Source organism: Mycobacterium dioxanotrophicus, assembly GCF_002157835.1.
In the GTDB taxonomy this organism is placed as follows: Bacteria; Actinomycetota; Actinomycetes; order Mycobacteriales; family Mycobacteriaceae; genus Mycobacterium; species Mycobacterium dioxanotrophicus.
Genome location: NZ_CP020809.1, coordinates 5929318 through 6157774, shown reverse-complemented (window position 1 = coordinate 6157774; position 228457 = coordinate 5929318). Strand labels below are relative to the sequence as shown.

Sequence of the window (228457 nt, the reverse complement as noted above, 5' to 3'; positions counted from 1 at the left end):
GCACGGGCTGTCGGAGTTCGGTGAAGACGTCGTACGCGAGATGAACCGGCTCGGCATGCTGGTCGACCTCTCGCACGTGTCCGCCGACGTCATGCGGCAGGTACTGCGGGTGACCGCCGCGCCGGCGATCTTCAGCCACTCCTCCGCCCGCGCGATCTGCGACCACGTCCGCAACGTGCCCGACGACGTCTTGACGGCGTTGGCCGAGAATGGCGGCGTGTGCATGGTGACGTTCCTGCCCGCCTTCGTCTCACCGGCGGTCGCCCGGTGGCACGCGGAGGCGAAGGCCGAGGCTCGACGCCGTGGAATCAAGAAGGGCACGCCGGAGTACGACGCGCTGATGACGGGCCTGGAACAGCAGTCGCCGCCGCCGGTCGCCACATTGGCTCAGGTCGTGGCGCACATCGAGCACGTGCGTGAGACCGCCGGCATCGACCATGTCGGTATCGGCGGGGACTATATGGGGGGCGAAGCCATGCCCGAGGGTCTGGAGGACGTTTCGGGGTATCCGCGGCTCTTCGCCGCCCTCGCCGACCGCGGCTGGTCGCGGAGCGACTTGGCCAAGCTCGCCGGCGGGAACGTTCTGCGCGTGCTCCGGGCTTCCGAGGATGTCGCGGAGCTGACGCCCTAGTCCGCACTCCGCGGCAGCACCCCCGGGTGCAAACCCGCAGCGGTTCGAAGTTCACCCACGACTGTTTGCTGTCCTCGTGTGAGCGACGCCAGCTGTGAGCGCTTGGGTCGTCGTCGACTTCGGTACGGCTCGGATATGGCGCGGCCCGCGGCTACCGGCGACGAACAGGTAAGCGGGGCCATTTTTCGTCACTGTGACGGCTCGGGACGGCCCGGTGGGAAGGCTCCTCGTGGCCGAAACTAAGGTGCGCCGACTCGGGCAGTAAGGGTTCGCTCGCTTTGCGCCTACCGGGCACGTTCGCGGTTCTCCCACGGCGGGACAGGCAGCGGGCAGAGGCCACATGCGCGACCCAACATCGCCGACAAATTTGGACTAAGTCCAAACCAAATCACCGAAAAGTCTTGACCAAGTCCAAAAAAGTGAGTGATATTAGTCACGTGCCTGCACCGGATTACCCCGACCGCCTGCGTGCGGCAGACCTCCGGGTGACCCGTCCCCGAGTCGCCGTCCTCGAGGCGGTGCACGCACATCCGCACGCTGATACGGAGTCGATCCTGGCGATCGTGCGAACGAATCTCCCGGACGTCTCCCGGCAGGCCGTCTATGACGTCCTGCAGGCATTGACCAATGCGAGGTTGATCAGACGCATCCAGCCGTCGGGGTCCGTGGCGCGCTACGAGTCTCGGGTGGGGGACAACCACCACCACGTCGTCTGCCGATCCTGCCGTGTCATCACCGATATTGACTGCGCCCGCGGCGAGGCGCCGTGTCTCGACCCGTCCGATCCCGACGGTGCCCTCGATGGTTACGTCCTCGATGAAGCCGAGGTGATCTATTGGGGCCTGTGCCCCACCTGCTCTGCCGTCAGCAGTTCCTGACCACATCCGTGATCGCAGCCCCCTCACGAAAGGCAGTCACGTGTCGTCCGATATCTCCGAAGCTCGGCCACCCCAAGCAGACACCAAAACCCATGCGCCGCTGACCGATACGGGCTGGTGGCCCGCGACGAGGACTCCGTCGCGGCGCCGGCCGCGGTTCTGAACAACGACCGCTTCGCACTCGAGAAGTACCTTCCACACCTTTTTCAGTTGGCTCATGGTTTAGACACATAGTTCAGGGGTGGTCTCGAATGACATATGTCCAAAGACGCTCGACGGGATCCGTTAGTCCGAACCCTGCTGGAGTACAGCAGGCGTGGGAACGCTTCGTGGAGGGACAGGACGACATCCATGGCGTCCGACCCGAAGTGGCGATCTCCTGGCATCGGTGCCGAGACCAGTACCGCGTAGACCCGTTCCTCTCCGAAGCGCCGGTGGCGGCCGCGGAGGTCGACCATCCGCTCGAACACGATGTTGTCTTCGCCGAATTGGGTTTTCGTGCCGCCGCTATCGTGCACGAGGTGGCGAACTGCGGTGGCGTCGTGATCGTCGCCGACGCCACCGGCAGGGTCCTGGCCGAGTGGGGCGACAAGGCCACCCTTTCCGTCGCCGCCGGGATCAGGCTCGCGCCGTCGTTCAGCTGGTCGGAGAGCGCGGTGGGCACGAACGGCATGGGCACCGCTCTGGGGGCGCCGAGCCCCATGCTGATCAGGCGTGAAGAACACTGGTGCCAGGCTTTTCACGACTGGAGCTGCGCGGGCGTCGCGGTCCGCGACGTGGTGACCAAGGAGCCGGTCGCGATCTTGACCGTCTCGTGCTGGCGCAGCGATGTGCCAGCGGGGGCCCGTGGCTGGCTGGCGAGAGCCGCCACGCAGACGCAGACCACGCTGCGCGTGCACGCCCGCGACGGCGGTGCCGAGCTGCTGGCCGCGTATCAGCTTGCGCGGGCCAAGTCGAGTGAGCCGCTCGCCGCCGTCGACACTGCGGGCAAGGTGGTGATCGCCGACGACACCGCCAGCGTGCTCCTCGGCGTGCCGGGCAACAGCCCGGCAATCGATCCTGCGGTCCGCTGGACTCCGCGGTTGCCGGCGTTCATCGGCGCCGCTCAGTTCGCCAGCAAGGAGGCGAGCCACAATCCGGACTGGACGGGTTCCACCCGGATCTTCACCCACCTCTCCGCGGAACCTTCGGCCATCCGGATTCGCCCGGTATTCCTGTACAGCAATCTGGTCGGACACCTCATCTCCTTCGGTAGCTGCACCGACGGTGAGCACTTCGGTACCTGCACCGACGGCGCGCAGTTGCCGCAGACCGAAGCGGACGCACACGTTCAGGCACAATCCGGTCGAGTGGTCGGTGTCCACGAGAACCGGATGATGCTCTTGCGGCTGCCGGAAGTCGTGTTCGCCGAGTCGGCCGGCAACGACGTATGGCTGTCCACGGACGAGGGCAGGCTGCGGGCCGCCTCGTCCGGGCTGGACAAGCTCGAAAATGAGCTGGCCAAAGCGGGATTCCTGCGCGTGCACCGCCAGTATGTCGTGAACCTGAACCGCATTCGCGAGGTCGAACGCCGGGACAAGGGTGAGCTGGTCCTGGTCATGGACGACCGGCAGAAGACGATGTTGCCGGTGTCCAGGCGCAACGTGCGCGCGGTACGCCGTGCGCTGGGGATCTGAAGCTCGGCGGCACCCGGGAGGAAATCCATGCCAGAGAATCCCGACACTCACGCCTATCGCACCTATGACAAGGTCCTGAGCGAAGCGACAGCGGCTCGGCAACGGAGCAATCCTGCCGCGGGCGGCAGTTCGAACGACTTGTGGCCGCAGCGGCTCGATTTGGGGGTGTTGCGGCAGAAGACCGCGGACAGCCCGAGGGGCAAGGACTTCGACTACGCCAAAGAGTTCCTGTCGTTGGATCTCGACGAGCTGGCCCGCGATGTAGACGACGTATTGACGACCTCGCAGGATTGGTGGCCGGCCGATTTCGGTCACTACGGACCGCTCGTGCTGCGGATGGCGTGGCACTGCGCCGGCACCTACCGCGTCGGTGACGGCCGCGGCGGCCCGAGCGGGGGGATGCAGCGCTTTGCGCCGTTGGACAGTTGGCCCGACAACCGCAACCTGGACAAGGCGCGCCGTCTCCTGTGGCCGGTGAAGAAGAAGTACGGACGCAAGATCTCCTGGTCGGACCTGATGATCTTCGCGGGCACCTGCGCGCTGGAGTCGATGGGTTTCAAGACATTCGGGTTCGCAGGCGGCCGGGAGGACGCCTGGGAGCCCGACGATTTGTACTGGGGACCGGAATTCAAGTGGCTGGCCGACGAACGGCACAGCGGTGTCCGGCATCTCGACGAACCGTTGGCGGCCACCGAGATGGGACTGATCTACGTCGACCCCCAGGGCCCCGCCACCAATCCCGATCCGCGGCTCGCCGCCCGGGACATCCGTCAGACCTTCAAGCGGATGGGATTCAACGACGAGGAGACGGTGGCGCTGATCGCCGGAGGTCATACGTTCGGAAAGACGCACGGGCCGGCGCCGGACACCGCCCTCGGCCCGGAACCCGAGGCCGCGCCGCTCACTGCTCAGGGCTTGGGCTGGGCGAACACGTACGGCACCGGTAACGGCCCGGACACCATCACCAGCGGGCTCGAAGGGATGTGGACGCGTACGCCGGTCACGTGGGACCACACGTTCTTGGAGACGCTGTTCGAATACGAGTGGGAAGTCGAGCTCAGCCCGGCGGGGCTGTGGCAGTGGATCCCCAGTGACGGTCAGGGCGAGGGGACCGTGCCGGACCCTTACGACCCGGGCAAGACTCATCACCCGGTCATGCTCACCACGGACCTTGCACTGCAGGAGGACCCCATCTACGAGTCGATCTCGCGGCGGTTCCTGGAGCACCCGGACCAGCTCGAGGACGCCTTCGCGCGGGCGTGGTTCAAGCTCACGCACATAGACATGGGCCCCGTTCAGCGCTACCTGGGAGCGCTGGTTCCCGCCGAGCGGTTGATCTGGCAGGACCCGGTGCCTGACGTTGATCACGAGCTCGTCGACGCCGAGGACATCGCCACGCTCAAGGGCGAGATCCGGCAATCGGGCCTTTCGGTCGCCCAACTCGTTCGCACGGCGTGGGCCTCTGCGTCGACCTTCCGCGACAGCGACAAACGCGGCGGTGCGAACGGGGCGCGGATCCGACTGGAACCCCAGCGGAGCTGGCATGTCAACGAGCCCGAGACGCTCGGTGCCGTGTTGGCCACGCTCGAGGAGATCCGCGACCGGTTCAACGACTCCCAGCGCGCGAACAAGCGGATCTCGCTTGCCGATCTGATCGTGCTCGGTGGCTGCGCCGCGATCGAACACGCCGCCGCTGCTGCCGGTCACGACATCGAAGTCCCGTTCCGGCCGGGACGCACCGACGCGACACAGGAGTGGACCGACCCAGAGTGGTTCGCCGCGCTCGAGCCCAAGGCGGACGCGTTCCGCAACTACGTCGGTATGAACAACGAGCTGCCCCCGGAGCACCAGCTCATCGAACGCGCGAGCCAGCTGACCCTCAGCGCCCGCGAGATGACAGTGCTGATCGGCGGCCTGCGCGTGCTCGGTGCGAACCACCGCGACGCCGCCGTCGGCGTGTTCACCCGAACGCCGGGCTCGCTGACCACCGATTTCTTCGTCAACCTGCTGGACACGGACATCGAGTGGATACCGAGGACGCCCAAGGGTGCACCGCCGGTGTCCTACGAGGGGCGCAACCGGCACACCGGCGAGGTCGCGTGGCTCGCCAGTCGGGCCGACCTCGTCTTCCGGGCCCACTCCGAGCTGCGTGCCCTCTCCGAGGCCTACGCGTGTGAGGGTGCCGAGGAGATGTTCGTCCGCAACTTCGTCGCGGCGTGGGACAAGGTCATGAGCCTGGACCTTTTCGACCCCGCGATGTGACGGCCGGCGCATAAGCGGCGCGGCGCCGCGCATGAACGGCAGTATCCGCCGGACGGGCGGTTATGCGATTTTGCGCGCTTGCCGACCGAATCGATCACGACGCCGCACATCGTGGTGTCAATCTCCGTGGCCGTCTTTGCGTGCCCTCGGCGGACTTTCTTCGCTTTCTCAATACGCCTACGGATATCGGAGAATTACTGCGCCGAACGCCAGTCCTGGCGGAGCGGGAATTGTCGTGAGCTTTTGGTGCGGTATCTGATTTCGGGGCTCGACTTCTTCGATCCCCACAGTGTGACGGCCGGGGTCTGAGCGGTCGGTTGTGGCGGGTGAACGGCAGCCTCTGCCGGCCCGCCGGCTGGCCTGAGGTTCCCGGCGCCCACCGCTGGTGACTGCACCGTGGGCGCGCCTCGCCTCGGTGGTCTTCGTGGTGCTGGAACGAACCATTGCATCGCCTACCTGGCGTTCGTCGACGTTTCGGGGGCGTTCTGGGGCTCCGCGGCAGCGATTGTGAACGACGCCCAGCCACGCGGTGTGGGTCATCCGCGCCGGGCCCGGGGGTGTGATCGGCGTCACGGCGAACGGCACCTTGCGGCGTGTGAACGGCAGCGTGCGGCGGCCCAGCGGTCGTGCCTATTCGTGGGTTTCAATCGGGCCTACGCTTCACCTCGTTAAAGGTTCGAATTGGTCATTTCGGCAACGAAGGGCGCACCGAACCACGCCATTCCGCAATGAGAGGTAGGTGATCAGGCGGGTTATCAACTGTCGACGGTCCGAAGATATGGGCTGAGGCACGTTGAGTTTCCGGATAACGATCACTGAATGCGTCCAGGGCATTACCGAATCGCCGATCCGGGTCAAGAAGAAACGTCATGAACGCCTTTTCGTACAACAACACAACCCACACAAAGTTTCACTCATGAGGAGGTGATGTCCAATGACGACCGTTCAGGAACGAGATGCACTCCTGGCAGAACTCCAGGGACAAAACAAGGCAGCCATAGGTTCCGTACTGGGGACCGGTTCCATCGCCAAAGCGACCGAACGTGCCGACGGCACGATGGAAGCGACCATCAGGATCCCGGAGGATGCGCTCGCATTCGAGCCGGCGATCCTCATCCTGCCGCACGCCGGCACCGTCGAGCTGACGATCATCAACGACGACAAGAACACCCATGCCTGCCTGTTGCCGAGCAACGGCGACAAGCAGTTCATCGGTCTGGTGAACCACTCGAAGGGCCGGGCGACGCTCGAATTGGACGGCCCTGGCTACTACTGGTACGGCTCGCCCGCCGGCAACGACGAGGGTAAGGGTTTGACCGCTGCCATCGTCGTGTCCGGTGACGTGCCGCCGGAGGCCAAACTCGACCGGCCCGCCCAGCCGCGGCCGTAGAAAGGAACCACAATGACGGTTATCCCAGAAGCGCCCGCCCAAGGCGGTGGCGGTGACGCCGGCGGCGGATACATCGACGCCGGTGAGGCTTTCAACCACAGCAAGCTCAGCAACCTGCCGCACAGTGCACCGGATGTGACCAGCGGCATCAACTACGAGCGCATCCTCGATGCGCGGAACGAGTCGCACAACTGGATCACCTACTACGGTGCCTACGACGGCTGGCGGCACAGCCTGTTGGATCAGATCAACGTCGAGAACGTCAAGGACCTGAAGGTCGCCTGGATCCATCAGGCGAGTACGACCGGCATCATCGCCGCCACGTCGACCTACGCGTTCGAAGCCTGTCCGATAGTCGTCGACGGCGTCATGTTCGTCACCGGCTGGGACGGCTGGCTCTGGGCGCTCGACGCGACGACGGGTCAGCAGCTGTGGCGCTACAAGCATGCAGTGCCCTTCGACGTGTCGCTGTGCTGCGCCAACGTCAACCGCGGCTGCGCGGTCGCGAACGGCAAGGTCTACATGGTGACGCAGAACGCCCAACTGCTGGCGATCGACGCCACCAACGGTCAGAAGGTTTGGCAGAAGACCATCGGCGACGTGCGAGCGGGGGAGAGCGCTTCATTGGCCCCGCTGGTCATCAAGGACACGATCATCACCGGTTCCGCCGGTGGCGAGTTCGGCGTCCGCGGTCACATCGACTGCTGGGATCTGGAAACCGGCGAGCACCGGTGGCGGACCTACACCGTCCCGAAGCCGGGTGAGCCCGGCTCGGAAACCTGGCCCGCCGACGGTGAGGCCTGGCAACGCGGCGGCGCGAACCACTGGGTCACCGGAACCTACGACCCGGAGTTGAACCTCTACTACGCGGGCACCGGCAACCCGGCACCTGACTTCGACGGCGGGGTCCGCGAGGGAGACAACCTCTACACCGACAGCGTTGTCGCGCTGGACGTGGACACCGGTGAGATCAAGTGGCACTACCAGTTCACCCCCCACGACCTGTGGGACTACGACTCCACGATGGAGATGACCCTGTTCGAGCGGGACGGCAAGAAGCTGCTCGCCCATTTCGACAAGAACGGGTACATGTTCGTGCTGGACCGCACCAATGGTGAGCTGCAGCACGTCACCCCGTTCGTCGACCGCATCGACTGGGGCGTCATCACCCGCGACGGCAAGGTGACCCCCCGCAAGTACCCGGACAAGGAAGGCGAGCCCTGCCACTTCTTCCCCGGCCCTGCCGGTGCCAAGGAGTGGACGCACGCTGCGTACAACCCGGACACCGACATGTTCTACGTGCCGGTGGCCGACGTGGGTGCCACTGCCACCCGCCGTCGTCGCGAGTTCAAGGAAGGCATGCCCTACTGGGGTGCCGCCGTCGAGGTCGACGTCGACAACATGGCCGGCTCGGTCAGCGCGTTCGACTCGCACGGTGAGGAGAAGTGGCGCTGGCGGCTCGACATGCCCATGGCAGCGTCGGTTATGTCCACCGCCGGCAACCTCGTGTTCTCCGGTACGCCGACGGGTGAGTTCTTCGCGCTCGACGCCCGCACCGGCGATGAGCTGTGGAAATTCCAGTGCGGTAGCGGTCACCACAGCTCTTGCATGACCTACTCGGTCGACGGCAAGCAGTACATCGCTGTGCCGGTCGGCTGGGGTGGCTGGCTCGAGGGCATCATCCCCGGGATGGCCGGCCAGGGCCACGGCGCGGCGCTCATCGCCTTCGCGCTTCCCGGCTGATTCACATCTGTTCCACCAACCCGATCGAACAACAGAGAGGAAGACAACATGATGGAGCGACAGATCTCTGACAGCACTCTGCCGAGGTGGGAGTCTCCCACGGCTACGCAGGTCCGAGTGTCCGCCGAGGTCACCGCATACGTGGCCATCTGGGACGAAGGCCGCTGATCGTGTCCCGACGGGGCGCCGGGTCTGAGGAGATCCGGCGCCCCGTCGCCACTACAACAGAGTGAGTTGTCAATCGTGTGGGTTCATGTGTTGGGGTCAGCAGCCGGCGGAGGCTTTCCGCAGTGGAACTGCACCTGCCCGTCGTGCCGCGCTGTGCGGACCGGCGCGCGACCCTGTGTCCCACGCTCACAGTCGTCGATCGGGGTGAGCGTCGACCGCCGGCAGTGGTTCCTGTTCAACGCGTCACCGGACATCCAGTCCCAGATCGAGTCCTTTCCTGACCTGCATCCCGACGAGGGCAGGGTGGTCCGACTACAGGCAGTGCTCCTCACCGACGCCGAGCTCGACCACACGCTCGGGCTGCTGCTGATGCGCGAGGGATGTGGTCTCGAGGTGCATGCGACCGAATCGGTGCACGAGACCCTCACCACCGGAACCGGAGTGCTCCGGACGCTGGCGGCGTACTGCCCGGTCAAATGGCAGCGGGTGCAGCCCGGTGCCGAGGTGGCGCTCGGCGACGGGCTCACGTACCGCGCGTTCGACGTCCCGACGGACAAGCGCATGCGGTTTCCCGGGGCATCGGAGTACGGCCGGGTCGTGGGCTACCGCGTCACCGACACCCGCAGGGGCAAAAGCCTGATCTACCTGCCGTGCGTACAGCGACTCAGCCCCGAGGTCCTCGAGGAGTTGACCGACTGCTCGTGTCTTCTGATCGACGGGAGCTTCTGGCGCGACGACGAGATGCCCCGCCTGGGACTCGCCGGCAAGACCTCGCGCGAGATGGGACATGTACCGATCGACGGTCCGGGCGGCAGCCTCGAGCTGCTGTCGCCGCTGCCCGTCGACCGCAAGGTCTATCTGCACATCAACAACACCAACCCGATCCTGCTCGAGGATTCGCCGGAACGGCGGATCCTCACCCGGCACGGCATGGAGGTCGCCGTGGACGGGATGGAGCTGGAGATCTGAGGAGCGAAGATGACCTGCGCACGTGAGGAGCGAAGATGACCTGCGCACGTGAGGAGCGAAGATGACCTGCGCACGTGAGGAGCGAAGATGACCTGCGCACGTGAGGAGCGAAGATGACACCGATCACGCAAGTGGCGACGATGGCCCCGCGTGGAGCGACTCTGACTGAGGCGTTGGCGCCCGATGAGTTCGAGGAAGCGCTTCGCGCGCACGTCGGGCAGTACCACCATCAGCATCCCTTCCATCGCCGGATGAACGACGGCAAGTCCAGCCCGGAGGAGATCAGGGGCTGGGTGGCCAATCGCTTCTACTACCAGGCGAACATTCCCCATAAGGACGGGGCGATCCTCAGCAGCTGCCCTGACCGCGAGGTACGGCGGCGTTGGGTCCAGCGCATCATCGACCACGACGGCACCACCGAAGGATCTGGCGGGATCGAGTCGTGGCTGCGTCTGGCCGAGGCCGTCGACCTGACCCGGGAGGAAGTCGAGGACGAACGACACCTGCTCCCCGGCGTGCGGTTCGCCGTGGATGCCTACGTCACGTTCACGCGGACCCGGCCGTGGGTCGAGGCGGTGGCCTCCTCACTGACCGAGCTGTTCGCGCCTGACCTGATGGCTGAGCGGCTCGCCGCATTCGAACGCCATTACACCTGGATCGACCCCGAAGCACTCGCCTACTTCCGGGCCCGCATCACCCAGGCTCCCCGCGACTCCGAGCACGGCCTCGAAATCGTGCGAAAGCACTGCGTCACCGCGGACACGCAGGCGGCCGCGCTGGCGGCGCTGTCCTTCAAGTGCGACGTGCTGTGGGCCATGCTCGACGCCATCGACCGGGCCTATGGCAATGGTTGAGGACACCGCGCGACCCCGACTGGCCCCGCACGTGCGCATGAGGTTCGACGCCGCGCGCGGGCAGCACGCGCTGCTGTCGCCCGAGACCGTCTGGGTCATCAACGACACCGGCGCCGCGATCGTCGAGCTGTGCGACGGCCTGCGGACCGTCGCGGAGATCCAGTCGGAGTTGCAGAGCCGGTACAGCCAGGTCACCGACGACGACGTACGACGCTTCGTGACCGATCTCGTCGCCCATCACAGCATGGAGGTAGACCATGGATAAGCCCTTCGCCCTACTGGCCGAGCTCACCTACGCCTGTCCGCTGCACTGCCCCTACTGCTCCAATCCGCTCGCGCTCGACGACTACCGCGACGAGCTGACGACCGCCCAGTGGCAGCGGGTGCTGACCGAGGCAGCTGAGCTCGGTGTGCTGCAGCTGCATCTCTCGGGCGGCGAGCCGATGCAGCGCCACGACATCGTCGAGCTGGTGCGATGCGCCAACGAGCTGGGCCTGTACACCAATCTGATCACCAGCGGGCTCGGCTTTTCCCACCGGCGCGCCGATCAGCTGCGTGAGGCCGGGCTCGACCATGTCCAGATCAGCATCCAGGCCGACGAGCGAACGCTGTCCGACCGGATTGCCGGCACTGCGTCGTTCGACCGCAAGCTGGTGGTGGCTCGGCTCGTCAAGCAGCTCGGCTGGCCGTTGACCCTCAACGTCGTTCTGCACCGGCAGAACATCGACCGGATCGGCGGCATCCTCGACATGGCGGAGGGGCTCGGCGCCGACCGCATCGAGCTGGCCAACACGCAGTACTACGGCTGGGCCGGAGTCAACCGTGCCGAGCTGTTGCCGAGCAGGGAGCAGCTGGAGCGGGCGCAGGCGGTGGTTCGAGCGAGCAGGGAGCGACTCGCCGACCGCATGGAGATCATCTACGTCATTCCCGACTACTACAGCCAATACCCCAAACCCTGCATGGACGGCTGGGCCCGTCGCCAGCTCACCGTGACGCCCAATGGCGATGCGCTGCCGTGCCCGGTCGCCGGAGAGCTGGTCCGTGGCCTCGACCTGCCTCGGGCCAGCGTGCGCGAGCATGCCCTGGCGTGGATCTGGGCCGAGTCGCCGCTGTTTCAGCAGTTCCGCGGCGAGGAATGGATGCCGGATCCGTGCCGCAGCTGCGAGCGGCGGAGCATCGACTTCGGCGGCTGTCGGTGTCAGGCCTTCGCGCTGACCGGCGATGCCGCCCGCACCGACCCGGTCTGTCACCTCGCCCCTGACCATGAGCTCGTTGCGACAGCAGTGGCGGCGGCCAACGACTCGACACGGCCGCCTGGGTCGTTGGTCCCGCGTCCGCACCCGAGCCGCGCCGGTGTGCTGGCGACCGCGGCGACGCCGGAGGCGCGCCGCTGAGCTCGCTGCTTTCCCCAGCCCTGACCGTCCTGAAAGGGAACACATGATTGGACTGATCGCTCTCGGATTCGCCTTGAGCCTCGACAACCTTCGGACGGCGATCGCGCTCGGGGGGCTCAAGCCGAATTTGCGCACGTCGGTCAAGACGTCCCTGATCTTCGGCCTGTGGGATGGCGTCGCACCTGCGATCGGGATACTCATCGGCGGCTATGTCAGTACCCAGATCTCCGACACGGCCGAGATCGTGGCGACCGTGGGCCTCGTTGCCTACGGTCTGTGGGTCATCATCAAGGCGATTCGATCACCTGAGCCGGCGGATCCGGACATGAAGGTGGCGAGGCGCTGGCTGCCTGTGCCGTTGAGCGTCGACAATTTGGCGGCGGGGGCGGCTCTCGGCATCGCGGGCTACTCGGTGTGGCTGGCACCCCCTCTCTTCGCGTTCTGCACGTTTGTGGTGGCGGTCGCCGGACACCAGATCGGCCGCACGGTGGCCAACTTCATCCCTCGTCTCCGTACGGATCTGGTGACCGGAGTTGCGTTCGTGCTGATGGCAGGCATGGTGGTGGCCGGTGTGGGGGACTTCTGAGGACGGACACCGTCGGCGGCTGGGGTCCATGTCGGGAACGGAGGTGACGCGATGAGTGATGCGGCAACCGGTGAGCAGGACGACGTCGCGCGTCCGCTGTGCTACCACTGCCGAGAGCCCTACCGAGCGGAGGATGCCGGTCGGCACACCGAGCCGATCAACTGCGATGTCTGCTACCGCTGCAAGGGGATGCCTGCGTGCTACACGTGCGGGCACATGTACTGCACCTGCGAGGTGCACAAATACCGATAGGGCCGCGAGCGGCGGGCGTCCCTGTCACTGATCGATGAGGATCTGGGCCAGTCGGGTACGCCACGCCGCCAGGTCGTCGACGCCCAGGATCCTCAGGACCACCTGGTCGGCCCCGGCCGCCTGGTACTGGGCGATGCGCTCCGCGATGCGCCCGGGTGCACCCCAGGCCGCGATGCCGTCGAGCAACCGGTCACTGACGGTGTCGATGTCAGCCGTGGTGAACCCCTGGCGCAGCAGGTTGCGGCGGTAGCCGCCCTGTGCGGTCAGGAACTCCAGCGGTCCGGCCGCCGCCCCTCGGGCCGTCTCGCGGTCGGTGACCGGGATGACCATCAGCAGGACCGCCAGCGTCCGGTCGGCGCCCACCACAGACCGGGCGTCGGCGACATAGGACGGCGTCACCAGGAACGGGTATGCGCCCCGGGCCCGGTCCCGCGCCAGGGACAGCATGTTCGGACCCAGCGCGGCCAGCACGCGGTTGTCGATGCCGACGGCGTCCAGCTCGTCGAGATAGGCGTTGAGCGTAGCGATCGGATGCGGTCCGTGCGCGCCGCCCAAGCCGACGACGAAGCGGCCGGGGTTGGTGTCTTCGAGGCCGGTGTGCACGGCGATGACCTCGGCAGCAGGCACCCGAACCACCGGGATGATGCCCGTGGCCACCGTGATGGTGCTGGTCGCGCGCACCGCCACCGGGACCATCGGCAGGTTTCCGGAACGCCACAGCGTGGCGTACCCGAGGTGTTCGGCATGTCGCGCTTCGTCGGCCACGAGGGCCGGGTCGTCGGTGAACGGAGTGCTGGTCGCCAAGCCGATCGAGGTCATGCGCCGACGCTATGACCTCAAGAACGGTTCAGGTCAACCTCAGCGCTGGCCGCCGGACGAGCGCACACCCAGCAGCACGTCTTCCCAGGCCGGCACGGCCGGGCGGGCCTTGCGCGACCGAGCGGGCTTCGGCGGCGTGGGCTCGGCAGCCACGGGCTCGGGTTCCTGTGGCGGCGCGGCAACCGGCTCGGGTACGCGTGCGGGTGCTGGCGCATCGAAGTCGAGCTGCGGCAGCGACGCCACGGGACGCAACGGCCGGTTGAAGTCCGGATTGATCAGTTCGTGGGCGGTGTCGTCGGATGCGGTGACGGTTCCGCCGTGCGCGCCCGGAGTGAACCGGAAGTGCGCGACGTTGTCGGAGCGTCCGGCCTTCCAGGACAACTGCACGGTCCACCGGCTGTCCTCGTTGCGCCAGGCGTCCCAGCTGGTGGCGTCCGGGTCGAGCCCGCGAGCGACCAGGGCCGTGGTCACCGTCTCCAGCAGGGTCAGCACCGCGGGCCCGTCGGCGAGCACGGGATGCGCGGCGGTGGCCAGCTCCGCTGCCCGGGCCCGCTCCAGCAGCACCGGGTGAGCGAACCGTTCCACGCGTTCGATCGGCACGCCGGCGGCGGCCGCCAGCTGCTCCACCGAGGCGCCGGCGCGGATCTTGGCTTGAATCTCCTTGGGACGCAGCACGCTGTGCACCTCTAGATCCATCTGGGTTTGATTCGAGGCGACTCGGTCACCACGCGCCGCAGCACGCAGCCGGTCATCTACGCGCACACTGAACAACTCCGAGGAGTCGTCGGTTTCGCAGATGATGCGCTTGCCGTCGACATCGAGCCCGACGACTTTGAGTTCTCGCATTACCGACCTCCTTGGCGCACCATACTGCGTTATCAGCTCGTAACCGTGCTGACACGCGGTAGCGGCGTCAGAGGCGTTCGACGACCCAGTCCACGCAGCGGGTCAGCGCGCTGACATCGTCAGGGTCGACCGCCGGGAACATGCCGACGCGCAGCTGGTTGCGGCCCAGCTTGCGGTACGGCTCGGTGTCGACGATGCCGTTGGCCCGCAACGCCTTCGCCACGGCGGCAGCGTCCACGGAGTCGTCGAAGTCGATGGTGCCGACCACCTGCGAGCGCAGCGCCGGATCGGTGACGAACGGGGTGGCGAACGAGGCGCCCTCCGCCCACGAGTACAGCCGCTGAGACGAATCGGCGGTACGCTTGACGGCCCAGTCCAGCCCGCCGTTGCCGTTGAGCCAGTCGATCTGCTCGGCCAGCAGCACGAGGGTGGCGATGGCCGGGGTGTTGTAGGTCTGGTTCTTGACGCTGTTGTCGACCGCGATCGGCAGGGACAGGAAGTCGGGCACCCAGCGGTCCGTGGCGGCGATGGCCTCGATGCGGGCCAGTGCGGCGGGGGAGAGCACCGCGATCCACAGGCCGCCGTCGCTGGCGAAGTTCTTCTGCGGGGCGAAGTAGTAGGCGTCCACGTCGGTGATGTCCACCGGCAGTCCGCCGGCCGCCGACGTGGCGTCGATGAGGACGAGCGCGTCGCCGTCGGGACGCTGGACCGGCACTGCGACACCGGTCGAGGTCTCGTTGTGCGCCCACGCGACGACGTCGACCGACGGGTCTGAGGTCGGTGCGGGCGCGCTGCCCGGATCGGCCTTGAGGATGATCGGGTCGCCGACGAACGGGTTCTTCGCGACGCACGAGGCGAACTTCGAGCTGAACTCGCCGTAGGTGAGGTGCAGCGACCGCTTGTCGACCAGGCCGAACGCCGCGGCGTCCCAGAACGCCGTCGAGCCGCCGTTGCCCAGCACCACCTCATAGCCGTCGGGCAAGGAGAACAGCTGACGCAGCCCGTCGCGCACCCGGCCGACCAGATTCTTCACCGGCGCCTGCCGGTGGCTGGTGCCGAACAGGTCCCCGGCCGCGACCAGCGCGGTCAGCTGCTCGGGGCGCACCTTGGACGGTCCACAGCCGAAACGGCCGTCGCGGGGCTTGAGATCGGCGGGAATCGTCAGTTCAGCCATGGGACCAGCTTAAAGTGTCAGAATCTGCGCTCCATCGGGGGTGACGGCGACGGTGTGCTCGCTGTGGGCGGCGCGCGCCCCGTTCGCGGTGCGCAGGGTCCAGCCGTCGGAGTCGTGCACGTAGTCGTCGGTGCCGTCGGCGATCAGCATCGGCTCGATGGCGATCACCAGGCCGGACCGGAGTTTGAAGCCCTTGCCGCGCCGGCCTTCGTTGGGCACGTGCGGGGCCTCGTGCATGGTGCGGCCGATGCCGTGACCACCGTGATCGGCCAGCAGGCCGTAGCCGGCCCGACGTGCCACGGCCGAGATGGCGTGGCCGACATCACCGAGAGTATTGCCGGGCCGGACTGCGGCGATGCCCGCCGCGAGGGCCGCGTCGGTGGCCTTGATCAGCGCGGTGTCGGCGGGCCGGGGCGTGCCGACGACGAAGCTGCGGGCGGCGTCGCCGCACCAGCCGTTCAAGATTGCCCCGAAGTCCACCGACACCAGGTCTCCGTCGGCGAGCACGGTGTCGTTGGGCACACCGTGGACGACGGCGTCGTTGACACTCACACACAGCACCGCGGGGAACGGGCTGGGAGCCCAGCGGGGGTGGTAGTTCAGGAAGGGCGAGGTGGCCCCGTGGGCCGCCAGCACCTCGGCGGCGACGCGGTCCAGATCGGCTGTCGTACGCCCCGGAGTGGCCTCGGCCACCACCGCCCGCAATGCTTCTGCAACGACGGATCCGGCGGCCGCCATGGCTGTGATCTCGGATGGCGTCTTCAGTTCGACCACGTCATGCACCCTCTCGGCAAACTTCTGAAATCCGACGTAGACATTTAGTCGATACCTGCGGTACCGTTATACACAAGGCAGGTAGATGTAAACCTCATAGGAGAGGGAGAGGTCTGCAACATGGCTCGGACCAAGATGATCAGGCGCTGGCGCAAGAACATGGACGTCACCGACGACACCGAGTACGTCGACATGCTCACCACACTGTCCGAGGGGTCGGTGCGGCGCAACTTCAATCCCTATGTCGACATCGAGTGGGATTCGCCGGAGTTTGCTGTCACACCCAACGATTCCCGCTGGGTACTGCCGGCGACCGACCCGATCGGTGGCCACCCGTGGTACCAGGCTCAGCCGTTGCAGCGGCAGATCGAGATCGGCATGTGGCGCCAGGCCAACGTCGCCAAGGTGGGCCTGCACTTCGAGAACATCCTGATCCGCGGCCTCATGGAGTACTCGTTCTGGGTGCCCAACGGCTCGCCGGAGTACCGGTACTGCTTGCACGAATCCGTCGAGGAGTGCAACCACACCCTGATGTTCCAGGAGATGGTGAACCGCATCGGCAAGGACGTGCCGGGCATGCCGCGGCTGCTCAAGTGGCTGCAGCCGCTGATCCCGCTCGCCGCGGGCCCGCTGCCCATCCCGTTCTTCTTCGGCGTGCTCGCCGGCGAGGAGCCCATCGACCACACGCAGAAGAACGTGCTGCGCGAGGGCAAGGAACTGCACCCGATCATGGAGCGGGTGATGGCGATCCACGTCGCCGAGGAGGCCCGCCACATTTCGTTCGCGCATCAGTACCTGCACAAGCGGGTGCCGCACCTGCGCCGTCGTCAGCGCTGGCTGCTGTCGCTGTTCGTGCCGCTGACCATGCGCATCCTGTGCTCGGCCATCATCGTGCCGCCGCGTGCGTTCTGGAAGGAATTCGACATCCCGCGCTCGGTGCGCAAGGACCTGTTCTTCGATGCGCCGGAGTCCCGCAAGATGCTGCGCGACATGTTCGGTGACGTGCGCATGCTGTGCACCGACACGGGGCTGATGAACCCGATCGCCAAGCTCATGTGGAAGATCTGCAAGATCGACGGGCCGCCGAGCCGCTACCGTAGCGAGCCGCAGCGCGAGCACCTCGTCGCCGTCGCGTAACCGACGAGAGCCTCACTGTGCCCCATGTGATCACCCAGTCGTGTTGCAGCGACGGATCCTGTGTCTACGCGTGCCCGGTCAACTGCATCCATCCCTCACCGGATGAGCCGGGCTTCGCGACCGCCGAGATGCTCTACATCGATCCCGATGCGTGCGTCGACTGCGGTGCGTGCGTCAGCGCGTGCCCGGTCGGCGCCATCGCGGCGGACACCCGGCTGACCGACAAGCAGCTGCCGTTCATCGAACTCAATGCCGCGTTCTATCCCAAACGGGAAGGCAAGCTGCCGCCGACGTCGAAGTTGGCGCCGGTCCTCGAGGCGCCGAAGATCGACCGGCGCTCCGGTGGCCCGCTGACCGTGGCCATCGTGGGTTCAGGGCCGGCGGCGATGTATGCGGCCGACGAGCTGCTGACGCAAAAAGGCGTGCGGGTCAACGTCTTCGAGAAGCTGCCGACGCCCTACGGTCTGGTGCGGGCCGGTGTCGCGCCCGATCACCAGAGCACCAAACGGGTGACCAAGCTGTTCGACACCATCGGCAAGCAGCGCAACTTCCGGTTCTTCCTCAACGTCGAGGTCGGCAACCACCTGACCCACGCCGAGCTGCTGGAACACCATCACGCCGTGCTGTACGCCGTCGGCGCACCCAACGACCGGCGCCTGACCATCGACGGCATGGACCGCCCGGGTACCGGAACCGCCACCGAGATGGTGGCCTGGATCAACGGCCATCCCGAGTTCACCGATCTGCCGGTGGATCTGACGCACGAGCGGGTGGTGATCGTCGGCAACGGCAACGTCGCGTTCGATGTCGCCCGCATCCTGACCACCGACCCGGATGTGTTGGCGCGCACCGATATTTCCGATCATGCACTGGCCGCCCTGCGTGGCTCGCGCGTGCAGGAGGTGGTGATCGCCGCCCGCCGTGGCCCGGCGTTCTCGGCGTTCACCCTGCCCGAGCTGATCGGGCTGACCTCCACCTGCCAGGTGGTGCTCAGCGCTGCTGATCACGACCTCGTGATGCGGGACCTGGCCGTCGAAACCGACCCGCTCACCCGCGGCAAGCTCGAGATCCTCGCCAAGCTGGGCGATGCGTCCGCGCCGATCACCACGCCGCGGATCCGGTTGGCCTACCAGCTGACGCCGCAGCGGGTGCTCGGCGATGGGCGGGTATCGGGTGTCGAGTTCGGGCTGACCGGGACCGACCAGGCGTACACCATCGACGCCGGGCTGGTGCTGACCTCGATCGGCTACCGCGGCAAGGCCATTGACGCGTTGCCGTTCGACGACGACGCTGCTGTCGTGCCGAACGACGGCGGCCGTGTCCGTGGCGCCTCCGGTGCCTACGTGGCGGGCTGGATCAAGCGCGGCCCCACCGGTTTCATCGGCACCAACAAGTCGTGTGCCGCGGAGACCGTGCGCAACCTGGTCGCCGACTACAACGACGGTGTCCTGACCGCCCCGGTGCGCAAGCCGGGGGAGCTGGAGAAGCTCGTGCACAGCCGGCAGCCCGACGTGGTGGACGCTGCCGGGTGGCACGCCATCGACGCGGCGGAGATCGCGCGTGGTGGCGACGAGCGCCCCCGCGACAAGTTCACCACCGTCGAGGCCATGCTGGCCGCTGCCGCGGCAGCACCGAAACCGACTGTGCGGCAACGTCTTGTCGCGAGCCTGCAGGCGCACTGAGCGACGGCGCTTTCACACTCGCCACACTGGTCACGCCAGCATCGGTGAGCTGTTGGCACCCGACCTGGAAAGGTGATACCGCGGGCGGTACCAGGTTTTGTGATACCGCCGGCGGTGGCGTATTTCGAAGTCCACCAACGCCTGCAGACCCGGTACGGCTGTGACAGCTGTGACCAATGCCCGCGTCACGATCACTCGAAGCCCGGACCGTGCAGCGGTTCGCCGAAGCTCATCGCGAGGTTCAGCAACGGGTCGACGGTGCGCACGGCGAGGTCGACACGCTCGGCCAACGATCCCGTCAAGAGCACCCACGAGTGTCCGGCGGCGGTGAGCGCATCGGCGAACCAGTCGGTCATCGCCGCCCGGATCTCCAGGTCGCCCTCGCGCATCCCGTCGTCGTGCCACGGCACGTCGGCGTGGTCGGTGAGCAGATAGACCGCGCGCCGCGGTACCTGCTTCCACACCTGATCGCCGCGTGCGGCCGTTCCGAGATAACGCCGCTCCCACACCGCGGTGGCGAACGCGTCGGTGTCGCACAGCAGGATCGGTGAACCGGCGCGGGCCGCGGCCTCCTCCCGGCGCTTCTGTTCGATCCCGATGGCATCGAAATCGGCGTGGTCCCACGCTAATTCGGTGATCGCGCGGTCCGGTTGCCGCTGCCACACCACCGCGGTGTGGTCCCGGCCGTATTCCTCGACGTTGTGCGTGGTGGCCCAGACCCCGCCGCGTGCCGCGTAGTGCTGCTGCAGCCGGGTGGCTACGGTCGTCGTCCCGGTCGACTCGGCGCCGAGCACGACGACGCGCGTGGTGAGCCCGGCACGGGTGGCCGGGGCCAGCTCGAGCCAGCCTCCCGCCAGGTCGCGGCGGACGGCCGAGGCACTGACCGCGCTCCGGGGGATCCGCACGCACGCGGCGTCGAACCAGCGCGCCAGCTCGTCGCCGTAGTCGTCCCCGCAGAACACCGCGTCGACCTCGGGTGGGCAGCCCGCCGCCCGCAACCCGGCTCGCATGGCCGCTACCTGCGCCGCCCACACGCGTTGGTCGGTGACGTCCAGCGGTGCGTCGCAAGGGATTCCGGTAACGGTGACGTTGCGCTGGGCGCTGTGGGTGTCGCGCAGCCAGGCCACCCGGTCGGCCAGCGGTACGGTCTCCGGCGCGGCCGCCATCACCAGCACGCTCACCCGGTCACAGCGCGCGGCGGCGGCCTCGATCACCGCGTGGTGTCCGCGGTGCGGCGGATAGAACTTGCCGATGAACAGGCCGTGACCGAACTCGCTCACGACACCCGCACCTTGCGCCAGGACTGCAGCCCGGACAGGCACAGGGCCAGGAACACGAGATAGATCGCCGCGGTCAGGTTGAGGTCGCGGCTCAGGTAGAGCGGGACGTAGATGCAATCCGCGGCGATCCAGAAATACCAGGTCTGCAGATACTTGCCGTTGAGCAGCCACTGCGCGACCAGCGACAGGCACGTGGTGAGCGCGTCGAGAAACGGGGCCGAATCGTGTGCGGCCCGCAGGATGACCGTCAGCAATGCCGTCCCCGCCACGACAACGGCCACGCACCAACCGATCTGGTCCGGCCGGGCCCGGGTGACCACCAGCGGTGTGCGGCCCGTGTTGCCGTACCGCCACTGCCACCACCCAGCGAACCCCAGGGCGATGTAGAGCACTTGCAGGCCGGCGTCGGCCCACAGCCGGGCCGAGGCGAACAGCACCAGGAAGAACAGGCAATTGGCGATGCCGACCGGGAAATTGGCGATGTGGCGGCGCACGGTCAGCGCCACACACAGCCCGCCGGTGACGAACCCCAGCAGCTCGGCCCAACTGACGGCGTCACCGCCCAACACGAACAGCGTGGCATTGAGCGGCTGCACCAACTGCGCCAGCCAGTCCAGCATCGACTCTCCCCCCGGTTCTCGCGTCGAGACTAACCGGGCTTGCTGGGACGGCCGATGCTGGTGAGGCGGAAGCGTCCTACTGCTGGTTCTGCATGGCCGCGGCGATCTCCTCGGGGCTCACTTCGCGCACCGGCTGACCCAGCGACCACTGGTGGCCGAACGGGTCACGCACCATGCCGTAACGGTCGCCCCAGAACTGGTCCTCCAGTGGCATGACGACCTCGGCGCCGGCCTCGACCGCCTGCTCGAATTTGGACTCGACGTCGGTGACGGTCAGATGGATGGTGACGGGTGTGCCGCCGAGGGCCTTCGGCGTCGTCGACTTGCCGTCGTTGAACTCGGGGAAATCGTCGTTGAGCATCACGGTGGAGCCGTTGATGGTGAGTGCGGCGTGGATGAGCTTGCCGCCGGGACCGGGCACCCGTCCCAACTCGGTGGCGCCGAATGCCTTGACGTAGAAGTCGATAGCGGCTGCGGCGTCGTCGACGACGAGGTGCGGCAACACTGCGGGAGTTACTTCGATGGCCATAGTGCGGACTCCTGTCTCATTGTGGGCGGACCCCAATGCAGACCCGCCGGGCGGACGGATCTCATCGCGGCTATCCCTATGCAAGCACGGGAGTCTGACATTCAGGTGACGGAGAACGAGTGCGGTAGCGGGGCCCGGCCGGTCAACGCCCGCAGCACCGTGTCGCCCTCGCCCAGCGCCACCGAGACACGGGTGGCCAACACCGCGGCCGCCTCCAGCGCCTCGGGCGGCAGGTCTATCGTCACCCCGGCTGCCGCGGCGATGTCGAGGCTGTGCACGGTCAGCTCGAAGACACGGGTTTGCAGGTAGTCGCTCAACCGGATGCCCAGACCGCCGATCACCGCGATCAAGGGGTCACCTGCGCCGTCGACATCGTCGAGGGCGCGGGTCAACAAGGGCTCGATGGCGGCCACCGGGTCGTCGCCCAGATCCCGGCCCGCCTGCCTGCCCCGCTCCACGATGGCCGCGGCGCCGCTGTCGGACATGTAGTCGCGGATCTTCACGTAGTAGTCGACCGCGCTGGACACATCCTCGCGGGTGGCGGGCGTGCGCAGGTATGTGCTGACCGTGATCAATGACCGTGAGGTGTGGCCGATCAGGGCCCGCATGTCCCACTCGCCAAGGCCCGGCCCGTCCCATGCGGAGGCCGGGAGCGATTGCACCAACCGCGTGAAAGCCCGTGCTGCCGAAGCGAAGACGTCCGCGGTCACACCGAGGCCGCTCGCGCCTCGGCCAGCTCGTCCCACCCCGGGACGTCCTGCACACTGCGCGGATCGGGGCCGACGTAGATCGCCGCGGGCCGCACCAACTTGCCGAGGCGTTTCTGCTCGAGGATGTGCGCACACCAGCCTGCGGTCCGGCCGCAGGTGAACATCGCGGGCATCATCTTCGCCGGCACCCGGGCGAAGTCCAGGATCACCGCGGCCCAGAATTCGACATTGGTCTCGATGGCCCGGTCGGGCCTGCGTTCGCGCAACTCGGCCAGCGCGGCCTGTTCGAGCGCGGCGGCCACCTCGAAGCGCGGCGCCTCCAGCCGCTTGGCGGTGGCCCGCAGCACCCGGGCCCGCGGGTCCTCGGCGCGGTACACCCGGTGGCCGAAGCCCATCAGCTTGCCGCCGCTGTCCAGGATCGACTTGACCACCGCGCGGGCGTCGCCGGTGCGCTCGACCTCCTCGATCATCGGCAGCACGCGGGCCGGCGCACCACCGTGCAGCGGGCCGCTCATCGCGCCGACCGCACCGGACAGCGCCGCGGCCACGTCGGCCCCGGTCGAGGCGATCACGCGGGCGGTGAACGTCGAGGCGTTCATGCCGTGCTCGGCCGCGGTCACCCAGTAGGCGTCGATGGCCTCGACGTGGCGGGGATCCGGCTCGCCCTGCCAGCGGGTCATGAAACGTGCTGTGACCGTGGCGCATTCATCGATCAGCCGCTGTGGCACGGCGGGTTGGTAGATGCCCCTGGCGGATTGTGCGACGTAGGAAAGCGCCATCACCGATGCGCGTGCCAGCTGATCACGCGCGATCTGATCGTCGATGTCGAGCAGCGGTGCGTAGCCCCAGATCGGGGCCAGCATCGCCAGCCCGGCCTGGACGTCGACCCGCACGTCGCCGCTGTGGATGGGTAGCGGGAACGGCTCGGCGGGCGGCAGGCCCGTGCCGAAGCGGCCGTCGACCAGCAGTCCCCACACGTCGCCGAAGGTGACCTGTCGGCTGACGAGCTCTTCGATGTCCACGCCGCGGTAGCGCAGCGCACCACCGTCCTTGTCCGGTTCGGCGATCTCGGTGGTGAAGGCGACGACGCCTTCCAAGCCGGCGACGAACTCTTCCGGTACGGCTGCCATGGCCCGATTCTCGCACTAGGGCGGGCGTAGCGTGGGCGCGGTGGCAACTCCGGACAATCATGATCTGGCGGCGATGCGTGTCGAGTATGTGGAGAAGGACGGCTGCGGCGATCTCGACGCCGATTGGCTCGGCGACGATCCCGCGACGGGCTGGTTGACGCTTCTGCGCACCTGGCTGGGCGATGCCCAGCGGGCCGGGCTGGCCGAGCCGAACGCCATGGTGGTCGGCACCGTCGACGAACAGGGAAGGCCCGTGACCCGCACGGTGTTGTGCAAGGGCGTGGACGAATCCGGTATCACCTTCTTCACCAACTACGACTCCGCCAAGGGCGTACAGCTGGCCGCCAACCCCTATGCGTCGGCCACCTTCCCGTGGTTCGGCCTGGGCAGGCAGGTGCATGTGCGCGGTCCGGTGAGCAAGGTGTCGGCCGACGCGACCGCCGAGTACTGGTCCAAGCGGCCCCGCGGATCGCAGCTCGGCGCCTGGGCGTCGCACCAGTCTTTCCCCATCGGTTCGCGCGCCGTGCTCATGGACCAACTGGCCGCGGTCACCGAGCGCTTCGCCGACCTCGACGCGGTTCCGGTGCCGCCGAACTGGGGTGGTTACCTGATCAGCCCGGACGTGGTCGAGTTCTGGCAGGGCCGGGAGAACCGGGTGCACAACCGGATTCGCGTGGTGGGCGGCCGCGCGGAACGTCTTCAGCCCTGACCCACGGTGAGAAAGTTCTTCGCCGACACCACCCCGCTGCGCAACCCCGACTTCCGGCGCCTGTGGGTGGCAGGCATCCCGACCGTCATCGGCGCCAACCTGACGATCTTCGCGGTGCCGGTGCAGCTCTACGTACTCACCCAGAACTCGGCGTACGTCGGGCTGGCCGGGTTGTTCGCACTGGTGCCGCTGGTGGTGTTCGGGCTGTGGGGCGGTGCCTGGGCCGACGCGATGGACCGCAGGCTGCTGCTCATCATCGCCTCGGTCGGATTGGCCGTCGCGTCGGTGCTGCTGTGGGCGCAGGCCGCGCTGGCCCTGAACAACGTGTGGGTGGTGCTCGGCCTGCTGTCGGTGCAGCAGGCGTTCTTCGCGATCAACAGTCCGACCCGCTCGGCGGCGATCCCGCGGATGCTGCCCGGCGAGCAACTGCCGGCCGCGAACTCACTGAACATGACGGTGTTCCAGTTCGGTGCGATCGTGGGTCCGCTGCTGGCCGGGCTGCTGCTGAGCTGGGTCGACCTGTCCACGCTGTACCTCATCGATGCACTGACCTGTCTTGCGCCGATCTGGGCCACGTTCCGGCTCGCGCCGATGCCGGCCACCAGCACTGAACAGGGTTCGGCGCGCTGGGGATTCGCGGCCGTGCTGGACGGTTTGAGGTATCTGGCGGGCAACCGGGTCGTGCTGATGTCGTTCGTCGTCGACCTCATCGCGATGATCTTCGGCATGCCGCGGGCGTTGTTCCCGCAGATGGCACATGAGAGCTTCGGCGGACCGGTCGAGGGTGGCACCGTGATGGCCTTGTTGGCCGCCGCGATGTCCGCCGGTGCGGTGCTCGGCGGCGTGTTCTCCGGTTGGCTGCCGCGGATCCGCAGGCAGGGTCTGGCAGTCGTGTGGTCGATCGTGGGTTGGGGCCTGGCGATGGTCGGTTTCGGCGTGGCCGGTGGGATGGCCCACGGCCACGCCGGTGCGCTGTTGTGGATTGCGTTGGTGTTCTTGGCCATTGGTGGAGCGGCGGACATGGTGTCGGCGGCGTTCCGATCGACGATTCTTCAGCAGGCGGCGTCCGACGATGTGCGGGGACGGTTGCAGGGCGTCTTCACGGTCGTGGTCGCCGGTGGCCCGCGGCTCGCTGACGCGGCGCACGGTGGGGTCGCGGCGATGGTCGGTACCACGGTGGCCGCGGCGGGCGGCGGAGCGCTCGTCGTTGTCGGCGTCGTCGTCGCTGCATTGGCCGTTCCCGCGTTCGTGCGGTACCGGGTGGCACCCGTGTGGGCGCCCGACGACCTGCGAGATCCCGACAAGGTGTGAACAGTCGGCAGCGGTTGTCATTTATTTGCGAAATCATCGACTTCGGGGCGATAACATGCCGGACGTGGCGGAACTGGTCGGGACGGCCTATGTCGGTTTACGTGAACGTAAGAAGCAGCGCACCAGGTCGACATTGATCGACGCGGCGATCGAGTTGTGTCACCGGCAGGGGTTCGAGGCGACCACCGTCGACCAGATCGCTGCCGCGGCCGATGTTTCGCCCCGGACGTTCAGTCGGTACTTCGCGACCAAGGACGCGGTGATGCTGGCGTTCATCGACGAGGTGGTCGAGATGATCGCGGTCGAACTGGCAGGGCAGCCCGACGGGATCAGCGACATCGAGGCGCTGTACCGGGCGCACGTGAAGGCGTTCGCGGACACCAAGACCGCGCCACCGAACCGGCTCACAGCTGACCGGCTGCTGGCCTCGGCGCGCATCCTCACGTCGTCGGCCGCGTTGATGCACGCCGCATCCCAGTTCCGGTTCGACGCGGTCAACGCGGAGCTGGCCAAGCGCATGGGTGTGGCGCGTGACGACCAACGGTTGATGCTGACGGCGGCGGTGTGGACGTCGATCATCATGTCCGGGCTGGCGCGGCTCGGCGCGACAGTCGATTGGGACACGGTCACAGTCGACGACGTCATCGGGGCCGTGCATTCCACGTATGCCGAGTTTCTTGAGGTGACGGCGGGCGTGCAGCGTCCGGCGTGACTGGTTGGTAGCCCCCCGCGGGCAACGCCGACCGAATGCGACTACCTTTTGGTAGAGCAGTCGTAGGTTCGCAACGACTTCCCAAACGAGGACGAAGGGAATCCCGTGGCCGAAAACCCGTCGAGTGGGCAGGAGCACGCCACCCTCAGTTACCCCGGTGGCGAGCTTGATCTGGAAATCGTCAAGGCCACCGAGGGGTCGGATGGCATCGCGTTGGGGCCTTTGCTGTCGAAGACTGGGTACACCACCTTCGACGGGGGCTTCGTCAACACCGCTTCCACCAAATCGGCCATCACCTACATCGATGGTGACGCCGGCATCCTGCGGTACCGGGGTATCCCGATCGAGCAGTTGGCGGAGAAGTCGAACTTCATCGAGGTCAGCTATCTGTTGATCTACGGCGAGCTGCCGACCGCTGAGGAGTTGGAGCAGTTCACCAATCGGATCCAGCGGCACACGCTGCTGCACGAGGATCTCAAGCGGTTCTTCGACGGGTTCCCGCGCAACGCGCACCCGATGCCGGTGCTGTCCAGTGCGGTCAACGCGCTGAGCGCCTACTACCAGGATTCGTTGGATCCGCTCGACAAGAAGCAGGTCGAGCTGTCCACGATCCGGCTGCTGGCGAAGTTGCCGACCATTGCCGCCTACGCGTACAAGAAGTCCGAGGGGCAGCCGTTCCTCTACCCGGACAACTCGCTGAGCCTGGTGGAGAACTTTCTGCGGATGACGTTCGGCTTCCCGGCCGAGCCGTATGAGGTGGATCCCGAGCTTGTCCGCGCGTTGGACATGCTGTTGATCCTGCACGCCGATCATGAGCAGAACTGTTCGACATCGACTGTGCGCCTGGTCGGCTCGTCGCAGGCCAACCTGTTCACGTCGATCTCCGGTGGCATCAATGCGTTGTGGGGCCCGCTGCACGGCGGCGCCAACCAGGCCGTGCTGGAGATGCTGGAGAAGATCCGCACCGAGCACGGTGACGTCCGGGACTTCGTCAAGAAGGTCAAGAACCGCGAGGACGGCGTGAAGCTGATGGGCTTCGGTCACCGCGTGTACAAGAACTACGATCCGCGGGCGCGCATCGTCAAGGAGCAGGCCGACAAGATCCTCGGCAAGCTCGGCGGCGACGACGAGCTGCTGGCCATCGCGAAGGCGCTCGAAGAGGTCGCGCTCACCGACGACTTCTTCATCGAGCGCAAGCTCTACCCGAACGTCGACTTCTACACCGGCGTGATCTACCGGGCTATGGGTTTTCCGACGCGCATGTTCACCGTGTTGTTCGCGCTCGGCCGGCTGCCGGGCTGGATCGCGCACTGGCGGGAGATGCACAGCGAGCCCAACAAGATCGGCCGTCCGCGTCAGGTCTACACCGGCTACACCGAGCGCGATTACCTCGACATCGGCACCCGCTGACTTCCTTCGCCGAGCAGACACTCGGGTACGCCAAACGCGGCGTGTCGCGAACTTTGACGTCTGTTCGCGCAAGGTCGGTCAGCGCACGGGCAGCGCGACACCTCCGGTGAGCGCCAGCAACTGCGGATAGGTCAGCGGCATCACCGAGTCGGCGGTGCCCGCGGCGGTCCACACGACCGGGTAGCCGGCCAGCGTTTCGTCGACGACTGTCCGGAGCTGGATCGGGTGTCCGGTGGGGGCGACGCCCCCGATCACCTGACCGGTCGCCGTGAGCACGAGTTTCGGGTTCGCCTTGCTGATGGTCGTGGCGCCCAGGTGGCGCGCCAGCACGTCGGTGTCCACCCTGGCCGCACCGCTGGCCATGACCAGCAGCGGCTCGCCGTCGCAGTCGAACACCAGGCTGTTGGCGATCGCGCCCACCTCGCAGCCCAGCTGCTCGGCCGCGGCGGCCGCGGTCTTGGCGTCGGCGGCCAGGATTCGGATGGCGGGTTCGATACCGGCGGCGCAGACAGCCTCGGCGACTCGGATATTCCGTTCGTTCACGGTGACGATTGTCTCTGACACGGGACTTGCCCGCGAGACAGTTGTAGTTTCACAATGGTTGTGTGAATACAACCATTGGCGTCCTCAGCGCCCGGCGCAAGGCGATCATCCTGATCTCCTGCTGCCTCAGCCTGCTGATCGTGTCGATGGACGTCACCATCGTCAACGTCGCCATTCCGAGCATCCGGTCCAGTTTCGACGCCTCACCCTCGCAGCTGCAATGGGTGATCGACGTGTACACGCTGGTGCTGGCCTCGCTGCTACTGCTGGCCGGGGCGATGGCCGACCGGTTCGGCCGGCGACGCACCTTTCAGGTGGGACTGGCCGTCTTCGCGCTGGCCTCTCTGCTGTGCAGCCTGGCGCCCAACATCGAATTGCTCATCGCGGCCCGGTTCCTGCAGGCCATCGGCGGCTCGATGCTCAACCCGGTCGCCATGTCGATCATCACGCAGGTGTTCACCGGCCGCGTCGAACGCGCCCGCGCCATCGGCGTGTGGGGCGGCGTGGTCGGCATCGCGATGGCACTGGGCCCCATCGTCGGCGGCGTCCTGATCGATTACGTCGGCTGGCGCTCGGTGTTCTGGATCAACGTGCCCATCTGCGCCCTGGCCATCCTGCTGACCGCGATCTTCGTGCCGGAGTCGAAATCCTCGACGATGCGCGACGTCGACCCGATCGGTCAGGCGCTGGGCGTGGCGTTCCTGTTCGGCGTCGTCTTCGTGCTGATCGAGGGCCCGGGCTTCGGCTGGACCGACCCCCGCACGCTCGGTGTGGCCGCGGCCGCCCTGATCGCCTTCGCCGGCTTCCTGCGGTACGAGGCGCGCCGCCGCGACCCGTTCATCGATCTGCGGTTCTTCCGCAGCGTCCCGTTCGCGTCGGCCACCCTGGTCGCGGTGTGCTCGTTCGCCGCATACGGCGCCTTCCTGTTCATGATGTCGCTGTATCTGCAGGAGGAGCGGGGCTATTCGGCCGTGCACACCGGCCTGATCTATCTCCCGGTCGCCGTTGGTGCGCTGATCTTTTCGCCCCTGTCGGGGCGTCTGGTGGGTCGGTTCGGCAGCCGGCCGTCGCTGCTGTTGGCCGGCACGACGCTCACCGTGGCGACGCTCATGCTGGCTCGGCTGACGGCCCACACCCCGCTGTGGCAGCTGCTGGTCGTCTTCGCGGTGTTCGGCGTCGGCTTCGCCGTGGTCAACGCCCCGATCACCACGGCGGCGGTCAGCGGCATGCCGCTGGACCGGGCAGGCGCTGCGTCTGCGGTTGCCTCCACCAGCCGCCAGGTCGGTGTCAGCGTCGGTGTGGCGCTGTGCGGTTCGGTGGCGGGAACGGCACTGGCGACCCCCGGAGCCGATTTCGCGGTCGCGGCCCGGCCGCTGTGGTTCGTCTGCGCCGCACTGAGTTTGGTGATCGTGGTGCTCGGTATCGTGTCGACCTCGCCGCGGGCATTGCGGTCGGCCGACAGACTCGCCCCACTGATCGGTGAACATCACCGTCCGTCGGAGGTGGCCCATGTCGGCTGAACAGCTGCCGATGCCCGGCGCGCAGACCGCCGCCGATGAGGTGTGGCGGGCGTTGACCGCCTTGGTGTTCGACAACCGCGACAGTTGGAAGCGTGCGGTGATCGAACGCAGCGGCCTGCCGTTCAGCCGCATCCGGATCCTGCGGCGGTTGGCCCGTCAACCGATGACGGTCAAACAGGTCGCCCACGCCGCGACCGTCGATGCGCCGGCAGCGACCGTCGCGGTCAACGATCTCGAAGAACGCGGCCTGGTGGTCCGCACCGTCGACCCGGCCAACCGGCGCTGCAAGACGGTGTCACTGACCGACGCGGGCCGCGAAGTACTGGAACAGATCGAGGCAGTCGACGACCCGGCACCGGACGTGTTGGCCGGCCTCGACGCCGACGATCTCGATGCCCTGCTGACCATCCTGGCGAAGCTCACGCCGCGCTGACGCTGCCGCGTCAGGACTCCAGCACGGCCATCGCCGCGTTGTGCCCGCCGATGCCCGATACCGCACCGCCGCGGTGGGATCCGGAGCCGCACAGCAGGATTCGATCGTGGGCGGTCGCCACACCCCAGCGGCGGGCCGGGGTGTCCAGTGGCTCGTCCTCCTCGGCGAACGGCCACCGCAACGCGCCGTGGAAGATGTTGCCCGCCGTCATGCCCAGCGCCGCATCCAGATCCACCGTCGTCTTGGCCTCGATGCACAACCGGCCCGCGGAGTCCTCCATCAGGACATCCTGAATCGGTTCGGCCAGAACGGAATTCAGTGAATTCAAGACAGCCGAGGTGAGCCTGTCCCGCATCCGGTCGGGATCGCCGGAGGCCAGCGCATGCGGGGTGTGCAGGCCGAACACCGTCAACGTCTGAGCGCCTGCGGCACGCAGCTGTTCGGACAGGATCGTCGGATCGGTCAGCGAATGACAGTAGATCTCACACGGCAGGGGATCGGGCACGGAGCCGTCGGCGGCCGTCTTGTAGGCGCTGCCCAGCTGGCTGTAGGTCTCGTTGATGTGGAAGGTGCCGCCGAACGCCTGCTGCGGCGTCACGCTGTCGTCGCGCAGCCGCGGCAACCGGTGCAGCATCAGGTTCACCTTCACCTGAGCCCCCGGCGCGGCCGCGGGCGCCGGTTCGCCCAGCAGCCCGGCCAGCACGGTGGGCGTCACGTTGGCCAGCACCACGTCGGCCTCGACCCGTTGCGCGGCCCCATCCTTGCGGTACCGCACCTCGCCATCCGGGTTGACCGCGTAAACGTCTGCACCGGTGACGATTTCGGCGCCGAAACCGGCCGCGGCGGCGGCCAGCGCCCCGGTCACCGCACCCATGCCGCCGATCGGCACGTCCCAGTCGCCGGTGCCGCCGCCGACCAGGTGGTAGAGGAAGCAGATGTTCTGGATCAGAGACGGATCGTCCACGTCGGCGAACGTGCCGATGAGGGCGTCGGTGGCCAGCACGCCGCGCACCAGATCGTTGTCGACGGCGTCGGTGATGGCTGTGCCGATCGGCCGGTCGACCAGCGCCTCCCAGGCCGCCTCGGCGTCGCTGTCCTGGCCGGTCAGCACCTGGCTGCGCAGCTCGGCCCGGGTGCACAGCGGCTGCAGCAGGGTGGGCCAGATCCGCTTGGTGATGAGGGACGCGCGGCGGTAGAAGTCGTCGAAGCCGGCGGCGTCGGCCTGGGCGCCGATCGCGGCGAAGGTCGAGTTGGGGCCGACGAGCAGACCCGTGCGGCCGCCGGTGGCCGGATCGGGCGTGTACGACGAGTAACTGCGCCGGGCCAGCCGGATGCGGGCGCCCAGATCGTCGATGATGCGCTGCGGCAACAGGCTGACGAGATACGAATAGCGCGACAACCGGGCGTCGACCCCGTCGAACGCGTGGGCGGACACCGCCGCCCCGCCCACATGGTCGAGGCGTTCGAGCACCTGGACCCGACGTCCGGCACGGGCCAGGTACGCCGCGGCCACCAAGCCGTTGTGCCCACCGCCGACCACGACGGCGTCGAATCGTTTCTCACTCATCGCACTCGCCTTGTCAGCCTCGGTAGCCTTCGACCTCGTCGGCCGGACGCACTCTGGCCTCGCCAGGGTCCTGCCCGGTCTCCCGCAACGCGCGGCGCTGCCGCAGCAGATCCCAGCATTGGTCGAGGGCTACCTCCAGCGACTGCAGCCGCTGGCGCTCCTCGGTCTCGTCGATCTCTCTGCGCTGCAGCTTGCCCCGCAGCTCCTGCTCCTCGGCGACGAGTCGGTGAACTTCGGCGAGGATGTCCTGATCTTTGGCCACCTGGCCAGTCTGCCCGACTACGGTTGGTCCGGTGAGTACAAAACCTGAGATCGAATTTCCGGACGGCCCGGCCCCCGCCGAACTTGTGATCACCGACCTGGTGGTCGGCGACGGTGCCGAGGCGGTGCCCGGCGGAAACGTCGAGGTGCACTATGTCGGCGTCGAGTACGACACCGGCGAGGAATTCGACAGCTCGTGGAATCGTGGCGAGTCGATCGAGTTCCCGCTGCGCGGGCTGATCCAGGGCTGGCAGGACGGCATCCCGGGCATGCGGGTCGGCGGACGTCGCAAGCTGGTGATCCCGCCGGCGCAGGCATACGGCCCGGCCGGCTCCGGGCACCGGCTGTCGGGTAAGACGCTCATCTTCGTCATCGATTTGCTCGCCGTTCGCTGACCGTGCCCGCGCAGGGCTAGTGCGGCCCCGGCAGACGCAGTACCAGCCGGGCGCCGCCCAGCGGGCTCATCTCCAAAGCGGCTGTCCCGCCGTGCAGTTCGGCCTGTTGGGCCACCAGCGCCAGGCCGAGGCCCGAGCCCGAGCGCGACGCTGTCGACCCTCGCGAGAACCGGTCGAACACCACGGTTCGTTCTTCCTCGGGTACCCCCACACCGTCGTCGTCGACGGCGATCTGGACCCCGGCGCGTGAGCTGACGGCGGACAGCTGCACCCGGGTCGCCCCGCCGTGTTTGACCGCGTTGGCGATGGCGTTGTCCACGGCGAGCCGCAGGCCGGTCGGCAGGCCCACGATGATCACCGTCGGCGTCGGGGCTTGGGACACATCGAGTTCCGGGTACACCCGCCTGGCGTCGTGGGCCGCCCGGTCGAGCAGCTCGGTGATGTCGACGGTGACGTGGTCGTCGGTGGTGGTGAGCTCGCCCTGCGCCAACCGTTCCAGCGCGCCCAGCGTCGCCTCGATCCGCGACTGGGTGCGGATGACGTCGTTCACCACTTCCTTGCGCTGCTCGTCGGGTAGGTCGAGGGTGGCCAGTACTTCCAGATTGGTGCGCATCGCGGTGAGTGGTGTGCGCAGCTCGTGGGCGGACACCGCCGCGAAGTCGCGTGCCGAGGCCAGCGCGGCCTTGGTGCGGTCCTGCTCGGACCAGATGCGCTGGAGCATGCCGTTGACGGCGTCGGCGATCTCGACGGCTTCGGTGGCTCCGCGGACCTCGACGTCGGGTGCCTCGTCGCCTGCGTCGATCTGCCGGGTCTGCTGGGCCAGCCGTTTGAGCGGCCGCACCGCGAAAGCGGCCAGCACCCAACCCAGTACGGTCGCCGCGCTGATGGCGAACACACAGATCACGATGACCCGGCGGTGCAGGTTGTTGGTGTCGGCGATGGTGGCGTCGTACGTCGCGCCGACCGCGACCCACATGGGCCCGGGGGCGGGGATCTGCACCGTGCGCACGCGCCAGCGCACGCCGTCGATTTCGGTGTCGGCGTAGCCCGCCGGGAGCTCGGGCAGGATCACCGACGAGTTCGAGGTGACGGCGCCGGCCTGCCGGACGGTGATGACGGCGTCCTGTTCGCTGGGGGAGCGCGGGATTTCGTGCAGGCCGCGCGGGAGGAACGGCACGGCGAATCCGGCTGCCTCGTCGAGGCGACGGTCCAGCCGCTCCTTGCGGTCGTTGGTGATACCGACCCACACGATGGTGCCGACGATGATGACGACGATGGCCGCGCCAATCGCCGTCGCGAACGCCACCCGGGTCCGCAGCGACGGGGTGCGGCGGAAGATCCGGGTGAGCAGACTCATGGCTGTCGATTCCTCGCGCAAGCGCTCGTCATGGCTATCTACTGGGTCCTCAGCACGAAGCCCACGCCGCGCACGGTGTGCAGCAGCCTCGGCGCGCCACCGGCCTCCAGCTTGCGGCGCAGATATCCGATGAAGACGTCGACCACGTTGGTGTCGGCGGCGAAGTCGTAGCCCCACACCAGTTCCAGCAGCTGGGCGCGCGACAGCACTGCGGTCTTGTGTTCGGCGAGCACCGCGAGCAGGTCGAATTCCCGCTTGGTCAGGTCCACGTCGACCCCGTTGACCCGCGCGCGCCTACCGGGGATGTCCACTTCGAGCGGACCGACCTGGATGGTCTCCGACGAGAACGTCGCCGACGAGCCGCGCCGGCGCAGCAGGGCCTTGACCCGGGCGACCAACTCGGCCAGCACGAACGGCTTCACGAGGTAGTCGTCCGCGCCCGCCTCGAGTCCGGCGACGCGGTCGTCGACGCTGCTGCGCGCCGAAAGTACGCACACCGGAACGTCGTTGTCCATGGCGCGCAGGGCCGTCACCACGCTCACGCCGTCGAGCACAGGCATGTTGATGTCGAGCACGATGGCGTCGGGCCGGGTTTCGGTGGCGCTGCGCAGTGCTTCGGCGCCGTCGACTGCCGTCGACACGTCGAACCCGGACAGCCGCAATCCACGCTCCAACGAGGCGAGAACGTCGGGGTCGTCATCCACCACGAGCACTCGGGGGGAGCCCCCACCGGCAGAACTGTCCATGCCCGCCATCTTGCCCGATGACGTACTCCGATTGGCGCAGGCACGTCTGGCAGACACCATTGGGTGCTAGCATCCGGCCCTTATGCTGCCTGTGTCGCCGCGGGTCATCGTCCAACCCGATGACGGTGTGCAACCGGTCCTGGACTTCGTCTCCTCCGCGCAGAACTCTCTGCTCATAAAACAGTTCACGTTCACCGAGCCGTCGTTGGTGGCCGCGGTGATCGACCGGCACCGGGCGGGGGTTGCCGTGCGGGTGATGCTGAACCCGCAGCGCTCGGGTGGGGACCGTGCGAATGACGAGACGTTCGAACAACTCTCCGCTGCCGGGGTGAACGTCCAGTGGTCCAATCCGACGTTCTATGTGACGCACGAGAAGTCGATCGTGGTCGACGAGCAGGCCGCTCTGGTGGCCACTTTCAACTTGTGCGAGAAGTACTTCAGCCTCACCCGCGACTACGGCGTCATCACCACCGACAGCGTGCAGGTGGCACAGATCATCGAGGTGTTCGACGCGGACTGGTCCCATACGGAATGGGAGCCCACGGTGTATCGCGGATTGTTGTGGAGCAACTCGAATTCGCGCTATCACATGGCGAAGTTCATCGACACCGCCGAGCAGCGGCTGCGCATCCAGCACCCCAAGTACGTCGATGCGGTGATCCTCGACCATATCGCCGCGGCGGTGGGCCGCGGCGTCAACGTCCATGTGCTGTGCGGCGGCAGGCACGGCATCAGCGACTGGGACATCCTCGACACCTTCGCCTCACTGCGGACGTTGCGCCGCTTCGGGGTGAAGGTGCGCAAGCAGAAGAACCTGCGGGTGCACGCCAAACTGGTCATCGTCGACGACCATCAGGCCCTGGTGGGTTCGATGAACATCGACCGCAGCGCCTTCGATCTGCGTCGCGAGCTGGGCATCACGGTCGAGGATCCGACGGTCGTCGGGCAACTGAGCGAGGTCTTCGACGCCGACTGGGAAACGTCGCACCATTACGAGCCGCCGGATCCGCTCGACCCCTCGCAGCATCACGAGGACGACTTTCCGCACGACCCGGACCTGGTCCATGAGTGAGCAGCTCGACGCTGGAGTGCAGCGGGTGTCGCTGTTCGAGCTGGCGTGGACGTTCAACCACATCGCGTTGGCCTCGTTCGGCGGCGGGCTCTCGGCCTGGTCGCGCGAGGTGCTGGTGGTCGAGAAGGGCTGGCTCGGCGAGGCCGAGTTCCTCTCGGCGATGACGATGTGCCGCATCCTGCCCGGCGCCAACCAGGTCAACATGGCCGTGTTCGCCGGCACCAAGATGCGCGGTATGGCCGGGGCCGTTGCCGCCGTCGTCGGTTTGTGCGCCATGCCGCTCGTGATCGTGCTGGTGTTGTCGTTCGCGTACTTCCGCTTCAAGGAGGTGCCCGCGGTCAAAGGTGTGCTGCACGGTGCGTCGGCCGCCGCGGTGGCCCTGACCCTGACGATGGTGATCAAGACCGGGCAGAAGTGCTTGACGGGCGTGGTGCCGGTGTTGCTGTTCGCCGGGGCGTTCGTGCTCAACGGCGTGCTGCGGTTCCCGTTGCTGGGGACGCTGGCGATCCTGGCGCCGATCAGCTTGATCTGGGCGTGGCCGCGGGGCGTTCGCGAGAAGCCGGCGGCGTGAACAGCCACTCGCTGGCGACCTATGTGCAGCTCATCGGGCTGTTCGGCATGCTGTCGCTGTTGTCGATCGGCGGCGGCAACGTGGTCCTGCCGGAAATGCACATGCACGCCGTCAACGGCAGGCACTGGCTGACCAACAGCCAGTTCGCCGACCTCTTCTCGATCTCCCAGACCGCGCCCGGCCCGAGCATCCTGATCGTGTCGATGGTCGGCTACGGGGCGGGTCTGCAGGCGGGCGGTATAGCCGCGGCGATCATCGGCGGCGTGGTCTCGATGATCGCGATGGTCCTACCGGCTGCGACCTTCGTGTACGTCGTCACGTTGTTCTGGCAGAAGGCCGAGCGGTCCAAGCTGCGCCGGGCCGTCGAGAAGGGGTTCGCGCCGCTGACCGTCGGCCTGATCCTGGCGACCTCGCTCGTGATGAGCCGCGCCGCCGACCATGACTGGCGGGCGTACACCGTCACCGCGATCTGTACTGCGATCTTCCTGCTCACCAAGACAAACCCGCTGATCGTGGTGGCCGCGGCGGGGGTGATCGGCTACTTCGGTTTCATCTGAGCCACACCCGGGAAGTCGTTGACCTCATCAATTGTTGAGGTTCTACGGTGAGGCACATGAGTATGGAATCGGTGGCGCGGCAGACGCTGTACCGGCAGGCGCATGCCCGCGGTGGCGGGGACCTGCGCGCACTGGCGGACAAACGGCTGTTGGCGCGTATCTGGCGGTTCGCCGCACGTCACCACCGCAGGCTGGGGTGGTTCGTCGCGATCAGTGTGGTCAGTGCGTTGCTGACGGTGACGACGCCGGTGCTGGCCGGGCGCGTGGTCGACGCGATCACCCGCGGCGGCCCGTCGTCTGCGGTGGTCCTGTTGGCCGTGGTGATCGCGGCGGTGGCGTTGGCCGAGGCGGTGGTGTCGCTGGTGACGCGGTGGCTGTCGTCGAACATCGGGGAGGGCCTGATCCTGGATCTGCGCACGGCGGTGTTCGACCACGTGCAGCGCATGCCTGTGGCGTTCTTCACCCGCACGCGCACCGGGGCGCTGGTGAGCCGATTGGGCAACGACGTGATCGGCGCGCAGCGGGCGTTCTCGGACACGCTGTCGGGCATCGTCGCCAACGTGGTCACCCTGACCCTGACGCTGGCGGTGATGCTGAGCATCTCGTGGCAGATCACGTTGCTGTCGCTGGCGCTGCTGCCGTTGTTCGTGGTGCCTGCCCGCCGCATCGGCAGCCGCATGGCGGGGCTGTCGCGCGAGGCCGCCGCACACAACGCGACGATGAATACCCAGATGACAGAACGCTTCTCGGCTCCCGGCGCGACACTGGTGAAGCTGTTCGGCGATCCGGACCGCGAGTCCGACGAGTTCGCGGCGCGCGCCGACCGGGTGCGCGACATCGGGGTGCGCACGGCCATGCTGCAGTCGACGTTCATGAACTCGTTGACCCTCATGTCGGCGCTCGCCCTGGCCGTGGTCTACGGGCTGGGCGGGGTGCTGGCCATCGGCGGGCACCTGCAGGCCGGCGCCGTCGTGTCGCTGGCGCTGCTGCTCACCCGGCTGTATGCGCCACTGACCGCGCTCGCGAACGCGCGGGTCGAAATCGCCAGTGCGCTGGTGTCTTTCGAGCGGGTTTTCGAGGTGCTCGACCTGGTGCCGCTGATCGCCGAGAAGCCGCATGCCGTTTCGGTGCCCGACGGCCCTGTCGCGGTCGAGTTCGACGACGTCCGGTTCTCCTATCCATCGGCGGACAAAGTGTCGCTGGCATCGCTCGAGGAGGTTGCGACGCTCGATGACCGCGGCGGCGACGAAGTGCTGCACGGCATTTCGTTCAGCGCGGCGCCCGGGCAGATGGTGGCGCTGGTCGGTTCGTCAGGCGCGGGCAAGTCGACCATCGCGTCGCTGCTGGGCCGGCTCTACGACGTCGACAGCGGCTCGATCACCCTCAACGGTGTCGACGTCCGTGACGTGACGTTCGCGTCGCTCAAGGACACCGTCGGCATGGTGACCCAGGACGGGCATCTGTTTCACGAGTCGATCCGGTCCAACCTGAAGTTGGCCGCCCCGCACGCGTCCGACGAACAGCTCTGGGAGGCCCTGCGCCGGGCCCGGCTCGACGATGTCGTCGCGGCGATGCCCGACGGGTTGGACACAGTTGTCGGTGAGCGGGGATACCGTCTGTCAGGAGGACAGCGGCAGCGGTTGACCATCGCACGCCTGCTGTTGGGGCGATCACGGGTGGTGGTACTGGATGAGGCGACGGCATCGCTGGACACCGCCTCGGAGGCCGCCGTGCAGCACGCTCTGGCCGAGGCGCTCGACGGCCGCACCTCACTGGTCATCGCCCACCGATTGTCGACGGTGCGGGCCGCCGATCTCATCCTCGTCGTCGAGGACGGACGCATCGTCGAACGCGGCACCCACGAACAGCTGCTGGCCCGCGACGGTCGGTACGCCGAGTTGTACTACACGCAGTTCGCCGATGACGCTGTAACGGCCGCGTGAAGTAAATCGATTGCAACAGATGGGAAAATTGGGAACTGGTGACTGAATCCGCGACAGATGCTCTTCGATCCGCGCCCGCGATAGCTCCGCGCCGGGCGCGAGTTCGTGGCAGCTCGGATCTGTGGCGGCTGCTGCCGTATCTCCTGCCGTACCGCACGCGCTGGGTCTGGATGCTCGTGGTCGCGGTGGTCAGCCTGGGCGCCACGGTGGCGATTCCGCTGATGACCAAGGCTGTGATCGACGGTCCGGTACGCCATCAGGATCAGCACGGGCTGTGGCTGCTCGGCGCGGCCGCGATGGGTATCGGCATCTCCGAGGCAGTGCTGTGGTTCATCCGGCGCTGGCTGGTGGCGCGGGCCACCATGGGCGTCGAAGCCGACATCCGCAAGGACCTCTACGCGCGGCTGCAGGTGCTGCCGATGAGTTTCCACGGTCGCTGGCAGTCCGGGCAGCTGTTGTCGCGGGTCATGAACGATCTGTCCACCATCCGCCGGTTCCTGTCGTTCGGGCTGGTGTTCCTGATCCTCAACGCCCTGCAGATAGTCGTGGTGACCTCGATCCTGCTGGCCATGTACTGGCCGCTCGGGGTCGTGGTGGTGGTGTCCATCGTGCCGATCGCGGCCACCGTGCTGCATTTCGAACGCGAGTACACCCGGCTGTCGCGGCTGGCGCAGGACCAGACCGGCCATGTCGCAACACATGTCGAGGAATCCGCATTGGGCATGCGGGTGGTTAAGTCCTTCGGCCGCGAGGACTACACCTACGACCGGTTCGACCAACAGGCCACCCGGCTGCACGACACTCAGGTCGACCGGGTGACGGTGTCGGCGAACTTCTGGACCCTGCTCGAGGTCATCCCCAACCTGACGCTCATCGTCGTGCTCGGTCTCGGCGCGTATGCCGCCGGCCACGGCTACGTCACCATGGGCACGCTGGTCGCGTTCATCACGATGATGCTGTCGCTGGTGTGGCCCATCGCGTCGCTGGGTTTCCTGCTGTCGATGACCCAGGAATCGTTCACCGCGGCCAACCGCATCGCCGAGATCTTCGATGCGCCACGGGAGATCACCGACGGTCCGCATGACGTGGCACTGCACGGTGGCCGGCTCGAGCTGCGTGACGTCGGTTTCCGGTTCCCCGACAGCGACGCGTGGGTGCTGCGGCACGTCGACCTGACCGTCGAGCCGGGTGAGACCGTGGCGCTGGTCGGTGCGACGGGTTCGGGCAAGTCGGTGCTGGCCGCGTTGTTCTCCCGGCTCTACGACGTCACCGAGGGGCAGATCCTCATCGACGGCAAGGACATCCGCGAGCTGAGCCTGCCTGCGCTGCGCGCGACGGTGGCCACCGCATTCGAGGATCCGACGCTGTTCTCCATGTCGGTGGCCGAGAACCTGCGGCTGGGACGCCCACGCGCGACCGACGAGGAACTCGCGCAGGCCATCGACGTCGCGGCCGCGCAGTTCGTCTACGATCTGCCGTTCGGCCTCGACACCCGCATCGGCGAGCAGGGCATGAGCCTGTCTGGTGGTCAGCGGCAACGGCTTTCGCTGGCCCGCGCGATCCTGGCCGGGCCGAAGATCCTGGTGCTCGACGACACGCTGTCGGCGCTCGACGTGCACACCGAGGCGGCCGTGACCGAGGCGCTCGGCCGCATCCTGCGCGACGTCACCGGCATCGTGGTCGCCCACCGGGCGTCGACGGTGTTGCTGGCGGACAGGGTCGCCCTGTTACAGCAGGGCACCATCACGCACGTCGGCACGCATGCCGACCTGCTGGCCGAGGTGCCGCAGTACCGGTACCTGCTGGCCGCCGACGACGATGCGGTGACCGTGGGAGGTGGCAGCCGATGACCGCGGTCGAGACCGAAAGCTGGCGCGGGCGCGTCAAGGACGACGCCGACGACGATCTGCCCATCGACGAGAGTGTGCCGCGGCGCCGCGAGGCGCGGGCCCTGCTCGGCTCGCTGTTGCGGCCGTACCGGTGGACCGTTGCCGTGCTGGCGCTGGTCGTCGTGGTGGAAAACGCTGCGCGCCTGGCTGTCCCGCTGCTCGTGCAGCGCGGCATCGACCGCGGCATACCGCCCATCGTCGCGGGCGGCCCGGCGCACGAGCTGATGGTCATCGTCGGTGTGCTGTGCGCGGTGGTCGTGGTGCAGGCGATCAGCCGGATGTTCTTCCTGCGCCGCTCCGGCCGGATCGGGCAGAAGGTGCTACTGGAACTGCGCCGCCGCGTGTTCCGGCATTTCCAGCGTCTCGATGTCGCCTTCCACGACCGCTACACGTCAGGCCGGGTGGTCAGCCGCTCGACCAACGACGTCGAGGCCATCCAGGACATGCTGGAGACCGGTTTCGACAGCCTGATCACCGCGGTGTTGACGCTCTTCGGCACGGCGGTGCTGCTGGTGGCACTGGACTGGCGGCTGGGCCTGATGTGCCTGGCGGCCTTTCCGATCCTGGTGGCCCTGGTGTGGTGGTTCCGCAACGAGTCGGCCAAGACCTACCGGCTCGTGCGGGAAAGCGCCGCACTGGTGATCGTGCAGTTCGTCGAGACCATGACGGGCATCAAGGCCGTGCAGGCCTACCGCCGGGAGCCGCGCAACCAGGAGATCTTCTCCGACATCGCCGACGGCTACCGCGCGATCAACGAGAAGACGTTCAAGCTGCTGGCCGTCTTTATGCCGGGCGTCAAACTCGTCGGCAACATCACCACGGGTGTGGTGCTGCTCTACGGCGGTTACCGGGTGCTGCACGGGCAGATGACGGTCGGCACACTCGCCGCGTTCCTGCTGTACCTGCGGATGTTCTTCGAGCCGATGCAGGAGATCTCGCAGTTCTTCAACACCTTCCAGTCGGCGTCGTCGGCCTTGGAGAAGCTGGCAGGCGTGCTGGCCGAGCGGCCCGGCATCGCCGACCCGCGCCGGCCGGTGAAGCTGGCGAATGTCAAGGGCGACATCGAGTTCCGCGACGTGACCTTCGCCTACGCGCCGGGCCGAACCGTGCTGCCCGGGCTCGAGCTGCGGGTGCCTGCGGGGCAGACGGTTGCCTTGGTGGGCACCACCGGGGCGGGTAAGACCACCATCGCCAAGCTGATCGCCCGGTTCTACGATCCGACCTCGGGTGCGGTGACGCTCGACGGCGTGGACCTGCGTGACCTCTCGCAGTCCGAGCTGCGCAGGCACATCGTGATGGTCACGCAGGAGAACTTCATGTTCGAGGGCACGGTGGCCGACAACATCCGGTTCGGGCGCCCCGATGCCACCGACGCGCAGGTGCGGGCCGCCGCCACCGCGGTGGGTGCCGACCGGTTCATCGACGCGTTGCCCGACGGATATGACACCGATGTCGCCAAGCGCGGCGGCCGGCTCTCGGCGGGGCAACGCCAGCTGGTGGCGTTCGCCCGGGCGTTCCTGGCCGACCCGGCCGTGCTGATCCTCGACGAGGCCACCTCGTCACTGGATGTCCCCAGCGAGCGAATGGTGCAGCGCGCGTTGGAAACCGTGCTGGCCGACCGCACCGCACTCGTGATCGCTCACCGGTTGTCCACGGTGCAGATCGCCGACCGCGTGCTGGTGCTCGAACACGGCCGCATCGTCGAGGACGGTCCACCGGCCGAGCTGATCGGCCGTGACGGCCACTACGCCAAGCTGCACCGCGCCTGGGTGGACTCGCTCGCCTGAGAGCGGGCCCGCTCAGGGCACTTCGGCAGGGGAGCGGCCGGTGCGCAGCCACACCACGCCGAAGAACACCACGGTGAGCGTCAGCGGTATCAGCCCGACCGCCCAGCTCAGCGGCAGCGGCGGCCCCGGTTGCTTGAGCACGTCGACGGCCAGCTCGCCGGTGCCCTGGCCCTGCGGCCCGTCGATCGTGAATCGCAGCGTCCAGGTGCCCGACGCATCCAGCGACCGCACGTCGAGGCCCCACACGTCACGGTTGCGCGGATGCCGGGCCAGCCGGTCGGTCTCGTCTCGCCCGTCGGGCGCGATCTCGGTGAGCGTGCCCGATTTCCCGGCGATACCGCCTTCGGGTTCGAACGTGAAATCCAGTGACTGCATGGCCCGCAACGGCCAGACGGTGAAGCCGACCGTCACCGGATACGGCCCGACCTGGACATGCTCGGAATGCACCACGAAGTCCAGGGGATCGGCCGCTGCGGTCGGGGCGGCACCGAACCACAGGGCGACCACAGCGCCGACCACGGCGGCGACTTTGCGCGCTCTCACGCCGCGACCACCGCATCGCCGCGCGCGACGGCCGCGGTATTGGCGGCCCGCAACGCCCGCCCCAGCCGCAGAGTAGCGGCGCCCAGGATCGCGGCGATGGCAGCCGAAGCGGCACAGGTGAACACGATGCTGTCACCCGGCGCGTGCCGCATGCCGGATTCGAGCCACCAGGTGATGGCCGCCGCGCCGACGGCGCCGTAACCGGCCAATGCCCATGCGCTGCAACCCTTCCAGCGCAGCAGGCCTTCCACGACGACGCTGAACACCAGCACCGCAGCGGGTATCAGCACCCGCTCGATGGGGAAGCCCAACTCGACGTAGTCACGCAGCGCCAGATCCTGAACATTCGCATACCAGCCGACCGCCCACTGCGCGTACGACCATGTCGCGAGGTTGACCACCAGCGTGAGCACGCCGGTGCCCAGTGCCCCGCCGCGCGGCAGCACCTGCGAACCGAGGAGCACGCATACGACGGGGATCGCGACCCAGGTGACGACGAACCAGTCGATGCTGGTGCCCATGTTGACATCGGCCAGCGCGGTACTGGTGATCGACGCATACGATCCGAACGCTGCTACGGCGGTCATGAAACCCCAACGCCCCCAGCGGTGTTCGCGGGCGGCGGCAAACACGATCGCCGTGCCGATCATCGTGACGCAGATCGAGGTGAGCCAACCCTGGTGCGGTGGGGACGCGATGGTGACGTCGAATCCGTAGAGGCCGTGCCACCATTCGTCCCACAGCCCGTACAGCAAAAACGATGCGGCGGCGACGCCTCCGACGAGATATCCGATCGGGGCGGCGAACACGCCGAGTACCTTGACGGCCCGGCCGCCGACCGTTGGATCGGGAGCCTGGCCGTTGCGCTGCGCGGAGGTGGCGCGCAGCACCATGGTCAGGCTGGTCAGCCCGGCGATCGCGCCGCCGGAGTAGACGAACAGGTGGGGCAGGGTGAAGAAACTGTCCGGTCCGACATCGCCGTGCCACCCGATGTCCCAGGTGAGTCCGCTCAGCGAGATCAGGGTTCCGGCCAGCATCACGAACGCCGCAAACCGTCCCGCTGAATCCGTTTTCGTCATGGGGCGCTTCCTATCCGGTGGTGGTCACGTTGAGTACCGCGTCGTAGTGGTCTTTGCCGTCGGAAATCCGCACGGTGATCTCCCACTGCCCGGGCATGCTGAGATTCACGTCGCCGCGGTAACGTTCGGTGCCCTCGGGGTGGGCCACCACAGGCGTTGTGGCGTGACCCATCTGGGGCATCGCGGGTTCGAATGTCACCGATTCCGGCGTCGGCGACTCGCCCGCGCTGCCGGTGATCTCGACCACCAACGCGTTGATCCCGACCTTCGGTGGCGTGCCGGTGATACGCACCAGATACGGGCCCGCGGTGGCCTCGGCGACGAGCGGCGGCGCGGGTTTGGGCCACAGCAGCCACAATCCGGCGGCCGCGGCGACCCCGGCGATCACGGCGACGACGATGAGGCGTTGACGGCTCATGCTGCGGGAACCTCGACTTCGGTTGGCGCGGTGAGGATGGCGTAGTCGCGTTCGCTCTGCACCCACACCTTGTACCGACCCGGCAGGGCGAAGGTGTAGGTGAAGTCGATCTCCGGTCCATAGCGGGCCACCGATTCGTCGGGTTGGCCGCCGGCGGCGCCCGGGGCTGGCGGTACCATAGCGTGGGCATGGGCCCAAACCGGCGCTGTCAGTGCGATTTTGCCGATGTCGGTGCTGTTGGTGTCCAGCGGGCCGATCACCATCATGTGGCCGGTCATGCCGAGCCATGGCTGCAGGTCGGCGGTGTCGCCGAACCGCGCCCGGACGGTGCTCGGCGTACCGGCGGGGGAGACCGTGGTGGTGATCCGGGCCGGGGACGGACCGGGTGTCTTGGGTGCCTGGCCCTGGTTGCGGCCCGCGACCGAGCCGCGCAGCAACTGGATGCCCCCGCCTCGGCGGGCGATCTCGGCCGCGACGGCGTAGGTGCCGTGCTCGGCCGGATCGAACTGCACCTGGTAGCGACCCGGGGCCACCCGCACCGGATGCAGATGCGACATCGCCCCTGAGGGGGAGACGACGATGAGGTGGATCAGCGCGCCATGGTGGATGAGCAGGTCGTCGACGGCGCGCCCGGTCGCCGAATCGATCAGGTTGAGCTCCAGCGCCTGGCCCTGCATCGCCAGCGCCAAGTTGACCGGCGGTCGTGAATAGTCCACGGGGGTCAGGGAATTCGCTGCCACCCGGGCGTAGGGGTCGCGGATGTTCTCCACGGTGGGGTCCATGTCGCGGCCGGGCTGCGGTGGCGGTGGGGACGACGCCGACAGCACGGCCCCGGTGACTCCGACGGTCAACGCGACCACCATCGCGGTCGCAGGGATCAGCGTGACCGCGCCCCGTCGCGACCGGAGTGCCACGCCGAGCGAGACGATCAGCAGAACCCCGGCGGCGAAAAACCCGTAGTCGCTGGCCTTCTTCCACGGCGGGGTGATCTGCGCGGGGACCAGGAATGGGATGCGGGCCACGGTGTGTCCGTCGTCGACCAGAAGTTCCCACGGTCCGGGCCGGTCGACGTCGAGTGTCGTGGTGTAGATGCCCGGTGCGCCGAGCTGCACGTGGCCGGAGCTGCCCGCGGTCCCCGCGGTGGTCGCCATGAGCTGCAGGGTCCCGGGTGCATCGCCGGCGTGGGTGACCACATCCACCTGGAGCGGGCCGAGCACCGGGCCGACCCGCCGGATCACCACCGTCAGCTCACGGCCGCCCAGGGACTGCGCGATGTGCACGTCGGTGTCGGACCCGCCGCCGTCGGCGTGCACAGTCGGGGACCCCAGGAGCAGCGTCATCACCATCAGCATGCCGACCGTGAGCGCCCATGTCAGTAGGGTTTTCCCCCAACGGGGTGCGACGTTCACCTAGCCAGTATTAACAGATCCTCAGAGCAGACGGGCAGGCATGTTTGCTGTCACACCTTTTCGAGGTCGGGCAACTGCCAGGTCTTGTCGAACAGGGCGGGCTTGGGTCCGTAGAGCCGGAACAGCACCTCGAACCGGCCGCCGGGTGTGGTGGGAATCCAATTGGCCTCGTTGCGCTCTGACGAGCGCTCGCGCGAGGAGCCATGAGGGGTGCAGACGGTCCGATGTATATGTCGACGGAGCCGTCGGGATTGCTGATCAGGTCGGGTCGATGTGACGCGCGGCTGGCGTACGGCAGATCCCGGATCAGCGCATGCGTGGCACGGTCGTACACGGTGGCCGACCAGTAGAGCGACACCGGGGGGTCGGCCGGGACCCGTAGCCGGTAGGTCTGGTCACCGTCGAGCGGCTTGCCGTCCCTGTCCGCGATGGTCATCACGTAGAACTGGCCCTGGCCAAGGTGTTTGGCGCTGAAGTAGATGAAGGAGTACAGCAGCCCGCGATCGTCGACGGGATAACTGCCGACATCGGCGAAACCGGTCTGCATGCCCCGCACCACCTCGGGTGAGGCAGGGACGGCCCAGTGCGTGCCCTCGAAATACGGCGGGGTGAAGAACCGCGGATAATTGGCTTCGAGCCAGTCGTGTGCCGCCGCCGCGGCAGAGTTCAGCACTGCGGTGAGCTCTGCGTCGGGCGAGAACGGCGTGCCCTTCTCGATGCCGATCGACTTGAGGATCGAGATCATCACCCGGTCGCGCTGCAGCCAGAGTTCGCGTTGCACGAACCGGTCGAGCAGTTCGAAGAACCGGAGGTCGTACGGAATGGTGCTGTCGTACAACGCATCAGCCGCATCGACGAATGTGGTCGGGGTGTCGGCATGTCCCAGCGGATAGAACTTGACCCGCTTGCCGTACTCAACCGCAGCGGCAACGTCGGCGTCATCGCTCGAGGCGATGTTGGACCGCAACGCCCCGAATCCGGTGTAGGTCGCCGAGTTCAGCGCGATGTGCCCGGCGGGTATCTGTCCGTCGTAGTCGGGCGGCAGGATCAGGTACGTGCCGCCCGCACCCTTGTCGACGCCGGCGGGCCCGACGTCCTCCAGCGCCTCCTGCCAGCCGTTGTCGATGGATCCGGTGATGGAACCGCCTTCGGCAGGAGGGATTTCGAGCACCATCGGCCCGGCCTGCGTGTCGTAGAACGGGAAGACGTACACGGTATCGGGATTGGGTGTGAGCGTCTGGTTCTTCCAGTCCGGCAGTTTCGACCAGAACACCACCTGATTGTCGGTGGCACCCACACCGGCGGCGGCCTCGCGCAACAGCTCGAAGTTGACGGCGGGCATGCCCCAGATGACGGCTTGGATTGCCCGGGAACGCACCAGTTCATCCATGGCACTCACGCTAGCCGGTCCCGTTTTCCCCGCGAGCACTTCTCCCGCGAACAGACACTGCGGTACGCGACACGCCGCATTTCGCGGACTTTCATGTCTGCTCGCGCGGGGAAACTCAGCGCACGGAAACTCAGCGAACGGTGGCGAAGAACGTCTTCACGTCCTCGACGAACAACTCCGGTTGCTCGAAGGCCGCGAAATGCCCGCCGCGCGGCATGGTCGTGTAATGGGTGACGTTGTAGCCGGTTTCGCACCAGGCGCGGGGTGCCCGCAGGATCTCCAACGGGAACGACGCGATGCCGGTGGGCACGCTCACGTATCCGCCGCCGCCCCAGGTGTCGTGGCTTTCCCAGTACAGCCGGGCCGACGACGCTGCCGACGCGGTGAGCCAGTACAGCATGACGTTGTCGAGCATTTCGTCTTTGGAGACCACGTTCTCGGGATTGCCGTCGCAGTCCATCCACGACCAGAACTTCTCCACGATCCACGCGAGTTGGCCGACGGGGGAGTCCACCAGTCCGTAGCCGACGGTCTGCGGCCGCGTGGACTGCTGCTTCATGTAGCCCGAATCCCATTTGCGGTAGTAGTCGATGCGGGCCAGCGCCTTCTGCAGGTCCTCGGTCATCTCACCGATGCCCTCGGCGGGCGGTTGGGCGATCGGCATGTTGACGTGAATGCCCACGCACGAGCCCACATTGCGGCCGATCTGCGTCGTCACCGCGGCACCCCAGTCGCCGCCCTGCGCGCCGTAGCGGTCATACCCCAAACGCACCATCAGCTCGTCCCATGCCTCGGCGATCTTCGCGACACCCCAGCCGGTGGACGTCGGTTTGCCGGAAAAGCCGTAGCCCGGTAGCGACGGGCACACCACGTGGAACCCGGCCTCCGTCAGCGGCTCGATCACCTTGTGGAACTCCACGATCGATCCGGGCCAGCCGTGCGTGATCAGCAGCGGGAACGCGTCCCGGTGTGGCGAGCGCTGATGGATGAAATGGAGGTCCAGGCCGTCGATTTCGGTGGTGTAGTGGTCGAAGCGGTTGAGTGCGGCCTCCCGGGCTCGCCAGTCGTAGGAGTTCGCCCAGTAGTCGGCGAGTTCGCGCGTGTAGCTCAGCGGTATGCCCTGGCTCCAGTCTTCCACGCATTCGGCTTCGGGCCATCGGGTCCGCGCCAGCCGGTCCTTGAGGTCGGCGAGCTCGGTGTCGGGGACGGCGATCCGGAACGGTCTGATGGAAGACATGTGAGCCATCCTGTCGCATCACCTCAGCGGTAGACCAGCCCGCTGAGTCGCCACGCCAGTTGGTGGCGTACCACGGGAAGGTGCGACGCCAACCCCATCAGCACATTGCGGATGGGACGCAGCAGCGGTGGCAGCGTGGCCACCCGGGTCAGCTGCCCGGTGAGTGCCAGCACCTGCTGGGCGATCGGTCGGCGCGCCGCGCTGTAGTCGTCGAGCACGCTTTCCGGGGCACCGCTGAGCACGGCGGCGAGCGCCTCGGCCAGTGCCACCGCGTCTTGGATGCCCAGGTTCATGCCCTGCCCGCCTGCCGGGCTGTGTACGTGGGCGGCGTCGCCGGCGAGTAGCAGCCGACCAGCGCGGTAGGTGTCGGCCACGCGGTGCTGGATCCGGAACCGCGAACCCCAGATGACCTCTGTGACAACGGTTTTACCCGGCCCGAAACCGCGTTGGTCGAGCAGGCGCTGGACGTAGGACACGGTCGGGCATTCCGGTGCGTCCGCGGTGGGAGCAACGATGCGGAATACCTTGTCGGGCAATGGCGCGACGACGGTGAGGCCCGATTTTGCGTAGAACAGGATCACACCCTCGTCGTCCAGCGGTGCTGCCAGCCGGACATCGGCAAGGGCGAACGACTCCGGATACTCGCCGCCGCTGAACCCGATGCCGGCTTGGTCCCGCACCCGGCTGTGGATGCCGTCCGCGCCGACGACGTAGCGCGCCCGCATCGCGGTGCCGTCGTCGAAGGTCGCGGTGACGCCGTCGCCGTCCTGGTCGAGTCGTTCGAGCCCGAGCGGTCGGATCACCGTGCCGCCGAGTTCGGTGAGCCGCTGCACCAGGATCCGCTCAGTGTCGGCCTGGGACAGCATGAGCGTGAACGGGTAGGCGGTCGGCAGTCGGCTGAAGTCGACGGGGATCAGCACGCGCTCACCGTCGCGCATCGTGAAGTGGGGTGTGACCAGCCCTTCGGCGATCATGCGGCGGGACACGTCGAGCTCCTCGAGGACTTCGAGCGTGCGGGCGGCCACGGCGGCGGCGCGCGAGGTGTTGGCGCCCTCCGCCAGTTTGTCGACGACGGTCACGTCGACCCCGCGGCGGCGCAGGTCGGCGGCGAGGGTGAGGCCGGTCGGGCCGGCTCCGACACCAGGACGTCGGTGGATTTCATGGTGAGCTCCTCTGCCTGTCGAGTAGGTCAACGCTTGTTGACATACCCATGATGAACCCGGTCCGGCGCTGATGTCAACAGTTGTTGACCTATGCTGTCGGTCATGAAGCGTTCAGCCGATCGGACCAGGGAGGCGATCCTCGCCGCCGCCCGCGAGCAATTCGCCGCGACGGGCTACCAGGGCACGACCATCAGGGCGGTCGCCGCGGCGGCAGGCATCGACCCGGCCCTGGTGATCCGGTATTTCGGCAACAAGGACAAACTGTTCGCGACCGCATCGGAGTTCGATCTGCGATTCCCCGACCTCACGGCGGTCGACCCGGCCACGGTGGGGCGCCACCTCGTCACGCATTTCCTCAACCGCTGGGAGGGCGACGAGGCACTCACCGTCCTGCTGCGTTCGGCCACCACCAATGCCGAAGCGGCCCAACGTATGCGGGAGATCTTCGGGGCCCAGCTGGTGCCGGTGGTCGCGAAGCTGGCGCCGGCGGGTGAGGCCGAGCGGCGCGCCGGCCTGGTCGGCGCTCAGATGATGGGCCTGGCCCTGTGCCGGTTCGTGCTCGCGGTGCCGCCGGTGGCGGATATGACGCGGGAGGAGATCATCTCGTCGATCGGCCCGACGATTCAGCGTTATCTGTCAGGGGATCTGACGTAGCCTGCGGGCTTTGGACACCGCCTCGTGCCGGGTCCGCGCCCCGAGTTTGGCTGTGGCGCTGCGCAGATAACTCTTCACCGTCTCGGGCTTCAGTGAAAGGCGTTGCGCGGCTTCGGAATTGGTGCATCCCATCGCCACCTGGGCCAACACGTCGACCTCCCGGGCGGTCAGCGGCGCGCTGGCCGGGGCGTCGCCGCGCAGCGCGCCCGCCAGGCGGTCGGCCAGTTCACGCAGCGGGCCGGCCAGCGCGGGAGTGTCAGCGGCCAGACGGCGCAGATCGGCGTACACCGAACGGATCTGCTCGGTGTCGGCGGGTTGATCGCCGAAATTCGCCAACTGCGCCTCACGCAGCCGCAGCCTGCGGTCCACCTCGTCGCGGATCCGGAGCTCGTCACTGAGCCGGCGCGCCGAGGTCAGCATGGCCGCCGCGGTGCGGTCGCCGATCGGCGCGCTACTGCGGTGCGCGCCGTACAGCACGGCCCGCGCGGTGCCGTCCACCACCACCGGCACCGCCAGGATCGACCGGATGCCCTCGGTCAGCACCGGCTCGTCGTAGTCGTGGGTGATGGTCGCCGACCGCCGGTAGTCGGGCACCGCGATGGGCCGCCGTGCCACCATCGACGCGCCGCCGAGCCCCGCACTCGGCCGGACCGCCAGCCCGCGCATGGCTCCCGTGCGGGTGCCGATGAATTCGCTGAGCAACAGCGCGTCGCCATGCACCTCCCCGCCGAATGCCAGCGGCAAACCGGTGTCAACGGCCATGCGGCGCAGTTCGGCGCGCACCGCATCGGCGTCGCGCGGCCGCAGCAGCGAGGGGCGCATGGGCGGATACCCACTTTCGGGGGTAGCGGACAGATAACTGTGACGTAGAGCATAGCTGTCATGGTCAGTAACACCGATCGCTACCGCACCGCCCGTGACCAGCTTGTCGCGGCCATCGCCGACTACGACAAGGCCGTCGAGACCTTCTCCTGGCCGCAGATCACCGGCACCTTCAACTGGGCCACCGACTGGTTCGACGTGATTGCGCGAGGCAACGAGCGGACCGCGTTGTGGATCGTCGAGGAGGACGGCAGCGAGCAGCAGATCAGTTTTGCCGAGATGGCCGAGCGCTCCGACCGGGTCGCCGGCTGGTTGCACAGCCTGGGGATCGGCAAGGGCGACCGGGTCCTGGTGATGCTCGGCAATCAGGCCGAGCTGTGGGAGTCCATGCTGGCCATCGCCAAGCTCGGCGCGATCATCATGCCGACCACCGGGGCGCTGGGCCCGGCCGATCTGGCCGACCGGATCACGCGGGGCGGCGCGCGCTTCGTCATCGCCAATGCCGCCGACGCGGACAAGTTCACCGAGGTCGACGGCGACTACGTACGCATCGCGGTGGGTGAGCCGGTCGCCGGCTGGCACGCCTACGCCGACGCCGCGGACGCCGAGCCGATCCGCTGGGCGGGGACGACGACGGCCGAGGACCCGTTGCTGATCTACTTCACCTCGGGCACCACCAGCAAGCCCAAACTGGTTGAGCATTCCCAGGTCTCGTACCCGGTCGGTCATCTGACGACGATGGCGTGGATCGGGGTGCGTCCCGGCGACGTCCACCTGGCGATCAGCTCACCGGGCTGGGCCAAACACGCCTGGAGTTGCTTCTTCGCGCCGTGGATCGCCGAGGCCACCATCTTCGTGTACAACTACCGGCGGTTCGACGCCGCCGGGCTGCTGCACCAGATCCGCCGAGCCGGGGTCAACACCTTCTGTGCCCCGCCGACCGTGTGGCGCATGCTGATCCAGGCCGACCTCGGCGCCAAACCCGAAGGGCTGCGCGAGATCCTGGGCGCCGGCGAACCGCTCAACCCCGACGTCATCGCACGGGTCGAGAACGCCTGGGGCCTGACCATCCGCGACGGCTTCGGCCAGACCGAGACGACGTTGCAGGTCGGCAACACGCCGGGGCAGCCGGTCAAGCCCGGTTCGATGGGCAGGCCGATGCCGGGGGTCCCGGTGGTGCTGGTGGATCCCATCAGCGGCGAACTCGCCGACGAGGGTGAGCTGTGCCTGGATCTCAGCGCCCACCCGGTCAACCTCATGACCGGTTATCTCGGTGACCCGCAACGCAATGCGGCGGTGATGGCGGGGGGCTACTACCACACCGGCGATGTCGCGGCGCGCGACGCCGACGGCTACATCACCTACATCGGCCGTACCGACGACGTGTTCAAGTCCAGCGACTACAAGGTGTCGCCGTTCGAGCTGGAAAGTGTGCTGATCGAGCATCCGGCGGTGGTGGAGGCCGCGGTCGTGCCGCAGCCCGACGAGACCCGGCTGGCGGTGCCGAAGGCGTACGTCGCCCTCGCCGACGGCTGGGAAGCCAACGCCGACACCGCAAAAGCCGTGATGTCCTACGCCCGTGACCACCTCGCGCCGTATCTGAAGGTGCGGCGCGTGGAGTTCTTCGAGCTGCCAAAGACCATCTCCGGCAAGATCCGCCGGGTCGAGCTACGCAGGCGCGAGGACGAGGCGTACCAATCGGGGACGCCGATCGACAGTGAATACCGCTACGAGGATCTGGTGGATTGATGCACAGTTACGACGCGGGACCGACCGACACCCCCATCCTGGAGGAGACGATCGGCGCGAACTTCGAGCGGACCGCGGCGACGCATCCCGGCATCGAGGCGCTGGTCGACGTGGCCCAGGGCCTCCGGTACACCTACGCCGAGTTGAACGACGAGATCGACGTGGTCGCACGGGGTTTGATCGGCATGGGAATCGACAAGGGCGACCGTGTCGGCATCTGGTCCCCGAACTGCGCCCAGTGGACCATCGTGCAGTACGCCACCGCCAAGATCGGTGCGATCCTGGTCAACATCAACCCGGCCTACCGCGCCCATGAACTGGCCTATGTGCTCAACCAGGCGCAGGTGCGGCTGCTGGTCTCCGCGACGGCGTTCAAGACCTCGGACTACGTGTCGATGGTGGCGCAGGTGCGTCCGCAGGCTCCGGAGCTGGCCGACGTGGTGTTCCTGGGCACCGGCGACTGGGATCGCCTGCGCGAGCGCGCCGTGGGACCCGAGGCCCTGGCGGCCCGCGCCGCGACGCTCGCCAACACCGACCCCATCAACATTCAGTACACCTCGGGCACAACAGGTTTCCCCAAAGGGGCGACGCTGAGCCACCGCAACATCCTCAACAACGGGTTCTTCGTCACCGAGGGCATCAAGCTCATGCCGGGAGAGCGGTTGTGCATCCCGGTGCCGTTCTATCACTGCTTCGGTATGGTGATGGGCAACCTCGGGTGCACCACCCACGGCGTCACCATGGTGATCCCGGCACCCGGATTCGACCCGGAAGCCACCTTGGATGCCATCGAAACCGAAAGGTGCACCGGCGTTTACGGGGTGCCGACGATGTTCATCGCGATGCAGAACCACCCGAGTTTCGCCGGCCGGGACCTGTCGTCGCTGCGCACCGGGATCATGGCCGGTTCGGTGTGTCCGGTCGAGGTGATGAAGCGCTGCGTCAACGACATGCACATGTCGGAAGTCGCGATCTGCTACGGCATGACCGAGACGTCGCCGGTGTCGTGCCAGACCCTCATCGACGACGATCTGGAGCGGCGTACCTCGTCGATCGGCCGGGTGCACCCGCACCTGGAGGTCAAGATCGTCGATCCCGAGACCGGTGCGCTCGTGGAACGTGGTGCCCCGGGCGAACTCTGCACCCGCGGCTATTCGGTGATGCTGGGGTATTGGAACGACCCGGAAAAAAGTGCAGAGGCGGTCGACGCCGACGGTTGGATGCACACCGGCGATCTCGCGGTGATGCGGGAGGACGGCTACTGCAACGTGGTCGGCCGTATCAAGGACATGGTGATCCGCGGCGGTGAGAACGTCTATCCCCGTGAGATCGAGGAGTTCCTGTACACCCATCCCGATGTCGAGGACGCCCAGGTGGTCGGGGTGCCCGACGAGCGCTACGGCGAGGAGATCTGCGCATGGATCCGGCTCAAGCCCGGCAGTGCCCCGCTGGATGCCGCTGCGGTCCGGGCGTACGCCTCGGGCAAGCTGGCGCACTACAAGATCCCGCGCTACGTGGTGGTGGTCGAGGAGTTCCCGATGACCGTCACCGGGAAGGTCCGCAAGGTCGAGATGCGGGCCGAAAGCGTCCGGATCCTCGGGCTGGGTTAGCGTTTCGCCATCGAGCGCAGGGCGAACTTCTGGATCTTGCCCGTCGACGTCTTCGGCAGGGCGTCGACGAAGTCCACTGTGTCGGGCACCTTGTAACCGGCAAGGTGGGCGCGGACGTGCCGGCGCAGATCGTCCTCGGACGCCGTCTGCCCGGCCCGCAGCACGACGTAGGCCTTGGGCCGCTCACCCCAGTGCTCGTCCGGTACGCCCACCACCCCGACCTCGAGCACCGCGGGATGCGACGCCAGCGCCGCCTCCACCTCGATGGTCGAGATGTTCTCGCCACCGGAGATGATGATGTCCTTCGCGCGGTCGCGTAGCTCGAGGTAGCCGTCCGGATGCATGACGCCGAGGTCGCCCGAGTGAAACCAGCCGCCCCGGAACGCCTCTGCCGTCGCCTCGGGGTTGTCGAAGTACCCGGTCATCACGTTGTTGCCGCGCATCACCACCTCACCCATGGTGGCGCCGTCCCGCGGTACGTCGTTCATGTGCTCGTCGACCACCCGGACGCCGTCGGTCACCACGAATCCGACCCCTTGCCGCGCCATCAGCTTGGCGACCTCGTCCGAAGGCGCGGTGGCCCAGGTGCTCTGCCGCTCGCACACGGTGTACGGGCCGTAGGTTTCGGTCAGCCCGTAGACGTGCACGATCGTGGCGCCCAGCCGTTCGACGGTCGCGATCATCGTTGGGCTCGGGGGAGCGGCCGCCGTCGTCACGATCAGTCCGTGTGGAAGATGGTGCGCCCGCGGTGAATTCGCCACGGCGATGAGGACGGTCGGGGCCCCGTTGAAGTGGGTGACACCCTCGGTGTCGATCAGCCGCCAGATCTCGTCGGCGTCGACGGCACGCAGGCAGACGTGGGTGCCGCCGAGCGCGGTGACACCCCAGGTGGTGCACCAGCCGTTGCAGTGGAACATCGGCAGGGTCCACAGATAGACCGACTCGGTGGTGTGCCGGGAGTGGATCAACTCGCCGAGCGCGTTGAGATAGGCCCCGCGATGGTGGTACACAACACCTTTCGGCTTGCCGGTGGTCCCGGACGTGTAGTTGATCGAGATCGGCCCGCGTTCGTCCGGCACGGTGAACGGCAGCGGGTCGTCGCTGCCGCGGGACAGGAAGTGTGCGTAGTCCGGGCCGCTGACGTCGGGGCTGGGCTGTGCTCCGGAAGCCGGGTCCACCACGGTGACGATCTCGCGGACTGTGGTGAACTGCGATACCACGGGTTCGACGGTCGGGTGCAGACCCGCGTCGACGACGAGCAGCGTCGCGCCGGAGTGGTTACAGATGTACAGCACTTCTTCCGGCGCCAGCCGGGTGTTGACGGCGACCAGGACCGCGCCCGCCAAGCCGACACCGAAATGTGCGATGAGCATCTCCGGAATGTTCGGCATCAGGTACGCAACCCGGTCTCCGGGCCGGATGCCGCTGGCCCGCAGGGCATTACCCAGCCGTGTCGCCTCGCGGGCGAACTCGCGATACGTGATCCGCCGGTCGTTGTAGACGATCGCGGTCTTGTCGGGAAACACCTGGGCCGCCCGTTGCAGGAACACCAATGGGGTGAGCTCGGTGAACGACGCCGTCGTGGTCATGCAGGTCTCCTGTCCTCACGCCAGCAGCGGGCGCAGCCGCTCCGCACACTCTTGCAGCACCGGGACCTGCCGGCTCAGCAGTTCGGTCTGATCGGATCGTCCCGACATCGCCACCGCGGCCACCAACGCACCGGTGGCCGAGCGCACCGGTACCGCCACGCAGGCCGACTCGTCGCGCAGCTCGCCGGTCTGAGTGGCGACGTCGTTCTGGCGCACGGTCTGTAGTTGTTCGGCAAGAACGGCTTTCGACGTCACGGTGCGCGCGGTCAACGCGCCCAGCTGCGTGCCGAGCAGCGCATCGGCGTCGCTCTTCTCGGCCAGCAGCAGCTTGCCCACCGCGCACGCATGCAGGTGATGGTTCAGCACCGACTCGTCGGCCGGCGGGGGATACTCCCCGTCGGGATCGGCGATGCGCACCGAGGTGTTGGTGAAGTAGAACAGGTGCACGCCGAACCGCACCGACAGCCGCATCTCGCCGAGCACCTCCCGCGCGGCCGTACACACCGTCGGCGACACCGCGGCGTCGATCAGCACCCCCATCCGCGGGCCGAGCGAGAAACCCGAAAGGTCCGGCAGCCGCACGATGTAGCCGTCGGCGACAAGGAGATTCAGCAGCCGGTAGGTGGTCGCCGAGGGCATGTTCAGGCGGTCGGCGATTTCCTTCGCGGTCACTCCCACACCCGCGTGCGCGACGGCCTCCAGCACCTGCAGCGCACTCTGCACCGCCTTGGGCTGGCGGCCCGACAGTGCTCCGTCGGCGGGGCTCATCGACGTACCTCCCACGGGTTGTAGTCGGCGAAGATGTCACCGGCCACGGTCTCGTCGAAGACACCGACCCGCTCGGCCAGGTCGGGCACCGAGCGACGGCGAAGGGCGAAGGCCCCGAGACCGATTGCCAGCAGGGCGGCGAACACCGCGGTGGCGACCCACACCGGCGATTCGACGGTCAGCACCGCCCAGCCGATGATCGCGACCATCATGGCCGCGGTGGTCAGGCCGACGGTGAGCGGCGCCCAGGTGAGCTCGCCGATGCGGCGCAGAAATGTCGGCGCGGCCAGGCATGCCAGCAGGTAGGCGCCGATGTAGCCGTGCGCGGATATCGCCAGTAGGCCGATCAGCACCTCGCGGCTGGAGCCGACGATCAGCAGATAGCCCACCGGCACGGCGACGATCACCGGGATGGCCACGTAGAGCGCGATGTGCGGGGTGCGGTGACGCGGGTGCGCATCGCCGACGGCCGACGGCAGCACGCCTTCGCGGCCCATCGCGAACAGGGTGCGCGACAACGCCGTCGTCGAGCCGATCACGCAGGCGAACCAGGATGCGGTGATGCCCAGTTCCATCACGATGGACAGCGCCACCGATGCGGTTCCCGCGGTGTCGGGCAGGCTGAGCACGATGGGCACCGCACCGATGCCGGCCTGGATGGTGCCTGCGGACTGCATCGCGGCGGCGAACGTGTAGAGCACGCCGAGCGCGACCGGCGTCCACCGGATCGCGCGGGTGACGGTGACGAAGGGCCGCTGTGCCTCGCGCGCGACGGTCGACGCGCTCTCGAATCCCTCATAGGACGTGATGGCCAGCAGCAGTGCGAAGCCCAGGGCTGAATGCGTTTGTACGGCAGGTGCTTCCGGTGGATCGTGACCTCCGGTGACCGCTCCGGTGAAGGCGATCACGAGCACCACCGCAGCCGCGACGATCGCGAAAACCTCGACGGTGAGCGAGATTCGCGCCGACAGCCGAATGCCGCGCACCATGAGGGTCAAGGCGACGATGCCGACCACCACGGCAAGCGCCGCGATGGTGGGCTCACCGCCGGGCACCCCGAGCCGGCCCAGCAGGGCGGTGAGATAGCTTGCGGCGCCCAAGGTGCTGGCCATCGCTGCCGCCGCATAGCCGATCACCACCGACCATCCCGCCGCGATACCCGGCACCGGCCCGAGCCCCTTGACCGTATAGCTGTACAGGCCGCTGACCGCGACCATCCGCGTGGAGAACTGAGTCACGCAGTAGCCGACGGCGGCCATCAGTACCGCCGTCACGATGAACACGGGAAGCGTCGCGGAGCCCGCAGCCGGGATCACCAGCGCGGGCAGGGTGACCATGACGGCCGACGGAGCCACCGCCGACACCGACTGCCCCAGCACCTGGGTGAAGGACAGCTGAGCGCGCCGGAGCCCTGAGACCGGCGAGCTGCTCTTCATGGCACGTCTGCCGCTCACTCGTCGCAAGGTAGCCCATCGCGGGACTCCGCCACAGCCCAATTCGAGGAAAATTTTCAAATGAGAATCCGGCCGCCCACGGCCCCGCGGTCCGGCCCGTCTCGTTCTAACCGGACACCGTCAACTGGCCTTTCCCAGGAGCCCGAATGAGAATTGCCGGAATTTCTCAAATGAGAATCGCAATGCGCTGAATATCCATTTGAAATAAGTGGTGACGCGCACCACATCGCGGCGTAAACATGATTCCCATGACAGCCTTGCTCAGCACAGATCTGGACCCGCGCACGCTCGATTTCATCTCGTCTCCCCGCCGGATGTACATCGACGGGCAGTGGGTCGATGCGATGTCCGGGCGGCGGTTCGACACTGTCGACCCGGCCACCGAGCAGGTCATCACCACCGTCCCGCACAGTGGGCCGGAGGATGTCGAACGTGCCGTCACCGCGGCCCGCCGCGCCTTCGAGGACGGCCCGTGGCCGGCCATGACCCCGGCCGAACGGCAGAAGGTGCTGTGGCGCATCGCCGAGGGCATCTCCGCCCGCGCGGACCAGTTCGCCCAGTTGGAGAGCATCGACAACGGCAAGTCCGTGGCCGTCGCCAAGGCCGTCGACGTCACCTGGGCCGCGGAGATCTTCTATTACTACGCGGGTTGGGCCACCAAGATCGAGGGCCGCACCATCCCGGTGTCGGTGCCGTGGGCGCCCGGCGGCCGGTTCCACGCGTTCACGCTGCGTGAACCGGTCGGCGTATGCGCCCAGATCACCCCCTGGAATTTCCCGCTGGTGATGGCTGCGTTCAAGGTGGCGCCAGCGCTGACCTGCGGCAACACCGTCATCCTCAAGCCGGCCGAGCAGACCCCGCTGACCGCGCTGTTGCTGGCGGAGGTGATCGCCGAGGCCGGCGTCCCGGCCGGGGTGTTCAACCTGCTGACCGGCTTCGGTGACGTCGGAGCCGCGCTGTCGGCGCACGACGGCGTCGACAAGGTCGCCTTCACCGGGTCCACCGAGGTCGGCAAGTTGATCGTGAATGCCGCGTCGGGCAACCTCAAGAAGGTCTCGTTGGAGCTGGGCGGCAAGAGCCCGCAGGTGGTCTTCGCCGATGCCGATCTTGAGGCCGCGATCCCCGGCGTGGCAGGCGGGTTCCTGTTCAACCACGGCCAGACCTGCACGGCGGGCACCCGGCTGCTGGTCGAGGACGCCATCTTCGAGGAGTTCACGCAGGGCGTCGCCGAGCACGCCGCGGGTCTGCGCATCGGCCCCGGCCTCGACCCCATCAACGACATCGGCCCGCTGGTCTCGCGGGAGCAGCTCACCAAGGTCACCGGCTACCTCGACGCCGGGATCGCGCAGGGTGCCCGTGCACTGGCCGGCGGTGGTCGCCACGGGGACACCGGTTTCTATGTGCAGCCGACGCTGTTGGTCGACGTCGACCGCGAGTTCAGCGTCTACCAGGAGGAGATCTTCGGGCCGGTGGCCGTGGCCGTGCCGTTCAACCGGGACCGCGGCGTCAGGGAGGCGGCCAACGACACGCCCTACGGGCTGGCGGCCAGCGTGTGGACCCGCGACGTGTCGACCGCGCATCGGGTGGCCGCCCAGATCAAGGCGGGCACCGTGTGGGTCAACTGCCACAACGCGTTCGACACCGCATTGCCGTTCGGGGGATACAAACAATCGGGCTGGGGCCGCGAACTCGGTGAGGGCGCGATCGCCGAATATACCCAGACCAAAGCTGTGAATATCGCGCTCTAGATTCCGCAGCCGTCAAATGAGAATTCGGGGCCACCGCAATTCTCATTTGGACCCGCCCCGTCCAATTCCACCGAAAGAAATGCCATGTCAACTGACGCAGTTCTGACTCCCAGCGTCACCGCTGGGCATCAGGCCCACCGACTGGCGGGCAAGCTCGGCCCTACCGCCATCGTGTTCATGGTCGTCGCGGCCGCCGCGCCGCTGACCGTGGTCGCAGGCACCTTCCCCATCGGCATCGCCGCGGGTAACGGGGCCGCGTTCCCGGCGTCGTACGGCGTATGCACCGTGGTGCTGCTGTTGTTCGCCGTCGGTTTCACCGCGATGGCCCGCCACATCCCCGGTGCCGGCGCCTTCTACACCTACATCGCGCACGGGTTCGGTCGTCACGCCGGTCTCGGCGCGGCGTTCCTGGCGCTGCTGTCCTACACCGCCGTGCAGGGCGGGGTGTACGGCTACATCGGCGCATCGCTGAACGAACTGGTCACGAGCCACGGCGGCCCGTCGGTGCCGTGGTATGTCTACGCCCTGGTGATGATGGGCATCACCGGATTCCTGGGCTACCGGCACATCGAACTGTCCGGCAAGGTGCTGGGTGTCCTGCTGGTCTGCGAGGTCGGCATCGTCCTGGTGATCAACGTGGCGGTGATCGGCCACGGCGGCGCGTCGGGGCTGTCGACCGCAGTGCTGCACCCTGGCAACTTCTTCTCGGGCGCCCCGGGCATCGCGCTGATCTTCGCGCTGGCGGGCTACATCGGATTCGAGGCCACGGCGGTGTTCCGTGACGAGGCCCGTGATCCGGCCCGCACGATCCCGCGGGCCACCTATGTGGCGCTGTTGGTCATCGGCGGGTTCTACGCGCTGTCCAGCTGGGCACTGGTCTCTGCGTGGGGCGACGCGGATGTGGTCGGCGAGGCGACCAACAATCCGGCCACCATGCTGACCGATACCGCGACCCGCTACGTCGGGTCCGTGGCCGGCGACCTGGTCCAGATCTTCCTCATCACAAGCCTTTTCGCTGCCCTGCTGTCCTTCCACAACGTGCTGGCCCGCTACATCTTCTCGCTGGGCAACACCCGGGCGCTGCCCGAGCGGTGCGGTCGCTCGCATCTGCGCCACGATTCCCCGCACATCGCCTCGGCCGTGCAGACGGTGTCGGCCCTGGTGCTGGTCGTCGCCTCGGTCGTGGCGGGCCTGGATCCGGTGACGCAGGTGTTCACTTGGTTCGTCGGCGCCGCGTCGGTGGGCATCGTGGTGCTGATGACGGTCACCTCGGCAGCCGTCGTCGTGTACTTCCGCCGCACCCGGTTGGACACCCGGCCGTGGAACACCCTGATCGCCCCCCTGCTCGGATTCGCCGGGCTGGCAGTGCTGTCGGTGATGACCGCGGTGAATCTGCCCCTGCTGGTCGGTGGATCCGACACTTTGGCCGCCATCATCGGCGTCCTGCTGGTCGGCGCCTTCCTCGGCGGCATCGTGGTCGCGGTCATGCGCCCACACGCCGGAACGCAACAAGACGAAAACCCTGATATCGCAAAGGAGATCGCACGATGACCGCCACTATTGAGCCCCAGGTGACCACGGTCCCCGATCACCCGCTGACCCCGCTGAGCGCCGACGAGATCCGCGCGGCGCGCCGCATCGTCGACGAGGCCGGGCTGCTGGGCGAGAGTGTCCGCTTCGTGTTCGTCGCGCTGGAGGAACCGCACAAGCGTGACGTGCTGTCCTTCCACCCCGGCGACCACCTGGACCGCAAGGCCCGCGTACTGCTGCTGGACCGGGCCACCGGTCTGGGCTTCGACCTGGTGGTGTCGGTGACCGAAGGCCGCGTGGTCAGCCGGCTTTCGATCGACAGCACCGCCGACGGCCACGTGCCGATCCTCGACCAGGAGTTCGAGGACATCGAATCCTTCCTGCTCGACTGCCCCGAATGGATCGAGGCCATGACCAAGCGCAAGCTCAATCCCACTGACGTGCGGGCGGTTCCGCTGTCGGCCGGGGTGTTCGGCCACGAGGACGAGGTGGGTCGCCGCATCGTGCGAGTGCTGGCGTTCTACCAGTACGACAAGGCCGACCTGCCCTGGGCGCACCCGATCGACGGCGTGGTCGCCTACGTCGACCTCACCGGGCGCAAGGTCGTGAAGGTGATCGATGAGGTCGAGTTGCCGCTGCCCACCGAGCGCGGGGAGTGGGACGCGGCACCGCACGCCGTGCCGGCGCGGACCGATCTCAAGCCCATCGAGATCACCCAGCCCGAGGGCGCCAGCTTCAGCGTCGACGGCAACCAGATCACCTGGGCCGACTGGTCTTTCCGGTTCGGCTTCGACGTCCGTGAGGGACTGACCCTGCACCAGCTGTCGATCGACGGGCGCCCGGTGGTATACCGCGCCTCGATCGCCGAGATGGTGGTGCCCTACGCCGACCCGTCCCCGGTGCGGTACTGGCAGAACTACTTCGACCAGGGCGAGTACCTGTTCGGCCGGTACACCAATTCCCTTGAGCTGGGCTGTGACTGCCTCGGCGAGATCAAGTACTTCGACGTCACCATTGCCGACGAGGACGGCAATCCCAAGGTGATGAAGAACGCGATCTGCCTGCACGAGGAGGACTTCGGCGTGCTCTGGAAGCACACCGACATGTTCAACGGTATGGCGGAGGTCCGCCGGTCCCGCCGTCTGGTGATCTCCTTCTTCCTCACCATCGGCAACTACGACTACGGCTTCTACTGGTACCTGTACCTCGACGGCACCATCCAGCTGGAAGCCAAGGCCACCGGCATCGTGTTCGCGTCGGCCTACCGCGGCCCGGACGGTTTCTCCACCGAGATGGCCCCCGGCCTGGGCGCGCCGTTCCACCAGCACATGTTCTCCGCACGGCTGGACATGGCGGTCGACGGGCTCACCAACACGGTCGAGGAAGTCGACGCCGTCCCGGTGCCGATGGGCCCGGACAACCCGTGGGGCAACGCTTTCCGTCCACAGAAGACCAAGCTGACCCACGAGCTGGAGGGCATGCGCACCGCCGACAACCTCAAGGCCCGGGTGTGGCACATCACCAACCCGACCAAGCAGAATCGGCTGGGCCAGAACGTCGGCTACGCCCTGCATCCCGAGGGGCAGCCCACCCTGCTGGCCGACCCGTCGAGCTCGATCGCCAAGCGCGCCGCATTCGCCACCAAGCACCTGTGGGTGACGAAATACGATCCGGCCGAACGGTATCCGGCAGGCCAGTTCGTCAACCAGCACCCCGGGGATGCCGGCCTGCCGACCTACGTCGCGCAGGACCGCAACATCGACGCCGAGGACATCGTGGTGTGGCACACCTTCGGGCTCACCCACTTCCCGCGGCCCGAGGACTGGCCGGTCATGCCGGTGGACTACGCCGGGTTCAAGTTGAAGCCGGTCAGCTTCTTCGACCAGAACCCGGCCCTAAATGTTCCGGTCGTTCCGTCGTCTCGATCGTCGCACTGCTGCGAGGATTAGGTCATGTCCATCGGTCGCACGCCCGCTGTCCTCGGACGGCGGGCGTGCGCCGTGCTGGCCGCCTGCTCGGCGGCCCTGCACGGCGTGCTGCTGGGCCATGCGGCCAACCCCGCGATGATGGCCGCCATGGTCGCCATGATGATCGCGTGCCTGTTCTGCGCGCGGGATCTGTGGCGCCGCGGATCTCTAGGGGTCTGGTGCGCGGTGGCCCTGATGAACCTCGCGATGATCGCGCTGCACATGCCCATGCCGACCCATCATCACGGTCTGGGCGTCGCATCGGCACCATCCGCCGCCGTGGACCCCATGACGATGGCGACCATGTTGGCGCTGGTCGAGGTCGTCATCGCGGCCGCGGTGCTGGCGTACCGCACTCGGCACCGCTCGCTCGACGCGGTCACGCTGGATAATCGGAATACGTGGGGATCCCGGCACTCGTCCTGATCGCTGTCGCAACGCTGCTCGCCTGTGTGCTCGTGGGCGGCGGCCTCTACGAAACGCTGGTCATCGATCCGGCGTGGCCGCGGCGACCCGGCATCATCCAGGCCCGCAACGGCGGCATCTCGCGGCGACGGTTCTGGATCCCGGCCCACAGCCTCTTCGAACTGGTCCTCATCGCCGCGATCGTCGCCGCGTGGGGCGACGCCGGGGTCCGGACCGCGCTGTTGATCGCACTGGTGAGTCACGCGGTGATGCGGATCTGGACGCTGCTCTACTTCGTGCCCACGGCGGTCGCCTTCGAGAAGGCCGATCCGGTCGAGGTCGACGAGTCCGCGGCGCGGCGCTGGACCCGACGCAGCCTGCTGCGGCTACCGCTGGATCTGATCACCGCGGTGTCCTTGCTCACGGCGCTGGCGCTGGCCTGAGGACCCTCACGCTTCCAGTTCGCCCGCGATGCCACGCTCGATGGCCGCCCGCGCAGTGGCGGGTAGCACGAACAACCCGTCGAGTTCGCGGCGCGCCTTGCTGTAGGCGTTCTGCCGCTCCTGGGGTGTGGCCGCCGTATCGGAGGCGAGCCTGAGCAGCTGCTGGGCGCGGGCCAGCCGTTCCTGGTCTTCGGGGGAGAAGTCGCTGCGCCGCCGCCGAATGGCCTCGGCCTCGGCCACGTCGAACGCCGAGGCGTATTCGTGCACGGCGTCGCGATACTCCAACTGCGCCTCCCGGTCGCCGAGCATGTCCTCGAGCTTGTCGGGACGCAGCCACTCCGCACGGCTGCGGGCCTTGTGGAACGCGATGGTCAGCGGCTCGCGCATATCCGTCATCAGCGGGAAATCCAGCAGCTTGGCGATGTCCATCTCGTAGTCGAGCCACCGGGCGTTGGTGCTGTCGTGCTGTTCGAGCAGCTTCTTGAGTTCGCGGTGCGCGGCGGCGTCGGTCATCTTCGCGCTGCCTGCCGCGCGGGCCAGTTCGATCTTGGTCTGCTGCTTGATCCGGTAGCGCTCGAGCCGACGCTCGGCGCGGCGTTCGTTGGCCGCGGCGACCGCCTTGATCCCGCCACCGATCGCGCCGCCGAGCGGAAAGATCAGCCACCAGAAGTTCCCGGCGAACTGCAGCATCGGCTCCACCACCCCAGGATGCCATCGGGAATCGCCACGGGCTCCTGAGTGCGTGACGCCATGGCGGAAGATCCGCGGAAATCCCTCCACCGCGCTACGAACGCGAACCTCGGCCTCAGGTTCGACATGCCCTGCGGAGACTGTGACGAGTGTGTAGGTTCCGGTGGCGACAGGCCAAAAACGCCGCGACAAGCTGCACGCTCGTCACAGCGGCCGGCACAGCACATCACCGACACCTCGCGGCCTACAGCTCGCGTTGGCTCGACCGAACGCGAACGTCAGCCGGGCAGCCCGATCCGTCGGTAGCGGTGCAGCCGCATGCCGATGCGTTCGGCGTCGGGCACTGTGCGTAGCCGGTGCAGTTCGCCGGCGATGCTCGCCGACAAGCGCGCGGTGAACTCCTCGGGTTCGTCGGCGGCGTCGGGCTGCTCGGCCACGATGGCGTCGACGATGCCGTTGCGCAGCAGATCGGCGGCCCGAATGCCTTGTGCGGCAGACAGTTCCGGGGCGTGTTGGGTATCGCGGAAGACGATGGCGCTGGCTCCCTCCGGTGGTAGTGGAGCCAGCCAGCCGTTGGCGGCGGCCAGCACGCGGTCGGCGGGCACCATGGCCAGCGCCGGGCCGCCACTGCCCTGGCCGAGCAGCACCGACACGGTCGGCACGTCCAACGTCACGAGTTCGGCCAGGCAGCGGGCGATCTCGCCGGCCAGGCCGCCCTGTTCGGCCTCGGCCGACAATGCCGGGCCCGCGGTGTCGATCATCGACACCAGCGGCAGGCGCAGGTCGGCGGCCAGCGCCATGCCGCGGCGCGCCTCACGCAGCGCCGCTGGGCCGACCATGCCGATGCGCTGCTGGCCGAGCACGACGGCGGGCTGCCCGCCGAACCGGGCCAGTGCCAGCAGCATCTGCCCCGAACCGCCCCCGGTTCCCGACAGCAGCACGCGGTCGGTGGCACCGTGCTTCAGCACGTACTCGGCACCGGGGCGGTCGGACCGTCGTGACGCGGTGACGGAATCCCAGGCAGGCACGTCGCGCGGCGCGGCCGGCGGTGGTTCGGGGGGCGGGGCTGCGGGGGAGTCACACATCACCGTCAGCGTGCGGTGCAGCACCGAACGCAGCGCGTCGACCGGCACGACGCCGTCGATGACGCCGTGCTGGAACAGGTTCTCCGCGGTCTGCACACCCGCCGGGAACTTTTCGCCGTAGAGCTGCTCGTAGACGCGGGGACCGAGGAATCCGATGAGCGCGCCCGGCTCGGCGGCGGTGACGTGGCCCAGCGACCCCCACGACGCGAACACCCCGCCGGTGGTGGGGTGGCGCAGATAGACGATGTAGGGCAGGTGGGCCCGCTTGTGCAGCTCGACCGCGGCGGCGATCTTGACCATCTGCAGGAACGCGACGGTGCCCTCCTGCATGCGGGTGCCACCCGAACTCGGCGAGGCCAGCAACGGCAGCCCCTCGGCGGTCGCGCGGGCGACCGCTGCGGTGATGCGTTCGGCGGCGGCCACCCCGATCGACCCGGCGAGGAAGTCGAACTCGCAGGCCACGACCGCGACGCGGCGGCCGAACACGGTGCCTTCGCCGGTGATCACCGACTCGTCGAGGCCGCTGCGGGCGGCCGCGGCGTCCAGTTCGGATCGGTACGACTCCGATGTGGCTACCTGCAGCGGAGGGCCGTCCCAGCTGCGGAACGACCCGGTGTCCAGGACAGCGTCACGTAGTGCCACGGCACGACTCACACGGTGAGCGTATATAGGCTGGCGACATGATTGGTGTCACCCGGGACGGCAATGTCCTGACCTTGGAACTGCAGCGCCCGGAGCGGCGCAACGCGCTGAACTGCGAACTCGTCGACAGCCTGCGCGAAGCGGTGGAGAAGGCCGCCACCGAGGATGTCCGTGCGATCGTGTTGACCGGCGCGGGGCACGTGTTCAGCTCGGGCGCAGACCTCACCGATGCGACGGGTATGGCCGAGAAGCTGCCGGACAAGGCGTTGGCGTTGAACCTCGCGATCGACAAGACTCCGGTGCCCGTCATCGGCGCCATCAACGGCCCGGCGATCGGCGCGGGGGTCATCCTGTCCATGATCTGCGATCTGCGCGTGGTCGACGCGAACGCGTACTTCCAGTTTCCTGTCGCCAAATATGGCCTGGCCCTTGATAACTGGAGTATCCGTCGGCTGACGTCGCTGGTCGGCTACGGCCGGGCCCGCGGCATGCTGCTCACCGCCGAGAAGCTGACCGCCGAAACCGCACTGCAGACCGGGATGGCCAACCGCATCGGCACGCTGGCCGACGCGCAGGCCTGGGCCGCCGAGATCGCCGGGTTCGCGCCGCTGGCCCTCCAGCACGCCAAGCGGGTGCTCAACGACGACGGTGCCTATGAAGACCAGTGGCCCGAGCACAAGGAACTGTTCGACAAGGCGTGGTCCAGCAATGACGTCATCGAGGCGCAGGTGGCCCGGCTGCAGAAGCGGCCGCCGAACTTCACCGGGGCCTGAGGTGCTGCGCGCTGCGCTGCGGTTCGGGGTCCGGTCGGCCTCGCTGCTCGCCGGGGGCTGGCTGGTGCGTGCACTCAGCGGCACCTCGGCGGCCGTGGGCGCGGGCGCCCGGGCGATCCGGCCGGTCGCCCAGCGGTCGCCGCAGTACACCGGCGGCGCGTTCGTCAACATCGAGTCGGCGTCCCCGGGCATCAGCATGGGCCGCGAGGAGCGTCGGCTGCTGTTGCGGGAGATGATCGGATCTCGCGGCGCGAGCTGGCCCGGCGGCCCGATCCCGCTGGCCGACCCGGCCGACGGCCCCGCGGGAGAGTGCGCGGTGTCGTGGTACGGCCACTCCAGCGTGCTCGTCGAGATCGACGGGTACCGGGTGCTGGCCGATCCGATCTGGAGCCAACGCTGCTCACCGTCGCGGGTCGTCGGTCCGCAGCGGCTGCACGAACCGCCCCTGGCCCTGGATGAACTGCCCGCGATCGACGCGGTGCTCATCAGCCATGACCACTACGACCATCTCGACATCGACACCGTCATCGGGTTGGCCCGCACGCAGCGCGCACCGTTCGTGGTGCCGCTCGGCATCGGCGCGCACCTGCGCAAGTGGGGCATCCCAGAGGCGCGCATCGTCGAACTGGACTGGAACGAAAGCCACCGCATCGGTGATCTCACGCTGGTGTGCACACCTGCCCGGCACTTCTCGGGCCGCACGCTGCGCCGCAACACCACGCTGTGGGCGTCCTGGGTGATCGCCGGGCCCCGCCACCGCGCGTTCTTCGGCGGTGATACCGGCTACACCAAGAGCTTCGCCGAGATCGGTTCGGACCATGGGCCTTTCGATGTCACCCTGCTGCCGATCGGGGCCTATCACCCGGCCTGGCCGGACATCCACATGAACCCGGAAGAGGCGGTGCGCGCGCACCTGGACATCACGGAGTCCGGCCTGCTGGTGCCGGTCCACTGGGCCACGTTCCGGCTGGCGCCGCATCCGTGGGCCGAGCCGGTGCAGCGGTTGCTGGCCGCCACCGATCCGGCCGGGGTCCACGTGGCGGTGCCGCGGCCGGGCCAGCGGGTCGACCACCAGTCGCCCGCGCTGGACCCGTGGTGGCAGCTGTAACGCCATTGCCCCGAATGCCCGCAGATTTGCGGGCATACTCGCGTGCTGTGAACACCTTTCGCGCGTTCGCCGGCCTCGCATTCGGCCTGGCGCTGATCACCGGCTGCACCGGATCGACGCCGCCGGCCCAACACCTCAGCGATGTGCCGCCACCGCTGGTGCCGGCGTTGCCGCTGCCCGGCGACGCCGTCACCAAGGCGGTGGACAAACTCGACGGCATCGCCGACGACCTCATGCGCTCATCGGGTATACCCGGGCTCGCCGTGGCTGTGGTGCACGGAGGAAAGACGGTGTACGCCAAGGGCTTCGGCAAGCGGGATGTGCGTAAAGGTGACGGCCCGGACAACCGGGTCGACGCCGACACGGTGTTCCAACTGGCGTCGCTGTCCAAATCACTGTCTGCCACGGTCGTCGCGCACCAGGTCGGGGTCGGCGCGATCAGCTGGGACACCCCGATCGTCTCGAAGCTCCCGTGGTTCGCGCTGTCGGATCCGACCACGACCCGCCTGGTCACCGTCGGCGACATGTTCGCCCACCGCTCCGGGCTGCCAGATCACGCCGGAGACCGACTCGAAGACCTGGGTTATGACCGCCGCGCGGTACTCGACAAGCTGCGCCTGCTGCCGTTGGCGCCGTTTCGGACGTCCTACGCCTACACCAACTTCGGTTTGACCGCCGGTGCCGAAGCGGTCGCCACCGGCGCGGGCAAGAGCTGGGAGGACCTGTCAGAAGACGTGCTGTACCGCCCGCTGGGGATGAACGCGACGAGCTCACGGTTCGCCGATTACGCGGCCCGACCGGACCGCGCCGTCGGGCACATCCGCATCGGGGACCGCTACGAGCCCGACTATGTGCGGGACGCCGACGCGCAGTCCCCGGCCGGTGGAGCCAGCTCATCGGTCAACGACATGGCCCGCTGGCTGACGATGGTGCTGGCCAACGGCAGCTTCGAGGGACATCAGATCGTGGACCCGAAGGCGCTGTTGCCCGCCGTCACGCCGCAGGCCGTGTCCGCTCCGGCCACCGAAGCGGCCATGCGGTCCGGCTTCTACGGCTTCGGATTCAACGTCAACTCGACCTCGGCGGCCCGCATGCAGCTCAGCCATTCCGGCGGGTTCGACCTCGGGGCGGCCACCAACTTCCTCATCATCCCGTCCGCGGACGTCGCCATCGTCGCGCTGACCAACTCCACCCCGGTGGGTATCCCGGAGACACTGACCGCCGAGTTCGCCGACCTCGTGCAGTTCGGTGAGGTCCGCGAGGACTGGCGCAAGCTCTACGCCAACGCGTTCGCACCGATGGACGCCCCGGAGGGCGCTCTCGTGGGCAACCAGCCACCGGCCAATCCGGCTCCCGCCAAACCACTTTCGGCCTACACCGGCGTCTACCGCAACGACTACTGGGGTCCGGCCACCGTCACCGAAGCCGACGGCAAGCTGATGTTGGCGCTCGGGTCGAAACTGTGGGTGCCACTGGACCATTGGGACGGTGACGTCTTCACCTTCATGTTCGTCACCGAGAACGCCCCGCCCGGAACGGTTTCCAAGGCGACGTTCGCCGGTGACAAGCTGACGCTTGAATATTATGACGAGGACAGGACGGGGACGTTTTTCCGATGAGCCGCTTGCGCGAAGAGAGACAGCACCGATGAGCCGCTTGCGCGAAGAGATCGAGCCGCGATGACGACGATGACAGCCACCGGGCTGACCGATGCCGAAGTCGCCCAGCGGGTCGCCGAAGGCAAGACCAACGATGTGCCGACCCGCGCCGCGCGCAGCGTCTCGGAGATCGTGCGGGGCAACGTCTTCACCCGCATCAACGCCATCCTCGGTGTGCTGTTCCTCATCGTGTTGTCCACCGGCTCGGTGATCAACGGCGCGTTCGGGTTGCTGATCATCGCCAACAGCGCCATCGGCATCATCCAGGAGCTGCGGGCCAAGCAGACCCTGGACAAGCTGGCCATCGTCGGGCAGGCGAAACCCAAGGTGCGCAGGCAATCCGGGAGCAAGCCACTCGCGCCCAGCGAGGTCGTGCTCGACGACATCATCGAGCTGGGGCCGGGCGACCAGATCGTCGTCGACGGCGAGGTGCTCGAGGAGGCCAATCTCGAGGTCGACGAGTCGCTGCTCACCGGCGAGGCCGACCCGATCGTCAAGCGGGTCGGTGACACGGTGATGTCGGGCAGCTTCGTGGTGGCCGGAAGCGGTGCCTACCGGGCCACCAAGGTCGGGCGCGAGGCCTATGCCGCCAAGCTCGCCGAAGAGGCGTCCAAATTCACCCTGGTCAAATCAGAACTGCGCAACGGCATCAACAAGATCCTGCAGTTCATCACGTATCTGCTGGTGCCCGCCGGGCTGTTGACCATTTACACGCAGCTGTTCACCACCCGGGCCGATTGGCACGATGCGATCCTGCGCATGGTCGGTGCCTTGGTGCCGATGGTTCCGGAAGGCCTGGTCCTCATGACCTCGATCGCGTTCGCGGTCGGCGTGGTGCGGTTGGGTCAGCGACAGTGTCTGGTCAACGAACTGCCCGCGATCGAGGGGCTGGCGCGGGTCGACGTGGTGTGTGCCGACAAGACCGGGACCCTGACCGAGAACGGTATGCGGGTCAGCGATCTGAAGACGCTCGAGCGTTCAGACGTGGCGGAGGTGCTGGCCCAACTCGCAGCCGACGATGCCCGGCCCAATGCCAGCATGGCCGCCATCGGCGAGGCGTACCGGATGCCGCCGGGGTGGACGGCCACCGCGACGGCACCCTTCAAGTCGGCCACCAAATGGAGCGGTTCGTCCTACGGCGAGCACGGCAACTGGGTCATCGGCGCACCGGATGTCTTGCTGGACCCGGCTTCTCCGGTCGCTGAGGAGGCTGAGCAGATCGGCGCGCAGGGCCTGCGGGTGCTGCTGCTCGGGTCCTCCGATCTGCCGGTGGACGATGCCCGCGCCCCGGGGACCGTCACCCCGGCCGCGCTTGTGGTGTTGGAGCAGCGGGTGCGGCCCGACGCCCGAGACACCTTGGAATACTTTGCTTCCCAACACGTCGCGGTCAAGGTGATCTCCGGGGACAATGCGGTGTCGGTGGGCGCGGTGGCCGCCACGCTGGGCCTGCACGGCGAAACCATGGATGCCCGCAGGCTTCCCGACGAACCCGAGCAGCTGGCCGAAACGCTCGAGGAGTACACGACGTTCGGCCGGGTGCGGCCGGATCAGAAGCGCGCGATGGTGCATGCCCTGCAGTCGCGCGGTCACAACGTCGCGATGACCGGTGACGGCGTCAACGACGTGCTCGCGCTCAAGGATGCCGACATCGGCGTCGCGATGGGCTCCGGCAGCTCGGCGTCGCGGGCCGTGGCGCAGATCGTGCTGTTGGACAACAAGTTCGCGACGCTGCCGTATGTGGTCGGTGAGGGCCGCCGGGTGATCGGCAACATCGAGCGGGTGTCGAACCTCTTCTTGACCAAGACCGTCTACTCGGTGCTGCTGGCCATTCTGGTGGCGTGCGCCGGGTTGTCGTCGCGGTTCTTCGGCACCGATCCGCTGTTGTTCCCGTTCCAGCCCATCCACGTCACCATCGCCGCGTGGTTCACCATCGGCATCCCGGCGTTCATCCTGTCGCTGGCGCCCAACACCGAGCGGGCGCACCCCGGTTTCGTGCGCCGCGTGATGACGGCGGCCCTGCCGTCGGGGCTCGTGGTGGGCATTGCCACCTTCGTCTCGTATCTGATCGCCTACCAGGGCCGCGAGGCCGGCGAAACCGAGCAGATGCAGGCCTCCACCGCCGCCCTGATCACGTTGCTGGTGTCCTCGCTGTGGGTGCTCTCGGTCGTGGCCCGGCCGTATGAGTGGTGGCGGATCGCTCTGGTGGCGGTCTCGGGCCTGGCCTACGTGGTGATCTTCTCGTTGCCGCTGGCCCAGCGCCTGTTCATGCTGGATCCGTCCAACCTTGGGGTCACCTCAGTGGCGCTCGGGATCGGTCTGATCGGCGCCCTGCTCATCGAGCTGCTGTGGTGGGTACAGGGCGCTGTGCTGGGCGAACGGCGTCGCTTGTGGAGATAGCTGAGACGCGGCAGACTGGCAGCGAAATGCGTGCCGCGTTTCAGCCGAATCTCAAGCGATAGGGTGGGCACATGAGTTTCCTGGACAAGGCCAAGGATCTGCTGGCGCAGAACGCCGACAAGGTGGAATCCGCGATCGACAAGGCAGGCGACATGGTCGACGAGAAGACCGAGGGCAAGTTTTCTGGCGTTGTGGACAAGGCACAGGATGCCGCCAAGAACGCCATCCACAAGGACGAACCGACGCAGTAACCTATGGCGAAACTTTCTGTCTCCATTGATGTTCCACTCCCGCCCGAGAAGGCATGGGAGTACGCCTCCGACCTGTCCCGGTACGACGAGTGGTTGAGCATTCACCGGGCGTGGCGGTCGAAGCTGCCGGAAACTCTGGAAAAGGGCACGGTCATCGACTCGATCGTCGAGGTCAAGGGCATGTTGAACCGCGTCAAGTGGACGCTCGTCAATTACAAGCCACCGCAGTCGCTGACCCTTAACGGTGACGGCCGGGGCGGGGTCAAGGTCAAGCTGATCGGAAAGATCAAGCCGGCGACGGTCGACGGCGGCACCGGCGCCAGCGTCACGTTCGACGTGCACCTCGGTGGTCCGGCGTTGTTCGGGCCCATCGGCATGGTGGTGGCGGCGGCCCTCAAGGGGGACATTCAGGAGTCCCTGAACAAGTTCAAGGCCCTCTACGCCCCGTAAGTTCCCCGCCGAGCAGACACATAGGTCCGCGACACGCCGCTGTTGCGGGACTTACGTGTCTGCTCGCGCTATGTCGTGAGCACGATCCACAGCGCCGCGAGCGACCCCAAAGCCGCTGCGCCGTAACAACACACCGCAATGACAGCGTCGAACCGGCCCAGCTGCAGCCCGTGCTCGACGGTGAAGCGGAACCGGTGCGCCGCGTGGAACAGTGCCAGCACGAAGACGCCGGCCAGGACGATCCTGGTCACCGGATTGCGCACCACGGCCTCCAGATGTGCGGGGTCCACATGGACCACGCCGAGCGGAACCAACACGCCGAACAGCAGCACCAGGATCGGCAGCGTCAACGCGGCCACCATGCCGCCTGCGGAGAACAGCAGCCAGAAGTACGGCTCGGGCGTGCGGCGCGCGGAGGTCCTCATGCCAGCACCACCCAGACGATCACGGCCGACACCACCAGCCACGCGCCGTAATGACCGGCCAGCACCGTGCTCGACGGCACCCGGCGTCCGCCCAGATGGACCACCATCGCGCGTGGGGCCAGTGCGAACCAGGTGACGGCGTGCAGCAGCAGAAAAGCCAGCGCGACGATGTTCAGCAGTACCACCACCGGGCGCCCGGAGAAATCCAGGAAACCCTGGACATCGCCGCCGGCGATGGCTGCCACCCCGGCCAGCAGGAACACGACCGTCCACGCGACGGCCACGCAGCTGAGCTCCCGGAGCATGAACAGCAGATAGGACCGGCGTTTCACCCACCAGAATCGGGGCACCGGTTGGCGGTAGGCACTTGCGGTCATCGGGCACCCCGCGGCAGGACCAGGTCTCTCACGGAATGTGTTGCCGCGGTGAGCTTGTACCGCTGGATGGCGCCCGCCGGATCGACCCCTTTCGGGCACGCCGTCGAACATTCACCGACGTACGTGCAGGCCCAGGCGCCGTCGGCGGCGGCCAGCACGTCGGCGCGATCCGCTGCTCCCTCATCGCGGGAGTCGAGGTTGTAGCGCTGGCCGAGCGCGATGGCCGCCGGCCCGAGAAACGCAGGCTCGAGCGCGTACACCGGACACGCCGAGTAGCACAGCATGCAGTTGATGCACATGCTGAATTGCTTGTACTCCGCCATTTCGGTTGGTGTCTGCAGGTATTCACTGTCCGGAGGCTGTTCGTCGTCGCGGATGATCCAGGGTTTGACTTTGGGTAGTTTGGTCATGAAATCGCTGATGTCGACGACGAGATCGCGGATCACCGGGAAGTTGCGCATGGGTTCCACCCGCACCGGGCCCGGCAGGTAGTCGACGAGAAAGGTCGCGCACGCCAGCTTGGGGTCGCCATTGATGGTCATCCCGCAGCTGCCGCAGATCCCCATCCGACACGACCAGCGGAAGCTCAGCGTCCCGTCGAGCCGGTCCTTGATGTAGTTGAGGCCGTCCAGTACGGCCCATTCCCGGGTGACCGGCACCTCGTAGGACTGGTACACCGGTTCGGTGTCGGTGCCCGGTCGATACCGGGCCACTTCCATGACAATTCGGTCGGTTGCTGTCTCGGCCATGTCGTCTCACCTCCCGTACACGCGCTCGCCCGGTGGCCAGCGCGTGATCGTGACCGGCAGCAGGTCGACGCGTGTCGAGCCATCCGGCTTCCGGTGAATCAGGCTGTGCGCCAGGAACTCTTCGTCGTTGCGGCCGGGGAAGTCCGTGCGTTGGTGTGCGCCGCGGGATTCGGTGCGCTGCAGCGCCGATTCGATGATGGTCTGCGCAATATCGAGCATTCCGTGCAGTTCGAGTAGTCCGGTCAGCTCGGTGTTGAAGGTCAGGCTGTGGTCATCGAGGCCGGCGACCGCGAACCGCTCCTGCAGGGCCCGGATCTGTTCGGCGGCTTTGGCCAGGGTCGGCCCGTCGCGGTAGATGCCTGCGGCCGTTTCGAGAATGGTTTGCATCTCGGTTCGGATGTCGGCGATCCGGTCGGTGCCGTCGCTGTGGCGCTGTAGTTCCCGCTGCAGGCGTTGTTCTTCGGTGCGGGCCTGCGTCGCTACCGCCGAGGAGCCGGACGGCTTGCCTGCCACGTACTCGGCGGCGGCGTGACCGGCCCGCGCGCCGAACACCAACAGTTCGGGCAGGGAATTGGAGCCGAGCCGGTTGGCGCCGTTGATGCTGACGCACGCGGTCTCGCCGGCGGCGTACAGGCCGGAAACCGGTGTGCCACCATGGATGTCGGTGTGCACACCGCCCATCATGTAGTGCACCACCGGGCGCACCGGCACCAATTCGGTGACGGGGTCGACGTGCTGGTAGTCGCGGCACAGTTCCCGTACGAACGGCAGCTTGGTGTCGATGAGCTCCGCGCCGAGATGCCGCAGGTCGAGATAGACGACGGGGCCGTATGGGGTTTCGACGGTACGTCCCTTGTCGAGCTCATGGACGAAGGCTTGGGACAACCGGTCCCGCGGCCCGAGCTCCATGCTGCGCAACTTGGGGGTGGGCGTCGGGGTTCCCAGGTCGTAGTCCTGCAGGTACCGGTAGCCATCCTTGTTCAGCAGCCAACCGCCCTCGGCGCGAGCTGCTTCGGTGATGAGGATCCCGGTGAACGGCAGCCCGGTCGGGTGGTACTGGACGAATTCCATGTCTTTCAGCGGTGCGCCGGCCCGAAACGCCAGTGCCATACCGTCTCCGGTCTTGATGTTGGCGTTCGTAGTGAACGGGAACACCCGTCCGCAGCCTCCGGTGCAGATGATGACCGCATCGGCGAGGATGGTTTCGATTCTGCCGGTTGCCAATTTGATGGCGACGAGGCCGCGCACCACACCGTCGTCGACCAGCAGGGTGGTGGCGAACCACTCGTCGTAGCGGACGATGTCCGGATAACTCAGCACTCTCTGAAAGAGGGTGTGCAACAGGTGAAATCCGGTCTTGTCGGCGGCAAACCAGGTGCGCAGCTTCTTCATGCCGCCGAACGCCCGCACGGCGATGTGCCCGTCGTCGGTGCGGCTCCACGGGCAGCCCCAGTGTTCGAGCTGCAGCAGCTCGCGCGGGGCTTCGGCGACGAACGCCTCCACCGCATCCTGATCGCACAGCCAGTCGCCCCCGGAGATGGTGTCGTAAGCGTGCTCGTCAAGCGTGTCGTCTGCGCCGACGACGGCTGCTGCGCCACCTTCCGCCGAGACGGTGTGGCTGCGCATCGGGTACACCTTCGACACGATCGCTATCGACAGCTTCGGGTCCGTTTCGGCGATGGCGATCGCGGCGCGCAGACCGGCGCCGCCCCCGCCGATCACCACGATGTTGTACGAGGCCGTCATTGCAGCGCCTCACTGCAGACGCTCACACTTCGAAAGCCTCGTGTTCGGTGGAGCGCTCGTCGCGCAGAACTTTGCCGTCGTGGCGGACGGTCCGCACGTGTATGCAACCGTCGTGGTAGGTGTGACGGGTTTCGCGGCAGCCGCAGGAGAACCTGACATCGTCGAAGCTCAGACCGTCGTCATCGCTCTCGATGTGGTGATCGCCCGCTGCCGCGCGCCCGCACGGAGCCTTCTGGCTGGGGAAATGTGTGGTCGTTGCGGCCATTGCCCCGCCTCCTCAGGTGTGAGGCATGTGATGCAGGTCACATAATGGTATTCCCGTGAAGACCCAGGCGCCATCCCCTAGGTGAGCCGGGAGCGCAACTCTCGCTTGAGCACCTTGCCGTAGCTGTTCTTGGGTAGCGCGTCGACGAATTCGTACCGTTTCGGCCGTTTGAACCGCGCGATGCGCTCGAGCAGATGCGCGTCGAGTGCGCCCGCGTCAGCGTCCCCGACCACGAAGGCCACCACGATCTCGCCCCAGTCGGGGTCGGGGGCTCCCACGACGCACGCCTCGACGACGCCGGGATGAGTCAGCAACACCTCTTCCACCTCTCGCGGATAGATGTTGCTACCGCCGCTGATCACCACGTCCTTCGACCGGTCGCGCAAGGTGAGGTAGCCGCGCTCGTCGAACGAACCCATGTCACCGGTGTAGAGCCAGCCGCCCCTTAGGGTCGAGGCGCTGGCCGCCGGATTGTTCCAATAACCAGACATGACGGCGTCGCCGCGACAAACGATTTCGCCGATCTCGCCGATGCCGGCATGGCTGCCGTCGTTGCGCAGCACCGCGACGTGCATTCCCGAGCGGGCGTAGCCGACCGAGCCCAGCACGGAGTCGTCCGCATCGACGTGGTCGGCGCGGCGCAACCCGGTTATGGTCATGGGTGATTCACCCTGGCCGTAGATCTGGGCGAACACCGGACCGAACGCGTCCAGCGCCTTGCGCATGCTGTCGACATACATGGGACCGCCGCCGTAGACGATGGTGCGTAGGGATTGCGGTGCGGGACGGCCGGTCTCGACGAGCCGCTGGACCATGGTCGGCGCCAGGAACGCCGACGCACCCGGGTGGTGGTCGCACAATTCCAGGAACTCGGCCGGGTCGAACGAGCCGGATTCCGGGACCACTTGCCGGGCCCCGCGCAGCATGTAGGGCGCGACATAAAGGCCTGACCCGTGCGACATCGGGGCACCGTGGATGAGACTGCAGTTCTCGTCCGGGTCGTCGATGTCGGCGAGGTGGGCAACGGTCATCGCCATCAGGTTGCGATGGGACAACATGGCGCCCTTGGACTTTCCGGTGGTTCCGCTGGTGTAGAACAGCCAGGCCAGCTGCTCCGGGTCGGTATCGGGCAGCGTGGCCGGATCGGTGCCAAAGCGCGCGGTGTAGGTGTCTGCGCCGATCACCTCGACCGGTGGTGTCTGGCCCGCTCGCGCCCGGTCCAGGGCCGGGTCCAGCCCGGCTGCGATCGTGGCCGACGCGAAGACGTGTGACGCCCCGGAGTCGCCGACGATGTCGGCCATCTCGCGCGGATGCAGTTTGTAGTTGATCGGGACGAAGACGCACTCGGCGGCCCAGATGGCGAACATGAGTTCCACGATTTCCGGCCGGTTTTCACTGGCCACCGCGATTCTGCTGCCGCGCTCCGCATGGTGCCGCAGCGACGCCGCGAGCCGCAGCACCCGGTCGCGCAATTGCGACCATGTGCACAGTTGACGCCTCCCGCAGAACACCGCGCCCCGGTCACCGAACCGGGCCGCCGCTTGGTCCAGGACGTCGAAAAGATTCACCGCACAACCCATTCTGAGGTCAACGCATGTTCGGACAGGTACTTGGTCGAGCTCCAGCCGCCATCGACGACGATGGTCTGCCCGTTGATGAAGCTGCCTCCGTCCGAGCACAGGAAAGCCACCGTCGCCGCGATGTCTTCGACCCGGCCGAGCCGCTGATGCGGAGTCATCTCGGTGTTGATCTTGCGGAATCTCTCGTCTTCGAGCCGGGTGGCCACCATGGGGGTCACGGTAACGCCGGGAGCGACGGCGTTGCACCGAATTCCCTGCGCGCCGTACTGACAGGCGATATGCGTGGTCAACGCCGTCAATCCGCCCTTGGCTGCCGAGTAGGCCCCGCCGCGCAGCCCGCCCACCACCGCGAACGTCGAGGTGATGTTGATGATCGCCGACCCGGGCATCAGGTGCGGTATCGCCTCGCGCGCCAGCCGGAACGGTGCCCGCAGCATCACACCGAGGAAATAGTCCAGGGTTTCGTCGTCGGTCTCGTGCAGCGGTTTGGGGCTGCCGACCCCGGCGTTGTTGACGAGCACGTCGATGCGCGCCCACCGCGACAACGCGGTGTCGACGATGCGACGCGGTGCGTCGTCGTCGGTCAGATCCACCGACAGCGTCGCGACCCGGTCGGGGTCGCCGACGGCCGCGGCCAACTCGGCCAGCCGTGCTTCGTCGCGCCCGGTCCCCAGTACTGCCATGCCGGCCTCGGCCAGGGTGACGGCGCAGCCGAAGCCGATGCCGCTGCTGGCCCCGGTGACGATCGCTACCCGCATCTCAGTCGTTCCTCCCTGCCAGCAGCGCCGTCCGGATCTGGTGCTTCAACACCTTGCCCGCGGCGTTCTTGGGCAGCGCCTGCCAGATCTCCACGCGTTCGGGAGTTTTGAACTTCGCCAGACCGCGCTCGGCGAGCAGGCGCCCTACCGCGGCGACATCCGGGCCGGGACCCGACGCCGGCACGATGACGGCGCAGGCGCGTTCCCCGGTGCGCTCGTCGGGCAGTCCCACGATCGCGATCTCGGCGATGTCCAATTCGCCCACCAGGACGTCCTCCACCTCCTTGGGGGAGATGTTCTCGCCGTTGCGGATGATGAGATCTTTGGCTCGTCCGGTCACCACGAGGTAGTCGCCGTCCAGCCACTGGCCGAGGTCTCCGGTGCGGAAGAAGCCGTCGGCGTCGAATGCCGCGGCGGTGTCCTCGGGGTGGAGGTAGCCGAGCAGCATCTGCGGGCCGCGGGCCCGGATCTCGCCGCGCACCAGCCTGATCTCGGCGGCACCGGCGCGTCCGTCGGTCTCGGCGGCGTGGTCGATGTCCCCGGGGCGCAGTGAACCGACGGTGGTCACCGGCACTTCGGTCGAGCCGTACACCCGGGTTACCACGGCGTTGCCGAAATAGCGTGTGGCGCGGTGGATCAACGAGGGGGGCACCGACGCCCCGCCGCAGATGAACACCTTCAGATCGGGCAGCCGGGTGCCTGCATGGTCGGCGGCGGCCAGCAGTTGCTCGAGAAACGGTGTCGCGCCGGCCATGTGGGTGCACCTGTGGTCGGTCATCAATCGGACTCCGCGATCGGCGTCCCACCGGTCCATGAGCACCGCGGTGCTGCCCAACAGCAGCGGACATTCGAACGCGTAGATGGATCCGCCGATGTGGGCGATGGGGGAGGGGACCAGGAACGTGTCGCCGGGTTCCACCATCCAGTGCACGCGCAGTTGCCCGATCAGCGCGGCAATCGAATCATGGCTGTGCAGCACCCCTTTGGGACGGCCGGTGGTGCCCGAGGTGTAGAGGATCATGCGCACCGCGGCGGGGTCGAGGCTCGGCAGTGGTACGGGTCGTCCGGTCGGCAGTTCGGCGTGGTCGCGGACCACGACAATGTCGGGTGGCGAGGTCAGCTCGGTGCTCACCCGGGTCAGCATTGCCGCGTAGTCGTGTCCGCCGAACTGCCCTGGAATGAAGATCATTCGGCTGTCCGCGTCGTCGAGGATGTACCGCAGTTCCCGGTCCCGCAGCGACGGCAGGATCGGGTTGACCACCATGCCGGCCAGCGTGGCGGCCAGGTAGATGACGGCGGCCTCGTGCCAGTTCGGCAGCATGAACGAGACGACGCTGCCGGACGGCATCCGGTGTGCCATGTGATACGCCAAGCCGGTTGCCCGCGAATGTAATTGGTCGCAGGTGAGCTGCACGTCGCCGTCGATCAGCAGTACCCGGTCCGGGGTGTCGCGGGCCGCTTCGGTCAGAGCGTCGGCCAGGGTTCTCACGGCTGCCCTTTGACCCGCCGCATGGTCATGGAGTGCCGGAACCGATCCGACGGGTGGGTGTTCACGGTCACCTGCGCGACCTCACCGTCGGAGGTGGTGTAGGTGCGGAGCATCCGCAGCGCGGCGCTGGCCGGGGCAACGTTCAGCGCCGCCGCCAGGCCCGGAGTCACCAGCACGGCAGAGATCTCCTGGTGCACCTCGGTGATGCTCACCCCGAACAGGTCCTCGATGAGCGGGAAGATCGGTCCACTGTGTCGCTGCAGCAGCCTGCCGACCGCGGCGAATGTCCGGTTGATGTAGTACTCGGTGCAGCACACGGGTGCGCCGTCGATCTGGCGGTAGCCGCGGACCGCCAGGCATTGTTCACCGACCGCCAGGCCGGTGTGCTCGGCCATGTCGTCGTCGATGGTCACCATGGCGTTGGATTCGATGGTGAACTGCGCCCCGGTGGCGAATGCCAGCAGATCGTTGATCGACATCACGTCCTGGGCATAGGAATTCGTCGCCGCGCGCGGGACCACCAGCGTGCCGGCGCGCGGTCGCGAGGACACCAGGTTGTCGTCGCGCAGCCGCCGCAACGCCTCCCGGATGGTGTAGCGACTCACCTCGAAGCGTTCGCACAGTTCGTGTTCGGTTGGGAGCTGGGAGCCGACCGGGTACACGCCGTCCACGATCTCTTTGCGCAGGGTGCGTGCCACCTGCAGGTAGCGGTGCTCGGTGGGGCTGATTGTCATGCGCGATCCGCTTCGCTTCTCGCTGGCTCCGTCATTGACGCGATCCGCTTCGCTTCTCGCTGGCTCCGTCATGACGCGGTCCGCTTCGCTTCTCGCTGGCTCCGTCATGACGCGGTCCGCTTCGCTTCTCGCTGGCTCGGTCATGACGCGATCCCGCTACGGCGCAGCGCCAGCACGCTGCCGTCGCCGTCGGCCGAAACATACAGCGTCCCATCGGCTCCGGCGGTGATCCCGGCGAACGGGCCCTGCGGCCCGGAAAACGGCGGCATGCCCTTGAGCGGTTTGGGCACCACGCCCGGTGGCGGGCCCACGGGTAACCCGGTGGCGATGGTGCGGCGGTGCGCGGTGCCAAGGTCGTACTCGATGAGTTCCTTGGCGCCGGCGTCGACGATGTAGAGCGCCTGGTCGTGAACCAGAATCCCCTGTGGCGTGTCCAGCCCGTCGACCAGTGGTGCGACGGTCGAGCCGGCCACCCGGACCACGGCCCCGGCGACCGACACCAGCGGTGCGCCGTCGGGCCCGAAGGCCACCCCGACAGGGTGGTCGAGACCGTCGGCCAACACGTCCACCGCGCCGGCGCGGATCGCCAGCAGGCGCCCGGCGCCCTGCTCGACCACCACCGGCGTTCCGTCCGGTGCCAGCGCCACGCCGTAGGGCTGATCCACGCCGGCGACGATGACGTCGCTCTCGGCCGCGCCCGGGTGGTACCGGGCCACCGTATCGGCCGCCGTGGTGACCACGAATTCTCCTGGACCACAAGCAGTTACGCCGCGCAGAAAGCCCGGGTACCCCGCGGTGAACAGCATTCCGGCGGTCTGCAGTTCACCGTCGGCACCCACTCGGTAGAAGTAGGTACCGTCGGCGACGTAGAGGTCGCCGTCGCTGTCGACCGTCAGATCCAGCGGCCAGTTCAGTCCGCCCGGCAGCAGCGTCGACGTGCCCGAGGGCGTGACTTCGGTGATCTCCCCGGTGAAGTGGGACACGAACAGCCGACCGTCGACGAAGGTCAGGTTGTCCAGGCCGGGAGAAAGCTGGGCCAGCACGCTCTGATCGCCGGTGCGCGGGTCGATGCGCACCACCTGGCCGCTGGCCACCTGCGTCGACACGATGAATCCGTGCGCGTCGAATTTGACCGCGTCCGGGACGCCGAGACCCGCGGCGACCACCTGCGGTTGGCCCCCGGCCGGGTCGATGCGCCAGATCTCGTTGGCGCCCATCACCGGGAAGTACAACATCCCGTCCGGGCCGACCTCCATCGCGTTGGGCGACGGCACGTTCTCCAGCAGTACCCGGGGAGCGCCGCCATCCAGATCGAACTCCATCAGACGGCCGCCGGCGCGGCATTCCCCGACGAACAGCCGGCCGCGGTCGAACGTGATGCCATTGGCCGACGGCACATCGTCGCGCAGCACCCGGGTGGTGCCCGTGCGTTCGCGCACGCTGACCCGGCCGTCCATGACCTCGGTGGCGTACAGGTTCCCGTCCGTGTCGAACGCCACGTCGTCGGGCGCGATGATGTCGCCGCCCTTGGCGCTGACGGTTTCCACGCGTCCGGTGTCGACATCGACCGCGCTGATCTGGCTGCCCGTCACCTGCGCGACATAGATGCGGCCGTCAGGCCCGGTGCGCAGGCCGTTCGCGCCGAACAACCGACTCGGTGCGGTGATGCGCTGCAAGTGCCAGCCCGCGTCCGTTGACGGGGTCGACGGGTACCGCGCATCCGGGCTCATGATGTCGGACGTTAGCAAGCGGTTGTAGTCCAGACAATAGGCCGACTTCTCCTTGATCGGGCCCTTGACGGGTGAATAATCCCTGCGGAATAGTATTCTCTCATATGAAGAGCAACATATGTTGTCCGGACAAATAGGCCGATTGTGGACAGTTCGCTGAGTTTGGCCGGCCGTGTCGTGGTGGTGTCGGGTGCTGGTGGCGGTGGCATCGGCACCAGCGTCACGCGGGTGGCTGCCGAGGCGGGCGCCACCGTCATCGCGGTCAGCCGATCGCGGGACAACCTCGACGCCCATGTCGGGCCCTTGGCCGACCAGGGCCTGGCCGTGCTGCCGGTGGTTGCCGACGCCGCGACCGACGCCGGCATCGCCATCGTGCTCGACGAGGCGCGCCGTGCCGGAGGGCCGCTGTACGGCCTCGTGAATGTCGCCGGTGGCGCCGCGCCGTCGACGTGGATGCCGGCAACACGGGTCGCCCGGGCCGACTGGCGGGAATTGTTCACGGCAAACCTCGAAACCATGTTCTTCATGAGCCAGGCCGTCGCGGCGGAGATCCGGACGCAGGGCAACGCAGGCTCGATTGTCTCGGTGTCATCGATCAGCGGCATGAACACCGCGCCGTACCACATCGCTTACGGCACCGCGAAGGCCGCGATCGTCGCAGCCACCCGGACCATGGCCGCCGAACTCGCCGCCGACGGTATCCGCGTCAACGCCGTCGCACCCGGCGTCACCGAAACAGCCGCCTCGGCAACGTATGTCGACACCGATCCGGAGCGCGACCGCCGCGCCATCGCCATGGGACGGCGCGGCACACCCGAGGAACAGGCAGGCGCGATCCTGTTCCTGCTGTCGGATCTGTCGAGTTACATCACGGGCCAGACCCTGCTGGTCGACGGCGGGCTCAACCTGCGGTGGACGCATCTCGGTGCGGACAACACCTCAGTGTTCCTGAAAGACGACGACTTTCGCGCCGCCATGAGGAGGCACCAGTGACCGAAGAGCTATCCACGCCCATGACCATCGGCGTGGACGCCTACACCTCACCGGACTACGCGCGCGCCGAACGAGACCGGTTGTGGCGCAAGGTGTGGCAGCAGGTCGGCCGCGTCGAGGACCTGCCCGAAGTCGGCAGCTACCTCACCTACGACATTCTCGACGACTCGATCATCGTCGTGCGTACCGGCGCCGACGACTTCGCCGCCCACCACAACGTGTGCATGCACCGCGGTCGACGGTTGATCGACACCCCGAAGGGCGCCAAGAACGCCTGTGCCCGCACCCGCAAGTCGTTCGTCTGTGGATTCCACGGCTGGACCTACGACCTGGCCGGGGCCTGCACGCACATCCGCGAACAGGACGACTGGCAGGGTGCGCTGACGCGGGAGAACACCCGGCTCGGCCGTGTCCATGTGGACACCTGGGGCGGCTGGCTGTTCATCAACATGGACCCTGACCCGGAACCATTGGCGGACTTCCTCTTTCCCGCTGCCAAGATCCTCGACCCGTTCGGACTGGGGACCATGCGCTACAAGTGGCGCAAATGGTTGAACTTCGACTGCAACTGGAAAGTCGCGATGGAGGCCTTCAACGAGACCTACCACGTGTTCACCACGCATCCGGAGTTCAACAAGTTCGGCGAGTTCAAGGGCTGGGCGAAAGCGCAGGGCCGGCACTCCAACATCGGCTACGACGCCCCGGACGATCTGGAGGAGACCAAGTCCAAGATCCGGCTCGGCACCGGGGATCCGCGGATCTCGACGGCGGAGATGCAGGTCTACACCATGGAAGAGACCAACGCGACCACCACGCAGACCTTGGTCAACGCCGCCAAGCGACTGGTCGACGAACTGCCCGAGGGCACCCCGGCCGACAAGGTGCTCGAGCATTGGCTGATCTCCGCCCGGCGCGATGACGAGGCGCGCGGCGTGATCTGGCCGACCATCCCGCCCGACATCCTGGGCCAGAGTGGCACCGCGTGGCAGCTCTTCCCGAACTTCCAGATCGGACAGGGACTCACCAGCGCCCTGTGCTACAGCGCCCGCCCCGATCCGAGCTACGACCCCGACAAGTGCATCTTCGAGGTGTCAGTCTTCGAGCTGTACCCGAAAGGCCAAGAACCCCAGACCGAATGGGTGTACACCCCGGCCGACAGCCCCGACTGGCTGTCGGTGCTACCCCAGGATTTCTCCAACATGGCCGCCGTCCAACGGGGCATGAAATCGGCCGGTTTCCCCGGAACCAAACCCAACCCCTACCGCGAACGCAGCACCGTCAACCTGCACTACCAACTGTCGAAGTACATGGGCGTCGGAGCACCCCAGGACATCCAGTGAGGAGAGAACATGAAGGTCAACCTCGGTACCGGGGCCCAGAACTCCCACGATTGGGAGCGCGTGCTCGCCGGCGACTTCGCCAGCCCGCCCGTCACACCCGACTACAAGTGCGTGCAGGCGGCGCTGGCCCTCGGCGATCTCGCCGAACCACTGGGCTTTGACGGGATCTGGTTCCCCGAGCACCATGGCACGCCATATGGCATGACACCCAACCCGATTCAGGCGCTCACCTACTTCGCCGGGCGCACCGAGCGGGTCAGCCTCGGCACCTTCGTCGCCGTGGTGCCGTGGTGGAACCCGATCCGGCTCGCCACCCAGATCGCCTACCTCGACATCGTCTCCAATGGCCGCTACACCACCATCGGGTTGGGTCGTGGCGTGTCCAAGGCCGAGTTCGCCGCCGTCGGCGTTCCGCGCGAGGAGAGCCGCGACCGATTCAACGAGACGCTGGACATCCTCAAGCTCGCGTTCTCCGGTGAGCGGTTCTCCTACGACGGCAAGATCTTCTCGTTCCCGGAGATGTCGTTGCGCCCCGAACCGATCAGCGCGGATCTGTTCGACCGCATCTACAGCTCGTCCTCCACCGCGGAATCGCTGGAGATCCTGTCCCGACGCGGCATGGTGCCGCTGTTCGTCGGCAACAAGCCGATCAGCGATGCCGGCGAGGAGGTCCGCAAGGTCAACACCTTCCGTGCCGAGGAGGGCCTGGGCCCGTGTCAGCCGAAGAACGTGATGTTCATGTATTGCGTGGGCTCCGAAGACGAGGTGGCTCAAACCGAAGAGTGGATCTGGACCGCCAACCGGGATGTGAACGTCCACTACGGCTTTGCCGACGCGTCGAATTTCCAGGGCGTCAAGGGGTATGAGGCCTACGCCGCACGTGAGGCCAGCGCCACCGCTCTGCTGGCGTCGGAGGTCGGCAATCAGAAGAAGGGCGGCCCACCCGGATACCACGCCTCCAACCTGCTGATCGGCACGCCGCAGACCGTGTTCGACAAGCTCAAGGCCGCGCAGGAGGCGTGCTCGTTCTGCGAGGTCACCATCGTCCCGCAGTTCGGCACCATGCCGTACGAGAAGGCCTTTGACAGCGTCCGGCTGTTCGCCGAAGAGGTGCTGCCCGCCGTTCATGAGATGGACGCCCCGCTGCACCCCGCTGCGCTGCCGGAGAAGGCCAACGTATGACCAACGACTGCGGGCCCACCGATACCCCCACCGACATCGACATCGCGGCGCTGCGGGAGAAGTACCGCGCCGAACGTGAGAAGCGGTTGCGCACAGAGGGTTCCCGGCAGTATCTGCAGACCGGAGAGCAGTTCTCCGCATTCGGCGAGGTCGACCCACACACCCCGTATGTCGAGCGGGACTCGATCGACGTCGACATCGACGTGGCCGTGCTCGGTGGTGGTTTCGCCGGTCTGCTCACCGGTGCCTACTTGAAGAAGGCCGGCGTCGAGGACGTGCACATCATCGAGATGGGCGGAGACTTCGGTGGGGTCTGGTATTGGAACCGCTATCCGGGTATCCAGTGCGACAACGAGTCCTACTGCTACATACCCCTTCTGGAAGAGCTCGACTTCATGCCGAGCAAGAAGTTCGCCGACGGGGCGGAGATCTGGCAGCACTGCCGCAACATCGGCAAGCACTACGGGCTCTACGACGGCGCCATCTTCTCCACCCAGGTCAAGGACTTGCGGTGGGAGGACGACATCCAGCGGTGGCGGATCAGCACCAACCGTGGCGACGACATCCGGGCCCGGTTCGTGGTGATGGGCTCAGGATCCTTCAACCGGCCCAAGCTGCCCGGTATCCCCGGTATCAAAGATTTCGAGGGACATATGTTCCACTCGTCGCGGTGGGACTATGACTACACCGGCGGCGACAGCTCCGGCGGACTCCACAAGCTGGCCGACAAGAAGGTCGCCTTGATCGGTACCGGCGCCACGGGTGTGCAGCTGGTCCCGTACTTGGGGCGAGATGCTCAGCACCTGTACGTGTTTCAACGCACTCCGTCCACGGTCGACGAACGCAACAACATCGCGACCGACCCCGAGTGGGTCAAAACGCTGCAGCCCGGCTGGCAGAAGGAACGTCAACGCAACTTCCACGCCTGGACCTTCGAGGGCATGGCACTGGGCCAGCCGGATCTGGTGTGCGACTTCTGGACCGAGCTGGGGCGCAACACCGCAGCCCGGGTACTGGCCTTGCCGGATCCGACGGCGATGACGCCCGAGCAGTTCATGGGTCTGCGCGAAGAAGAGGACTACAAGGTCATGGAGCGGCTGCGTCGTCGAATCGAGGCGCTGGTCGAAGATCCCGACACGGCCGAGGCGCTCAAGCCGTACTACCGGTTCCTGTGCAAGCGGCCATGTTCCAACGACGACTATCTGCCGACCTTCAACCGGCCCAACGTCACCCTGGTGGACGTGTCCGAAGCCAAAGGCGTGGAACGCATCACCGCCACAGGCATCGTCGCCAACGGCCGGGAATACGACGTCGACTGCATCATCTTCGCCAGCGGATTCGAGATCACCACCGAGATCAGCAGGCGCTACTCGATCGACACCATCAAAGGCCGTGACGGTCTGTCGCTGTATGACGCGTGGGCCGACGGCTACAAGACGCTGCACGGCATGACCAGTCGTGGATTTCCCAACCAGTTCTTCACCGGCTTCACCCAGGTCGGCATCTCGGCCAACATCGCGGCGAACTACGAACTGCAGGGCGAACACATCGCCTACGTGATCGCCGAGGCGCTCAGCCGCGGCATCACCACGGTCGAACCCAGCCGGCAGGCACAGGACGGCTGGTGCCAGACCATCAAGGAGTCCTACATCGACACCTCGGCGTTCGACGCCGAATGCACACCGGGCTACTACAACAACGAAGGTGGCGGAGGCGGCGAGGGCATCCGTTCACACCTCGGTGAGCCGTACGGCCCCGGCTTCTACGCGTTCGGGGATCTGCTCAAGCGGTGGCGGGACAAGGGCGATCTCGAAGGCCTGGAAACCACGTGAACCTGCGCTTCGACGATCGGGTCGCCGTCATCACCGGAGCCGGCCGCGGCTTGGGCCGCGAGTACGCGCTGCTGCTGGCATCGCTCGGGGCCAAGGTGGTCGTCAACGATCCCGGCGGCAGCCTCACCGGAGACGGCAACGATCCCGGCCCCGCGCACGCGGTGGTCGACGAAATCCGCGCGGCCGGTGGACCCGCCGTCGCCAACACCGACACGGTCGGCACGGCCGCCGGTGGCGAGGCCATCGTCGGTACCGCACTCGAGACCTACGGCCGCATCGACATCCTGATCCACAATGCCGGCATCGTGCGGCGGGCGTCGCTCAAGGACATGAGCTACGACGACTTCGATGCGGTGCTCGACGTTCACCTGCGGGGCGCATTTCATGTTGTGCGGCCGGCTTTTCCGCTCATGTGTGCCGCCGGTTACGGCAGGATCGTGCTGACAAGCTCGATCGGTGGCCTCTACGGAAATCACGGAGTCGCCAACTATGCGGCGGCCAAGGCCGGCATCCTCGGGCTGTGCAACGTCGTCGCACTCGAGGGCGCCGCTGAGGGCGTGACGTGCAACGCCATCGTGCCCGGTGCCGTCACGCGCATGGCCGAGGGCCTCGACACGTCGGCCTATCCACCGATGGGGGCTGATCTCGTGGCACCTGTGGTGGGCTGGCTTGCGCACGAAACCTGCAGTGTCACCGGGGAAGTGTTCGTCGCGATCGCCGGGCGGGTGGCTCGTGCCGTTGTCGCGGAATCACCGGGGGTCTACCGGCCGGAGTGGACGGTCGAGGAGGTCGCCGGCGACATCGACGCCATCCGGGACCTGAGCACACCGGTGACCTTTCCGGTGGTCCCCGAGGGTCATGCCGAACACATCCGCTACAGCTTCGGGGCCGCGGACACGCAGAGCAGCGATGGGCGCGCCCATGTCTAGTGGACCTTTGCGCGGCGTACGGGTGGTCGATCTCACCGCCATGGTGATGGGCCCGTATTGCACGCAGATCATGGCCGACATGGGCGCTGAGGTGATCAAAGTCGAACCGCCCCAAGGCGACAACACGCGTTACATCTCGGTCGGCCCGGCACCGGGCATGAGCGGCGTGTTCGCCAACGTCAACCGTGGCAAGCGGGGGATCGTGCTGGATCTGCAGACCGAGGCGGGCCGGGAGTCGTTGCGGGCGTTGGTCACCACCGCCGACGTGTTCATTCATTCGATGCGGTCCAAGGCGATCGTCAAACTCGGCTTCGGTTACGACGACGTCGCGGCGATCAAACCGACGATCGTTTACACCAACTGCTACGGCTACGGCCGGCGGGGGCCGGACGCCGATCGCCCTGCCTACGACGACACCATCCAGGCCGAATGCGGATTGCCCGCCGTGCAACAGCAATTGACGGGCGAGGCCGGCTACGTCGGCACCATCATGGCCGACAAGGTCGCGGGCCTGACCGCGCTGTACGCCACGATGATGGCGCTGTTCCACCGCGAGCGTACGGGTGTGGGCCAGGAGGTCGAGGTCAGCATGTTCGAGACCATGGCCTCGTTCATGCTCGTCGAGCACGCCAACGGCGCCATGTTCGATCCGCCGTTGAGCTCCGCGGTCTACCCGCGCGCGGTCGCACCGAACCGCAAGCCCTACGAGACCAAGGACGGTCAGCTCGCGGCGCTGATCTACAACGACAAGCACTGGAATGCGTTCATCGAGCGCGTGCAGCCGCCGTGGAACGGACCGCAATTCGCGACGCTCGAGCAGCGGGCCCACCAGATCGACACCGTGTACGGCCTGCTGGCGCAGACGCTGAAGGAACGCACCACAGACGAATGGCTGCAACTGTTCCGGGACTTGGAGATTCCCGCTGCCGCGGTGCACACGCCGGACGCGTTGTTCGACAATGAACACCTCAACGCGGTCGGCCTGTTCGAGACCGTCGACAGCCCGTACGGGCCGGTGCGGTTCCCGGGCGTGCCCACCTGGTTCTCCCAAACCCCCGGCCGCATCCAGGGATTCGCACCGGAGCTGGGTGCCCACACCGCCGCGATACTGGCTGAACTCGAGCACAAGACCGGTTAGGACCATCAATGGACTTCGATCTGGGTGAAGCGGCCACCGCGCTGCGCGGCGAACTACGCGGGCTGATCGCCGAACAGATACCGGCCGACTTCCTGGGCGCGTTCACCGACGATCCAGCCGACCTCGATGTGGCGCAGAGGTTCTGCCGAACCCTGGCGCAGCGGCATCTGCTGTGCATGTCGTGGCCCGGGGAATTCGGCGGCGGTGACTCCTCGGTGTGGGAGCAGACCGTCGTACGCGAGGAGATGTGGGCCCATCACGAACCCCGCGGCGCGCAGTACATGGGAGTCAACTGGGTGGGCCCCATCATCATGCGGCACGGCACGCCGGAGCAGCAGCGCACCCACCTGCCACCCATCGCCACCGGCGAAGTGATCTGGTGCCAAGGCTTTTCCGAACCGGAGGCCGGGTCGGACCTGGCATCGCTGCGGACCTCGGCGCGCCGAGAAGGCGACGGCTGGCGCATCAACGGGCAGAAGATCTGGACGTCGTACGCCACCGTGGCGCAGTGGTGCTTCCTGTTGGCCCGCACCTCCAAAGGTGAGAAGAAACAACACGGCCTGACGATCTTCCTGGTGCCCATGTCGGATCCGGCCATCACCGTGCGGCCCATCCGCACCATGATGGGCCCGCACCATCTCAACGAGGTGTTCTTCGACGAGCTCAAGGTGACCACAGCCGATGTTCTCGGCACGGTCGACAAGGGCTGGTCGATCGTGCAGGACGTGATGTCGTTCGAACGGGTCGGTATCGCGCGCTACGCCAGGTGCGAAAAGCTGCTGCAGGCCGCGCCCGCGGTGCTCGGCGACGCATGGGACGACCTGCCGGCCGAACTGCGCGGACGTTGGGCCCGCATGCTCACGCACTGCAGAAGAGCCCGGCTCATGGCCTACCGCGTGGTGTCGCTGCAGAACACCGGGCGTGTCAAACCCGGTGACACGGCGGCCTATCGGATCGCCGTGACCAAGCTGGATCAGGACAGTGCGGAGGTACTCATGGAGATCGTGGCGGCGCTGCCACGCGGCGAGTGCGAATACTTCCGTCAAGAAGTCGAGGACCACTGGCGCTACGCACAGGCCTCCACGGTGTCCTCGGGCAGCATCGAGATGCAACGCATCCTGTTGTCCCGGGCCATGCTGGCGGAGGCCCGAACGTGATTCTCGATCTCAGCGAGGACGCCAAAGAATTTGGCCGCCAGGCTCTTCGGGCTTTCGAAGCAGCGGGCGGGGATCAGCTGCTGCAGCAGGCGGAGGCGAAACCCGACACCCGCGAAGCGCTGGTGGCGTCGGTGCTGGACGGGCTCGGCGCGTGGGAGCTCGAACCTCGCAGCGATCCCGATGCACTGGAGGCGGCCGCGGCGTTGTGCCGCAGCGCCGGATATTGGGCATTGCCCTACCCGGTGGCCGAACGGCTGGCCGGCGTAGTCGTCGTCTCCGACAGCGCGCCCGAAGCGCCGCTGGCCGGTCTCGATACCGGTTGGCCCGCGGCCGCATTGGACGGTCGGCGCAGCCGCGTCGCCCGCCTCGGCGCGGGCGGACCGGCCTTCACCACGGCGTTGGAGTTGACGGCCAACGACGGAGTCGCCGACGTCGCACTGGGTTTGGTGCTGCCGTGCTGGACCCTGCTCGGCATGCTCGACCGCGCCATCGACGTGACCGTCGCACATGTGAGCCTGCGCAGGCAGTTCGGGCAGACGCTGTCATCGTTCCAGGGTGTCCAGTTCCAGCTGACCGACGCCGAGGTCGAGCGCAGCGGTGCCGACATCCTGGCCAAGTACGCGCTGTGGAGTCTGGCCACCTCCGACACCGAAACCGCGATCAACGATGCGCTGGCGCTGCGGCTCGCTGCGATCGAAGCTGCCGAGGTGGTCTTCCGGGTATGCCACCAACTGCACGGCGCGGTCGGCTTCTGCGATGAGACCACGCTGTCCTGGCTGTCGCGCTACAGTCAGCCGTTGCGCCGCTTGCCGTTCGGAGTGTCCCGGACCCGCGACATCCTCACCCGACGTCTCGGCCGTCGCGGGCTCACCGGGCTGTTCTCATGACCGAACTCGACGCATTCCGGACGTCGGTCCGGGACTGGTGCGATCAACGCGTCCCCACCGACTGGCGCACGGCCCAAACCGGGATCAGCGACGAGGAATTCGTGGCTTTCCAGAAGTCCTGGTTCGCCGAGCTGCACAGCGCCGGCTACGCCGTGCCGCATTGGCCCGCCGAATGGGGCGGCGGACTGCGGACGCGAGGAGCACAAGGGCCGATGAGTGTGCCCCAGCAGATCGTGCTGTACCAGGAACTCGCCGCGCACGACGCTCCGCGCCTGGTACTGGCGTTCGTCGGTATCCACCACGCCGCGTCGACCCTGCTCGCCGCAGGAACCGATGAGCAACAACGCCGGCACCTGCCCGCGATCCTCGACGGCGAGATCTGGGTTCAGGGCTTCTCCGAACCCGAGGCCGGCTCCGACCTGGCGGCGCTGCGGACGAGCGCGAGACGCGACGGCGACACGTTCGTGGTCAACGGGCAGAAGCTCTGGGCCAGCGGCGCGCTGCACGCGGACTGGTGCCTGCTGCTGGCCCGCACCGACCCGGATGCGCCGAAACGGCAAGGCATCTCGTACTTCCTGATGGACATGACCACACCGGGCATCGAGGTCAGGCCGATCCGCAATGCCGTCGGCGATTCGCACTTCTGCGAGATCTTCCTCAACGATGTCGCGATCCCCGAGGCCAACCTGGTCGGTGCCGTCAACGAAGGCTGGCAGGTCGCCCAGGCCACCCTGGGAACCGAGCGGGGCATGACGATGCTGGAGTTGGCCGAGCGGCTGAGCAATGCGGGATTCCGGTGGCTCGTGCAGGCGTGTACCCCGGTCGAGGACAGCTGGGTCGCGGATCGCCTGGCGCAGTTCGAGATCGAACTCGCCGGCCTGCGTGGGCTGTGCCGCGATCTCGTGGAACGCAGCGAGACGGGGCAGACCGGCCCGGCCGATGCGTCTATCGTCAAGCTCTACTACAGCGAACTGCTGCAGCGGATGACCGGATTCGGCGCCGAGATCGGCGGTCTGCCCGCACAGGCCGTTCTGACCAAACCGGCATCCAGCGGCTGGGAATCCGGCAACTGGATGCTCGACTTCATCGGATCCTGGGAATGGACCATCCCGGGTGGGGCCAGCGAGATCCAGCGCACCATCATCGGTGAGCGGGGATTGGGATTGCCCCGATGAGTTTCACAGAACTGCATGACGAACTGCGCTCGGTGGCACAGGATCTCCTGGCCAAAGACACCGATTGGCCGCTGCTCGTGCAGGCCGGCTGGGTCGGTGTGGACGCGCCTGACGAGTTCGGCGGTTCCGGTGCCACGTTCGCCGAGGTCGCGGTGATCTGTGAGGAAATCGGTCGGGCCGCGGCGTCCACCGCCTATCTGGGCGGTGCGGTGCTCGGTATCGGCGCACTGCTCGCCGCGCAGTCGAGCGAGTTCCGCGACCAACTACTGCGGGATGCGACGACGGGCGATACCAGAGTCGCGCTCGCCTTGCCCGCCGAGGAATGCCCGCGGGAATTCGAACTCGCCACCACCCGGCTCGGCTGGCGCATTCACGGGCACGCCACGTTTGTACCGGATGCGGCTGTCGCACAACGTCTTCTGCTGCCCTCGAGCGACTCGAACGGAGAGCCGGTGCTCGTCGACGTCGCGTCGGCTGCCGTCGGTCTACGCATCGAGGAACAGCCGGTGCTCGACGAGACTCGCCGGCTGTCCACCGTGACCGCCGACGGGGTCGAGGTCGACGCCGCCGCGGTGTGGCGGTTCGATGGAGATCCGCACGCGCGGCTGCAGGTTTTGCGGGACCGCGCAGCCGTGGCCGTGGCCTGCGACAGCCTGGGACTCGCACAAGCGATGCTCGACGCCACGGTGTCCTATGTCGGCGTGCGCCACCAGTTCGGTCAACCGATCGGTGCGTTCCAAGCGGTCAAGCATGCTTGTGCCGACATGCTGGTGCGGATTTCGGTGGCGCGGCAGCTGGTGACGTCCGCGGTCAACGACCCCAACGAGATGACGGCAGCCATGGCCAAGGCCTACGCATGCGATACCGCGGTTGAGGTCGCGGGCAAGGCCATGCAACTGCACGGCGGCATCGGCTACACGTGGGAGAGCGGCGTCCACGTCTACCTCAAACGGGCCGCGCTCAACCGCTCGCTGTTCGGCTCCTCTGCAGCCCATCGGGCCCGGCTCGCGAAGCGGTACCAGTAGGGTGCCGCTGTGCAGAAGCGACACCCGGGATTCGCGACCAAGGTCACCCGTGAGTTGGCCGAAGCCATCCTGCCCGACGTCGAGACGCTGATCGATCGGCTGCTGTCGGCGATCTTCACCGACAACCCCGAATGGACCGATTACGCCAGCGTGCCCCGCGACGACCTGCGTGACGGCTGCCGGGACTACCTCACCCGCGTGCTGGAGCTGCTGAGCGGCCGGGTCGGTGAACTCGACCATGCCGACGAGGTGGTGGGGGCGATCGCCCGACACCGCGCCGAACAGGGCGTGCCGCTGGAGGTGATGCTGCGGACCTTCCGGCTCGGCGGCCGGATCGTCTGGCAGGCGCTGCTGGAGCGCGCCGAGGACACCGGTGTCGCACCCAACGACGTGCTCGATGCCGGCACCGCGACGTGGACGGTGATCGACGAGCTGTCCTCGGCACTGTCGACGTCCTACCGGGACAGCGAGCAGGAGCGGGTGCGTCACGACGAGCAGCGCCGCAATGCCCTGATCGAGGATCTGCTCGGCCGGCGTGCCGGCGACGCGGGCTTCGCCGCGCGGGTGGCGCGGGAGCTGGAGCTGCCTGCCAAGGGCGGCTACCTGGTGATAGTGGCCGATGTCCGGCCGGATGGCAGCCCTGCGCTGGTGAGCCCGCGGACCGCGCTCGACGCGCTCGGCTTCCGGTCGGTGTGGCAGACCAAGGTCGACACCCGCATCGGTGTGGTGGCGCTGGAGCAGCGCGACGCCGACGGCGTGATCGCCCGGCTGCGGCCGCTGGCCCGGGGACGGGCCGCGGTCTCGCCCGCGGTGTCGGGGCTCGCCGAGGCCGGCTCCGCCTACGCCCTCGCGCTGATCGCCTTGAGCATGGTGGCGTCGAATGCCACGGAGTTGGTGTCGTTCGGCGACCACTATCCCGAGGCCCTTCTCGTGCGGTCGCCTGACCTCGCCCAGCGACTCGTCGCTCGCAATCTCGGCGGTGTCCTGGACCGGCCGGCCCGCGAACGCGACGTTCTGCTCGAGACGCTGGTCGTCTGGCTGGAAGAGGACCGGTCAACGGCCAACGCGGCCGTGCGGTTGCACTGTCACCGCAACACGGTGCTCAACCGACTGAACCGGATCACCGAACTGATCGGCAGGCCGCTGCACGGCAGGGCGGCCTACGTCGAACTCTCCCTCGCGCTGTCCGCGCTCGATCTACCCCAGATTGGGCAGTCTGCCCAATCTGGGTGATCCAACGCTGGGCCGACGCGCATGGTGGCGGCGCTCACACCGCAGCAGACTCAACTGCGTGCGTGAGTTCGATCTTCTGGTGATCGGTGGCGGGCCCGGCGGCTACGTCGCGGCGATCCGTGCGGCCCAACACGGGCTCTCGGTGGGCTTGGTGGAAAAAGAGCGCCCCGGCGGCGTGTGCCTCAACTGGGGCTGCATCCCCACCAAGGCCATGTTGCGCTCGGCCGAGGTGCTGCAGACCGTGCGTGACGCCGCAGAGTACGGAATACGTGCCGACAACGTCGGTTTCGACTATGCCGCGGTGCGACGACGCATGACCGAGGTCGTCACCGGGCTGACCGACGGCGTGGCCGGACTGCTGAAAGCCAACGGCGTCACCGTGATCGAGGGCCACGCCCGATTCACCGGGCCCACCACCGTGGAGATCTGTGACGTCCCCGCCGGCGACGGTCCCCGGTACGCGGCGACCCCGGCCGAGGTCGTCGACCGGGCCACCGCGCGCGACGTCATCATCGCGACCGGATCCACCCCCATTCCGCTGCCCATCCCGGGCGCCGACCTACCCGGGGTGATCACCTCCGACGGCGCGTTCGGTCTCACCGAGGTGCCCGAGCGGATCGTCATCGTCGGCGGCAGCGCTGTCGGCGCCGAATGGGCCAGCCTCTTTGCCGCGTTCGGCTCGACCGTCACGGTCGTCGAGATGCGTGACACGCTCGTGCCCGCCGAGGACGCCGATATCGGTGCGGCCCTGGGCCGTTCGTTCAAGCAGCGCGGCATCACGGTGCTCACCGGCTCGACCGTCAGCGCGATCGCCCAGACAGATGCACTGCGGGTGACGGTCGATGGCCCGAAGCCGCAGGAAATCGCTGCCGACGTCGTGCTTTTCGGCGTCGGACGCAAAGCCAACACTGCCGAACTCGGCCTCGAAACCACCGGCGTGAACGCCGACGCCCGCGGTTTCATCGAGGTCGACGAGCAACTGCGGACCAGCGTCGAGGGCGTCTATGCCATCGGCGATGTCACCGGCAAGGCGTTGCTGGCCCACGTCGCGTCGCATCAGGGGCTGACCGCCGCCGACGTGCTGGCCGGACACGACAAGCGAATCGACTACAACGTCGTGCCCGCGGCCACGTTCACCCATCCCGAGATCGCCAGCGTCGGGCTCACCGAGGCGCAGGCCGCGGCGGCCGGGCACGATCCCGTGACCGCGAAGTTCCCGTTCGCCGCACTCGGCCGGGCCCGAACCTTCGGCGACACAGAAGGTTTCGTGAAGATCGTGGCCGGACGTAAGTACGGCGAGGTGCTCGGCATGCACATCATCGGGCCCGCGGCCAGTGATCTGATCACCGAGGGCGCGCTGGCGATGGCGCTTGAGGCAACGCTCGACGAACTCGCCGACACCATCCACGCGCACCCGACACTCGGCGAGATCGGTATGGAAGCCGCGCTCGCTGCGCTGGGTCTGCCCGTACACATCACGCCACCGAAGCGCTGAGGAGTTCTGCATGACGGACACGATCGACCGGCCCGCCCTCGCCGGAGAAGACCTCAACACCCTGTGCGCCTACTACCGCCAGATGGTGTTGATCCGCCGCTTCGAGGAGCGGGCCGCGCAGGGCTACACCCAGGCCAAGGTGGGTGGGTACTGCCACCTGAACCTCGGTGAGGAAGCCACCGTGGTGGGCCTCATGGCGGCGCTGCGGCCCACCGACTATCTGTTCACCAACTACCGCGAACACGGCTACGCGATCGCCAAGGGCATCGACCCCAAGCGGGTGATGGCCGAACTGTACGGCCGCAGCACCGGCACCTCCAAGGGCTGGGGCGGGTCGATGCACATGTACGACACCGAGACTCGCCTGCTCGGTGGTTACGGCATTGTGGGAGGCCAACTTCCGCTGGCGGTCGGCGCGGCGCTGGCGATCGACTACCGTGGCGGCGACGACGTGGTGATGTGCCAGATGGGTGACGGCACCACGAACATCGGCGCCTTCCACGAGTCGCTCAACATCGCAGCGCTGTGGCGGCTGCCCGTGGTGTTCGTGGTGATCAACAACAATCTCGGCATGGGCACCACGGTCGAGCGCTCGTCGGCCGAACCCGAGCTGTACAAGCGCGCCGCGGCGTACCGCATGGTCGGGGAGCGCGTCGACGGCACCGATGTGCTCGCGGTACGCGACACCGCGCGCCGGCTGGTCGAGGCGGCCCGCACGGAAGGCAAACCCGCTCTGCTGGAAGCGGTCAGCCATCGGTTGCGTGGGCACTCGGTCGTCGACCCCGCGAAGTACCGCAGTGAAACCGATGTCGCCGCAGCGCAAGACGCGGATCCGCTGGCACTGTTCAAGGCGACCCTGCTGCGGGTGGGCGCACTGGACGAGGACGGCGCAGCGGCATTGGAGCGCTCGGCCCAGGAAGAGGCCGACGCCGCCGTGGAATTCGCCGACGCGAGCCCGCACCCCGAGGTGTCCACGCTCTTCGACTACACCTACGCGACCCCGGTCTCGGGGGAGTCGCGCCGACTGCCCGCAGACCCGCTGTTCTGAGCCGCATTCTCCGCAAGAAGGGAAATCCTGGTGCCTGTCATCAGTTATCGTGAAGCGCTGCGCGAAACTCTGCGTGAGGAGATGCAGCGCGACGACTCGGTCTTCCTGATCGGTGAGGAGATCGGGGTTTTCGAGGGCTCCTACAAGATCACCGCGGGGCTGCTCGACGAATTCGGTGAGAAGCGGGTGCGCGACACTCCCATCGCCGAAGAGGGTTTCGTCGGCGCCGCAGTGGGCGCGGCCATGCTCGGGCTGCGGCCCGTTGTCGAGATCATGACGATCAACTTCTCGCTGCTGGCGCTCGACCAGATCGTCAACCACGCCGCCAAGATCTACGGCATGTTCGGCGGCCAGACCAGCGTGCCCATGGTGATCCGCACCCCCGGCGGCGGTGGGCAACAGCTCGGCGCAACGCATTCGCAGAACATCGAGCTCTACTACGCGTTCGTGCCGGGACTCAAGGTTGTCGCACCGAGCACCCCGGCCGACGCCCGTGCGCTCATGCGTGCCGCGATCCGCGATGACGATCCCGTGCTGTTCCTGGAGAACCTCGCGCTCTACAACACCAAGGGTGAAGTGCCGACCGACCTGGAGCCCGCCGAGATCGGCAAGGCCGCGGTCCGGCGGGAAGGTACTGACATCACCCTCATCGGCTATTCCCGCATGGCCGCTGTCGCAACGCAGGTCGCGCGACGGCTGCATGATGACGACGGAATCGACGCCGAGGTCATCGATCTGCGCAGCCTGCGTCCGCTCGACCGCGAAACCCTGGTGGAGTCGGTCCGCAAGACCGGATGCGCCGTCATCGCCGAAGACGACTGGCTCACCTACGGCATCGGCGCCGAGGTTGCCGCGTCCATCTCGGACGGCGCCTTCGACTACCTCGACGCCCCTGTGCGCCGCGTCGCCGCCGCCGAAGTTCCGCTGCCCTACGCCAAACCGCTCGAGCAGGCGGCCTTGCCCTCGGCCGAATCGCTCTACACCGCAGCCCGCGAAACGCTCGCCGCCGTCGGCCGGCTCTGACCACAACCGAGGACCACACGTGCCTGAAATCACCATGCCCCGCCTCTCCGACACCATGGAGGACGGCGTAATCATCGCGTGGCACAAGAAGATCGGTGATCGAGTCGAGCGCGGAGAAGTCCTCGCCGAGATCGAGACCGACAAAGCCATCATGGAGCTGGAGGCCTACGACGCGGGCATCCTCGAGCACATGCTCGCAGGCGAGGGCGACCGGGTGCCGATCGGTGTCCCGATCGCGGTGATCGGCGACGGCAGCGGCACATCGGCGGTCCCGCAGGCGGCGCCACCCGCCGCACCCAAACCCGAACCTGTTGCGGCGCCGAAGCCTTCCGCGCCGGCCGTGCGGTCCGATCGCCCCAAAGCGTCACCGCTGGCCCGCAAGGTCGCCGACGCCAACGGGGTCGACCTGGGCACCGTCGCCGGCAGTGGCCCCGGTGGCCGCATCATCCGCAAGGACGTTGACGCCGCCGCGCTACGTGACGAAACCCCTTCTACCCCAGCGCTTCCCGCGAACAGCGACACCGATGAGGTGCCGCTGACCACACTGCAGCGCGTCGCGGCCAAGCGCCTGACCGAAAGCAAGCAGAACGCCCCGCACTTCTATCTGACCGCAGCCGTTGACGTCACGGCCCTGCTGGGCTTCCGTAAAACCGTCAACGACAGCCTGGATGCGGGTGGCGGTCCCAAGGTCAGTGTCAACGACTTCATCGTCCGCGCTGTCGCGTCGGCGCTTCGCAGCAACCCCGGCGTCAACGTGTCGTTCGGCGGCGACACCCTGGTGCGCCATCACGGGGTGCACATCGGCGTCGCGGTCGCCGTCGACGCGGGCCTGGTGGTTCCGGTGGTACGCGACGCCGACCGCAAGTCCGTGTCGCAGATCGCCACCGAGACCAAGGAGATGGCCGGGCGGGCCCGCATCGGAAAGCTGCGCGCCGACGAGATGTCCGGTGGCACTTTCACGATCTCCAATCTCGGGATGTACGGCATCGAGCAGTTCGCCGCGGTGATCAACCCGCCGGAGGCCGCAATCCTCGCGGTGGGGGCGGCGGCCGACGAGCTGCGCCTCATCGACGGTGAGGTGGTGGCCCGCAAGATTCTGCGGCTGACGCTGTCGGCTGATCACCGGGCGATCGACGGCGCGACCGGTGCGATCTTCCTGCGTGATCTGACGGCGCTCCTGGAGAACCCGCTGCGCATCGTGACCTGATGCTCTCGTGCGCGGCAGCGCTCGATGAGTTCCTGGGAGACGGGCAGTCTGTACCGGTGACCGTTTCATCACCCTGAAGGAGACATCATCGTGGCTACCCGTGAGCGTGCGCCGCTGGGCGCGCCCATCTGGATCGACCTGACCACCTCCGACGTCGAGCGCGCGCAGCAGTTCTACGGCGCGGTGTTCGGCTGGACGTTCCAAACCGCAGGCCCCGAGTACGGCGGCTACGTGAACGCTGCTCTCGGGAGCCGGCCGGTCGCCGGACTCATGCGCAACGATCCGCAGTGGAACGCGCCGGACGCGTGGACCACCTACCTGCACACCGCCGACGCCGACGCCACCGTCGCGGCGGCCACGTCGGCCGGCGGCCAGAGTTGTGTCGCGACGATGGATATCCCGGACAAGGGCCGGATGGCGTTGCTCACTGACCCCGGCCGTGGGTTCTTCGGGCTGTGGCAACCGGCGGGCCACGACGGCTACGAGACCGCCGACGAGGCCGGCGCGCCTGCCTACTTCCAGTTGACCACCCGCGACTACGCAGGCTCGCTCGAGTTCTACCGCACAGTGTTCGGCTGGAGCACCGAGACAGTGTCCGACACCGACGAATTCCGGTACAGCACAGCCTCGTTCAACGGGGTGCCGGCGCTGGGGGTGATGGACGGCAGCGCGTTCCTACCCGAAGGTGTGCCCGCGACGTGGACGGTGTTCTTCGGTTCCGACGACGTGGACAAGACCATCGAATTGATCGTCGAGAACGGTGGCTCGGTGGTACGACCGGCTGAGGACACGCCCTATGGGCGCTTGGCCGCCGTGACGGACCCGACCGGTGCCGCGTTCAATCTGACGTCTCTGCCGGACTGAGCGCGAAGTCGGCGAAGTCGAATCCTGGCACCACCACACAACTGACCAGGGCCGGTTGGTCATCGAGCGGCCGCGCCCGCTGCCAGTAGCCCGGCGGGACCAGCAACTGCGGATGCTGCCCAGCCGCGATGTCGGGGCCGAGCACCTGCGCGGCCGCGTCGTCCTGCTCGGCGCCGATCTCCAGCTCCAGCGGGCTGCCGCGGTGATGGAACCACAGCTCGGCACTGCGCACCGTGTGCCAGGCCGATTGCTGCCCGGGCATGAGCAGGAACAGGATCGCGGTACCCGCGTTGCGCGGGCCGGTATAGCCCAGGGGTAGCGCGGCTTCGCTCACGGTCAGGTCACTGCGCCAGGTCTCGCGGTACCAACCGCCCTCGGGGTGCGGGGACAGATCGAGCTCGCGGGCCCAGTCCGGTAGCAACGTCACACCCGATAGTCTCGTCGCTATGGTGCGTCTGCGTCCAGGTTGGCTGGTGGCTCTGTGCGCGGCCGTCCTGGTGGTGGTCGCGTGGCTGCCGTGGTTGACCACGAGCGCCAACGGCGGTGGACGGGCCAATGCGATCGGTGGAGCGGTCGGCAGCATCGTGCTGCACCAGGGCTTCGGCGCCGGGCAGTTGATCGTGTTGCTCGGCTCGACGCTGATCGTGGCGGGTGCGATGGCTGGGCGTGGGCTCTCCGAGCGGATGGCATCGGCTGCGGCGCTGCTGGTTTCGCTGATGCTGATCGGGTTGATGGTGTGGTACTACACCCTCAACGTCAAGCCGCCCGTGGCCGCGGGTTACGGCCTGTACGTCGGAGGGGGACTGGCTGTGGGTGCCGCGGTGTGTTCGGTGTGGGCATTGGTGTCGACGTTGGGGCGGTCATGAGCGAATTCGTCAAGCCCGTGGAACTGACCGGTCAGCGGTGGGTGCGGCTGGAACCGCTCACCCGCGCGCATATCCCCGAGATCGACGCCGCAGCCGCCGACGGTGAGCTGGGCACCCTCTGGTACACCATGACCCCGGCACCCGGTGGGGCCGAGCAGTGGGTCGAGCGCATGCTCGAATTGCGGGCCGCTGACCACGGCGTGAGTTTCGTGGTCCGCAGCCTCGACGGCAGGCTCGTGGGTTCTTCGAGCTATCTGCATGTGGACGGGCCCAACCGCAGGCTCGAGATCGGCCACACCTGGTACGTGGGGGAGGCACGGCGCACGGGCGTCAATGCCGAGACGAAACTGCTGATGCTCGGCCACGCGTTTGACGAGTTGGACTGCGTGGCAGTGGAATTCCGCACCCACTTCTTCAACTTCGCCAGCCGGGCGGCGATCGAGCGGTTGGGCGCCAAGCTGGACGGCGTGCTGCGCAGCCACCAGATCGCGTCCGACGGCTCGCGGCGCGACACCGTGGTGTATTCGATCCTCGACATCGAGTGGTCGGCGGCGCGCAACAACCTGAAGTTCCGGCTCGATCAGCTCGCGGGCTGACCGACCCCGATAGCACCCACCCGCAACGGTTCTCCGCACTGGTCGCACGTCAACGCGGCGGTGAATCCGGCGCCGCAGCTGGTGTGGGTCAACAACACTGCCGGGCCCTCGGGCGTGGTGTACCACCGCTGCGCCCAGTCCAGTGCGGTGAGCAGGATCGGCAGTACCGCCCGGCCCTTCTCGGTGAGGCGGTAGCGGCCGTCGCCGGCCTCCAGCACGCCGTAGGAGGTGAGGATCTGCAGCCGATCGGTCAGTGATCCCGGTGGCGCGCCGAGCAACTCTTGGTAGGTGCTGAATCGGCTGGTGCCGACGAAGCTCGCGACCAGGATGGCGAACGACCACCGGTTGCCCAGGATGCTCATCGTCTGGGGGAACAGGTCGGGCTGACCGGAGGCCCGGTCGGTATGGGTGCGCCGGCGGGTGGATTCGACCGGCATGGATCGCTGCCAGGATCCGCTCGGACCCCAGTGCGCGGTAAGGGTTTTCTCGTTCGTCGTCGCGCCGCAGCCCCGGCAGGTCAGCACGGGGGAACACGCGGCGCCGCAGCCACGGTGATACATGGCAGGCAGCGGCTCGGTGTGCTCGGGCACCCACCGGCGTTCCCACTCCCAGATGGACACCAGCACCGGCCACAGCGACCAGCCGCGCTTGGTGAGCCGGTACTCGAAGCGTGACGGATTCTGTTGGTATTCGCGACGTTCGAGCAGGCCCTCACGGGTCATCGTGGCCAGGCGACGCGTCAGAACCGAGTTGGAGATCGGCAGCCGCGCCATGAACTCGGTGTAGCGGGTGGCTCCGAGCAGAGCCTGCTGCGCGACCAGCAGGGTCCATTCGTCACCGAGCAGGCCGAGCATGCGGCCGACGGTATTGGGCTGCACCTAGATCCGCCACCGGCGCAGCTCGGCACCCGATGCCCACGTGCAGTGGGTACCGCTGGAAACGCGTTCCGGCAGAGCCAGTTTGCACACCGGCCCGTCGGCGACCCGGGCCGCGTCGAACACCAGACAGTAGGACGCGTCGGCGTTCATGTCGGTGGTGATCGTCACCAGGTAGCCGTCCTCTTCGGCGGTCCCGCCGGCTCGCGGGGCCATCGCCGTCTCGCTGCCGTACACGCCGTCCTCGAAGGCGAACCGTTCCTCGGATCCCGTGTGCAGGTCGTGGCGGACGAGCCCGTCGAACAGGAACCAGCCCGGCTTGCCGGTGGCCGCGTACGTGTAGCGGTAGTCGCGCCCGGCGTATTCGGGGTTGATCATGCCGAATTCGGTCAGGCTGTGGGACAGTTGCTCTTCGCGGGTGGTGCCGGTGACCAGGTTGAACCGCCACCGGTGCAGGCGGGTCTGCATCCCGTCGAGGGACAGGTATCGGAAGAACCGCTGCCAGCGTGGGCTCATCCCGTGATCGATCCCGTCGTCGGCGGGCTCGGGCGAGCCCTGGAAGAACCCGTCGAGCACGATCTCGTCGCCGTCCTCGAAGGCGTTGGTGAAGTGCAGGACGTAGGTGGGGTCGGCCTCGAACCACTTGATCTCGCCGGGCTGGCCTCGGCGCGGCAGGATCGCGAACCGCGACGGCAGGTCCCGGTGCAGACGCGGGACGTGCGCGTTGAGCTTGAGTAGCCCGGCATCCCAGAACAGCGGAAAGTCGTTGAGAATCACATAGTTCTCGGTGAATGCCATGTCGTGCGGCAGGCGCGGGCCGGGCAGTTCGACGTCGACGTAGTGCACCAGCCGGTTGGTGTCATCGACCACGCCGTAGTGCATGTACGGCGCCTGTTTGCCGTAGTTGAAGAACAGCAGTTCGCCGGTGCGGTCATCGGACTTGGGGTGCGCCGACACGCCGAGATCTTTCGGGAAGTCACCGGCCCAGTCTTCTTTTCCGAGCATGTCGCCTGTGCACGGGTCGACGCGATAGAGGTCCCCGCACTGGTAGAAGCTGCTCAGGGCGACGCCGCGATGCACGGTGACGTCGGTACTCGATGCGTCTTTCATCAATGTGCGTGCGCCCCAGCCGTAGTCGCGTTGCGCGAGGTTGACGGGTTCGGCGATGCCCGGCCACAGCGGGCCACCCGCATCGTTTTCGGCCTGGAATGCGTCGGTGCGGATGAACCTGTTGCGGTAGAACGCCTTTCCGTCGCGGAATCCGACGATGTGCAGCATGCCGTCACCGTCGAACGGGTGATACACCTTGAATGCGGGGTGCAGTGGATTCTCGGTGTTGCGCAGATATACACCGTCGAGGTCGGCAGGGATCTCACCGTCGATGACCTGCAGGTCGTCGGCATTCCACTCGGTGGTCTGCGGCCGCCACGGCCCGGTGCGGTACGGATGGTCGTCGTCCTCGGGCAGGGTGGACAGGTACTTGGCGACGACTTCGGGATGCACGGTCACGCGGCCGTGCCCCCTGCGACGACGAAGCTGACCGTGGTTGCGGTACTGCCGCCGAAGTTCAACGTGCCGAACGTGTTTGCGCCTTCCACCTGATAGCCACCCGCCCTTCCGCTGACCTGCTTGGCGGCGTCCAGCAACATGCGGACCCCGGAAGCCCCGACCGGGTGCCCGCCGCCGATCAAACCGCCGCTCGGGTTGATCGGCAACCGCCCACCGATTTCGATCTCCCCGTTCTCGATGGCCTTCCACGACTCGCCCGGGCCGGTGAGTCCGATGTGGTCGATGGCCAGGTACTCGCTGGGGGTGAAACAGTCGTGCACTTCGAATCCGTCGACGTCGTCGAGTGTGACGTGCGCCCGGTCGAACGCGTCCTGCACAGCGTTGCGGACGTGCGGCAGCAGGTAGGGGCCACTGTCGGAATCGTCGGTGCGGTCGAATTTCTGCTGCAGACCCAGCCCGACGGTGCGATGGCCCCAGCCGGCGATACGTGCGAGCGGCCGGGCCCGTGGATGCTCGCGCAGGAAACTGTCGGTGCCCAGCACCACACCGGCTCCGCCGTCGGTCATCTGGCTGCAGTCGAAGCGTCGAATCCGGCCCTCCACAAGCGGATTGGTGAGCTCGTCGTCGGCGGTCAGATCAGGCACCGTCCAGTTGCGCGTCTGGGCATTCGGATTGGCCCGGGCGTTGCCGAAGTTCAGGGTGGCGATGGCATCCAGGTGGGCGGTGAGCAGGCCATAGCGACGGTCATACTCGTCGGCCACCCTGGAGAACATCGATGGCCAGAGGAATGTCGGCTCGGCGCCTTCATGGTCGGTCCAGGCGGCTGTGCCGAGATGCCGTGCGGCCACATCGCCCGGCACGGTCTTCTCCAGTTCCACACCGATCACCAGCGCACTCTGGTACGCCCCTGAACGCAGATCGGCGATGGCGGCCAGGGCGGCCACGCTGCCCGACGCGCAGGCCGCTTCGTGGCGTGACGCCGGGGTGGACCACAGCCCGTCGTGCACGGTGGCGGGCATCGCTCCGAGGTGGGCTTGCCGAGCAAACAACTCACCGAATGCGTTCGCGACATGCACGACGCCGATGTCAGCTGCCGTGATCTTCGCCGCAGCCAGGGTGTTGTCGACGACTTCGCAAGTCAGGTCCGCGAAGTCGAGCTCCTCGCGGGTGAGATTACGGGCAAAGTCGGTCTGGTATCCGCCCAGAATCCAGACGTTTTCCATGCCGCGAGGTTACTACAACTAAGAGAGTGACTGGGCCGATTTGACCGGAGGTTGTTTGTGCAACCTCCGGTTGAATCGACTCAGTCGTCCCAGCCGTGACCGTGGCCGTGGCCACGCCAGCGTGGCCCGTCATCCCACCGGCCCCAGCCGGGAGTGTCGACACAGGCGTAGGCGTAGCCGAACGGCCCGCTCACGCACACGTCCGGTCCGGCCGAAGCCGGTGCCGCACCCGCAACGGAGATGCCAACCGGCACCACCAGTGCGCCCAGCCCGATCACAGCGGCCCGCGTCAGTTTCGAAATCATTCCCCACCTCCGGGTTCGTATTGCCTGTACGAGCTCAAGACCCCCGTCTGTGAAGAACCTTAGTACACCTCAAGAAATTCCTCACCAGCGGGTTTGATGAAGTGCGGCAATGACTTTGCTCTCACAGGAAATTCACTAGTTATTCCTCTGGCAACGTTTGCGGCGCGAATGCGCGTTGCGCGTGGCGCGATAGAGGCGGTCAGGGGTGGTGTTCGTCGTCGAACTTGATGTCGTCGAGTTCGCCGGCCTTGGCCTGGAGGCGCTCACTGACGAAGGTGTCGGCAGCAACCAGCCGTTCGGCGTTCCAGCGGATGTCTTCGGCGTACACGCGGGACGCGGTGTGGCGGGCGGCCATGTTGGAGAGGTCGGCGCGCCGGGTGTCACGCACCGAGAGGTCGTCGTTGACCTTGAAGCCGTCGGCCTCGGCCTCGGCGATTGCTTCGAGGACCTTTTGTTGGGCCGCGTGGATGTCGACCATGCCGTTCTCGGCGATGTCGGCGGCCTCCACGATGACGTCGGCGTGATTGCGGACCACCGCCGCGTCAGCGGTGACTCGGTCGAGCGCGGCGTCCTTGGCTGCGCCTTCCCACTCGCCACCCGCCGGCGTCGCGACGTTCAGCCGGTGCTGGGCGAACAGCGTGTCGGACTCGCTGGCAGAGGTACGCCACCGGTTTGCTGCCGCCTCTAGATGCGACGTGTCCCAGTTCTCGATCTGCGAACGGGAGGGGAGAACCGGTTCCGGAGAAGCGGCCGGGCTCATACCGTCCTGGCAATCGCACCGGCACCTTCATCGTCGGTGTCGGCGTAGCGGACCGCTGCTGTGCGCATTGCTGTGTGGTGGGTGCTCATGCGGGCCGATTGACGGATTCGGACCGATGCGACGGCTGCGCCGAACGCGGACACCCCTGCATGGCTGGGCTGGCCACCCGGACGGGAGCTGCCTTCCACGCTTGCGGCAAGTCTGTCCGCGATGTCTGCACTGCTTGCCGCGCCCGCGTTCAAGCCCGCGCCGTCGACTATAAGACCTGCCATTTAGTGCCCCTCGCCACACACAACAGATAGGCGGACGCTACCACTGCCGAAAATGGCTGATCGGTGGGGCGGGGGTGGTTCCCGGCGTCGTGTCGTCGCGGTCGATCGGCGTTACGCCTGGTAGCCCGTATGTGAAGCATATGTCCCGTACTTGGGAAGCGCTTTCGGGCCGTCCCGCGTGTCGGTACACGCGGGCTAAATGGGGTTATCCACAGGCACTATCCACACTGGGGATGAATTACACACGTGTGATTCGATTGCGCCGGACACTGGGCTACCGAGGCCTACGCCGTCGCCCACGAGCCAGTTGACCTCAGCGGCGCTGTCCCGCGCCCGATCGATGACCTCGGCATCGGAATCGATGCCGGTGACATCGGGAATCGTGGCGCGCAGGGGCGCGGCCAACAGCCCGTCCCCGGTGCCTACGTCGAGCGCGGTTCTGGCGCCGGGTGGGACTGCTGACAGCACCATGCCGTAGTGCGTGTTGTGGTTCCAGCGATGCTGTCGCTCCTGCACCAGTTCATGTGCCCTTCACGTTGAGTACCTGGCGCAGTTGGTGTTCCACCTCCACGAGGTCGGCTGCGTCGGCCATCACCTGGTCGATGTCCTTGTAGGCATCGGGGATCTCGTCGACCCACTCGGCGCCGTGGCGGTATTCGATGCCCTGCATCCGCGCGGCGAGATCGTCGGCGGTGAAGCGCCGGCGCGCCTCGGTACGGGAGAACCTGCGGCCCGCGCCGTGCGGCGCCGAGCACAGACCTGCGGCATTTCCCTTGCCGCGCACGATGTATGAGCGGGTGCCCATCGAACCTGGGATGATCGCCCGGACTCCCTCATGGGCGTCGACGGCACCCTTGCGGGTCAGCCACACATCCCGGCCGCCATGCTGCTCCTTCTGGGTATAGTTATGGTGGCAATTCACACGATCGACCTCGATGTCGGCAGCGCCGTTCGCGTCGACGCCCATCCACGCAGCGAACACCGTACGGAACCGATCCATCATCTCGGCGCGATTCTGCAGCGCGAACCGCTGCGCCCAATGCAATTCCCTGATGTAGCAGGAGAATTCGGGCGTCGACTGCGGCAGGTACGCCAGGTCCGGGTTCGGTAGCTCGATCCACCAGCTCTTGCACAGCCGCTGCGCAATCTTGATGTGCTTCTGCGCGATCTTGTTGCCGACACCCCGCGACCCGGAATGCAGGAACATCCACACGCGCTGCTGCTCGTCGAGGCACAGTTCGATGAAATGGTTACCGCCACCGAGTGATCCGAGCTGCTCGCGCCACTTCGGTGAGTGCGACAGGTCGATGTTCTCGGCACGGGCGCTCGCTTCGAGGTCGGCCAGCCGATCGCGGGTGAATTCGAAGCGGTCGATGTTGGCGTTGTAGTTGCCCGGGGACAACGGGATGGCGCGCTCGATCTCCTCACGCAGATCCGCGAGGTTGCGTCCCGCCAAATCGGATTCGGTGTAGACCGTGCGGGCGGCGATCATGCCGCATCCGATGTCGACACCGACCGCGGCCGGGATGACGGCATCGATGGTCGGGATGACGGTGCCCACGGCCGAACCCTTGCCGCTGTGCGCGTCGGGCATCAGCGCGACGTGTGGATGCACAAACGGCATCGCCGCAGTCTCTTTCGCCTGCTCGATGGTGTTGTCATCGATGTGCGAGGCGAAGTTGAGCAGCTTGTGGCCGCCGATCTGATGCATGGCTTCGATTGTCCCGTACCTGTCGACCGAAATTCGCGCCAATTTCTCTAGGGTCATACCTTGGTGCTCGGCCCAGTCACGATGACCGCGAAACGCCTGGACCACAACATCATTCATCAAGGAAATGGGCACGATCAAAGGGTTCGCGGTATCCGGCTCTTCCTCCACTCATGCGTCGACCGACCATGCGCGCCATGCCCGGCTGGACCCGCATTTCGCCCGGCCGGTCCACGCGCGGCTCGACCCGCGCATTTCAAGCCGCAGCCGATCACAACTCCCGGTGCGTAGCCGATCTCAACCCGGGCGTGTCGCCAATCTCGAAGCACACGCCGACCCGAAAATGCGCCACCGCCGGTGATATCAAAAAATCTGATACCACCCGCGGTAGCGGGTTTCTAGGGCACATGCCCAAAGGTTTTCAGTGGCCTGTGTGACAGATGTGGCTGAAGCTGCTCACGGTCTGCGCAGAAGTGCCCCCGGCAGGATTCGAACCTGCGACACCGGCTTTAGGAGAGCCGTGCTCTATCCCCTGAGCTACGGGGGCCGAGACCTACCGGGGTAGGCGCCAACCAGAGGAACGCCTCATGCTAGTCGGCCGGCCCTGGATCAGTGGAATCGGGTGACACTGATCCGGGGCCGGCGGACGACCAGCGCTCGTCACCTCGTGCAGAACGGGGGTGTGCACGCAGGTGCCCGTGGGGCCGGGGCCTGACGGGGCTCCGGAGCAGAGCGCGGAGGCGGCGGTGGCGGCGCCTCATGCACCGGCGGCGCTTCACGGACCGGTGGGGCCTGTTGGACGGGCGGTGCCTCACGGACCGGTGGTGCCTGTTGGACGGGCGGTGCCTCACGGACCGGCGGGGCCTGCCAGACAGGCCGCTGTGGAGCGGGGGCTTCCTCCACAGGCGCTTGCTGAACCGGCTTCTGCTCGGCCGGGGCCTCGGGAACAGGCGCCTGGTGAACGGGCTTCTGCCGGACCGGCGCCTCGGGAGCCGGAGTCGGCGCCTGCCACTCGGGAGCCGGGGCTTCATGCTGCACTGGCGGTTCCGGTGCGGCCTGCTGCTGTTGTGGCTCCTGCGGGACGGGCGCTACCGGGTGCGCCGGAGCGGCCGGTACAGGCGCTTCTGATGGCGGGGCTTGTGGCACAGGAATCGCCTGGTTGTCGGGGACCCGAACTGCGGGTGGGTTCTCCGGTTTCGGCTCATCTGGCCGCACCGCAGCAGGGTTCAGCGAGTCCGGATTCGGTGAACCGGCCTTCGGTGGGATGGCCACCAGCCCAGGGTCTGTTCCCGGTGCCACGTTGGCCGGCGTCGGCTTTGCTTGCGGTTTGACCGTCGGCGGCGTGAAGGCAGGCACCGGCGCAAGCTTTGGTGCGGTGAACCCGGGTGCCACCTTCGACGGCGGCGCTGCCGGCGCAGGTGCGGTCAATGCCGGTGGTGCGAAGGATGTTTGGTGGTTGGCCGTGGGGGTGGCGAGTAGCTTTTCCGCCGTCGACGGGGGCAGCGATGTGACCGAGGTGTTGATCCGCGGGCTGAGTTCTTTGGTGAAGTCGCGAGCCGATTTGTTCGCCAGGTCCTTCATCAGCGTCCCGGACGTGGTCGTCACCTTGTCATTGGAGATGAACTGTGTCAGTGAGGCATTCAGGTTGACGACAGGTGCGGACGCGTGGATGTTGACGTTGGTGACGGAGTTGACGGCATTGATCACGGGGGCGGTCGGCGCCCAGTCGCGGTTGCGCGGATTGTGCCAGTCCCGGTTCATGTTCCAGTTCTGGTACAGGTACGGGTTGAATCCGTGTTCCTGGTCCCACTGAGTGCGGTGGTACACGGGGTCGTCGTGGCGGAACCGCCACTGGTAGTACTGCGCGTACGGGTGGTGACGGTTGTACCAGTCCACATCGCGCGGATCACCGGGGTGGCCGCGGTGTTGCCCCCATTCGTTGCAGCCGTCGCGGTCCCAGCCGTCGCGGTCGTACCCGCCCCAGTTGTAGCCGGCCCAGTTGTACCCCCACCGGTCATATCCCCAGCGGTCGTAGCCCCAGCGGTCGTAGCCCCACCGGTCGAAACCGAGGAAGTCGTAGCCGTACTGGTTATAGCCGCCGAGGTTGTAGTTGTACCAATCGGTGGGGTCGTAGCCGTAGAGCGGTCCCCACGACTGGTCGTAGTAACCCAGGTCCTGAAGGTTCGGGGTGAGCGGAGGGGCGTAAGGCTGTGGCCAGTCGGCTGCGGGGGCGTCCGGGACGCCGAGCGGCGGCGGGCCGTAGTCGTCGGGCGCGACGCTGCCTGACTGATCGGTGATCGGGTAGCCCCAGGTCGGCGCGGACGCGCCGGTCAGTGCAACATCGGCCGACTGCGGCAGACTGCCCGGATCGGCTGCGGCCTGAGGTGCCGCAGGAGGGGCGGGGAGCGGGGGCAGTTGTTGCGCCGAGTCGGGCGTGTACTGCAGAAGTTGTTGCGTCAGTTGCAAATAGAGGTTTTGCAGGTTGGTCCGCTGCGGTGATGGCGACAGATAGTCCAAGTCCTGCTTGGCCTGATTCAGATACGTCCGGGCCTGGGTCAGCTGATCGGGTGTGGGCTGCTGTCCGCTGCCGAGAATGTCCTGGGCATTCTTGAGATCGTTCACGACGGCGGTGAGGGCAACGTCCTGCGCGTGCCCGGGAAAAATCGTCTTCTCGACACCCCACAACGTTCCACCGGGTGACGTCTCGTAGCTCGCGCCCAGCAGGCCTGCGACGAGCAGCACGGACACCCCGCCGGCCACGGCGGTTTTGCCTCTCCGCGAGCGGGGGACCAGTCTGCGCCACCGCGGTGTCGGCTCGGCCGGTGGTAGGGCATCCTCCCGCAGTGGCAGGGGACTGAGAGTCGACATGTCGACCTCCTCAACTACGGCCAAATGGCCGCATCGCGTCGCTCCCGACCGCGCGATTTCCTATTTTGAAATGGCTGTTGATTTGCGGCGGGGACATGGGGCCCGCTGCAAGTACTAAGCGCAACTAAAATTCTACGACGAGCGGTTCCCTGCGCCAGTTCCGGGGGAACTTTCTCATAAATCCACAGCCGGCACATAGGTACGCACAGCAAGTCGCTCGATGACGTCGCGGATGGCCGGAAGTGCCGGTGCCACTTGCTGTTCGATGCGGGCAAACGCGCATCGCCGGAGCACCGGCCATGACCGCTCAGCTGCGATTCGTCCGTCCGTTGTCGGCGAGGTCCTCGAGTTCACGATCCCACCCGGCGTAGCGGCGCCGGTTGACCCGGCTGTGCACCACGACCAACACGGCCGCGCCGGCTCCCGCGACCGCGATCCATGACGCGATCGCAATGCTGACGGCGTCAATGGCGGCATCACGGTCGGTGAGGGGTGCGACGGTCCGATTACCTGCGGCGTCGACCCAAACGGGCTTGTGGTCGCCCGGTTTCAACCGCACCGGGGTCCGGATGGTGTCGATGTGCTGCTTGCCCGCGAACTGCCACTGGACCGGGGTCACGAACGCGTCTTGGTAGCGCATCTTGCTCGGTGAGCTGCCGTCCGTGGTGATCGCGTCGACGCGGTGGCTGGTGAGTCGTTGTGCGGCGTACTCGTGCGCGCGAGTGTCATAGGCCGTCGTGCCCAGCGCGCCCGCGACGGGCACGGCGAACAGCACCAAGATCAGGACAAGCAGCGCGACAGCGGCCTCGATTCGATCGCTCGTGCGGACCAACGGGCCGTGGGTCGCGAGCCGGCGGATCCAGGTCCCGGCGTTGAGCGTGAAGGTCTCCATGATCCCTCCTCGTATACCCAGTCGGCAGCCACCCGACACAGTCCACACTGCCCCAATCGGGGCCGGGACCACAGAGTCGAAAGTCCCATCTTCCGGGACAGCGGCCATCGCGACGCTTGTCCCCACTGTGCCAGAGCGGCTCTGCGGCAGGCGATCTCGTTACATGTGACAAGCCTGGTTGTGCGCATATCGGCATGGACCACGACGCCGGTGGTTAGTGTGGGGGCACTGGGCGTCGGTTCGGGTGCCCAGCCGGATGGGTTGAGTGGCAAACGGGCAACGGCGATGACAGATGACATGGCTAGGACAGATGACATCCTGACCGACGCGCAGATCGCCGAGATGACGGCGGCGCAGCGGCGCGAGCTGATTCAACGCCTCGAACGTCCTCTCGAGGAGCTCCAACCCCACGGATTGCCGGCCAGGCTCAAACAAGCGCATCTGGGCCTGATGACCGGCGGCGCGATCTTCATGATCCCGTGGATCGTCTACCTGTCGGTGACATTGCCCGAGAACTACACGGTGCGGGATTGGCCGCTGACGTGGGTGGGATTCGACAGCGTGCTGGTCTTCTTCATGGCGGCGACCGCTGTCTTGACCTGGATGCACCGTCAAGTGCTGGTTTTTCCGGCCTTCACCACGGGCATCCTGCTGCTGTGCGACGCCTGGTTCGACGTCACGACGGCGGGTCCCGGCGACATGTTCGCGTCGGTGGTGACGGCGGTGCTGGGCGGTGCCTTGGCCTTCGTGCTCATCGCCGGATCCGTGAGCTTGGTGCGGGTGAATGCTCGGCGGCTGTGGATGCTCGACCACGGGCAACCTCTCTGGCGGCTCCCGCTGTTCTCCTGAGGGGTGTATAGACGTGTCCATGAATGGCTCCGTACACGTCCGGATCGTGAATGTCCGATAGGTCCAAGCCCGCAACCGCGGGGCTGCGCCGGCAGCTGGGCGTGTTCGACGCGGTGACGATCGGGCTCGGCTCGATGATCGGGGCCGGTATCTTCGTCGCGTTGGCTCCCGCCGCACGGGCGGCCGGGGCGGCATTGTTGGTCGGGCTCGCGGTCGCCGCGGTGGTCGCGTACTGCAATGCCACATCGTCGGCACGCCTGGCCGCGCTGTATCCGGCCTCGGGAGGCACGTACGTCTACGGACGGCAGCGTCTCGGCCCGTTCTGGGGTTATCTGGCCGGCTGGGGGTTTGTCGTCGGCAAGACCGCATCGTGCGCCGCGATGGCGCTGACGGTGGGGTTCTATGCCTGGCCCGCTCACGCGCATGCGGTGGCGGTCGCCGCCGTGGTGGCGCTGACCGCGGTGAACTACCTGGGCGTGCAGAAATCGGCATGGCTGACGCGCGCGATAGTGGCCGTGGTCTTGGCGGTACTCGCGGCGGTGGTGGTAGCCGCCTTCGGCAGCAAGCACTTCGAGGTATCCGGGATGGCGCCCTCGACCGGCTCGGTGGCCGGCATCCTGCAGGCGGCGGGGCTGCTGTTCTTCGCGTTCGCCGGCTATGCCCGCATCGCGACGCTGGGTGAGGAGGTACGCGACCCGGCCCGCACCATCCCGCGGGCCATCCCGACCGCGTTGGGCATCACGCTGGTGGTCTACGCACTCGTCGCGGTCGCCGCGCTGGGTGTGCTGGGGCCGCACCGGCTGGCGCAGTCGGCCGCGCCGCTGGCCGAGATCGTGCACGTCGCCGGTGCCGGGTGGCTGACGCCGGTGGTTCGGGTCGGGGCGGTGGTGGCGGCCGTGGGGTCGCTGCTCGCGCTGATCCTGGGGGTGTCGCGCACGACGTTGGCGATGGCCCGCGACCGTCATCTGCCCGGTGCCCTCGCGGCCGTGCATCCCCGGTTCGGGGTACCGCACCGGGCCGAACTGGCCGTCGGCGTGGTGGTTGCGGTCCTGGCCGCCGCGGTCGACATCCGCGGCGCGATCGGATTTTCGTCGTTCGCCGTGCTGGTCTACTACGCCGTGGCCAATGCCTCCGCGTGGACGCTCACACGAACAGAGGGACGGCCGCCACGGCTCATTCCGGTCGTCGGCCTGCTCGGCTGCGTCGTCATCGCGTTCGCCTTGCCGCTGGTGTCCGTCGTGGCCGGGCTCGCGGTCCTGGCCGTCGGCGCACTGGCGTACGGCATCCGCCGGCGACTCACCTCAGCTCAGGGATGACCTTCGCGAACTGTTCGGCGTGAGCGGCCTGCACGATGAAGTAGCTGATGCCGTAGGTTTCGCGCAGCTCCCGTAACCGGTCGGCGATCGCGCTGATCGACCCCGACAGCACGCCGGGATGGCGCAGCAACTGCTCGTCGGTGAGGTCGGGCAGGAAGCGGCGGGGCATGCTCAGGTCGGGCAGTTCGGATCCCGCCGCGGGCATCGCGGTGATGGCGATGTTGAGCTCTAAGTCGTCGAAGCGTGACCCAGCTGCGTTCCGCACGAAGTCGATTCGTTCCTTGAGCGGGTCTCCGTCGACGTGCGAGCCGCCCGTGAGGCCGACGATGTCGGCGGTTTCGGCGGCCACCGTCAGCAGCCGATCACCGTTGCCCGCGATCAGGATGGGCACGTCGGGCACGCGCTCGGCGACGTACGTCGTCATGTGCCGCAGGTAGTCGATCCGTTCTCGCGCACTGGGGAACGGCAATTCGGCGGCCTCGAACTCCTCACGCACATAACCGGCCCCGAGTCCGGCGTCGAACCGTCCTCCGGACAGGTCGCGCAGCGCCTCGATGTCGCGGGCCAGTAGCGCCGGCTTGTAGAAGCACGCGTTGAACACGAAGGTCCCCACCCGCAGCGTGCTGGTCGCGTTGGCGGCGGTCATCAAGCTGGGGAACGGGGCTGGTGCGCCGAGGTGGTCGGGCACGTGAAGGATGTCGAAGCCCTGATCCTCGGCGCGGTGGGCGGATTCGGCGACCTGGCTGTGAGTCTTGGCGGTGCGCAGGCTGACGCCGAAGCGGAAGTTGCGGGTCACTCGCCCGAGGGTAACCGCCAAATCCGCGCTGCGGCGGACAGGCCGTCGATGAGTGCAGCCGTCACCGGCGAGATCCCGTCGTCGGCAGGCAAGGGACTGCGCGGGCTCAGGCCCCGCACCCGCGGCGGCAGCTCCAGCTGCACGCCCCGCACCCGGTTCACCGGATTGTCCGGATGCAGGCCACGCAGTTCGCGAGGGATGGCCGCCAAGTCGGTGATCACCTGGTAGCCGGGGATGACGATGTGCCCGGCCACGTGGCGGGCGAGAACTCGGTCCGAACCGCCGGCGAGCAACTGGGTGCTGCGCCCGATCCGGCCGTAGCCGTGCAGTGAGACTACTGCCTCCACGTGCTCGAGAAAGGCTGTGAGACATGCAGATTCAGTCGCGAGATAGTGCGCAGAAGGCAGGTGGTGCGGATAGCCGTCAGGGTGGCGCACCACATACACCGACGCCGAGGACGCGGCCGCGGCGCGCTCGGCGATCACATCGGTCATCTGCTCCAGCCCGCCGCCGTGGATGGCCAGGAAACCGAAGCGCGAGCGCAGCTCACTGCGCTCGTCGACTCCGGGAACCTCGAGGAGTGACGAGAGCGAGTGTGGCTCAGGGATATTCGTCAAAGACGTGGGCTGAGGCCAGCCTGCCGGATCCCAGCGTCGCAAGAACTTGATCCAGTGCGCCGGGAGCTCGTGGTGGATGGCACCGGCGATGATGCGCTCCAGGTATCCGGGCCGTGGCGGGCCGGGGTTGACGCGGTGGTCGATGTAGACCCACGCCGACGTGGGTCCGTCGACGGTGTGCACCGTCAGCCGGTCCCGCCGATAGCGCACGGGCACGCCCTCGGCGCTGTCCAACACGGCCAGATCATGGTCTGTCACATGCCACAGCACGCCGTGCACCGCGGATCCGTCGAATGGTTCCACTGTGGCGACGCCGCGTTCGTTGATCAGCCAGTCGTGACCGTCGAGGCGCGCCGGCCGTGGGCTGAGCGCACCCGGGCAGCGGGCAGCCATCTGTGACACGCACAGATTGGAGCCGTAGGCGAAGTACAGGTGCCGCATTCAGCCCGTGACGGTCAGATAAATCAGAACCACGTTCAGCACGGTAATGGTTGCCGCGACCGTCCAGCCCAGCATGGTGGTCACTCGGTGGTTGGTGTCGTCGCCCATCAGGGCTTTGTCGCTGGTGAAGCGGACCAGCGGGATCAGCGCGAACGGTATGCCGAACGACAGGACCACCTGCGAGAGCACCAACGCGCGGCTGGGGTCGACGCCGATGGCCAGCACGGCCAGTGCGGGAACGAGGGTGATCAACCGTCGCAGCAGCAAGGGGTAGTGCCGCCGCAGCAGACCCTGCATGATCATCGCGCCGGCATACGCGCCGACCGAGGTGGAGGCGAGCCCCGAGGCGAGCAGTCCGATCGCGAACAACAACGCGACCGTCGGGCCCAGGGCATCCTGAACGGCGGCGTGGGCGCCCTCGATCGAATCGGTGTCGTTGCGTCCCTGCAGGTTGGTGGCGGCGACCAGCAGCATGGCGAGATTCACCGCGCCGGCCACCACCATGGCCAACCCGACGTCGAAGCGGGTCATGCGCAGCAGCAGGCGTCGGCGTTCACCGGCCTCCGGGTGGCCGTGGCGGTCGCGGGCCAACCCGGAGTGCAGATAGACGGCGTGCGGCATGACCGTCGCGCCCAGCATCGCGGTGGCCAGCAGCAGGCTCTCGACGCCGTGGAAGCGCGGGATCAGGCCCTCGGCGACCGCCCCAGGCGGTGGGGTCTCGACGAACAGGCTGGTCAAGAATCCGATGGCGATGACCAGCAGCATGCCGGTGATGACCCGCTCGAACATCCCCTGCCCGCGCCGGTCCTGCACCGCCAGTAGCAGCAGCGACACGCTGCCGGTGATCACTCCGCCCATCAGAAGAGGCAGCTTGAACAGCAGTTGCAGGGCGATCGCGCCACCCACGACCTCGGCGATATCGGTCGCCACGGCGACCAGTTCGGCCTGCAGCCAGTACGCGATGCGCCCACGGTTCTGCGTGTGGTCGGCGACGGTCTCGGGCAGCGAGCGGCCCGTCACCAGCCCGAGTTTGGCCGACAGGTACTGCACCAGGCCGGCCATGACATTGGCCAGAACAATCACCCACACCAGCAGGTAGCCGAACTGCGAGCCGGCACTGATGTTGGCGGCGACATTGCCGGGGTCCACATAGGCGATCGCGGCGACGAACGCCGGGCCGAGCAGCAACCAACTCGACCGCTTGCGTGCCGTGACGTCCTGCAGCAACTGACCCCAGCTTCCAATCCGGTGTGGCGAATAGGAAAGTTAGGTTAACCGAAACTTTTGGTTTTAAACCAGTGGATCGCTGTGGTTGTTGTCCACGTCACCAGACGATCGAGAACCCGCCCAGCCCGACACCCCAACCCCACCCCGGCGAGAAGTTCGTCGCCGGCGGTGTGGTGACGATCTGGGTGCTGCCGTTGGTTTGGCACTGCGTGGTGGTCGGGGTGGTGTTGATGCACTTGGGAACCGCCCCGGCCGGCGCGGCGGCAAGCATCGCCACCCCTACGCCCGCGGTTGCCAGAAGGGCTCCGAGATACCGCGCATACCCACTCATGACCTGCTCCGATCGGTGAGTCAAGCGTACGCCGAGGAACCCCTCGGGAGACTCACAGAAAGTGAAACACGTCGTGCCACGGAAACATGCCCGGCAGCGGTTCACCCGGCGGCGTATAGCCCTTTGCCTGTCACCAATGGCAAATCCAGCGTCGTGCGGATTCCCGGTGCTGCCGCGACGACCGCCGGGATGGCGTTCACGACGCGGGCGGCCGTGGCCACCAGGCCCGCGTGGTTGTGGTCGCCGTTGGGACTGCTCAGGCACAGGTCCAGGGCGTACGAGGGCTCACCGGTCAGCTCGACGCGGTACGAGCCGCCCGCCTGTGCGGGCTGCGGCCAGCTCGGGCACAGGTCGTCACGCAGCCGCGTGACGTGTTCGAGCACCACGGCGGCGCGACCGTCGACCATGCCGCGGACCTCGAACCGCATCGCGGCCGTCGTACCTTTCGGGATGTGACCGGACGCGATGTCGAAATCCTCTGGCGCTGGTTCACGTACGTGGGTCTCGGTCACTTCGTCGAGCTCGATTCCCAACCCGGCGGCCAGCTGGCGCACCACCGAGCCCCAAGCCAGGCTCAGGACACCCGGCTGCAGCAGCATTGGCGTCTCGTCCAGCGGCTTGCCGAAACCCATCACGTCGAACATCACGGTCGCGCTGTCATAGGTGGCGTAGTCGACGATCTCCATGCAGCGGATCTGCTCGATACGTTGGCACGTCCCGGCAAGGGCAAGGGGCAGAAGGTCATTGGCGAAGCCCGGGTCGATGCCGTTGATAAAGAGGGAGGAACGACCCTCTTGCGCGGCCTGCTCGAGGGGCTCGACCAGTTCGGCGGGCAGCACCTGCCACGGGTATTGCAGGAACACCGCCGAGCTGCCCACGACATTGACCCCGGCGGCCAGGATGCGTCGGTAATCCTCCAGCGCCTCTGGCAGGCGGTTGTCGGCCATCGCGGTGTACACGGCGCATTCCGGTTTGGTGGCCAGCACCTCGTCGAGATCGGTGGTGGCCACGACGCCCGTCGAAACATCCAGTCCCGCAAGCTCTCCGGCGTCCTTGCCGGCCTTGTTCGGCGAGGACACCCAGACCGCGGTGAGTTCGTAGTCCGGATTGGTGATCAACTGGGACAGGGCGTGGCGGCCGACGTTGCCGGTGCCGATCGCTGCGACGCGAATGCTCACGGTGCTCCTTACAGGTCGGGGATGGGCAGATCGAGGTTCGGGTAGGTGATGCCGCCGTCGACCTCAAGGATCTTTCCGGTCAGGTAGCTGCCCGCGGGCGAGGCCAAATAGACTGCGGCGGCGGCGATGTCCTCCGGATCGCCGAGCCGGCGCATCGGCGTGACTTTCTCCATCGGCTCGCGCAGCGCGTCGTTGCTCGCGACGATGTCCAGGGCCGAGGTGAGGATCGAGCCGGGCGCGATGGCGTTGACCCGGATGCGCGGGCACAGGTCGAGCGCCGCCAACCGGGTGTAGTGCGCCAGGGCGGCCTTGGCGGTCCCGTACGCGACGAAGCCGCGCCCGGCCAGCCGTCCCATGGTCGAGGTGATGTTGATGATGCTGCCGCCGCCCGAGTGTTCGAGCATCAGCGGCACCGCGGCCGCGGTGAGTGCGTGCGCGGTCGAAACATTGAACGTGAACGCGTCGCGCAGGGCCTGGGTCGATGTGTTGACGAGCGGTGCGGGCATGGTGCCGCCGACGTTGTTGACGACGATGTCTAGTTTCCCGAACGCACTCGTTGCGGCCCCCGCGAGTTCGGCGGTGGCCTCCGGGTGCGCGAGGTCGGCGGCCACCACGTGGGCCTTGCGGCCGATGCCTCGAATCTGCTCGGCCACGTCCTCGAGTTGGGATTGTGTGCGGGACGCGATGACCACGTCGGCGCCTGCTTCAGCGAAGGCCACGGCGATGGCCGCGCCCAGGCCGCGGCCAGCTCCGGTGACGATCGCAACCTTGTCGTCGAGTCGGAATCTGTCCAGAATCACACTGCGCTCCTGTTCGTCTACCGGCGTCACCGTAGCAGTGTCGAATGGCCCGCAGGGCAGCTTTCTGTAACACGTTCTAATCGGCTCTCGACGGGGCGCGCAGTGCCCCGCGCGGATGCGCGTGTTGTACGCTGGCGCCGGCGCCCGGTCGCGCCCAACCTCCGGCAACCCGCCCCAGCAGGGTTACCTCAGGAGGCAAAGGGAGGTCCACCCTCTCGGCTGGGACAACCGACATCTACCGTCCGGCCGTCGCATCGGTCGCTGGGGGCCCGACCGGCGGCCGCGGGAGATGCCATGACCAAGCAAGGTGACTTCAAGCGGCGCGTCCGCGCGCGGATGAGCAAGACCGGCGAGTCCTATGTGAGTGCGCGTAATGCGTTGCTCGCCAAGACCTCCGATGAAACCGCGCCACTGCTGAGCGCTGCGGGGATGGCCGACGCGTTGCATGTGAGCAACGGGGATGCCACCGATCTGGCGGGTACCGGGCTTGCGCGCCGCATCCTGTACTGGCGCGATGTCCTGCACGAGGGTCCCGTCCCGGCCGTTGCAACCGACGAGCTGAGCCAGATCCGAGCCGCGTTCCTGGCCGGCGCCCTCGACGAAGACCGCGCTGCCATCGCTTCGACATTCGTCGAGCGCGACACCGTGCTGGCGGCCAACCGCGACGGCCAGTACGTGCTGTGGTTCGAGGCCGATCTCGTCGATCAGTTACAGATCATCCAGACCTTGGACCGGTTGACGCAGCTGCAAGTGGACGCCGAGCGGATCACCCTGATCTGCATCGGTGAACACGCCGGAATCGCCCGCTTCGGCGGGCTCGGGGAATTGGGCGCCGAGCAGTTGCGCGTGCTGCCGGGCACCAATGCCTGTGCGCGGTTGACCGATTCGGCGCTGCAGCTGGCCACTCGGGCATGGGCGGCGTTTCGGGCGCCGACGCCGGTCGCGCTGGGCGGGATCGCTGAAACACGTTCGGGTGAACTGCGTTTCCTCGGCGAGGCGTTCGAAAGGCTCAGCCGCGAGTACCCGTCGACGCGCGACGGGCTGTCGCTCACCGAACGCCGCCTGCTGGCCGCGATCGCCGAAGATGCATCCGATGCGGCAACCGCGTTTGTGCGGGCCAATGCGCGGGAGACGCGCCGGTTCCTCGGCGATTGCTGGGGCTACGCGGCGATCCAGCGGCTGGCCACCGCGCCGGTCCCGCTGGTGGACGTGGACTCCGTTCCCGTCAAAAGTGATACGGCAGTACACATCACCGATGCCGGAAGGCGGGTGCTGGCCGGCGAGGACGACCACGTCGCGCTCAACGGCGTCGACCGGTGGATCGGCGGTGTGCATCTCTCCGGACACAACGTGGCTTGGCGGTGGGACGAGGGCACCGAATCGATTGTGGGAAGCGGCATTCGGACAGACGGGTAGCGTCGATCTGCCGAGAGCTCGAGTCAGTAGCAGGGTGTACAATCGAACGTATGTTCGAGGAACTCGGCGACGCGGGACTTGTCGCGGAGATCGAGCGGGAAACCCGGGCAGCGGCCGCGTCGGATTCCCGCCGGCTGCGGTTGATCGCCGAGTTGGTCAATCGCCGAGTCGTCGAGCAGGACGACGAACTGTTGCACTGGGCGTGCGACTACTGGGATGCCGCGGCCGCCGAGATCGCAGCAGCGATGGGCGTGGCCCACCGCGTCGCGTCGAAGGAGATGCGCATAGCGGTTGCGCTCGGCGACCGGTTTCCCCGGATGGCCGCCCTGTTCGACGAGGGCCGGGTCAGCTCCCGGCTGATCGCGACCATCACCTGGCGCACGCTGTTGGTACTGGACGATGAGGCCCTGCGGCTGATCGACGAGGAGTTGGTGCAGCGCGTCACCGAGTGGGGTCCGATGTCGGTCGACAAACTTGAACAAGCCATCGACACCCTGATCGAACGGTACGACCCGGGCGCACTCCGGCGACTGCGCGAAGCCGTCCGTGCCCGCGATGTGTGCCTGGGCAAGCCTGATGATGTCAGCGGCACCGTGTCGCTGTGGGGTCGGTTGTTGGCCGCCGACGGCGCGGCACTGAAGAAGCGCATGGCGTATGTGCTCAGTGGCGTGTGCGCGGACGATCCGCGGACCGCCGGCCAACTCCGGTCCGACGCGATGGGCGTGATCGCTGTCCTCGGGGACAGGCTGCGCTGTCAGTGCGGCAATACTGACTGTCCGGCCAGTGCACCTGACGCCCGTGGCGCCAACACTGTCGTCTACGTGTTGGCCGACAAGGCGGCGTTAGAGGCTGAGCCTGATCCCTACCTGTCCGGGGATCACGACACCATTCCGATCCCGCGCGAGCAGGTGACCGTGGAGCCCGAGCCTGCTCCCGATGCGTCCGGGCATGATGCTATTGAGCCGAGCCCGCCACAACAGGTGGAGGACGAGAAGCCCAAGAAGAAACCGACAGCGGTCCTACTCGACGGTGGCGTGGTGCCCACGCCATTGCTGGCAGAACTGATCGCCAACGGGGCGAAAGTTCGCGAACTCATTCCACCGTGTGACGAGCCTGAGCCGCGGTATCGGCCGTCGGCAAAGCTGGCGGCGTTCGTGCGTATGAGGGATATGACGTGCATGTTCCCGGGGTGTGGGCGTCCTGCCGAGTTCTGCGATATCGACCACACCGAGCCCTATCCCAGCGGATCAACCCACGCGTCAAACACCAAGTGTCTGTGCAGAATTCATCACCTCTTGAAGACTTTCTGGATCGGCTGGTCTGACCGTCAGCAACCCGACGGCACCGTCGTGTGGACGACACCGAGTGGTCTGACCTATGTGACGCGGCCGGGCAGTCGGTTGTTCTTCCCGCACTGGAATACCACGACTGCGGAGTTGCCGCCGGCCGCCGCCGCATCGGCCACCACCGATCGCGGGGTCATGATGCCCCGCCGAAAACGCACGCGAGCCGCCCAATGGGCCCGCCAGATCCGGGCCGAACGCGCGCGCAATGACGCGTACCTCGCCGAGCGCGCCAAACCGCCGCCCGGCTGACGATTCGGGCGCACAATTGAGGCGTCCGTCCGATACGGGAGGCGCTATGAACGATCAGCCCTATGACCTTTTCGGCGATGTCTTCCGGCGGTACTTCACCCGCGCGGTCGACGTGTACCCGCACGTGGGTAGACGGCTCGTGCACCAGTTGCTGGCCTCCAGCGACGACGTCCAGGACCGGGTTGCCGAGGCGCGCCACGCCGCGTTGGTGTGGAGCAGGGCTGAATCCTCCGGCACCGGTATGACCTCGGAGTGCTTCGTGATCACCCAGTGCGGCCTGATGTACGCCGCGAATTTTGACGATGCGACTCATCGGCTGCACTACCTGGCCACGCCGGCGGGGTTGTTCGACGCGTTCATCGATCGGGTCGAAGACACCCCGCTGCAATCAGGTGAAATCGTGGCAGTGGACCGGCGGTGTAGCCACGATCTGGAATCCGCGCACCCGATGGATGCCGCGTTGCGCCGGATCCTCGACGAGTTCGAGACCCTGCGCGTGGACGTGCGCGCCGCCTAACGGGAGATCACTCGCCCACCCGCGCCAGGTCGGCCTGCTTCGACCGCGAATCGTGTTGGTGGCTGCGCACGTTGGCCCTGGCCACCCGGTAGAGGAAGGTCGGGTGGAACAAGCGGGTGGGCGCATCCACCAAACCGGTGACCTTGAAGAATTGCGCGTGCACCTCGGCGTCGGTCTCGCAGGCGGTCAGCACCCGTTGCACGAACCGGTTGGCCGCCCGCATCGACGGTGTGCGGTGCCCCTCGACCTCCGGAAACGCCAGATCTGAACCCGCAGCCAGGCTCCACGCCACGCCGATCGATTTCGCCGCGGCCCGGAAGTAGCGCCGCGATAGGTCGGCGGTGCCGCCATGCAACGCGTCGCGCAGTGCCACCGCGTCCATCGCGGCCACCGACATGCCCTGCCCGTAGATGGGGTTGAAGCTGCACATCGCGTCGCCGCACACGAGCAGACCCGCCGGGAATCGCTGCATCCTGTCATAGCGCCGCCACTGGCTGGACGGCAGCCGATGCTGCACCACCGGGGCGATCGGCTCACCGGCCCGCACGGCAGCCACGAGCCGCGGGGGAGCGAACTCGTCGGCGTAGGCCAGCATGCCGGGCAGGTCGCGGGGTGGCTCGCGTCCGACCATCCCGAACACCGTGAAGATCCACACGTCCTTCTCGTAACGGAACAGGAACATCCCGCTGGGCCGGCCCGGCACGGGACCGATGATGACCAGCATCTCCTCGAGAGTGCCCGGCGGGATCCTCAGTGTCTGGCTGACGTAGGTGGTGTGCATGACGATGCGGTCCTCGGCCGGGCGCCCGTAGCCGAGCCGCTCCAGACAGGCCGGGGTGGGTGCGCCGCGGCCTCGGGCGTCGACGACGAAATCGGCGGTCACCTGCTGTTCGTCTCCACCGTCGTGGGCCGCGATCCTGGCACCGGTGATCCGAGACCGATCCGCTGTGGCGGTCAGTTCGGCGACATCGTGGCCGTCGCGGATCGTCACATTACCCATGGCCTGCAGCCGACGACGGACATGGCATTCCAGCAGCGGCCTGCTCGGCTGGTACAGCGCCAGTTCTTTGTAGTCGGCCGGCGTCCCCGGGGCCTGGCCGATGCGCCGCATCAGGTGCCCGCCGTAGGAAATGTAGAAGCGCGACAGATCGCCGTCGTCCCACACCGGCGCGCCCGCGGCCGCGAGCTCGTCGAGGATGCCCGGAAAGAACTCGCCGACGGTCTGGGCGCCGCGGGCCAGCAGGGCGTGGACATGCCGGCCCTGCGGAACGCCTCGACGGTTGTTCGGTGTCTCCGACAGCTCGTCGCGTTCGACGACGGTGACCGTGTCGTAGAAATCCGACAGCACCCTGGCGGCCAGCAGACCGCTGATGCTGCCACCGAGGACCAGTGCGTGCTCGCCGAGCTTTGCCATGGCTGGCATTGTCGGGTCGTGCCGAAGGGCAGGCCTAGGGTAGGCGGCTACCCTACTTACTTCTTCGGGGCGGCCTTCTTGGCCGGAGCCTTTTTGGCGGCGGCCTTTTTCGCCGGTGCTTTCCTGGCGGGTTTGGCCTCATCCTCGGAGTCCTTGTCGGAGTCCTTGTCCGACTTGGCCGCACCGCCACCCTTGCGGGCCTTCACCGAGGCCTCGAGCTTGGCGAGCAGGTCGGAGACGTCCTCGGTCTCGTCGAGGTCGGCCGGTTGCTCCTCGACCGAGAATGCTTCGCCGCCTTCGAGTTTGGCCTGCACCAGCTCATAGAGCTGGGCCTGGTAGTCGTCGCGGAACTGATCGGGGTGGAAGTCGTCGGTCATCGACTCCACCACTTGGCCTGCCATCTTCAGTTCGGCCGGCTTGATCTCGACTTCCTTGTCCAGCACCGGGAAATCGGGGTCGCGGATCTCGTCGGGCCACAGCAGGGTGTGGATCACCATGACATTGCGCTTGGAAAAATCCTTGACCCGCAACGCCGCGAGCCGGGTCTTGTTGCGCAGCGAGAAGTGCACGATCGCCACCCGCTCGGTCTCGGCAAGGGTCTTGGCCAGCAGCACGTACGACTTGGACGACTTGGAATCGGGCTCCAGGAAATAGCTCTTGTCGTACATCAGCGGATCGAGCTGATCGGCCGGGATGAACTCGACCACTTCGATCTCGCGGCTGCGTTCCTCGGGCAGGGTGGCGATGTCCTCGTCGGTGATCACCACCATCTGCCCGTCGTCGGACTCATAGGCCTTGTTGATGTCCCGGAATTCAACGACCTCGCCACACACCTCGCATACCCGCTTGTATCGGATGCGCCCGTTGTCCTTGGCGTGCACCTGATGAAACTTGATGTCGTGGTCCTCGGTCGCGCTGTAGACCTTGACCGGTACGTTCACCAGGCCGAAGGCGATCGAACCCTTCCAGATGGATCGCATTTGCCCAGTATGGCCGGTGATGAGCGCCTGCGCGAAGAACCAACGGCCTGTGCCTCTAGCCGGGATGGCTCAACGCGTCGCGATCGGGCAGGTCGGCACCCGCCCGGGCGACCGTCCAAGCCGACGCCCGCGAGGCCCGCAGGACGGCGTCTTCGAGCGCATCGGAGCTGATGGCGCGCAGGTCGCGGCGCTTGTCGGCGCCCAACAGACCCTGCTCCCACACGGCGTCGATCAACCCGGCCATGAACGCGTCGCCGGCTCCCACGGTGTCCACCACCTCGACCGGTCGGGCGGGCACCCGCACCATTCCGGCTTCGCACAACGCGAACGCGCCCTCTGAGCCCACGGTCACTGCGACGATCGAGGGGCCCATCGACAGCCACGTGCGGGCGATCTTCTCCGGGGAGCTCCGCTTGTCGATCCACCGCAGGTCCTCATCGCTGACCTTGACGATGTCGGAGTGTTCCACGAGGCGTTCGATCCGGCCACGGGCCGCGTCGTCGTCGGTGATCAACACCGGGCGCACGTTCGGATCGAACGTGATGGTGGCCGACAGGTGGTAGGCGTCGAGGAGTGCGGCCACTGCCCGGCACCCGGGCTCCAGCACCGCGGCGATGGAACCGGTATGCGCCACCAGCGGTGGGCCCACCTCGGCCGTGCCGGAGAGTTGCCAGTCCAGGTCGAACGTGTAGCTCGGCGAGCCGTTCTTGAGCGTGACCTGCGCGGTGGGGGTGCGTTTCGCGGACATGCTGCCCGAAACAAGGTCAACCCCAACGGCTTTGGCGTACTCGGCGATGCGCCGGCCGTGAGGGTCGTCGGCGATGTGGGTGAGGAAGTCGACGTCGCGGCCCAGCCGGGCCAGCCCGAGTGCCACGTTGAGTGGGCTGCCGCCGACATGCTCGCTGGTGATCGCGCCGCCTCGCTTGACGATGTCCACCAGTGCCTCACCGATGACCAGAGCTCGGTTCATGATCGCAGTGCCTCCAGAGTGGCCCGGGCGCCGACGCGGTGCAGGGAATCCAGCGCCCAGAGATAGGCCTCGACGAACCGGGGCTCGGTCGCGAGGTCGCCGAACAAGGGGGTGTACTCGATGAAGGCTGTCGGGTTCTCGCGCTGAGACTGGGCCAGCGGCACGAGCGTCTCCGCCAGCGCGTCCTCGACCTTGATCGGTTCGCCTTGCTCGTCGACGCCCTCGGCGTAGCGGGCCCAGCTGGCCACCACGGCCGCCGACAGCCGAATCGGCGCACCGGTCCGCAGATTCTCCCGGATGACCGGCAACAGCCACTTCGGGATGCGGTCGGACGAGCCGAAGCACAACCGCACGATGGTGTCGCGCACGCCCGGGTTGGCGAAACGCTCGATCAACGTGCGCTTGTAGTCGTCGAGATCGATGCCCGGGACGGGCTCGAGTGTCGGGGTGCCTTCGGAATCCATGTAGTCCAGCAGGAATTCGGCGAACAACGGGTCGGCCGCGGCGTCGTGCACCAGGCGATAGCCGGCGAGATACCCGAAGTAGCAGAGCGCTTGGTGACCGGCATTGAGCAGCCGCAGCTTCATCAGCTCGTAGGGCGTTACGTCGTCGACCATCAGCACGCCGGCCTCCTCGAACGGAGGACGGCCATCGGAGAACGAATCCTCCAGTACCCACGACGTGAACGGTTCGGCCACCACCGGCCACTGGTCGGTGATGCCGAACTCCGAGTGCACGGTCTCGATCACCTCCGGCGTGGTGACCGGGGTGATGCGGTCCACCATCGAATTGGGGAATCGGGTGTGGGTGCCGATCCACTCGCCGAGGCCCGGATGGACCCGTTCGGCGTAGGTGGTGAACGTGTGCCGCGCCATGTTGCCGTTGCCCTCGATGTTGTCGCAGGACACGATGGTCGGTGCGGGAACGCCACGGTCGCGCCGCAGCGCCAACGCGTCGGTCACCAGTCCGAACACGTTGACCTCGTCGGGGGACACGGAGTCCAGATTGTAGCCACCCTCGGTGATGGTCAACGAGATGATCCGGGTCGACGGGCTGGCGAGGAGCTCGACGACGCCTTCGGGATCGTCGGGGGCGTACCGGTAGTCGACGATGGATCCGATCACGCGGGCCTCGCGGGTGCCGTCGGGGTGAACCAGCATCAGGGTGTAGAGCCCGTCCTGTGCGGCCATGACGTTGGCCATCTTCCGATCCGACGGCAGCACCCCGACACCGCAGATGCCCCATTCGGTGGCCAGGCCCTTCTGCAGCAACCGGTCGATGTACATCGCCTGATGCGCGCGATGGAACCCGCCGACGCCGAAGTGCACGATGCCGACCTGTACCTGGTCGCGGGGGTAGTTGGGGCGCGCCGCGGTGGGCTTTTGCGTAGCGGATGTTGTGTGCGTCACATCTGTCATGTTAGCGTGATGAGCATCTACTCGCACCCATGAGCATTTGCTCACTGTATCGGGAAGTGGGGTCCAGTGTCCGCACCGACACCAGAGGATCTGCGACTCGCTCTGCGTGCGGCCTCGCTGTATTACCTCGACGGCCTCACCCAGGCCGAGATCGCGGCACGGCTCGGGGTCTCCCGTCCGACCGCAGGGCGCCTCGTCGCCAAGGCGAAGGCCAACGGCCTTGTGCGCGTGGAGGTGGTGATTCCTCCCGGCATGAGCGAAGATCTGCACGCCGACGAGGAACGGGAACTCGAACGGCGCTTCGGGCTCACCGAGGCGGTCGTGGCGGCCAACGCCGAACGTGCCGGCGCCGCGCTGCTGATGCGGCGCATCGCCGCCGACGACGTACTCGGTTTCACCTGGGGCCCAGAGCAGGTCAGTGTCGCGACCGCACTGGTGCCCGGCGTGGCGAGTTGCCGTGCGGTGGTCCAGCTCGACGGCGCCATGTCCACCGCCGCGTATCAGACCGGCATCGAGCAGATCCTGACGCGGTGCGCGGACACTTTGCGCGCCGAGACCTTCCGGCTGCCCGCCCCGCTCTACGCCGACCCCGCGACCGTGGTCTCGATGCGCGGGGATTCGGTCATCTCGCGCACGCTGGACGCCGGCCGCAGCGCCGACACCATGCTGTTCGGGGTGGGCGCGGTGTCGACCTCCACAACGCTGTTCGAAGGCAGCTTCCTGGACATCCGGATGCTCGACGAACTCGTCTCCCAGGGCGCCGTCGGCGAGATCGGCGGTCGTTTCTTCAACGCTCACGGTGAGCCCGTTCACCACGAACTGCAGCAGCGGGCGATGTCGGTGCCGCTCGAAGACATCCGTACGTGCGAGAAAACCATCCTGGTATCCGGCGGCGCCGGTAAGTACCAGGCCATCCTCGGTGCCCTGCGCGGCAAGCTGGCCCGGCTATTGGTATGCGATATCGATTGCGCCCGTTGGTTGTTGGCGCAGAAATGAGGTTGCCATGAGATTCGCAAGGAAGTTGGCCGCGGTCGTCGCGGCGGCCGGCCTGGCCCTGACGGCCGGTTGCGCCGGGGCGGGCTCGCTCGGTGCCACCGATCAGACCGTGACGATCGCGATGGTGTCGAACTCGCAGATGACCGACGCCCGCTCGCTGGCCAATCGGTTCGAGGCCGCCAACCCCGACATCAAGCTCAGGTTCGTCACGCTGTCGGAGAACCAGGCCCGGGCCAAGATCACCGCGTCGACGGCGATGGGCGGCGGCGAGTTCGACGTCGTGATGATCAGCAACTACGAGGCCCCGCAATGGGCCGAAAATGGCTGGCTGGTCAACCTTTCCGACTATGCACGCAACACGCCGGGCTATGACGAGAACGATTTCATCCCGTCGCTGCGTGAATCACTGTCCTACCAGGGCAACATGTACGCGGTGCCGTTCTACGGCGAATCCTCGTTCCTGATGTACCGCAAGGACCTGTTCGAGCAGGCCGGAATCGAGATGCCGCACAACCCGACCTGGCAGCAGGTGGCCGATGCCGCGGCCAAGCTCGACAGCCAGGACATGGTCGGCATCTGCCTGCGCGGCAAGCCCGGCTGGGGTGAGGTGCTGGCCCCGCTGGACACCGTGATCAACACCTTCGGCGGGCGCTGGTACGACGAGAAATGGAACGCCCAGCTCACCAGCCCCGAAGTGGAGAAGGCCGTCAACTTCTACGTCGACCTGGTCCGCAACCACGGCGAACCCGGCGCGGCGACAAGCGGTTTCGGTGAATGCGCGACACAGTTCGCCCAGGGCCGGGCGGCCATGTGGTACGACGCCACCTCGGCGGTGTCGGTGCTGGAGGATCCCGCGTCGTCGAAGGTGGTCGGCAAGGTCGGCTACGCGATGGCGCCGACGGTCGAGAAGCCGAATTCCGGATGGCTCTACACCTGGGCGCTGGGAATTCCCAAGAGCAGCGACAAGCCCGACGCCGCATGGAAATTCATCTCCTGGATGACCGACCAGAACTACATCAAGCTGGTCGGCGAGCAGCTCGGGTGGGCGCGGGTACCACCGGGCAGCCGGCTCTCGACGTATCAGATTCCCCAATATAAAGAAGCGGCAAAGGCGTTCGGTCAGGTGACACTCGATTCGATCGAGGGTGCCACACCCGCCAAGCCGACCGTGCAACCGGTGCCCTACACCGGCGTGCAGTTCCTGGCCATCCCGGAATTCCAGGACCTCGGAACCCGGGTGAGTCAGCAGATCAGCGCGGCGATCGCCGGGCAGAAGTCCGTCGCCGACGCGCTCGAACAGTCACAGAAGTACGCAGAAGTCGTCGGCAAGACCTATCAGGAGAAGCCATGACAACCAGTCAGTTACCGGCCGAAGCCGATGCGCTGACCGAGGCCGAGCACGTCGCACGAATCAAAGAGAAGCAGGACCCGGGTGTATCGCGGGCCGAAGGCTGGCGCCGCCGCGGCCCCCTGCTGCCGGCGCTGATCTTCATGATCATCGTCACCCAGATCCCGTTCCTGTTCACGCTGTACTACTCGACGCTGTCCTGGAACCTGGTTCGTCCGGGCTCGCGGCACTTCGTCGGGCTGCAGAACTACCTCGACGTCGTCAGGGACGGCACCTTCTGGCAGGTCGCGATCAACACGGTGGTCATCATCGTCCTGACCGTGCTGCTGTCGGTGATCATCGGGTTGCTTCTGGCACTGCTGCTGGATCGGGTGTTCCTCGGCCGCGGTATCGTCCGCACCCTGCTCATCACCCCGTTCCTCGTGACACCTGTTGCGGGAGCCCTGATGTGGAAGACGGCGATGCTCGACCCGGTGTTCGGCATCATCAACTGGGTGCTGTCCCCGCTGGGTCTCAAACACGTCGACTGGGTCAGCCAGTTCCCGCTGACCTCGATCATCATCGCCCTGGTGTGGCAGTGGACCCCGTTCATGATGCTGCTGATCCTGGCGGGCCTGCAGTCCATGCCGCGCGACATCCTGGAAGCCGGCCGGGTCGACGGGGCGGGTGCGTTCCAGCTGTTCCGTGAGCTGACCCTGCCGCACCTGCGCCGGTTCATCGAACTGGGCACGGTGCTCGGGGCGATCTACCTGGTCAACACCTTCGACGCCATCTACATGATGACCCAGGGCGGGCCGGGTACCGCGAGCGCGAACCTGCCGTTCTACATCTACCAGCGCGCGTTCCTGGGCTTCGACATCGGCCAGGCCGCCGCGATGGGCGTGATCGTCGTGATCTTCACGATGATCATCGCGAGCTTCGCACTGCGATTGATCTTCAAATCGTTCACGGGCAAGGAGGAGGCGGCCTGATGAGTACCGTCACGACGAGCGCGACGCCGGAAACAGCGGACAACAACGGAAAAGTCAAGCGGCGCAAGTTCGATCCGTGGGGCGTGGTGGCCTGGATCGTCGGCCTGGGATTCTTCTTCCCGGTGTTCTGGATGGTGCTGACCGCCTTCAAACAGGAGGTCGACGCCTACACCACGACGCCGAAGATCTTCTTCGTGCCGACCCTCGACGAATTCAAGGCGGTGTTCGCCAACGGCGTCGGGACCAGCCTGCTGAACTCGCTCTACGCCACCACCGTGTCCACGGTCCTGGTGCTGGCCCTGGGGATCCCGGCCGCCTTCGCGCTCTCCCTCAAACCGGTGCGCAAGACCCAGGACGCGCTGTTCTTCTTCATGAGCACCAAGATGCTGCCGATCGTCGCGGCGATCATCCCGCTGTACGTGATCGTGTCGAACATCGGCCTGCTGGACAACATCTGGGCCCTGATCATCCTGTACACCTCGATGAACCTGCCGATCGCGGTGTGGATGATGCGGTCCTTCTTCCTGGAGGTGCCGGGTGAGCTCTTGGAGGCCGCGAGCCTCGACGGCGCCAGCACCTGGCGTTCTGTGCGGGAGGTGATCCTGCCGCTCGTGTCACCCGGGATCGCGGCCACGGCGCTGATCTGCGTGATCTTCGCCTGGAACGAATTCTTCTTCGCGGTGAATCTCACTGCGGTGCAAGCCCAGACCATGCCGGTGTTCCTGGTCGGCTTCATCGCGGGTGAGGGCCTGTACTGGGCCAAGCTGTGCGCGGCGGCGACGATGGCCGCGCTTCCGGTGGTTCTCGCGGGCTGGGTCGCGCAGAACAAGCTGGTTCGTGGTCTGTCCTTCGGCGCCATCAAGTAGGGAGTTAAAAGAAATGGCTGCAATCACTTACCGCAACGCCTCGTGCATCTACGAGGGCTCGGACAAGCTCGCGGTCGACTCGCTCAACCTCGACATCGCCGATGGTGAATTCGTGGTGCTGGTCGGCCCGTCCGGATCCGGGAAGAGCACCGCGCTGCGGATGCTGGCCGGTCTGGAGGACATCGACGAGGGCGCCATCGAGATCGGCGGCAAGGACATGACGGGGGTGCCGTCCAAGGACCGCGACATCGCGATGGTGTTCCAGAACTACGCGCTGTACCCGACCAAGACCGTCGCCGAGAACATGGGCTTCGCCCTCAAACTGCGTGGTGTGCCGGCCGACGAGCGGCGCCGCAAGGTCGAGGAAGCCGCCAAACTCCTTGACCTGGAGCCGTTCCTGGATCGCAAGCCCGCCAAGCTGTCCGGTGGTCAGCGTCAGCGCGTCGCCATGGGACGGGCGATCGTGCGCGAGCCGCAGGTGTTCTGCATGGACGAGCCGCTCTCGAACCTGGATGCCAAGCTGCGCGTGCAGACCCGTACCCAGATCGCCGCGCTGCAGCGCCGGTTGGGCACCACCACCGTCTACGTCACCCACGACCAGGTGGAGGCGATGACAATGGGGGACCGGGTTGCGGTGCTGCGCAACGGCAAACTGCAGCAGTTCGCCTCACCGTCGGAGCTCTACGACAAGCCGGTCAACGAATTCGTCGCCGGATTCATCGGATCGCCTGCCATGAACCTGGTCAAACTGCCCGTCGTCGCCGACGGTGTGCAGGTGAGCGAGAACTCGACGCTCGATCTCGAGCGGGAGCAGCTCACCCGGTTGAACGGCCTGTCCGAGGTCACCATCGGTATCCGGCCCGAACAACTGGAGATCGTGGACTCCGGCGGAATCGAGGTGGTGGTCGACCTGGTCGAGGACCTCGGCAGCGAGGCCTACGTTTACACGCACGCGGGCTCGGGCTCCGGTGTGGAGCTGGTCGCCCGGTGCAATCCGCGCACCGCGCCAAAACTGGCCCAGACCGTACGGTTGCGCAAGCACCCCGACGGCGTCGTGCACCTGTTCCACCCGCAGACGGGCGCGCGCATCTAGCCTGGGGTGATGGAGCGCTACGAACGGGTTCGGCTGACGAACCCCGACAAGGTGCTCTATCCCGCCACCGGCACCACCAAAGCCGAGGTGTTCGACTACTACCTCAGCATCGCCGAGGTCATGCTGCCGCACATGGCAGGCCGGCCGGTCACCCGTAAGCGCTGGCCCAACGGAGTGGACGAGCCGTCGTTCTTCGAGAAGCAACTCGCATCGTCGGCCCCGGATTGGCTGGCGCGCGGCACCATCGTGCACAAGTCCGGGACGACGACCTACCCGGTGATCGACACCCGTGAGGGGCTGGCCTGGATCGCTCAGCAGGCCGCATTGGAAGTGCATGTCCCGCAATGGCGATTCGACCACGGTGAGGTGGGTCCCGCGACGAGGATCGTGTTCGACCTCGACCCCGGCGAGGGGGTCACCATGCCGCAGCTGTGCGAGGTGGCCCAGGCGGTGCGTGAGCTGATGGGCGACATCGGCCTGACGACGTACCCGTTGACCAGCGGCAGCAAGGGCCTGCATCTGTATGTGCCGCTGGCTGATCCGGTCAGCTCCCAGGGGGCGTCGGTGCTCGCGCGGCGGGTGGCCCAGCAGCTGGAGCACGCCATGCCGCAACAGGTGACGGCCACCATGACCAAGAGCCTGCGGGCAGGCAAGGTGTTCCTGGACTGGAGTCAGAACAACGCCGCCAAGACCACCATCGCGCCGTATTCCCTGCGCGGGCGGGAGTTTCCGACTGTCGCCGCGCCCCGCACCTGGGACGAGATCGGGGACCCGGATTTGCGTCATCTGCGGTTCGACGAAGTGCTGCACCGGGTTTCGCGGGATGGTGACCTGCTGGTCGGGCTCGACGACGATGCGCCGGTGGCCGACAGGCTCACCACCTACCGCAGCATGCGCGACGCGGCGAAGACACCGGAGCCCGTACCCAAAAGCGTTGTCCCGACGGGTAACAACGACCGGTTCGTGATCCAGGAGCACCACGCCCGCCGCCTGCACTACGACCTGCGGCTGGAACGCGACGGCGTGCTGGTGAGCTGGGCCGTGCCCAAGAACCTGCCCGAAACCACCTCCGTGAATCACCTTGCGGTGCACACCGAGGACCATCCCATCGAGTATCTGGACTTCCACGGCGCAATCCCGAAAGGGGAGTACGGCGCCGGGAAGATGATCATCTGGGACACCGGAAGCTACGAGGCGGAGAAGTTCCGGGTCACCGACGACCCGGATGCCAAGAACGGCGAGGTCATCTTCACATTGCGCGGCAGCCGCCTCGACGGCCGGTACGCCCTCATCCAGACCGAGGGCAAGAACTGGCTCGCGCACCGGATGAAGGATCAGCCCCGGGTGCAACTGCAGGACTTCGCGCCGATGCTGGCCACCGAAGGGTCCGTCGCCAAACTCAAGGAATCCCAATGGGCATTCGAAGGTAAGTGGGACGGCTACCGGCTGCTGGTCGATGCCGACCACGGTCAGCTGCAGCTGCGCTCACGCAGCGGACGCGATGTCACCGGCGAGTATCCGCAGCTGCAGGCGTTGGCCGCCGATCTCGCCGACCACCACGTGATACTCGACGGCGAGGTCGTCGCGCTCGACGAGGCGGGCGTACCGAGTTTCGGTGAGATGCAGAACCGGGCGCGGTCCACCCGGGTCGAGTTCTGGGCGTTCGACATTCTGCTGCTCGACGGGCGGTCGTTGTTGCGGGCCAAGTACACCGATCGCCGTCGGCTGCTGGAGGCGCTGGCAGCCGGTGGTGGGCTGATCGTGCCGCCGCTGCTGCCCGGTGACGGACCCGAGGCCATGGACCACTCCCGCGAGCAGCGGTTCGAAGGCGTCGTCGCCAAGAAGCGGGACGCCACCTATCAACCCGGCCGGCGGTCGGCGTCGTGGATCAAGGACAAGTTCTGGAACACCCAAGAGGTGGTGATCGGCGGCTGGCGCCAAGGCGAGGGCGGTCGCAGCAGCGGTATCGGCGCGCTGATGCTCGGAATCCCGGCCGAGGGCGGGCTGCACTTCGCCGGCCGCGTGGGTACCGGCTTCACGGAGAAGGAGTTGAGCAAGCTCAAGAAACTGCTTGCCCCGCTGCACATCGACGAATCACCGTTCAACGCACCACTTCCCACGCTCGACGCGCGAGGGGTGACCTTCGTGCGGCCAGAGTTGGTCGGCGAGGTGCGCTACAGCGAACGCACGTCCGACAATCGGCTGCGCCAGCCGAGCTGGCGGGGTCTGCGCCCGGACAAGACGCCCGACGATGTGGTGTGGGAGTAGTTGCGTCTCCGTCCGGTCAGTCGTGATTCGCCTCGTAGCGCAGCAGGACCACACCTCCCGGGAAGGTGCGGTTCTCCAACAGTCGCAGCGAGATCCATGACGGCAGGGTAGGGAAGAACGGCGTGCCGCCGCCGACGGCGGTGGGGGCGATGACGATCCGGTATTCGTCCACCAGCCCGGCCTGCACGATCGGTGCGGCCAGCGTCGCGCCCGCGACCTCCAAACTGCCGTCGGTTTCGGCTTTCAGCTTCCGTACCACCTCGACCGGGTCGCCGCGTTCCAGGCGGGAGTTCCAGTCGACCGACTCCAAGGTGCGCGAGAACACGACCTTGGGCATGGCGCGCCAGATGCGGGCGAAGTCGACGATCATTGGCGTGGCGTCCGGGGCCTCGTCGGCGGTCGGCCAGTACGCGGACATCAGTTCGTAGAGCCGCCTGCCATAGAACGAGCACGCGGTCTGCCGCTCGAAGTCGTTCCAGTACTGGTGCAGTTCGTCGCTCGGTTCGCTCCAGTCGATGTTGCCTTGCGCGTCGGCGATGTACCCGTCCACCGACACGTTGAAGCCATAGATGAGTTTGCCCACGCAGATCAGACTGCACCCGAGGGCAAAAGTCATCGCGACGAGGTGATCCCGGTGTCGAGTCACCGAGACTCACGTCAGGGACAAATTCCGCGACTCAGTTGTCCCTGGTGTGAGTTTCGGCGCGTACCACAGACCGTCAGCGGACGGCGGCCAGGGCCACGGCATCCTGCAGTCCGCGAGTCGCCAACTGGTCGGCCAATTCGTTGTCGGCGATACCCGCGTGGCCTTTCACCCAGAACCACTCGACCTGGTGCCGTGCACAGGCTGCCTGGAGCCGCTGCCACAGGTCGACGTTCTTCACCGGGAGCTTCGCGGCGGTCAGCCAGCCGTTGCGTTCCCAGCCGAGCACCCACTTGGTGATGCCGTTGCGGACGTAGGTGCTGTCGGTGTAGAGATGCACGACCACGGGTCTGGTGAGCGCCTCGAGCGCCATGATCGGTGCTGTCAGTTCCATCCGGTTGTTACTGGTGAGCCCCGGATCCCCACCACACATTTCGCGGACGTGTTCCCGGTGCCGCAGCACGGCGCCCCAGCCGCCGGGGCCCGGATTCGGTCGGCACCCGCCGTCGGTGTGGATGACGACGATGTTGTCGCTCATCGATTCTCCAGGGCCTCACGCAGCAGCCGCACGGCTCTCGGGCCTACGCCGTGCAGGGCGAGCAGCCCGTCGAGATCTCCGGGCAGATCGGCAAGGCCGCGGTACCCGGCATCGATGAGCGCGCCCGTCGCGGGCCTGCCGATCCGGATGCCGTCGAAGGCCGGGCCACGGTCGGCAGGTGCGGTCATGGCCTGAGGATAGGCATTCCGACAGCTACCGCTTCACGGACGCGCCGAGATCACCGCCGTCCGCACCGATATCCCGAGGTCTCGATGCCGCAGCGTGGTGATGCGGCGCCCGGGCTGGACGGCGTCTTTCACGGGGCCGGTGAGGTCGCCGAAGAATGCGGCGGTCGCATCGATGTCGGCCACGGCGTAGGTGATGCCCCACAGTGTCGAGGGACCGTCGGTCGCGGTCTCCGGGGAACCGACCACCTCGATGATCACCTCTCCGAACCGGAAGAAAATCTGCCGGATAGCTCGTCCGCCGAGTTCGCCGTCGCGTTCCCGGCGCGGGTGCACGCCGGCGGCAGCCAGTGATGCGACGGTCCGGCCCAGGTCGGCCGACAGCAGCACGACGTGGTCGATGCCGGTGACTCCGTTCGGGTGCGTGGCAGGACGGGCGGTGGCGGCGGTCGATGGCCTCGTCGGGATGCCGTCGAGGTCATCGGGAAATTCCGGGGGCAGGCCGCGCAACGACCACCCGACGATGCCGGTGGCCCGGGCGGGCCCCATGAGTCGGATGCGCACGCCGCCGACGCGACAAACGGAATCGGCGTCGACGCTGAAGCCGGCGCGCGCCCAGGCGTCCGGGGGATCGGCTATCTGCAATTCGTCGACGGTGATGCTCATGGCCGAACTCAGCCTACGTCGCGGCGCCGCCGGTCACTTGCGCGGCGGCTGCAGGACTTTCATCGCCAAGCGCATGACCGGTTCCGGCACGCGGTCCTTGGACGACAGGGCGGCATTGGCTGCGCGGGTCCGCAGCGGGGTACCCCGACCGAACCACCGGTTCAACGGCCCACCCGAGGGTTCCAGATCGACGTGCAGCGGCGGCTTGCCGTCGGCGGCGCCGAGCGCGTGCGAGATGACGACGCGTTGGATCTCGCTGGTGCCCTCAAAGATGGTGTACAGCTTGGCATCCCGATACCACTTCTCGACCGGGTGATCGGTGATGTAACCCCAGCCGCCCATGGTCTGGATCGCCCGCTCGGTGGCCCGCACCGCCACCTCGCTGGCAGCCAGTTTCGACATCGATCCCTCGCCGCGGTCGAACGGCACCCCGGTGGCCGCCATCCAGGACGCCCGCCAGGTGAGCAACCGGGCGGCGTCGATCTGCGTGGCCAGGTCGGCGAGCGGAAACGCGATGCCCTGGTTGTCGATGATGGGTGCACCGAACGCTTCCCGGCGGTTCGCATATTCGGTGGCGTATTCCAATGTGGCCCTGGCGATTCCGAGTGCCTGCGCGGCCACCATCGGCCGCGTCTGCTCGAACGTGCCCAGCGTCGCCGAGCCGGAATGCCGCGCGCCCTCGACGGCTTCGCGCGCTCGGGCCAGCTTGTGCTCCAGCTTCTCCTGGCCGCCGAGCAGATTCTCGGCGGGGACCCGGACGTCGTTGAACCTCAGCTCGGCGGTGTGTGAGGCGCGGCAGCCGAGCTTGTCTAGTTTGCGCACCATCTCCAACCCCGGTGTGCCTCCTTCCACGATGAACAGCGCCTGTCCCTTGTGGCCGAGCTCCTTGTCGACCACGGCGTTGACCACATGAACGTTGGCGATGCCACCGTTGCCGATCCACATCTTGTGACCGTTGATGATCCAGTCAGCGTCAGGTCCCGGGCCGCTGCGGACGGCATGGGTGCGGAGATTGCGCACATCGCTGCCGCCTTCGGGTTCGGAGATCGCCAGCGCCGCCAGCTTCAGATCGCCCGGGCTGCCGAAACATTCGGGAGCCCATTTCAGCATCTGCTCTGGCGAAGCGGCCTGGCCGATCGCAGACAGCGCCAGTGCGGGCATGACGATGGCGAGGCCGATGCCCGCGCAGCCCCAGAACAGCTCTTCCATGAACATCGGCAGGGACAGTCCGGTCGGGTCGCCGATCAGGTCACGGTAGAACAGCGGGCTGTAAAAGCCTTGGGCCGCTGCTTCTTCCAATACCGGCCACGGAAATTCCTGCCGTTGGTCGTAGTCGGCGGCGACCGGGCGCACGACCTGCTCGGCGAATTCGTGGGTCCGGCGGGCCAGGTCGTGCTGGGCCGCGGTCGGGGTGAGGTCGAATGCCACGGCGTGGGGGTACCCCGTCGTTGCGGAAAAAATGCGGGGCGGCCGGAACTATATGCCCGGCTCACGCGTCGTCGACACTCACCCGGAGCCGCGGTTTGGGCTCGCCGCCCGGTGTGGCGACGCGTTCCCAGATCGCATCGACCATCGGTTGCAGCAGCAGCTCGCCCATCTGCCGGACCAGCACGGTGACCACCTGGGCGGATTCGCGGCGTTCGACCGATGCCCGCCCGGAGGTGCGCAGCTTGCTGACCTCCTGCTGGGTGAGTTCGACGAGTACGTCGAGCAGGTGCAGCCGCTCGGCCGACGGGTCGAGAAGGGCGCGGCGCACGTAGTTCACCACCGGAGGGTTGTCGCGCAGCATCTGGCGAACGGCCTCGTCGCGGACCGCCACGGTGGCGTTCGCCGGCGCCTGCGCCAGGGTGGACGCGAAGTGGTCGGCCACCAGCTGGTCGACGGCATCGCGCAGGCCGGCCTTGGTCTTGAAGTGGTGCTGCACCAGACCGAGGGTGGCACCGGCCTCGGCGGCGATGGTGCGCAACGCGATTCGGTCCTCGCCGTGCTGTGCGAAGAGTTCCAGCGCGGTATTGCGAATTCGGGCCTTGGCGGTCAGGTCCTCGTCGTTCATCTGTCCACCCCGATACATTCGACCAGTAAACGATACAAGTGTATCGTCTGCGGCATGTCGGAACTGTTTCCTGGCTACCGCGCCACCTGGGAAAGCGATCACCACCGTGAGCTCCGCCGGCATGCCGCGGAGTTTCTGCGCAAGGAGGCGACGCCCAATCAGGACCGCTGGGCCCGCAATCATCAGGTGGACCGGGAGTTCTGGACCAAGCTCGGTGACGCCGGGCTCCTCGGCCTGGACCTGCCGGAGGAATACGGGGGCACCGGCGGTGACTTCGGGTACTCGGCGATCGTGGCCGAAGAGCTTGCCCTTGCCCATGACTCGGCCTCGGGTTGGTCGGTGCACTCGCCGATCGTCGCGCACTATCTCAACACCTACGGCAACGACGAACAGAAGCGGCGCTGGCTCCCCAAGGTCATCAGCGGCGAGTTGGTGCTCGCGATCGCCATGACCGAGCCGGGTACCGGGTCCGACCTGCAAGCGGTGCGCACGACCGCCGTCCGCGACGGCGACGATTATGTCATCAACGGGTCGAAGACGTTCATCTCCAACGGTTCTCACTGCGATCTGCTGGTGATCGTCGCCAAGACCGACCCGAGCGCGGGTGCGGCGGGCGTGTCGCTGATCGTCGCCGAAACCAACGATGCTCTACAGGGTTTCGAGCGTGGGCGAGTGTTGGAGAAGGTCGGGCAGCACGGTCAGGACACTCGGGAGCTGTTCTTCACCGACATGCGTGTGCCGACCGCGAATCTGCTCGGCGCCCAGGAAGGGCTGGGGTTCTATCAATTGATGGAGCAGCTTGCGCGCGAGCGGCTGGTGATCGCGTCGATCTGCGCGGGCATGGCCGAAGCCGCTGTGCTGGAGGCCATCAAGTACACCAAGCAGCGCGAAGCATTCGGCCGCGAGCTGATCAAGTTCCAGCACACCCGGTTCGAGCTCGCCGAACTGAAGGCCGAGGTGCTGTCCATCAAGACCACCGTCGACTACTGCGTGCAGCAGCTCATCGACGGCACCATCGACCCCGCGCTGGCTTCGATGGCCAAGCTGGTGGCCGCCGACAAGGGGGTCGCCGTCGTCGATCGCTGTGTGCAGTTCTTCGGCGGGTACGGCTACATGATGGAGTACCCCATCGCCCGGGCCTATGCAGCTGCGCGGGTCAACAAGATCTACGGCGGTACGAGCGAGATCATGAAGGAGATCATCAGCCGGGCGCTGTAACGCCCACGGCGGGCACACGCGAATTGTGACATCGTTTGAACATGAGCAACCGTGACAACGCCGCTGATGAATACAGCGTCGATGACGACGACCAGTTGACTCAGGAGGACGCCCTCATCGACCGAGGCGTCGACGATCTGCTCGACGAGGGCTACACGCCTCCGGATCGCTGGCGGGAACCGCGCGACCACGAGACCCTCGATGAGCTGCTCGCCGAGGAGGAGCCCGATCCGGCGATGCAGCTCGACGATCCCGACTATCCCGACGAACAGGCCGGCGAGGACGAGGTCGGAGACCGCCGTTCGGGCCGACTGGTGGCGCCCAATGCGGGATTCGGCGAAGACGACGAGGACGAACTGCTCGGGTATGAGGTCGGCATCGACGGGGGCGCGGCCTCTGCTGAAGAGGCCGCGGTCCACATCATCCCCGAATCATTCCCGGATGGCGGGCTGTCGTTCTGACGCCACCGACACCGTGAGCACCAGTAGACCGCCGACCGCGAGCAGCGCACCTGCAGCAGCGGGCGCTGTGTAGCCGTAGCCCGCCGCGATGACCAGGCCGCCCACCCAGGCGCCCGTCGCATTGCCGATGTTCAGTGCGGAGTGGTTGAGCGCGGCGGCCAGCGTCTGCGCGTCGTGCGCCACGTCCATCAGCCGCGTCTGCAACGCGGGCCCCACCGCGGACCCCGCGGCACCCACGCCGAACAACACCAGCAACGCGGTCCACGGATTGTGGGCGGCCGCGACGAAGACCGCGAGCAGGATCCCCAGCGTGCCGAGGGACAGGTAGAGCGCGCGGATCACCGACAGGTCGGCCAGCCGGCCGCCGACCAGGTTGCCGACCACCATGCCGAGGCCGAACACCATGAGCGCAACCGGAACCAGCGCCCGGGACAGCCCGGCGACGTCGGTCATCGTGGTGCTGATGTAGGTGTAGACGGCGAACATGCCGCCGAAGCCGATCATGCCGACCAACACAGCCAGCCAGACCTGAGGACGGCGCAACGCACCGAGTTCCGTCAACGGGCTGGTGGCGTGCATGTTGCGTAGGTGATCGGGCAGCCAGAACCACAGCGCGGTAAGGGTGATCACGCCGATTGCGACCACCAGGCCGAATGCGCTGCGCCAGCCCAACGCCTGCCCGAGCCACGAGGCGATCGGCACACCGAGCACCGTCGCGATGGTCAGGCCGGAGAGCACGTGCGCGACGGCCTTGGCCCGGTTCTGCGGGCCCATCAAGTGGGCGGCGGCCAGCGCGGCGATCCCGAAGAACGCGCCGTGCGGCAGGCCTGCGACGAAGCGGGCCGCGACCAGCGTCGGGTACGAGGGCGCCACCATGCTGGCGAGGTTGCCCAGCGTGAACACCGTGATCAGGCCCAGCAGTAGCGCCTTGCGCGGCAGCCGCGCGGTGACGGCTGCGATGACCGGTGCGCCCACCACGACGCCCAGTGCATAGGCCGAGATGACGTGGCCTGCGGTGGGTTCGCTGATGCCGAAGCTCGATGCGATGTCGGGCAGCAGACCCATGGCCACGAATTCGGTGGTACCGATGCCGAAGCCGCCGAGCGCCAGCGCGACCACGGCGAGCCAGCGCACGGTGGGATCGGGCGCGACCACGGAGACGGGTCCTGCCGGGCGGTTGGGGGAAGTCGTCGTCATGCGTATACGGCTCTCCGGTAGGGCGGGATATGGGAGCTCTCGGACGGCATTGGCGAGAACGGCGTCTGCAACGCTATCCGGACTTCTGATGTTCCATCAACTTACTTTTGTATTTTGCGTGCCAAAGTGAGCGAAGTTACGCTCGGATTATGTCGACCGTCGGTGAGGTGCTCGCTCTCATCCGCGACCGCCGTGACGTCACCCGCGCCGAGATCGGCCACCTGACAGGACTGTCCCGCACCGCCGTGGCCTCCCGGGTGGCCGCGCTCACCGAGCGCGGTCTGGTGGTCGAGACCGAACAGGCGCCGTCCACCGGCGGTCGCCCCGCGGCACTGCTCTCGTTCAATGCCGACACCGGCGTGGTGCTGTCGGCGGCCATCGGCCGGAGCCGGACCCGGGTGGCAGTGTGCAATCTCGCCGGCGATGTCCTCGACCTCGCCGACATCGATCAGCAACCCGACCTCGGTCCCGGAGATCTGATGCCCGACGTGGTCAAGCGCCTTGACGCGCTGTTGGACGCGCGGGCGGGGGCCCGGGTCTACGGCGTCGGTGTGAGCCTGCCCGGCACCGTCGACCGGGTGCGCGGCGCCAGCTTGGACTCCCCGATTCTGCCCGGCTGGGACGGCGTCGAGTTGCGGCCCTATCTGCGGGAGTTGACCGACGCGCCCGTCGTCGTCGACAACGATGTCAACGTCATCGCCCTGGCCGAACGCAGCGGCGAACGCCGGGCCATCGACGATCTGCTCGTGCTCAAGGTGTCGACCGGTATCGGGGCGGGCATCATCACCGGTGGTGTGCTGCAGCGCGGTGCCGTGCAGGCGGCAGGGGAGTTGGGGCACAACAAGACTCCCGCGGCCGCCGGATTGCCGTGCCGCTGCGGCGACAGCGGATGCCTGGAGGCGATCGCCGGCGGCTGGGCGCTGGTGGCCGAGTTGGGGCGCGGCGGCGTCAACCATGTGCGAGACCTGGTGCGGATCGCGCACGAGGGCGACGCCGATGCGCGCCGGATGATCCGTGACAGCGGCCGCCACATCGGCGAAGTGATCGCCGCGGCGGTCAATCTGCTCAACCCCGCGGTGCTCGTCGTCGCGGGCGACATGGCGGGCGCCTACGAGATCTTCGTCGCGGGGCTGCGGGAAACGTTGTACGGCAACGCGACCGCGCTGGCCACCCGGGTGCTGCAGGTGGCACCGTCCACCTATGGGGATCGCTCCGGGGTGATCGGATGCGCCGCGATGGCCCTCGATGAGGTGCTCAGCCCGCAGGCCATCGACGCGCTGTAGCCGTCGCTACACCTTGGCGATGACGTGCTCGGCGAATTTCTCCAGGTGCCGGATCTTGCGGTCCAGCGGTTCGGTGTCCTCACCCTTGATGTAGGGCAGCCGGAATCCGACGATCACGTCGGTCACCCCCTTGTCTTCGAGGCGTTTGACGCCGTCGAGGGTGAACGCGTCGGCCGAGATGACGTGAATCTCAAACGGACCCGTGCGTCCTTCCTCCTCGCGAATCCTATTGAGTCGCTTGATCAGTACGTCGAGGTCGTCGGTGCCGCCACCGTGCATCCAGCCGTCGCACCGGGCCGCCCGCCGTAGCGCGGCGTCGGCATGCCCGCCGACCAGGATCTGCACCGGCTTTGACGGCGCCGGTGTCATCTTGGTTTTGGGAATGTCGTAGAACTCGCCGTGGTACTCGAAGTACTCACCGGTGGTGAGCCCGCGGATGATGTCGATGCATTCGTCCATGCGCTTGCCTCGCTTGGCGAACGGCACGCCCATCAGCTCGTAGTCCTCGGGCCACGGGCTGGTACCCACACCGAGTCCGAGTCGGTTGTCGAACATCGCGTTGAGCGACCCGACCTGCTTGGCCACCAAGGCGGGTGGGCGGATGGGCAGCTTGAGCACGAAAAAGTTGAACTTCAGCGTGGTGGTCACCGCGCACAGCGCCGAGGCCAGCACGAACGCCTCGATGAAGGACTTGCCGTCGAGAAACTCGCGATTGCCGTCGGGCGTGTAGGGATACTTCGAATCCGACTCGAATGGGTAGGCGATGCTGTCCGGAATCGTCATGGCGTGGTACCCGGCCGCCTCGGCTGCCTTGGCCAACGGGATGTAGTAGGTGGGATCGGTCATGGCTTCGGCATAGGTGAACCGCATGCCCTACACACTAGAACGTGTTCTAGAACTTGGGTCGGTCGATCAGCGAACGTTCAGCGTTACGATTGGCTCAACTGCCTCTCGCGACGTGCCCGTCGCCCGAGGGGATGGGAGTGAGTTCGATGGCAGACACCCCGCACGCGATCATCGCACTGCAGATCAGCGACATGATCCGCGATATTCAAGAGTCGTCGCATTCCGATGTCGACGCGGTGCTGAGCGAACTCTCCGAGAGCGGCGTCAACTACATCGACGCCGCTCAGCACGCCGGCATCACCATCGCGTCTCGTGATGGCAAACTGCACACCGCAGCCGCTACCAGCGAGTACCCGGCTCTCCTCGACAAGTTCCAGCAACGGTCCGGCGAGGGCCCGTGCCTCACCGCGGCGTGGGAACAGCACATCACCAAGATCGATGACATCGAGACCGAACAGCGCTGGCCCGCCTACTGCCGGGACACCTGCGACGAAACCCCGATCCGCTCGATCATGGCCTTTCAGCTCTATGCCGACCACCAGACGATGGGCGCCTTGAACTTCTATGCCGAGCGTAAGTACGCGTTCGACGCCGACGCGGTGGAGGCCGGTCTGATCGTCGCCACCCACGCCGCGCTGGCGTGGAATCTGCTGCGCCGTGACGAACAGTTCCGCAGTGCGCTGGCCACCCGCGACCTCATCGGCCAGGCCAAAGGCATGCTGATGGAACGCTTCAAGATCGACGCCGTCCAGGCCTTCGAAGTCCTCAAGCGGTTGTCGCAGAACTCCAACACGCCTCTTGTCGACATCGCGCACGAAATCGTGCATGCGGAGCGCATCTCCGATGTCGTCGACGACTGAGAGGACTGAGCGATCCACGCCCCGCGAGCGCGCCAACGCAGCGCGGCAACGCGTCGTCGAGCTGCAGCAGCGACGCTCTGAGCTGGCGCGCGGCATCGCTCCGTCGGCGCGGGACGTCGCATACGCCCAACGGTGCGCTGAGGACTCCCGGCGCAATGCCATGGTCGCCCATCTGGCTGCCGCGCAACGCCATGCCGAGGCCGGCGAGGCGCACCGGCGTGCGGCCGCAGCGCACGAACAGGCGGCCATGACAGCGGGCAACGGGGACGGCGCGAAACATCAAGACGCCGCGCAGACGCACCGTGACGCCGCCGAATGGCACGAGGCCGCAGCCGCAGCGGCTCGCGCTGCCGCCGCAGCTGAAGTCCGTTAGGTCAATTCTTCCATCAATAGCAACGCACCTTTGACACCGCCGTCGGCGGAGCGGAATGCCGTGCAGCTCACTCTGACTCGGGTGTGACGGCCGCGCCGATTAACTGCATCGAGCACCACCTCTCCGGTCTGGCCGGTGTCGACGAAGGCATTCCCGATCAGTGGGCGCACAGGCTCGAGCGGTAATCCCATGTCCAACGACGTCAGGACCGTGCCGGTCGTCTCATCGGCTCGCAGCCCCCACAGGTCCTCGCAGTGCCGATTCCACACCACCACCCGCATCTCCCGGTCGACCACCACCATGCCGAGATGGATCGAATTGACCAGGGAATCCAGGAATGTCCGGGCGTCGTCGAGCTCGATGCTCCGTTCCCGCAACGTGTCGTTGATGGTGTGCAGTTCGTCGTTGGTGGACTGCAACTCCTCGTTCATCGTCTCGAGTTCTTCGTTGGTGGACTGCAGTTCCTCGTTGGTGGTCTCCAACTCTTCCACAGTCGACTGCAGTTCCTCGTTGGTGGTTTCGAGTTCTTCGTTGGTGGACTGCAGTTCCTCGTAGGCCGCCTCCAGTTGGCGGTTGGTCTGCACCACTTTGTCTACGAGCGCTCGAGTCGCGGTGACGTCGAAGAACACGATCGACACACCCAACAGGCCGTTGTCGGCGTCGACCAACGGATTGACATGGATCTCGAACCACACGGTCTCCGCGCCGGGACGTTGCCACTTCACGTCTTGGATCCGCGCGGAGCGACGTTCGACCTTCGCCTGCTCGATATAGGCGCGGAGCTCGACCGGACGGTAGGACACCTCGAGATCCCGCAGGAGCCGGCCGATGTCGCGGGCTGACAGACCGAAGATCGCCTCGGCCTGCTGATTGATCATGGCGACGGTGTCTTCGCCGGTCACGACGATCTGGGCGACCGGGCTGGCCCGGAAAGCCAGCTCCCGCACTGTGGTCAAGCCCGGCAGTTCACCGTGGCGGTCGTACATCGATGCCGCGGGGTCGTAACGTTCGAACCCGGTGTGAGAACCTGCCGCCTTGCGGAACACCCGGTGTTTGAGGTTCAGCGGCGTGAACCGGTCGGCGTGACTGAGCAGCATCTCGGCGTGGCCGAGGAAGAGTGTGCCTTGCGCGCCCAAGGCAAAGTGCAGGCGGCCCAACACGTTTCGTTGCGTCTCCGCGTTGAGGTACATCAGGGTGTTGCGGCACACCAGCAGGTCGACGCGCGAGATCGGCGCGTCTTTGACCAAATCGTTGCGGCCGAAGATGACTGCGCGACGCAGGTCCTTGTGAAAGACGTAGCGGCCGTTGACCTGTTCGAAGTAGCGCGCCAAGAGCACAGACGGAACCGACTCGATCGCCTTCTCGTCGTAGGACGCCGCGCGGGCCTCGGTGAGGGCCTCCTCGTCGATGTCGGTGGCGTAGATCTTGACCCGCTGCCGGAATGCGTCCGGCCCTAGGGCCTCTGCCAGCAGGATGGCCAGTGTGTAGGCCTCCTGGCCGGAGGCGCAGCCCGCGCTCCACACCCGGATCGGATCGTCGGGGCCCCGTTCGGCGAGCATCCGGGGGATGACGTCGGTGCGCACGAACTCCCATGCGTCCGGATCCCGGAAGAACGACGTGACGTTGATCAGGATGGTGTTGAACAGCGCCGAGAACTCTTCGGAGCTGGCCTGCAGCACGTCGAGGTATTGGTCGAAGGTGTCGTAGCCGGCATGGTCCATACGGTGCCGGACCCGCCTGACCAGTGAGGTGCGCTTGTAACCGGTGAAGTCGAATCCGCGGGAGTCGCGCATGTAGCGCAGCAGCGCTTCGAAGGATTCGTCTGTCGGTTCCATCTTGCCCCGTTCAACCGCCTGCAAGGTTGTGCTGAACATTACCCGGGGGCTACAGCGAATTCTCTGGACCGATGACCGCCCACACCGTCTTTCCGGTCGATGTCGGTGTGCTTCCCCATGCGCGGGCGAGCGCGGCGACCACGGCAAGTCCGGACACCGTGTCACCGCCCCGGTGTGGATCTTCATGTCGGACCGCGGGTGCCCGGCTGTCGTCGGACACCGCGACGGTGACGGCGTCACCCCGGCTCTCGACGATCAATTGCGGCGCACTGAGGGTGTGCTCCAGGACGTTCTCGACCAGCACATCGACCACGATGGCGGCGACCGGAACGATCTCTGCTTGTGACCAGTTCGTCAACCATTCGGCGGCCAGTTGGCGCGCGCGGCGCAGACTCGAATGCACGGCGGGCAGTTGGGCGCGAGCTCGCCGGCGTGGCGGCTCGAGGTCTTCTGTGCGGACAGCCCTGTGCGCAGAGTCGATCGTCGCGTACAGGGGGACGTAGCGGGTGATGCCATTCCGCCTGATCGCCTCGCGGCCGCCGGCGTGGCGGCAGACCAAAATCAGTGGGACGTCTGGCCAGACACTGACATGCCAGCGTGCGCTCGTGAACACACACCATGCCGACTCAGCCGAAACCTGGAGATCGGTGACATCGATGATGACTGCTCGAGGCTCATCCAGCGCCGTCTTGATGACCAAGTCGCGCAGGTCACGGTAGGTGCTACGGTCGAGGACGCCGCCGACGCTCAGCACCTGGTTGTTGCCCCACACCCGGGTCGACACGGCAAGCGGGCTCTGTGCGCTAGCCACCGTGGCCCTCCGATTGCCGGGTCGTTGCCGACAGCCGTTCACTGAGCACAGACACCGCGTGGTCGGCCTCGTCGGCGATCTTGTAGTACCGCTCGGCCATCTGGCCGGGCCCCGTTTGGTCTGCGAGGTGACGCGAGAGCTTGGCCTTTTCCTGCAGGCTGCGCAGCGCAATCCATAGTGCGCTCTCCATTTCCTGATCGCGTGCCCGCAACAGGGCTTCGGCTGTCCAGGCATGGCCGACCCGGCACCGGTAACTGCCCTTGCCCACTGCGGCGAGTGAGCCGTTGCAATCCGGGCAGATATAACCCGATGGGGGACCGAGCGCCTCGGCGTCGAAGTCGGTCGAAAATGGCTTTGACATGGCGATTCTGTTCTCGAGCTCCATGGAGTTGTCAGGTTCCATCTGTCGTTCCTTGATAGCCCGCTCGGTGAGCTGTTTGATGAGCCCACCCATGTCGGCGGCGTCGGCCTGGTGGTCGATCACCCCGGCCTCGACCGCGTTCAGCGGCATCGACGGGAACAGCGCGTCGGCCGGCGTTTGCGCGATGGTCGTGCCGCCCCTGGATCTGATGGCCGCCGAACCGAGCACACCGTCGTCGAGTACGCCCGAGAGCAACACGCCGATCGTGCGCGGACCATATGTGAGTGCGGCCGACCTGAACAACGCGTTGATGGCCGGGCGGTGACCATTCTCGGTCGGTCCTTCGGTCAACAATGCCTGATGGTCGTGGACCAGCAAGTGGCGGTCTGGCGCCGCGACGTAGATGTTTCCGGATACTAGTGGCGCACCTGTCAACGCCGTATTCGCCGGTAGTGGTCCAGCTCGATTGAGAATCCTGGCGAGCACGCTGGGCACATCGGCAGGCATGTGCAACACCACCAGAACCGCATACGGCAGATCCGGTGTGAGACCAGCAGCCAACCGGGTCAACGCCTCCACGCCGCCGGCCGAAGCGCCGACCGCGACTACGCCTGTTGCCCCGTCAAAGTCTGTCATCGTGCACCCTATGTGCCCTGATTACCCAACCTACGCCTAGGCAATGCATCGCGACACGGCATGATTTTCAGTGTGCGGACCTGGCTCACCCGCAATGTTCGGGTGCTCTCCGCGGTGTCGTTTCTTCAGGATGCTGCGAGCGAACTTCTCTATCCGCTGCTGCCCATCTACCTGACCGCGGTCCTGGGCGCACCACCGGCGGTGGTCGGCGCCGTCGAGGGCGCAGCGGAAGGCGCGGCCGCGTTGACCAAGCTGGCGGCGGGTCCGCTCGGGGACCGGTTCGCGAAGCGTCCGTTGATCGCCACCGGTTACGGCATGGCCGCACTGGGCAAGGTGATCGTCGCGGCTGCCGGAGCCTGGCCGGGCGTGCTGGCGGGGCGGGTCGTGGACCGGCTCGGCAAAGGTGTGCGGGGCGCCCCGCGGGATGCCCTGCTGGTCGCCGGCGTCGACGCGTCCGTCCGCGGCCGAGTGTTCGGATTTCACCGGGCCATGGACACTTTGGGGGCGGTGGTCGGGCCGTTGCTCGGCCTCGCGGGTTATGAACTGCTCGACCACCAGATCCCGCCACTGCTGTGGATCGCGGTGATACCGGCTGTCCTCAGCGTGGCACTCGTGTTCCTGGTTGCGGAGCACGGGCGGTCCGCGGTCACGGTGCGCACGCCGATGTTCGCGCAGGTGCGTGAACTGCCCGGCCGGTACTGGCGGGTGACGGCCGTGCTGGTGCTGTTCGGGCTGGTGAACTTTCCCGACGCCCTTCTGTTGTTGCGGCTCAACGAGATCGGCTTCTCCGTCGTCGAGGTGATCCTGGCCTACGTGACCTACAACGCGGTGTACGCGATCTCCAGCTACCCGGCGGGGCTGCTGGCCGACCGGCTCGGGCGGTTGCCGGTGTTCGGCATCGGCCTGGCGTTCTTCGCGGTCGGCTATGCCGGGCTGGGCCTGACCACCGATCCGGTCCTGGCCTGGCTGTTGATCGGGGCATACGGCCTGTTCACCGGGTGCACCGACGGGGTCGGCAAAGCCTGGGTGTCGTCGTTGGTCGGTGCCGATCTGCAAGGCAGTGCCCAGGGAGTTTTCCAGGGGCTCAGCGGTTTTGCCGTGCTCGGCGCCGGACTGTGGGCCGGTCTGCTGTGGAACGGCATCCCGGGCCAGGCCGGGCAGTTGCCGCTGCTGGTGTCAGGCATCGCCGGCGGTGTGTTCGCGCTCGCGCTGCTCGGCAGGACCGCCGTCACTCGACGACGGTGACCTCGACGTTCGGCAGGGCGAACGGCGGCGCGCCGACGCCGACGATCGAATAGCTGCCCTGTGCGGTGCGTTCGGTGATTCGCGCGTCCACGCACCGGGATTCGATGCCGAGCCGCACCGGGCCGATGCTGACCAAGTTCGGTGCGTCGAGAATCGTTCCGCGCCAGTGGTATCGGCCATCGATGGGGTCCAGGTGCCCGGTCAGGCGGACCCGCACGGGGTGTTCCTGGTCGGCGATCTGCAGAGCCGCGGCGCCGTCGTACACGTCGTCGTCGGGCTCGGCGCCCGTGCCCGCGTCCGTCGGCGCCCCCGTGCCACGCCGTGCGGCGGCGGGCAGGAACCCGGTGCGGCGCCACAACCGACGAGCGATCGGGCCCATCAGCCCGACCTCCTCCAGGAACGCGCCCAGCGGGGCGAACCCGGCGATCTGGGTCTCATGCCGGTGGGTGCTCGCGCGGGCCATCGCACGGGCCGCACGGGCGTCGAGGCCCACACGGTGGTACTGCACCTTGTTGGTGAACAGGAAGCGGAAGAACAGACCACCGACGCCGTTGAGGTTGCCGACCCAGGCGCGGGTGATCCACGGCATCGTCGGCGTGCGCTTGCGCAGCCCGTCGCGGGCGAATTGGATGTGCCTGGCCTCTTCGGTGACATGAATCCGCATGAGGCGCTGGATCATCGGCTGCAGTTCCGGATCATCCATCATCTGCCGCTGCAGCGAGTCGAAGATCTCCTCGCCGATCAACGCGGCCACCCACAACAACGAACCGCGGAAGGCGAACGGCAGAGCGTTGATGATCATGCGCTGATACAGCCGCGGGCGCACCGGTTTGGCGTCGACCTTCTCGATCGCCCTGCCGAACATCACCATGTGCCGGGTTTCGTCGCCCAGCTCGGTGAGCTCGTAGTGGGTGGCGCGGGCGGTGGGGTCCTGATGCATCATCTTGCGCAGCAGCGCCTGGTTGAGGATGTTCTCGAACCAGATGCCCGCCGAGAGCGTGTTGACCAGCTCCTGCCGTGACAGCTCGATCTGCTGGGCGCGGGTCATGCTGTCCCACAACAGCGTTCCGTACAGCGACACCGTCTTCGGGGGCAGGTAGAACTTGTCGGGATCCAGCGGTGCGTCCCAGTCGATGTCCACGACCGGTGCATAGGATTTGCGCACCGAACCCTTGAGCAGGCGCTCAGCGAACTCGTCACGTGTGGCGGCGTTGGCCGCCCTGACCGAAGATGTCACCGTTGACGTCCCTTCGACTGACCGGAGCGAAGCTGCTCATCGAAGTTAGGGCCCTTCGCAACACTTAGTCAATACCCACGGTACCGCATACTTTGGCGAGCTGTCGGATCGTTACCCTTCGGGTGTGCGCCACATCCATGTCATCGGTATCGGCGCGGGCGATCCCGACTACGTCACGGCACAAGCGGTTTCCGCGCTCAACCACACACAGGTGTTCTTCGCGATGGACAAGGGCCCGCGGCGGGGGACGGATACCGATGAGCTGGTCGCGCTGCGACGAGCCATCTGCGAACGGTTCATTACGCACGCACCGGGGGAGCCTGGCTACCGGTTCGTCGAACTGGTCGACCCGCCGCGGGCGACGACCGGCGAATACACCAGCGCTGTCGCCGACTGGCATGCCGAGCGGGCCAAGATCTGGGCACAGGCCATCGAGACCGAACTCGGACCGGACGGTGTCGGTGCGTTTCTGGCGTGGGGGGATCCGTCGCTGTACGACAGCACGCTGCGCATCCTCGACCGGGTCGCCGAGCACGTGGAATTCGACTACGACGTCATTCCGGGCATCACCGCCGTCCAGGCGCTGACCGCGCGGCATCGCATACCGCTCAACGACATCGGCGAGCCGGTGCTGATCACCACGGGCCGCCGGTTGCGCGATGAGGGCATCTCCGGCACCGCGGTGGTGATGCTCGACGCCGAATGCTCGTTCCAGGAGTGCCCGCAGCAGACCCGGATCTGGTGGGGTGCCTACCTCGGTACGCCCGACGAGATCCTCTTCGCCGGCCGGGTCGGCGAGGTGGGCGAGCAGATCGTCGCGGCGCGGGCCGAAGCGCGCGAACGCCACGGCTGGATCATGGACACCTACCTACTGCGATCGGCAGACTGACACCCATGACCTCATTTCTGTTGCGCGCCGGGCTGACCGGGCTCGCGCTGTGGATCGTGACGCTGATCGTGCCGGGAATGAGTTTCGTCGGCGGCGACACCACGCTGGCGCGCGTCGGGATCATCTTCGTCGTCGCGGTGATCTTCGGCGTCGTCAACGCCATCATCAAACCGATCGTGCAGATCCTCTCGATACCGCTCTACATCCTGACGCTCGGACTCATCCACATCGTGATCAACGCACTCATGCTGTGGATCACGTCGCGGATCACCGAGAGCACCACCCACTGGGGCTTGCAGATCAACGAGTTCTGGTGGACCGCGATCTGGGCGGCGATCGTGCTGTCGATCGTCAGCTGGCTACTGTCGCTGGTCTGGCAGCCCGAGCGCTGAGAGCTGCTCGGCCAGATCGGCAGCAGTGTCGGCGGCCGCCTCGGTGTTGCCATCGTGTTCCAACGCCCAGCACGCCGCCAGGGTGCGGTAGGCGAGCTGCTCGGCGACCACCACCGTGGGCCACATGCGTTCCGCGGCAGCGCGTTGCGTGGCCGATCCGCCGACGTCGATGTCGTACGCGGGCAGCATCGCCATCGCCTGCAGCTGCAGATCCCGGCGGTCCGTGCGGGCCACCGGTGAGGTGACGTCGCCGGCCGCAAGATGGGCGACGGCCGTGTCAACCGCGGCCAGGGTGGCGGAGATGGCAGCGGTGAGTCGGGCAGGCGGACTGCCGCGTTCGATCACCCAATACACCAAAAGTGCGACGGCACAGCCGATCAGGGTGTCGCCGCCGCGGGCGAGCAGCAGGTTCCCGAGGTCGGTGACCGGGGCGCCGCCTGACGCGATGGTCAGCGCTGCGGGCGTGATGAAGATGACGGCCAGGGTGTAGTTGCGCACCACGAACATCTCGATGGTGAACTGCAACGCGCCCAGCACCAAGGCCAACCACACTCCCTGCGGGTGCAGGGCCAGGATCGCCCCAGCGACGCCGAGTCCGAGCCAGGTGCCCAGCGTCCGTTCGATGCCGCGCTGGATGGTGCGCAGCCAGTCGAAACCTTGATGCAGCATCAGCACCGCGGTCGCCATGGCCCAATACGCGTGACTGATGCCCAGCGCACCGGCGATGGCACCGGCGATCAATACCGCGATTCCGACGCGGGCGGCCAGTCGCAGCGAGTTCGAACCCGGGGTCGCGGCCCGGCGCAACAGCGTCGCCGCGCTCGGCCTGCCGAGCGGAACACCTTCAGCGCCATGGTCGTCGACGAAGGCGTCGGCGGGCACGGTGGCCAGATGCCTGGCCAGCTCGGCCCCGTCGAACGGCAGCGGCCGACCGGCGTCGGCGCTACGCATGGCCTCCGCGAACAGCGCATGCAGCCGACGGTTGATCACCCGCAGGCGGTAGAGCGTGTCGTCGGGTTTGGGCTGCACCGGCTGGTAGGTGACCAGCGTGATCCACGCGGTGTGCAGCAGTGTGGCGGCTCGGTGCCGGGCGGAGGCTTCGGCGGGCCCATCGCCCATTGTGTCGATGTACCCGGCGATCGCGTTTGCCGCGGCCGCGGCCGCGGCGCGTTCCGGGCCGCGCGGACGCACGAGCGCTCCCGCCATGTGCACCGCCCACGCGAAGGCACCGCCGGCGAGCACGAGCGCCGCCAGGTGCAGCGGCGACAAGTGCGTGGTGGCCACGCCGGTGCCCGCCGCGCACGCCAGCACGAACAGGTACGCGCCGGGCGGTCCGATGGCCAGCGCGTTGCAGACCAGCGCGGCGACCATCGCGATCACCGTGACCGTTCCCACCGCCAGCCACGGCGTCGCGGCCGCCCAATCCCCGAGTGCCACGGCGACCGCGAAGCACAGCGCCACCGTGCCCAGATACATGCCCCGGTTGAGATAGGGTCTGCCGCTGCCGTACACCGAGGTGAACCCGCCGATGGTGGCGATCAGCCCGGCTGCGGTGTGCCCTGTGGCCCAGCCGACCAGGACCGGAACCGCCATACACAGCCCGGCGCGCAGCGCGAACAGAAACCGCTGCGGTCCCGGGTTGAGCACGAAGACGTTGCGCAGCGGGTGGGAAACCGGTTTTGGCGCGGGCCGGTCCGGCATGGTTACAGCCAGGGCGGCGGGTCGGGCACCTCATCGGTCAAGCCGACCGCGCCGCGTCCGGCGGCCCACCGGACCACTGAGGCCAGCGGTCCGCTGATCACCTGTTTTTGAGGCCCGTCGCTGACCGCGACCGGTGCCATCCCCGTCACCTCGAGCACGATGCCGTCACCGCGATTCTTTCTGCGCCACATCCCGACGATATCGGTGAGCAACGACTGCAGCATGATGTCGGGAAAATCGCCGAACTGCGCGCCGTTGTCGAGGTCGACGGCGTGGATCCACACCTCGCGGCAGCGCATCCAGACCGTCTCTGCGGCGGGCACGACGCGGCCCTGGGCCGTGCGAACCTGCGCCTGCCAGGCCGCATCCGGCAGGTGTCGCCACTTCTCGTCGAGCCGGGCGACGGTGTGGTCGAAGAGGTTTCGCAGCGCCGCCGCGCTGAGCGTGGCGCCCTCCTCGATCTCCCGAGCACGCGCCTCCGGGGACTCATACATCGGCATTTCGACTCCCGTGGCAGCCCAGTCCAGTAACCGGCACAACGCCGCGGCGTTATAGCCGACGTGGGCGAGCAAGTGCCGACGGGTCCAGCCGGTCAGCAGGGTGTCGCGATCGAGGTCGTCGTCAGTCAGTTCTGCCAAGCGCTGAGCGAAGTACGCGGTTCCGCGCCGGGCGACCAGCAGACGTTCGGAGCGGGGCAGATCGGCGAAGGCGCTCATTTGACGATGGTCCTGTTGCGGACGGTGCCCAACCCGTCGATGCTGACCTCGACTGTCTGGCCGTTGCCGATGTGGCGTGGTGGCTTACGGGCGTGGCCGACGCCGCCGGTGGTGCCCGTGATGACGACGTCGCCGGGCTGCAGTGTGACGATGTGGCTGATGTAGGAGACGAGGGCCGCCGGCGTGAACACCAGGTCGTCGGTGCTGGCATGCTGCATCACCTCGCCGTCCAACCGGGCTTCGATGGTGGTGCCCAGCTGATAGTCGGTGACCAGGAACGGGCCGAAACCGCTTGTCTTCTCGAAATTCTTGCCCTGGTCCCATTGCAGCGTGCGGTACTGATAGTCGCGCATGGTGTAGTCGTTGATCACCGAGTAACCCGCGATGTAGTCGATGGCTTCGGCTTCGGGCACCTGGTAGGCCTGTCTGCCGATGACGAATGCCAGCTCGGCTTCCCAGTCCAGTTCGGCGGCAGCGTATTCGGGGACGATGACGTCGTCGTACGGTCCGGTGAGCGCCTCGGCCCACTTCGCGAACAGCGTCGGATACTGCGGCAGTTCGCGGCCCATCTCCTTGATGTGCGTGGCATAGTTCAATCCCACACACACGATCTTGCCGGGCCGTGGCACCACAGGTGCGTAATCGGCGTCGTCGAGACTGATCGTGGCACCGTCGGCCTGCGCGGCGATGGTCCGCCAATCTGCTTGGTCCAGTAGGGAAGACAGGTCGGGATGGCCGACGACGACCGTTGCGGTGCGGTTGTCGGCATTGACCCGGACCGCGGCGGTGCCACCGGCCAGGCGCAGCGTGGCGAGTTTCATGTCAGGCTCCTTGTCGGGTGATGGTGCGGTGGAATCCGAGGCGCTCGACCACCGGAGCGTCGGAGAATGTGAAGAGATCGAGTTCATCGTCAGCGTGGATGGACCATTCGACCCAGGACGGCACGACGATCAGGTCCCCCTTGCCAACGGAATACGTGGTGTCGCCGAGGTGGAATTCGCCGGAGCCGTCGAAGACCTGATATGCCGCCGATCCGACGTCGCGGCGTGCGCGTGTTGACGCGCCTGCACGGAGCCGGTGGAATTCCGCGCGGATGGTGGGCAACACATCACCACCGGTGGTCGGGTTGGTGTAGCGCACCGCGGCGTGGCCGGGTTCGGTTGTGGCACTGAAGCCTTCGTCTTCGAGTGCGAGTTGCTCGCGAAGGGCGGCGTCGGTGTGCTCCCAGCGGTAGGCGGCCATCGGTGAGCTGGTCCTGGTGTCGAGGCCGACGAGCGGGCGGAGCCCCGGATGCGCCCACAGCCGTTCGGACCGCGAGATGTCCGGAGTCGATTCGTCGGTGACACCGTCGGCGCCGAACTCGAAAAATCCGGTATCGGTGTAGTGCACGAGTGGGATGTCGAGACCGTCGAGCCAAGCCATCGGCTGATCGGTTTCGTTGTGGTGCCCGTGAAAGGCCCAGCCCGGGGTGAGCAGCAGGTCGCCGCGGCGCATCGCCACCGGATCACCGTTGACGACGGTCCAGACGCCGTCCCCTTCGACGACGAACCGGAACGCGTTCTGGCTGTGCCGGTGCTCGGGCGCGGTCTCCTTCGGGCCGAGGTACTGAATCGCGGCCCACAACGTCGGCGTCAGGTATGGCGCACCCCCCAGCCCCGGGTTGGCCAGGGCGATGGCTCGGCGTTCCCCACCCCGGCCGACCGGAACGAGGTCGCCCGCGCGCTGCGCCAAGGGGTACAGCGTCGACCATTTCCAGACGAAGGGCACGGCACGCGGGCTCGGGGTGCCGGGCATGAGCGAATCCAACTGGGTCCACAGTGGATTGAGATGAGCGTGGTCGAAGTCGGCGTAGAGCCGGTCCAGCTCTGGATCGGAGAGCTGGGATTCCGCGTGAGCTGTGTGGGCCATGTCTTGACGCTAAGGCGGCGCCGGTCGACCTGCGTAGAAGATTCTGTTCTGCAGAATTAGATGGGGTCGATGTCCGCGACGTCGAGCTCCAGTTCGCGGACCGCGCGTTTGAGCGTGGGGATGAGCTCGCCCTTGGCGTGGCGCCGGTATCGGACGGTGGGCACGGCGACGCTGACCGCGGCCACCGCCCGGCCCGCCCGGTTGTGGACAGCGACCGCGAACGCCGCGACGCCCTCCTCGGTCTGCTCGACGTTGAGGGCGAACCCGGCAGCCCGGATACCTGCCAGCTCCTTGTGTAACGCGGCGAGCTGTTCGGCAGGGTAGAGCGCCGCGAGCGCGTCGTCGGAGAGCTCGGCGAGCAGTGCCCGGCCACCGGAGGTGAGTTCGGCGGCCAGCACCTGGCCCTGGCGATCGCCCACTCGCAATGTGGCGTTCGATTCGACTGAAGTGAGGAACCGGATCTGCGCGCCGACCCGGATCTCCAGGTGCACGGTTTCGCCACAGGCCAGCGCGAGTGCCTCCAGGTGTGGGCGGCAGGTGTCGGTGAATTCTCGGGTCCAGCCGCGCTGCGCCGGTCCGGCGCCCATCGCCGGACCCGGGTGGTACTGCCGCTTCTCGTCCTGCACCGCGAACCCCCGGTAGACCAACATGGCCAGCAGCCGGTGCGCGGTCGACGGGGCGATGTTCAGCTCCTCTGCCGCGTCCTTGAGGCGCAGTGCCCCGACATCGCGCAGCATCTGCAGCAGCCGCAGCGCGTTGTCGACGGACTCCAGCAGATAGGCCGGCTTCTCGATGGTTCGATGCGCCTTCTTCTGCACAGCAGAACTATATTGCTGCGCCAGGCTGGCCGCCAGCATTGTGGAGATCATCGTCAGATCACGGTGAGGGAGAACACGATGTCGAGCCTGGACGGAACCCACGTCATCATTGCCGGAGGCGGAATCGGCGGCGCGGCAAGTGCATTCGCGCTCGCCCGCAAGGGCGCCCGGGTCACGCTGTTCGAGAGGTCAGCCGAGTTCGGTGAGGTGGGCGCCGGTCTGCAGGTCGGCCCGCACGGCTCGCGCATCCTGCAGTCCTGGGGCCTGCTCGACGAGGTGCTGGCCGACGGTGTGCTCCCGCGAAGCATCGTCTTTCGCGATGCGATCACCGCCGAGGAACTCACCCGGGTCGATCTCGGCGACGAATACCGGGCCCGCTACGGCGGACCGTACTTCGTCACCCACCGCAGCGATCTGCACGCCACGCTGGTGGCCGCCGCCCGCGCAGCGGGCGCCGAGCTGTACACCGGGCTGACCGTCACTGATGTGGTGACCGAAGCCGACCGGGCCTACGTCACCACCGACGATGGACGTACCCACCAGGCCGACGTCGCGCTGGCGCTGGACGGCATCAAATCCCGGTTACGCGCCAAGATCGTCGACGACCAGCCGGTGTCCTCGGGCTACGCCGCCTACCGCGGCACCATCCCGTACGCCGATGCCGAGTTGGACGAGGACATCACCGACGTCATCGGGTACATCGGGCCGAACTGCCACTTCATCCAATACCCGCTGCGCCAGGGCACGATGCTCAACCAGGTGGCCGTGTTCCGGTCGCCCGGATACTTCGCGGGTGTCGAAAACTGGGGTGGCCCGGGCGAACTCGACTCTGCCTACGAGCACTGCCACCAGAACATCCGCCGGCAGCTCAAGCACATGTGGACCGACCGGTGGTGGCCGATGTACGACCGGGAACCGATCGAGAACTGGGTCGACGGCCGGATGATGCTGCTGGGCGACGCCGCTCACCCGCCGCTGCAATACCTGGCCTCGGGCGCGGTCATGGCGATCGAGGACGCGAAGTGCATTGCCGACTACGCGGCGGCCGACTATGTGCCGGGCGGCGGCAATGCGGCATGGCCGCAGATTCTCAAGAATGTCAACGCCGAACGTGCGCCCCGCTGCAACCGCATCGTGGAGACCTGCCGGTTCTGGGGCGAGTTGTGGCATGTCGACGGCGCGGGTCGGATCGCGCGCAACGAGCTGTTTCGTACCCGTGACACGTCGTCGTACCAGTACACCGACTGGCTGTGGAGCTACTCGTCGGACCGCGTCGCCTGACACACTGGAAGGCATGCCCGAGTTGCCTGAGGTAGAGGCCCTCGCCGACCACCTGCGTCGCCATGCCATCGGACGGGCGGTGACGCGCGTCGACGTGGCCGCGTTGTCGGTGCTCAAGACCTTCGACCCGCCGGTGTCGGCGCTGCACGGGCAGACCGTCACCGGCGCGGCCCGGTGGGGTAAGTACCTGGGATTGCAGGCCGGTGAACTCTACCTGATCACCCACCTGTCCCGCGCCGGCTGGCTGCGCTGGTCGGACAAGCTCGCGCCCACGCCGCTCAAACCGTCGGGCAAGGGGCCGATCGCGCTGCGCGTGCACCTCGAAGGGGAGGGCTTCGATCTCACCGAGGCCGGCACGCAGAAGCGGCTCGCGGTGTGGGTGGTCCGTGACCCGGCCGACGTGCCCCAGATCGCGGCGCTCGGGCCCGACGCGTTGTCACTCGATCAGTCCGCGCTGGCCGCCGCGCTCGCCGGCGAGAGCGGCCGCATCAAGAACGTGATCACCGACCAGAAGGTGATCGCCGGGATCGGTAACGCCTACAGCGACGAGATTCTGCACGTGGCTAGGCTGTCGCCCTTCGCGACCGCCAACAAGCTCACCGAGGCCCAGTTGGCCGATCTGCACGATGCGATGATCTCGGTGCTCACCGATGCGGTGACCCGCTCGGTCGGACAGCAGGCCGCCACGCTGAAGGGCGAGAAGCGGTCCGGGCTGCGCGTGCATGCCCGCACCGGGCTGCCCTGCCCCGTGTGCGGGGACACCGTGCGGGAAGTCTCCTTCGCGGACAAGTCTTTTCAGTATTGCCCGACGTGCCAGACCGGCGGCAAGGTGCTGGCCGACCGACGGATGTCACGGCTGCTGAAGTAGCCGGATCAGAACTTCGGCGCGCGCTTTTCGAGGAAGGCTTGGGTTCCTTCGTGGTAGTCGGGGCCGAAGTAGACGTCGCGCCGCAGACCGTGGAGATATTCGAACGTCGCAGGATCGACCGCTACCGACTGTGCCAGGACCCGCAGCGACTCTTTCGCCGCGGCGACCGCCGCAGACGATCGCGTGGCGATGGTCTGCGCCATCGCGTATACGGTGTCCGCCAATTGTTCAGCTGGCACGATCTGGTTGACGATGCCGGCCCGCTCGGCGCGCTCCGCGCCGATCAGATCGGCGGAGAAAAACATCTCCTTGACCACATTGAGCGGCAGCCGGCTCATGAAGTTCACGAATCCGCCGACGTTGTAGGGCAATCCGAGCTTGGCGGGGGTGATGGCGAACGCGGCGGTCTCGTCGCCGTACGCCAGATCGCACGCGATCACGAGATCGCACGCACCACCCCACACCGAGCCGTGCACCATGGCGATGACCGGCGCGGGGAAGGTCTTGACCGCGCGCAGCAGTTGCTCCAGTGGGTCGCTGTAGGGCAGCGGATCCAGGTCGGCCACAGGCAATTCCGCGACATCGTGGCCGGCTGACCACACGTTGCCGGCTGTCGCACTGCGCAGCACCACCGCACGAACGTGCCGGGTCTTGAAATCGTCGAGAGCAGCGATGGTCTCGGCGATCAGCTCGGCCGACAGCGCATTGCGCTTGGAGTCGCGGTCGAAGGCGATGGTGCCGATGCTGTCGGCGAGCGAGGTCTGTACGAGGGCCACGGCGCGCTCAGATCAGCGTGACTTTGCGTGCGGCGGCGGTCAATTCGGCCCGATGGTCCGGATGCGCCACGGAGATCAGCGCGTCGGCACGTTCCTTGGTCGACTTGCCGCGCAAGTTCACCGCACCGTGTTCGGTCACAACCCATTCGACGTCCATCCGCGGATCGGTCACCATCGAGACCTTGGGCACGATCGTCGACACCGCGCCGTGCTTGGCCGTCGACGCCAGGGCGATGATCGACTTCCCGTTGCGGGCCAGGGATGCGCCCTTGACGAAGTCGAATTGGCCACCGGAGCCGCTGTATTCATGCTCACCGATGAACTCGGCGTTGACCTGTCCGTAGAGATCGATCTCGATGGCGGTGTTGACGGAGACGAAGTCGTCATGCGCAGCGATCGTGCGGACGTCGTTGACGTAGGAAGACGGATAGCTCTCGAACGCGGAGTTGTCGTTCATGAACGCATAGGACTCCGCCGTGCCGAACGCCACGGTGTAGACGTGTTTGTGCGGGTGCAGGGTCTTTCTGGCACCGGTGATGACGCCGTCACAGATGAGCTCGGCCATGACCGGCGAGAAGAGCTCGGTGTGCAGACCGAGTTCGGAGTGGTTCTTCAGCGCCAAGGCCACCCCCGCCGGGATCTTGCCGATGCCGAGCTGGATGGTGGCTCCGTCGGGCACCATCGGAGCCACCAGAGCGCCGATCGCCAGACCTTCGGGCGATGCCTCGGCGGCGCCGGCCTCGATCAGCGGCACGTCGTTCTCCACGATGGAAGCAACCTCGCTGACATGGATCTGGGACTGCCCGAATACCCGCGGCATGTTGCGGTTCACCTCGACAATCAGGCGTTTGGCCCGCCGCGCCGCGACCGACGAGAAGTCGTTGTTGGTGCCCAGTGAGAAGTAGCCGCCGCCATCCATGGGTGACACGGTGACCATGAACGTGTCGAGGTCGATGAATTCCTCGAACAGTCGCGGGATCTGACTGAAATGCACGGGGACGAAGCTGACCAGTTTGTGGCCGGTCTGGACCTGGCGCCTGATCGTCTCGTGGTCGGGATCACCGACGAAAAAGCTGTGGGCACCCACCTTTTCGATGACATCCTCGGCGAGCAGCGTCTTACCGAGTGGGTCCATGGCGATCTTGTAATACAGCCGGATGCCACCCAGGTCGCCGCTCCGCAGCCGGGTCGCGGTCGCAGCCAGCAGGGCGGGCGGCTGGCCGATCGCCATCCCGCATGACACGGTTGCGCCGGTCGGGATGGGCGACACGGCGTTCTCGGCTGTGGTGAGTTTCGCGGCGTACAACTCCGCAGCATTGATCGACACCGGGATGTGCTCCTTTGCTCAGAGCCGCCGTGGATAGGCGAAGTTGTAGCACGTCCCATCGCGCGGTATGCCCATTTTTCTGATGAATAGCAGGATCTTTCGCTTTCATATGCGTCAATAATGTAGTTTGCGTTGTCTGGGTTACCCACCACTGACAAGATTGCCCGAGGGCTGCCTCAACGCTCGGATGCAATGCGAGGGAAATTGACAGTCACCGCAGACCAGCCCACCTGGGTGTCGGGCACCGCCGCGACCATGACCATCCTCGCGACCGGGCTGGGCTCCAGCATCACGGCGGCGGACCCGGTGATCCTGTCGGCCAACATCTCCTCCGTGCGGGCCGGCCTACAGTTGTCCGCCGGGACCGCGAGCTTCGTCGCGAGCGTTGCCACGCTCACGCTGGCCGCGACCGTCCTGGGAGCAGGAGCACTCGGCGACAAGTACGGCATGAAGCGGATGTACACGTTCGGTCTGCTGGGCACCGTGGTGTTCGGTGTCCTCGCCGCCGCGGCGCCCAATGCCGCCGTGCTGATATTCGCCCGCGCCGCGACCGGGGTGGCGTTCGCGCTGCAGCTGGGCCTGTCGCTTGCCATCATCAACGTGGTCTTCCCGCCGCCGCGCCGCGCGATCGCGATCTCACTGCATCTGGGCGCGAGCTTCGCCGTGGCGGTTCCGATGCCGGCCGTCGGCAGCCTGCTGGCTCAGCACATCGGTTGGCGCACAGGCTTTCTCGTGGCGCCCGTGGTGGCACTCATCGCTTTGGTCCTGCTCCTGCGGTACGTGCCGGAAACGCCGCGAGGTGGCCGTCGACTCGATGTGCCCGGGCTGCTGCTGGTGGCGGTGGCACTGTTGGCCACGGTCTATGGTCTGGCACGTCTGCAGGGCGGGCTGAACACCACGGCCATCGTGTGCATAGCATTCGGATTGGTCGTGGGCGCCGGCTTCATCGTCTACGAACTGCGCACGCCCAGCCCGGCTCTCGACATGCGGATCTTCCGGTCACCGGCGTTCGACGCCGCCGTCTTCGCCGGTGCCAGCTTCAATTTCCTGGGCGGTGGGATGACGATCCTGCTCGCCTTCTACCTCGTCTCCGTGCGTGACGAATCCTCCACGCTGCTCGGGCTTCTCATGGCCCCCGCCGCGCTGCTGTCGGCACTCGGCGCGGCGGCGGCCGGCCGTGCGGCGGCCCGGGTGGGTGGGCGAGCGGTGCTCGTGACGGGATTGCTCCTGCTGCTGGCCGGGTTGCTGGTCCTGACGAGGCTCGGGGAACACAGCCCGCTGTGGGTGCTGTTCGCGGCCGTCGCCCTCAACGCCGTCGGCGCCGCCGTCGCGGAGACAATCGAAGCCACCATCATGCTGCAAACCGCTCCCGTGGAGTTGAGCGGAGCCGTCGCGGCGGTGAAAAGCGGTGTGGGCCAGGCTGCCTACTCGCTCGGGCCTGCGGTGTTCGCGCTGATCGGCACGACGGTGTTCCTGCACTCGGGCCGGGACAAGCTCGCTGGGTCCGGGATCACCGACGATCAGGCGCGTGAGGCGCTCAGGGCGGCGCATGGCGGCGCCGGCACGGTCGGCGGTGCCAACGTGCTAGATCCGCAGCGGGCCAGGGAGGTCGTGGCGGGGGCCCAGGCGAGCATGGTCGAGGCGATCCATACGCTGGGCTGGATACTGACCGCGGTGCCGGTGGTGGCGATCGTCGTCGTGCTCGTCCTGGTGCGACCACGCCAAAACGGCGTCCGCACCGAAGGCATTTCTTGACAGGTGTTTAACTCGGTTATCCTGCTGCCATGACCCGCCAGAAGATCCTCATCACCGGTGCCAGCTCGGGCCTCGGCGCCGGCATGGCCAGGCAGTTCGCGGCCAAGGGCCGTGATTTGGCGTTGTGCGCACGCCGCACCGACCGGCTCGACGAGCTCAAGGCCGAGCTGGCCGATCGTCACCCCTACATCAAGGTGGCGGTCGCGGCACTCGACGTCAACGATCACGAGGCGGTGCCGCGGGTGTTCGGCGAGCTGTCCGAGGAGCTCGGCGGGATCGACCGCGTGATCGTCAACGCCGGGATCGGAAAGGGCTGGCCGTTGGGAGAGGGCAAGCCCTGGGCCAACAAGGCCACACTGGAAACCAATCTCGTTGCCGGACTGGTGCAGATCGAGTCCGCGTTGGAGATGTTCAAGAAGTCCGGCTCCGGGCACCTCGTGCTGATCTCGTCGGTGCTCGGCAACAGCGGCGTGCCGGGCGGCAAAGCGGCCTACTGCGCCAGCAAGGCCGGCATGTCCTCGCTGGGGGAGTCGCTACGTGCCGAGTACGACAAAGGCCCGATCCGCGTGACGGTCATCGAGCCCGGCTACATCGAGTCCGAGATGACGGCCCAGGCGAACTCGACCATGCTCATGGTCGACAACGAGACCGGCGTGCGCGCGATGGTCGAGGCCATCGAGAAGGAGAAGGGCCGCGCCGTGGTGCCGCGATGGCCGTGGGCTCCGCTGACCCAGGTGCTGCGGCTGTTGCCGCCCAAGTACACCAAGCGTTTCGCGTAGAGCCGGGCCCGAGCCGGCCTACTCCGAGCGGCCGCGTTCGGTGCGGTAGCGGCGGACGAGGGCGTCGGTGGAGGAGTCGGTTTGTTTGGCGGGGGATTGGTCGGCGGTGATGACGGGGAGGAGTGCTTTGGCTTGGGTTTTGCCGAGTTCGACGCCCCATTGGTCGAAGGAGTCGATGCCCCAGATGATGCCTTCGGTGAAGACTTGGTGTTCGTAGAGGGCGATGAGTTGGCCGACCACTGATGGGGTGAGTTTGGTGGCCAGGATTGAGGTGGTGGGTCGGTTTCCGGGCATCACCTTGTGGGGGACGATGTCGGCGGGGGTGCCTTCGGCGGCGATTTCGGCGGCGGTTTTGCCGAATGCGAGTACTTGGGTTTGGGCGAAGAAGTTGCTCATCAGTAGGTCGTGCATGCTGCCTTCGCCGTCGGCGGTGGCGAGGTCGTCGACGGGTTGGGAGAAGCCGATGAAGTCGGCGGGGATGAGTCGGGTGCCTTGGTGCAGTAGTTGGTAGAAGGCGTGTTGTCCGTTGGTTCCGGGTTCGCCCCAATAGATTTCGCCGGTTTGGGTGCTTACTGGGGAGCCGTCGCAGCGTACGGATTTGCCGTTGGATTCCATGGTCAGTTGTTGCAGGTAGGCGGCGAATCGGTTGAGGTCGTTGGTGTAGGGCAGGACTGCGCGTGATTGTGCGTCGAAGAAGTTGGAGTACCACAGGCCGATGAGGCCGAGTAGTGCTGGGGCGTTGTCTTCCAGTGGGGCGGTGCGGAAGTGTTCGTCGACGAGGTGGAAGCCGGCGAGGAATTCGGCGAAGCGTTCTTTGCCGATGACGGCCATCACCGACAGTCCGATTGCTGAGTCCACTGAGTAGCGGCCGCCGACCCAGTCCCAGAAGCCGAACATGTTGTCGGTGTTGATGCCGAATTCGTCGACGAGTTTTTTGTGGGTGGAGACGGCCACGAAGTGTTTGGCCACGGCGGCGTCGCCGAGTGCTTTGACCAGCCAGCGTCGCGCGGCGGTGGCGTTGGTGAGGGTTTCCAGGGTGGAGAAGGTTTTGGAGGAGACGACGAAAAGTGTTGTGGCGGGGTCGAGTCCGTCGAGGGTGGCGACCAGGTGGGAGGGGTCGACGTTGGATACGAAGCGGGCTGAGATGCCTGCGTCGGCGTAGTGCCGTAGGGCGTCGTAGACCATGACCGGGCCCAGGTCGGAGCCGCCGACGCCGACGTTGACCACGGTGGTGATGCGTTTGCCGGTGGCGCCGGTCCATTCGCCGGAGCGCAGTTTGTCGGTGAAGGCGCCCATTCGGTCGAGTACGTCGTGGACGTCGGCGACGACGTTTTGGCCGTCGACGGTCAGTTCGGCGCTGGCGGGTAGCCGCAGGGCGGTGTGCAGTACGGCGCGGTCTTCGGAGGTGTTGATGTGTTCGCCGGCGAACATGGCGTCGCGGTGTTGCTCCAGGCCGGCGGTGCGGGCGAGGTCGACGAGGAGTTTGACGGTTTCGCGGGTGATGCGGTGCTTGCTGTAGTCGATGTAGAGGTCGCCGACGTTCAACACCAGTTCGGTACCGCGGGCGGGGTCCTCGGCGAAGAACTCGCGCAAGTGGGTCTGGCCGATCTTGTCGTGATGACGGATCAGAGCTTGCCACGCGGCAGTGGTCGAAATATCGGCACTCATGCTCATATGGAGAACCCTAGTGTGCGGTGATGGTGAATGGAGTAAATGATGGAGGTATGGATAGCGCAGCCTTGCTGAAGTCAGTTCCAACCGGACTGTGGATCGGCGGTGAGCAGCGGGAAGCTGCCTCGACTTTCGACGTCCTGGACCCCAGCGACGACCAGGTCCTGGCGTCGGTCTCGAATGCCACCGCGGAGGACGCGATCGCTGCCCTCGATGCCGCATGTGCGGTCCAGGCCGAGTGGGCCGCGACGGCCCCGCGGGAGCGCGGCGAGATCCTGCGGTCGGTGTTCGAGAAGATCACCGAACGCGCCGACGACATCGCCGCGCTGATGACACTTGAGATGGGCAAGGTGCTCGCCGAGAGCAAGGGCGAGGTGAAGTACGGCGCCGAGTTCTTCCGTTGGTTCGCCGAGGAGGCCGTCCGCATCGACGGGCGGTACACGTCCAGCCCCGCGGGAACCGGCCGCATCATCGTCACCAAGCAGCCCGTCGGCCCTTGCTACGCCATCACGCCGTGGAACTTCCCGCTGGCCATGGGCACCCGGAAGATGGGCCCGGCGTTCGCAGCGGGCTGCACCATGATCGTCAAGCCCGCGCAGGAGACCCCGCTGACCATGCTGCTGCTGGCCCAGCTGATGGACGAGGCCGGCTTGCCCAAGGGTGTGCTCTCGGTGCTGCCCACCAACGATGCCCGCGGGGTGACCTCGGCGCTCGTCGACGACGGCCGGCTGCGCAAGCTCACCTTCACGGGTTCGACGAGTGTCGGCAAGGCGCTGGTGAAGCAGTCGGCCGACGCGTTGTTGCGCACATCGATGGAATTGGGCGGCAACGCGCCGTTCGTCGTGTTCGACGACGCTGACGTCGATGCCGCCGTCGACGGCGCGATCCTGGCCAAGATGCGCAACGGCGGTGAGGCCTGTACGGCCGCCAACCGGTTCCACGTCGCCAACGCGGTTCGCGAAGAATTCACCGACAAGTTGATCAAGCGCATGAGCGAGTTCACCCTCGGCAAGGGTCTCGACCCGTCGTCCACGTTGGGTCCGCTGATCAATTCCAGCCAGGTCGCCACAGTCACCGAATTGGTCTCCGATGCGGTGTCGCGGGGCGCGACGGTCGCCGTCGGTGGCGTCGCTCCGGGCGGCCCGGGCAACTTCTACCCGGCCACGGTGCTCACCGATGTGCCGGCCGACGCTCGCATCCTCAAGGAAGAGGTGTTCGGTCCGGTCGCGCCGATCATCGGGTTCGACACCGAGGACGAGGGCATCAAGGCCGCCAACGACACCGAGTACGGACTGGCCGCCTACGTGTACACGCAGTCACTCGACCGTGCGCTGCGGGTCGCCGAGGGCATCGAGTCGGGCATGGTCGGCGTGAACCGCGGCATCATCTCCGACCCGGCCGCGCCGTTCGGTGGCGTCAAAGAGTCCGGCTTCGGCCGCGAGGGTGGCTCCGAGGGCATCGAGGAGTACCTCGAAACCAAGTACATTGCGCTGACGCGTTAGCGCGCCGACATTGCGCTCAGTCAAGTAGGGATTTCCCCAGCGCGCCTTCCCGATTCGGCGCCGCAGGCCACCTAGACTCTCATGCTCGAACCCTAGACGGGAGGGCATGGACGTGACTGCGGCGCCGGTCCGGGTCCCCGTTCGCCGGGCTGCCACCGCCCGTCGCGACATCCCGGCACTGGACGGCATCCGTGCTGTCGCCGTGCTGCTGGTCGTGGCCGCTCACGGCGGTGTCCCGGGCCTGGCCGGTGGCTTCATCGGCGTGGATGTGTTCTTCGTCCTCAGCGGTTTCCTGATCACGTCGCTGCTGCTCGACGAGTACCGCAACACCTACCGCATCGATCTCAAGGCGTTCTGGGTGCGCCGGGCGCGCAGGCTGCTGCCGGCGATGCTCGTGATGACACTGGCGGTGGTCGCCGCGCGGGACCTGTTCCCGCCCGACGCGGTCGCCAGTGTGCGCAACGACGCTGTCGCCGCGTTCTTCTGGATTGCCAACTGGGGCTTCGTGCTTCAGAAGGCCGACTACTTCACCCAGGGCGGCACCCCGTCCCCGCTGCAGCACACGTGGTCGCTGGGGGTGGAGGAGCAGTACTACCTCATCTGGCCGCTGCTGTTGGTCGGCGCGGCACTGCTGCTGCGCCGCCGCTCGGCGGGTACCGTGCGGTGGGCGGTCTTCGGGCTCGCCGCCGCGGGTGTCGCGGCATCGGCCGCCGAGGCCATCCTGCTGGTCGGCGACAGCACCCAAGACGTCAACCGGGTGTACTTCGGCACCGATACCCGTGTGCAGGCGCTGCTGATCGGCGCGGCCGCGGCGGCCCTGCTGGTGCGGGACTGGTCGGCGCTGACCATGTCAGGCACGCTGATCCGCACCCGACGGCTGCGCTGGATCGCCTGGCTGCTGCCGGTGGTCGGGCTCGCCGTGCTCGCGGGGACCGCACATGTCGCCACCGGCAACGCCGACGACTTCCGGAGTGGCCTGCTGATCGTCGTCGCGGTGGGCGCGGTGTTGGTGGTCGCGCCGGTCGCCCTGGATCAGGATGGGTATGTCGCGAAGGCATTGGCCTGGCGTCCGCTCGTGGCGCTCGGCGCCATCTCCTACGGCGTGTACCTGTGGCACTGGCCGATCTTCTTGATCCTCAACGGAGAACGCACCGGGTGGACGAGCTGGTCGCTGCTGGCGCTGCGGTGCGCGGTCACACTCGCGGCGGCCATCGCGTCGTGGTGGCTGATCGAGCAGCCCGTGCGGCGCTGGCGTCCCGCGCATGTGCCGATGCTGCGGCTGGCCGCGGCGACGGTGGCCACGGCCGCCGTGGTGACGATGGGTGTCCTGCCCGTCGCGCAGCCCACCGAACGCACCGGGCCCGACGTGATGTCGGCGGCCCTCAAAGAGGACGTCGGCGCCGAGGTGCCGGTCGCCGTGGGCAATGCGCCGCTGCGCGACCCCGGCACCAAGGTGGTCGGGGTGTTCGGCGACTCGGTGGCGTGGACGCTGATGCGCTATCTGCCGTCGACCCCGGGACTGCACTTCAACGACTACACCACCATCGGTTGCGGTATCGCCCGCGGCGGCCCGTACCGGTCCAGCGGGGAGACCCTCAACCAGAAACCCGAATGCGATACCTGGCCGGAGCGTTGGACGCAGCGCGTGACCCACGACCGACCCGACGTCGTCCTGCTGATGATCGGCCGCTGGGAGACCGTCGACCGGATGTGGCAGGGCCACTGGACGCACATCGGCGACCCGGACTTCACCAAGTACCTGCAGGGCGAGCTGCAGCGGGCCCTGGACATCCTGGGTTCGACGGGCGCGCGGGTGGTGGTGACGACGGCTCCGTACAACCGGCGGGGTGAACGCTCCGACGGCAGTCTCTATCCCGAGGATCAGCCTGCGCGGGTGCAGGAGTGGAACAAGATCTTGCGCACGGTCGTCGGTAACCGACCGAACTTCGAGGTCCTCGATTTCAACGCCAAGCTCGATCCCGGCGGTGCCTACACCGCGCGCATCGACGGGATCAGGATGCGCAGCGACGGTGTGCACCCCACGGCCGAGGCCGTCAAGTGGCTCGCGCCGTGGTTGGCCGACGCCCTGCGCACCCCGTCCTCCTCGTCGCGGAACGGCATTCCCGGTCGTTAAACGGGCGGCTAAGCAACCCTGACTGCAGTCTGGGGTGCCTGTCGGAGTGGCTGAGCAAGATCGCCGGCATGGGCACGATCTTCTTGGGTAGCGAAGCGCTGGCACGCGGTGAACTCACTCGCGGACGGCTACGGTCTGCGTACCGGCCGATATTTCCTGACGTGTACCAACCGCGCATCGCAGAGCCGACGCTGTACGGCAACACCATGGCCGCCTGGCTGTGGTCCAAGCGGCGGGCGGTCATCACCGGACGCGCCGCATCGGCGCTACACGGGGCGAAATGGGTCGACGACGCAGCTCCGATCGAATTGATCTGGCAAAACCATCGCCCGCCGCCGGGGATCATCACCCACAACGACCGCTTCACCTGTGAGGATGTCGTCGAGATCAACGGTATGGCGGTCGCCACGATTCAGCGCACCGCGTTGGACCTCGGCCGGTTCCTGCCTCGGGGAGCCGCCGTTGAGCACCTCGACGCGCTTGCCGCAGCGACCGGTCTGGCGGCTGACCACGTCCTGCCGCTCGTCGAGGACTTCCGGGGTGCGCATGGCGTCCGGCGGTGTCGTGAAGCACTGAGCCTGATGGATGCCGGCGCACAGTCACCGAAAGAGACGTGGCTTCGTTTGTTGTTGATGGATGCTGGCTATCCCCGACCCGAGACCCAGATTCCAGTGGTGGACGAGCATGGCTACGAGTTTGCGTATCTGGACATGGGGTGGGAGCACGCGATGATCGCTGTCGAGTACGACGGCGATCAGCACCGCACCGACCGGGTCAGATATGCGTGGGACGTGATCAGGCTCAGGAAGATCCAACGCCGGGGCTGGCTCCATGTCCGCGTTATCAAGGAGGATCGGCCGCGCGACATCCTTGATCGAGTACGCGCAGCGTGGGCGCGCCGCCAGGCGGAAGGCAGGGTTGCTTAGCGGCTGGTTTGACGACCGGGAATGCAGTTCCGCGGAAGCTCCTAGTGGCCGAGCCGTCCGCGACCGAGGCGCAGCAGCAGCATCGCCAGGTCCTTGCCCTCGGGCCCGAGCACGCTGAAGCGCTCGATGACCTTCATCTCCCGGCTGTGTACCAGGCGGGTGCCGCCCGACGCCATGCGGGCTTGGCCGATCATCTTGGAAACCTCGGTGCGCCGCTGGACGGCGGCCAGGATGGTGGCGTCGAGTTCGTCGATCTCACGACGCAGTTCATCGATGTCAGGCACGGCTCGATGCTCTCAGTCAAGCCCGTGCCAGCGCAAAACTGTCGTGGCGCGGCGGTAAGTTTGAGGGCGATATGACCACCTCGCCCGTCGCCTCCCCGACTGTCTCAGAAACCGATCAGCTCCTGGAAGGGCTCAACCCCCAGCAGCGCCAGGCCGTGCTGCACGAGGGCTCGCCGCTGCTCATCGTCGCGGGAGCCGGATCGGGCAAGACAGCGGTGCTGACACGGCGGATCGCGTATCTGCTCGCCGCCCGCGACGTCGGGGTGGGGCAGATCCTGGCCATCACGTTCACCAACAAGGCCGCCGCGGAGATGCGTGAGCGGGTCGTCGGGTTGGTGGGCCCGCGAGCAAGGAACATGTGGATCTCCACCTTCCATTCCTCGTGCGTGCGCATCCTGCGCAACCAGGCCTCGCTGCTGCCGGGGCTGAACTCCAATTTCTCGATCTACGACTCCGACGATTCGCGTCGCCTGCTGATGATGATCGGCAAGGACATGGGCCTGGATACCAAGCGCTATTCGCCGCGGCTGCTGGCCAACAGCATCTCCAACCTGAAGAACGAGCTGATCGGCCCGGAACAGGCCGCGGCCGAGGCGTCGGAGGCCGCCGAGGAGATGGCCGGCATCGTCGCCCAGGTCTATGCGGAATACCAGCGCCGGCTGCGGGCGGCCAATGCGCTGGACTTCGACGACCTGATCGGTGAGACGGTCGCCGTGCTGCAGGCCTTCCCGCAGATCGCGCAGTACTACCGGCGGCGGTTCCGGCACATCCTGGTCGATGAGTACCAGGACACCAACCACGCCCAGTACGTCCTGGTCCGCGAACTGGTCGGACACGACATCGAGGGCACCGACAACACGGTGCCGCCTGCCGAGCTGTGCGTGGTGGGTGACGCCGATCAGTCGATCTACGCCTTCCGCGGCGCCACCATCCGCAACATCGAGGATTTCGAACGGGACTATCCCGACGCGACGACGATTCTGCTGGAACAGAATTACCGCTCCACCCAGACCATCCTCAACGCCGCGAACTCGGTGATCGCCCGCAACGCCGGCAGGCGCGAGAAGCGGCTGTGGACCGACGCCGGTGAGGGCGAGCTGATCGTCGGCTACGTGGCCGACAACGAGCACGACGAGGCCCGGTTCGTTGCCGAGGAGATCGACGCACTGGCCGACCGCGAGGGGCTGAAGTACGGCGACGTCGCGGTGTTCTACCGCACCAACAACTCCTCGCGTGCCTTGGAAGAGGTGTTCATCCGGGCTGGCATTCCCTACAAAGTGGTTGGGGGAGTGCGCTTTTACGAGCGCCGGGAGATTCGCGACATCGTCGCGTACCTGCGCGTGCTGGACAATCCGGGCGACTCGGTGAGCATGCGCCGCATCCTCAACACCCCGCGCCGCGGCATCGGGGACCGGGCCGAGGCCTGCGTTGCGGTTTACGCCGAGAACACCGGCGGCAGCTTCAACGATGCGCTGCAGGCCGCCGCGGAGGGCCGGGTGCCGATGCTCAACACCCGCTCGGAGAAGGCGATCGCGAGTTTCGTCGCACTGCTCGACGATCTGCGCGGCAGGCTCGACAACGAACTCGGCGACCTGGTCGAGGCGGTGCTGGAACGCACCGGATACCGTCGCGAACTGGAGGCCTCCAGCGATCCGCAGGATTTGGCGCGGCTCGACAACCTCAACGAATTGGTCAGCGTCGCACACGAGTTCAGCACGGACCTGGCCAACGCCCAGGCGTTGGCCGAGGACGAACCGGTCGACGAGGACATCCCCGACACCGGCGTGCTGGCTCAGTTCCTGGAGCGGGTCTCCCTGGTCGCCGACGCCGATGAGATCCCTGAGGATGGCGCCGGTGTGGTGACGATGATGACGCTGCACACCGCCAAGGGGCTGGAGTTTCCCGCGGTGTTCGTCACGGGCTGGGAGGACGGCATGTTCCCGCACATGCGGGCGCTGGGCGATCCGACCGAGCTGTCCGAGGAGCGGCGGCTGGCCTACGTGGGCATCACCCGCGCGCGCCAGCGGCTCTACCTGAGCCGGGCCAAGGTCCGCTCGTCGTGGGGCCAGCCGATGCTCAACCCGGAATCCCGCTTCCTGCGGGAGATTCCGGAGGAACTCATCAACTGGCGTCGCGTCGAGCAGCCTGCGTCAGCGTTCAGCGCTCCTGTGGGTAATGCCGGGCGCTACGGGGCTCCGCGTCCAGCGCCGGCACGCCCTGCCGCGGCCCGTAACCGCCCCCTGATCGTGCTGGAGCCGGGCGATCGGGTCACCCACGACAAATACGGCCTGGGACGCGTCGAGGAGGTCTCAGGGATGGGCGAGACCGCCATGTCGCTGATCGACTTCGGCAGTGCGGGGCGGGTCAAGCTGATGCACAACCACGCGCCGGTGCAGAAGCTCTAGCCGGTTCCCCTACACCAGCGCCTGATGCCGGGCAGTAATGCGAACCCGGCGACGATCAGCGGTGCGATGCTCAAGGTCATTGCGGTGGCCCAGGCCAGTGGGGTGGCGATCAGCGCGACGGCGGAGATCACCGCGCTCACCACCACGATGACCTGACCGGATGTCTTGCACAGCATCAGCTGAACCGCGCCGACGATCAGCGCCACCGCGGCGACGATCAGCACCGCGGCTGCGGCGACGAACCACGCCGACGTCGAATGCTGCTGCTCGGCGTCCGGTTTCAGACTGTCCCAGTTCTGCACTGCGTCAAGCAGTTCGAGGAACAGATGCATCAACACCACACTGGCTGCAGCCAACACGTTGATGCCCGCGCAGAGCACGGCCAATACCGTCGTGGTGATGGCGATGCCCTTGCCTCGTGGCGTCGAAACAGGTTGGTAGGTCAGTGGATTCACTGTCGTGGTCCCGCCGCCCAGCGCTGGGTGGACGGCAGCAGCGTAAGTGCGATGGCCGCCACCGGCAGCACCGGCATCGCGTACACCACGGGATGCAGCCGGGCGCCCGCGATGAACAGGCTGCCGAAGATCAGCAGCCCGATGATCGAGCCGACAACGATCAGCAGCCGGCCCATGCGCTTGCGCAGAAGCACGGCGATGAGCCCGCCGATGGTGGCCGCGGCCGAGATCGCGGTGAGAAAACCGATCGCCAGGCAGAACAGCCGGTCACTGCGCCACCATCCGGCGATCAGGTCGGTGGCGATCATGGCGGTGGCCCAGCCGCTGAGGATGCCGGCTGTGGCGGCGGCGACCGACGTGCGTGGGTTGGCGCCTGCCGGGGTGCGGGGAATCGTCAGCGGACGGGCGCGGGGAATGTGGCGGGTCTGGGTCTGGTCGTCAGCGTCGCGCGAGATCAAACCGGTCGCGGGTTCGGCGTCGGCCGCGGTGGGGATGGCGCCGGTGGGGTGGCGGCGGATGATGCTGGTCTTGGGTTCGTGCTGCGCCGCGATCGGGGCGGACGCGGGGTCGGCGGGCTGTCGCCGGATGATGCGAGTCTGATCGTCGGACGGGCCGGTTGAGGCTCTGTTTTCGGCGGAGTCGCTCACTCAGCCAACATAGTTGCCCGGGCTGAGCCCGCGCTGCGCCAGCCACGGCACCGGGTCGATGCGCTGCGTGCCGTTGAGCAGAACCTCGAAGTGCAGGTGCGGGCCGGTTGAGTTACCCCGGTTGCCGACGGTGGCGATCTGATCGCCTGCCATGACGCGCTGACCGACGCTGACGTTCCAGCTGTTGATGTGGCCGTACAGCGTGACGGTGCCGTCGGCGTGGCGCAGCTTGACCCAGGCCCCGTAACCGGCCGTCGGGCCGACGTCGATGACCACGCCGTCGGAGACCGCGGCGATGGGGGTGCCGATCGGGCTGGCCAGGTCGATGCCGGCGTGCAGAACGCCCCAGCGGTAGCCGAACGTCGAGGTCCAGACAAAACCCTTGGTGGGCATCACGAACAGCGGGCGCGACAGCCGGGCCTCGCGCTCGGCGCGCTCCTGCGCGAACGCGGCGGCCTTGGTGATCTCCTCGGCATGCACCGCGGAGTTGTTGTCGGCGGCGACGGTGACGATCTGCATGCCGTCCACCGAGCCCGTGGAGCCGGCGGTGCGTGCGGTGCTGGCGCCGGAGGCGACGATGGTGTCGTCGGCGCTGGCTTGGGTGCCGCTGGTCAACGAGTAGGCCCCAGCGGCGGTGGCGCCCGCGGCCATGGCGGCGATCAGCAGGCGGCTCTTGACGGGGCCCGGCGTTTCCTTGCGGTGAGCGCCGCGGCGGCTGCTCATGTCGATGACGTCGGTGGCGGCATTGCCGTCACTCACGTCGGTGTGGCTGTCGCGGTAGGCGTGGCTGGAGCCGCGGGTGCCGCGGTCGGTGCCGGATTCGGCGCGGAATTCCGACGGCACGGCCAGCCGGACCGGGATCAGGTCGTCGGTGTCGTGCATGTCGTCGAGTTCGGGGGCGTGGATCACGCGAGATTCCCGATCAAACGCGCCAGAGCTGTGAAACTCCAGGTCAGAGAGTTTTCCGAACTCGTTGAACGGAATGATGTCGGTGATCTCCGCTGCGTCCAGTGCATCAGCCGACATGTTTTTCCGGTCCCGAGCGTTCATCGATACCCCTGTGGGAGATACGGACGAACGATGCTGCGACAACCCAGGAAATCCTTCTCGTCGTGACCTCAGCGTGATCTGGACCAGAGGCACGTTAACCAAACCCCAATGATGGTGGCAACTCCTCCGGGCATTCCGCTGCAGAATGTGATCTGTATCACCGCCAGGGTCCGGTGAGATATACCACATCGTCGGCAGGCGGTGGTTACCGCTCACGAGGTGATGGATAAAGTGCCCACGGGCCCGTCAGTCGTACTTCCGACCGGGCAGCTTCGAAGTCAACGCAGACAGATACCGCCTCATAGAGGAAACACATGGATCTTTTCGAGTACCAGGCGAAAGAGCTGTTCGCCAAGCACAACGTCCCCACTTCGGCAGGTCGGGTCACCGACACCGCCGAAGGCGCCAAGGCCATCGCCGAGGAGATCGGCAAGCCCGTCATGGTCAAGGCGCAGGTCAAGGTGGGCGGCCGTGGCAAGGCCGGTGGCGTCAAGTACGCCGCCACCGCCGACGACGCGTTCACCCACGCGCAGAACATCCTCGGCCTGGACATCAAGGGCCATGTCGTCAAGAAGCTGCTGGTCGCCGAGGCGAGCGAGATCGCCGAGGAGTACTACATCTCCTTCCTGCTCGATCGCGCCAACCGCACGTACCTCGCCATGTGCTCGGTCGAGGGCGGCATGGAGATCGAAGAGGTCGCCGCCACCAAGCCCGAGCGGCTGGCCAAGGTCCCCGTCGACGCCGTCAAGGGTGTCGATCTCGCCTTCGCGCGGTCCATCGCCGAGCAGGGCCACCTGCCCGCCGAGGTGCTCGACGCCGCCGCGGTGACGATCCAGAAGCTGTGGGAGGTGTTCGTCAAGGAGGACGCCACCCTGGTTGAGGTCAACCCGCTGGTGCGTACGCCCGACGACCAGATCCTGGCGCTGGACGGCAAGGTCACCCTCGACGCCAACGCCGACTTCCGGCAGCCCGGCCACGCCGAGTTCGAGGACAAGGACGCGACCGATCCGCTCGAGCTCAAGGCCAAGGAGAACGACCTCAACTACGTCAAGCTCGACGGTGCGGTCGGCATCATCGGCAACGGCGCGGGCCTGGTCATGTCGACGCTCGACGTCGTCGCCTACGCCGGTGAGAAGCACGGCGGCGTCAAGCCCGCCAACTTCCTCGACATCGGTGGTGGCGCCTCGGCCGAGGTGATGGCCAACGGTCTGGACGTCATCCTGGGCGACAGCCAGGTCAAGAGCGTGTTCGTCAACGTGTTCGGTGGCATCACCGCGTGTGACGCGGTGGCCAACGGCATCGTCAAGGCGCTGCAGATCCTCGGTGACGAGGCCAACAAGCCGCTGGTCGTCCGCCTGGACGGCAACAACGTCGAGGAGGGCCGCCGCATCCTCGCCGAGGCCAACCACCCCCTGGTCATCCAGGCCGAGACCATGGACGCCGGTGCCGACAAGGCCGCCGAGCTGGCCAACAAATAGCGGACTTTAGGGGAAACACAGCTATGTCGATTTTTCTGAACAAAGACAGCAAGGTCATCGTCCAGGGCATCACCGGCGGTGAGGGCACCAAACACACCACGCTGATGCTCAAGGCCGGCACCCAGGTGGTCGGCGGCGTCAACGCCCGCAAGGCCGGCACCAAGGTTGAGCATGTGGACAAAGATGGTGCGGCAATCCAACTCCCGGTGTTCGCATCGGTCGCCGAGGCCATGAAGGAGACCGGCGCCGACGTGTCGATCGCCTTCGTGCCGCCCGCCTTCTCCAAGGACGCCATCATCGAGGCCATCGACGCCGAGATCCCGCTGCTGGTGGTCATCACCGAGGGAATCCCGGTGCAGGACAGCGCCTACGCGTGGGCCTACAACCTTTCTAAGGGCGGCGACCGGGCCCCGAAGACGCGCATCATCGGCCCCAACTGCCCGGGCATCATCACCCCCGGCGAGTCGCTGGTCGGCATCACGCCGAACAACATCACCGGCAAGGGCCCGATCGGCCTGGTGTCGAAGTCGGGCACGCTGACCTACCAGATGATGTACGAGCTGCGCGATCTCGGCTTCTCGACCGCCATCGGCATCGGCGGCGACCCGGTCATCGGCACCACCCACATCGACGCCATCGAGGCGTTCGAGAAGGATCCCGAGACCAAGATCATCGTGATGATCGGCGAGATCGGTGGCGACGCCGAAGAGCGTGCCGCCGACTACATCAAGGCCAACGTCACCAAGCCGGTCGTCGGCTACGTCGCGGGCTTCACCGCTCCCGAGGGCAAGACCATGGGCCACGCCGGCGCCATCGTGTCGGGCAGCTCGGGTACCGCCGCCGCCAAGAAGGAGGCCCTGGAGGCCGCCGGTGTGAAGGTCGGCAAGACCCCGTCGGAGACTGCGGCACTGGCCCGCGCCATCCTCGAGGGCTAGTTTTTTTTCTGCGCGAGCAGACGCGTAGGCCCCCGCACGCCCCGCGTGTCGGGGGCCGATGTGTCTGCTCGGCAGTTAAACGCGACCGCCCAAGTGCTCGGCGAGGAAGCGTTCGACAGCGCGGTACATGTCGATCTGGTTGTCCGGGTTGAGGAATCCGTGCCCCTCGTCGTCCTTGACCATGTACTCGACCTCGACGCCGCGCGTGCGTAGTGCCTCGACGAGGTTGTCGGATTCGGCCTGCACCACGCGAGAATCGTTGGCGCCCTGGACAACCAGCAGCGGTGTGCGGATCTGCTCGACCCTCGTGATGGGCGAGCGGGCCAGCATGTCGGCCTCCCGCGCGGGATCGCTCGGGTCGCCGACGTACATGTGCCAGTTGGTGGCCAGGAACGGCCGGGCGACATTCGGCAGCGTGCGCATGAAGTTCGCGAGACTGGAGATCCCGACGTAGTCGATGGCCGCGGCGAAGACATCCGGCGTGAACGTGACACCCACGAGCGCTGCGTAGCCGCCGTAGGAACCGCCGAAGATGCCCACCCGGTCGCGATCGGCGTAGCCCTGTTTGACGGCCCAGTCGACGGCATCGATCAGATCGTCGTGCATCTTGCCTGCGAACTCCCCGATGGCCGCCTTGGTGAAAGCTTTGCCGTAGCCGGTGGATCCGCGAAAGTTGACCTGTAGCACCGCATATCCGCGGTTGGCCAGCATCTGCACGTCGGGCTGGTAGGCCCAGACGTCGCGTGACCACGGACCGCCGTGCACCAGCAGCACCAACGGCAGCTCCACCGGATCGACCCCGACGGGCAGGGTCAGATAGGAGTGCAGGTCCAGCCCGTCGCGCGCGGTGATGGTGACAGGTGTCATCGGGGCCAGCACGTCAGGATTCAGATTCGGATACGGCCGGAACAACATTCGGCTCTCGCCCGTGGTGTGGTCGTAGAAGTACGTCACCCAGGGGTCACGGTCGTGCATGAAGTTGACGACCCAGCGTTGCCCGCTGCTGTCGGACGAGACCGCGCCGAGATCGCCCGCACTGAGCTCGGTCAGGTTCTGCAGGACCGCAGCGAAATCCGCGTCGAGGGCGTGGATCACCTGGCGGTCACCGTAGTAGCGGGCCCCGATCAATTCGCCCGTGCGTTCGCTGAGGATCAGCGGTGACGGCAGCACCATCTGCGCGGCCAGGTCGAACGACGGGTGACTGTCCACCTCGGTTTCCACGCCGGTGGCGACATCGAGGCGGGCAAGCCTGGTCCGGTCGGTGCCGTGGTTGGATCCGAGCCAGATGCCCGCGCCGTCAGGGGTGATCGTTACGGGATGGATGCCGACGGGATAGTCGGTGCCGTCGTATGTCTTGATCGGACGCAACGACTTGGTGTCCGTATCCCATTGCGACAGTTCGACATCGCCGTCGGCGGTCAACACCGAGGTGAAGAGATCGCCGTGCTGGCTGCACATCCAGCCGATCACCGTGCCGGGGTTCTCCGCGAGCAAGGAAAGCTCGCCGGTGGCGATGTCGAGCTCGTAGGCATCGAACAGCTGTGGGTCGCGCTTGTTGAGCTGGACCATCGCCTTGCCGGGACGCCCCTTGAGAAGGTCGAAATCCGATCGCACACCTGGGAACGGCGTCAGGTCGACCGCCGGATTCTCGGGGTGTTCCAGGTCCACGCGGTAGATGTGCCAGTTCTCGTCACCGCCGCTGTCCTGCAGGTAGAGCAGCCAGCGGCAATCATGGGTCCACCGGTAGATGTAGACGCTGCGGGTCTCGTCGGCCGTCACGCACCTCGGCTCGGTGTCGCCGTCGAGGTTCTCGATCCATACGTTGAGCCGGTTCTTCCACGGCGCGAGATAGGCGATTCTGGTGCCGTCGGGCGAGATGGTCGCGGCGGTGCGCACGGGTGGGCTGAAGAAGTCTTCGACGGTGATGAGCTCGGGTAGCGTCATTGAGAGTCCTTTCGCTGGGCAGGCTTGTTCGACGGGCGTGGGCGGCCCGTGATGCGTATTTGCTTGGGGGATGGGGATTTACCGCGTGACCGGGCCGCCGAGGCGGCCGTTGGTGGCTTCCCGGATGGCCCGGTCCATGAGCGCGAGCGCCTCCTCCTGGCTCACGGTCTTGCCGTCGACGACGATCGCGCGGCTGACGTCCTCGTCGACGACCCGAAAGGCCCCGGTGACGGCAGCCGCGCACAGGCGCACGGTGAGGTCGTCTTCCGGCAGGCCCAGCCGGTCGGCGATCACCGGGATGAGCCCCTGCTCCATTCGGTCGTGCACCATGAGATAAGCCGTTCGCAGCGCAGGTTCGGCCGCGGTCATGGTGGCCAGCCGCACCGCGCTGAGCTCGTCCTCGATGTCCTGTGGTGACAGCGGATGCGCAATGCTGTCTGCCGCAAGGTGTTCGGACAACGAGAGCTCGTGTGGCCAGCGCCGGGCGCTCGCCACGAACCGGTCGGCCGACTTCGCGAGCAGGGGTTCGACGCAACTTTCCTTGCTGCGAAAGTAGCGCCAGATCGTGCGGGTGGAGAGTCCGGCCGCCTCGGCGATGTCGTCGCCACTCGTCCCGGCCACGCCCCGTTCCCAGAACAGGGCGCAGGCGATGCGCGACACCGCCAGACGTGCCCGGTCCTGCTTCTCGCCGATTGCCCTCACCCCCAACCTGTCACTTAGTGACAGCTCAACTGTGTCACTAAGTGACAGGTTCGTCAAGGCATCGGCGCGGTCAAACGCGTCCGTCGCGGTACTGCACGACCCGGCGCAGCAGTGGATCGCTCAGGTCGTACCACGTGGAACGGCGGTCACCGGCGTCCGATTTCGCGCGCACCACCCACCGGGCGGCGGTCAGCCGGCCCAGCGCCGCTGATGCGGTCTGATTCGAAACACCCACGGCGGCAGCGAGATCCGAGACGGTCCTGGCTCCCTCGCCGCGCGCGAGTTCGACTACCAGGCGCTGTTCACCGGCCGGCAATTGCCAGAGCCGCTGCTGGTAGGACGGTGCCAGCCGGTCCAGCAGTGCGGCGATCACCGGATCCAACGCCTGCAGCGCGGGAACGTCGGCGACGTCGGCGACCATCCGCCACAAGCGCGGCGAGCCGCCCGCCAACCGTTCGATGGCGGCGAGCCGGTCTTGCCCCTCGGGGGAGTGAAGGTAGTCGGCGAGTTCGCCGGTGACCGCGATGATCTGGGCCCCCTCGTCGATGGTCAGGGCGGGGAGCTCCTCGACGATGAACGACCCGTACCAGGGGTGGGTGCGCGACGAGACTCCAGGGAACAGGGCTGGCGCCGTCGCGAAAATCATGACGGCGGTGGATGTTTCGACCCACGCGCGCAGGCTGCCCTGGCCGGCCTCGCCGATGGCCTCGAACACCCGGTCCAGGTTCTCGATCCCCACCAGGATCATGCGGCCGTCGGCCAGGTCGAGGATGGCGCGTTCCAGGCCGATGACGTCATCGCGCAGCTCGCGGGCCTCGGGCAATCGCGACCGGACGAGCTCGACGAGAAGATCGCCGTAGCTTCCGATCGCCAGGCTGTCTTCCGGGAGCAGTAGCGGCAGAATGTCTTTCGCCGTGTCACGGTGGGACAGTGCACGGTGCACCACGACGTGCATCGTGTGCGTCTTGCCGCTGCCGTGCGGGCCGATCAGCAGGGTGTGCGGTCGTGAGCCGTCGCGCGCCGCTTCGATGATGCGGTCGGTCAGCCGCGACAGAAATGCCGTCCGCCCGACGGTGTGCGCATCGAGTTCGGCCGGGTCGACCGCACCCGGGGTGAACAGCGGAGCGCTCATCGCCGTCTTCTGCTCTTCGCGCAAGCGCTCATCGCCGTCTTCTGCTCTTCGCGCAAGCGCTCATCGCCGCATCGCCAGCCACGCGGCCTGCACCAATCCCGAAGCGAAACAGTCGTCATCGCCGACGCGGCGCAGATAGTGGTCCTGTTCCAGGCGTTCGATGAACGACACCAGTTGGTCGCGGTTGCGGATCGGAGATCCCTCGGATTGCAGCAGATGTGCTGCGGCGTCGACACTCAACGCCTCCGACGAGTGCGCGTAGATGTCGAGCAGGTCGGCGATGGCCGCGGCATCCTCGCCGTAGTAGTTGCGCAGCCGGTCCCGGTAATGCCGCAGGTCCCACGGATCGTGCGGGTCGATGACGGCCGCGCGCAGCAGATCGGGTATCCGGTCGGGATCGACCAGCCCGGCCTGCGCCGACGCTGCGACCAGGTGCTGGATGTAGTACGGCACGTTTTCGGCTGCGGCCGCAATGGCTTCGGCGACGCGGTGCCGGTCGGTGGTGGCGACCTGAGCGCCCAGCAGCAGGCACTCCGCCAGATAGGTGGCGTGGTCATGGCGGATCGGTCCGACGGTGACCTTGCGGATGTCATTCACCGAGCTCAGTGCGTCTTCCGAAACATGATGAAAGCCAATCGACCCGGACAGCACGGTGGCGAGCCGGCCGGTGTTGTCCTGCCGGAAGCGTCTCAGCAGATGCAGGAACGCGTCCCCGCCGCCGGACTTCTCGCGTTCCAGGTTGCGCGCCAACACGGTGACCTCGTCGATGAACAGCACGAGCGGTCCGCGCTCGGCGCGCGACACGGCGCGTTGCAAGAGATCGTCGAGGGCGGCCTCGGCCTGGGTGCGTTCGAAGCGGATCGGGCCGGTGACGAAGGCGACCTTCCACCGTTCGACCTCGTGGCGCAGCGCGTTGTCGATGCGGCCGAGTTCGCCCGCCAATGCGGTGACGAATTCTGCGTAGGTCTGGCGTTCGGCGCTGACGGAGACCACAGTCAGGCCCTGCTGGCGGGCGGTGTGCGCGACAAGCCTGGCGAGCGAGGTCTTGCCATGCCGCCGGTCGCCGACCAATGCGGCACCGCCGGCGGGCAGGCTCGCGAGAATCTCCTGCTCCTCGCGGACCCGGCCGACGACGTTCGCCGGAGGCACGATGCCGCCCACGACCAGCGACATCGGCCGAATAGGCCAGGTCATGCGGAAAGTCTACGCCTGAATTGATGTACGTCTAGATAGATGTACGTCAAATATGCCGTGGAATGAGCAGGCACCGATGCGAACCTTCGACCGGCAATCCGTTAGCGTAGCGAATTAACACGTGTCAAGGAGGTTGTTCACAGTGGTCGATCAGCGCACACCGGTCATCGTCGGCGTCGGGCAGTTCACCGAGCACATCGGCGCCTCCGACTACCGCGGCATGTCCTCGGTCGAGCTGGCCGCCGAGGGTGCCCGGGCGGCGTTGCGGGACTGTGGAGTCGACGCCGGAATCGTGGCCAGGGCCATCGACACCGTCGCCGGTGTGCGGCAGTTCGAGATCTCGAAGCCCACACCGCCTCCGTTCGGAGTGTCCGACAACTACCCGCGGTCGGTGGCGCAGCGCATCGGTGCCGAACCCGCCCGGGCCGTTCTCGAGGTCATCGGTGGGCAGGGCCCTCAGCATCTGGTCACCGAATTCGCAGGCTCGATCGCGGCGGGCCGCTGCGACGTCGTCCTGCTGTTCGGTTCCGATGCGGTCTCCACCGAGCGGTATTACGCCAAACGGGACGACAAACCCGACTTCACCGAGGCCATCGGCGGGCAGTTGGAGGATCGGGGTTTCGGATACGACGGGATCTTCGACGAATACACCATCGCCCACGGGCTGATCGGCGCGCCGGTGCAGTACGGCCTCTTGGAAAACGCGCGGCGGGCACGGCTGGGGCTGTCGGTGCACGCATACCGGCGGGGCATGGCCGAACTGTTCGCGCCGTTCTCCAAAGTAGCTGCGAAGAACCCTTTTTCGTCGTCACCGGTGGAACGTTCTGTCGACGAACTGGCCACGGTCACCGACAGCAACCGGATGATCTGTGATCCCTACCCGCGGCTCATGGTGGCTCGTGATCAGGTCAACCAGGGTGCGGCGGTCCTGCTGATGTCGATCGAGTCGGCCCGGCGGCTGGGTGTGCCGGAGGAGAAGTGGGCGTACCTGCGTGGCCACGCCGACATGAAAGAGCAGAAACTGCTCGAGCGGGCCGATGTCGGGGCGAGTCCCGCGTCGGTCGCGGCGGTGGGTGAGGCCCTTCGGGTGGCGGGGATCGGCCTCGACGAGGTGGCCGCGTTCGACCTCTACAGCTGTTTTCCGTTCCCGGTGTTCAACATCTGCGACGGCACCGGGTTGGCCACCGACGACGAACGTGGCCTGACGCTCACCGGCGGGCTGCCGTTCTTCGGCGGGCCGGGCAACAACTACTCGATGCACGCCATCGCCGAAGCGGTCAACGAAATGCGGGACAAGCCTGGACAATTCGCGCTTGTCGGGGCCAACGGCGGGATTGCCAGCAAGTATTCGGTGGGCATCTACTCGACGGCGGCCGCCGACTGGGTCGAGGACAACAGCGTCGCGCTGTGCGACCAGATTGCCGCACGGCCCAAGGTCCCGATCACCGAAAAGGCCGATGGTGCAGCCACTGTCGAGACCTATACGGTCCGATACGACTGGCAGGCGCCGACGGGCATCGTCATGGGCCGGATGGCTTCTGACGGCAGCCGGTTCCTCGCCACGACGAAAGACGAGGCGCTGCTGGGGCTGATGTGCGACGGAGATCCGCTCGGCGCGTCGATCGTGGTGCGGTCCGCTGAGTTGGGCAACCGCGCGGCACTGTCATGACTGACTGCGCGATGCAGCCCATATTTCGGGGTTGCACTTTAGGCTGAGCGTATGAGCCAGGGCAGTCATCGGATGCCGCGGCCGAATTCTCGCAGTTGCCAGGCGGCGGTGGCCGCCGTTGCCGTCGTCATCGCCGCGGTCACGGCGTCGTGCACCCGCACCGTGGAGGGCGTCGCGGCCGGACCGGCAGCGGGCAAGGGCGCCATGGTGGACGGCGGCAACCTCGAGTCGTTGCTACTCACTCCCGACGTGGTGTCCGGCATCGTGGGACTGCCCAACATGGTGACGATCTCGTCGTGGATGAAGCCGGACACCAGCGACAGTGGTGAAAGCTACGTGCCGCGTGACTGTCTCGGGGCGTTGTACAGCGGGATGTCGGTGGTCTACGCAGGCAACGGCTACTCATCGATCTTCCAGACCCGCACCGGCCCCAACAAATCCAAGCCGGACGCCACCCCGTCCATCGACCAATCGGCGTCGGCGTTCGACAGCCCGGCCGAAGCGCAGAAGGCCATGGACGAGTACCTCGACACGCTGCACAACTGTGCCGGTAAGGATTTCACCTACACCCGTATCCAGCTCACCTGGAAACTCGGGAGCCCCACCGATGCCGGCAATGGGATCACCACGATGGAGAGCACGCTGCAAGGCGGTGACCAGGTGATCGACCGGGCGTTGGCGGTCAAGGGCAATGTGCTCGTCGAGGTGCAGTCTCAGGACCGCAAACCGCTGGCCGACGAGGTCAAGAAGATCATGGACAAGGTGCTCGACCAGATCGGCAGCTGAACGCCGTCACACCAGCGCGGCGAGCTTGCCTGCCAGGTGTTCCACGTATCCGGCCACCTCGGACTCGGCACGGTCGGGCAGGCCGAAAAGCACCTCGGTCACGCCGAGCTCGCGCCAGTGCGCCAGCTTGTCGGCGTCCGGTTTGAAGTCCAGCGCCACGATCTGCGGGGCGCCGTCACGCCCAGCGTCCGACCAGGTGTCCTGGAGCAGCTTCACGGGTTCATCGATGTTGAAGTCGCGCGGCGTGGTGATCCAGCCGTCGGCCGACTTCGCGATCCACTTGAAGTTCTTCTCGGTGCCCGCCGCGCCGACCAGCACGGGGATGTGCGCCTGCACGGGTTTGGGCCACGCCCATGAGGGCCCGAAGTTCACGAATTCGCCCTCGTAGGAGGCTTCTTCCTCGGTCCACAGCGCACGCATGGCTTCCAGGTATTCGCGCAGCATCGTCCTCCGACGTGCCGGCGGAACGTTGTGGTCGGCGAGTTCGTCTGTGTTCCAACCGAATCCGACACCGAGGCTGACCCGGCCGCCGGACAGGTGGTCGAGGGTCGCGATGGACTTGGCCAGGGTGATGGGGTCGTGTTCGACCGGAAGCGCGACGGCCGTCGACAACCGCACCCGTGAGGTCACCGCACACGCCGTACCCAGCGACACCCACGGATCGAGGGTGCGCATGTAGCGGTCGTCGGGCAGTGATTCGTCGCCCGTGGTCGGATGTGCGGCCTCGCGCTTGACCGGAATGTGTGTGTGTTCGGGCACGTAGAAGGTGGTGAAGCCGTGATCGTCGGCGAGTTTGGCGGCCTTCGCCGGGGCGATGCCGCGGTCGCTGGTGAAGAGAACGAGCCCGTAGTCCATGTCCAGAATTAGAACGTGTTCTAGTCCGAAGGGCAAGACCGGGAGTCTCGTGGTGGATTCGGCAGGCCCGGCCGGCCCGTGCGCGTCGCCACGAAAAGTTCAGCGCGAGTGTTACCCGTGACCGCCGGCCGGTTGTTTGCTGGTATCGGAGCCCATGACGACCGAACGCATCGCTGACCACGTCAAGTTCGCCTACTGGGTGCCCAATGTCAGTGGCGGCCTGGTGACCAGCGACATCGAACAGCGCACCGACTGGAATTACGAGTACAACGCGAAGTTGGCGCAGACCGCGGAGAACAACGGGTTCGAGTACGCCTTGAGCCAGGTGCGCTACGAGGCCAGCTACGGCGCCGAGTTCCAGCATGAATCGACCAGTTTCAGCCTGGCGTTGTTGCTGGCAACACAGCGGCTCAAGGTCATCGCCGCGGTTCATCCCGGGCTGTGGCAACCGGCCGTACTGGCCAAACTGGGCGCGACCGCCGACCACCTGTCGGGCGGCAGATTCGCGGTCAACGTGGTCTCCGGCTGGTTCAAGGACGAGTTCACCCACCTGGGCGAGCCGTGGCTCGAGCATGACGAGCGCTACCGACGCAGCGCCGAGTTCCTGCAGGTGCTGCGCAAGATCTGGACCGAGGACGACGTTGATTTCCGCGGCGACTTCTACCGCATCCACGACTTCACCCTCAAGCCCAAGCCGCTCAACACCGCCGAACGGCCCAACCCGGAGTTGTTCCAGGGCGGCAATTCGTCGGCGGCCCGGCGCAACGGCGGCTACTACGCCGACTGGTACTTCTCCAACGGCAAGGATTTCGACGGGGTGACCGAGCAGGTCGTCGAGGTGCGCGACCACGCCCGCGACGCGGGCCGGGAAGTCCGGTTCGGGCTCAACGGCTTCATCATCGCCCGCGACACAGAAAAAGAAGCGAAGGAGACGTTGAAGGAGATCATCGCCAAGGCCAACAAGCCCGCCGTGGAAGGCTTCCGCAACGCCGTGCAGCAGGCCGGGAATTCGACCGGCGACAAGAAGGGGATGTGGGCGGACTCCAGCTTCGAAGACCTGGTGCAGTACAACGACGGGTTCCGTACTCAGCTAATCGGTACGCCTGAACAGATCGCGGAACGCATTGCCGCGTACCGCAAACGCGGCGTCGACCTGATCCTCGGCGGATTCCTGCATTTCCAAGAGGAAATCGAGTATTTCGGTGCCAAGGTGTTGCCGCTGGTGCGCGAAATCGAGGCGGCCGAACAGGATTCGGTCGATGCTCCTGTTCTGGTATCGGCTTGAGATCGGAATGACACCCGGAGCGTGTGCCACCCACACCGCTGGGTGCGCTAGCGTGGAAGATCGAAACACTCAGGCGGTCGTGATGATGCCCGCGTGAACGCGCTACGCGACGCCCGACCAGCACAGGAGAGGTTCCATGTCCTATCCGCCCAGTAGCCCCGGATATCCGCCCACCTCGCCGTACGGTGCGCCGCAGCAGCCCGGCCGCCCCGCCGCGCCTGCGGCAGCAGCCACGCCCGCGGGGGAGAACCCGCTGCCCACCTATCTGCTCGGCGGCGTCGCCGGTCTCGGTGTGGTGACCTACCTGCTGAGCTTCGTCGGGCTCACCGAGTCCTCCACCGGTGGCTTCTCGTTGGTCTCCCACGGCGAGTGGGACATCTACGCCGCCTTGCTCGCCGCACTGGTAGCCGGGGTGAGTCTGCTGCCGAAGCAGAAGAAGCGCGCCGCGCTGGTGGCGGTGCTGTCCGCGTTCGGGTTCCTGCTGGTGATCCGGAACGTCATCGCGTCGCTCGACACGGCGACGTGGGCGTACTGGGTCGTGCTCGGCCTCACCCTGGTCCAGACCGGTCTTGCGCTCTGGGCGGTGCTGCTGGAGTCGGGCATCATCGCCCCGCCTGCGCCCAAGCCGCAGTTCGAGCCGCAGGCCCCGCAGTACGGCCAGTACGGCGGCCCGTCGCAGTACTACGGTCAGCAGAGCCAGCCGCAGCACAGCGCCCAGCCCTACCAGCAGGCCCCGCCGCAGCAACAGCGCCCGGGCTACCCGTCGCAGTACGGCGGCTACTCCAGCGGTCCCAACACCGGCGGTTTCCAGGCTCAGCAGAACCCCCAGGGTGGTTCCCAGAGCGGTCCCGCGGGTGGCCACAACGGTCCGCCGACCCCGCCGACCGGTTTCCCCGCGTTCGGACAGCCGCAGCAGCAACAGCAGTCGTCGTCGAGCAGCTCGAACGCCTCTGCGCCGACCACCCAGGTTCCGACGCAGCAACCGACGCAGCACTCGTCCTCACAGCAATCCGGCCCGTCACAGTCGTAAGCTGGTCCGCGCGTGCGCAACCCGCGCACGCGTGATCATCTGCGAGGAGCGGCCAACCCCGTGAGCAACCGGCCAGCCGGCACACGCCAGGCGCGTGAACTGCTTCGGGTCGCATTCGGTCCGTCCGTCGTAGCGCTGGTGGTCATCGCTGCTGTCACGCTGTTGCAGCTGCTGATCGCCAACAGCGACATGACGGGCGCGTTCGGTGCGATCGCCAGCATGTGGCTCGGGGTGCATCAGGTTCCGGTGTCCATCGGCGGCCGGGTGCTCGGGGTGATGCCGCTGGTGCCGGTGCTGTTGATGGTGTGGGGAACGGCCCGCACCACGGCGGCCGCTACGGCGCCGAACTCGTCGTGGTTCGTCACCCGCTGGGTGGTGGCGTCGGCGCTGGGCGGTCCGGTGCTGATCGCCGCGGTCATGCTGGCCGTCATCCACGACGCGGCGTCGGTGCTCACCGAGCTGCAGACCCCCAGCGCGCTGCGCGCCTTCACCGGAGTGCTCGCCGTGCACGCGGTGGGTGCGGTGCTCGGGGTGGGATCGAAGGTGGGCCGCCGCACTCTGCACCGGTCACCGTTGCCGAACTGGTTGCCCGATGCGTTGCGCGCGGCCATGGCGGGCGTGCTCGCCCTGTTCGGGCTGTCCGGCGCGGTCACGGCGGCCTCGCTGGTCGTCCACTGGGGCACCATGCATGACCTCTACGCCATCACCGACACCGTGCTCGGCCAGCTCAGTCTCACCCTGCTGGCCATCCTCTACATACCCAATGTGATCGTCGGGACGGCGGCCATCGCGGTCGGTTCCAGCGCCCACGTGGGGTTGGCGACGTTCAGCTCGTTCACCGTTTTCGGCGGCGACATCCCCGCGGTGCCCGTGCTGGCCGCGCTGCCCACGCCTCCGCTCGGGCCAGTCTGGGTGGCGCTGCTGATCGTCGGAGCCGCGTCCGCGGTGGCGGTCGGGCAGCAGTGTGCGCGACGGCCGCTGACCCTGCTGCCCGCCGCGGCCAAGCTCGGGGTGGCATCGCTGGTCGCGGCGGTGACCATGGCGCTGCTCGCCTACGCCGCGGGCGGTCGGCTGGGCAATTTCGGTGACGTCGGGGTGGACCAGTCGACGTTCGGACCTGCGGTGTTCCTGTGGTTCGCCGGCATCGGCGGGCTGACCGTGGCGATGTCCGGCGGCATTGCCCGCAGGCCGCGGCGAGTCGCCGAGCCCGCACCCGAGCCGCAGGCCGCGGAGCCGTTCGACGACGACGAACCGGTGGTCGAGCCGGATGAGCCGGATGAGCCGGAGGACCACGAAGCCGACTTCGAGCCCGACTACCAGCGCGGCTACCGCGGCGGTGACGAGGAGCCTCCGCTCGACGTCGAGGAAGTCGAGGCCCCCGACGAGGAGCCCATCGTGGCGTGGTCGAGCGGTGACACGACTGCCGACACCGACCGCTCCGGGCACTACCTGGAGGATCCCGAGGAGCACTTCATCGCCGATCATGACGTGACCGGCGATCCGCCCCGCGACAGAGCCGACTAGGCTGCTGCGCGTGCAGCAACCGCTACATGTGCCCCCGAGTGCACCGGCTCGCCTGGTCGTGTTGGCTTCGGGCACCGGATCACTGCTGGCGTCGCTACTGGCGGCCGCCGTCGACGATTACCCGGCCCGGGTCGTGGCGGTCGGAACGGACCGCGCGTGCGCAGCACTCGACATCGCGGCGGCTGCAGGCGTGAAGTCCTACACGGTCCGCTTGGGTGACCACCCCGACCGCGCAGAGTGGGACCAGGCGTTGACCGCGGCCACCGAGGCCCATGAGCCCGATCTGGTGGTCTCCGCCGGGTTCATGAAGATCCTTGGGCCCCAGTTTCTTTCACGCTTCAACGGCAGGGTGGTCAACACCCATCCGGCGTTGCTGCCGAGCTTCCCGGGCGCGCATGCGGTGCCCGACGCCCTGGCCTACGGAGTGCGGGTGACCGGATGCACGGTGCATCTGGTCGACGCCGGGGTGGACACCGGGCCGATCCTCGCGCAGCACGCCGTGGAGGTGGGCGACGAGGACACCGAAGAGACGTTGCACGAGCGCATCAAGGTCGTCGAACGGCGACTCCTGGTGGACGTGCTGGCCGCGCTGGCAACCCGCGGCGTGACCTGGACCGGACGAAAGGCGACCATAGGATGAGCGACAAGCGACCGATCCGGCGCGCATTGATCAGCGTGTACGACAAGACCGGCCTCGCCGACCTGGCCCGCGGCCTGCACGAGGCCGGGGTGAGCATCGTCTCCACCGGTTCGACGGCGAAAACCATTGCCTCGAGCGGTGTTCCGGTCACCCCGGTCGAAGAGGTGACCGGTTTCCCCGAGGTGCTCGACGGCCGTGTGAAGACCCTGCACCCGCGCGTGCACGCGGGCCTGCTGGCCGACACCCGCAAGCCGGAACACCTTGCCGCCCTTCAAGAACTGAACGTCGAGGCGTTCGAACTGGTGGTGGTCAACCTCTACCCCTTCACCGAGACCGTGGAATCCGGTGCGTCGGTCGACGAATGCGTCGAGCAGATCGACATCGGCGGCCCGTCGATGGTGCGCGCCGCCGCCAAGAACCACCCGAGTGTCGCGGTGGTGGTGGATCCGCTGGGATACGACGGCGTGCTCGCCGCGGTCCGGGCCGGCGGTTTCACCCTCGACGAGCGAAAGCGGCTGGCGTCGTTGGCGTTCCGGCACACCGCCGAATACGACGTCGCGGTCGCCGGTTGGATGGCCTCGACGCTGGCGCCGGAAGAGCCCGCACAACCGCTGCCGGCCTGGTTCGCCGGCACCTGGCACCGCAGCGCGGTGTTGCGTTACGGCGAGAACCCGCATCAGCAGGCCGCGGTCTACCGTGACGATTCCGCGTGGCCGGGCCTGGCGCAGGCCGAGCAGCTGCACGGCAAGGAGATGTCCTACAACAACTACACCGACGCCGACGCGGCGTGGCGGGCGGCGTTCGACCACGAAGAGATCTGCGTGGCGATCATCAAGCACGCCAACCCGTGTGGCATCGCGATCTCGTCGGTCTCGGTGGCCGATGCGCATCGCAAGGCCCACGAGTGCGATCCGCTCAGTGCGTTCGGCGGCGTCATCGCGTCGAACACCGAGGTCAGCGTGGAGATGGCGGAGACCGTCGCCGACATCTTCACCGAAGTCATCATCGCGCCGGCCTACGAGCCCGGCGCGGTGGAAGTGCTTGCGCGCAAGAAGAACATCCGCATCCTGGTGGCGTCCGAGCCTTTGGTCGGCGGTATCGAGATGCGCCCCATCAGCGGTGGGATGCTGCTGCAGGACCGCGACGCGCTCGACGCCGAAGGCGATGACCCCAACAACTGGACGCTGGCCACCGGCAATCCGGCCGACGAGCAGACGCTGACCGACCTGGCCTTCGCCTGGCGGGCGTGCCGGGCGGTCAAGTCCAACGCGATCGTGGTGGCCAAGGACGGCGCCACGGTCGGTGTCGGCATGGGGCAGGTCAACCGGGTCGACGCAGCGGCACTGGCCGTGCAGCGGGCGGGGGACCGCGTGGTGGGCGCGGTCGCGGCCTCCGACGCGTTCTTCCCGTTCCCCGACGGGCTCGAGACGCTGACCCAAGCCGGGGTCCGGGCCATCGTGCATCCGGGCGGGTCCATGCGCGACGATGTGGTCACCGAAGCGGCCGCGAAGGCCGGCATCAGCCTGTACCTCACTGGTGCACGGCATTTCGCCCATTAATATTGGCGACCATGGCGACTGCGTCGAAGAAGGCCGTTGCGCTGGCGGCTGCGGCGCTGGTGTTGACGTCGTGCACGCATCTGGCTGACGGCCATCCGGTGGCCTCGCAGGACCTGCTGGCAGCCGCGAAAAGCGGGGAGCTCAAGTGCAACCCGGTTGACGCGCCGCTGGTCACGGTGCCCCGGGTGGATGCCGACGAGCCCACGATCAGGATTCCGCAGCCCCCTGGCTGGGAACGGGTGGAGGGCCGCGACACCGATCTGCTGCGCTACACCATGACCAACGCCAACCTGCAGAACGGCAATTTCAAGCCGACCATCGTGATCGCGCTGGAAAGCGTCGCCGATGCGATGACGCCGGACGAGGTGTTCGCCGCACAGCGCAAGTCGATCGCCACCCTTGGCGTGCCCGAGAGCGCCATGAAGACCGAGAACATCACCATCTGCGGGCTGCCTGCGCAGACCGTGAACTACCAGATACCGCAGATGGGTGTGCTGCAGCCGCACCCGGCCATCGCGCTGTTCGTGGCCTACCGCAGTGAACTGCGCACGTACTGCGCAGGATTGACGGTGCAGACCACGGCCCCTGACAACCTGACGTACAAGCGCGACTCCGAGATGATGGTGTCGGGTTTTCAGGTGCTGCCGGTCAAGAACCCCTAACCGGCGTCAGGCGCTGACCTCGTCCTCGACCTCGGCCGTCACGAATGCGATGAACGACGTGATCTCGTCGACGGCTCGGCGGGCGTCGGGGTTGACGTCGAAACTCAGCTGGAACATGTGCATCGCCCGTTCCCGCACCTGAACCCACACGGGAATCCCGTCCGCGGTGAGCCGGTCGGCCAGGGCGAAGGCGTCGTTGAGCAGCATTTCGTGCGTGCCCACCTGAAGCAGGAACGGCCCGAGGCCGTGCAGGTCGGCTTCCGGTGGCATGACGGGTGTGGGCCGGGTGCCGTTGACGGTGGCGAACACGTCGTAGATGAACTTGACCGTCATGAACGGGAACATCACATCCCGATGTTGTTGCAGCGCACGGTATTTGAGCTCCATGTCCGATGAGGTCAACGGCGAGAGCAGCACCTGGCCGGCCGGCGGCACCAGGCCGGCGTCGCGGGCGGCGATGGCGGTGTCGGCGGCGATCAGCCCGCCTGCCGAATCACCGGCCAGCACAACGCGATTGGGCTCATAACCGAGCGAGAGCACATACCGGTAGGCGTCGAGGCCGTCGGCGACCGCATCTTCGATGCCGGCCTGCGGGGCGAGTCGGTAGCCCACGTTCAACACCCTGGCTCCGGTGCTGGCCGACAGTTTCGAGACAAACCGCCGGTGGGAGTTCAGCCCCAGCGTGACCAGTGCCGACCCGTGCATGTACACGATCACCGACTCGGACTCACGCGATTGGGAGGCCACTACCCACTCTGCCGGGCAATTGGGCAACGCGACCGGCGTCACCTCGGTGCCCGGCAGCGGCGGGACGATGCGCAGCGGGCGGTCGATCACGTCGAGATGAGCGCGCTGCAGCAGGGCCGGTGCGACGCGATTGATGCCAAGGCCGATCAGCGTCAACAGGCCCAGCAACGGGCGGAAGAATAGTGCCGACCCCACGCCGAGGGCTCTGGACTGCCACGCGGCGGGTCCGAAGTGCGCTGTAGTCGGCCGAGAATGCCAATCTAGCGAATTCACGATACCGAGGGTATCGGGTAACTCGGATGAGGCAAAACGCGGCGTCGGCTCAGGGCATGACGATGGTGGCCTGAGCGTCGATGACCTTGTTGATGTCGGTCAGCGAGCTCATGTCGCGGTACAGCGAGTCGGCGTTGATCTGCAGCACGAACGCGCCACCGGGGATCGGCATCGTCACCGTCTTCTGGGTGATGGCCCGGCGTCGGCCGTCCTTGACGTAGGAGCCGCCCAGGGACACCGACGGGAATCCGTTGAGATTGCCGCGGGTGACCCCGCCGACCGGCTCGTACTCGGCGAGGTTCTGCAGTTCGTTCGGTGCGAACTCGAGCAGCTTGTTGGTGTCGACGTCACCGACGAGCTTGGAGATCAACGAAATCACCGACGGCGGATCCGTCGGGGTCACGCTGTCGTTGACGATCGCCGAGTAGGCCCACGCCGGGGTGCGGGTACCTGCGTCGGTCCACGGCGGCGGGGTGGGCATGGTGAACACCGGTGCACCCGGATCGGCGCGGTGAATGGGCGTTTCGGCGACCTTGTTGTCGCGGATGTAGTCGGCGATGGTGTACGAGTGGCCCGGCGGTTGCGGCGGCGTGGATGCCGTCGTCGTCGGACTCGTCGACGACGCGGCCGTGGTGGTCTGCGGCCCGGGTGCGGCATTGTCGCCGCCCGATGTCACCGCCAGTGTGACCCCGCCGACGATCAGGACGACGGCGGCGAGCGCGCCCGCGATCAGCAGGCCTTTGCGCTTGCCACCCGACTTCTTCACGGGTGCCACGTACGGCAGCGGCGGTGGGCCGAAGTTGGTCGCGGGTGCCGGCATCGGGGGATTCGTCGGTGGTTTGCGGGGAGGCTCGGCGACCGACCACGACGAGGTGAAGACCGGAGGCTCCGACGGCGGTGTGGGCCGCGGAGCCGGTGCGCTCGACGGATTCGACGGGGACATCGGCCGCGGCGGGACAGGCATCGGCGGGGGTGCCATCGGTGGGGCGGCGAGAGGCTGCTGGGCTACCGGCGGCGGGGGCGCCAGCGCGGGCATCTTGAGTGTCGCGGAGGCGCCTGCGGCGGCCTCGGCCAACGCGTTGGCGAAGTCGTGGCAGGTGTCGTAGCGGTCTTTCGGATCTTTCGCCAATCCCTTGGCCATCACCGAATCGAACACGGCAAGTTCAGGTTTGGTGGCAGCGAGCTTGGGGACCGGGGAGCTGAGGTGGTGGCTGATGACGACGGCGGGGTTGCTGTGCGCGTACGGCGGCGACCCGGTGAAGAGGCGGTAGGCGGTGGCGGCCAGCGAGTACTGGTCAGCCCGGCCGTCGAGGGTCTGGCCCATGAGTTGTTCGGGCGCGGTGTAGGACATCGAGCCCACCGTGATGTTGGTGGACGTCAACCCGTTCACCTCATCGGCTCGGCGCGCGATGCCGAAGTCGGTGAGCATGATCCTGCGCTTGGCACCGTGTTTGCCGGCGACCAGTATGTTGGCCGGTTTGACATCGCGGTGCAGCAGCTTGCGCTGGTGTGCGTAGTCCAGCGCGTCGCCCACCGCGGCTATGATCTCGATCACATCCGCGGCGGGCATGCCCGACGGATACACGTCGTGCAGCAGCCGGGCGGCGTCGTAGCCGTCGACGTAGTCCATCGAGATCCACAACCGGCCTTCGAACTCGCCCCGATCGTGGACGCCCACGATGTGGGGGTGCCACAGCGTGGCGGCCATGTCGGCTTCGCGGATGAACCGCTGCCGGAACTCATTATCTGCGCTAACGGTCTGCGGAAGCACCTTGAGGGCGTCCTCGCGCGGCAGTCGGGGATGGGCCGCCAGATATACCTCGCCCATGCCGCCAGTGCCCACCAACCTGACGATGGTGAACCCCGCGAAGACTTGACCGCTAGCCAACGGCATGGGCGCAGACTACCGGGCGAGTGGCAGTCGCCACGACTTTGTAGCCCTATGGTGACCGCAAGTCAGACCGGTGGCCATGCCGAGCCGTCGGAGCCGTCGTAGCTTGGAGTGGTGAGCCAATCCAAGGATCTGCCTCGGACGGTCGGTGAGCTGCGCGCATCCGGGCACCGTGAGCGAGGCGTGAAAGCCGAAATCCGGGAGAATCTCCTGGCGGCCCTTGCCGACCGGCGTGACGTATGGCCCGGCATCCTCGGCTTCGACGACACCGTGATCCCGCAACTGGAGCGGGCATTGATCGCCGGACATGACGTGGTGCTGCTCGGCGAACGCGGTCAGGGCAAGACGCGGCTGCTGCGGGCGCTGACCGGGCTGCTCGACGAGTGGACACCGGTGATCGCCGGCGCCGAACTGAGTGAGCACCCCTACAGCCCGATCACGCCGGAATCCATCCGGCGCGCTGCCGATTCCGGCGAGGACCTGCCGATCGAATGGCGGCACCGCAGCGAGCGGTACACCGAGAAGCTGGCCACCCCTGACACCAGCGTCGCCGACCTGGTCGGTGACATCGACCCGATCAAGGTGGCCGAGGGCCGCAGCCTCGGCGATCCCGAAACCATCGCCTACGGCCTCATTCCGCGGGCGCACCGCGGCATCGTGGCGGTCAACGAGCTGCCGGATCTCGCCGAGCGCATCCAGGTGTCGATGCTCAACGTCATGGAGGAGCGCGACATCCAGGTGCGTGGCTACACCTTGAGGCTGCCGCTGGATGTGCTCGTCGTCGCCAGCGCCAACCCCGAGGACTACACCAACCGCGGTCGCATCATCACCCCGCTCAAGGACCGCTTCGGTGCCGAAATCCGCACGCACTACCCGCTGGAGATCGAATCCGAGGTCGGGGTGATCCGCCAAGAGGCGCATCTGGCCGCCGAGGTGCCCGACTATCTGCTCGGCGTGCTCGCCCGCTTCTCCCGCAATCTGCGTGAGTCCAGCTCGATCGATCAGCGCTCCGGAGTGTCGGCGCGGTTCGCCATCGCCGCGGCCGAGACGGTCGCGGCCTCGGCCCGGCACCGCGCGGCCATCATCGGTGAGGACGATCCGGTGGCGCGCGTGGTGGACCTCGCCACCGTGATCGACGTGCTGCGCGGCAAGTTGGAGTTCGAGACCGGCGAGGAAGGCCGTGAGCAGGCGGTGTTGGAGCATCTGCTGCGCCGGGCCACCGCTGACACCGCGCAGCGGCTGTTGGGCGGCATCGACGTCGGCCCCGTGGTGGCTGCGGTGGAGGAGGGCTCTCCGGTGACCACCGGTGAGCGAGTGTCCGCCAAGGACGTGCTGGCCGCCCTTCCCGCCCTGCCGGCTCTGGATGCGGTGGCCGCGCGGCTGGGAGCCCGGTCGGTGGGAGAACGGGCCGCAGCGGTCGAACTGGCCCTGGAAGCGCTGTATCTGGCCAAGCGCATCGACAAGGTGTCGGGCGAGGGGGAGACGGTCTATGGCTAGTGGCCACGCGGCCAGAGGGCACGGGCACACCTCGCGGTATTCGCGATACAGCGGCGGCCCCGATCCGCTCGCGCCGCCGATCGATCTGCGCGACGCGCTCGAGCAGATCGGCCAGAACGTGATGGAGGGGAGCTCGCCGCGCCGCGCGCTCTCGGAGCTGCTGCGTCGCGGCACCCGTGACATGCGCGGCACCGATCGGCTGGCCGCCGAGGCCAACCGGCGTCGGCGGGAACTGCTGTCCCGCAACAACCTTGACGGTACGTTGCAGGAGATCAAGAAGCTGCTCGACGAGGCGGTGCTTGCCGAGCGCAAGGAACTCGCCCGGGCCCTCGACGACGACGCCCGGTTCGGGGAACTGCAGCTCGAGTCTTTGTCGCCGTCCCCCGCCAAGGCGGTGCAGGAGCTCTCGGACTACTCGTGGCGCTCGCCGGAGGCCCGCGAAAAGTACGAGCAGATCAAGGATCTGCTCGGTCGTGAGATGCTCGACCAGCGCTTCGCCGGCATGAAGCAGGCGTTGCAGAACGCCACCGACGAGGACCGCCAGCGTGTCAACGACATGCTCGACGACTTGAACGACCTGCTGGACAAGCACGCTCGCGGCGAGGACACCGAGCAGGATTTTCAAGACTTCATGGACAAGCACGGCGAGTTCTTCCCGGAGAACCCGTCGAACATCGACGAGCTGCTCGATTCGCTGGCGCAACGCGCGGCCGCCGCGCAGCGCTTCCGCAACAGCCTCTCGGCGCAGCAGCGCGCCGAGCTCGATGCCTTGGCGGAGCAGGCTTTCGGGTCTCCCTCGCTGATGAACGCGCTGAACCGGCTCGACGCCCACCTGCAAGCCGCCCGCCCCGGCGAGGACTGGTCGGGCTCGCAGCGGTTCTCCGGCGACAACCCGATGGGCATGGGCGAGGGTGCGCAGGCGCTCTCCGACATCGCCGAACTGGAGCAGCTCGCAGACGCGCTGTCGCAGAGCTATTCCGGGGCCACGATGGAGGACGTCGACCTCGATGCGCTGGCCCGCCAGCTCGGCGACCAGGCCGCCATCGATGCTCGCACGCTCGCGGAGCTGGAGCGGGCCCTGGTCAACCAGGGCTTCCTCGACCGCGGCTCCGATGGGCAGTGGCGGCTCTCGCCCAAAGCCATGCGACAGTTGGGCCAGACCGCGCTGCGTGACGTGGCACAACAACTTTCGGGTCGGCACGGGGAACGCGATACCCGTCGGGCCGGCGCGGCCGGCGAGCTGACGGGGGCGACGCGGCCCTGGCAGTTCGGCGACACCGAGCCGTGGAACGTCACCCGCACGGTGACCAACGCGGTGTTGCGGCAGGCCGGCACGGGTGTCGCAGAGAGGCCCATTCGGTTCGCGGTCGAAGACGTCGAGATCTCGGAGACCGAGACACGCACCCAGGCGTGCGTAGCCCTGCTGGTCGATACGTCGTTCTCCATGGTCATGGAGAACCGCTGGTTGCCGATGAAACGCACGGCGTTGGCGTTGCATCATCTCGTCAGCACGCGGTTCCGGTCAGATGCGCTGCAGATCATCGCCTTCGGCCGCTACGCGCGCACGGTCAGTGCCGCCGAGTTGACGGCACTGGAAGGGGTCTACGAGCAGGGCACCAATTTGCATCACGCGCTGGCGTTGGCGTCGCGGCATCTGCGCCGCCATCCCAATGCCCAGCCCGTCGTGCTCGTGGTCACCGACGGTGAACCCACCGCACACCTGGAGGGGTATGGTGACGGCGCTGGGTCCGAGGTCTTCTTCGACTACCCGCCGCACCCCCGGACCATCGCACACACCGTGCGGGGGTTCGACGAGGTCGCCCGCCTCGGTGCTCAGGTGACGATCTTCCGGCTCGGCACTGACCCAGGGCTGGCCAGGTTCATCGACCAGGTGGCGCGTCGCGTCGCCGGCCGGGTCGTGGTGCCCGACCTCGACGGGCTGGGTGCCGCGGTCGTCGGGGACTATCTGCGATCCCGCCGACGTTGACTTTGTGCCCGTCGGACCAGCCGCCGGGCGATTTCGTGTCCTGCCATGACCGCGTGCAGGGCACCCCACTCAGCGGGGATGTAATCGCGTGTCCGCACCAATCGTGCTGCCAATTCCGGTGATTCGTCGCGCAGGATGCGCCGGGCCCGGCGGGCGTGAAAAGTGTTCGACGCGATCTTGATCGCCGGGGCGTCGGCCAGGAACGGAATGGAATTCTTGATGTTCTCGACCGTCGTCCGCGATTGGTCGTCGAGACGAATGTTGGCGGCGGGTACTCCGCGGGAGACAACGGCGTAGTTGGCCATCATCTGGGCTTCCGAGAGCTCAGAGCGGACGGCTCCGCCGGAGAACACGAAGCGCGCGTGCGACGGGTCGGTCGAGCGCATAGCGATGCGCACGCGCCAGCGGTGCAGGAGCGGCTCGGGGCAGCCGAGCACGAGGATGGCCTCGCCGGGTGTTATCCGGCCCGGATCGAGGCGGTCGGCAGGTAGGGCTTCTCGCGACGCCTGCCAGGTTCTCCACTCACACCATGCCAATCCCGCACCGGCGGTGACCGTCGCGAGACGGAGGTTTCTGGTCCACGTGCTCATGGCGCCATTATCCGTGCGCCCATTTCGACGAAAGTGTCGCGCGCGGGCCCGGCTGGCGACATTTCCGTCGAATTCGAGGTCAGGGGAGCCGAATCGCCGCAGCGTGCGTCTAAGCAGGTGTGCGAATCCCATTTGTCGGCAGCAACGCCGTCGCCGCAGGTCACCTCAACAACGGCCAGCTGCGACACCGCTACCGGCCGATCTATCGCGATGTGTACGTGCCGCTGCGCCACCAGGTATCCCTACGGGATCGGGTTCTCGGCGCAACACTCATCTCCGGCGGGGTGATATCGGGCGTGGCCGCGTCGGCGATCCATGGCGCGAAATGGGTCGACGATGACGTACCCGTCGAAGTGGTCACGGCAGGCAGGCACCAGCGCGGTCTGGTGGTCCGGTTCGACACCCTGCACGACGACGAGGTCACGACGGTCGCCGGAATCCGCGTCACCACACCCGCGCGCACGGCGTTCGACCTGGCCCGCCGCCTGCCTCGCGGCAAGGCTGTCGAGCGCCTGGATGCGCTCATGAATGCTTGCCCGTTCTCGCTTGAGGACGTCATGCTGATCGCCAAACGCCATCCCGGGGTGCGGGGCCTGCGTCGCCTGCGGGTGGCATTGCCACTCGTCGACGGCGGAGCCGAGTCACCGCGGGAGACGTGGTTGCGGCTCCTGTTCGTCGACGCGGGATTACCCAGGCCGACAACCCAATTCGTCATCTGTGACCAGGGGCGCTACGTGCGACGGATCGACATGTGCTGGGAGGAGTTCAAGGTGGGCGCCGAATATGACGGTGAGCAGCACCTCACCAGCCGCTCTCAGTACGCCCTGGATATCCGGGTGAACCGCGTGCTGCAGCGACTCAGCTGGCACGTCATCCACGTCATCAAAGAGGACGACAGCCACGACATTGTCGAGCAGGCGCGCAGTGCGCTGCTGTCACGCGGCTGGCAGGGCACGGTCACCGCCCGAGCAGAGTCTCCGTGAGCGCGTCCGCCGAACCGACCGTGACAAGCGCCCGGGCGTGCTCGACGGGTTCTCCGTATCCCCAGTCGACGAGGATGGTGGGAACACCATGCTCGGCTGCGCCGAGGACGTCGTGCAGGCGATCACCGACCATCACCGGATTGCTGGTGTCCACGCCGTCGGCGGTCAGGCGACGTAGTGCTTCGCCGACGATCGACGCCTTGTCGCTGATCGTTTCGTCTCTCGAAGCACCTGAGACTGTCACGAAATAGCGTGCCAGTCCCAACCGTCCGAGCACCTCGACCGCGGTGTGCTCAGGTTTCGACGTCGCCACCGCCATCGGAATATCTTGTTGCGCAAGTGCTTCGAGAGCGGGAAGGACCTCGTCGAACGGCCGGATGTCGGCGTTGCCGATCCGTTGGTAGTGCTTGCGATAGAGCTGCCGGGCGTGCTCGGCCGCGGCGTCGTCGAAGCCGAACCGCACCCGGAACGTCTCTGCCGGTGGCGGACCCACCCACGTGCGCAGTGCGTCGGGTGCCGGGACGGGTAGCCCCAGCTCGTTCAGCGTCGCGGCGAAGGATTCGGTGATGTTCTTGGCCGAGTTGGCGATGGTGCCGTCGAGGTCGAACAGCACGCAGGTCCACGTCATGGCTGAGGTGCTCACTCGCCAACCCTAATCGGGTCGAGCGCGCCGATCGTGGCATCGAGCCTGCGGCCGGCGGTTTCATGCAGGGTCGACGCGGCGGCGATCGCCATCAGTCCCGTCACGATGAGAATCGCCGACGGCGACACCGGGCTTCCGGTCGCGTCGATCAACCAGGTCGCGACATAGGGCGCCGTTCCACCGAAGATCGCTACAGAGATGTTGAAACCGATCGAGAATCCGGCGTACCGCACGCGGCTGGGGAAGATCTCCACCATCGCCGCGCCGGAGGCGGACATGAACATCGCCAGGCACACACCCATGGCCGCGTGCACGGCCACGATCAACGCGGTGTTCGCGGTGGAGAACGCGGCGAAGGCGGGGAAGACGATCAGCGTGCTGGCCACGGCACCCAGGATGATGACAGGCTTGCGGCCGAAATGGTCAGAGAGCCAGGCGAATACAAATATCGCCAGCGCCGCCGCACACAGACAGATGACGGTCGACGCCGATGCCATGCCGAACGAGAACCCGACTTGGGACTGTAGGTAGGTCTGCATGTAGACGAAGATGAAGTAGAACGCCGCGGCCTGGAACGCGATGCAGCCGATGACTTGGATGACCTGGCAGCGGCTCGTCGTCAAGGCGTCTTTGACCGGTGTCTGGCTCACTTCGCCCGTGCTTTGCAGCCGCTCGAATTCGGCTGTGTCGTTCAGCCGCAGGCGCAGGTACAGCCCGACGAGCCCGAGTGGCCCCGCGACGAGAAACGGGATGCGCCAGCCCCAGTCGAACATCGCGGCGTCGCTGAGGATGGCGTTGAGGGTGAGCACCAGTACCGATGCGACCGCATTGGCGAGATAACTCGAGCAGTGCCAGAAGCTGACGGTGCGGGCGCGTCGGCCCCGGGCCGCGGACTCGACGAGAAATGTTGCGGCCCCGCCGGGTTCGCCGCCAGCCGCGAACCCCTGCAGGATGCGCAGCGCGACGAGCAATACCGGTGCGGCGATGCCGATGCTGGCGTAACCGGGCAGCAGGCCGACGGCAAAGGTGGAGGCCGACATCAACAGGATCGCGGTGGCGAGGATCTTCTTGCGCCCGACCTTGTCGCCGAGCCGTCCGAAGACGAACCCGCCGATCGGGTTCATCAGGAACGCCACGCCGAAGGCGGCGAACGTCGCGAGCAGGCTGGCCGCCGGATTCTCGGAGGGGAAGAAGATCTGGCCGAGCAGCACGGCCAGGAATCCGTAGGCGGCGAAGTCGAACCAGGTGATGAAGTTGCCGATGGCTGCTGCGGTGATGGCGCGACGCAGGTCCGCGCCCTGCAATCGGCCCTCGTGTTCGGTCACGGTGTGCTCGATCCCTGCCGCGGTGCTTGCCATGTGCATCCCGATCTGCCAGATTGTCGATTGTCGACCTGTCGACAAAATAGCGCAGAGTGCTCCACCTCACAACCCATCACCGAGAAGGGGAGAGTCGATGGCAACGAAAGTCCGGCTTCTGCACGAACGCTTGGCCGCCGTGGTGAGTCAGCTTCGGCACGGCGAGATGGTCGTCGTCGCCGATGCGGGCAGCGGCACGTCGCCGGCCAGTCTGGTACCGCTGTCGGGAGCGGTCGAGGTGATCGACGTGGGCATCGCGCCCGGTCTGCCCACCGTCGCCGATCTCGTCTCGGTGCTGTGGGAGGTCGGCGACTTCGAGGCGGCGATCGTCACCGAGGAGATGGCGACGGTCAACCCGTCGGGACGCCGAAGAGTCTCGGACCTTGTGGGCGACGCCAGCGTGCATGAATTACGTTATCTCCCAAACTTTTACCGACTGCGTGACCGGGCGAAGGTCTTCATTCAGACCGGCGACTATGCGGTGCACGGCAATGTGGTGCTGGTGGCGGGTTACCCGAGCCCGCCGATCCCTTTGGCGTGGCTGACCTCCTCGACCTGGTTCGCCGAGCTCGGCGAGGCGTGACATGCCGTTTCTCGAGGGCGAACGCGGCCGGTTCTACTACCGACACTGGGATGCCGAGGCGCCCAGGGCCCAGGTCCTGCTGCTGCACGGTTTCGGCGAGCACACGGGGCACTATCACCGTCTCGCCGGCCAGCTCAATGCCGTGGGACTCGACGTCTGGGGCACCGACCACATCGGTCACGGCCATACCGGGGGACCGGCCGGGATGTTCGCATCGGTCGGTGACCTGGCGTCGAACGCCGCGGTGCTGCTCGGTGTGATGGCGGCCCGCCGACTGCCGGTGGTGATCGTCGGGCATTCCCTCGGCGCGGTGACCGGTGCGCTGCTGGTTCTCGAAAAGCCGTCGGCTGCAGTCGGTCTGGTGATGACGGGTGCGCCGCTGTGGGGTCTGCCGGAACGTGGCGAACACGACCTCGTCATGTCCGCCGACGAGGCTTACCTGGACGCACTGGAAAACGACCCGCTGGGATTCGACACGGCGCAGTCCGAGCCGAATCTCTGGCGCGCGCTGGAAACCGCCGGATATGACGTGCGGCGAGAACTGGGGGCGCTCGACATCCCGGTCCTGTTGATCAACGGCGAGCACGACGTCTTCGCGCCACCGCGCAAGGCCGCCGAATTTGCCGCCGAACTTCGACGCGGGCGGGCGGTGCCGATCCGCGGCGGCCATCACGACATCCCGAACGATGTCGCGCACCGCCGGGTCGCGGCGTTGGTTGCTGAGGCGTGTCTGGGTTGGCGCGGATAGATCGCGAAAGCCTTGAAGTGGTCCACACCACATGTATACAGTCGACAATACAACAATGGAGTTGTGACTTCACCAAAGGAGCGATTTGTGAAGAAGTCGACGAAGCAATCCCTGGGAATCCTGGCCTTGGTGGTAGTCGCCGTCGTGGCGGGACTTCTCGGCGGCAAACTGAGTGCTGGCGGGACAGCAGGAGCCGCCTCGCAAGGCAGTTGGGCTGAAGAGGTTAAGAACCGAGGCGAACTCCGCGTAGGAGTAGCAGCTTTCGCACCCATGCTCGAAGAGCGGAATGGCACCTGGACCGGTCCGGTGCTCCTGCCGCTCGAAGCCTTTGCCAAGAATCTGGGGGTCAAGTTCACCCCGGTTCCGGCGTCCTGGAACACCATCGTGGCGGGCCTCAAGGCCAACAAATACGACATGGCCGCGGGCTTGGATATCACCGGCGAGAGGTCGCTGACAATCATGTACACCGACCCGTACTACGAGGACAACGGAGTTTGGGTGGTCAGGCGTGACAGTGGCCTCACGAGCACCGCGGACATCATGAAAACCGGTCAGCCGGTGGCCTCTTCGCAAGGTTCGGCGCATGAGGCAGCGGCAAAAGCCGCCGGATTCGCGACGCTCAGCGTCGACTCGTGGACAAATGCCATCCAAGCCGTCAAAGCAGGCAGGGCGCCCGGGCAGTTCACGGATTACGGCACTGCGCTGGGGCAGGTTCGGTCCGATTCCGGTCTCGCCATCGTGGTGCCAGAGACGCCGATGTGGATGGCGCCGGTCTCATACGGTGTGAGCGAAGAAATCGACGTGCACTCGCTGCAGATGCTCAACGTTGCGATTCGGGAGTCAATCGCTTCTGGTGAGCGCGATCGCGCGTTCGAAAAGGTCGGCTACATCAGTGTCGCCAACCTCGGCCCGCTGAAGATGGGCGCGTGACGTGGGGAAGACTGACTGGGGCATTGTGTGGGAGGTTCTCCCAAATCTGCTCACAGGGCTGAAAACAAGCCTGGCCATCACCCTGCTTGTCATCATCATCAGTGCGGTGGCCGCGGTGCCCGTCGCGCTGGCGCGCATGGCCGAGTTCGATCTCATCAGATGGATCGCCCAGGGCTACATTGAGCTCTTCCGGTGCACGCCTGTGTTGATCCAATTGTTCTGGATGTTCTATGCACTGCCGATCCTGTTGGACATCAGCCTCTCTGGCTTTACGGCTGCTGTCATCGCAATCAGCGCCAATCTGACTGCGCAAGTAGCAGAGGTGTATCGGGCCGGCTTTCAGTCGGTTCCTGCCGAACAGTTGGAGGCGGCCAAGGTACTTCAAGTCGACCGGTACCACCAGGTCGCATCGATCATCGTTCCGCAGACCTTGCGCCAGCAGTTGCCTGCGTTGCTGTCGATTGCAATCAACGGATTCAAGGACACGGCCTTGGTTTCGGTCATCGGTGTCGTCGATTTGATGTTCGCCGCCAACACTGCCGCCGCGCAGACGTACCGATCACTGGAGATTTTGACTGGGGCAGCCCTGGTGTACTTCGTGGTCGCATTTCCGCTCTCCCTACTGGTGAGCTATCTGGAAAGACGTGGCCAGCAACGTCTTAACGAATCAGCGTCCAAGCGGACAAAACAGGCGGTGGCGGCATGAACATTTCGACAAGTGCGACGGCCGACTCTGTACGAGATGTCCGCGCCGGACACGATGACCCGCTTGTGAGAGTTCGTAATGTCTGTAAAGAATTCGGTGCGGCAAGGGTTCTCGACGATGTGAGCCTTGACTTTCACAGGAGCGAGATCACCGTGGTAATCGGCCGAAGCGGGTCCGGTAAGAGCACGCTACTGCGGGTTGTCGCCGGTCTCACCGAGGCTGATTCCGGGACAATGGATTTCGACGGCCAGCGGGTGCTCGAGGATGGCGAATACACCGAGCAGTGGAGCCAAGCCCAGTCCACGATCGGAATGATCTTCCAGTCCTACACGCTCTGGCCGCACATGAACGTGTTGACCAACCTGACATTCGCCCCGCGGATTGTGCACAAGTGGGGGAAGAAGAAGTTACGCGCTCAGGCCGAGCAAGCGCTCGACGAGGTCGGCATGAGCGGCTTCATTTCGGCCAAACCGCACCAATTGTCTGGTGGGCAGCGACAGCGCGTCGCAATTGCTCGTGCACTCATGATGCGGCCGAGGCTCCTGTTGTGTGACGAGATCACCTCGGCGCTCGATCCGCCCGTGGCGGCGGAAGTGCTCGGCGTCCTGAGCCGACTGAAGCGCGACGAGGGGATCAGCATCGCGCTGGTTACGCATGACATGGCCTTTGCGGCGAAGGCCGCAGACCGCTTGATGTTCTTTGACGCGGGCCGAATCGCCTTCGCCGGCTCTCCTGCAACGGGTTTCTCGCAAACTGAGAATGAAGAACTACGCAAGTTTGTCGATGCGGTCCGGTTCTGATGAGTGACCGCCTTCTGAAAAACGAAGTTGATTGTGCACTTGTCGACAATCAGCAATCTCGCTATGCTGATCACGAGCGGTTCGCTCGGACGATTCACGGTCACGAAGACCGTTCCCAATACGAAGGACACACAATGACCAAGAAGCTCGGCGGCATCCTTGCCGCGGTATCCACCCCGTTCGGTGCCGATGGTGAGGTCGACGAGAGCCGGCTGCGGTCCCATGTCGACTTCCTGATCGACAACGGTCTGCACGGCCTGGTGCCCGGCGGCAGCACCGGTGAGTTCGCGGCGCTGACGCTCGACGAGCGCAAGCGGGTCAACGAGGTCGTCATCGAGCAGGCCGCGGGCCGGGTTCCTGTTGCGCCGCAGACGGGTTCGACGCGGACCGCCGATGCGATCGAGTTGTCCAAGCACGCGGCCGCCGCCGGGGCCGACGCGGTGTTGCTGGTGCAGCCGTTCTATGAAGCGCCGACCCGTCGCGAGGTCATCGAGTACTTCGCCACCGTCGGTGAATCGGCAGGCATCCCGGTGATCGCGTACAACCTGCCGGGCGTCACCGGCATGAACCTGGACCGGCCGTTCTATCGCGAGCTGCTGGAGCGCACCGACGCGGTGAAGTACATCAAGGACACCTCGGGGTCCATCGAGCAGGCGTTCGACCTGATCTTCAATCTCGGCGATGCCATCGACACCTTCGTCGGCTGGGACACCATCGTGCTGCCGGCGTTCTCTGCCGGCGCCGCCGGGTCTATTTGGGGCGCACCGAATTTCGCGCCGAAGGAATGTGTCGCCATCTTCGAACTGGCCAAGGAAGGCAAGACTGCCGAGGCCTTGGCGGTCTTCAAGCGGCTGTGGAACGTGTTCGACTTCCTGGGTAAAGAAGGCTACGCCGTGTCGACCAAGGCGGTCGCACAGGCCGTTGGTATCGATCTGGGCAGTCCCCGCGCACCCTACGGCGAGCTCGAGCCCGAAAAGCTCGACGAATTGCGCAAGCTGGTCGCCGAGACCGGACTCAACTACGCCTAACGTTCTGTTTCGGGAGGCGTCGCCAGGGTCGTGGCTGCAACCGCGGCCCTGGCGACGCGAGCGCGCCGAGCCGAGGAGGACGCATGCGCTGGAGTCGGATGGTCAATGTGGTGAAGTGCCATGTCGGCGGTGAGATCAACAACGTCGTCACCGGCGGTATCGGCGACGTGCCTGGCGCCACGGTGTTCGAGAAGATGAAATTCTTCCGCGATCACGATGACGACCTGCGCCAGCTGCTGCTGCACGAACCCCGCGGCGCCGTCACGCATTGCGTCAATTACGTTGTGCCGGCGACGGATCCAGAAGCTCAGCTGGGCTATGTGATCGCCGAATCCACAGAGTATCCGGCGATGTCGGGCTCCAACACCATCTGCGTCACCACCGCACTGCTGGAAACCGGGATGATCCGCATGACCGAACCGGTCACCGACGTCGTCCTCGAGGCGCCCGCCGGGCTCATCCGCATCCGCTGCACCTGTCAGGACGGCAAGGTGACCAGCGTCGAGTTCGAGAACCAGCCCGCGTTCGCCTATCGATTGGCCGCGCCGCTGGAGCTGGAGGGCTATCCGACCCTGACCGTCGATGTGGCCTGGGGCGGCATGGCGTATGTGCTGGCCTCGGCGCAGGAGCTGGGCCTGCAGTTGACCCCCGACGAGGCCAGCGATCTGTGCGACCTCGGCCAGCGCGTGAAAACCGCTGCTGCTGAACAGATCCCGGTGACCCATCCGGAGAACCCCGAGTTCGCGGGCATCACCCAGACGGAGTTCGTCGGCCCGCTCGGCCGTGCCGACGGAGCGCTCACGTCGCGCAACGCCGTCGTCGTCTCGCCCGGACGCCTCGACCGCTCACCATGCGGCACCGGGACCTCGGCCCGACTCGCGGTGCTCAAGGCCCAGGGTCTGATCAATGTCGGCGAGCCGTTCATCCACGAGTCGGTGATCGGCTCGAAGTTCGGCGCCCGCATCGACCGCATGAGCACTGTCGGGCCCTATGACGCCGTCATCCCGCGGATCAGCGGCCAGGCCTACATCACCGAGATCAGTCAGGTCGGGCTCGACCCGGCCGATCCTTTCCCCACGGGCTACAAGCTCTCCGACACCTGGCCGGTGTGACCGCGCGACCTGCCCCGAATCGACGAGAGTGTCGTGTCGAGGCGCGCTCAGCGGCATTTTCGTCGAATTCGGCGCGGGATGCTTAGGCTGGAAGCCACGACCCGTCCAAGTCCGGAGAGGGGATGCATGTCTGAGGTGGCAGAGCCGGAACCCGACGACCAGACCAACGAGCCGACCGAAATCACTTTCGACGAACATTTGCACCCCGCGCGGCCTCGGGCGTTGCGGTTTCGCCCCCGGGTCAAATCGCCGTTCGTCCGTCGGTCGGTGGCGCAGGACGGGCCCGCCACCGGGGACAACCCGGCGTATGTGTCCTGGCTGCTGAGTCAGTCGATGCTGGCCGATGCCAACGAGATCAGCCAGCAGTTCTCGGGCCAGGGCTCGATGTGGCAGAACCCCTATGCCACGCCCAGTCCCAGGGGTGCCGTGGACACCGCGGCGGTGTGGTTCACTGCGTATCCGCTTTCGCTGATCACCCGGCCGGGGGAGTCGTTTCTCAAGGCCATGGCCGACGAGGACATGTGGAAGGCGTTCGCCGAGATCGGCGTCGACGCGATCCACACGGGCCCGGTCAAACGGGCGGGCGGCATCTCGGGTTGGCAGTTGACGCCCAGTGTCGACGGGCACTTCGACCGGATCAGCACTCAGATCGACCCAGCCTTCGGGACCGAGGAAGAGTTCCGGCAGATGTGCGGCACGGCCAATTGGTACGGCGGCACCATCATCGACGACATCGTGCCCGGGCACACCGGCAAGGGCGCGGATTTCCGGTTGGCCGAGATGAAGTACGCCGACTATCCCGGCATCTACCACATGGTCGAGGTCGATCCGCTGGACTGGGACCACCTGCCCGAGGTCCCGGCCGGGCACGATTCGGTCAACATCGACACCGTCACCGAGGACTGGCTCGACAAGGCCGGCTACATCATCGGGCGGCTGCAGCGGGTGATCTTCTACGCCGAGGGCGTCAAAGAGACCAACTGGAGCGTTACCCGCCCGGTGATGGGCATCGACGGCGTCGAGCGGCGCTGGGTTTATCTGCACTACTTCAAGGACGGGCAGCCGTCCATCAACTGGCTGGACCCGTCGTTCGCGGGTATGCGGCTGGTGATCGGCGATGCGCTGCATTCGCTGGCAGATCTGGGCACCGGGGGACTTCGCTTGGACGCCAATGGCTTTCTGGGCGCGGAGAAGACCGCGGCCGAGGACAGCACCGCCTGGTCGGAGGGACACCCGCTGTCGGAGGCGGCCAACCACCTGATCGCCAGCATGGTCCGCAAGGTCGGTGGGTTCACCTTCCAGGAGCTGAACCTGACCATCGACGACATCCGGGAGATCGGGGAGGCCGGTGCTGACCTGTCCTACGACTTCATCAACCGCCCGGCCTACCAGCACGCGTTGGCTACCGCCGACACCGAGTTCCTGCGGTTGACGCTGCGTACCACCCTCGAACTCGGTGTGGAGCCGGCATCGTTGGTGCATGCGTTGCAGAACCACGACGAGCTGACCTACGAACTCGTCCACTGGTCGACGGGTCACCGCGACGACGTCTACACCTTTCGGGGCGAGGAGGTCACCGGGGAAGCCCTAGGCGATATCGTGCGTGGCGATCTCACCGAGAAGCTCACCGGTGAGAACGCCCCGTACAACCTGGTTTTCACCACCAACGGCATCGCCTGCACCACGGCGACCGTCATCGCCGCGACGCTGGGCGTTACCGATCTCGACGACATCGAGGACGCCGGGGGCGAGCGAAGCGACGGGGTGTCCCTGGACCGGATCCGGCGGGCGCACCTACTGCTGGCGATGTTCAATGCGTTGCAACCAGGCGTGTTCGCGCTGTCGGGCTGGGACATGTGCGGGATGCTGACGCTGCCGCGCACCGACGTCGAGGAGCTGCTGCACGGCGGCGACACGCGGTGGATTCACCGTGCCGCACACGACCTGATGGGGCACAACCCGACGGCGACCCGGTCGATCGCCGGGATGCCAAGGGGAAGAAGCCTTTACGGGTCAATCCCGGAGCAGCTGGCCGACGAGACCAGTTTCCTGCGGCAGCTGCAGGCCATTCTGCGGGTGCGCAAGCATTACGAGATCGCCACCAGCCGTCAGGTCGACATCCCCGAGGTCTCCCATCGCGGCATGCTGGTGCTCGTCCACGAACTCGCGAGCGGTGACCATCAGCTCACGGTGCTCAACTTCGCCAACGAGGAGATCGCGGGCACCGTGCGCTCGGAAGCGCTGCCACCTGGCGCGTCGGTGTCGGACATGTTCACCGGCAAGCCCTTGGCCACGGTCGACGACCTGCACAGCTTCGCCATCGAAATGCCCGCCCACCATGGCATGTCGCTGCTGGTGGACGGATTGCCTACGCCGCGGGGCGAAGCCGGGAAATGATGCCGTCGATGTCGATGGCAAACATCTCGGGCCGGAACACGTGGCCGCCGGGAACCTCATGCCAGTCTTGGGGAATGCCTGCGGCGTCGAGCAATCCGCGGAACTCGCGCTGCCCGGCGAGCACCTCGGTCTCGTTGGCGCTGTCGAACCAGTTGATCGGGTCCGGGCTGGTGCCCGCCACCAGGAAGATCCGCTTGTTGCGGTAACTCTCGATGCGCTCGACCGGGTTGTCGGCGCTGACCCTGGCCTGGTCCCACAGGGGCGCGCCGTAGACCGTTCCGCCGGCCAGATCCAGGACGGCCGACGTGATGTTGGCCCAGTGCACGACGAGTCCGAAGTCGCGACGCAGGCTCGCCGGCCCGGAATGGGCGCTCACCGATGCGAAATGGCCGTAGTACTTGGCGGCATACTTCAGGGCGCCGAAGCCACCCATCGAGAATCCGCCCACTGCGCGTCCGTCGTATTCGGCATACGCGCGGAAGTTCGCTTCGATCCAGGGCAGCAACTGGGCGATGTGGAAGGTCTCCCAGTTGCGTGGGCCGACGAATGAGGTGACCGGGTTGGAGTACCAGCCCGCATGCCCGCCGTCGGGCATCACCACGATGATCGGCTTTCCCGCGGTCCAGTCGCGGATGCCCATGAAGTCGAACGAACGGAAATCGTCGTTGCCGCCGTGGAACATGTACAGCACGGGATAGGTGCGCCCGCTGGTCTGATAGTCGTCGGGCAGTAGGACATTGACGCCCGGGTTCCAGCCGATCGCGTCGGTCTGGAAGCGGTAGTACCACAGCCGCGGGTCGCTCTCGTTGCGGTCGACGATGCGAAGTCCGAAGCCGTCGCTGCGGCCGGCGAAGATGACCAGCGACTGCCCGACCGACAGGGCGTTGGGGTTGGCGATGCCGTTGACGGTGGCGATCACGGGGAAGTAGTTGGCGTCACCGTAGAAGCGCAACGCCAGTGCCGACAACGTATCCCCGGCGACCACGCGGTATTTCGTGACGTTCGGGATGATCAGCTGCTGGCCCGCGACCAGGGCTGCGTTGTCGGCGATGCCGCTGGACGCCGCGATCAAGTGGGCCAGGTCCGCGTCGCCGTAGAAGCGCACCGCCAAGTCCGACAAGGTGTCTCCCGCGGCGGCGGTGTATCGGGTGAAGTCGGGAAAGATGAGCTGTTGTCCGACATTGATGACATTGGGGTCGTTGATGCCGCTGGCGGTGGCGACCAGTCGGTAGAGCTCGGCTTCGCCGTAGTAGCGCAACGCCAATGCCCACAGCGTTTCTCCCGCTACCACCGTGTGTGTTCTGACCATTTCGTCTCACTCCCCTCGCGTTGAAACAGGCTCTACTTCGATTGTGCGCCCGTTTCTGGGGAATCGGTGGAATGGAATTGGTAGTCGGCCGTTTCGTCGTCGACGCGCCACACGTCGACTTCGCCGTCGATGAAACAGACAAGCCAGCAGATGCCCGAGGCGGACGGCACCGTCATCGCGATCTGGGCCCACGGGGTGTAGCGGTGGGGGTCTCGCAGGTCCAGACGCCGCACGTATTGGCGTACCCGCACCTCCGGATCGGTCGTGGCGGTGCCGTCCTCCTCGGTCATGACAGGCTCAGGATGACCTGCTTGGTGCGGGTGAATTCCTCCAGTCCCGCGGTGCCGCCTTCTTTGCCGTAGCCCGAACCCTTGAACCCGCCGAGCGGACCTTCCGGGCCGACGGCCATGTGGTTGTTGACCCACACCACGCCGGCTTCAATTGCGTTGACATTGCGCAATGCTCGGCCGATATCGCGGGTCCACACCGAGGCGGCGAGCCCTTGTTCGACAGCGTTGGCCTTGGCGATCGCATCGGCTTCGTCGGTGAACGTCTGCACGGTGGCAACCGGTCCGAAGATCTCCTGCTGCACCAGATCGTCGTCTTGGCCGACGCCGGTGATCAGGGTGGGCTCGAAGAAGAAGCCCGGCCGGTCGAGGGCGTGGCCACCGGTGACGAGCTCGGCGCCGGCGGAACGGCCGTCCACCAGCCCCACCACCCGATCGCGCTGGATCTGCGAGATGAGCGGTCCGAGAACTGTGTTCGGGTCTGAGGCGTCCCCGACGGCGACGGCCTGAAGTTGATCAGCCAGTGCTGCGACGAAGGTGTCGTGGATCTTCTCGCTGACCAGCATCCGGGTCGCCGACATGCATTCCTGGCCGGCGTTGAAGAGGACGCCGTTGGTCAGGATGGGCAGCGCGACCTCCAGATCGACGTCGTCGTAGATGATCACCGGTGCGTTGCCGCCCAGTTCGAGCACGAGTCGCTTGGGGGTGCCGCCTGCTGCGGCGGCGATCTTGCGGCCCGCCGCGGTCGAACCGGTGAACGACACCAGGCTCACGTCAGGATGGCGCACAAGCGCATCGCCGATCACGCCTCCCGATCCATGGACGATGTTGAGCACGCCGGGTGGAAGCACCTCCTGGGCCAGTTCAGCGAAGCGAATGGTGGCCAACGGCGTCAGTTCGGCCGGTTTGATGACCACGGTGTTGCCCGCCGCCAGCGCGGGCCCGAGCTTCCACACCGCCTGCCACAGCGGGAAATTCCACGGCGTGATGCCCAGCACGACACCGAGCGGTTCGCGGCGGGTGTAAGTGGTGTTGTTCTCGACGAACTCGCTGGCAGCTTGGCCGGTGAGAACCCGTGCGGCACCGGCGAAGTGGCGCAGGGCGCCGGCGATGCCGGGTAGTTCCACGCCCCGTGCCGCCGTGGTCGGTTTGCCAGCGTCGATCGTCTCAAGCCGGGCCAATTCGTCGATGTTGTCCTCGAGGATCTGGACCAGTTGATGCAGCAGTTCGGATCGGGCGCCCGGAGTGCGTGCCGCCCAGGCGGGAAACGCTGCGCGGGCCGCGGCGACGGCGCGGTCGGCGTCGTCGACGGTGGACTCGGTCATCTCGGCGATGACCTCACCGGTCGACGGATTGAGCACCTGGCGGGTCTGGTCGGAGGAGCCGGGAAGTGTCTTGCCGTCAATGAGGTTCGCGACGGAGATGGTCATGGCAGCGTGCCTTTCGGTTCTGTGCGGATCAGAGGTGGCCGGTTTGCGTATCGATGGACTTGCCGCGGCGGCTCTTCGGGATGGTCAGATAGATCACTGCGCCGGCCCCGATCACCATCACCATGCCCAGTCCGACGTGGATCGGATCGGAGTAGACCAGCAGGGTGCACAGGACGGCCGACCATGCGATCGCGAGGACAAAGATCACCGGGCTCAATTTGCCGTAATGCCAAGGGTGTTTGGGTAGCTTCTTCTTGAGCAGGGCGTAGAGGCCGACGGTGACGACGACGCCGTAGGCCAGGCCCCACGCCAGCGCAGTCATGGCGGTCAGCACCGACAGCAGCGAGGACCACAGGGCGAAGACGACCGACAGTGCGAAGATGGTCAGCGTCGCGTTGATGGGGATGCGTTGCTTGCTGACCTTGCGCATCCACGACGCCGCGGGAATCTGGCCGTCGCGGGCTTGCGACCACAGCACGCGAATACCGGTGAGCTGCAACATGACCACCGCGGCGAACAGGGCGACGATCGCCACCGCCTCGAAGACGTTCGCGAAGGCTGAGCCGACTGCGGTGTCGAGGATGTCTTTGACCGGCAGGGCACTGCCCATGATGGCGGGCAGGTCCTGGATGGCCAGCATCAGCATGCCCACCATGACGACGCCGACGACGTAGGACGACACGTTGGCCAGTACGGATGCCAGCGGTGCTTTCAACGCGGCGTTCTTGGTCTCTTCGGAGGCGTTTCCGGTCGCGTCGAAGGACGAAATGGCATAGGCGGGCAGGATCATCGCGAAGAGGAACGGGACGAACCAGTGGCCGCCGGTGGCGGTGCCGCCGGAATCGGTGAGGAAGGCCAACGGCTGGGTCGGGTGCTTGAAGAACACCAGTACGCCGATGAGGCCGAATACGCATATGCACTCGGCGACGACACCGATATTGTTCAGCAGCGCAGCAACTTTGACGCCGGCGATGTTGATGATCGTGGCCAGCACGATCAGCCCCAACGTCCAGGGCAGCGCGTCGACCGCATTCTCGAACGTCACACCGAACCAGCCTGCGATGAACGGGGCGATGCTCACCGAGCAGGCGGTGACGGCGACGGTGTGCGCGATCAGCAGCCACCAGCCGGTCTGCCAGGCCAGCCACGGTTTGCCGGTGATGCGCCCGGTGATCTGGTACACGCCGCCGGCCAGCGGGTAGGACGACACCAGCATGGCCACGGCGAGCCCGACGGTGAAGACCTGCAATGCGCCGCCGACGAGGAACGACCAGAAGGCGGCGGGCCCGAAGAAGCCGATGCCGACGACCAGGGTGGTGAAGATGCCCGAGGCGATGGCGATCGAGGTGAACTGCACGCCGAACGCCGAGAACAGTCCCAGGCTGCGGTTGAGCTCCTGCTTGTAGCCGAGCTTCTCCAGGTAGGCGGCGTCGGCGTCGACTGCCGGAGTGGACGGAGGTCGACGGTGGAACACGCCAGACTCCTCGGGGGTAATCGCCATGGTGACCTCAATGTTTTCAATAAGCGGGGGATGTGGCGGCGGAACGGATGACGGCTGTCGCACGATCCTTTTTTTGTACTACTGTCGACAATCTACACGTCGGAGAAGGTGACCGCAATCACTATTTCTGGCTAGGTTCCCGTGATGTGTCGCAGGTCGCGGTCGGCTGAGGATCGGGCGCGACCTGTGGTGGACCGGCAGCGGCACGCGCCACCGCGGCGGGGGTCGATCAGCTTGTGCCGCAGGCGTTTCGGCACGATCAGCTGAAGCCGGCTGGTCGGCTCAGAGCGCCGACGCTTCACGCATCCCTGGCGGCCGCTTCGGCTTGGGGCCGGCCGCCGTGCACGTGCCGGTCGATTTCGGCGGTGATCGCCTCGAGATCACCGGAGTCGATGATCTTGAGCAGTCGTTTGTGTTCGGCGACCATGTCGTGCAGATCGGCGAACGCCTGGTGATCGGCCGAGAAGAACAGTTGCAGTTGGGCTTCCCAGCTCCGCCACAATTCCAAAAGCAGCTTGTGGCCGGACAATTCGTAGAATCCGCGGTGGAAACTCATGTGCGCGTCGATGGTCGCCGCGGGGTCGTTGTTGTCCGCGCCGATCTCCATGTCCTCGAGCGCGCGGGTCACCTTCACCCGTGCGCTGCCACGCAGACTCGGCAGCGCCAACTCGATGGCATACGGTTCGAGACGCTTGCGGAGACTGGCGATCTCGGCCATCCCGTCGGCGCTGACCTCGGCGACGAACGCGCCGCGATAGGGGATCTTGTCGACGAGCCCTTCTTCGGCGAGCAAGCCCAACGCTTCCCGCAGGGGTGCCCGGCTGACGCCCAGGTCGGTGGCAAGGTGGGTTTCGCGGAGCTGGCTGCCGGGTTTGAGGGTTCCGTCGAGGATCGCGGTACGGAGCACCTGGGCGACCGAACTCGGAGTCGTGCGTTGCGTGATCCGCCCCAGCGACACCGCGTCGCGGCCTGCCTCACTCAGCGTCGACAGCGCGCCGTCTTGCGGGACTGCAGCCATCAGGTAACTCCTCCCAACCATGTTGCCCAATTGTCGACAGTAGTCCTTCACGCTCTGCTGTCCACGTTGTACGGCAATTGCGGCCAGATGTCGTCGATGGGGTTGGGCAGCCAGGCGTCGTCGGTGATCAGCGGGATGTCACCGTCGGCGAGCCGTCGAAGCAGCCGGCGCCCCAGGAGACAAGGCCCACGGCCGCTCACTCTCCGGCGGCCGAAAGTAGATCGGCCCGCGCTCGATGACCGGATCGAGGATGCCGGTCTCCAGCTCGTTGGCGGCGTCCTCCAGGCCGGCCGGATCGCGATGTTGCCCGGGATAGCCGATGAGTTTCTTGACCTGTGGAGTCATGAAGTAGGCGCCGGCGATCACCGACGACAGCGGGTCGAAGGTGAATTTGTCCTCGGACCACATCTTCTTCAAGGCGCCACGCAGCTCGCTGTCCGGCACGTCGGCCAGGGCGTGCACGGCCGTCAGGACGGCATCGAATACGTCGGCACGCGCGGCCAGGGCAAGGTGCAGATAAGGCTGAAATTGTTCGGCCGCACTCGCTTTGGGGTTGGGGCCGGATTCGGGGATCAGGGTGTCGGCGATGCGCAGCAGGGTGGTGAGCTCGGGGTCGGTGAGGGGACGCGGTGGCTTGGTCGCCCGTGGCGGAACCGACAGGCGCCTCTGATCGGACTGCAGGGTCATGCCATGGCCTTTCTGGCGTTCGTCTGTTCCACGACCTTCTTGCCCACCCGCAGCGCCAGGGCAGTGATGGTGCAGGTGGGGTTGGCCGATCCCGACGTGACGAAGATGCTCCCGTCGGCGATGTAGAGATTGTCGACATCGTGGCACTTGCCGTACGAGTCGACGACGGAGGTCCTGGGGTCGTCGCCCATGCGGGCGGTGCCCAGTAGGTGGCCCGGTTGGTCAACCCAGAGTTCTTGGGTGATAACCCGTTTGGCACCGGCGGCCTCATGGGCCTTGACCATCTGCTCGACCGTGAACTTGAGCAGCTTGCGGGTGTTCTCGCTGACCCGGTACTCGACCTTCGGCGCGGGCAGTCCGTCGGAATCCACCAGGCTCGGCGACAGCGTCACGCGGTTGTGTTCCTCGGGAAGGTCTTCGGTGTTGGCCGCCCACAGGATGCCGTTGCGGGCCGCGCGGGCCATGTCGTGGATGGCCGGACCCCACAGCTCGTCGAAATCGAGTTCGCGGTGGGCTTCGATCGCATTGAGCGGGCCGGGGGTCGGCAGGGCATGCAACTTGGCGCCGCGGACAAACCCGCGTGACATGTCGGTCTCATAGAACTGCATGGAGTGGATCAGCTGACCGGCCGGGCCGCGCCAGCTTTCGAGATCCTCCTCGTAGTAGCCCAGCGCGGTGCAGTTCGGATGCAGCATGAGGTTCTTGCCGACCAGGCCCGACGAATTGGCCAGGCCCTCGGGATGACGGTCATCCGCCGACAGCAACAGCAACCGTGGGGTGCCAATGCCGTTGGCGCACAGCACTACCGAACGCGCCGGCTGGAACCTCACGGTGCCGTCCCGGTCGATGTACTCGGCGCCGGTCGCCAGCCCGTTCTCGTCGGTGACGACCTTGGACACCCGCGCTCCGGTGACGACCTCGGCGCCGGCCTGCTGCGCCTGCGGCATGTAGATGAGGTCGAACGAGGCTTTCGCTCCCTGCGGACAGCCCCACTCGCAGACGCCCCAGCGGGCGCACTGTTCGAGGGTCTTGTTCTTCTGGCTCGGGATCGCGTTGGTGCCGGGCCACCAATGCCAGCCGAGCGCGTTGGCTGCGGCAGCCGCCTTCATGCCGGGTTTTCCCAACGGGTGCGGCGGCAGGGGATAGTCCAGGCCGTCGGGATAGGCGGTGTCGCCGCCGACACCCGAGACGCCGATGAACTCATCGACCTCGTCGTGATAGGGCTTGAGGTCGTGGTAGCTGATCGGCCAGTCATCGGCAACGCCGTCAAGGGTTTTCACACGGAAGTCCGACGGCAGCAGCCTGGGCCATTCGGCACCGTAATAGATGGAGCTGCCGCCGACGCCGTTGAACATGACCGGCCACATGTCCGAATCGGTGACGTCGACCGGATAGTCCGACGGCAGACCGCGGACGTTGGGATCGTGCGCCCAATTATGTTGGATGAGCAACTCCCACTCCGGGAAGTTGGCGGGAAAGTCACTCGGGTTGACCCAGTCGCCCTGTTCGAGGCAGACGACGCTCAATCCCGCAGCGGCGGCCGTGTGGGTGACCACCGCACCTGACGGGCCCGCGCCGATCACCAGCACGTCGACGGGCTTGTTATCGAATGTCATTGGCTGGCCTCACTTCCTGTGCGACGTGACCTATGCGCCCGCGAGCACGCCGCCGTCGACGACGAATGCGGTTCCGGTGATGGCGGTGGAGTGATCGGACAGAAGGAACGCTACCGAGTGGGCGATCTCGATGGGCTCGATCGCCCGTCCGATCGGCTGGAAATCGGGAAGTCCGGCCTCGAGTGCTTCCCGGCCGCCGAGCGCCTCGTAGTGCGGCACGTTGAGCGGGGTGTCGACGAAGCCGGGGCACACGGTGTTGGCACGGATGCCCTGGGCGCCGAAGTCCAGCGCAATCGCCTTGGTCAGCGTCAGCACGGCCCCCTTGCTGGCCGTGTAGGTGGTCAGCAGCTTCTCGGCGCCAATGGAATTGATCGACCCGAAGTTCACGATCGAGCCGCCGCCGGCCTTGAGCAGCTCCGGTATCGCGTACTTGGAGCCGAGGAAGACACCTTTGACGTTGACATCGAAGGTCTTCTGGAAGTCCTCGACCGAGGCGTCGAGGATGGTGCCCGGGATCAGGATGCCCGCGTTGTTGACGATGCCGTCGAGCTTTCCGAACGTGTCGACGGTGAACGCGATGAGGTCTTTGACCTGTTGCTCGTCGGTCACGTCGACAACCCGGCCGACGAGGCGGTCGTCGTCGACTTTGAGTTGGGGCAGGTGCTCCGGCGAACGGACGGTGGCGACCACCTGAGCGCCCTCTTCGTACAGGTGGCGGGCCGTCGCCAGGCCAATGCCGCGTGCGGCGCCGGTGACGATGACGGTCTTCCCTGACAACAGTGTGCCCATCGGGTGCTCTCTTCCTGTCCGTGGCCGGAGGTCTCCTCCGGCGAATCGTCCAAATTGTGCATTTGTCGACAATTGGTCAATAGAAGTGTGCCGTGGACAGTGCACGGGCGTCAAGCATGAGTTTGCGTGGAGCGGATCGAACACGAGGGGCGAGGCGGCCCGGTGGCGGTGAGCCGCCGGGCCCGATGACGGCGGGCGCCGGGATCAGGAGGCCAGTGCCAGTCGGTGCGCGACGCCATCGGTGGTCACGATCCGGTCGACGGCGTGGCCGAATCGGCGTTCGACCCGGGAGATGAGATGTTCGAGCTGCGCCGCATCTGAAGCGTCGGCGGCGATCGCGATGACTTGAGATGCGCTGTAGCCGTGCATAATCCGCGTCAGGGGCGCCGCGTGGCGGGCGCTGACGGCGACGCGGCAACCCGCCTGCAGCAGCTGGTGCGCGGTGCTGCGGCCGCGTTCGGTGTCTGCGTCGAGTACCAAGACGACTTCGCTGTTGCGGGGCTGTGCCGACATCGTTATCTCCTTCGCGTTCGGATGTTTCCAGCCAACCGTCGCCACCTTGGCGGCTGATGAGAAACCGATGTGATGTGCACTTGAATTGCGGGAGAAGGGGATTGGCCCGGTTGTAGACGTGCGGTGCTCGGCGGGGCGGGCCGAGCACCGCACGTTCGGCCCTCGGGGGGCGGGCCATTCATCGGGTCTTGCGGCGGACAACACCTCACGCGCGACGCAACATCTTGTCCGACAACAGATCTGAGGTCGAATGTTGATCTTTGAAATTCAGCCTAGGAGCCTTGTCTGGGTTCTTGATAGGCGTCGGCTGGGAAGTGGATGCATGCCGCGGTAGTTGATTTGCGGTGTGGCGTCCAGCAAATAATCTCCGTGACGCCGCCCACACTCGCGCGGGGAACGCGCCGAACGCATCTCACGCCGTCGAAAATTAACGTGTTTGTCATTGTTCTTATCGCCGACCGAACAACCGGTGAACAACATGGGTTTTCCCTTGGCGCGCCCTGTCAAAGTGCCTTACATTTCGCTCCGTCTCAGCGCCACAGCACGTCGCGGGGACCTGAATCGAGCTGCGGCGCAATGCCGAAATGACGAAGGGGTACGGGCATGGCAAAACATCGCAAGGCTTCTGAAAGATCGGTGCGCACGCGCACAATGGTGGCTGGTGTGCTGGCCGGTGGCGCGCTGGTGGCCGTCGTGCCTGCAAGCATCGCGTCGGCATCCACCGATCCGTCGGCTGACGCCGTCAAGCGTCCCGCATTCGGAAACCCTGCTCCCGGTGTGCGCGTCGCACAGGCCGTCGGTGACAAGGTCTTCAACCAGACGCCGGGTATCAACAAGACGCTCGACGACAGCCCGCTGGGCGAGGGCTACCACATCAACTTCGGCACACCGGCCGGCGGCGTCGACACCAGCACCCGCACGGCCAGCAACCCGAATCCGGCTCCTCTCGCCACCGGCACCAACGGCGCCATCCAGGGTGAGCTGAACGTCAACGCCGGTAAGTACTACTACGACCAGACGCAGAAGTGGGCGGAGTTGTCCGTCGGCAACAAGATCCTCCCCGACGAGAGCGACCTGCCGGGCACCCTTCCCAAGGCGGTCGCCGGGGCCAACACCCTCAGTGCCACGAGCGCCAAGCCCTCCAACGCGAACAAAGCGCTTACTTGCGTGGCCGCCGCCACGTGCAACCACTGATCCCCACCGAATACAACAGCGGGCGGGCCAATCGGCCCGCCCGTTTTCGTCAGTACTCTTCGATCTGGTTGCGTCGCTTCTTGCGTTTGATCCCGACGCTTCCCCATAACGAGAATCCACGGATACGTACCCGCGGCGCTCCGGGGGAGCCCTCGCCGGGAACCGAATGGTCGAAGCTGCCCATGACGGCGTGGCCACCGACTTCCACGTTCACTTCCGGCGGCACCAGAATGGTCTGCCCACCGCAAATCGAATAGGACCGGATTTCCACTTCCGGAGCGGTGAAATCTGCGTAGCGCATATCGACCACGCCGCCGCCGAAAAGAGTAAATGTCGTGAGCTTCATCGGCACATTCCAGCGGCCCCGACGTTCGAATCCGCTCATGATGGCCAGCAACAGCGTCGACGGCGCGGGATGGCAGGGGCCACCCTTGTTACATGGAATGGCACCGGGCAGATCGTTGCTCAACCGAGCCAAATCGGCATACGTTTGCGCCGAATAAGCCTTGGCCAACCGGTCCTCGTATTCCGTCATCGGCAGGCGGCCCGCGGCCGCGGCCTCAGTGAGCAGCTGCGCCACCTGAATCCGATCGGTGTCGGCAGCTCGCGTCGACCGGCTCTGCGGCGCTGAAGTGCTCATCAGAGACGAGCCTACGACGAACGCCTGCACATGCAAGACGGTTGGCCAAACTGTGGCTTCGATCGCACCAGCGAAACGGCCAGTCTGCCGAATTTTTATCCGGCTGAGCTGAGGTAATCCTGAAAAGTTGTGGTGCCGACCGCGTTTTCGGGCACCAGATTGGCCCCCGTTTTGTAACCCGCGACAACACGACCGCCGAGCGTGAGACTGAACACGTGCCGCCTGCTGCCGCGCGCCGCAAGGTACATCCGACCGAGTTCGTTGTGGTCGTGCACTGCCGGGCCGCCGATGTCGGGTACCCGTCCGGCCGGGGGCACATCGACCAACTCGGCCAATCTGACGGCGACGTCTCGCGTGTCGATCGGCTGAAACCGCACGCCCCGAAGGGCCCACAGCACCGGTGAGAACCGCTGGACGGCGAAGATCTTCTCGATCAGTTCGTGAAACTGCGTGGCGCGCAGCACGGTGTGTCCGATGCGCGATGCCGCCAGCGCCTCTTCGGCCCGCAGCTTGGCCTTGTAGTACGGCAGCGGGATGCGGTCGATGCCGACGATCGAGATGTAGACGATGTGCTCGACGCCCGCTCGGCTCGCCGCGGCGAGCAGGTTCTCGGTGGCGGTGACGTCCTTGCTGCCGGTGGGCTGCGTCGCGCAGTGGATGACGACGTCGACCCCGTCGAGCGCCGCGTCCAGGCCCGCGCCTCTGGTCAGATCGCCTTGGCACCAGTGCACACCGGTATAACCGACGCGCTCACGGCGGCTCAGCGCCCGTACGGGGTGCCCGGCAGCCGTCACTTCCGGCACCACGTGGTGTCCGAGCGTTCCGGTGGCGCCGGTGACCAATACGCACCGAGGCATGCCCCCAGGCTAGGTGCGACTCCGAAAAAACCACACCCCCGATCCTGCGGCGGCGTGGTGCCGGCGGATCAGCCGAACGGCGAGAGTGCCTTCGCGATCCCGCCGGTGAGCTTCTCCACGGCGTTTTCCCACGGTCCCTTGGCGTCTTTGCCCGGCCAGATCTTCTCCCACGGGCCGTTCGAGGTGGCCTGCTCCCAGGGGCCCTTGCCGCTGCTGCCGCCGAAGACCTTCTCCCAGGGAGCGTTGGCGGTCACGGTCTCCCACGGGCCGTTCGCGGTCAACGCCTCCCATGGCGCTTGCGGTGCGCTCGTCGAACTCGAAGAGCCCGACGTACTGGGCGCGGCACTGGCCGAGACCGTGGTGGTCTTGCCGGCTGTCGGCGGCTTGCACGGGTTGGAGCAGCTGACCGTGGTGCTGGGTTCGGCCAGCGCCGGCGCGGCGAAGGCGAGCGGTGTCGCGATCAGGGCGGCGCCGATCACGGTGCGACGAAGAAGCATCTCGAGTCCTTTGGTCTTTGCGCGCGAGACCCCCGGCGCCAGGTGCAATTGTTTGCTGACTATTTTTCACCAGCGTCATGCACGGGCAGCTTAAGTCCCTGTCTCAGCTACTGCAGGGTGTGCGGTTTGGAGCGGATGTCGGCCGTCGTACGAGGTCGCTCCGTTATCCGGGCGATGAGCGGGCGGGTCCGCGTTTTCCCAGGAAAGGCCTCGGTTGTCCGACGCTTCCACTGTGCGATGGTTCACACGGTTAGCTGGCTGGAAAGTCGCTCACGCTGGCGGCCGCCAATACGACAACACCCTCGCAAGAGGGTGCCTCCCACGAGGGTGTTGTTTGGATCGAGTTGGTCAGGGAGCTTCGCCGAAGACCTTTTCCCAGGCGCCGCCGTTGATGGCCTGCACGCCATTGCCCCAGATGTCGGCCGCAAATGCGTTTTCCCATGGGCCCTTTGCGTCGCCACCTGGCCAGATCTGGTTCCAGATTGGGGTGGGCGTAGTGGCTGACGATGTCGCGCCCCTGGCGCATGGTGAGCAACCGACTGATGACGTTGGATCAGTCTGGTCGGCCATTGCCGGTGCCGCGAGCGCCAGGGAAGCCGCGATGAGTGCGGCGCCGACGGCGGTGCGTCGAAGAATCATGTCGGCTCCTTGTGGTGTTTGCTGTGTGCAGTCCTAAATGTACGGCGTGAAGTCGCTGGACACCAGCTGTGAAATCGTCGTGAATCTGACTGTCTTTGCCTAAGCAATGAGCTATCGAAGCTGGTCAGATGGGCTTTCTGCGCCGAATTCGCGACGGCCTGGTGCGATACCGGTCGGAAGTGCTGGCCGTCGACCGCGTTAGACGAAATATTTGCTATTGCGTCAATCGTCCCAAGTCGGGCGTGTTCCCCGGGCTGGTGGTGTCGATCGACGCTTCGCGGTATCTGGCGAATTGTGTCCACTGAGCTGGAGATACGCCGCGCATCTCAGCGGACTTTAAGGTACTTTCCTACGCAACAGTGCGACAGCGTTCTGCCAAGTAGGGCACAGCTGGCTCACAGGTAAGCGCAAAGCATCCGAGAGAGGAACACAGACGATGGCGTGGACCAAGATTCCTGCCGCCGCGGCGTCGATCGCATGCGCGGCATGCATCGCGGCTGCGGCGGCAGTGCCGGGTGCCGAGATGCAGGCGGCCCACCTCGCCAAGACTGTGAGCGGTGATGTTCAGTTCACGGCTCTTGAGGATGTGCTCACGGACATCTTGAACGCGACGCTTCAGCTCGATTCGGTGAACGGAATCGCCCCGTTGCTGAGCTTCGCCACTGGCGGAGGCGGAGACCCGCTGTACGCGTTCGTTCCTACTGACGACTGGCCGGGCTACGCCGCTCTCAGCGCACTCTGGAATTACCAGAATCTTCTCGGTGGTGATCTGGGGTATGACGGGTTGAGCGGAATCGCCGCGTTTGATGCGATTCCGATCTACTTGAGCGGACCGGACGCCATCCTCACGTATTCCGCCGCAGTCAACGGGATCCCGGGGTATGCGAACGCGCTCGGCGGTGACTTCAGCGGTGTATCCGTTTTTGACGGAGTCACATCATTCCAGAATTTCCCGGATCAGGGCCTGCACGCGTTTGTTCCTGTATCGGAGGAGGAAGCGACAGACGACAACCCTGCCCAAGCTGGTTATGCCGCACTAAGTGGGCTGTACTGGTACCAGCAGTTCGCTCAGAGCGGTGATGTAAGTCAATTGGCAAACATTGACGCCTTCAGCGCCATCCCGAACTGGAAGAGCTTCCTCTCGTCGGGCGATATTTCATCCGAAGGGCTCGGTGGCATCGACGCTTTCAGCGCCATCCCGGTGTTCAAAGCTGCGCTTGAACCCAATGAACCTGAGCCAGTGGCAATTACGGAATTGAACGACGCAGCCGAAACTCCGAACAGCGTGAGCAAGAAACTCACCGTGTCCGAATCTGACGGGGCTGAGCCGAGTGGAACGGCCACGGCGCCAAAGCTGAGCAACCCGGTGGCGGCATTGTCGAGCGTTACGCCGGCGTCCTCTCAAGCGTCGGAGGCCGGAATCCCCGCGGTAGCGCCGGCAGCGCCGGCTGCGCCCGAGGCCTCGTCCGTTCCGGCGGCCACGGACAAGAGTTCCGGAGCCTCCGGAAAGCAGTCCAATGGTTCATACTCCGGCGTCTTCAAGCCCAACAATCCTGTCGTTCTGTTTGGCACCGGCAAGGGTGGCGGCGCCGATAACGGCATCCGCGGTTGGGACAAGGTGGCCAACGGGATTCGCGGCGCGCTTGGGATGCCCAAGGACAGCAGCGGCTCGGGCGACAGCGACAGCAGCAGCGGCGGAGAGTAGATCGCCCGAGCTAGCCGAGGGCGCCACACGGCGCACCGGCGGCTAGCTCTCGATCCGGCATCAGGTTTGTGAGCGGGAGAGATATTTTCCCTCGCAAGCACTCCTGACGTTGGCGTCCATTACGTGGTGCGACCTGGGCTCTTTTGGGGTACCTTGCTGCCAACGTGTGGAGGGGCCAAACCCGAGGCGTCAGCAAACAAAACACTGCGGTCGCCATCCACATCTGAGAAGGGTGGACGTCGATGGTGTTGTCGAAGGTTTCGAGCGCAGCAACCGCACTGGTGTGCGCGGCTTGCATTGCTGGCGCGGCGGCGCTGCCGGGCGCCGAGATCCAAGCTGACAACTTCGCAAAGGCCGTTAACGGCAACGTGCGGCTCGCGGCGCTCACCGATCT

Annotated in this window: 214 protein-coding genes, 1 tRNA gene and 1 pseudogene (2 of these 216 running past the window's edge); 111 read left to right on the top strand and 105 right to left on the bottom strand. The window is 66.7% G+C overall.

Features of this window, described 5'->3' with window-relative positions; genetic code table 11:
- The 12 genes from BTO20_RS29905 to BTO20_RS29850 all read left to right on the top strand — a co-directional run.
- On the top strand, window positions 1-631 hold the 3' portion of the coding sequence (locus BTO20_RS29905) for a dipeptidase (protein ID WP_087079513.1). Its footprint begins 455 nt before the window's first position; the window shows 631 of its 1086 coding nt (coding positions 456-1086); its start codon lies beyond the left edge, outside the window; it ends in the stop codon at window positions 629-631.
- 437 nt (window positions 632-1068) lie between these two features.
- Window positions 1069-1509 carry a Fur family transcriptional regulator gene (locus BTO20_RS29900; protein WP_087079512.1) on the top strand — a complete coding sequence of 147 codons (441 nt, stop codon included), beginning with the start codon at window positions 1069-1071 and terminating at the stop codon, window positions 1507-1509.
- Between the two features lie 329 nt (window positions 1510-1838).
- On the top strand, window positions 1839-3185 hold the full coding sequence (locus tag BTO20_RS29895; RefSeq protein WP_232490894.1) for a DNA-binding protein: 1347 nt from the start codon (window positions 1839-1841) through the stop codon (window positions 3183-3185).
- 27 nt (window positions 3186-3212) lie between these two features.
- The gene (gene katG / locus BTO20_RS29890; protein WP_087079510.1) at window positions 3213-5447 is read left to right on the top strand and encodes a catalase/peroxidase HPI; all 2235 of its coding nucleotides are present in this window, start codon (window positions 3213-3215) and stop codon (window positions 5445-5447) included.
- A 934-nt stretch (window positions 5448-6381) separates the two neighbouring features.
- Window positions 6382-6837, top strand: a complete 456-nt coding sequence (locus tag BTO20_RS29885) for an MSMEG_3727 family PQQ-associated protein (RefSeq protein ID WP_087079509.1) — start codon at window positions 6382-6384, stop codon at window positions 6835-6837.
- Window positions 6838-6849: 12 nt separating this feature from the next.
- Window positions 6850-8580, top strand: coding sequence for a PQQ-dependent dehydrogenase, methanol/ethanol family (locus tag BTO20_RS29880; RefSeq protein WP_087079508.1), 1731 nt, complete (start codon window positions 6850-6852; stop codon window positions 8578-8580).
- Between the two features lie 243 nt (window positions 8581-8823).
- Window positions 8824-9717 carry a pyrroloquinoline quinone biosynthesis protein PqqB gene (gene pqqB, locus BTO20_RS29875; RefSeq protein WP_087079507.1) on the top strand — a complete coding sequence of 298 codons (894 nt, stop codon included), beginning with the start codon at window positions 8824-8826 and terminating at the stop codon, window positions 9715-9717.
- Window positions 9718-9830: 113 nt separating this feature from the next.
- Window positions 9831-10571 (top strand): pyrroloquinoline-quinone synthase PqqC, encoded by a 741-nt coding sequence (pqqC, locus tag BTO20_RS29870; protein ID WP_232490893.1) that lies wholly within the window; start codon window positions 9831-9833, stop codon window positions 10569-10571.
- Entirely contained in the window at window positions 10558-10836 is a 279-nt protein-coding gene (gene pqqD, locus BTO20_RS29865; RefSeq protein WP_087079506.1) for a pyrroloquinoline quinone biosynthesis peptide chaperone PqqD, read from the top strand. The genes pqqC and pqqD overlap by 14 nt, the downstream gene beginning before the upstream one ends.
- Complete coding sequence (gene pqqE / locus BTO20_RS29860) at window positions 10829-11965, top strand: pyrroloquinoline quinone biosynthesis protein PqqE (protein WP_087079505.1); 1137 nt, start codon at window positions 10829-10831, stop codon at window positions 11963-11965. Before pqqD ends, pqqE begins: the two co-directional genes overlap by 8 nt.
- A 43-nt stretch (window positions 11966-12008) precedes the next feature.
- Window positions 12009-12551: a manganese efflux pump MntP gene (locus BTO20_RS29855; protein WP_157680351.1), complete on the top strand. Its 543-nt coding sequence runs from the start codon at window positions 12009-12011 to the stop codon at window positions 12549-12551.
- Window positions 12552-12602: 51 nt separating this feature from the next.
- Window positions 12603-12803, top strand: coding sequence for a recombination activating protein 1 (locus BTO20_RS29850; RefSeq protein ID WP_087079503.1), 201 nt, complete (start codon window positions 12603-12605; stop codon window positions 12801-12803).
- Between the two features lie 24 nt (window positions 12804-12827).
- Here the strand turns inward: BTO20_RS29850 and BTO20_RS29845 are convergent, their stop codons facing one another.
- The 4 genes from BTO20_RS29845 to map form a co-directional block, all read right to left on the bottom strand.
- Window positions 12828-13622: a TIGR03620 family F420-dependent LLM class oxidoreductase gene (locus BTO20_RS29845; protein ID WP_087079502.1), complete on the bottom strand. Its 795-nt coding sequence runs from the start codon at window positions 13620-13622 to the stop codon at window positions 12828-12830.
- A 39-nt stretch (window positions 13623-13661) separates the two neighbouring features.
- Window positions 13662-14468, bottom strand: coding sequence for a septation protein SepH (gene sepH, locus BTO20_RS29840; protein WP_087079501.1), 807 nt, complete (start codon window positions 14466-14468; stop codon window positions 13662-13664).
- A gap of 67 nt (window positions 14469-14535) precedes the next feature.
- A complete protein-coding gene (gene serC / locus BTO20_RS29835; protein WP_087079500.1) occupies window positions 14536-15642 on the bottom strand; it encodes a phosphoserine transaminase in 1107 nt (368 codons plus the stop codon).
- A 9-nt stretch (window positions 15643-15651) separates the two neighbouring features.
- On the bottom strand, window positions 15652-16416 hold the full coding sequence (map, locus tag BTO20_RS29830) for a type I methionyl aminopeptidase (protein WP_087082878.1): 765 nt from the start codon (window positions 16414-16416) through the stop codon (window positions 15652-15654).
- 120 nt (window positions 16417-16536) lie between these two features.
- On the opposite strand from map, the gene BTO20_RS29825 reads away from it, so the two are divergent.
- The gene (locus BTO20_RS29825; RefSeq protein ID WP_198344108.1) at window positions 16537-17553 is read left to right on the top strand and encodes an AurF N-oxygenase family protein; all 1017 of its coding nucleotides are present in this window, start codon (window positions 16537-16539) and stop codon (window positions 17551-17553) included.
- A gap of 17 nt (window positions 17554-17570) precedes the next feature.
- Window positions 17571-19235 (top strand): 4Fe-4S binding protein, encoded by a 1665-nt coding sequence (locus BTO20_RS29820; protein ID WP_087079499.1) that lies wholly within the window; start codon window positions 17571-17573, stop codon window positions 19233-19235.
- 191 nt (window positions 19236-19426) lie between these two features.
- Here the strand turns inward: BTO20_RS29820 and BTO20_RS29815 are convergent, their stop codons facing one another.
- The 5 genes from BTO20_RS29815 to BTO20_RS29795 form a co-directional block, all read right to left on the bottom strand.
- Entirely contained in the window at window positions 19427-20515 is a 1089-nt protein-coding gene (locus BTO20_RS29815) for an AAA family ATPase (RefSeq protein WP_087079498.1), read from the bottom strand.
- Window positions 20512-21135 carry a nicotinamide riboside transporter PnuC gene (gene pnuC, locus BTO20_RS29810; protein ID WP_087079497.1) on the bottom strand — a complete coding sequence of 208 codons (624 nt, stop codon included), beginning with the start codon at window positions 21133-21135 and terminating at the stop codon, window positions 20512-20514. The genes BTO20_RS29815 and pnuC overlap by 4 nt, the downstream gene beginning before the upstream one ends.
- A 76-nt stretch (window positions 21136-21211) precedes the next feature.
- Window positions 21212-21664, bottom strand: a complete 453-nt coding sequence (locus BTO20_RS29805) for a VOC family protein (RefSeq protein ID WP_087079496.1) — start codon at window positions 21662-21664, stop codon at window positions 21212-21214.
- 101 nt (window positions 21665-21765) lie between these two features.
- On the bottom strand, window positions 21766-22374 hold the full coding sequence (locus BTO20_RS29800; RefSeq protein WP_087079495.1) for a maleylpyruvate isomerase N-terminal domain-containing protein: 609 nt from the start codon (window positions 22372-22374) through the stop codon (window positions 21766-21768).
- Window positions 22371-23504: a citrate synthase 2 gene (locus BTO20_RS29795; RefSeq protein ID WP_087079494.1), complete on the bottom strand. Its 1134-nt coding sequence runs from the start codon at window positions 23502-23504 to the stop codon at window positions 22371-22373. The genes BTO20_RS29800 and BTO20_RS29795 overlap by 4 nt, the downstream gene beginning before the upstream one ends.
- Window positions 23505-23544: 40 nt before the next feature.
- On the opposite strand from BTO20_RS29795, the gene pdxH reads away from it, so the two are divergent.
- The 4 genes from pdxH to BTO20_RS29775 all read left to right on the top strand — a co-directional run bounded on the left by pdxH (window position 23545) and on the right by BTO20_RS29775 (window position 27646).
- Window positions 23545-24213 (top strand): pyridoxamine 5'-phosphate oxidase, encoded by a 669-nt coding sequence (gene pdxH / locus BTO20_RS29790; protein ID WP_198344107.1) that lies wholly within the window; start codon window positions 23545-23547, stop codon window positions 24211-24213.
- 6 nt (window positions 24214-24219) lie between these two features.
- Window positions 24220-25524 (top strand): MFS transporter, encoded by a 1305-nt coding sequence (locus BTO20_RS29785; protein WP_087079492.1) that lies wholly within the window; start codon window positions 24220-24222, stop codon window positions 25522-25524.
- A 64-nt stretch (window positions 25525-25588) separates the two neighbouring features.
- Entirely contained in the window at window positions 25589-26236 is a 648-nt protein-coding gene (locus tag BTO20_RS29780) for a TetR family transcriptional regulator (protein ID WP_408632132.1), read from the top strand.
- Window positions 26237-26341: 105 nt separating this feature from the next.
- Window positions 26342-27646, top strand: a complete 1305-nt coding sequence (locus BTO20_RS29775; RefSeq protein WP_087079490.1) for a citrate synthase — start codon at window positions 26342-26344, stop codon at window positions 27644-27646.
- Between the two features lie 78 nt (window positions 27647-27724).
- Here BTO20_RS29775 and BTO20_RS29770 read toward each other — a convergent pair whose 3' ends face one another.
- Entirely contained in the window at window positions 27725-28189 is a 465-nt protein-coding gene (locus BTO20_RS29770) for a YbaK/EbsC family protein (protein ID WP_198344106.1), read from the bottom strand.
- A gap of 62 nt (window positions 28190-28251) precedes the next feature.
- Between BTO20_RS29770 and BTO20_RS29765 the strand changes: the two genes are divergently transcribed.
- Both BTO20_RS29765 and BTO20_RS29760 read left to right on the top strand, forming a co-directional pair.
- Window positions 28252-29709 carry an MFS transporter gene (locus BTO20_RS29765; protein WP_087079488.1) on the top strand — a complete coding sequence of 486 codons (1458 nt, stop codon included), beginning with the start codon at window positions 28252-28254 and terminating at the stop codon, window positions 29707-29709.
- Entirely contained in the window at window positions 29699-30142 is a 444-nt protein-coding gene (locus BTO20_RS29760; RefSeq protein WP_087079487.1) for a MarR family transcriptional regulator, read from the top strand. Before BTO20_RS29765 ends, BTO20_RS29760 begins: the two co-directional genes overlap by 11 nt.
- Window positions 30143-30152: 10 nt before the next feature.
- Here BTO20_RS29760 and BTO20_RS29755 read toward each other — a convergent pair whose 3' ends face one another.
- Complete coding sequence (locus BTO20_RS29755) at window positions 30153-31709, bottom strand: phytoene desaturase family protein (RefSeq protein WP_087079486.1); 1557 nt, start codon at window positions 31707-31709, stop codon at window positions 30153-30155.
- 13 nt (window positions 31710-31722) lie between these two features.
- Entirely contained in the window at window positions 31723-31971 is a 249-nt protein-coding gene (locus BTO20_RS29750; RefSeq protein ID WP_087079485.1) for a DUF2630 family protein, read from the bottom strand.
- A 31-nt stretch (window positions 31972-32002) separates the two neighbouring features.
- Here BTO20_RS29750 and BTO20_RS29745 point away from each other — a divergent pair, with 31 nt between their 5' ends.
- Complete coding sequence (locus tag BTO20_RS29745) at window positions 32003-32365, top strand: FKBP-type peptidyl-prolyl cis-trans isomerase (protein ID WP_083165024.1); 363 nt, start codon at window positions 32003-32005, stop codon at window positions 32363-32365.
- Between the two features lie 16 nt (window positions 32366-32381).
- Here BTO20_RS29745 and BTO20_RS29740 read toward each other — a convergent pair whose 3' ends face one another.
- Window positions 32382-33722 (bottom strand): HAMP domain-containing sensor histidine kinase, encoded by a 1341-nt coding sequence (locus BTO20_RS29740; RefSeq protein ID WP_087079484.1) that lies wholly within the window; start codon window positions 33720-33722, stop codon window positions 32382-32384.
- A gap of 38 nt (window positions 33723-33760) precedes the next feature.
- Entirely contained in the window at window positions 33761-34477 is a 717-nt protein-coding gene (gene prrA / locus BTO20_RS29735) for a two-component system response regulator PrrA (RefSeq protein WP_170064294.1), read from the bottom strand.
- A 73-nt stretch (window positions 34478-34550) separates the two neighbouring features.
- Here prrA and BTO20_RS29730 point away from each other — a divergent pair, with 73 nt between their 5' ends.
- Genes BTO20_RS29730 through BTO20_RS29705 form a run of 6 tightly spaced genes read left to right on the top strand, consistent with a single transcriptional unit; the run spans window position 34551 to window position 42287 of the window.
- Window positions 34551-35540, top strand: coding sequence for a phospholipase D-like domain-containing protein (locus tag BTO20_RS29730; protein WP_087079483.1), 990 nt, complete (start codon window positions 34551-34553; stop codon window positions 35538-35540).
- Entirely contained in the window at window positions 35533-36111 is a 579-nt protein-coding gene (locus BTO20_RS29725; RefSeq protein WP_087079482.1) for a chromate transporter, read from the top strand. Before BTO20_RS29730 ends, BTO20_RS29725 begins: the two co-directional genes overlap by 8 nt.
- On the top strand, window positions 36108-36668 hold the full coding sequence (locus BTO20_RS29720) for a chromate transporter (RefSeq protein WP_087082874.1): 561 nt from the start codon (window positions 36108-36110) through the stop codon (window positions 36666-36668). Before BTO20_RS29725 ends, BTO20_RS29720 begins: the two co-directional genes overlap by 4 nt.
- A 56-nt stretch (window positions 36669-36724) precedes the next feature.
- Window positions 36725-38611, top strand: a complete 1887-nt coding sequence (locus BTO20_RS29715) for an ABC transporter ATP-binding protein (protein ID WP_087079481.1) — start codon at window positions 36725-36727, stop codon at window positions 38609-38611.
- A gap of 38 nt (window positions 38612-38649) precedes the next feature.
- Complete coding sequence (locus BTO20_RS29710) at window positions 38650-40461, top strand: ABC transporter ATP-binding protein (protein ID WP_087079480.1); 1812 nt, start codon at window positions 38650-38652, stop codon at window positions 40459-40461.
- The gene (locus tag BTO20_RS29705; RefSeq protein ID WP_087079479.1) at window positions 40458-42287 is read left to right on the top strand and encodes an ABC transporter ATP-binding protein; all 1830 of its coding nucleotides are present in this window, start codon (window positions 40458-40460) and stop codon (window positions 42285-42287) included. Before BTO20_RS29710 ends, BTO20_RS29705 begins: the two co-directional genes overlap by 4 nt.
- 12 nt (window positions 42288-42299) lie before the next feature.
- Here the strand turns inward: BTO20_RS29705 and BTO20_RS29700 are convergent, their stop codons facing one another.
- From BTO20_RS29700 to BTO20_RS29670, 7 genes are all read right to left on the bottom strand, one after another.
- Window positions 42300-42830 (bottom strand): hypothetical protein, encoded by a 531-nt coding sequence (locus BTO20_RS29700; RefSeq protein WP_087079478.1) that lies wholly within the window; start codon window positions 42828-42830, stop codon window positions 42300-42302.
- Window positions 42827-43909: a hypothetical protein gene (locus tag BTO20_RS29695; protein ID WP_087079477.1), complete on the bottom strand. Its 1083-nt coding sequence runs from the start codon at window positions 43907-43909 to the stop codon at window positions 42827-42829. The genes BTO20_RS29700 and BTO20_RS29695 overlap by 4 nt, the downstream gene beginning before the upstream one ends.
- A gap of 10 nt (window positions 43910-43919) precedes the next feature.
- Window positions 43920-44327: a FixH family protein gene (locus BTO20_RS29690; RefSeq protein WP_087079476.1), complete on the bottom strand. Its 408-nt coding sequence runs from the start codon at window positions 44325-44327 to the stop codon at window positions 43920-43922.
- Complete coding sequence (locus BTO20_RS29685; RefSeq protein ID WP_087079475.1) at window positions 44324-45736, bottom strand: hypothetical protein; 1413 nt, start codon at window positions 45734-45736, stop codon at window positions 44324-44326. Before BTO20_RS29685 ends, BTO20_RS29690 begins: the two co-directional genes overlap by 4 nt.
- Before the next feature lie 10 nt (window positions 45737-45746).
- Window positions 45747-47126, bottom strand: a complete 1380-nt coding sequence (locus BTO20_RS29680) for a DUF1254 domain-containing protein (protein WP_456299078.1) — start codon at window positions 47124-47126, stop codon at window positions 45747-45749.
- Between the two features lie 130 nt (window positions 47127-47256).
- On the bottom strand, window positions 47257-48363 hold the full coding sequence (locus tag BTO20_RS29675) for an epoxide hydrolase family protein (protein ID WP_087079474.1): 1107 nt from the start codon (window positions 48361-48363) through the stop codon (window positions 47257-47259).
- Window positions 48364-48386: 23 nt separating this feature from the next.
- Window positions 48387-49556 carry an FAD-dependent oxidoreductase gene (locus tag BTO20_RS29670; protein WP_332460245.1) on the bottom strand — a complete coding sequence of 390 codons (1170 nt, stop codon included), beginning with the start codon at window positions 49554-49556 and terminating at the stop codon, window positions 48387-48389.
- A gap of 72 nt (window positions 49557-49628) precedes the next feature.
- Between BTO20_RS29670 and BTO20_RS29665 the strand changes: the two genes are divergently transcribed.
- Window positions 49629-50180, top strand: coding sequence for a TetR/AcrR family transcriptional regulator (locus tag BTO20_RS29665; RefSeq protein WP_087082872.1), 552 nt, complete (start codon window positions 49629-49631; stop codon window positions 50178-50180).
- Here the strand turns inward: BTO20_RS29665 and BTO20_RS29660 are convergent.
- The gene (locus BTO20_RS29660) at window positions 50163-51002 is read right to left on the bottom strand and encodes a helix-turn-helix transcriptional regulator (protein ID WP_087079473.1); all 840 of its coding nucleotides are present in this window, start codon (window positions 51000-51002) and stop codon (window positions 50163-50165) included. The genes BTO20_RS29665 and BTO20_RS29660 overlap by 18 nt on opposite strands.
- A gap of 60 nt (window positions 51003-51062) precedes the next feature.
- Here BTO20_RS29660 and BTO20_RS29655 point away from each other — a divergent pair, with 60 nt between their 5' ends.
- Both BTO20_RS29655 and BTO20_RS29650 read left to right on the top strand, forming a co-directional pair.
- Complete coding sequence (locus BTO20_RS29655) at window positions 51063-52751, top strand: AMP-binding protein (protein ID WP_087079472.1); 1689 nt, start codon at window positions 51063-51065, stop codon at window positions 52749-52751.
- On the top strand, window positions 52751-54361 hold the full coding sequence (locus BTO20_RS29650; RefSeq protein WP_087079471.1) for an AMP-binding protein: 1611 nt from the start codon (window positions 52751-52753) through the stop codon (window positions 54359-54361). The genes BTO20_RS29655 and BTO20_RS29650 overlap by 1 nt, the downstream gene beginning before the upstream one ends.
- On the opposite strand, the gene BTO20_RS29645 is transcribed toward BTO20_RS29650, so the two are convergent.
- Genes BTO20_RS29645 through BTO20_RS29635 form a run of 3 tightly spaced genes read right to left on the bottom strand, consistent with a single transcriptional unit; the run spans window position 54358 to window position 58172 of the window.
- Window positions 54358-55950: an acyl--CoA ligase family protein gene (locus tag BTO20_RS29645; RefSeq protein ID WP_087079470.1), complete on the bottom strand. Its 1593-nt coding sequence runs from the start codon at window positions 55948-55950 to the stop codon at window positions 54358-54360. The genes BTO20_RS29650 and BTO20_RS29645 overlap by 4 nt on opposite strands.
- 15 nt (window positions 55951-55965) lie before the next feature.
- Window positions 55966-56718: an IclR family transcriptional regulator gene (locus BTO20_RS29640; protein WP_087079469.1), complete on the bottom strand. Its 753-nt coding sequence runs from the start codon at window positions 56716-56718 to the stop codon at window positions 55966-55968.
- Complete coding sequence (locus tag BTO20_RS29635; RefSeq protein ID WP_408632131.1) at window positions 56715-58172, bottom strand: APC family permease; 1458 nt, start codon at window positions 58170-58172, stop codon at window positions 56715-56717. The genes BTO20_RS29640 and BTO20_RS29635 overlap by 4 nt, the downstream gene beginning before the upstream one ends.
- Window positions 58173-58420: 248 nt before the next feature.
- Between BTO20_RS29635 and BTO20_RS29630 the strand changes: the two genes are divergently transcribed.
- The 5 genes from BTO20_RS29630 (at window position 58421) to BTO20_RS29610 (ending at window position 64265) form a co-directional block, all read left to right on the top strand.
- Window positions 58421-59920: an aldehyde dehydrogenase family protein gene (locus tag BTO20_RS29630; protein ID WP_087079467.1), complete on the top strand. Its 1500-nt coding sequence runs from the start codon at window positions 58421-58423 to the stop codon at window positions 59918-59920.
- Window positions 59921-60004: 84 nt separating this feature from the next.
- Window positions 60005-61471, top strand: coding sequence for an APC family permease (locus tag BTO20_RS29625; protein WP_087079466.1), 1467 nt, complete (start codon window positions 60005-60007; stop codon window positions 61469-61471).
- Window positions 61468-63399, top strand: a complete 1932-nt coding sequence (locus BTO20_RS29620; protein ID WP_087079465.1) for a primary-amine oxidase — start codon at window positions 61468-61470, stop codon at window positions 63397-63399. Before BTO20_RS29625 ends, BTO20_RS29620 begins: the two co-directional genes overlap by 4 nt.
- Window positions 63400-63402: 3 nt before the next feature.
- On the top strand, window positions 63403-63843 hold the full coding sequence (locus tag BTO20_RS29615) for a hypothetical protein (RefSeq protein WP_087079464.1): 441 nt from the start codon (window positions 63403-63405) through the stop codon (window positions 63841-63843).
- Window positions 63819-64265, top strand: coding sequence for a hypothetical protein (locus BTO20_RS29610; RefSeq protein ID WP_087079463.1), 447 nt, complete (start codon window positions 63819-63821; stop codon window positions 64263-64265). Before BTO20_RS29615 ends, BTO20_RS29610 begins: the two co-directional genes overlap by 25 nt.
- A 6-nt stretch (window positions 64266-64271) precedes the next feature.
- Here the strand turns inward: BTO20_RS29610 and BTO20_RS29605 are convergent, their stop codons facing one another.
- Both BTO20_RS29605 and BTO20_RS29600 read right to left on the bottom strand, forming a co-directional pair.
- Window positions 64272-64955 (bottom strand): hypothetical protein, encoded by a 684-nt coding sequence (locus tag BTO20_RS29605; protein ID WP_198344584.1) that lies wholly within the window; start codon window positions 64953-64955, stop codon window positions 64272-64274.
- A gap of 278 nt (window positions 64956-65233) precedes the next feature.
- Window positions 65234-66694 (bottom strand): carboxyl transferase domain-containing protein, encoded by a 1461-nt coding sequence (locus tag BTO20_RS29600; protein ID WP_087079461.1) that lies wholly within the window; start codon window positions 66692-66694, stop codon window positions 65234-65236.
- Between the two features lie 26 nt (window positions 66695-66720).
- On the opposite strand from BTO20_RS29600, the gene BTO20_RS29595 reads away from it, so the two are divergent.
- The 6 genes from BTO20_RS29595 (at window position 66721) to BTO20_RS29570 (ending at window position 73319) form a co-directional block, all read left to right on the top strand.
- Window positions 66721-67455 carry an enoyl-CoA hydratase gene (locus tag BTO20_RS29595; protein WP_087079460.1) on the top strand — a complete coding sequence of 245 codons (735 nt, stop codon included), beginning with the start codon at window positions 66721-66723 and terminating at the stop codon, window positions 67453-67455.
- A 1-nt stretch (window position 67456) separates the two neighbouring features.
- A complete protein-coding gene (locus tag BTO20_RS29590) occupies window positions 67457-68563 on the top strand; it encodes an MBL fold metallo-hydrolase (protein WP_087079459.1) in 1107 nt (368 codons plus the stop codon).
- A gap of 14 nt (window positions 68564-68577) precedes the next feature.
- Window positions 68578-70182, top strand: coding sequence for a serine hydrolase (locus tag BTO20_RS29585; RefSeq protein ID WP_087079458.1), 1605 nt, complete (start codon window positions 68578-68580; stop codon window positions 70180-70182).
- A gap of 60 nt (window positions 70183-70242) precedes the next feature.
- Window positions 70243-72618, top strand: coding sequence for a cation-translocating P-type ATPase (locus BTO20_RS29580; protein ID WP_087079457.1), 2376 nt, complete (start codon window positions 70243-70245; stop codon window positions 72616-72618).
- 71 nt (window positions 72619-72689) lie between these two features.
- Window positions 72690-72869, top strand: coding sequence for an antitoxin (locus BTO20_RS29575; RefSeq protein WP_087079456.1), 180 nt, complete (start codon window positions 72690-72692; stop codon window positions 72867-72869).
- Between the two features lie 3 nt (window positions 72870-72872).
- On the top strand, window positions 72873-73319 hold the full coding sequence (locus BTO20_RS29570; RefSeq protein ID WP_087079455.1) for a type II toxin-antitoxin system Rv0910 family toxin: 447 nt from the start codon (window positions 72873-72875) through the stop codon (window positions 73317-73319).
- A 68-nt stretch (window positions 73320-73387) separates the two neighbouring features.
- On the opposite strand, the gene frdD is transcribed toward BTO20_RS29570, so the two are convergent.
- The 10 genes from frdD to BTO20_RS29520 form a co-directional block, all read right to left on the bottom strand.
- Window positions 73388-73744, bottom strand: a complete 357-nt coding sequence (gene frdD, locus BTO20_RS29565) for a fumarate reductase subunit FrdD (RefSeq protein WP_087079454.1) — start codon at window positions 73742-73744, stop codon at window positions 73388-73390.
- Entirely contained in the window at window positions 73741-74121 is a 381-nt protein-coding gene (locus BTO20_RS29560; RefSeq protein ID WP_087079453.1) for a fumarate reductase subunit C, read from the bottom strand. The genes frdD and BTO20_RS29560 overlap by 4 nt, the downstream gene beginning before the upstream one ends.
- Window positions 74118-74870 (bottom strand): succinate dehydrogenase/fumarate reductase iron-sulfur subunit, encoded by a 753-nt coding sequence (locus tag BTO20_RS29555; protein WP_087079452.1) that lies wholly within the window; start codon window positions 74868-74870, stop codon window positions 74118-74120. Before BTO20_RS29555 ends, BTO20_RS29560 begins: the two co-directional genes overlap by 4 nt.
- Before the next feature lie 6 nt (window positions 74871-74876).
- Window positions 74877-76616: a fumarate reductase (quinol) flavoprotein subunit gene (gene frdA / locus BTO20_RS29550; protein ID WP_087079451.1), complete on the bottom strand. Its 1740-nt coding sequence runs from the start codon at window positions 76614-76616 to the stop codon at window positions 74877-74879.
- A gap of 22 nt (window positions 76617-76638) precedes the next feature.
- Window positions 76639-76881, bottom strand: a complete 243-nt coding sequence (locus tag BTO20_RS29545) for a hypothetical protein (RefSeq protein ID WP_083164979.1) — start codon at window positions 76879-76881, stop codon at window positions 76639-76641.
- A 77-nt stretch (window positions 76882-76958) separates the two neighbouring features.
- A complete protein-coding gene (locus BTO20_RS29540) occupies window positions 76959-78449 on the bottom strand; it encodes an acyl-CoA synthetase (protein ID WP_087079450.1) in 1491 nt (496 codons plus the stop codon).
- Window positions 78446-79219: an SDR family NAD(P)-dependent oxidoreductase gene (locus BTO20_RS29535; protein ID WP_087079449.1), complete on the bottom strand. Its 774-nt coding sequence runs from the start codon at window positions 79217-79219 to the stop codon at window positions 78446-78448. The genes BTO20_RS29540 and BTO20_RS29535 overlap by 4 nt, the downstream gene beginning before the upstream one ends.
- A 1-nt stretch (window position 79220) precedes the next feature.
- The gene (locus tag BTO20_RS29530; protein ID WP_087079448.1) at window positions 79221-80708 is read right to left on the bottom strand and encodes an AMP-binding protein; all 1488 of its coding nucleotides are present in this window, start codon (window positions 80706-80708) and stop codon (window positions 79221-79223) included.
- The gene (locus BTO20_RS29525; protein WP_087079447.1) at window positions 80705-81442 is read right to left on the bottom strand and encodes a GntR family transcriptional regulator; all 738 of its coding nucleotides are present in this window, start codon (window positions 81440-81442) and stop codon (window positions 80705-80707) included. Before BTO20_RS29525 ends, BTO20_RS29530 begins: the two co-directional genes overlap by 4 nt.
- 140 nt (window positions 81443-81582) lie before the next feature.
- Window positions 81583-83172 (bottom strand): SMP-30/gluconolactonase/LRE family protein, encoded by a 1590-nt coding sequence (locus tag BTO20_RS29520; RefSeq protein WP_087079446.1) that lies wholly within the window; start codon window positions 83170-83172, stop codon window positions 81583-81585.
- 144 nt (window positions 83173-83316) lie between these two features.
- On the opposite strand from BTO20_RS29520, the gene BTO20_RS29515 reads away from it, so the two are divergent.
- The 16 genes from BTO20_RS29515 to BTO20_RS29440 all read left to right on the top strand — a co-directional run bounded on the left by BTO20_RS29515 (window position 83317) and on the right by BTO20_RS29440 (window position 101700).
- The gene (locus BTO20_RS29515) at window positions 83317-84165 is read left to right on the top strand and encodes an SDR family NAD(P)-dependent oxidoreductase (protein ID WP_087079445.1); all 849 of its coding nucleotides are present in this window, start codon (window positions 83317-83319) and stop codon (window positions 84163-84165) included.
- A 20-nt stretch (window positions 84166-84185) separates the two neighbouring features.
- A complete protein-coding gene (locus tag BTO20_RS29510) occupies window positions 84186-85505 on the top strand; it encodes an aromatic ring-hydroxylating oxygenase subunit alpha (protein WP_087079444.1) in 1320 nt (439 codons plus the stop codon).
- Window positions 85506-85514: 9 nt separating this feature from the next.
- Window positions 85515-86687 (top strand): LLM class flavin-dependent oxidoreductase, encoded by a 1173-nt coding sequence (locus BTO20_RS29505; RefSeq protein WP_087079443.1) that lies wholly within the window; start codon window positions 85515-85517, stop codon window positions 86685-86687.
- Window positions 86684-88519 (top strand): flavin-containing monooxygenase, encoded by a 1836-nt coding sequence (locus BTO20_RS29500; protein WP_087079442.1) that lies wholly within the window; start codon window positions 86684-86686, stop codon window positions 88517-88519. Before BTO20_RS29505 ends, BTO20_RS29500 begins: the two co-directional genes overlap by 4 nt.
- Window positions 88516-89448 (top strand): SDR family NAD(P)-dependent oxidoreductase, encoded by a 933-nt coding sequence (locus BTO20_RS29495; protein WP_087079441.1) that lies wholly within the window; start codon window positions 88516-88518, stop codon window positions 89446-89448. The genes BTO20_RS29500 and BTO20_RS29495 overlap by 4 nt, the downstream gene beginning before the upstream one ends.
- Window positions 89441-90586 carry a CaiB/BaiF CoA transferase family protein gene (locus BTO20_RS29490; RefSeq protein ID WP_087079440.1) on the top strand — a complete coding sequence of 382 codons (1146 nt, stop codon included), beginning with the start codon at window positions 89441-89443 and terminating at the stop codon, window positions 90584-90586. The genes BTO20_RS29495 and BTO20_RS29490 overlap by 8 nt, the downstream gene beginning before the upstream one ends.
- A gap of 8 nt (window positions 90587-90594) precedes the next feature.
- Entirely contained in the window at window positions 90595-91743 is a 1149-nt protein-coding gene (locus tag BTO20_RS29485) for an acyl-CoA dehydrogenase family protein (protein ID WP_087079439.1), read from the top strand.
- Window positions 91740-92630 carry an acyl-CoA dehydrogenase family protein gene (locus BTO20_RS29480; RefSeq protein WP_087079438.1) on the top strand — a complete coding sequence of 297 codons (891 nt, stop codon included), beginning with the start codon at window positions 91740-91742 and terminating at the stop codon, window positions 92628-92630. The genes BTO20_RS29485 and BTO20_RS29480 overlap by 4 nt, the downstream gene beginning before the upstream one ends.
- Window positions 92627-93805 carry an acyl-CoA dehydrogenase family protein gene (locus BTO20_RS29475; RefSeq protein ID WP_087079437.1) on the top strand — a complete coding sequence of 393 codons (1179 nt, stop codon included), beginning with the start codon at window positions 92627-92629 and terminating at the stop codon, window positions 93803-93805. The genes BTO20_RS29480 and BTO20_RS29475 overlap by 4 nt, the downstream gene beginning before the upstream one ends.
- Entirely contained in the window at window positions 93802-94830 is a 1029-nt protein-coding gene (locus BTO20_RS29470; RefSeq protein ID WP_087079436.1) for an acyl-CoA dehydrogenase family protein, read from the top strand. Before BTO20_RS29475 ends, BTO20_RS29470 begins: the two co-directional genes overlap by 4 nt.
- Window positions 94831-94839: 9 nt before the next feature.
- Window positions 94840-96063 (top strand): PucR family transcriptional regulator, encoded by a 1224-nt coding sequence (locus BTO20_RS29465; protein WP_087079435.1) that lies wholly within the window; start codon window positions 94840-94842, stop codon window positions 96061-96063.
- Between the two features lie 58 nt (window positions 96064-96121).
- Window positions 96122-97558, top strand: coding sequence for a dihydrolipoyl dehydrogenase (gene lpdA / locus BTO20_RS29460; protein WP_087079434.1), 1437 nt, complete (start codon window positions 96122-96124; stop codon window positions 97556-97558).
- 10 nt (window positions 97559-97568) lie between these two features.
- Window positions 97569-98606, top strand: coding sequence for a pyruvate dehydrogenase (acetyl-transferring) E1 component subunit alpha (gene pdhA, locus BTO20_RS29455; RefSeq protein ID WP_087079433.1), 1038 nt, complete (start codon window positions 97569-97571; stop codon window positions 98604-98606).
- Between the two features lie 39 nt (window positions 98607-98645).
- Window positions 98646-99629, top strand: coding sequence for an alpha-ketoacid dehydrogenase subunit beta (locus tag BTO20_RS29450; RefSeq protein ID WP_198344583.1), 984 nt, complete (start codon window positions 98646-98648; stop codon window positions 99627-99629).
- A gap of 19 nt (window positions 99630-99648) precedes the next feature.
- The gene (locus BTO20_RS29445) at window positions 99649-100836 is read left to right on the top strand and encodes a dihydrolipoamide acetyltransferase family protein (RefSeq protein ID WP_198344105.1); all 1188 of its coding nucleotides are present in this window, start codon (window positions 99649-99651) and stop codon (window positions 100834-100836) included.
- Between the two features lie 90 nt (window positions 100837-100926).
- Entirely contained in the window at window positions 100927-101700 is a 774-nt protein-coding gene (locus BTO20_RS29440) for a VOC family protein (RefSeq protein ID WP_087079431.1), read from the top strand.
- Here the strand turns inward: BTO20_RS29440 and BTO20_RS29435 are convergent.
- Window positions 101675-102127: a cupin domain-containing protein gene (locus BTO20_RS29435; RefSeq protein WP_087079430.1), complete on the bottom strand. Its 453-nt coding sequence runs from the start codon at window positions 102125-102127 to the stop codon at window positions 101675-101677. The genes BTO20_RS29440 and BTO20_RS29435 overlap by 26 nt on opposite strands.
- A gap of 19 nt (window positions 102128-102146) precedes the next feature.
- Between BTO20_RS29435 and BTO20_RS29430 the strand changes: the two genes are divergently transcribed.
- Together BTO20_RS29430 and BTO20_RS29425 are read left to right on the top strand one after the other, a co-directional pair.
- Window positions 102147-102566, top strand: coding sequence for a hypothetical protein (locus BTO20_RS29430; RefSeq protein WP_198344104.1), 420 nt, complete (start codon window positions 102147-102149; stop codon window positions 102564-102566).
- On the top strand, window positions 102563-103162 hold the full coding sequence (locus BTO20_RS29425; protein ID WP_087079429.1) for a GNAT family N-acetyltransferase: 600 nt from the start codon (window positions 102563-102565) through the stop codon (window positions 103160-103162). The genes BTO20_RS29430 and BTO20_RS29425 overlap by 4 nt, the downstream gene beginning before the upstream one ends.
- Here the strand turns inward: BTO20_RS29425 and BTO20_RS29420 are convergent.
- The 10 genes from BTO20_RS29420 to BTO20_RS29375 form a co-directional block, all read right to left on the bottom strand.
- Window positions 103147-104016 carry a winged helix-turn-helix transcriptional regulator gene (locus BTO20_RS29420; RefSeq protein WP_087082866.1) on the bottom strand — a complete coding sequence of 290 codons (870 nt, stop codon included), beginning with the start codon at window positions 104014-104016 and terminating at the stop codon, window positions 103147-103149. The two genes, BTO20_RS29425 and BTO20_RS29420, sit on opposite strands and share 16 nt — an antisense overlap.
- 24 nt (window positions 104017-104040) lie before the next feature.
- Window positions 104041-105540 carry a carotenoid oxygenase family protein gene (locus tag BTO20_RS29415; RefSeq protein ID WP_087082864.1) on the bottom strand — a complete coding sequence of 500 codons (1500 nt, stop codon included), beginning with the start codon at window positions 105538-105540 and terminating at the stop codon, window positions 104041-104043.
- A gap of 2 nt (window positions 105541-105542) precedes the next feature.
- Entirely contained in the window at window positions 105543-106769 is a 1227-nt protein-coding gene (locus BTO20_RS29410; RefSeq protein ID WP_087079428.1) for an acetyl-CoA acetyltransferase, read from the bottom strand.
- A gap of 80 nt (window positions 106770-106849) precedes the next feature.
- Window positions 106850-107074: a hypothetical protein gene (locus BTO20_RS29405; protein ID WP_064945672.1), complete on the bottom strand. Its 225-nt coding sequence runs from the start codon at window positions 107072-107074 to the stop codon at window positions 106850-106852.
- Between the two features lie 199 nt (window positions 107075-107273).
- On the bottom strand, window positions 107274-107834 hold the full coding sequence (locus BTO20_RS29400) for a hypothetical protein (protein ID WP_087079427.1): 561 nt from the start codon (window positions 107832-107834) through the stop codon (window positions 107274-107276).
- Window positions 107835-108301: 467 nt separating this feature from the next.
- Window positions 108302-108577 carry a class I SAM-dependent methyltransferase gene (locus BTO20_RS29395; RefSeq protein WP_157680440.1) on the bottom strand — a complete coding sequence of 92 codons (276 nt, stop codon included), beginning with the start codon at window positions 108575-108577 and terminating at the stop codon, window positions 108302-108304.
- A gap of 49 nt (window positions 108578-108626) precedes the next feature.
- Window positions 108627-109817, bottom strand: a complete 1191-nt coding sequence (locus BTO20_RS29390) for an RtcB family protein (protein ID WP_087079425.1) — start codon at window positions 109815-109817, stop codon at window positions 108627-108629.
- A 471-nt stretch (window positions 109818-110288) separates the two neighbouring features.
- Window positions 110289-110361 (bottom strand) — tRNA-Arg (locus BTO20_RS29385).
- Window positions 110362-110474: 113 nt separating this feature from the next.
- Window positions 110475-112682 (bottom strand): hypothetical protein, encoded by a 2208-nt coding sequence (locus BTO20_RS29380; protein ID WP_157680350.1) that lies wholly within the window; start codon window positions 112680-112682, stop codon window positions 110475-110477.
- Between the two features lie 307 nt (window positions 112683-112989).
- Window positions 112990-113574, bottom strand: a complete 585-nt coding sequence (locus BTO20_RS29375) for an Rv1733c family protein (protein WP_087079423.1) — start codon at window positions 113572-113574, stop codon at window positions 112990-112992.
- A gap of 297 nt (window positions 113575-113871) precedes the next feature.
- Here BTO20_RS29375 and BTO20_RS29370 point away from each other — a divergent pair, with 297 nt between their 5' ends.
- Both BTO20_RS29370 and BTO20_RS29365 read left to right on the top strand, forming a co-directional pair.
- Entirely contained in the window at window positions 113872-114423 is a 552-nt protein-coding gene (locus BTO20_RS29370; protein WP_087082862.1) for a hypothetical protein, read from the top strand.
- A 50-nt stretch (window positions 114424-114473) separates the two neighbouring features.
- Window positions 114474-115739 carry an APC family permease gene (locus tag BTO20_RS29365; RefSeq protein WP_087079422.1) on the top strand — a complete coding sequence of 422 codons (1266 nt, stop codon included), beginning with the start codon at window positions 114474-114476 and terminating at the stop codon, window positions 115737-115739.
- Here the strand turns inward: BTO20_RS29365 and BTO20_RS29360 are convergent.
- The 6 genes from BTO20_RS29360 to BTO20_RS29335 all read right to left on the bottom strand — a co-directional run bounded on the left by BTO20_RS29360 (window position 115720) and on the right by BTO20_RS29335 (window position 121129).
- Complete coding sequence (locus tag BTO20_RS29360) at window positions 115720-116535, bottom strand: LLM class F420-dependent oxidoreductase (protein WP_087079421.1); 816 nt, start codon at window positions 116533-116535, stop codon at window positions 115720-115722. The two genes, BTO20_RS29365 and BTO20_RS29360, sit on opposite strands and share 20 nt — an antisense overlap.
- Window positions 116532-117593: a poly-gamma-glutamate hydrolase family protein gene (locus BTO20_RS29355; protein WP_087079420.1), complete on the bottom strand. Its 1062-nt coding sequence runs from the start codon at window positions 117591-117593 to the stop codon at window positions 116532-116534. The genes BTO20_RS29360 and BTO20_RS29355 overlap by 4 nt, the downstream gene beginning before the upstream one ends.
- The gene (locus tag BTO20_RS29350) at window positions 117594-118820 is read right to left on the bottom strand and encodes an Nramp family divalent metal transporter (RefSeq protein ID WP_087079419.1); all 1227 of its coding nucleotides are present in this window, start codon (window positions 118818-118820) and stop codon (window positions 117594-117596) included.
- A 97-nt stretch (window positions 118821-118917) separates the two neighbouring features.
- The gene (locus BTO20_RS29345) at window positions 118918-119151 is read right to left on the bottom strand and encodes a hypothetical protein (RefSeq protein WP_087079418.1); all 234 of its coding nucleotides are present in this window, start codon (window positions 119149-119151) and stop codon (window positions 118918-118920) included.
- Window positions 119152-119252: 101 nt separating this feature from the next.
- The gene (locus BTO20_RS29340) at window positions 119253-120329 is read right to left on the bottom strand and encodes an NAD(P)H-dependent amine dehydrogenase family protein (protein WP_087079417.1); all 1077 of its coding nucleotides are present in this window, start codon (window positions 120327-120329) and stop codon (window positions 119253-119255) included.
- Between the two features lie 8 nt (window positions 120330-120337).
- Entirely contained in the window at window positions 120338-121129 is a 792-nt protein-coding gene (locus BTO20_RS29335; RefSeq protein ID WP_087082860.1) for an SDR family oxidoreductase, read from the bottom strand.
- Window positions 121130-121423: 294 nt separating this feature from the next.
- On the opposite strand from BTO20_RS29335, the gene BTO20_RS29330 reads away from it, so the two are divergent.
- Genes BTO20_RS29330 through BTO20_RS29320 form a run of 3 tightly spaced genes read left to right on the top strand, consistent with a single transcriptional unit; the run spans window position 121424 to window position 124657 of the window.
- Entirely contained in the window at window positions 121424-122545 is a 1122-nt protein-coding gene (locus BTO20_RS29330; protein WP_198344103.1) for a hypothetical protein, read from the top strand.
- 50 nt (window positions 122546-122595) lie between these two features.
- Window positions 122596-124140 carry an HNH endonuclease signature motif containing protein gene (locus BTO20_RS29325; RefSeq protein WP_087079416.1) on the top strand — a complete coding sequence of 515 codons (1545 nt, stop codon included), beginning with the start codon at window positions 122596-122598 and terminating at the stop codon, window positions 124138-124140.
- Window positions 124141-124186: 46 nt separating this feature from the next.
- Window positions 124187-124657, top strand: a complete 471-nt coding sequence (locus BTO20_RS29320; RefSeq protein ID WP_087079415.1) for a glucose-6-phosphate dehydrogenase — start codon at window positions 124187-124189, stop codon at window positions 124655-124657.
- Between the two features lie 7 nt (window positions 124658-124664).
- Here the strand turns inward: BTO20_RS29320 and BTO20_RS29315 are convergent, their stop codons facing one another.
- Genes BTO20_RS29315 through BTO20_RS29300 form a run of 4 tightly spaced genes read right to left on the bottom strand, consistent with a single transcriptional unit; the run spans window position 124665 to window position 129439 of the window.
- On the bottom strand, window positions 124665-126071 hold the full coding sequence (locus BTO20_RS29315) for an FAD-dependent oxidoreductase (RefSeq protein ID WP_198344102.1): 1407 nt from the start codon (window positions 126069-126071) through the stop codon (window positions 124665-124667).
- 56 nt (window positions 126072-126127) lie between these two features.
- Window positions 126128-127051 carry a non-homologous end joining protein Ku gene (ku, locus tag BTO20_RS29310; protein WP_087079413.1) on the bottom strand — a complete coding sequence of 308 codons (924 nt, stop codon included), beginning with the start codon at window positions 127049-127051 and terminating at the stop codon, window positions 126128-126130.
- Window positions 127052-127106: 55 nt separating this feature from the next.
- Window positions 127107-128021: a carbohydrate kinase family protein gene (locus BTO20_RS29305; protein ID WP_087079412.1), complete on the bottom strand. Its 915-nt coding sequence runs from the start codon at window positions 128019-128021 to the stop codon at window positions 127107-127109.
- A complete protein-coding gene (locus tag BTO20_RS29300) occupies window positions 128018-129439 on the bottom strand; it encodes a mannitol dehydrogenase family protein (protein WP_087079411.1) in 1422 nt (473 codons plus the stop codon). The genes BTO20_RS29305 and BTO20_RS29300 overlap by 4 nt, the downstream gene beginning before the upstream one ends.
- Window positions 129440-129505: 66 nt before the next feature.
- Between BTO20_RS29300 and BTO20_RS29295 the strand changes: the two genes are divergently transcribed.
- From BTO20_RS29295 to BTO20_RS29270, 6 genes are read left to right on the top strand one after another with little or no spacing between them, the layout of a single operon-like run.
- The gene (locus BTO20_RS29295) at window positions 129506-130435 is read left to right on the top strand and encodes a sugar-binding transcriptional regulator (RefSeq protein ID WP_087079410.1); all 930 of its coding nucleotides are present in this window, start codon (window positions 129506-129508) and stop codon (window positions 130433-130435) included.
- A gap of 7 nt (window positions 130436-130442) precedes the next feature.
- Window positions 130443-131786 carry an ABC transporter substrate-binding protein gene (locus tag BTO20_RS29290; protein ID WP_087079409.1) on the top strand — a complete coding sequence of 448 codons (1344 nt, stop codon included), beginning with the start codon at window positions 130443-130445 and terminating at the stop codon, window positions 131784-131786.
- On the top strand, window positions 131783-132754 hold the full coding sequence (locus BTO20_RS29285) for a carbohydrate ABC transporter permease (protein ID WP_087079408.1): 972 nt from the start codon (window positions 131783-131785) through the stop codon (window positions 132752-132754). Before BTO20_RS29290 ends, BTO20_RS29285 begins: the two co-directional genes overlap by 4 nt.
- Window positions 132754-133620 (top strand): carbohydrate ABC transporter permease, encoded by an 867-nt coding sequence (locus BTO20_RS29280; RefSeq protein ID WP_029372527.1) that lies wholly within the window; start codon window positions 132754-132756, stop codon window positions 133618-133620. Before BTO20_RS29285 ends, BTO20_RS29280 begins: the two co-directional genes overlap by 1 nt.
- A 13-nt stretch (window positions 133621-133633) precedes the next feature.
- The gene (locus BTO20_RS29275) at window positions 133634-134713 is read left to right on the top strand and encodes an ABC transporter ATP-binding protein (protein ID WP_087079407.1); all 1080 of its coding nucleotides are present in this window, start codon (window positions 133634-133636) and stop codon (window positions 134711-134713) included.
- Between the two features lie 9 nt (window positions 134714-134722).
- Complete coding sequence (locus BTO20_RS29270) at window positions 134723-136981, top strand: ATP-dependent DNA ligase (RefSeq protein WP_087079406.1); 2259 nt, start codon at window positions 134723-134725, stop codon at window positions 136979-136981.
- Between the two features lie 16 nt (window positions 136982-136997).
- On the opposite strand, the gene BTO20_RS29265 is transcribed toward BTO20_RS29270, so the two are convergent.
- From BTO20_RS29265 to BTO20_RS29240, 6 genes are all read right to left on the bottom strand, one after another.
- On the bottom strand, window positions 136998-137564 hold the full coding sequence (locus tag BTO20_RS29265) for a dihydrofolate reductase family protein (RefSeq protein ID WP_087082856.1): 567 nt from the start codon (window positions 137562-137564) through the stop codon (window positions 136998-137000).
- A 136-nt stretch (window positions 137565-137700) separates the two neighbouring features.
- A complete protein-coding gene (gene rnhA, locus BTO20_RS29260; protein ID WP_087079405.1) occupies window positions 137701-138162 on the bottom strand; it encodes a ribonuclease HI in 462 nt (153 codons plus the stop codon).
- On the bottom strand, window positions 138159-138350 hold the full coding sequence (locus BTO20_RS29255; RefSeq protein ID WP_087079404.1) for a hypothetical protein: 192 nt from the start codon (window positions 138348-138350) through the stop codon (window positions 138159-138161). Before BTO20_RS29255 ends, rnhA begins: the two co-directional genes overlap by 4 nt.
- Before the next feature lie 33 nt (window positions 138351-138383).
- Window positions 138384-139013, bottom strand: a complete 630-nt coding sequence (locus BTO20_RS29250) for a VOC family protein (protein ID WP_087079403.1) — start codon at window positions 139011-139013, stop codon at window positions 138384-138386.
- Between the two features lie 33 nt (window positions 139014-139046).
- The gene (locus tag BTO20_RS29245) at window positions 139047-140441 is read right to left on the bottom strand and encodes an acyl-CoA dehydrogenase family protein (protein ID WP_087079402.1); all 1395 of its coding nucleotides are present in this window, start codon (window positions 140439-140441) and stop codon (window positions 139047-139049) included.
- A gap of 61 nt (window positions 140442-140502) precedes the next feature.
- Window positions 140503-141066: a TetR/AcrR family transcriptional regulator gene (locus BTO20_RS29240; protein WP_232490892.1), complete on the bottom strand. Its 564-nt coding sequence runs from the start codon at window positions 141064-141066 to the stop codon at window positions 140503-140505.
- A 54-nt stretch (window positions 141067-141120) separates the two neighbouring features.
- Between BTO20_RS29240 and BTO20_RS29235 the strand changes: the two genes are divergently transcribed.
- Entirely contained in the window at window positions 141121-142284 is a 1164-nt protein-coding gene (locus tag BTO20_RS29235) for an acyl-CoA dehydrogenase family protein (protein ID WP_087079400.1), read from the top strand.
- A gap of 41 nt (window positions 142285-142325) precedes the next feature.
- The gene (locus BTO20_RS29230) at window positions 142326-142745 is read left to right on the top strand and encodes a DUF5709 domain-containing protein (RefSeq protein ID WP_087079399.1); all 420 of its coding nucleotides are present in this window, start codon (window positions 142326-142328) and stop codon (window positions 142743-142745) included.
- Here BTO20_RS29230 and BTO20_RS29225 read toward each other — a convergent pair.
- A complete protein-coding gene (locus BTO20_RS29225; protein WP_087079398.1) occupies window positions 142716-143942 on the bottom strand; it encodes an MFS transporter in 1227 nt (408 codons plus the stop codon). The two genes, BTO20_RS29230 and BTO20_RS29225, sit on opposite strands and share 30 nt — an antisense overlap.
- 149 nt (window positions 143943-144091) lie before the next feature.
- Here BTO20_RS29225 and BTO20_RS29220 point away from each other — a divergent pair, with 149 nt between their 5' ends.
- Complete coding sequence (locus BTO20_RS29220) at window positions 144092-145225, top strand: ROK family transcriptional regulator (protein WP_087079397.1); 1134 nt, start codon at window positions 144092-144094, stop codon at window positions 145223-145225.
- Between the two features lie 6 nt (window positions 145226-145231).
- On the opposite strand, the gene BTO20_RS29215 is transcribed toward BTO20_RS29220, so the two are convergent.
- Entirely contained in the window at window positions 145232-146095 is an 864-nt protein-coding gene (locus BTO20_RS29215) for an LLM class flavin-dependent oxidoreductase (protein ID WP_087079396.1), read from the bottom strand.
- Between the two features lie 122 nt (window positions 146096-146217).
- Between BTO20_RS29215 and BTO20_RS29210 the strand changes: the two genes are divergently transcribed.
- Window positions 146218-146931: a GAF and ANTAR domain-containing protein gene (locus BTO20_RS29210; protein ID WP_087079395.1), complete on the top strand. Its 714-nt coding sequence runs from the start codon at window positions 146218-146220 to the stop codon at window positions 146929-146931.
- Complete coding sequence (locus tag BTO20_RS29205; protein ID WP_087079394.1) at window positions 146915-147304, top strand: hypothetical protein; 390 nt, start codon at window positions 146915-146917, stop codon at window positions 147302-147304. Before BTO20_RS29210 ends, BTO20_RS29205 begins: the two co-directional genes overlap by 17 nt.
- On the opposite strand, the gene BTO20_RS29200 is transcribed toward BTO20_RS29205, so the two are convergent.
- From BTO20_RS29200 to BTO20_RS29190, 3 genes are read right to left on the bottom strand one after another with little or no spacing between them, the layout of a single operon-like run.
- Window positions 147301-149139: a CheR family methyltransferase gene (locus tag BTO20_RS29200; protein ID WP_087082854.1), complete on the bottom strand. Its 1839-nt coding sequence runs from the start codon at window positions 149137-149139 to the stop codon at window positions 147301-147303. The two genes, BTO20_RS29205 and BTO20_RS29200, sit on opposite strands and share 4 nt — an antisense overlap.
- A gap of 49 nt (window positions 149140-149188) precedes the next feature.
- Entirely contained in the window at window positions 149189-149950 is a 762-nt protein-coding gene (locus BTO20_RS29195; RefSeq protein WP_087079393.1) for an STAS domain-containing protein, read from the bottom strand.
- Entirely contained in the window at window positions 149943-150947 is a 1005-nt protein-coding gene (locus BTO20_RS29190) for a chemotaxis protein CheB (protein ID WP_087079392.1), read from the bottom strand. The genes BTO20_RS29195 and BTO20_RS29190 overlap by 8 nt, the downstream gene beginning before the upstream one ends.
- Before the next feature lie 60 nt (window positions 150948-151007).
- Here BTO20_RS29190 and BTO20_RS29185 point away from each other — a divergent pair, with 60 nt between their 5' ends.
- Entirely contained in the window at window positions 151008-152192 is a 1185-nt protein-coding gene (locus BTO20_RS29185; protein ID WP_087079391.1) for an MFS transporter, read from the top strand.
- On the opposite strand, the gene BTO20_RS29180 is transcribed toward BTO20_RS29185, so the two are convergent.
- Entirely contained in the window at window positions 152176-153429 is a 1254-nt protein-coding gene (locus BTO20_RS29180; protein ID WP_087079390.1) for a diiron oxygenase, read from the bottom strand. The two genes, BTO20_RS29185 and BTO20_RS29180, sit on opposite strands and share 17 nt — an antisense overlap.
- A 124-nt stretch (window positions 153430-153553) precedes the next feature.
- On the opposite strand from BTO20_RS29180, the gene cobF reads away from it, so the two are divergent.
- Complete coding sequence (gene cobF, locus BTO20_RS29175; protein WP_087079389.1) at window positions 153554-154318, top strand: precorrin-6A synthase (deacetylating); 765 nt, start codon at window positions 153554-153556, stop codon at window positions 154316-154318.
- Window positions 154319-154323: 5 nt separating this feature from the next.
- On the top strand, window positions 154324-154710 hold the full coding sequence (locus BTO20_RS29170; RefSeq protein WP_087079388.1) for a phage holin family protein: 387 nt from the start codon (window positions 154324-154326) through the stop codon (window positions 154708-154710).
- Here BTO20_RS29170 and BTO20_RS29165 read toward each other — a convergent pair.
- Genes BTO20_RS29165 through BTO20_RS29145 form a run of 5 tightly spaced genes read right to left on the bottom strand, consistent with a single transcriptional unit; the run spans window position 154678 to window position 159853 of the window.
- Window positions 154678-156411, bottom strand: coding sequence for an FUSC family protein (locus tag BTO20_RS29165; protein WP_087079387.1), 1734 nt, complete (start codon window positions 156409-156411; stop codon window positions 154678-154680). The two genes, BTO20_RS29170 and BTO20_RS29165, sit on opposite strands and share 33 nt — an antisense overlap.
- A gap of 2 nt (window positions 156412-156413) precedes the next feature.
- Window positions 156414-157127 carry a maleylpyruvate isomerase family mycothiol-dependent enzyme gene (locus BTO20_RS29160; protein ID WP_087079386.1) on the bottom strand — a complete coding sequence of 238 codons (714 nt, stop codon included), beginning with the start codon at window positions 157125-157127 and terminating at the stop codon, window positions 156414-156416.
- The gene (locus BTO20_RS29155) at window positions 157124-157948 is read right to left on the bottom strand and encodes a fumarylacetoacetate hydrolase family protein (protein WP_087079385.1); all 825 of its coding nucleotides are present in this window, start codon (window positions 157946-157948) and stop codon (window positions 157124-157126) included. Before BTO20_RS29155 ends, BTO20_RS29160 begins: the two co-directional genes overlap by 4 nt.
- Before the next feature lies 1 nt (window position 157949).
- The gene (locus BTO20_RS29150) at window positions 157950-159035 is read right to left on the bottom strand and encodes a cupin domain-containing protein (RefSeq protein ID WP_087079384.1); all 1086 of its coding nucleotides are present in this window, start codon (window positions 159033-159035) and stop codon (window positions 157950-157952) included.
- 56 nt (window positions 159036-159091) lie between these two features.
- Entirely contained in the window at window positions 159092-159853 is a 762-nt protein-coding gene (locus BTO20_RS29145; RefSeq protein ID WP_087082852.1) for an IclR family transcriptional regulator, read from the bottom strand.
- Between the two features lie 78 nt (window positions 159854-159931).
- On the opposite strand from BTO20_RS29145, the gene BTO20_RS29140 reads away from it, so the two are divergent.
- The 3 genes and pseudogenes from BTO20_RS29140 (at window position 159932) to BTO20_RS40725 (ending at window position 162002) form a co-directional block, all read left to right on the top strand.
- On the top strand, window positions 159932-161134 hold the full coding sequence (locus BTO20_RS29140; protein ID WP_087079383.1) for an FAD-dependent monooxygenase: 1203 nt from the start codon (window positions 159932-159934) through the stop codon (window positions 161132-161134).
- Window positions 161022-161393 (top strand): annotated as a pseudogene (locus BTO20_RS40730) (DNA-formamidopyrimidine glycosylase family protein); the annotation flags it as partial. The gene BTO20_RS29140 and the pseudogene BTO20_RS40730, both read left to right, overlap by 113 nt.
- Before the next feature lie 120 nt (window positions 161394-161513).
- Window positions 161514-162002, top strand: coding sequence for a zinc finger domain-containing protein (locus BTO20_RS40725; RefSeq protein ID WP_408632213.1), 489 nt, complete (start codon window positions 161514-161516; stop codon window positions 162000-162002).
- 5 nt (window positions 162003-162007) lie between these two features.
- On the opposite strand, the gene scpB is transcribed toward BTO20_RS40725, so the two are convergent.
- Window positions 162008-162778 carry a methylmalonyl-CoA decarboxylase gene (scpB, locus tag BTO20_RS29130; protein WP_087079381.1) on the bottom strand — a complete coding sequence of 257 codons (771 nt, stop codon included), beginning with the start codon at window positions 162776-162778 and terminating at the stop codon, window positions 162008-162010.
- A 7-nt stretch (window positions 162779-162785) separates the two neighbouring features.
- Window positions 162786-164105 carry an acetyl-CoA hydrolase/transferase family protein gene (locus BTO20_RS29125; protein WP_198344101.1) on the bottom strand — a complete coding sequence of 440 codons (1320 nt, stop codon included), beginning with the start codon at window positions 164103-164105 and terminating at the stop codon, window positions 162786-162788.
- A 192-nt stretch (window positions 164106-164297) separates the two neighbouring features.
- Between BTO20_RS29125 and BTO20_RS29120 the strand changes: the two genes are divergently transcribed.
- Both BTO20_RS29120 and BTO20_RS29115 read left to right on the top strand, forming a co-directional pair.
- Window positions 164298-165860, top strand: coding sequence for an MFS transporter (locus BTO20_RS29120; RefSeq protein WP_087079380.1), 1563 nt, complete (start codon window positions 164298-164300; stop codon window positions 165858-165860).
- Between the two features lie 29 nt (window positions 165861-165889).
- Window positions 165890-166639: an SDR family oxidoreductase gene (locus BTO20_RS29115; protein ID WP_087079379.1), complete on the top strand. Its 750-nt coding sequence runs from the start codon at window positions 165890-165892 to the stop codon at window positions 166637-166639.
- An 18-nt stretch (window positions 166640-166657) separates the two neighbouring features.
- On the opposite strand, the gene pgi is transcribed toward BTO20_RS29115, so the two are convergent.
- Window positions 166658-168307 carry a glucose-6-phosphate isomerase gene (pgi, locus tag BTO20_RS29110; RefSeq protein ID WP_087082848.1) on the bottom strand — a complete coding sequence of 550 codons (1650 nt, stop codon included), beginning with the start codon at window positions 168305-168307 and terminating at the stop codon, window positions 166658-166660.
- 56 nt (window positions 168308-168363) lie between these two features.
- Here pgi and BTO20_RS29105 point away from each other — a divergent pair, with 56 nt between their 5' ends.
- The 3 genes from BTO20_RS29105 (at window position 168364) to BTO20_RS29095 (ending at window position 172872) form a co-directional block, all read left to right on the top strand.
- Window positions 168364-169812 (top strand): NAD-dependent succinate-semialdehyde dehydrogenase, encoded by a 1449-nt coding sequence (locus BTO20_RS29105; protein WP_087079378.1) that lies wholly within the window; start codon window positions 168364-168366, stop codon window positions 169810-169812.
- A gap of 106 nt (window positions 169813-169918) precedes the next feature.
- A complete protein-coding gene (locus tag BTO20_RS29100; protein ID WP_198344100.1) occupies window positions 169919-171946 on the top strand; it encodes an acyltransferase family protein in 2028 nt (675 codons plus the stop codon).
- Window positions 171947-172014: 68 nt separating this feature from the next.
- Window positions 172015-172872 (top strand): hypothetical protein, encoded by an 858-nt coding sequence (locus BTO20_RS29095; protein WP_087079377.1) that lies wholly within the window; start codon window positions 172015-172017, stop codon window positions 172870-172872.
- 41 nt (window positions 172873-172913) lie between these two features.
- Here the strand turns inward: BTO20_RS29095 and BTO20_RS29090 are convergent, their stop codons facing one another.
- Window positions 172914-173156, bottom strand: coding sequence for a chorismate mutase (locus BTO20_RS29090; RefSeq protein WP_029372559.1), 243 nt, complete (start codon window positions 173154-173156; stop codon window positions 172914-172916).
- A 71-nt stretch (window positions 173157-173227) separates the two neighbouring features.
- Between BTO20_RS29090 and pcrA the strand changes: the two genes are divergently transcribed.
- The gene (gene pcrA, locus BTO20_RS29085) at window positions 173228-175561 is read left to right on the top strand and encodes a DNA helicase PcrA (RefSeq protein ID WP_087079376.1); all 2334 of its coding nucleotides are present in this window, start codon (window positions 173228-173230) and stop codon (window positions 175559-175561) included.
- On the opposite strand, the gene BTO20_RS29080 is transcribed toward pcrA, so the two are convergent.
- From BTO20_RS29080 to BTO20_RS29070, 3 genes are read right to left on the bottom strand one after another with little or no spacing between them, the layout of a single operon-like run.
- On the bottom strand, window positions 175558-176016 hold the full coding sequence (locus BTO20_RS29080; protein ID WP_087079375.1) for a hypothetical protein: 459 nt from the start codon (window positions 176014-176016) through the stop codon (window positions 175558-175560). The two genes, pcrA and BTO20_RS29080, sit on opposite strands and share 4 nt — an antisense overlap.
- Complete coding sequence (locus tag BTO20_RS29075) at window positions 176013-176663, bottom strand: hypothetical protein (protein WP_087079374.1); 651 nt, start codon at window positions 176661-176663, stop codon at window positions 176013-176015. The genes BTO20_RS29080 and BTO20_RS29075 overlap by 4 nt, the downstream gene beginning before the upstream one ends.
- Window positions 176664-177755, bottom strand: a complete 1092-nt coding sequence (locus BTO20_RS29070) for a M23 family metallopeptidase (protein ID WP_198344099.1) — start codon at window positions 177753-177755, stop codon at window positions 176664-176666.
- A 272-nt stretch (window positions 177756-178027) separates the two neighbouring features.
- Here BTO20_RS29070 and sucC point away from each other — a divergent pair, with 272 nt between their 5' ends.
- Window positions 178028-179191: an ADP-forming succinate--CoA ligase subunit beta gene (gene sucC / locus BTO20_RS29065; protein ID WP_087079373.1), complete on the top strand. Its 1164-nt coding sequence runs from the start codon at window positions 178028-178030 to the stop codon at window positions 179189-179191.
- A gap of 23 nt (window positions 179192-179214) precedes the next feature.
- Window positions 179215-180126, top strand: coding sequence for a succinate--CoA ligase subunit alpha (gene sucD, locus BTO20_RS29060; RefSeq protein WP_087079372.1), 912 nt, complete (start codon window positions 179215-179217; stop codon window positions 180124-180126).
- 75 nt (window positions 180127-180201) lie between these two features.
- On the opposite strand, the gene BTO20_RS29055 is transcribed toward sucD, so the two are convergent.
- The 4 genes from BTO20_RS29055 to BTO20_RS29040 form a co-directional block, all read right to left on the bottom strand.
- Window positions 180202-182070 (bottom strand): S9 family peptidase, encoded by a 1869-nt coding sequence (locus BTO20_RS29055; protein ID WP_087079371.1) that lies wholly within the window; start codon window positions 182068-182070, stop codon window positions 180202-180204.
- 78 nt (window positions 182071-182148) lie between these two features.
- Window positions 182149-182763, bottom strand: coding sequence for a TetR/AcrR family transcriptional regulator (locus BTO20_RS29050; protein ID WP_198344582.1), 615 nt, complete (start codon window positions 182761-182763; stop codon window positions 182149-182151).
- Between the two features lie 79 nt (window positions 182764-182842).
- Window positions 182843-183904 carry a MarR family transcriptional regulator gene (locus tag BTO20_RS29045; RefSeq protein ID WP_087079369.1) on the bottom strand — a complete coding sequence of 354 codons (1062 nt, stop codon included), beginning with the start codon at window positions 183902-183904 and terminating at the stop codon, window positions 182843-182845.
- A 60-nt stretch (window positions 183905-183964) separates the two neighbouring features.
- The gene (locus BTO20_RS29040) at window positions 183965-185077 is read right to left on the bottom strand and encodes an ATP-binding protein (protein WP_087079368.1); all 1113 of its coding nucleotides are present in this window, start codon (window positions 185075-185077) and stop codon (window positions 183965-183967) included.
- Between the two features lie 163 nt (window positions 185078-185240).
- On the opposite strand from BTO20_RS29040, the gene BTO20_RS29035 reads away from it, so the two are divergent.
- Window positions 185241-186767 carry an acetyl-CoA acetyltransferase gene (locus tag BTO20_RS29035; protein ID WP_087079367.1) on the top strand — a complete coding sequence of 509 codons (1527 nt, stop codon included), beginning with the start codon at window positions 185241-185243 and terminating at the stop codon, window positions 186765-186767.
- Between the two features lie 51 nt (window positions 186768-186818).
- Window positions 186819-187553, top strand: a complete 735-nt coding sequence (locus tag BTO20_RS29030; protein ID WP_087079366.1) for a sensor domain-containing protein — start codon at window positions 186819-186821, stop codon at window positions 187551-187553.
- A 6-nt stretch (window positions 187554-187559) separates the two neighbouring features.
- Here BTO20_RS29030 and BTO20_RS29025 read toward each other — a convergent pair whose 3' ends face one another.
- Window positions 187560-188408, bottom strand: coding sequence for an LLM class F420-dependent oxidoreductase (locus tag BTO20_RS29025; RefSeq protein WP_087079365.1), 849 nt, complete (start codon window positions 188406-188408; stop codon window positions 187560-187562).
- Window positions 188409-188562: 154 nt separating this feature from the next.
- Here BTO20_RS29025 and sfnG point away from each other — a divergent pair, with 154 nt between their 5' ends.
- From sfnG to BTO20_RS28995, 6 genes are all read left to right on the top strand, one after another.
- Window positions 188563-189693 (top strand): dimethylsulfone monooxygenase SfnG, encoded by a 1131-nt coding sequence (gene sfnG, locus BTO20_RS29020; protein ID WP_087079364.1) that lies wholly within the window; start codon window positions 188563-188565, stop codon window positions 189691-189693.
- A gap of 136 nt (window positions 189694-189829) precedes the next feature.
- Complete coding sequence (locus tag BTO20_RS29015; RefSeq protein ID WP_087079363.1) at window positions 189830-190723, top strand: DUF5336 domain-containing protein; 894 nt, start codon at window positions 189830-189832, stop codon at window positions 190721-190723.
- A gap of 60 nt (window positions 190724-190783) precedes the next feature.
- Complete coding sequence (locus tag BTO20_RS29010; protein ID WP_087082842.1) at window positions 190784-192247, top strand: cell division protein PerM; 1464 nt, start codon at window positions 190784-190786, stop codon at window positions 192245-192247.
- Window positions 192248-192257: 10 nt separating this feature from the next.
- Window positions 192258-192887, top strand: a complete 630-nt coding sequence (gene purN / locus BTO20_RS29005; RefSeq protein ID WP_198344098.1) for a phosphoribosylglycinamide formyltransferase — start codon at window positions 192258-192260, stop codon at window positions 192885-192887.
- Window positions 192884-194446 carry a bifunctional phosphoribosylaminoimidazolecarboxamide formyltransferase/IMP cyclohydrolase gene (gene purH, locus BTO20_RS29000; protein ID WP_087079361.1) on the top strand — a complete coding sequence of 521 codons (1563 nt, stop codon included), beginning with the start codon at window positions 192884-192886 and terminating at the stop codon, window positions 194444-194446. The genes purN and purH overlap by 4 nt, the downstream gene beginning before the upstream one ends.
- Before the next feature lie 11 nt (window positions 194447-194457).
- On the top strand, window positions 194458-195108 hold the full coding sequence (locus tag BTO20_RS28995) for an LpqN/LpqT family lipoprotein (RefSeq protein WP_087079360.1): 651 nt from the start codon (window positions 194458-194460) through the stop codon (window positions 195106-195108).
- 6 nt (window positions 195109-195114) lie between these two features.
- Here BTO20_RS28995 and BTO20_RS28990 read toward each other — a convergent pair whose 3' ends face one another.
- Window positions 195115-196128 carry an alpha/beta hydrolase gene (locus BTO20_RS28990; protein ID WP_087079359.1) on the bottom strand — a complete coding sequence of 338 codons (1014 nt, stop codon included), beginning with the start codon at window positions 196126-196128 and terminating at the stop codon, window positions 195115-195117.
- Window positions 196129-196177: 49 nt separating this feature from the next.
- Window positions 196178-198022 carry an LpqN/LpqT family lipoprotein gene (locus tag BTO20_RS28985; RefSeq protein WP_087079358.1) on the bottom strand — a complete coding sequence of 615 codons (1845 nt, stop codon included), beginning with the start codon at window positions 198020-198022 and terminating at the stop codon, window positions 196178-196180.
- A 111-nt stretch (window positions 198023-198133) separates the two neighbouring features.
- Here BTO20_RS28985 and BTO20_RS28980 point away from each other — a divergent pair, with 111 nt between their 5' ends.
- Both BTO20_RS28980 and BTO20_RS28975 read left to right on the top strand, forming a co-directional pair.
- Window positions 198134-199516 carry a sigma 54-interacting transcriptional regulator gene (locus tag BTO20_RS28980; protein ID WP_198344097.1) on the top strand — a complete coding sequence of 461 codons (1383 nt, stop codon included), beginning with the start codon at window positions 198134-198136 and terminating at the stop codon, window positions 199514-199516.
- The gene (locus BTO20_RS28975) at window positions 199509-201503 is read left to right on the top strand and encodes a vWA domain-containing protein (RefSeq protein ID WP_087079356.1); all 1995 of its coding nucleotides are present in this window, start codon (window positions 199509-199511) and stop codon (window positions 201501-201503) included. The genes BTO20_RS28980 and BTO20_RS28975 overlap by 8 nt, the downstream gene beginning before the upstream one ends.
- Here BTO20_RS28975 and BTO20_RS28970 read toward each other — a convergent pair.
- Window positions 201479-202093 (bottom strand): YdcF family protein, encoded by a 615-nt coding sequence (locus BTO20_RS28970; protein ID WP_157680348.1) that lies wholly within the window; start codon window positions 202091-202093, stop codon window positions 201479-201481. The two genes, BTO20_RS28975 and BTO20_RS28970, sit on opposite strands and share 25 nt — an antisense overlap.
- A gap of 119 nt (window positions 202094-202212) precedes the next feature.
- On the opposite strand from BTO20_RS28970, the gene BTO20_RS28965 reads away from it, so the two are divergent.
- Window positions 202213-203076, top strand: coding sequence for a type IV toxin-antitoxin system AbiEi family antitoxin (locus BTO20_RS28965; RefSeq protein ID WP_087079355.1), 864 nt, complete (start codon window positions 202213-202215; stop codon window positions 203074-203076).
- Here BTO20_RS28965 and BTO20_RS28960 read toward each other — a convergent pair.
- Together BTO20_RS28960 and BTO20_RS28955 are read right to left on the bottom strand one after the other, a co-directional pair.
- The gene (locus BTO20_RS28960; RefSeq protein WP_198344096.1) at window positions 203051-203719 is read right to left on the bottom strand and encodes an HAD hydrolase-like protein; all 669 of its coding nucleotides are present in this window, start codon (window positions 203717-203719) and stop codon (window positions 203051-203053) included. The two genes, BTO20_RS28965 and BTO20_RS28960, sit on opposite strands and share 26 nt — an antisense overlap.
- Entirely contained in the window at window positions 203716-205077 is a 1362-nt protein-coding gene (locus BTO20_RS28955; RefSeq protein ID WP_232490891.1) for an MFS transporter, read from the bottom strand. The genes BTO20_RS28960 and BTO20_RS28955 overlap by 4 nt, the downstream gene beginning before the upstream one ends.
- A gap of 97 nt (window positions 205078-205174) precedes the next feature.
- On the opposite strand from BTO20_RS28955, the gene BTO20_RS28950 reads away from it, so the two are divergent.
- The 8 genes from BTO20_RS28950 to treS all read left to right on the top strand — a co-directional run bounded on the left by BTO20_RS28950 (window position 205175) and on the right by treS (window position 213381).
- Window positions 205175-205660, top strand: coding sequence for an RbsD/FucU domain-containing protein (locus BTO20_RS28950; protein WP_087079353.1), 486 nt, complete (start codon window positions 205175-205177; stop codon window positions 205658-205660).
- Between the two features lies 1 nt (window position 205661).
- Window positions 205662-206408: an alpha/beta hydrolase gene (locus BTO20_RS28945; RefSeq protein WP_087079352.1), complete on the top strand. Its 747-nt coding sequence runs from the start codon at window positions 205662-205664 to the stop codon at window positions 206406-206408.
- Between the two features lie 87 nt (window positions 206409-206495).
- Window positions 206496-207338, top strand: a complete 843-nt coding sequence (locus BTO20_RS28940) for a substrate-binding periplasmic protein (protein ID WP_157680347.1) — start codon at window positions 206496-206498, stop codon at window positions 207336-207338.
- A gap of 1 nt (window position 207339) precedes the next feature.
- A complete protein-coding gene (locus BTO20_RS28935; protein WP_087079350.1) occupies window positions 207340-208044 on the top strand; it encodes an amino acid ABC transporter permease in 705 nt (234 codons plus the stop codon).
- A complete protein-coding gene (locus BTO20_RS28930; RefSeq protein WP_087079349.1) occupies window positions 208041-208844 on the top strand; it encodes an amino acid ABC transporter ATP-binding protein in 804 nt (267 codons plus the stop codon). The genes BTO20_RS28935 and BTO20_RS28930 overlap by 4 nt, the downstream gene beginning before the upstream one ends.
- Before the next feature lie 134 nt (window positions 208845-208978).
- On the top strand, window positions 208979-209872 hold the full coding sequence (locus BTO20_RS28925) for a dihydrodipicolinate synthase family protein (RefSeq protein ID WP_087082836.1): 894 nt from the start codon (window positions 208979-208981) through the stop codon (window positions 209870-209872).
- An 83-nt stretch (window positions 209873-209955) separates the two neighbouring features.
- Window positions 209956-210984 (top strand): proline racemase family protein, encoded by a 1029-nt coding sequence (locus tag BTO20_RS28920; RefSeq protein ID WP_087079348.1) that lies wholly within the window; start codon window positions 209956-209958, stop codon window positions 210982-210984.
- Between the two features lie 126 nt (window positions 210985-211110).
- On the top strand, window positions 211111-213381 hold the full coding sequence (treS, locus tag BTO20_RS28915; RefSeq protein ID WP_087079347.1) for a maltose alpha-D-glucosyltransferase: 2271 nt from the start codon (window positions 211111-211113) through the stop codon (window positions 213379-213381).
- Here the strand turns inward: treS and BTO20_RS28910 are convergent.
- The 9 genes from BTO20_RS28910 to BTO20_RS28870 form a co-directional block, all read right to left on the bottom strand.
- On the bottom strand, window positions 213353-214690 hold the full coding sequence (locus BTO20_RS28910; RefSeq protein ID WP_087079346.1) for an alpha/beta hydrolase-fold protein: 1338 nt from the start codon (window positions 214688-214690) through the stop codon (window positions 213353-213355). The genes treS and BTO20_RS28910 overlap by 29 nt on opposite strands.
- A 32-nt stretch (window positions 214691-214722) precedes the next feature.
- Window positions 214723-214980, bottom strand: coding sequence for a hypothetical protein (locus BTO20_RS28905; protein ID WP_087079345.1), 258 nt, complete (start codon window positions 214978-214980; stop codon window positions 214723-214725).
- Window positions 214977-216407, bottom strand: coding sequence for an aldehyde dehydrogenase family protein (locus BTO20_RS28900; protein ID WP_087079344.1), 1431 nt, complete (start codon window positions 216405-216407; stop codon window positions 214977-214979). The genes BTO20_RS28905 and BTO20_RS28900 overlap by 4 nt, the downstream gene beginning before the upstream one ends.
- Before the next feature lie 28 nt (window positions 216408-216435).
- Window positions 216436-217908 carry an APC family permease gene (locus BTO20_RS28895; RefSeq protein WP_087079343.1) on the bottom strand — a complete coding sequence of 491 codons (1473 nt, stop codon included), beginning with the start codon at window positions 217906-217908 and terminating at the stop codon, window positions 216436-216438.
- Window positions 217909-218206: 298 nt separating this feature from the next.
- A complete protein-coding gene (locus tag BTO20_RS28890) occupies window positions 218207-218926 on the bottom strand; it encodes a GntR family transcriptional regulator (RefSeq protein ID WP_087079342.1) in 720 nt (239 codons plus the stop codon).
- A 138-nt stretch (window positions 218927-219064) separates the two neighbouring features.
- Window positions 219065-219613 carry a hypothetical protein gene (locus BTO20_RS28885; protein ID WP_232490890.1) on the bottom strand — a complete coding sequence of 183 codons (549 nt, stop codon included), beginning with the start codon at window positions 219611-219613 and terminating at the stop codon, window positions 219065-219067.
- Window positions 219610-221229 (bottom strand): GMC family oxidoreductase, encoded by a 1620-nt coding sequence (locus BTO20_RS28880; RefSeq protein ID WP_087079341.1) that lies wholly within the window; start codon window positions 221227-221229, stop codon window positions 219610-219612. The genes BTO20_RS28885 and BTO20_RS28880 overlap by 4 nt, the downstream gene beginning before the upstream one ends.
- Before the next feature lie 30 nt (window positions 221230-221259).
- Complete coding sequence (locus BTO20_RS28875; RefSeq protein WP_087079340.1) at window positions 221260-222018, bottom strand: SDR family NAD(P)-dependent oxidoreductase; 759 nt, start codon at window positions 222016-222018, stop codon at window positions 221260-221262.
- A gap of 204 nt (window positions 222019-222222) precedes the next feature.
- The gene (locus tag BTO20_RS28870; protein ID WP_087079339.1) at window positions 222223-222531 is read right to left on the bottom strand and encodes an SDR family NAD(P)-dependent oxidoreductase; all 309 of its coding nucleotides are present in this window, start codon (window positions 222529-222531) and stop codon (window positions 222223-222225) included.
- A gap of 603 nt (window positions 222532-223134) precedes the next feature.
- Between BTO20_RS28870 and BTO20_RS28865 the strand changes: the two genes are divergently transcribed.
- Window positions 223135-223725, top strand: a complete 591-nt coding sequence (locus BTO20_RS28865; protein WP_157680346.1) for a hypothetical protein — start codon at window positions 223135-223137, stop codon at window positions 223723-223725.
- 49 nt (window positions 223726-223774) lie between these two features.
- Here the strand turns inward: BTO20_RS28865 and BTO20_RS28860 are convergent, their stop codons facing one another.
- From BTO20_RS28860 to BTO20_RS39540, 4 genes are all read right to left on the bottom strand, one after another.
- A complete protein-coding gene (locus BTO20_RS28860; RefSeq protein ID WP_087082834.1) occupies window positions 223775-224365 on the bottom strand; it encodes a DUF1707 SHOCT-like domain-containing protein in 591 nt (196 codons plus the stop codon).
- A gap of 95 nt (window positions 224366-224460) precedes the next feature.
- The gene (locus tag BTO20_RS28855) at window positions 224461-225222 is read right to left on the bottom strand and encodes an SDR family oxidoreductase (RefSeq protein WP_087079337.1); all 762 of its coding nucleotides are present in this window, start codon (window positions 225220-225222) and stop codon (window positions 224461-224463) included.
- A gap of 68 nt (window positions 225223-225290) precedes the next feature.
- Window positions 225291-225719: a hypothetical protein gene (locus tag BTO20_RS28850; RefSeq protein WP_157680345.1), complete on the bottom strand. Its 429-nt coding sequence runs from the start codon at window positions 225717-225719 to the stop codon at window positions 225291-225293.
- Between the two features lie 348 nt (window positions 225720-226067).
- Window positions 226068-226358 carry a hypothetical protein gene (locus BTO20_RS39540; protein ID WP_157680344.1) on the bottom strand — a complete coding sequence of 97 codons (291 nt, stop codon included), beginning with the start codon at window positions 226356-226358 and terminating at the stop codon, window positions 226068-226070.
- A 436-nt stretch (window positions 226359-226794) separates the two neighbouring features.
- Here BTO20_RS39540 and BTO20_RS28845 point away from each other — a divergent pair, with 436 nt between their 5' ends.
- Both BTO20_RS28845 and BTO20_RS28840 read left to right on the top strand, forming a co-directional pair.
- Entirely contained in the window at window positions 226795-228063 is a 1269-nt protein-coding gene (locus tag BTO20_RS28845; RefSeq protein ID WP_157680343.1) for a hypothetical protein, read from the top strand.
- 242 nt (window positions 228064-228305) lie between these two features.
- On the top strand, window positions 228306-228457 hold the start of the coding sequence (locus BTO20_RS28840; RefSeq protein ID WP_087079334.1) for a hypothetical protein. It continues 1018 nt past the right edge of the window; the window shows 152 of its 1170 coding nt (coding positions 1-152); it begins with the start codon at window positions 228306-228308; the stop codon falls past the right edge of the window.

What these genes read in the sequence shown, in the direction of transcription:
- katG (WP_087079510.1), top strand. Translation starts at nt 3,213, where the DNA reads ATGCCAGAGAATCCCGACACTCACGCCTATCGCACCTATGACAAGGTC.
- BTO20_RS29885 (WP_087079509.1), top strand. Translation starts at nt 6,382, where the DNA reads ATGACGACCGTTCAGGAACGAGATGCACTCCTGGCAGAACTCCAGGGA.
- BTO20_RS29880 (WP_087079508.1), top strand. Translation starts at nt 6,850, where the DNA reads ATGACGGTTATCCCAGAAGCGCCCGCCCAAGGCGGTGGCGGTGACGCC.
- pqqC (WP_232490893.1), top strand. Translation starts at nt 9,831, where the DNA reads ATGACACCGATCACGCAAGTGGCGACGATGGCCCCGCGTGGAGCGACT.
- pqqD (WP_087079506.1), top strand. Translation starts at nt 10,558, where the DNA reads ATGGCAATGGTTGAGGACACCGCGCGACCCCGACTGGCCCCGCACGTG.
- pqqE (WP_087079505.1), top strand. Translation starts at nt 10,829, where the DNA reads ATGGATAAGCCCTTCGCCCTACTGGCCGAGCTCACCTACGCCTGTCCG.
- BTO20_RS29855 (WP_157680351.1), top strand. Translation starts at nt 12,009, where the DNA reads ATGATTGGACTGATCGCTCTCGGATTCGCCTTGAGCCTCGACAACCTT.
- BTO20_RS29850 (WP_087079503.1), top strand. Translation starts at nt 12,603, where the DNA reads ATGAGTGATGCGGCAACCGGTGAGCAGGACGACGTCGCGCGTCCGCTG.
- BTO20_RS29845 (WP_087079502.1), bottom strand. Translation starts at nt 13,622, where the DNA reads ATGACCTCGATCGGCTTGGCGACCAGCACTCCGTTCACCGACGACCCG.
- sepH (WP_087079501.1), bottom strand. Translation starts at nt 14,468, where the DNA reads ATGCGAGAACTCAAAGTCGTCGGGCTCGATGTCGACGGCAAGCGCATC.
- serC (WP_087079500.1), bottom strand. Translation starts at nt 15,642, where the DNA reads ATGGCTGAACTGACGATTCCCGCCGATCTCAAGCCCCGCGACGGCCGT.
- BTO20_RS29825 (WP_198344108.1), top strand. Translation starts at nt 16,537, where the DNA reads ATGGCTCGGACCAAGATGATCAGGCGCTGGCGCAAGAACATGGACGTC.
- pnuC (WP_087079497.1), bottom strand. Translation starts at nt 21,135, where the DNA reads ATGCTGGACTGGCTGGCGCAGTTGGTGCAGCCGCTCAATGCCACGCTG.
- BTO20_RS29805 (WP_087079496.1), bottom strand. Translation starts at nt 21,664, where the DNA reads ATGGCCATCGAAGTAACTCCCGCAGTGTTGCCGCACCTCGTCGTCGAC.
- BTO20_RS29795 (WP_087079494.1), bottom strand. Translation starts at nt 23,504, where the DNA reads ATGGCAGCCGTACCGGAAGAGTTCGTCGCCGGCTTGGAAGGCGTCGTC.
- BTO20_RS29760 (WP_087079487.1), top strand. Translation starts at nt 29,699, where the DNA reads ATGTCGGCTGAACAGCTGCCGATGCCCGGCGCGCAGACCGCCGCCGAT.
- BTO20_RS29755 (WP_087079486.1), bottom strand. Translation starts at nt 31,709, where the DNA reads ATGAGTGAGAAACGATTCGACGCCGTCGTGGTCGGCGGTGGGCACAAC.
- BTO20_RS29740 (WP_087079484.1), bottom strand. Translation starts at nt 33,722, where the DNA reads ATGAGTCTGCTCACCCGGATCTTCCGCCGCACCCCGTCGCTGCGGACC.
- prrA (WP_170064294.1), bottom strand. Translation starts at nt 34,477, where the DNA reads ATGGCGGGCATGGACAGTTCTGCCGGTGGGGGCTCCCCCCGAGTGCTC.
- BTO20_RS29730 (WP_087079483.1), top strand. Translation starts at nt 34,551, where the DNA reads ATGCTGCCTGTGTCGCCGCGGGTCATCGTCCAACCCGATGACGGTGTG.
- BTO20_RS29725 (WP_087079482.1), top strand. Translation starts at nt 35,533, where the DNA reads ATGAGTGAGCAGCTCGACGCTGGAGTGCAGCGGGTGTCGCTGTTCGAG.
- BTO20_RS29715 (WP_087079481.1), top strand. Translation starts at nt 36,725, where the DNA reads ATGAGTATGGAATCGGTGGCGCGGCAGACGCTGTACCGGCAGGCGCAT.
- BTO20_RS29705 (WP_087079479.1), top strand. Translation starts at nt 40,458, where the DNA reads ATGACCGCGGTCGAGACCGAAAGCTGGCGCGGGCGCGTCAAGGACGAC.
- BTO20_RS29695 (WP_087079477.1), bottom strand. Translation starts at nt 43,909, where the DNA reads ATGACGAAAACGGATTCAGCGGGACGGTTTGCGGCGTTCGTGATGCTG.
- BTO20_RS29690 (WP_087079476.1), bottom strand. Translation starts at nt 44,327, where the DNA reads ATGAGCCGTCAACGCCTCATCGTCGTCGCCGTGATCGCCGGGGTCGCC.
- BTO20_RS29680 (WP_456299078.1), bottom strand. Translation starts at nt 47,126, where the DNA reads ATGGATGAACTGGTGCGTTCCCGGGCAATCCAAGCCGTCATCTGGGGC.
- BTO20_RS29675 (WP_087079474.1), bottom strand. Translation starts at nt 48,363, where the DNA reads ATGTCTTCCATCAGACCGTTCCGGATCGCCGTCCCCGACACCGAGCTC.
- BTO20_RS29665 (WP_087082872.1), top strand. Translation starts at nt 49,629, where the DNA reads ATGAAGCGTTCAGCCGATCGGACCAGGGAGGCGATCCTCGCCGCCGCC.
- BTO20_RS29660 (WP_087079473.1), bottom strand. Translation starts at nt 51,002, where the DNA reads ATGCGCCCCTCGCTGCTGCGGCCGCGCGACGCCGATGCGGTGCGCGCC.
- BTO20_RS29655 (WP_087079472.1), top strand. Translation starts at nt 51,063, where the DNA reads ATGGTCAGTAACACCGATCGCTACCGCACCGCCCGTGACCAGCTTGTC.
- BTO20_RS29650 (WP_087079471.1), top strand. Translation starts at nt 52,751, where the DNA reads ATGCACAGTTACGACGCGGGACCGACCGACACCCCCATCCTGGAGGAG.
- BTO20_RS29645 (WP_087079470.1), bottom strand. Translation starts at nt 55,950, where the DNA reads ATGACCACGACGGCGTCGTTCACCGAGCTCACCCCATTGGTGTTCCTG.
- BTO20_RS29640 (WP_087079469.1), bottom strand. Translation starts at nt 56,718, where the DNA reads ATGAGCCCCGCCGACGGAGCACTGTCGGGCCGCCAGCCCAAGGCGGTG.
- BTO20_RS29630 (WP_087079467.1), top strand. Translation starts at nt 58,421, where the DNA reads ATGACAGCCTTGCTCAGCACAGATCTGGACCCGCGCACGCTCGATTTC.
- BTO20_RS29625 (WP_087079466.1), top strand. Translation starts at nt 60,005, where the DNA reads ATGTCAACTGACGCAGTTCTGACTCCCAGCGTCACCGCTGGGCATCAG.
- BTO20_RS29620 (WP_087079465.1), top strand. Translation starts at nt 61,468, where the DNA reads ATGACCGCCACTATTGAGCCCCAGGTGACCACGGTCCCCGATCACCCG.
- BTO20_RS29615 (WP_087079464.1), top strand. Translation starts at nt 63,403, where the DNA reads ATGTCCATCGGTCGCACGCCCGCTGTCCTCGGACGGCGGGCGTGCGCC.
- BTO20_RS29605 (WP_198344584.1), bottom strand. Translation starts at nt 64,955, where the DNA reads ATGCTGCAGTTCGCCGGGAACTTCTGGTGGCTGATCTTTCCGCTCGGC.
- BTO20_RS29595 (WP_087079460.1), top strand. Translation starts at nt 66,721, where the DNA reads ATGATTGGTGTCACCCGGGACGGCAATGTCCTGACCTTGGAACTGCAG.
- BTO20_RS29585 (WP_087079458.1), top strand. Translation starts at nt 68,578, where the DNA reads ATGCCCGCAGATTTGCGGGCATACTCGCGTGCTGTGAACACCTTTCGC.
- BTO20_RS29580 (WP_087079457.1), top strand. Translation starts at nt 70,243, where the DNA reads ATGACGACGATGACAGCCACCGGGCTGACCGATGCCGAAGTCGCCCAG.
- BTO20_RS29575 (WP_087079456.1), top strand. Translation starts at nt 72,690, where the DNA reads ATGAGTTTCCTGGACAAGGCCAAGGATCTGCTGGCGCAGAACGCCGAC.
- BTO20_RS29570 (WP_087079455.1), top strand. Translation starts at nt 72,873, where the DNA reads ATGGCGAAACTTTCTGTCTCCATTGATGTTCCACTCCCGCCCGAGAAG.
- frdD (WP_087079454.1), bottom strand. Translation starts at nt 73,744, where the DNA reads ATGAGGACCTCCGCGCGCCGCACGCCCGAGCCGTACTTCTGGCTGCTG.
- BTO20_RS29560 (WP_087079453.1), bottom strand. Translation starts at nt 74,121, where the DNA reads ATGACCGCAAGTGCCTACCGCCAACCGGTGCCCCGATTCTGGTGGGTG.
- BTO20_RS29555 (WP_087079452.1), bottom strand. Translation starts at nt 74,870, where the DNA reads ATGGCCGAGACAGCAACCGACCGAATTGTCATGGAAGTGGCCCGGTAT.
- frdA (WP_087079451.1), bottom strand. Translation starts at nt 76,616, where the DNA reads ATGACGGCCTCGTACAACATCGTGGTGATCGGCGGGGGCGGCGCCGGT.
- BTO20_RS29545 (WP_083164979.1), bottom strand. Translation starts at nt 76,881, where the DNA reads ATGGCCGCAACGACCACACATTTCCCCAGCCAGAAGGCTCCGTGCGGG.
- BTO20_RS29535 (WP_087079449.1), bottom strand. Translation starts at nt 79,219, where the DNA reads ATGCGGGTAGCGATCGTCACCGGGGCCAGCAGCGGCATCGGCTTCGGC.
- BTO20_RS29525 (WP_087079447.1), bottom strand. Translation starts at nt 81,442, where the DNA reads ATGACAATCAGCCCCACCGAGCACCGCTACCTGCAGGTGGCACGCACC.
- BTO20_RS29520 (WP_087079446.1), bottom strand. Translation starts at nt 83,172, where the DNA reads ATGAGCCCGGATGCGCGGTACCCGTCGACCCCGTCAACGGACGCGGGC.
- BTO20_RS29510 (WP_087079444.1), top strand. Translation starts at nt 84,186, where the DNA reads ATGACCATCGGCGTGGACGCCTACACCTCACCGGACTACGCGCGCGCC.
- BTO20_RS29505 (WP_087079443.1), top strand. Translation starts at nt 85,515, where the DNA reads ATGAAGGTCAACCTCGGTACCGGGGCCCAGAACTCCCACGATTGGGAG.
- BTO20_RS29500 (WP_087079442.1), top strand. Translation starts at nt 86,684, where the DNA reads ATGACCAACGACTGCGGGCCCACCGATACCCCCACCGACATCGACATC.
- BTO20_RS29490 (WP_087079440.1), top strand. Translation starts at nt 89,441, where the DNA reads ATGTCTAGTGGACCTTTGCGCGGCGTACGGGTGGTCGATCTCACCGCC.
- BTO20_RS29485 (WP_087079439.1), top strand. Translation starts at nt 90,595, where the DNA reads ATGGACTTCGATCTGGGTGAAGCGGCCACCGCGCTGCGCGGCGAACTA.
- BTO20_RS29475 (WP_087079437.1), top strand. Translation starts at nt 92,627, where the DNA reads ATGACCGAACTCGACGCATTCCGGACGTCGGTCCGGGACTGGTGCGAT.
- BTO20_RS29470 (WP_087079436.1), top strand. Translation starts at nt 93,802, where the DNA reads ATGAGTTTCACAGAACTGCATGACGAACTGCGCTCGGTGGCACAGGAT.
- pdhA (WP_087079433.1), top strand. Translation starts at nt 97,569, where the DNA reads ATGACGGACACGATCGACCGGCCCGCCCTCGCCGGAGAAGACCTCAAC.
- BTO20_RS29430 (WP_198344104.1), top strand. Translation starts at nt 102,147, where the DNA reads ATGGTGCGTCTGCGTCCAGGTTGGCTGGTGGCTCTGTGCGCGGCCGTC.
- BTO20_RS29425 (WP_087079429.1), top strand. Translation starts at nt 102,563, where the DNA reads ATGAGCGAATTCGTCAAGCCCGTGGAACTGACCGGTCAGCGGTGGGTG.
- BTO20_RS29420 (WP_087082866.1), bottom strand. Translation starts at nt 104,016, where the DNA reads ATGCTCGGCCTGCTCGGTGACGAATGGACCCTGCTGGTCGCGCAGCAG.
- BTO20_RS29410 (WP_087079428.1), bottom strand. Translation starts at nt 106,769, where the DNA reads ATGGAAAACGTCTGGATTCTGGGCGGATACCAGACCGACTTTGCCCGT.
- BTO20_RS29405 (WP_064945672.1), bottom strand. Translation starts at nt 107,074, where the DNA reads ATGATTTCGAAACTGACGCGGGCCGCTGTGATCGGGCTGGGCGCACTG.
- BTO20_RS29400 (WP_087079427.1), bottom strand. Translation starts at nt 107,834, where the DNA reads ATGAGCCCGGCCGCTTCTCCGGAACCGGTTCTCCCCTCCCGTTCGCAG.
- BTO20_RS29395 (WP_157680440.1), bottom strand. Translation starts at nt 108,577, where the DNA reads ATGGTGCTGTCAGCAGTCCCACCCGGCGCCAGAACCGCGCTCGACGTA.
- BTO20_RS29390 (WP_087079425.1), bottom strand. Translation starts at nt 109,817, where the DNA reads ATGCATCAGATCGGCGGCCACAAGCTGCTCAACTTCGCCTCGCACATC.
- BTO20_RS29380 (WP_157680350.1), bottom strand. Translation starts at nt 112,682, where the DNA reads ATGTCGACTCTCAGTCCCCTGCCACTGCGGGAGGATGCCCTACCACCG.
- BTO20_RS29375 (WP_087079423.1), bottom strand. Translation starts at nt 113,574, where the DNA reads ATGGAGACCTTCACGCTCAACGCCGGGACCTGGATCCGCCGGCTCGCG.
- BTO20_RS29370 (WP_087082862.1), top strand. Translation starts at nt 113,872, where the DNA reads ATGGCTAGGACAGATGACATCCTGACCGACGCGCAGATCGCCGAGATG.
- BTO20_RS29365 (WP_087079422.1), top strand. Translation starts at nt 114,474, where the DNA reads ATGTCCGATAGGTCCAAGCCCGCAACCGCGGGGCTGCGCCGGCAGCTG.
- BTO20_RS29355 (WP_087079420.1), bottom strand. Translation starts at nt 117,593, where the DNA reads ATGCGGCACCTGTACTTCGCCTACGGCTCCAATCTGTGCGTGTCACAG.
- BTO20_RS29345 (WP_087079418.1), bottom strand. Translation starts at nt 119,151, where the DNA reads ATGAGTGGGTATGCGCGGTATCTCGGAGCCCTTCTGGCAACCGCGGGC.
- BTO20_RS29330 (WP_198344103.1), top strand. Translation starts at nt 121,424, where the DNA reads ATGACCAAGCAAGGTGACTTCAAGCGGCGCGTCCGCGCGCGGATGAGC.
- BTO20_RS29325 (WP_087079416.1), top strand. Translation starts at nt 122,596, where the DNA reads ATGTTCGAGGAACTCGGCGACGCGGGACTTGTCGCGGAGATCGAGCGG.
- BTO20_RS29320 (WP_087079415.1), top strand. Translation starts at nt 124,187, where the DNA reads ATGAACGATCAGCCCTATGACCTTTTCGGCGATGTCTTCCGGCGGTAC.
- BTO20_RS29315 (WP_198344102.1), bottom strand. Translation starts at nt 126,071, where the DNA reads ATGGCAAAGCTCGGCGAGCACGCACTGGTCCTCGGTGGCAGCATCAGC.
- ku (WP_087079413.1), bottom strand. Translation starts at nt 127,051, where the DNA reads ATGCGATCCATCTGGAAGGGTTCGATCGCCTTCGGCCTGGTGAACGTA.
- BTO20_RS29305 (WP_087079412.1), bottom strand. Translation starts at nt 128,021, where the DNA reads ATGAACCGAGCTCTGGTCATCGGTGAGGCACTGGTGGACATCGTCAAG.
- BTO20_RS29300 (WP_087079411.1), bottom strand. Translation starts at nt 129,439, where the DNA reads ATGACAGATGTGACGCACACAACATCCGCTACGCAAAAGCCCACCGCG.
- BTO20_RS29290 (WP_087079409.1), top strand. Translation starts at nt 130,443, where the DNA reads ATGAGATTCGCAAGGAAGTTGGCCGCGGTCGTCGCGGCGGCCGGCCTG.
- BTO20_RS29285 (WP_087079408.1), top strand. Translation starts at nt 131,783, where the DNA reads ATGACAACCAGTCAGTTACCGGCCGAAGCCGATGCGCTGACCGAGGCC.
- BTO20_RS29280 (WP_029372527.1), top strand. Translation starts at nt 132,754, where the DNA reads ATGAGTACCGTCACGACGAGCGCGACGCCGGAAACAGCGGACAACAAC.
- BTO20_RS29275 (WP_087079407.1), top strand. Translation starts at nt 133,634, where the DNA reads ATGGCTGCAATCACTTACCGCAACGCCTCGTGCATCTACGAGGGCTCG.
- BTO20_RS29270 (WP_087079406.1), top strand. Translation starts at nt 134,723, where the DNA reads ATGGAGCGCTACGAACGGGTTCGGCTGACGAACCCCGACAAGGTGCTC.
- rnhA (WP_087079405.1), bottom strand. Translation starts at nt 138,162, where the DNA reads ATGAGCGACAACATCGTCGTCATCCACACCGACGGCGGGTGCCGACCG.
- BTO20_RS29255 (WP_087079404.1), bottom strand. Translation starts at nt 138,350, where the DNA reads ATGACCGCACCTGCCGACCGTGGCCCGGCCTTCGACGGCATCCGGATC.
- BTO20_RS29250 (WP_087079403.1), bottom strand. Translation starts at nt 139,013, where the DNA reads ATGAGCATCACCGTCGACGAATTGCAGATAGCCGATCCCCCGGACGCC.
- BTO20_RS29240 (WP_232490892.1), bottom strand. Translation starts at nt 141,066, where the DNA reads ATGAACGACGAGGACCTGACCGCCAAGGCCCGAATTCGCAATACCGCG.
- BTO20_RS29235 (WP_087079400.1), top strand. Translation starts at nt 141,121, where the DNA reads ATGTCGGAACTGTTTCCTGGCTACCGCGCCACCTGGGAAAGCGATCAC.
- BTO20_RS29230 (WP_087079399.1), top strand. Translation starts at nt 142,326, where the DNA reads ATGAGCAACCGTGACAACGCCGCTGATGAATACAGCGTCGATGACGAC.
- BTO20_RS29225 (WP_087079398.1), bottom strand. Translation starts at nt 143,942, where the DNA reads ATGACGACGACTTCCCCCAACCGCCCGGCAGGACCCGTCTCCGTGGTC.
- BTO20_RS29220 (WP_087079397.1), top strand. Translation starts at nt 144,092, where the DNA reads ATGTCGACCGTCGGTGAGGTGCTCGCTCTCATCCGCGACCGCCGTGAC.
- BTO20_RS29215 (WP_087079396.1), bottom strand. Translation starts at nt 146,095, where the DNA reads ATGCGGTTCACCTATGCCGAAGCCATGACCGATCCCACCTACTACATC.
- BTO20_RS29210 (WP_087079395.1), top strand. Translation starts at nt 146,218, where the DNA reads ATGGCAGACACCCCGCACGCGATCATCGCACTGCAGATCAGCGACATG.
- BTO20_RS29205 (WP_087079394.1), top strand. Translation starts at nt 146,915, where the DNA reads ATGTCGTCGACGACTGAGAGGACTGAGCGATCCACGCCCCGCGAGCGC.
- BTO20_RS29200 (WP_087082854.1), bottom strand. Translation starts at nt 149,139, where the DNA reads ATGGAACCGACAGACGAATCCTTCGAAGCGCTGCTGCGCTACATGCGC.
- BTO20_RS29190 (WP_087079392.1), bottom strand. Translation starts at nt 150,947, where the DNA reads ATGACAGACTTTGACGGGGCAACAGGCGTAGTCGCGGTCGGCGCTTCG.
- BTO20_RS29185 (WP_087079391.1), top strand. Translation starts at nt 151,008, where the DNA reads ATGATTTTCAGTGTGCGGACCTGGCTCACCCGCAATGTTCGGGTGCTC.
- BTO20_RS29170 (WP_087079388.1), top strand. Translation starts at nt 154,324, where the DNA reads ATGACCTCATTTCTGTTGCGCGCCGGGCTGACCGGGCTCGCGCTGTGG.
- BTO20_RS29165 (WP_087079387.1), bottom strand. Translation starts at nt 156,411, where the DNA reads ATGCCGGACCGGCCCGCGCCAAAACCGGTTTCCCACCCGCTGCGCAAC.
- BTO20_RS29160 (WP_087079386.1), bottom strand. Translation starts at nt 157,127, where the DNA reads ATGAGCGCCTTCGCCGATCTGCCCCGCTCCGAACGTCTGCTGGTCGCC.
- BTO20_RS29155 (WP_087079385.1), bottom strand. Translation starts at nt 157,948, where the DNA reads ATGAAACTCGCCACGCTGCGCCTGGCCGGTGGCACCGCCGCGGTCCGG.
- BTO20_RS29150 (WP_087079384.1), bottom strand. Translation starts at nt 159,035, where the DNA reads ATGGCCCACACAGCTCACGCGGAATCCCAGCTCTCCGATCCAGAGCTG.
- BTO20_RS29140 (WP_087079383.1), top strand. Translation starts at nt 159,932, where the DNA reads ATGTCGAGCCTGGACGGAACCCACGTCATCATTGCCGGAGGCGGAATC.
- BTO20_RS29120 (WP_087079380.1), top strand. Translation starts at nt 164,298, where the DNA reads ATGCGAGGGAAATTGACAGTCACCGCAGACCAGCCCACCTGGGTGTCG.
- BTO20_RS29115 (WP_087079379.1), top strand. Translation starts at nt 165,890, where the DNA reads ATGACCCGCCAGAAGATCCTCATCACCGGTGCCAGCTCGGGCCTCGGC.
- pgi (WP_087082848.1), bottom strand. Translation starts at nt 168,307, where the DNA reads ATGAGTGCCGATATTTCGACCACTGCCGCGTGGCAAGCTCTGATCCGT.
- BTO20_RS29105 (WP_087079378.1), top strand. Translation starts at nt 168,364, where the DNA reads ATGGATAGCGCAGCCTTGCTGAAGTCAGTTCCAACCGGACTGTGGATC.
- BTO20_RS29100 (WP_198344100.1), top strand. Translation starts at nt 169,919, where the DNA reads ATGGACGTGACTGCGGCGCCGGTCCGGGTCCCCGTTCGCCGGGCTGCC.
- BTO20_RS29095 (WP_087079377.1), top strand. Translation starts at nt 172,015, where the DNA reads ATGGGCACGATCTTCTTGGGTAGCGAAGCGCTGGCACGCGGTGAACTC.
- pcrA (WP_087079376.1), top strand. Translation starts at nt 173,228, where the DNA reads ATGACCACCTCGCCCGTCGCCTCCCCGACTGTCTCAGAAACCGATCAG.
- sucC (WP_087079373.1), top strand. Translation starts at nt 178,028, where the DNA reads ATGGATCTTTTCGAGTACCAGGCGAAAGAGCTGTTCGCCAAGCACAAC.
- sucD (WP_087079372.1), top strand. Translation starts at nt 179,215, where the DNA reads ATGTCGATTTTTCTGAACAAAGACAGCAAGGTCATCGTCCAGGGCATC.
- BTO20_RS29055 (WP_087079371.1), bottom strand. Translation starts at nt 182,070, where the DNA reads ATGACGCTACCCGAGCTCATCACCGTCGAAGACTTCTTCAGCCCACCC.
- BTO20_RS29045 (WP_087079369.1), bottom strand. Translation starts at nt 183,904, where the DNA reads ATGAGCGCTCCGCTGTTCACCCCGGGTGCGGTCGACCCGGCCGAACTC.
- BTO20_RS29040 (WP_087079368.1), bottom strand. Translation starts at nt 185,077, where the DNA reads ATGTCGCTGGTCGTGGGCGGCATCGTGCCTCCGGCGAACGTCGTCGGC.
- BTO20_RS29030 (WP_087079366.1), top strand. Translation starts at nt 186,819, where the DNA reads ATGAGCCAGGGCAGTCATCGGATGCCGCGGCCGAATTCTCGCAGTTGC.
- BTO20_RS29025 (WP_087079365.1), bottom strand. Translation starts at nt 188,408, where the DNA reads ATGGACTACGGGCTCGTTCTCTTCACCAGCGACCGCGGCATCGCCCCG.
- sfnG (WP_087079364.1), top strand. Translation starts at nt 188,563, where the DNA reads ATGACGACCGAACGCATCGCTGACCACGTCAAGTTCGCCTACTGGGTG.
- BTO20_RS29015 (WP_087079363.1), top strand. Translation starts at nt 189,830, where the DNA reads ATGTCCTATCCGCCCAGTAGCCCCGGATATCCGCCCACCTCGCCGTAC.
- purH (WP_087079361.1), top strand. Translation starts at nt 192,884, where the DNA reads ATGAGCGACAAGCGACCGATCCGGCGCGCATTGATCAGCGTGTACGAC.
- BTO20_RS28995 (WP_087079360.1), top strand. Translation starts at nt 194,458, where the DNA reads ATGGCGACTGCGTCGAAGAAGGCCGTTGCGCTGGCGGCTGCGGCGCTG.
- BTO20_RS28985 (WP_087079358.1), bottom strand. Translation starts at nt 198,022, where the DNA reads ATGCCGTTGGCTAGCGGTCAAGTCTTCGCGGGGTTCACCATCGTCAGG.
- BTO20_RS28975 (WP_087079356.1), top strand. Translation starts at nt 199,509, where the DNA reads ATGGCTAGTGGCCACGCGGCCAGAGGGCACGGGCACACCTCGCGGTAT.
- BTO20_RS28970 (WP_157680348.1), bottom strand. Translation starts at nt 202,093, where the DNA reads ATGAGCACGTGGACCAGAAACCTCCGTCTCGCGACGGTCACCGCCGGT.
- BTO20_RS28955 (WP_232490891.1), bottom strand. Translation starts at nt 205,077, where the DNA reads ATGGCAAGCACCGCGGCAGGGATCGAGCACACCGTGACCGAACACGAG.
- BTO20_RS28950 (WP_087079353.1), top strand. Translation starts at nt 205,175, where the DNA reads ATGGCAACGAAAGTCCGGCTTCTGCACGAACGCTTGGCCGCCGTGGTG.
- BTO20_RS28945 (WP_087079352.1), top strand. Translation starts at nt 205,662, where the DNA reads ATGCCGTTTCTCGAGGGCGAACGCGGCCGGTTCTACTACCGACACTGG.
- BTO20_RS28930 (WP_087079349.1), top strand. Translation starts at nt 208,041, where the DNA reads ATGAACATTTCGACAAGTGCGACGGCCGACTCTGTACGAGATGTCCGC.
- BTO20_RS28925 (WP_087082836.1), top strand. Translation starts at nt 208,979, where the DNA reads ATGACCAAGAAGCTCGGCGGCATCCTTGCCGCGGTATCCACCCCGTTC.
- BTO20_RS28920 (WP_087079348.1), top strand. Translation starts at nt 209,956, where the DNA reads ATGCGCTGGAGTCGGATGGTCAATGTGGTGAAGTGCCATGTCGGCGGT.
- treS (WP_087079347.1), top strand. Translation starts at nt 211,111, where the DNA reads ATGTCTGAGGTGGCAGAGCCGGAACCCGACGACCAGACCAACGAGCCG.
- BTO20_RS28910 (WP_087079346.1), bottom strand. Translation starts at nt 214,690, where the DNA reads ATGGTCAGAACACACACGGTGGTAGCGGGAGAAACGCTGTGGGCATTG.
- BTO20_RS28905 (WP_087079345.1), bottom strand. Translation starts at nt 214,980, where the DNA reads ATGACCGAGGAGGACGGCACCGCCACGACCGATCCGGAGGTGCGGGTA.
- BTO20_RS28900 (WP_087079344.1), bottom strand. Translation starts at nt 216,407, where the DNA reads ATGACCATCTCCGTCGCGAACCTCATTGACGGCAAGACACTTCCCGGC.
- BTO20_RS28895 (WP_087079343.1), bottom strand. Translation starts at nt 217,908, where the DNA reads ATGGCGATTACCCCCGAGGAGTCTGGCGTGTTCCACCGTCGACCTCCG.
- BTO20_RS28890 (WP_087079342.1), bottom strand. Translation starts at nt 218,926, where the DNA reads ATGGCTGCAGTCCCGCAAGACGGCGCGCTGTCGACGCTGAGTGAGGCA.
- BTO20_RS28885 (WP_232490890.1), bottom strand. Translation starts at nt 219,613, where the DNA reads ATGACCCTGCAGTCCGATCAGAGGCGCCTGTCGGTTCCGCCACGGGCG.
- BTO20_RS28880 (WP_087079341.1), bottom strand. Translation starts at nt 221,229, where the DNA reads ATGACATTCGATAACAAGCCCGTCGACGTGCTGGTGATCGGCGCGGGC.
- BTO20_RS28875 (WP_087079340.1), bottom strand. Translation starts at nt 222,018, where the DNA reads ATGGGCACACTGTTGTCAGGGAAGACCGTCATCGTCACCGGCGCCGCA.
- BTO20_RS28870 (WP_087079339.1), bottom strand. Translation starts at nt 222,531, where the DNA reads ATGTCGGCACAGCCCCGCAACAGCGAAGTCGTCTTGGTACTCGACGCA.
- BTO20_RS28865 (WP_157680346.1), top strand. Translation starts at nt 223,135, where the DNA reads ATGGCAAAACATCGCAAGGCTTCTGAAAGATCGGTGCGCACGCGCACA.
- BTO20_RS28860 (WP_087082834.1), bottom strand. Translation starts at nt 224,365, where the DNA reads ATGAGCACTTCAGCGCCGCAGAGCCGGTCGACGCGAGCTGCCGACACC.
- BTO20_RS28855 (WP_087079337.1), bottom strand. Translation starts at nt 225,222, where the DNA reads ATGCCTCGGTGCGTATTGGTCACCGGCGCCACCGGAACGCTCGGACAC.
- BTO20_RS28850 (WP_157680345.1), bottom strand. Translation starts at nt 225,719, where the DNA reads ATGCTTCTTCGTCGCACCGTGATCGGCGCCGCCCTGATCGCGACACCG.
- BTO20_RS39540 (WP_157680344.1), bottom strand. Translation starts at nt 226,358, where the DNA reads ATGATTCTTCGACGCACCGCCGTCGGCGCCGCACTCATCGCGGCTTCC.
- BTO20_RS28845 (WP_157680343.1), top strand. Translation starts at nt 226,795, where the DNA reads ATGGCGTGGACCAAGATTCCTGCCGCCGCGGCGTCGATCGCATGCGCG.